Raw genomic sequence first — 204,591 nt, 5'->3', positions numbered from 1 at the left:
CGCGCGCGAAACATTTGGTCAAAGTTGCTGCCGTAAAACTTTGGAATTCATCAAGAAATGTGAATTTAGGGTAAGGGCGGCGGGCGCTGGGTTTACCGTTTGATTACGGGTGCCGGGGGCGGGCCGGATTGCCGGTGACGGTCTGGCCCGCGGCGACGTGTTTGGTCACCACAGCGCCTGCGCCGACGATGGCGCCGTCGCCTATGGTGACGCCGGGCAGGATGATTGCGCCGCCGCCGATCCAGACGTCTGCGCCGAGGGTGACTGGGCATGCGATTTCGAGGCCCTTCGCCCGTAAGCCTCTGTCTGTGTGGTGCTGGGCGCAGTAGATCTGCACGTTCGGCCCCAGCATGGTGCGGTCGCCGATGGTCACGGGCGCGGTGTCCAGGGTGGTGCAGCCCGCGTTCATGTAGACGTCGTTTCCAAGGGTGATGTGGATGCCGTAGGCGCAGTGGAAGGGCGCCTCGATCAGGCAGTTTTCGCCTTGGGCGGCAAAGGGTTTGGCCAAGGCTGGGCTGAGCTGTTCCGCAGGATCAGGGGGCGCCCCATTGTGCTGGTGCACCGCTACCCGGGCCTGATGGCGCAACGCTGACAGTTCGCTGTCCCGGCAACAGTACCACTCACCCGCCTGCATTTTCTGCCGTTCTGACTTGGTCATGGGGGGCCTCCTTGCCGCGAGTGAAGGGTGGGCGGCAGGGATTGTCAATTGCCCGGGGAGCTCCCGCGCCCGCAGGTGCCTTGGCTGCGCCAAGGCGCCTTTGTGCGGCCTTGGGCCGCGCACCGCTGGCGCGGTGTGAAGGGGATTGGCTGAGAAGCGCTTCAGGGGCAGGTTTGCCCTGAAGACGCGTTTTCGAGTGTGTGATCCGCTGCTTGCGCGTCAAGGGTGAACCGTGCTGCGCACGGCGGCTGTGCCGCCCTTGACCCGCAACCAGCGGCGGGGCGTCAGCGCATGCGCAGAGCGCCGTCGATGCGGATCACCTCGCCGTTGAGGTAGCCCATTTCGACGATGAAACCTGCGAGGCGGCCGTATTCGCGCGGATCGCCCAGGCGGGCGGGGTTGGGGACGTCTGCCGCCAGCTGCTGCTGCACTTCTTCCGGCAGGCCCGCCAGCATCGGGGTCATGAAGATGCCCGGCGCGATGGTCATCACCCGGATGCCGGAAGACGCCAGATCGCGCGCCATCGGCAGGCACATGCCGGCAACCCCGCCTTTGGAGGCGGCATAGGCGGCCTGGCCCTTTTGCCCGTCAAAGGCCGCGATGGAGGCGGTGTTGATGATCACGCCGCGGGCGTTGTCATCATCGGGCGTGTTCTTGGCGATTTCCACGGCGGCGAGGCGGGCGACGTTGAAGGTGCCGACCAGGTTGATGTCGATGGTGCGCTTGTAGGCATCGAGCGGGTGCGCGCCCTCCTTGCCCACGGTCTTGGCGCCGATGGCGATGCCCGCGCAGTTCACGCAAGCGGTGATCTTGCCCATCTTTTCCGCCGCATGGGCGATGGCGGCAGAGACCGACTCTTCGCTGGTCACATCGGTCTGGGCGAAATGCCCGCCGATTTCTTCTGCCACCTGGGGGCCGCGCTCCGCATCGCGGTCGAGGATGGTGACCTGGGCGCCTTGTTCGGCGAAATAGCGCGCGGTGGCCTCACCCAGGCCGGATGCGCCGCCGGTGATCACGGCTGCGGTATCTGCAAGTTTCATGAGCGGGGCTCCTCCCGGTTATCTGAACATGCGTTCATATAATGGGTTTGCCCCCGGCCTGTCCAGCGGGACGGGGCGTCGCGGCAGCGGCAGTGCGGATGTCAGCCTGCCATCAGGCGCCGGTCGAGCCGTGCCAGCGGGCGCAGCAGGCGGCCGAGCGGCGGCCAGAGGCCCCAGGTGCCGCCCAGCCGGTGCAGTCTGGCGCCGGTGCCGAGCTTGAACCGGGCCAGGCCGGGGGCGTCCTCGGTATTGATGAGGCCCAGATCCAGGCGGCAGATGCCTTTTGAGGCAAGCCAGCTGGCGGCCTCCCACAGCAGGAGCGTATGGGCGCTGAGCTGTTTGCCGCGCCGGGTGGTGTGGGCGATGTGGTAGGTGGCGGTGCTGCCGTGGGTGAGGATCAGGATGGCGGCGGCGGGGTCCTTGCCCTCAAAGGCCTGAAAGAGTTTCGCCTGCCCCTTATTTTCGCGCGCATAGGCGAGGGTGAGGCCAATGGGCCAGCTGCGGTAACCGCGCATCGTTTGCTGTTGCGCGTCGGCCTGAAACAGCCAGTGGCGCACGTCGTGCGGCAGGTTCTGGCGGGTGAGGCGGAGGGCCTGCGCCTCGCCGTGTTTCAGCCGGTTGCGCCATTTCTGATGCAGGGCGGCGCGGCGCTGGTCCGGATCGCCGGTCAGATCCCAAAGCGCAGCATGGGCTGGCGTGGCCAGCGGCACCGCGCCGAGGCGGGCGAGATGCGGCGCCGGGGCCTCTGGCGACAGGATCAGCGGGGTGCGGCCCAGGCCTTGGCCGCGCAGCGCGGCCATCAGCGGGGCGGGGTTGCCGAGGTCCGCCCGGTTCACCATCGCCAGCCGCAGCCCGCCGGGCAGGCGGCGCTGCAGCACCAGCGTGCCGTCCAGCACCAGCGGCTCCTGGCCGCAGGCCATCAGCGCGCGGGCAAACTCCGGCGATTGCTGGAGGGCGCGGAGCTGCGGGCGGGCGGTTGCCGCGGCGGGCAAGTCGGGATCGGGGGCGCTGTCGAACATGGCCCCATTAACGCGCTGGAAACCTAAATCAGGGTTAATGAACGCATGAAAAAGGCAACACAGATCATGGGGCAGACGGCGGCGGCCCCGCGGATGACCAAGGCAGCGGCGCTGCTGATTGCGATCGGCCTGTCGGTGCCGGTGTTTCTGGTGCTGACGGTGGTGGAGGCGGTGGTGTTCTGAGGCGGCCGGCCGGGCTCCCGCGCCCGCAGGTGCATTGGCTGTGCCACTGCGCCTTTGTGCGGTCTTGGGCATGGCGCCGCTGCGCGGCGCGCTGCTGCGCAGCAAATAGATTGCTGAGAGGCGCTTAAGGTCAAATCTGCCCTTAAACGCCAGTTCCAGTCTATTCCGGCCAGCTCCGCCTCAAGGGTAAACCGTGCTGCGCACGGCCGCTGGCGCGGCCCTTGACCCGGTGCTGGCCTCGGTGCTGGCCTGTTGCGGACCGCAGCCAGGGAAACGCCGCCGCGCCGCGCGGCAGCGCGGCGCCATGCCCAACCATGAAGCTCCATCTTTGATGCAGCTGGAATGGGCGGGAGATCCTGCGGCCAAGAAAAAAGGGAGCGCGAAGGCTCCCTTTCTCCCGTTTCATGCCGAATGGTTCAGCCGTCCAGCCGCACCAGGGCGTGGCGTTTTTTGCCCGCGCTCAGCTTGATCGGCGAGGCCAGCGCGCCCGCGTCGATCATCAGGCCTGCGTCGGTCAGCGGCTGGTCGTCGATCTTGGCGCCATGCTCCGCAATCAGGCGTTTGGCATCCTTGCCGGATTTGGCGAGGCCGGATTTCACGATCAGCTGCACGATCGAAATGCCGTCGCCCAGATCGGCGGGCGACAGGGTCAGGGTGGGCAGGTCATCGCCGACACCGCCCTTCTCGAACACCTCGCGCGCGGTGGCCTCTGCCGCCGCCGCCGCTTCGGCGCCGTGGCACAGGGTGGTCACCTCATTGGCGAGGATCACCTTGGCGGCGTTGATCTCCGATCCTGCCAGCGCGCCCAGACGCTCGCATTCCGCCACCGGCAGCTCAGTATAGAGCTTCAGGAACCGGCCCACGTCTGCATCGGTGGTGTTGCGCCAGAACTGCCAGAACTCATAAGGCGACCGCATCTCCGCATTGAGCCAGATCGCGCCTTCGGCGGTCTTGCCCATCTTCTTGCCGTCCGAGGTGGTCAAGAGCGGCGAGGTGAGGCCATAGACCTCATGGTCGATCACCCGGCGGGTCAGGTCGATGCCGTTGACGATATTGCCCCACTGGTCCGAGCCGCCCATCTGCAGGATGCAGCCGTAGCGGCGGTTCAGCTCCATGAAGTCGTAGGCCTGAAGGATCATGTAGTTGAATTCGAGGAAGCTGAGCGACTGCTCGCGGTCGAGACGCGATTTCACGCTTTCGAACGACAGCATCCGGTTCACCGAGAAATGGCGGCCGATGTCGCGCAGGAATTCCAGGTAGTTCAGGCCGTCCAGCCATTCGGCGTTGTTCAGCATCAGCGCCTTGTTCGGCGCGTCGGTGTCATAGTCGATGTAGGCAGAGAATACCTTCTTGATGCCCGCGATATTGTCGTCGATCTGGGCTTCGGTCAGCAGCGGGCGCTCGTCGGCGCGGAAGGAGGGGTCGCCCACCTTGGTGGTGCCGCCGCCCATCAGGGTGATCGGCTGGTGGCCGGTCTTCTGGAACCAGCGCAGCATCATGATCTGGATCAGCGAGCCGACGTGCAGCGACTTCGCGGTGGCGTCAAAGCCGATATAGGCCGGGCGCACACCTTGCAGCAGGGCTTCGTCCAGCCCCTGATAATCGGTGCAGTCCGCGAGGAACCCGCGTTCCATCATGACTGCGACGAAATCCGATTTCGGTGTGTAGGTCATAACATGCCTCGGTCTATGGTTTTGCCCCATGCCCTATAAATCGCATTGACGTGGGTTGGAACCTGTTTTCCCGGCAAAATATGCGCTGTAGTATGCGACACGAACGGGCGGGACGGCCCGGATCCTAGAAAGGGGCAGGGGCCATGAGCAAGGCCATTGGGAAAACGGGCGCGGTCAGGGCGCTTGGCGCGATGAGCGGCACCTCGCTGGATGGGGTGGATGCGGCGGTGGTGATCACCGACGGCGCGCGCATTCACGGGTTTGGCGAGAGCAGTTACCGGGAGTATTCGGCAGAGGAGCGCAGCGTCCTGCGCGCGGGGCTGGGCAAATGGACCGGTCCTGAGGTGGAGGCCGCGGCCGAGGTTTGCGATGCGGCCCATGCGGCGGCGCTGGCGGAGTTCGCGGACGTGGAGATTGTCGGCTTTCACGGCCAGACCCTGGCCCATGCGCCGCGGCTGCGGGGGACCCTGCAGGTGGGCGACGGCGCGGCGCTGGCCGAACATCTGGGCAAGCCGGTGGTCTGGGATTTCCGCAGCGACGATGTGGCGATGGGCGGCGAGGGCGCGCCGCTGGCGCCGTTCTTTCACTTTGCCTGCGCGAAATACATCGGTGCGGAACGGCCCTTATGCTTCCTGAACCTCGGCGGGGTCGGCAACCTGACCTATGTGGATCCGCGGTTCGACCGGCCCGAAGAACCGGGCGCGCTCTTGGCGTTTGACACCGGCCCGGCCAATGCGCCGGTCAATGATCTGGTGCAGGAGCGCTTGGGCATTCCCTGGGACGCGGACGGCAAGGTGGCGCGCTCCGGCACCGTGGAAACCGGCGCGCTGGAGCTGTTTCTGGCTGAGCCCTATTTCGCAAGGATGCCGCCCAAGTCGCTGGACCGGAACGATTTTGCCGAGATGGTCGGGCTGGTCAAGGAGCTGAGCGATGCGGATGCGGCGGCGACCTTGGTCGCCATGTGCGCAGCCGCTGTGACACAGGGCATGGAGCATTGCCCGGAATCGCCGGAGGTCGTGCTGGTCACCGGCGGCGGGCGCCGCAATCCGGTGCTGATGGAGATGCTGCGGGTGTCGCTCGATTGCCCGGTTAAGCCGGTGGAGGATGCTAGGCTCGACGGCGACATGCTGGAGGCGCAGGCCTTTGCCCATCTGGCGGTGCGGGTGGCGCGCGGCCTGCCGACTTCGGCACCCGGCACCACAGGAGTGAGTGCCTGTGTCGGCGGCGGGGTGGTCAGCGTGCCGGATGCGTGAGCGCTGCGGCGGGGCGCAAGAATTTTCTGAAAATTCTTGCCAAATTTCTTTAGAAGAAATTTGCGCTCAGCCGCGCGGGATGTCGAAGCCTGGAGCGGCGAGCTCGAAGCCTTCAAACTGGAATCCCGGCGACACCGTGCAGCTTACCAGCGTGTAGTCCCCGGTGCTGCGGGCGGCCTGCCAGTGGCCTTCCGGCACGATCAGCTGCGGTGCGCCCTTGGCCAGATCCGGGGTCAGCAGGTGGTCCTGCGCCGGGCCTTCGTCCGTTGCCGCCAGCGACAGCACCAGCGGCGCGCCGGCGTGGTAGAGCCAGATCTCAGCCGCATCGACGCGGTGCCAGTGGCTGGCCTCGCCGGTCTTCAAAAGGAAGTAAATACAGGTGCCTGCGGGGCGTCCTTCGTTCCCGGCCCGCCAGGTCTCTCTGTACCAGCCGCCCTCCGGGTGCTGCTGCAGGCCCAGGTGTTCGATGATCTGATCCGCGTCCATGCCTGCTCTCTCCGCTTTCATGCTGGTAAATCTCAATCCCGATCATATGTTTGGGCCATGACACTCAGGATCCCTTTTGACAACACCTACGCCGCTCTGCCGGGGCAGTTCCACTCCAAACTGCCGCCGCAGGCGGTGAAGGCGCCCCGGCTGGTGGCGTTCAACGAGGATCTGGCGCGCATCCTGGGGATCACGCCCGGAGACACGGCGGAGATGGCGGAGGTGTTCGGTGGCAACCGGGTGCCGGACGGCGCCGATCCGCTGGCGCAGCTCTATTCCGGGCATCAGTTCGGCACGTACAACCCGCAGCTTGGCGACGGGCGCGCGATCCTGCTGGGCGAGACCGTCGGCACCGACGGCAAACGCCGCGACATCCAGCTGAAAGGGTCGGGGCGGACGCCCTATTCCCGGGGCGGCGACGGGCGCGCCTGGCTGGGGCCGGTCCTGCGGGAATATGTGGTGAGCGAGGCGATGCACGCGCTTGGCATTCCGACCACCCGGGCACTGGCGGCGGCGGAAACCGGCGAGACCGTCTGGCGCGAGGGCGGCTTGCCCGGTGCGGTGCTGACGCGGGTCGCGGCAAGCCATCTGCGGGTGGGGACGTTCCAGGTGTTCGCCGCCCGCGGCGACAAGGCGAGCCTGCGGCGGCTGACGGACTATGCCATTGCCCGCCATTACCCGGAGGCGGAGGGGCCGATGGGGCTGCTCAGCGCGGTGCGCGATGCGCAGGCGGAGCTGATTGCGGCGTGGATGGCGGTGGGCTTCATCCACGGGGTGATGAACACCGACAACTTCTCGATCTCAGGGGAAACCATCGACTATGGGCCGTGCGCCTTCATGGATGTCTACCATCCGCACACGGTGTTCTCCTCGATCGACCGCGGGCGGCGCTATGCCTATGCCAACCAGCCCTCGATTGCGGTGTGGAACCTGGCGCAGCTGGCAACCGCGCTGATCCAGCAGCTGGACGACCCGCAGGATGGTGTCGAGGCGGCGACGGAGATCGTTCATGCGATGCCTGCGCTGACGGAGGCGGCCTGGCTGCGGCGCTTCCGCGCCAAGCTGGGGATCACCTCGGCGCAGGAGGGCGACCTGGAGCTGGTGACCTCCCTCTTGGGACGGATGGCGGAGAATCAGAGCGATTTCACCAATACCTTCCGGGCTCTGGCGGATGGCACGGCACGGGACCAGTTCACCGATCCGGCGGCTTTTGAGGCCTGGGAGCCGGATTGGAAGGCACGGCTGGAGGGGGAGCCGGACCCGCAAGCGGTGATGCGCCGCGCCAACCCGGCGTTCATCCCGCGCAACCATCGGATCGAGGACATGATCGCAGCCGCGGTGGCAGGGGATTACACCCTGTTCCACCGGCTGAACGATGTGCTGGCCCGCCCTTACGACGACCAGCCGGAGCACGCCGATCTGCAGCGCCCGCCGCTGCCCGAGGAAGTGGTGCAGGCGACCTTCTGCGGCACCTGAGCGCTTGTTCTTCTGGCTGGAAATATCCTCGGGGGTGAATTGAGCCGCAGGCTCAAGAGGGGGCAGACAGCCCCCAGCGCTCCCCCCCTGCGGCCGGATGCCGGTTGTGCTTGGGCCGCATTGTGCGCCACACTTTCGCAAAGTCCCGGAGAGAGAGCAGATGCCGAAGAAACCGCCGCCGGATACCCTGCGTATTGCCACCTACAACATCCAGAAATGTGTCGGTATGGACTTGCGCCGGCGGCCGGAGCGCACCTTGCAGGTGCTGTCCGGGCTGGGCGCCGATGTGGCGGTTCTGCAGGAGGCCGACAAGCGGCTGCCGCCGCGGCCTGCAGCGCTGCCGCATTTCCTGGTCGAGGAGACCGGCTGGCAGGCGGTGGATCTGGGCGGGGCGGGGTCACTGGGGTGGCATGGCAATGCGGTGCTGTTCCGCGACAGCGTGCGGCTGCGGGCCGAGGGCCATATCGCGCTGCCGGGGCTGGAGCCGCGCGGTGCGGTCTGGGCGCTGTTTGAAACAGAGGCGGGGCTGGTCCGGGTGATCGGTGCGCATCTGGGGCTGACGGGGCGCGCCCGGCGCGGGCAGATGCATGCGCTGGCCCGGGCGGCGGAGGCGGATGACGCCGCAGTGGTGCTGGCCGGGGATTTCAACGAATGGTCGCGCTCGCCGGTGCTGGAGCATATCGCCCCGGCGCTGACCTTTCTGCCGCCGAAAGCCAGCTTTCCGGCGCTGCGGCCGCTGGGGGCGCTGGACCGGATCGCCCATTGCCGGCGGCTGGAGGCGGTGGCGCATGGGGTGCATGGCGCGCGGCCGGCGCATATCGCCTCCGACCATTTGCCGGTCTGGGCGGATTTGCGCGCGGTCTGACTGTCAGACTGGCTGATTGTCTCGGAAGGGGAGGTCTCCCGCGCCCGCAGGGGTTTCAGGCTGCGCCTGAAACCCCCTGGCGGCCTTGGGCCGGGCGCTGCTGCGCAGCGCCGAGTGTTTTCTGCTGAGAGGCGCTTAAGGGCAGGATTGCCCTTAAGCGCCATTTCAAGTGTGTGATGTGCTGATCCGCGTCAAGGATGAACAGCGCTGCCGCGCTGCGGCTTTGCCGTCCTTGACCCGGATCAGCACGGGGATCGGTCAGCGCGCGCGCTGTTTCTGGCCGCGGCGCTGGGCGTTTGCGGGGGCCCCGCCCTGCGGTTTGCCCTGGCCGCTGCTGCTGCCGGCGCCGCCACGGCGGCGCTGGCCGCCGGGCTTGCTGCCGCCGCGGCGTCCACCGGGACGTCCGCCCGGTTTGCCGGCGGGCGCTGCCGGGTCAGGCATCGCTTCCCAGGCGCGGCCGGAGGCGACGGGAATGGTGATTTTCATCACCTTCTGGATCGCTTTCAGCTCTTCCATCTCATCCGGGGCGCAGAAGGCGATGGCGGCGCCATCCTTGCCCGCGCGCGCGGTGCGGCCGATGCGGTGCACATACGCGTCGGGCACGTTCGGCAGCTCGTAGTTGTAGACGTGCTTGACGTCCGGGATATCCAGGCCGCGGGCGGCCACGTCGGTGGCAACCAGCACCTTGATGTCGCCGGATTTGAATGCGGCGAGGGCGCGTTCGCGCTGGCCCTGGCTTTTGTTGCCGTGGATCGCGGCGGCGGCAAAGCCTGCCTTGTCCAGCACCTTCATCAGCTTTTCCATGCCGTGTTTGGTGCGCCCGAACACCAGCGCGCGCTCGTGCTTGTGCTCTGCCAGCAATTCCTTCAGCAGGCTCAGCTTTTCGGCCTTGGCGATGAAGTGCACCGACTGGGTGACCTTGTCGGCAGCCTTGCCCGGAGGCGAGACTTCGATGCGGACCGGGCTTTGCAGGTAGGAGTTGGCGATCTCGTTCATCTGCTTGGGCATGGTGGCCGAGAACAGCATGGTCTGGCGTTCGGCGGGCAGCAGCGCCGCAATCTTGCGCAGGGTGTGGATGAAGCCGAGGTCCAGCATCTGGTCGGCCTCGTCCAGCACCAGGAAGTCGCAGGAGCCAAGGTCGAGCGCGCCGCGGTCGAGGATGTCGATCAGGCGGCCCGGGGTGGCGACCAGGATGTCGGTGCCCTTGGCAATGCGGGAGATCTGCGGGTTGATGGAGACGCCGCCAACCACCAGGCCGACCTTCATCGGGGTGCCTTCGGTCAGGCCCTTCAGGGTGTCGGCGATCTGGTTGGCCAGCTCGCGGGTGGGGGCCAGCACCAGGCCGCGCACGGTATTGGCGGCGGGTTTACGGCCGTATTGCATCATCTGCGCGATCAGCGGCACGCCAAAAGCGGCGGTCTTGCCGGTGCCGGTCTGCGCCAGGCCCAGCACGTCCTTGCCGTTCAAGGCATGCGGAATGGCGCGGGCCTGGATCGGGGTGGGGTCATTGAGGCCCATGTCCTGGAGACGGGCGAGGAGCTTTTCAGGAAGCCCCATGGTCGAAAATTCAGTCACGTATCGTCCTTTCACGGCCCTGCGCTCAGCACGGGCCGGATCCGCTGCAGCACAGCGGTGTCTTGCGGGGCAGGGACCTCGGGCGCGCGCTGGCCGGATGCCAGGCCGCTGGCCTCTGCAATCCCCACGCGTGATTTTGGGAATGGCGGCATATCACTAGACCCCGGGTGTTCTGTCACGCACATGCGGTACGGCCGGTATTGGTCTCTGCTCACGCGGCAGGGAGGGATGCCTGTGAGCCAAATGGCTGTGGATAAGCGGTTTGTCAACTGTTGATGCGTGTGAAAAGCCGGTTTTCGGCGCAGGTTGCATCCGTTAAAGAGGAAGCCCAGAAAACCGCGAGGACGCAAATGGCAAAGACGATTATCGCCCGCTGCGAGCGCAAGGGCCTGCGCATGACCGGCCAGCGCCGGGTGATTGCCCAGGTGCTGCAGGACAGCGATGATCACCCGGATGTCGAGGAGCTGTACGCCCGTGCCAGCGCGATGGACGCCGGCATTTCGATCGCCACCGTGTACCGGACGGTGAAGCTGTTTGAGGAGGCGGGCATTCTGGAGCGGCTGGAGTTCGGCGATGGCCGCGCGCGCTATGAGGATGCCGAGCGCGAGCATCACGACCACCTGATCGACATGAACACCGGCGAGGTGATCGAGTTCTGCGATCCGGAGATCGAGGAGCTGCAGGAGCGGATCGCCCGCAAGCTGGGCTATGAGCTGCGCGGCCACAAGCTGGAGCTTTACGGGGTGCCGCGCAAGACGGATTGAGGCGGCGCTGGCGGCCTGCGATGCATGTCGTATCACAAAAGGTGATATGTCTGCTAACGTCTTGTCATGCAGCGGCGCCGGAAACGGAGTTGCCGGGGCGCGGGCGCTGATGTTTTTTGTCCGGACGGTCCGGCACGCAGCCGGTCCGCAAGACAGGACGCGCCTTCATGAACAATCTGCACGGCATTCTGCTGGTCATTGCCTCAATGGCTTTCTTCACGCTTGAGGACATGTTCATCAAGCAGCTGTCGGGCACCTTGCCGGTCGGGCAGATCCTGATCTGCCTGGGGGTTGGCAGCGGGCTGGTCTTTGCGGTGATGGCGCGGATGCAGGGGCATAGCCTGTTTGCGCCGCGCTGCTGGCGGCTGCGGCCTGTCCTGCGGGCATCGACTGAGGCGGTGTCGGCGATGAGCTTTGCCTCGGCGCTGGCGCTGGTGGATATTTCGGTGGTGGCGGCGGTGTTTCAGGCAACGCCGCTGGTGATCACCATGGGGGCGGCGCTGTTTCTGGGCGAGCAGGTCGGCTGGCGGCGCTGGCTGGCGATCTGCGTCGGCTTTGCCGGGGTCTTGCTGATCATCCGGCCGGGGCTGGACAGTTTCGAGCCTGCGGCGCTGCTGGTTGTGATCGCGGTGCTGGGGGTTGCCACGCGGGATCTGATGACGCGGGTGATGGACAGTGCGGTGCCCTCCACCGTTGTTAGTTTTCAGGCGTTTCTGGCGGTGATCCCTGCGGGGCTGCTGCTGCTGGCCTTCACGCCCGGCGAGGTGCAGGTGATGGTGCAGAACGAATACCTGATGATGGCAGGCGGCGTGCTGTTCGGGGTTATGGGCTATTACGGCATCGTGACCGCGACGCGGGTGGGGGATGCCTCGGCGGTGACGCCGTTCCGCTATACCCGGCTGCTGTTCTCGATCCTGGCGGGCGTGCTGGTCTTTGGCGAGCGGCCCGATGCGCTGACCCTGGCGGGGGCTGCGCTGATTATCGGGTCGGGGCTTTACACCTTTGTGCGCGAGCAGCGGCTGGCACGGCGGGCGCGCCGTGCGGCAGCGGCTGCGGCCTGACGTCCCGGCTGGCAGAAATCCTCCGCCCTGTTGGCGCAAACAGCGGTTTGTTAGCCCTAACCTGCCGGATTTAGGCGTGTTAGCGATAACGAGCGTGGTTTACATTTCCGCCGCGGCTGGTATGACGCTGGCAGCAAAACGCGCCGCTTTCAGGCACCACACAAGGATGGACAGATGAGCACCATTATCGACATTCACGCCCGTGAGATCCTCGACAGCCGGGGCAACCCGACGGTTGAGGTCGACGTGATCCTGGAAGACGGCACCATGGGCCGCGCTGCCGTGCCCTCGGGCGCGTCGACCGGCGCCTATGAGGCGGTGGAGAAGCGCGACGGCGACAAGTCCCGCTACATGGGCAAAGGCGTGCTGGAAGCGGTTGCCGCCGTAAACGGCGAGATTGCCGAGGAACTGGTCGGCTTTGACGCCACCGAGCAGGTCGCCGTTGACCAGGCGATGATCGAGCTGGACGGCACCGAGAACAAGGGCCGCCTGGGCGCCAATGCGATCCTGGGTGTTTCCATGGCGGTGGCCAAGGCCGCGGCCGATTTCACCACCCAGCCGCTCTACCGCTATATCGGCGGCACCTCGGCGCGGGTTCTGCCGGTGCCGATGATGAACATCATCAACGGCGGCGAACATGCCGACAACCCGATCGACATCCAGGAATTCATGATCATGCCGGTGGCGGCGGAGAACATCCGCGACGCGGTGCGCATGGGCTCGGAAGTGTTTCACACCCTGAAGAAAGAGCTGTCGGCGGCGGGTCTGTCGACCGGGATCGGCGACGAGGGCGGCTTTGCCCCGAACATCGCCTCTACCCGCGAAGCGCTGGATTTTGTGCTGAAATCCATCGAGAAGGCCGGTTACAAGCCGGGCGAGGAAATCTACCTGGCGCTGGATTGCGCGGCGACCGAATATTACAAGGACGGCAAATACGTGCTGTCCGGCGAGGGCAAGACCCTGTCGTCGGAAGAGAACGTGGCCTATCTGGCGGCGCTGGTGAAAGACTACCCGATCATCTCGATCGAAGACGGCATGTCCGAGGATGACTGGGACGGCTGGAAGGCCCTGACCGACGAACTGGGCGGCAAGGTGCAGCTGGTCGGCGACGACCTGTTCGTGACCAACCCGGCGCGTCTGGCCGAGGGCATTGAGCGCGGCTGCGCCAACTCGATGCTGGTGAAGGTGAACCAGATCGGCTCGCTGACCGAGACCCTGAAGGCCGTCGATATGGCGCATCGCGCGCGCTACACCAACGTGATGTCGCACCGCTCCGGCGAGACCGAGGATGCGACCATTGCCGACCTCGCTGTGGCCACCAACTGCGGCCAGATCAAGACCGGCTCGCTGGCGCGCTCGGACCGGCTGGCGAAGTACAACCAGCTGATCCGCATTGAGGAAGCGCTGGGCGAAGTGGCCGAATACGCGGGCCGTTCGATCCTGAAGTAAGAGCGTTCCGTTTGGACGCTGAAAAGCGCCTCAAACGTTTGTTCGGGGCGCTTTTTTTGGCAGGGGAGCCGAATGTGTCTGACGGCGGTCTCGCGCAAGGCTGGCTCTGGAACGCCGCAAGCGCCGCGGTGCCTCGGGCAGCGGGGGCGCGAAGTCATGACGGGACATTAACACGCATCAAGGACCGCGTTGCCGGAAACAGGCATTCTGGACCCGCACCACCCTTAGCGCAGGAGCCTGATATGACCCCCGTTCGCCTCATTTTGCTTGCTCTGATAAATCTGCCGCTGCTGCTTGCAGCGTGTACGGAGCCCGGCGCCTATCCCGTCAGCGGTGAGGAGTGCGGGCCGGATGATCCGGTGCTGGAGCTTGATGCAGCCGATTGCCCGGCGGGGTCGGCAATCTGATCCGCTTGCCGCGGCAGCTGCCCGCGTCCGGGCCTGAACGGTACAAAGCCGGGAGGGGCGGAAACCCTTCAAAAGCGCGCGTTTTCTGGCTTTTACCTTCCGGAAGCTGCATGTGTGGCCCGGATCACAGACGCTCACGCAGGCGTTACGGTATGGTGATCCTACGCAGCGCAAGGGCGGTGCGGGAAAGGGGAACAGGCCATGAGGACGCGAATTCTGCGCACAGTGGCGATCTGTGCAATTCTTTCGGCAATAATCGGGTGCAGCGGGCCGGGGACTTATCCGTTCACCGGGCAGACCGCCTCGGCGGACGATCCGGTCAAACGGCTGAACCTCGGCGCGGAATTGCGCTGAAACCGGATGCGCGGCCAGACGTCAGGCCGCGTCCGGAGATCTGGCGCCCTGGCGGGGGAGGGCGCCAGATCAAGTTCACTTAACCAGGTTCACTTAACACGGGGCAGTGTAATAGGTGCCGTCGCCGCGGGAATAGGCGCATTGCTTGGTCTGGTTGTTCTGGGCAACCATAGTGCCTGCCGCTGCGCCGCCGAGGGCAGCGATCAGGCGCCAGTCGTCGTCGGCCTTGAGCGCGTCAGCCGCGATCAGGCCGGCTGCGGCGCCGCCTGCCACTCCGGCAACGGTGCGCTGTTCCGGGGTCAGGTTGGTGCAGGCGCCCAGGCCCAGTACGGCGCTGCTTGCGAGAGCAGGAATCCAGCGGAAAGTCATATTCTTCCTCCATTTTCATTGGTCCGGCCGGCCAGTTTAAGGGCCGCAGGTGGCACTATAACTCCCGCGGCTTCCATATGGTTCCGCCATGTTGCGTGATTTTCCGGCTGCGGCGCTAATCCGCCCGCAAGGGGCTGCGGCGGCGGGCTTTTGCCTCAGCCACGGGCGCACCGGAGGCAGGCGCGCCAAACGGCGGCCGGGTGCAGCGCTACAGGGTTTTCGTCATCAGGATGCAGTTCCTGCGCGGCTGGAAGCGGGTGCGCAGATAGAGCCGCTGGGCAGTCTCGTTTTCGCGGTCGACCTCCAGATGCAGGGCGCGCACGCCCGCTGCTGCCAGTGATTTCGGCAGCTCGGTCAGGACCTCGGTGGCGATGCCGCGGCCGCGCACTGCGGGGCGGATGTAGAGTTCATCGACAAACCCGTCCATGCCGCCGAACTCCACCGACCAGCCGAAGGTGATCACGATATAGCCGATCGGCGCGCGGGTGGGGCCGATCAGGTAGACCGCGCCGTAAGGGTGGCCGTTCAGGAGCGGATCAATCCCGGCGCGGCGGTGCGCGTCGCTGCTCTCCAGCCCGGATTCGGCGTGAAAGGCGGCAACCAGCGCCAGCACGGTGTCGAGGTGTTCGGGCTTGGCGAGGTGCAGGGCGGCGCTCATAGGCGGGCCAGCCTTTCAGTCAGGAGGGTGAAAAAGCCGTCGGCGTCGGCGTCGCCGATGAACAGGGCATTGGGTGTGCGGTCCGTGACGCCCCACCAGTCGGCCACCGTCATGCCGAGGGTCAGGCTGGAGGACGTTTCGATTTCCACGTTCACATGGCGGCCGGAGAACAGCTCAGGCTTGAGCAGCCAGGCGATGACGCAGGGGTCATGCAGCGGGCCGCCTTCGGAGCCGTATTTCTCCATGTCGAAGCGCTCGAAGAAGTCGAGCATCTCGGCGGTGAAGCGGCCAACGCGGGTATTGAGGGCGCGGATCGCCTCGACACGCGGTTTGGTGGCCAGCACCTTATGCGTCACATCCAGCGGCATCACGGTGATCGGGGCGCCGGATCTGAACACGATTTCAGCGGCTTCTGGGTCGGCGTAGATGTTGAATTCTGCTGCCGGGGTGATGTTGCCGACTTCGAAATAGGCGCCGCCCATCATCACGATCTCCTGCACCCGCTCGATGATGTCGGGGGCGGTGTTGAAGGCGGCGGCGATATTGGTGAGCGGGCCCAGGGTGCACAGCGTGACGGTGCCCGGCTCCTGCGCGCGCAGGGTGGCGATGATGAAATCCACCCCGTGACCCTCTGCCAGCGGCATCTGCGGCTCCCACAGCTTGGGCCCGTCAAGGCCGGTCTGGCCGTGCACATGCTCTGCCGTGATCAGCGGCCGGGCAAGCGGCGCCTTGCTGCCTGCGTAGACGGGCACATCGGTGCGGCTCGCGGCCTCGCAGGTAATGCGGGCGTTCTTGCTGGTGAGTGGCAGCGGCACATTGCCGGCAACGCAGGTGATACCGAGCAAATCCAGATCCTCTGGACTGGCCAGCGCCAGCAGGATGGCGACCGCATCATCCTGGCCGGGATCTGTGTCGATGATGATTTTCCTGGCGCTCATTGCGGTCTCCGTAAATCGTGAGCCACGAGACTACGCGCAGTTCGGACGGGATTGAACCGCTGGCAGGCGGGCCGGTACAAATCTCCGGAGATTTCCCGCGACGGAAACGTGCGGTCCTCCCGGCGGCAGGGCGCCGGAACTTGAGTATTTATAGAAAGATGAAGCAGAAGGCGCGCGCTCAGGCGCGCTCGTCTGCCTTCACCGCGTCCCAGAGTGCATCCATTTCGGCCAAGTCGCTGTCTTCGGGGCGTTTGCCGCGGGCGGCGAGCTTGGCCTCGACGCCCTCGAACCGGCGGGTGAACTTGGCGTTGGCGGCGCGCAGGGCGGCTTCGGGCTCGACCCCCAGGTGGCGGCCAAGGTTGGCCATCACGAACAAAAGGTCGCCGAATTCCTCCTCGACCTCGGCGTGGGAGAGGGTGTCGCGGGCCTCCACCAGTTCGGCGCATTCTTCGGTGATCTTGGCGATGACATTGGCTGCTGACGGCCAGTCAAACCCGACACGGGCGGCGCGTTTCTGCAGCTTGTAGGCGCGCAGCAGGGCGGGCAGGCCGATGGCGACCCCGTCCAGCGTGCCTTTCTGCGCCTTGCCTGCGCGCTCCGCGGCCTTGATCGCTTCCCAGTCGAGGGTCTGCTGTTCGGCGGATTTCTCGCGGCTTTCCTCCCCGAACACATGCGGGTGGCGGGAGACCATCTTGTCCGACATCGTCCGCACCACGTCCTGAAAGGTGAAGTGGCCGGCCTCCTCAGCCATCCGGGCGTGGAAGACGGATTGGAACAAGAGGTCGCCCAGTTCCCCCTTCAGCTCATCCCAGGCTTCGCGCTCAATCGCGTCTGCGACTTCGTAAGCCTCTTCAATGGTATAGGGGGCGATGCTGACAAAATCCTGTTCGATGTCCCAGGGGCAGCCGGTCTGCGGATCACGGAGCCGCGCCATGATTTCCAGGAGGCGCTCGATGCCCGCGGACTGGTCGTGGATCAGGTCTGTTTCTTGCATTGCGGCTGCTCTTTTTCCGGTGTCAGATGCATCATCCCGAGTCTGGAGCAGGAGTCCACCCCAATGCCCGTTGTGAACCGTATTGCCGATTACGCCGAGGAGATGAAGGCCTGGCGGCGGTATCTGCACCAGATCCCGGAGCTGGCACTGGACCTGCCCAAGACGGCCGCCTTTGTGGCGGAGCGGCTGCGGGAGTTCGGGGTGGATGAGCTGCACGAAGGCATCGCGCAGACCGGCATGGTGGCGATCATCAACGGGCAGGGGGAAGGACCAACGATTGGCTTGCGTGCTGACATGGACGCGCTGCCGATCCCGGAAGAGACAGGGGCGGAATACGCCTCAGGCCATGCGGGCAACATGCATGCCTGCGGCCATGACGGCCATACCGCGATGCTGCTGGGGGCGGCGAAGTACCTGGCGGAGACGCGGAACTTCAAGGGGCGGGTGGCGCTGATCTTTCAGCCTGCGGAGGAAGCCATCGGCGGCGCTCGCATCATGGTCGAGGAAGGCATCATGGAGCGGTTCGATATCGGCGAGGTCTATGCGCTGCACAACGCGCCGGGCCTGCCGGAGGGGCATTTCCTGACCACGCCGGGGGCGCTGATGGCGGCAACGGATGAGTTCCGTATTCATATCAAGGGGGTGGGCGGCCATGCGGCGATGCCGCATGAGACCCGCGATCCGGTGATGGCGGCCTGCGGCATGGCGCAGGCGATCCAGACCATTGTCAGCCGCAACCATCACGCGCTGCAGGATCTGGTGGTCTCTGTCACCCAGATCCACACCGGCACCACCGACAACGTGGTGCCCGATACCGCCTATATCAACGGTACGGTGCGCAGCTTTGATCCTGCCGTGCAGAAGATGGTGATGCGGCGGATGAAGGAGATCGTTGCGGGCCAGGCGGCGAGCTATGGGGTCGAGGCGGAACTGGACTATGAAACCGGCTACCCGGCGACCTACAACGATGCGGAAAAGACTGCCTTTGCGGTGGAGGTCGCCAAGGAGATCTCCGGCGCGGGCAATGTCGAGGCCGAGGGCGGCCGCGAGATGGGGGCGGAGGATTTTGCCTATATGCTTCAGGTGCGCCCCGGATCCTACCTGTTCCTGGGGCAGGGCGAGAGTGCCGGGCTGCATCATCCGAAGTACGATTTCAACGATGACATCGCGCCGGTGGGGGCATCCTTCTTTGCCCGGCTGGTGGAGCGTGCGCAGCCGCTTGGCGGGTGAGGCCCGCCGCAGGTGACAGCGGCCGGCGCAGCCGGTATCTGATCAGAAACGGAAGCCGTATCACAGGGACGCAGAGCCATGGCACTGGAAGACGCGAAACATATGATCGACCACGCCTTCACCCGCGAGGATCTGAAGGGGTTGAGTTTCGAGATCACCTTTGGCGGCGCCACGTCTTTCCTGCGCCGAAAGTACACCAAGGATCTGACCGGCGTGGACATTGCCGTCACCGGCGTGCCCTTTGACCAGGCGGTGACCAACCGGCCCGGCACGCGGCTGGGGCCGCGGGCGATCCGCGAGGCCTCTGCCCTGCAAAGCCCGGATGAGCCCTATGGCTGGCCGCATAAGCCGCTGAGCACGCTGGCGATTGCGGATTACGGCGATCTGGCCTTTGACCATGCCAATGTGCCGGAATTCCCGGCTGCGCTGACGGAGCATATCCGGGGCATTCTGGCCGCGGATACGGCCTCGGTCGTGCTGGGCGGCGATCACTTTATCAGCTTTCCGGTGCTGAAGGCCTATGCGGAGAAGTACGGCCCGATCTCGCTGTTGCAGTTTGACGCCCACACCGACACCTGGCCGGATGACAACATGGAGCGGGTGGATCATGGCACCATGTTCTATAAGGCGGTGAAGACCGGGATCGTGGACCCCGAAACCTCGGTGCAGGTGGGGATCCGCACCACCAATGAGGATACGCTGGGCGTTAATATCATCGACGCCCCCACGGTGCATGAGATCGGCCCGGTGGAGACCGCAAAGCGGATCAAGGAAATCCTGGGGGACCGGCCGACCTATCTGACCTTTGACATCGACTGCCTGGACCCCGCCTATGCGCCCGGCACCGGCACGCCGGTCTGGGGCGGGCTGACCTCGGCGCAGGTGGCGCGCATCCTGCGCGGGATTGCCGGCATCAATATCAAGGGCGGTGACGTGGTGGAGGTCTCTCCCCCCTTTGACACAACCGGTGCAACTGCTATTGCCGGGGCACATGTGGCGACGGAGATCATCTGCCTTCTGGGCTGGAACATGAGAGACAATGACTGACTTCAATCAACCGATCAGCGGAAATGACCTGGCCCGGTTCTCGGGGCCGAACACCTTTATGCGGCTGCCGCAGGCCACCTCGCTGGACGGCTTGGATGTGGCGGTTCTGGGGGTTCCGATGGATATCGGCACCTCCTGGCGGTCCGGAACCCGGTTCGGCCCCAAGCAGATCCGGGCCGAAAGCGCGATGCTGCGGCCCTATAACATGGCCACCGGCGCGGCGCCGTTCGACAGTCTGAACATTGCCGATATAGGCGATCTGGCGATCAACACCTTCTCGCTGCCGGATTCGCTCAGAATCATCCAGGACAGCTATGAGGCGATCCTGTCGGGCGCGGTGATCCCGGTGGCGATGGGCGGCGATCATTCGATCACGCTGCCGATCTTGCGCGCCATTGCCAAGAAATACGGTCCCGTGGCGCTGGTGCATGTGGATGCCCATGCCGATGTGAACGACGAGATGTTCGGCGAGCGCGAGACCCATGGCACCGTGTTCCGCCGCGCCTATGAAGAAGGGCTGATTGTTCCGGATAAGACCTATCAGATCGGCATCCGCGGCACCGGTTATGCCGCCACCGATTTTTCCGAGGCGCAGAGCTGGGGCTTCCAGCATTTCCCGGCGCAGGAATTGTGGAACCGGCCGCTGCACCAGATGGGTGCGGAAATTCGCCGCGATATCGGCAATAGGCCGGTCTATGTGAGCTATGATATTGATAGCCTTGACCCGGCCTATGCGCCGGGCACCGGCACGCCGGAAATCGGCGGGCTGACAACGCCGCAGGCGCTGGAGCTGATCCGCGCGCTGAAGGGGGTCAATATCGTCGGCTGCGACCTGGTGGAGGTGTCGCCGCCTTACGATCCCTCTGGCAACACCGCTTTGGTGGGCGCAAACCTGCTCTATGAGCTGCTGTGCGTGCTGCCGGGCGTGGCAACGAGATAAGCGGTCCGGCCTCACGCAACAGGCCGGGGGAGGGCCGCGCAGGGAGGAGGCAAGGCTTGACCTTGAAACCGCATTGAGGCGGCTGATGCTGCTGGGCTGGCTGCTGCTGGCCGCCGTTGTCGCCGGGCTGGGGTTCATCCGCCTGGCGCCAAGCGATCCGCTGGACTGGAACACCCAGCCGGAGTTCACCGAGGACAAGGAGTTCCGCGGCGGCGTGTTCCGGGTGGTCAGAACCGGGCCGGACGGGCTGGAGCGGTTCCACCGCATCGCCAGCCATGCCCCGCGCACCAGCGTGCTGGCGGGCGGGCCGGACGACGGGATGGTGACCTATATCACCCGCACCCAGGTGCTGGGCTTTCCCGATTACACCACCGCGGCGCAGGACGGCGATCTTCTGAAGGTCTATGCCAGGCTGCGGTTCGGCCGCTCCGATCTGGGTGCCAACAGGGAGCGGATCAACGGCTGGCTGGCGGAGATGGACGGCGCCTCGCAGGAAGCCTCCGCCGGGCAATAGCGGCGCGGGGCGCTCCCGCCTGCTCGCGGGCTTTTGAAAAAGCCCCTCGCAGTTGGGCCGGGCGCCGCGCTGGGCGCGGCGCGGGCTCTTCCGCCTCTGGCGGCAGAGCCTGTGGGTTTTGCTGAGAGGCTCTTCAGGGGGGGCAGCGCGTGAAGACGCCATACAGGTTGTGTTAGTTTTTGCCGCGTCAAGGGCAAGCCGCGCTGAAGCGCGGTGGCTGCGCCACCCTTGACCCGGTAAAGAGACAGTACAAGAGTGACTCTTGGGCATCCAAAGGCAGGTGATTTTTGAAAGTGTTGAGCAGAAAAGATTTCTCTAGCAAGGGAAGACTGACTTGAAGAAACTGTTCTTTGCGCTCAACGTCCTAATGATCTTTCTGCCCGTGCACGCAAGTGCGAAAGAGCCATTGCAAATAAGCGTGCACGGTGTGCCGCCTAAGTTCTTCGAGTATCTTTGGCGGCACGATGCCGAGGCAAATAAATTTGATCAGGGGGGAGCTTGGGTTTCCGATCAAGACGCGGACATAATTGTTATAGTTCTATCAAGTTTGGAAGATGAGCATTTTATTCCCCCGAATTTTCAAACGGAGTATACAAATGCTCTGGCTTTGTCAGGGGCACCGTTCGTCAGGGTACAGGCGGGATACTATGATGGATCAACAGATCGCGCCGTGATATTCGTCGCTATGGATTCACTCAATGAGAAGCTGGACAGGAAGCAGTTGGCACCTCCGCCAGATTCTGCCTCTAGGCCGGGTTACGTGACATGCTTCACCGCCGGTTGGGTGAACAGGCAGTACAGCCCTGCCGAAAAAAGGAAAAACTATGATGAACTTTCGAGGATTTGCCATTCTTGGGTAGGTTTAGGGCAATAGCTGCTGCCTGTTGCGGGCAATTGAATTTTGAAGCTCAATAATACTCGTACAAGCGTCCGTTTAGGGATGCTTACCTGAACATCTACCCTTCTTGAAGGGCGGATAAGAAGATTGGAAAAGGTCTCAGAGTTGTGGCAGCACATTTTGAATGCGCGAACTCTGTACATCCCCAAGCGACGCCGACAGGCAGCTGCTTTGCACCTCGCGCCACATCGGCACGTTCAGCGACATCTGGCATTGCGCCATGAACATGCGGCCGTCGACTTGCAGGCAGCGCAGCTCTCCCAGTTCCACGCGGGCGCCGGATTTGTCGGTGCAATAGCAGTCGATGGTCTTGCCGCCTGGCCCCTCCACGTCCGCCAGTCCCAGCTCAGGCAGGGTGAGGAGGATTGTGGCAATAAGGACTCTGGCATGTCGCATGGCTCTAGCATATCACATGGGGGTCACTTGGCCAAAACATGAACAACAATAGGCGCGCCCATGGTTCCCGAAGAACGGCTGGAACAGATCCTGCAGCGGTTTCAGTATCTTGAAGCCGCAATGGCAGATGGCGCCGGCGGCGGGGACATTGCGGCACTAGCCAAGGAATATTCCGACCTGCGCCCGGTGGCGGAGCAGGTGACGGCCTACCGCAAGCTGCTAAGCGATCTGCATGAGGCCGAGCTGATGCTGGCGGATCCGGATATGAAGGATCTGGCAGCGGAAGAGATTCCGGCGCTGAAGGCGGCGATCCCGGAGGCCGAGCATGCGCTGCAGCTGGCCTTGCTGCCCAAGGACGCCGCCGACAGCCGTCCGGCGATGCTGGAGATCCGTCCCGGCACGGGGGGCGATGAGGCGGCCTTGTTCGCGGGCGATTTGCTGCGCATGTACCAGCGCTATGCCGAAGGGCAGGGCTGGAAATTCGACATCATCGAAGAGCAGATGACCGAACTGGGCGGCATCAAGGAAGTGGTCGCGCATATCAAGGGCGAAAATGTTTTTGCCCGGCTGAAATACGAATCCGGTGTGCACCGGGTGCAGCGGGTGCCCGCGACCGAGAGCGGCGGGCGCATCCATACGTCGGCGGCGACAGTGGCGGTGCTGCCGGAGGCGGAGGATGTGGACATTCACATCGACGCCAACGACATCCGCATCGACACTATGCGGGCCTCGGGCGCAGGCGGGCAGCATGTGAACACCACCGACTCGGCGGTGCGGATCACCCACCTGCCGACGGGGCTTATCGTGACCTCGTCTGAAAAGTCCCAGCACCGCAACCGCGAGATTGCCATGCAGGTGCTGAAGACCCGGCTTTATGACATGGAACGGCAGCGGATCGACAGCGAACGCTCGGCGGACCGGGCGAGCCAGGTGGGCTCGGGCGACCGCTCGGAGCGGATCCGCACCTACAACTTTCCGCAAGGCAGGATGACCGACCACCGCATCAACCTGACGCTTTACAAGCTGGATCAGGTGATGGGCGGCGATCTGGATGAGATTATCGACGCGCTGACGGCGGACAATCAGGCCCGGCTGCTGGCCGAGATGGGGCAGTGAGCATGGCAGAGACCGCGGCACAGGCGATGGCGGCTGCAACGGCGCGGCTGCGGGCGGCAGGGGTGCCGGATCCGGCGCGGGATGCACGGGTGCTGCTGGCCCATGCGGCCCGCATCGAGGCCAGCCGGGTGACGCTGATCGCGCCGGAGGAGCTGGCGCCGGAGGTGGCCGAGCGCTATGAGCAGCTGATTGCGCTGCGGGCGGTGCGGGTGCCGGTCTCGCATCTGATCGGCGAGCGGGAGTTTTACGGCCGCCGCTTCAAGGTGTCGCGCGATGTTCTGGACCCGCGGCCCGAGACCGAGATACTGGTCGAGGCGGCGCTGGCAGAGCCTTACAGCCGGGTTCTGGACCTTGGCGTCGGCTCCGGCTGCATTCTGGTGACGCTTCTGGCCGAGCGGCAGGAGGCGACCGGGCTGGGGGTGGATATCAGCGAGGCGGCCTGTCTGCAGGCCAGCGCCAATGCGGTGCTGCACCGGGTTCAGGCGCGGGCCGATATCCGGCAATCCGACTGGTTTGAGGCGGTTGAAGGACAGTTCGACCTGATCGTCTCGAACCCGCCCTATATTGCGCTGGACGAGATGGAAGGCCTGTCGGCGGAGGTGCGCGGGCATGAGCCCGGTATTGCGCTGACCGATGGCGGCGACGGGCTGGGGGCCTACCGGCGGATCGCCGCGCAAGTGGCCGGGCATCTGGCGCCAGGCGGACGGGTTCTGCTGGAAATCGGGCCGTCGCAAGGCCAGGCGGTCAGCGCGCTGCTGGAAGAGGCCGGTCTGAGCGGCATTGCCGTGCTGCAGGATCTGGACGGGCGCGACCGGGTGGTGCGGGCGCATTCCAGCGTAAAGAGCGGCGTTTGACACGGAAATTCGCGAATTCGAAAGAAAAAACACAGAAAATACCATTGTGCCCCTTGTCTGGGGCTGCGGAAAATGGTTACTCAGAAGGAGCCGCTTTAGGAGAAAGCTCTCGAAGCCTTCCCGCGGCATCAAGCCCAAAAAAGCTTATGATCCGGCGTTGAGGCGCGCACGATATGGGTCTACGGCGCATTAACTCAAGGCTTACGTTAGGCATATGAGATCGTCCAAATCACGTTCACGTTCCAAGTCGAACCGGAACCGTCCCAATGGCGCCAATGTTGTCAACCGCGTGTTCGACAGCTCCGGTCCCGAAGGCAAGGTGCGCGGAACGCCCCAGCAGATCATCGACAAATACAATCAACTGGCCCGCGATGCGCAGCTGAGCAATGACCGGGTTGCCGCTGAGAACTTTCAGCAGCACGCCGAGCATTACCTGCGCATGCTGAATGAAGCACAGCGCGAGATCGAGGCGCGCCGCGAGGAGCAGGAGCGGCAGAACCGCGAACGCCAGGCCGAGCGCGACCGCGAGCGGGCCGAACGGCTGGAGCGCCAGGAGCGTGAGGCCGCATCGGCTGCTCCGTCGGCAGACCCGGCCGGCAGCCCGCAGCCCGAGGTGATCGACCCGCGCGGCGATAACGGCAACGGCGCTGACAGCGGTCTTGTCGAAACACCGGAAAGCCAGTCGGCACCTTCGGATGCTGCGGCTGAGGCCGCGCCGAAAAAGGCCCCGGCCCGCAAGCCGCGGACCCGCAAGCCGGCATCCAAAGGGGATGACACGGCAGAGGCCAGCGACGGCGGCGGCGATGCGGAGGCAAAACCCGCGCCGAAGAAAACCAGCCGCCCGCGCGCGAAGCCGAAGCCCAAGACCGAAGACGGCCCGGCTGAAGCTGCTGAATAAGCGGCGCAAAACCAGAACAGCGAAGGACCCCCGGTGCCGATGGCGCCAGGGGTCTTTGTTTTGGTGAGCGGCTGTTGCGGGAGAAATCCCAGGTTTGCAGCTTGGGCTACCAGTAGTCCGGGTTGTTCAGGGCCTCGATGCAGGATGACGGGCCGCGCAGGGGCGCAAGCTCTGCGCCGCTGAGCGGTTGCGCCAGCCATCCCTCCGGGAAACGCAGCGGCACGGGGGCCGCGGCCTGCGCCTCGGTTATCTGGCGGAACCCGGTCTTGCCGTAATAGGCGGGATCGCCGTAGGTGACGGCAACGTCCACGCCGTGTTCGCGGATCCTGCTCAGCCCGTGTTTTAGCAGCGCCTGCCCGATCCCCTGCCTTTGCCGGCTGGGCGATACGGCAACCGGCGACAGGAGGAAGACCGTGCGGCTGTCCTGATCGTAGCGCAGCCGGGAGAACATGATGCAGCCGATAAGCGTGCTGCCGTCCCAGGCCGAAAAGACAAACAGGTCCTGATCCGGCGTTTTGGCGAAGATATCGCGGACCAGGCCCGCGATCAGGCCGCCTTCGGCTTCGCCCTCCGACGCGGTAAAGGCCGCACGGAAAAGACCGATGATTTCGCGGGTGTGGCCGCGGTATTCTGACAAAAACTCCATCCGCCGCTCCTGCACCTGCTGGCTGGCTGTTGCAGGCAGCATAAGGCAGCCGGGGGGCGGGCCGTCAAGATCCGCACCGGCTTGGACTGCCGGGCGGTTACGCCGCGTGGCCCAGCACCCGCAGGTAGCGGCGGACCGCCTCCGGAAAGCCCAGCATGAGCGCATCTGCGGTGATCGCGTGGCCGATGGAGACTTCGGCCAGATCCGGGATGGCCTGGCGCAGGGCGGGCAGGTTGTCCACGGTCAGGTCGTGGCCGGCATTCATCATCAGCGCAGTGCTGGCGCCCGCCGTGCCAAGCTGGCGGGCGGCGTCTGCTGTAGCCTTGATCCTGGCCAGTTCCCGGCCGGTGGCGTCCGGGCTGGTCTGATCGGCGTAAGGCCCGGTGTAGAATTCGATCCGGTCCGCGCCTGCCTGCTGCGCCAGCGCGGGGTCCGCCGGGTTGGCGTCCACGAAATAGGAGACCCGGATGCCCGCGGCCTTGAACTCCTGCGCGACGGGCAAAAGCATCCCGCCATCGGCGGCAAAGTCCCAGCCGTGGTCGGAGGTGGACTGTTCGGGCGTGTCGGGCACCAGCGTCACCTGATGCGGTTTGTTCTCCAGCACCAGGTCGATGAAATGGCGGGTCGGGTAGCCTTCGATGTTGAATTCCGCCTGCGGGAACTCCTCTGCGATCAGACGGGAGAGGTCCGGCAGGTCCGAAAACCGGATATGGCGCTCATCCGGGCGCGGATGCACGGTGATGCCATGGGCGCCGGCCTGCAGGATGGCGCGGGCGATGTCGGTCAGGTTGGGCCAGGGCACCTCGCGCCGGTTGCGCAGATAGGCAACCGCGTTGACGTTCACGGACAGCAGGGTCGGGCGGGAGGAAACCGGTTGGGTCATCGGGGAATCTGGCTCCGGCAAAGACTTCGGGGATAGGGCTCAGGCCTTGGCCAGCTCGCGGGCCAGCGCGCAGAAGGCCTCCAGGCTGACCTGTTCCGCGCGCTCGGTCGGCGGGATGCCGGCGGCGGTCAGATGCGCCTCGATATCGGGGGAGATCCCCTTGAGCGAGGCGCGCAGCATCTTGCGGCGCTGGTTGAAGGCGGCAGCCACCACCCGCGACAGGATCGCGGCATCGGCCGGGAAACGCGGCTCGGGCAGGGCGTCGAGATGCACCACCGCGCTGGAGACCTTGGGCGGCGGTGTGAACGCGCCGGGCGGCAGCGACAGCACGATGCGGGCATCGGCGCGCCATTGGGCCAGAATCGCCAGGCGGCCATAGGCCTTGGAGCCGGGCTGCGCCACGATGCGCTCGGCCACCTCGCGCTGGAACATCAGGGTGAGGCTTTCCCAGAAGGGCGGCCATTCCTTGGGCGTCAGCCAGCGCACCAGGAGTTCGGTGCCGACGTTGTAGGGCAGGTTGGCTGCGATGCGGATCGGCGGCGTCAGGTGTTCGAGCGGGTCGATCTCCAGCGCGTCGCCGTTGATCACTTCGAACCGGCCCGGGTAGGCGTCCGCGATTTCCTGCAGCGCCGGCAGACAGCGGCTGTCCTTCTCCACCGCCAGTACCCGGCGGGCGCCCTCGGCCAGCAGCCCGCGGGTGAGGCCGCCGGGGCCGGGGCCGATCTCCAGCACGTCGCAACCGGTGAGGTCGCCGGCCTGGCGGGCGATCTTGGCGGTCAGGTTCAGGTCGAGCAGGAAGTTCTGGCCCAATGACTTGCGCGCGGACAGCTGATGCGTCGCGATCACCTCGCGCAAGGGGGGAAGGCTGTCGATAGCGCTCATGTCATCTGGACCTTGGGACAGGGCGCGGGCGGCGCGCCGGAACTTTCATGCCTCCGGCGGGGATATTTCCCGCCAGAAGAAGAATCAAGGGCTGGCGGCCATGCGCTGCGCCAGCTTCAGGGCTTCGATCAGGCTGGCCGGGCTGGCCTGGCCGGTGCCTGCGATGTCGAAGGCGGTGCCGTGGTCGGGCGAGGTGCGAATGAAGGGCAGGCCCAGGGTCACGTTGACGCCGCGGTCGAAGTCCAGCGTCTTGATCGGGATCAGCGCCTGGTCGTGGTACATGCAGACCGCTGCGTCATAGCGGGCGCGGGCGGCGGCGTGGAACATGGTGTCGGCCGGGTGCGGGCCGGTGACCGCCAGCCCCTCGTCCTGCATCCCGCTGATCAGGCCGTTGATCCAGTCCAGCTCCTCGGTCCCCATGGCGCCGCCTTCGCCCGCGTGCGGGTTCAGTCCCGCGACGGCGATGCGGGGGGACGCGATGCCGAACTGATCGCGCAGCCCGGCGGCGGTGATTTCGATGGTTTCGCGCAACAGGCCCGGGGTCAGCACCTTGGGCACGTCCGCAAGCGCGATGTGGATGGTGGCAGGCACCACCCGCAGCTGTTCGCTGGCCAGCATCATCACCACGCGGTCGCGGCCTGCGAGGGCGGCAAGAAATTCGGTATGTCCGGGGTAGGCAAAGCCTGCGCCGTCGATCAGCGCCTTCTTGTGGATGGGAGCGGTGCAGACCGCGGAGGCCTCACCCTGCTGGACCAGCCGGACGGCGGTTTCGATGGACTGGATCACACCGGCCGCGTTGGCCGGGTCGACGGTGCCCTTCACGGTATTGCCGCCAAAGGTTAGCGGCAGCACCGGAAAGCGGTCTGCGCAGGCGGCTGCGGCCTCTGCCGGGGCGGTGATTTCCCGAACCGGAGTGCCGGCGGGCAGGTGGCGCGGGTCGCCGATCCAGAAGAACGGGCAAGCGGCGCGCAGGGCGTCCCAGGCCTTGACGGCGATTTCCGGGCCGATGCCTGCGGGCTCGCCGCAGCTGAGCGCAATGGGCCCGGGCCGGTTCATTTGATGTCGATCCGCGCATCCGCGCGCAGCTGCTCCAGGTAGCTGTCGACCAGCGAAGTCAACCGCTGCCCCGTAAGCGCATTCGCCACCGTTTCGCGGTTCGCGCCCTCGCCAAGGTCGGCGGTGCGGCCGCAAAGCATCAGCACCATCAGAGTCTGGCCGTTGTTGCGCGTCAGCGCGGTGGAGGTCTCGCCCGGGTCCAGCTTGGCCAGCTCCAGCGCGATATCGCTGGGGATCTCCGCGGGCGGCAGGCTTTCGACCGCCAGAACAGACGGATCCTGCCCTTGCGCCAGGCCATAGAAGTCCTCGCAGGTGTCGACGCTGTTCACCACCTGCTGCGCGGCGGCCAGAGCTTCGGGCGTGCGCCCGCCGGGCAGGAAATAGGTGGCATATTCAATGGCGGAGAAGCGCGGGGCGGCGCCCTCCACCTCGCGCAGGCCGCGCATCTGGAACAGCGCCACCGCGCCCTGCAGCGGCAGCGGCTCGGACACTTCGCCCGGCTGCAGCGCCAGCACAACCTCTTGCAGCTGCGGCGGCAGCTTGGTCAGCGGCATCCAAGGCAGGCGGCCGCCATCGCCGCGGCTGCCTGCCGCCGAATACTGGGCGGCGGCGGCAGAGAAGCTGTCGTAGCCCTTGAGCTTGGCGACCTGCTCCACCAGCTCTTCGACCTGGGCGGCGTTCTGGTCGTTGAGCGGCACGATGAATTCGCTCAGCAGAACTTGGACGCTGCCGGTGCCGGCTGTGCCCATGGCGCGGTCGATTTCCTCTGGCGTGGGCCGGGCGCGGGACAGGAAACGGGCGCGGGTGTATTCGCGCCAGCCAAGCCCGACCTTGGTGAAATCGCGCAGTGTCTGCGGCGCAACGCCCTGCTGCTGCAACACGGTCAGAAACTCGTTGAGCGACAGGTTGGCGCGCCCGGCCAGTTCTTCCATGCCGGCGGTGATGTCTTCTTCGCTCAGCTCAATTCCGGCCTGCTTCAGCACCATCAGCTTGAGCCGGTCATTGATCAGCTCCTCGCGGGCGGTTTCCAGCGGATCGCCCGGAACCCGCAGCGCGGCCTGAAACCGGGCGCGCTGTTCCAGCTCATACCGGGTGATGACCTGATCATTCACGGTGATGGCCGGGGCAAAAAGGTTCTGTGCGCCCGCGGGCAGGCCGCTCCAGGCGAGCCCTGCGGCCAGCGCCAGCGCGGCCGCAGTTCTGAGAGCACGGGAAAGGAAGGGAGCCGGGAACCGGGTATTCACGTCTTGCTGCATGACCGCCTGTACTGTTTGCTGCCGCTTTTTACGGAAAATCCGCTCAGCGAGATGGTAAAGCCGAAATCCGTGGTCGGCTCAACACTTGTTGTGGAGGTATAGCGTCGGTTGACCGAAACGTCGACCGTCACGCATTCGTTGCTGTAGGCCACGCCAAGGCCAGCGCGGGTGGCCTGGGCGCCGGCGATGTCATACCGCAGCCGGGCACTGGCAGACCAGTTGGGGTTGATGTCGTAGCGTCCGTCCACCCACAGTTCCGAGCTTTCCTCGTCCCGGTCTTCATCCGGGTCGGTGCCCAGCCACAGGTAGGTGCCGGCAAGGCTGGAGCGGCTGTTGTGCCATTCACCGCGGAGCTCCGCCTTGGAGAAGTTGAGGGAACCGTTCAGCAGGCCGCGGGTGGAGATCGCCAGGCTGTCGCCGTATTTGATCTGGCCCGCCAGCAGGATATCCGATGTGCTGCCGCCCAGGCCCGAGCTTTTGGTGAAGCGGTCGTCACCGTCGCTGCGCAGCACTTGGCCCGCGGTGGCGTAGGCCTGCCAGCCGGTGGGCGCATAGCGGGCCCAGTTGGCGCCGTAGACCAGGGTCAGCCCGTCTTCGCGGGCGTCGTTTGCAGGGAAGCGCGACAGCGACAGCAGGTTGCCCTGGTCGAATTCGACAAAGCGGCTTTCCTCGCTGACCACGTTGCCGCCGCCCTCGTCGCGCCAGCCCAGCTGCAGGATCGGCTCCAGGTACTGGCTGGCGCCGCCGGCTTCGCGGCGGATCATCGGCAGGCGCAGGGTAAGCGCGCTGCGCGGGGTGAGGCGGGTGACTTCTTCGGTGAAGACAGCGTCGTCGTAGGCGCGGAAGGCGTCGCCGGCGGCACCGATTTCCCATTCCGCGAGGATGCCGTAGCCCAGGCGCCAGCTGCGGCGCCAGTCGACGTCAGCGGTCAGCCGGGACAGGTCGCGGCCGTTGCTGTCGGTGGCGGTGCCTTCGATGCTGGAACTGCGGTGGTGGCCGTGGCCCTGCAGCGTCAGCCGCAGCTCGCCGCCGGTGAGGGCCGGGAAATAGCGGGTCTGGTAAAAGGCCTCGGCGATGCCGGAGGGGATATCGCTCTGCTCCTCGCTGTCGCGCAGGGTCTTGTAATGGGTGAACGAGGTGCGGAACAGGCTGTCGCGCTTGGACCGGGTCAGCACCGCCTCGGACCGCAGGCGGTCCAGATCGGGCAGGCCGTAGTCCGCGACATAGGCGTCGTCCGAGACCGCCTTGACGTCGAAGGTGAAGCGGAAATCGCGCGGCAAGTCGAACTGGCCCTCGCCGAAGATATAACCGCGGTCCTCACCGGAGAACAGGTCGTCGCGGGTATAGGCGGCGTTGAATTCGATCCTGCCGCGGCGGAACGCCTGGCGGTAGCGCATATCCAGCGTCTGGGTACTGGAGGAGATATAAGGGGCCAGCGTCAAATCGCGGTGCGGACCCAGCGTGAAGAAATACGGCACCTTGATCCCGGTGCCCAGGTTCGAGGTGGAGCGCACCGAGGGCACCAGGAACCCGCTGGCGCGTTCCAGCGAGGGATCCGGCAGGCGGATCGCCGGGAAGTAGAACACCGGCACATCCAGCACCCTGAGCTGGGCACTTTCGAAATACAGCTGGCGTTCCTGCTGGTCGTGGATCACCCGCTCAGCCCGGATCTGCCAGAGCGGCGGGCGGCCGTCGTCGCAGACATGGCAGGAGGTGACGGCGGTTTTATAGAGCTGGGTGTAGCGGCCGCTGACCCGTGTCATCTGCAGCGAGGCTAACTGCAGCTGCTGCTGAAACACCATGCGGGCGCCGGTCAGCAGGCCGTTGCGCAGGTCCCGGTCCAGCTCGGCAGCATTGGCCAGGATGGTGATGCCGCCATTCTGGTCGATCCGGATCGGGCCTTCGATCTGCAGCGTGCCGTTGGTTTGGTCAAAGGTGATCTTGCGGGCGCGCAGGCGGATATTGCCCTGGAACGCCTCGACGTTGCCTTCGGCGACCAGGGTGCGGTCCGGGGTGATGAAGACCTGATCTGCCACCAGCATCGCAGGCTGCGCCGGATCGGGCGGCGCCGCGGTCTGCGCCTGCAGGGCAGGGGCTGTCAGCGCCAGCCACGGCAGCACGGCGGAAAGAAGCAGCGCCCGGCGCAGGTTACCCGTCTTCGGCATGGAGAAGCAGTCCCAAGGTCAACAATATTGCAGCAGCGGGCGGCGCCCAGGCGGCCAGGGCCACCGGGATTTGCCCGTTCTCGCCAAGGATTTGCGCGAAATTGCGGATGAAATAAAGCCCGAATCCCAGCAGTACTGCCATCAGCACGGCCAGGCCGGTGCCGCCAAAGCGGGCGTGCCGCATGGTGAAGGAGGCACCGACCAGCACCATGGCGATCAGAAACAGCGGCCGTGCCAGCTCTGCCTGATAGCGCACTTCATAGCGCTTGGTGGTGAAGCCCGCGGCAGACAGCTCGCGGATGGTGGCGGGCAGGTCGTAGATCGAAATACCGCTGGCGGTGCCCAGCGTGTCGCGGATGCGGTCGGTGGTCAGCGTCGTCGGCAGCTGCAGTTCGTCATGCGAAGCGGCGCCGGCTTCCGGGTTGATGCCGGCCGTCAGTGGCCAGGATTTGGCATTGGTCAGGATCCAGTTGCTGCCATCCAGCCGGGCGCTCTCGGCGATAATGCGGCGCACCGGTCCGCCGGCGTTGCTGTAGGCATGGATCGACACGTCATGAAGGGTGATGTCGGCGGCATCGCCGCTGTAGCCCTTGGCGTGAATGACCGACTGGCCGCGGGCGCCGCCCTGGCGCAGCCACAGGCCCTCGCCGCTGAGCGACAGCGCAGAGGGGCCGCCATTGTGATAGGTTTCGGCCAGATCCTGGTAACGGTTGGCAGTGGCCGCCGCGATCGGGTTCAGCATGGTGACCGCCAGAACCCCGATCCCGGCCGCCGCCAGCACCGGCGCCGCCAGCGCCCGGATGCCGGAGCGGCCAATGGCGCGGGTCACCACCAGTTCGCTGCTGCGGGCCAGGCCGACAAACAGCACGATGGTGGTCAGGATCATGATCAGCGGCAGGAACTCACTGAGCGCGGCCGGGATGTTCAGCAGGCTGAGGCCAACCAGCTGCGGCAGGCCGAGGCTGGCCCCTTCGAAGCGGCGGATCTGCTCGTTCAGATCGATCAGAATGACCAGCGTCATCAGAACCGCGCAGATCACCAGGAACCATTGCAGGAAGCGGCGCGCGTAATAGAGATCCAGCTTCATGCGGAAGCCTCCTGCCGGATGCGCTTGGGCCGGGAGGCCAGGATCAGGAAGATCAGCGCCACGGCCAGACCCAGCAGGGTGGGCAGGTAGATCAGCGGCCACAGACCGGGGTTGTCCAGCACCGGTTCCGACACCACGCCGCGCAAGCCTTCGACAAAGATCAGCACGACAAAGGCCAGGAAGGCCTGCCGCCAGACGCCGAAGCGGGAGAACGTGCCCAGCATCAGCGCCGAAAATCCGATCAGGGCCACCGCCACGCACACCAGCGCGCGGGCAAAGCGCAGGTGCAGCTCCTCCGCCTGGGCGCCGGCGGAATAGCCGTCAGTGCGGGTCACAGTCTCTGCGCTGGTCATCAGCTCCAGGCTGGGGATGGCGCGGATGTTGCGGGCCGGGTTCTCAGCTTTGCGCGCCAGGGTGCTGATATCGTATGAGAAATCAGAAAAGAACGTGGTCGACATCCGCTGCGTCTTGTGGTCCAGCCGCTGCGCCATGCCCTCTACCATGATCAGATGCGCGCTGCCTTCGTCGCGCACCAGAAAGGCGCGGGCGCCGGTATAGGTGACGGTTACCGCCGGGTCGCGGCGGTCCGACAGGAACACGTCGTTCAGGGTGCCGTCGGGGTCAATCTGGCGGATGTAGAAGGTGACGCCTTCGGCGGGATGCAGGAAGTCCCCCTCGCTCAGCAGCTTGGCGGTGATGTTGCGGGACACCTCGCTCTCGCGCTCTTCCAGCTGGTTGATCGAGGCGGGCAGCAGGTAATGGGTCAGCGCCGACATCATCAGCGCTGTGATGATGCCAAAGGCCAGCGCAGGCCTGGCCATCTGCCAGGGGCTGGTGCCGGTGGCGCGCAGCACGGTCAGCTCGCTCTCGCTGTTCAGCCTGTTGGTGACCCAGACCGCGGCGCCGAAGGTGGCGATCGGCAGCACCATGCGGATCAGGTTCGGCAGGGTGAGCGCGGTGAATTCCAGGAACACCAGGGCCGACTGCCCGTTGCCGATCAGCGTGTCAAACAGCACAACCGCCCGGTTGACCCAGAACACGGCCACCAGAATCAGGGCAAAGAAGCCGAAGAAGAGCAGATACTGTGACAGCACATATCTGTCGTAGCGTGACACCCGATCCCCCCAGACCTTGCCGTTGTTATTTTCCCGGACCTTAGTGGATTTGATTGGCGGGGAAAACTGCATTCTCGCAAGGCAGCAGGATCGGCGGCGGATTGCAGATAACCGGACTGAACGGCCGGGTCTGGCCAAGCGCCGCTGCGCAGGATACCTCTTGAGCCAACAATCAGGTGATACCAGCAGGAGTTCGCAACAAATGAGCAGTCTTACCCCGATCCGTTTTGCCGAATACGACCCCAAAGCGCTGGCAGAGATGACCGGCCGCGTGGCGGTGATGGTCACGCCGGAGGGCAGCATGGATCAGGCGGCGCGCAGCGCCAACCGTCTCAGCAAAGGCGCCATCGCCCGGCTGATCGGGTCCGAGGGGTTCAAGAAGGCGAAGTCCGGCGACGTGATCTCTGTGAGCTGGCCTGCGGGGATGCAGGCGGAGGCGATGGACGTGCTGGTGCTGCCGCGCAAGCTGACGCCGGTGGAGGCGCGCAAGGCAGGCGCCAATCTGGCCAAAGGGGCCGCGGGCAAGCGTCTGACGGTGATGGCTGGCGGCATGAACAAGGCCGCCGATCTGACCCAGGGCATTGCGCTGCGGGACTATGAGTTCGACAATCACAAATCGCCGAAAGACGACAAGCCAAAGGGCGAGGTGGTGATCGCCTGCAAGGCGCCTTCGGAGCTGGAAGCCGCCTGCGCGCCGCTGCTGGCGGTGGCCGAGGGCGTTCACATGACCCGCGATTTGATCAATGAGCCGGCCAATGTGCTGACCACCACGGAATTCGCCCGCCGCATTGAGGAGATGAAGGGGATCGGCCTGGAGGTCGAGATCCTGGAAGAAGCGGATCTGGAGAAGCTGGGCATGCGCACGCTGTTGAGCGTCGGGCAGGGGTCCGACAGCCCCTCCAAGGTGGCGGTGATGCACTGGAAGGGCGGCGCCAAGGATGCCGCGCCGCTGGCGCTGGTCGGCAAGGGCGTGGTGTTCGACACCGGCGGCATTTCCCTGAAGCCCGCGGCCGGCATGGAAGAGATGACCATGGACATGGGCGGCGCGGGTGTCGTGACCGGGACCATGAAGGCGCTGGCGCTGCGCAAGGCCAAGGCCAATGTGGTGGGCCTCGTCGGGCTGGTGGAGAACATGCCGTCGGGCAACGCCATCCGCCCCGGTGATGTGGTGAAGTCGATGAAGGGCGACACGGTGGAGATCATCAACACCGACGCCGAAGGCCGTTTGGTGCTGTGTGATGTGCTGTGGTACGCGCAGGAGCGGTTCAAGCCAGCGGGCGTCATTGATCTGGCGACGCTGACCGGTGCCATCATCATCGGTTTGGGGCATGAGAATGCCGGCGTGTTCTCCAACGACGACGGCCTTTGCAATGCCTTTCTCAAGGCCGCCGGTGCCGAGGATGAGGGCGCCTGGCGGATGCCCTTGGGCAAGGCCTATGACGAGCAGCTGAAATCGCGCATCGCCGACATGAAGAACGTCGGCGGGCGGCCCGCGGGCTCGATCACCGCCGCGCAGTTCCTTCAGCGCTTCATCAAGGACGGCATGCCCTGGATTCATCTGGACATTGCGGGAGTCGCCTCGGTGAAGACGGATACCGCTTACGCGCCCAAAGGCGCCACCGGCTGGGGCGTGATGGCGCTGAACCGCTTGGTCGCGGATAAGTTCGAGGCGGAATAAACACTTATGGGGGCTGCCTATTTCTATCATCTGACCCGCAGGCCGCTGGAGGAGACCTTGCCGGTCCTTCTGGACAAGGCGCGCGGGGCGGGCTGGCGCATTGCGGTGCGCGGGCGCGACCCCGAACGCATGGCCTGGCTGGATGACCGTTTGTGGCAGGGGCCGGAGGAAAGCTTCCCTGCCCACGGCCTGGCGGGCGGCCCCTATGATGTACTGCAGCCGGTCCTGCTGACGGCAGGGCCGGAGGCCGCCAATTCACCCGATTGCGTGATGGCTGTGGATGGCGCCGCCGTCACCGCGGAAGAGGTGCAGGCGCTGCAGCGGGTCTGCATCCTGTTTGACGGCACCGATCCGGAGGCCGTGCAGCACGCCCGCACCCAGTGGAAAAGCCTGACAGACGCCGGCTGCTCTGCCCAGTACTGGTCCGAGGAAAGCGGGCGCTGGGAAAAGAAGGCAGAAAAATAGGCTGCCCCGCCCCGCAGATCGGCAGGTTTCCGCCAGTTCCCGTCAGTTTTATTTCAATTGTGCAGGAAATGCTCGCGCGACTGCGGTTCGCGCATTAATCCTCCCCGTCAAAAGATCCAGACATTGGGGGGACAGATGATTTCGAAGCGTGTGTTTCTGCGGCCGCGGCTGCTGCCTGTTGTTGGGGCGGCACTGCTGGTGCTGGCAAATTGCGGCGCTCCCCAGGGCGGGTCTGTCGGCCGGGCCGAGGTCGACGCCGAGCGTCTAGACTTTGCGGTTCAGGAAGTCCGCTCCCTGCGGTCCAAGGGCAAGCGGGTGTGGTGCGTACCGTTTGCGCGCAACGCCAGCGGCATCGAGATTTACGGCAATGCCAAGACCTGGTGGTCACAGGCCAATGGTCAGTTCAGCCGCGGGAAGCAGCCGCAGCCCGGCGCGGTGATGGCCTTTCAGGCGACCCGCTCAAACCCGCTGGGCCATGTTGCGGTGGTGTCCAAGGTCGAAGATTCCCGCCGGATCGAGGTCAATCATGCCAATTGGCACCGCAACAAGGTGTCGCTGGGCATGGCGGTGATAGATGTGTCGGCCGCCAATGACTGGTCCGCTGTGCGGCTGGAAAGCAATCCGGGCGCTTTCGGGCGCGTGTACCCCATCCTTGGCTTCATCTCGCCGCAGCCCGGCGCCGGGTGAGGCATAAGGAGAGCAGCTGTCAGCTGTTCTGAATGCCGCCGCGCTGGATCATCCGGGCGGAAATCTCCTCAAAGGCCCTGCGCCACAGCGCTTCAAGCTCGGGGGTGAACTCTTCTCCCAGCGCGTTGCGCAGGGAGTCGACCAGTGCTTCCTCCATCGGGGCAAAATGGGAGGTGTGGACGCCGAGGCTTGCGTGTCTTTTGCCGAGTTCCTGAAAGTGCGGGTCGACGGCGGATTCATCGCCTAGCTTGGCAAGAATGACGCCCAGCGTTGTCATGAACTTCATGCCCTGGCCTTCCAGATCCTCCCGGAAAAGCTGCCGCAGCTCAGGCGCGTGCCGGAACAGCGCGTCATAGAAAAACGCGGGATCCCTGACGGCCTCGTCCTTCAGCTTGCTGTAGCTTTCTGTCAGTTGTTTCAGTTCTGCATCTGTCACGGGGATATCAAGCTCCTTTCTGGTGTGTCAGTCGCCACCCAGCTTAGGAGCAATTGAGCCGGAATTCCTTGATCCGGCTCAATAACCTGAATTGCGGAGCTCTGCTGCCGGCAGCGGTTACCGCGTCAGGACCAGGGCGCCATTGCGGATCTCGATGCTGGACCAGCGCTGCAGGTAGCCCATCCCAAGCAGTGACTGGTCAAGCGCCCCCTTGTTGACCCAGACACGCACGCCGGTGTCGGTTATGCCGCCCAGCGACATTTCATCAATCCAGACAGAGGCGGTGCGCACTTCGCCATTGGCGGTTTGGGCGCGGCCGAGATAGGCGAGGTTTCCGGTATCAATCCCGGCCCGCCGGGCGTCGCTTTCGTTCAGCACAACCTGGCTGGCGCCGGTGTCCACCAGAAACTCGATCGGAGTGCCGTTCACGTCCAGTGTCAGGTAGTAGTGCCCGTCGGGCGCGCGCGGCACCTCAACCCGGCCGCCATCCACCGCCACGTTCTGCTGCGGGCGCACGGTCTGGCGGATGTCCTGCCAAAGCCCGTAAGAGGCGATTACGCCCAAGAAAATGAAGCCCCAGACGGCGAACATCTGCAGCGTTTTGCCCAGGCTTTGGCGATTTTGCACGAAGACCCAAGAGCCAACCGCCACCAGCAGGATCGCCAGATAGATGAACCGCCCGATCTCATAGTCGCCCATTTACGCACCTCCTGAACAGAATGTAGGCGGGCCAGGGCGGTATGCTAGCCGGCAAAGCCGAAGGCACGCAGACCGTCGAGCACAAACTGCACCGACAGGGCCGCCAGCAGCATCCCCAGCAGACGGGTCACGACGGTGATGCCGGTCTTGCCCAGAAGCCGCTCAAACAGGCCGGAAAACAGGCACATCACCAGAAGGATCGCCAGCACCGCCAGCACCGTGGCCATGACCATGGCAAAGCCGGTAAAGCCGGGCTGCTGGCCGGTCAGCAGGATCACCGTGGCAATCGAGCCGGGCCCGGCCATCAGCGGGATTGCCAGCGGAAAGACCGACGGGTCGTCAAACTCATCCTCTTCGCTGCGGTCCTCGCGCCGTTTGTTGCGGCGTTCGAACAGCATGTCCAGCGCCGTCAGGAACAACAGCACGCCGCCCGCGATGCGGAAGGCGGGCATGGAGATGCCGATGAAGCCCAGCACCGCCTCCCCCAGCGCGGCAAACAGCGCCAGCAGGATTGCCGCGACGATCGTAGCGCGGATCGCGATGGTGCGCCGCTGCGCGGTGGACATGCCCTGGGTCAGGGCCAGGAACACAGGCGTCAGGCCGATCGGGTCGACAATGACAAACAGGGTCACAAAGGCGGTAATAAGGAATGCGGTGTCGATCATTGCGCTTCGGCTTGCTCCAGTTTCTCCAGCGCGTCCATCCACAGGCCTTCGGCCCGCTCCAGCGCCTCGATGCATTCAGCGTGTTTTTTCTGCCAGACCGCCATGTCCGCAGCCTTGCCCGGTTCGTACAGGGTTGGGTCGGCGAGCTTTTCATCAAGCTTTTCGCGCATTTCGCTGAGCTTTTCCACCCGCGCCTCGGACTTGCGCACGTCCGCCCGCAGCGCAATCAGCACATCGCGGGAGGCGCGCTTGGGCTTGGCGGGCTTTGGCGCACCGGTTTTGGCAGCGGGCTTTTCCCGCGCCAGCAGCAGCGCGCGGTAGCTTTCCAGGTCGCCGTCATAGGGGTTCACCGTGCCGTCCGACACCAGCCACAGACGGTCCGCCACAAGGCTCAGCAGATGCATGTCGTGGCTGACCAGGATCACGGCACCGGAATAAGCGGTGAGCGCCTCCACCAGTGCCTCGCGGCTTTCGATGTCGAGGTGGTTGGTCGGCTCGTCAAGGATCAGCATATGCGGCGCGTCGATGGTTGCGATCAGCAGGCTGAGCCGCGCTTTCTGGCCGCCGGACAGCCGCCCGACCTCTGTCTCCGCCTGGGCCGCGGCGAGGCCGAACCCCGCCAGCCGGGCGCGCCATTTCGCAGGCGCCTCATCCGGGCGCAGGCGGCGCAGGTGGTCCAGCGGGGTCTCATCGACATAAAGCTCATCCACCTGGTGCTGGGCGAAATAGCCGATGCGCAGCTTGGAGGAGCGGGTCATCTTGCCCGCCATCAGCGGCAGCCGGTCCGCCAGCAGCTTCGACAGCGTCGACTTGCCCTGGCCGTTCTTGCCCAACAGCGCGATGCGGTCGTCTTGGTCGATGCGCAGGTTCAGCCGCTTCAGCACTTCCGTTCCGCCATAACCGGTGACGCCTCCCTCGATCTGGATGATCGGCGGGGACATTTCCTCGGGCTCCGGGAAGGTGAAGGCGCGCAGGGCTGCCTCTTGCGGGGAGGTGATCGGCTTCATCTTCGCGATCATCTTGAGCCGCGACTGCGCTTGCACCGCTTTCGATGCTTTATAGCGGAAGCGGTCGACGAAGCTTTGCAGATGGGCGCGCCGCGCCTCCTGTTTCTTGGCCTCGGCTTCGGCGACCGCCAGACGGGCCGCGCGGGTCTCTGCAAAGGTGTCGTAGTTGCCCTGATACAGGGTGAGCTTCTTGTCCTCCAGATGCAGGATGGCGCCCACCGCCCGGTTCAGCAGTCCGCGGTCGTGGCTGACGATCAGAACGGTGTGGGGGTATCTCGCCAAGTAGCTTTCCAGCCACAGCGCACCTTCGAGGTCGAGATAGTTGGTCGGCTCGTCCAAGAGCAGCAGATCGGGCTGGGCAAACAGCACCGCCGCCAGCGCCACGCGCATCCGCCAGCCGCCGGAGAAATCGGAGCAGGGGCGTTTCTGGTCCGCGTCGTCAAAACCCAGACCCTTGAGGATCGAGGCCGCGCGTGCCTCTGCCGACCAGGCGTCGATGTCGGACAAGCGGGTCTGGATCTCGGCAATCCGCGCGGGGTCGCTGGCACTGTCAGCCTCGGCCAGCAGGGCGGCGCGTTCAGTGTCGGCGGCCAGCACCGTGTCGGTCAGCGACACGTCGGACGAGGGCACCTCCTGCGCGACACCGCCGATGCGCGCCTTGGAGGGCAGGGAGATACTGCCGCCCTCCAGCGCCAGTTCGCCCCGGATCAGCCGGAACAGGGTGGTCTTGCCGGTGCCGTTGCGCCCGACCAGGCCGACCTTATGCCCGGTGGGAATGGTGGCGGATGCGCTGTCAATCAGCGGGCGGCCTTCGACCGAATAGGTGATGTCCTGAATACGTAACATGATCAGCGGTGTGGCGCAGGTGCCGGGGGCTGTCAATCGGCCTGCCGCGTTCCTCTGGCTGAAATTACCGCTGCGGGGGGCGCACGCGCTTGCGCGCGGTCTGAAAACGTCTTTCCAAGCGCCTCCAGCCATGTTACGCGGCGCGCGGAGTTTCCGGCCCGGGGATACGCCCTGCGGCCCATCAATCAGGAGAATGCCAAATGGCTCTGGAACGCACTTTCTCGATCATCAAGCCCGATGCAACCCGCCGCAACCTGACCGGCAAGATCAACGCCAAGTTTGAAGAAGCCGGCCTGCGCATCGTGGCGCAGAAGCGCATCCACATGACCAAGGAACAGGCAGGCAAATTCTACGAAGTGCACGCCGAGCGTCCGTTCTACGACGAACTGTGCGAGTTCATGTCCTCCGCTCCGGTGGTTGTGCAGGTCCTGGAAGGCGAAAACGCCATTGCCAAGAACCGCGAAGTGATGGGCGCCACCAACCCGGCAGACGCAGCCGCCGGCACCATCCGCGCCGAATTCGCTGAATCGGTTGGCGAGAACTCCGTGCACGGCTCCGACGCTCCGGAAACCGCAGCTGTGGAAATCGCCTACTTCTTCTCCGGCATCGAGCTGGTCGGCTGATCAACCGGTTCACCGGATTGAAATCTGAAGGGGCTGCAGCTTAAAGGCTTGCAGCCCTTTTTTCATGGGTCAAGGAACCGGTTCAGCGGATGCTGCCGTATGCCGGGCTGTTTCTGCTGCGGGCCGGGTCTGTTCCTGGCGTAAGACAGCGAGCGGCCGAACTCGCGCGGCGCGGTCAGTTTCGAGAATGCCCGGCGCCCGAGCCGCTTGGGCAGGGGCTCACCCCGTGAGGCGGTATCCTCCAGGTGGCGGCGCAGCAGCTCTGTGTTGCGGGTGTTGGATTTCCAGGCAATGTCGAACAGGTCGCCCACCAGCGGCACGGAGCCGATGAGGGCGTCGATGCCCGTGTTTGCCGCCATCCGGGCCAGCGTGCCGGCGGAGGCGCCCAGCTGGTAGCCCGAGTACAGGATGTAACCGGCGGGCGCCAGCGACAGGGCGTCGCCGATGCCAGGCACAAGGCCCGCGATGCTGTCCCAGCCGACCCTCAGGCCGATGCCCGGAATGCGGAACGCCCGGTCCATGCGCTGCGCCAGACGCTCCAGCGATTGCAGCTTTTGCTCATGGTGGTGCGGCAGATCAGGCATGACTCGGTGTCCTTGCAATGACCCAGACCGCGTGCACGATGCCGGGGATGTAGCCCAGCAGGGTCAGCAGAATGTTCAGCCAGAAGTGTTTGCCAAGACCGACCTGGAGAAAAACGCCAAGCGGGGGCAGCAGTACTGCGAAAATGATGCGGATCAGGTCCATGCCGGTACTCCTTCTGTTGCACTCGTTTCTGCATGGTTAACGGCTGAACCCGGGAAAAAGTTGCATGAGGGGCCAGAACGGCGGACCGGTGCCGCCGCTTTGACCGCTGGCGCGGACGGGCGGCGGTGCTTACAGGGGCTTCAGATCCGCGGGCGCAGCGCGCACGCCGATCGCGTCCAGTTCTGCCAGCAGTTTCGTGCTGTGCTGCGGCCGGGCGTCGGCCTTGATCGCGTCAAAGCGCTGGCGCAGCTCCTCCTTTTCCTTGCCCTTGCAATCATTCCAGGGGCGCCCCTGCAGTGCCATCACCAGAACGTAATAGCCGATGAAATGCGGCCGGGTGCCGGTCTGCAGCAGCCGGGCATAGGCCGCGTCGGCACCGATGGCGCGCAAGTCTTCGGCTGAGGTGATACCGGCCCGGCGGCAGGCTTCCTCATAAGCGGGGCCAAGGTTGCGGATGGAAGAAATGGCTGTGTTCATGATTTGTTTCTAGCCCCTAAGGGCGCCGGTGTCACGCTGGAAACGGTGTGTTCGTTAACCGCCCAAGCGCGGCCTGACGCTGGGTCTTTTGCCGCACTGCCGGATTGACAGTCGCATATCCGGCGGAAAGCCTTGCGGGCAGGGCAATCGGAACCGGCGGGAGAGCGGCGATGAAGGAACGGCGGCAAATATCTGTGAATGCGGAGGGTTTTGATCTGGCGAACCCGCCAGACGGATTTACGGACGATCCGTTTCCCTTTTACGATGCCTTGCTGCGCGACGCTCCGGTTCTGCCGCAGCCGGACGGCTCGCTGCTGATCTGCCGGCATGCCGACCTTGACCGGATTTACCGCGACACCACGTTGTTCTCCTCGGACAAGAAAAAGGTGTTTGCCCCGAAGTACGGCGCAGGCTCGCCGCTGTTTGAGCATCACACAACCTCACTGGTGTTCTCCGACCCGCCTCTGCACACACGGGTGCGCAAGATCATGACCTCGGCGCTGACGCCGCGGGCGATCGCGCAGATGGAGCCGGGGCTGATCGCAACGGTGGATCACCTGCTGGACACGATGGCGGACCGGAACGAGGCGGACCTGATCGAGGATTTCGCCGCGTCGATCCCGATCCAGATCATCGGCAACCTGCTGGATGTGCCGATGGCGGAGCGCGGCCCGCTTCGCGACTGGTCGCTGGCCATTCTGGGCGCGCTGGAGCCTGTGCTGAGTGCCGAACAGCTGGCCGCAGGGCACCGGGCGGTGGAGGAGTTCAAGGCGTATCTCAGCGGCCTGATTGCCCGGCGCCGGACCAGCCCCGGCGATATCGAAACGGATGTGCTGACGCGGCTGATCCGCGGCGAGGGGGCCGAGGGCGGCTTGAGTGAGGTCGAGCTGATCCAGAACTGCATCTTCATCCTGAACGCAGGCCATGAAACCACCACCAACCTGATCGGCAACGGGCTGGCGCTGCTGCATGATTATCCTGAACAGAAGCGGCGGCTTCTGGAGGCGCCGGAGCTGATCAAACCCGCGATTGAGGAAATGCTGCGGTTCCGCTCCCCCAACCAGCTGGGCAATCGGGAGACCACCGCGGAGGTGGAGATCGGCGGCCACCGGGTGCCCGCGGGCACCAATCTGCATCTGGTGATCGGCGCTGCCAACCGGGACCCTGAGGTGTTTGAGAACCCGGAAGTGTTCGATATTGCCCGAAGCCCCAACCGGCATCTTGCCTTTGCCGGCGGGCCGCATGTCTGCGTCGGGCTGACGCTGGCGCGGCTGGAGGGGAGGATCGCAATCGAACGGTTCCTGTGCCGCTTCCCGGACTACCGCTTGCTGCCCGGTCGGGTGCCCGGCGGGCGGATCCGGTTCCGGGGCTATGCGGCGCTGCCGGCCAGATTGCGCTGACAAACCGGCGCAGGGCCGGGGGCTTGGATCAGAACAGCCCGGCCTCCTTGGCGCAGAGCGCTGCCTGGGTGCGGTTCTTGGCGTCCAGCTTGCGGCACAGGGTGCGCACATGCAGCTTGATGGTGACCTCCTGCAGGTCCAGATCGCGGGCGATTTCCTTGTTCGACAACCCTTTAGACAGGCCGTTCAGCACTTCCAGCTCCCGCGGGCTGAGCTTTTTGGCGAGGGGGTGGGTGCTGGCCGCGGCCTCCTCGCGCATCAGGTCGACCGGCACGTAGATTTCGCCGGCGCTCATGAAACGCACCGCGTTCAGCAGCGATTGCGCGCCCATCGTTTTGGGGATGAAGCCGATGGCGCCGGCATCCAGCGCCTCCTGCGCGGTGCGGGCGGGCGCGCTGCCCGACAGAATGGCCACGCCCTTGCCGCCATTGGCCGCCAGCGCCTTGGCCAGCCCGTCTAGTCCCATCATTCCCGGCATGTTGTAGTCGAGCAGCACCAGATCAAACGGCCCCTCGCCGGAAATCTGCTCAATCGCGCCGGGCAGATCGGTGGCCAGCGCCACCTCGGCACCGCCCTCGGATCTGAGGTAGGCGGAGATCGTTTCCCGCACCATGTCGTGATCGTCTGCCAGCAAAATACGCATGATGCCCCTGGACCTGTTCTGCAACTCACGGTCCCAATCTACAGCCACAAGTGTTTCGAAATTGTCAACCTGGGATTGCGTGCCTGCGTGGTAATAGGACATCTGCTGCCGCTCCTGTGCGATTGCCGGAATATTATTGATAGTAACCCGGCCCGGCGGCGGCTGGTAAGGCAACATTAGGGTGCTCGCGCTATGCTTGCGTCTGGGCACCCTATACGGAAGGTCAGGACCCTATCCTCTGGTGCCGGTTTCCGGGCCGCGCCGGTGTGGCATGTTTCCGGGCAGTATGTTGCTGAACTGAGGAGAGCTGGAAATGAGAGGGATGATGTCACGGGCCGCGGCGCTGGCTGCGATGGTGGTCATAACCTGTGCCGCCGCCGTTTTTGCGGGCGAAGAGCCGAAGGTGCTGCTGTCGGTGCGCATGGAAGGCGCGGCTGAGCCTTCGGCGCAGTACACGATCGCGGATCTGCGCGCGCTTGATCCCGTCACCTTTGAGACGGAGACCATCTGGACCACCGGTCCGCAGCAGTTCACCGGCGTGCCGCTGACTGTTCTGATGGAGCGGATGGGGGTCAGCGGCGGTCAGCTGGTGGCGCATGCGGTGAACAACTACTCGGTCGAAATCCCGGTTTCCGACGCGGTTGTGGGCGGCCCGATTGTCGCCTTTGAACGCAATGGCGCGGAAATGTCGCTGCGCAACAAGGGGCCGCTGTGGGTGGTTTACCCCTACGACAGCAATCCCGACTACCGGACGGAGGAGGTCTATTCGCGCAGCATCTGGCAGCTGGACCGCATCGTGATCCGGCCGTGACCGGCGGGCAGGGGGCCGGCAGCTGATGCTTCACGGGTTTCCCTCTGTGCCGCGCTGGGTTCTGGCCCTGGTGCTGGCCGTCGCTGCGGCGCTGGCGGCGCAGTCGGTGCGGCTGGGCCATCAGGTTCTGCAGGAGCTGGACAAGCTGTCGACCGCGGCCACCGACAACATGCAATGGAACCTGTCCCAGGCCGAGGTGGAGCATCTGAAGCTGCAGACCGCGGTGCTGACGGCGCGCAAGGCTGAGGATCTGCCCCGGCTGCGGCGCCAGTTTGACATTTACTACAGCCGGATCGCGACCTTCCGCGAAAGCCCGCTGTTCGAGGACCTGCGCAGCAGCCAGGGCGGGGCGGGCCTGTTGCAGCAGATGCAGGACCGTCTGGATCGGATGGCGGCCGTAGTGGACAGCGGCGATCAGGCGCTTTTGAACGGTTTGCTGGAACTGGCGGCGGAACTGAACGCAAACAGCAAGGACGTGCGCGAGCTGGCGTTGTTCGGGGTTGTCCTGCAGGTGGACGATACCAAGGACAAGCGGCTGCAGCTTTTCACCATCCTTTACCGGCTGGGCTGGGTGGTCCTGGCTTTGGTGCTGGCGCTGGCGCTGGCGGCGCTGCTGCTTGGGCGGCTGTACCGCAAGGGGCGTGAGATGGCGATCGAACGCAGCCGGGCTGCGGCGCAGATGGAGGCGATGATTGCCTCCTCGCTGGACGCGATCCTGGTGGTCGGCGCCGACGGGCGGATCCAGGCCTTTAACGGTGCGGCGGAATCGGTCTTTGGCTACAGCCGCGATGAGGCGGTCGGCCAGCCGATGGTTAACCTGATCGTACCGGACCATTTGCAGGAGGCGCATAAGGCCGGCATGAGGCGCTTTTTGCGAACCGGTGAGACGCGGGTTGCAGGCAAGGGGCGGCTGCAGCTGGAGGCGCGGCGCAAATCCGGCGAGCTGTTCCCGGTGGAGCTGTCCGTTTCGGTCAGTCAGTCCGGTTCCGAAATGGTGTTTGTCAGCTTCCTGCGCGACATTTCGGAGCGGATCGAGGTGGAAGAAGAACTGCGGCGGGCGCGGGATGACGCCTTGGCGGGCGAGCGGGCCAAGCACAACCTTTTGACGGTCATGAGTCATGAGATGCGCACGCCGCTGACCGGGGTTCTGGGGGCCATCGACCTGATTGAGGGCACCGGGCTGACACAGGAGCAGCGCCGCTATCTGCGGGCCATGCGGGTTTCCGGCGAATTGCTGCTGCATCACGTCAATGACGTGCTGGAGCTGTCGCGGCTGGAGTCCGGTGCCGATTCTGAAAAACTTCGGATATTCGATCTGGATGAGCTGGTGAGCGGCCTGGTCGAGAGCCAGCAGGCCAGCGCCAAGGGCCAGGGAATCGACCTGTCGCTGCATTGCAGCCTGGGGGGGAAACCGGTGGTCGCCGGCCGCCCCCGCGCCGTTCAGCAGGTGCTGTTGAACCTGATCGGCAACGCCCTGAAATTCACCAGAGAGGGTGCTGTCAGCGTTGACGTGATGCGTCTGCCCGACGGTGAAACGGTGGAATTCAGCGTCGCAGACACTGGCCAGGGCATCGCGCCGGAGGATCTGGACCGGATCTTTGAGGACTTTATCACGCTGGACGCCAGCTATGGCCGCGGCAGCGAGGGCACCGGCCTGGGGCTGGCGATCACCAAGCGCCTGGTGGAGGCGATGGGCGGCACCATAACCTGCGAGAGCGAGCCGGGCGAGGGCAGCCTGTTCACCATTTCGCTGGCGCTGCCCCCCGCCAAGGCGCCTCCGCTGCAGGCCGAACAGGACAAGCCGCGGAACAAGGGCGCCTGCCGTCTGCTGATCGCGGAGGACAATGACATCAACCGCGAGCTGCTGGCGACGCTGCTGAGCCAGGAGGGCCATCAAGTTACTGCGGTGCCGGGCGGTGCCGAGGCGGTGGAGGCGGCCGAAGGGGGGCGCTTCGATCTGATTCTGATGGATATCAGCATGCCGGAGGTGGACGGTATTGAGGCGCTGCGCCGGATCCGCGCCGGGCAGTTTGCCGAAGGGACCGATATCGTTGCGCTGACGGCCCATGCTGCGGCCGAGGATCACGCCCGCATTCTGGAGGCTGGCTTTGCCGAAGTGCTGACCAAGCCGGTCAACAAGGCGGAGCTTGCCGATGTGATTGCGCGCCGGGCTGGAGGCGGGGTCAAGGCGCTGCCCAGAATCGAGTCCGACATCCACCAGTTCTTCGAGGCCCTGGGGGCGGAGCGGGCGCGCAGTTTCCTGGTGTTGTTCTGCGATGAGGTGACCCAGCTGCAGGACACGCTGCAGACCTCCACGGCGCTGGAGGACCCGCAGCGCAAGGAGGCGCACAGGCTGGCAGGTTCGGCTGCGGTGCTGGGGCTGTCGGATCTGCGCCGCGCAATGCTGGCTATCGAAAAGGCAGAGCTGGGAGAGGATCCGCCGCTGGCACTCTTCCAGCAGGCCTGGGCCAGTGCCGAAATGATCCTGGCACCGCACCTGCCCTCGTGACAGGGGGGGCGGCAAACCCTGGCGGGGCACTGGGAAAGGGCAAGGGCAGAAAAGCCGAAGCGGCCGCGCTAAACCAAAAGGGGACAAAGCATCGCTGCTTTGACCCCTGGAAATCTGGCTCCGGCGGTAGGGATCGAACCTACGACCAATTGATTAACAGTCAACTGCTCTACCGCTGAGCTACGCCGGAATGTGAGGCGTCGTATAAGAGTTCCAACCTGGGGCGTCCAGAGGAAAATTTGCTTTTGGGGCGATTTTTTTGCGCCCGCTTTCCGGCCGGGTATGCAGGCCTTCGCGGGGCGGAAATCCGGACGCTTCGGGACGGCAGAAGGGGCAGGGGCGGCGGCAGAGCTGGCGATTGGACTCTGCGGCAAGCCGGCCGTGGCGGGCCGGAATACACTGGCAGAAAGCACAGGCAAGAACCAGCGCTGAACAGCCTAAAGACCTGTTTTCAGGTGTTTTTGAAAATGGCTCCGGCGGTAGGGATCGAACCTACGACCAATTGATTAACAGTCAACTGCTCTACCGCTGAGCTACGCCGGAACGGTTCGTGCCGTATAGCGGTCCGCTGATTGGGCGTCCAGAGGGCGGAGGGATTTTTTTGAAAAAAATCAGCCGCCGCGCCGCGCAAAGACGGCTGCGGCGGACAGGGTTTCCTGCGGTGCTGCCAAGCCGCGGCCGCTGAGGTCCACGAGATGGGCAAAGACGTTGCGCTCCGCCGCCTTCAGCAGGGCAGGCGGGGTTTCGGTGTAGATCTGCTCCGCCAGGGCGCGCGCGGTGGCGGGGGCTTGCCCCAGCGCCTGCAGAATCGCAGCCTCGCGCGATTGGCGGTGCGCAATCAGCCAGTCGAGCCGCCCGGCGGGATCTGTGACCGGCGCGCCGTGGCCGGGGTGGAACACCCGCCAGCTGCGCTGGCGCAGGCGGCGGCAGGAGTCCATGAAATCGGTAAGGTCGCCATCCGGCGGCGACACCAGCGAACTGGCCCAGCCCATCACGTGATCCGCAGTGAAGCAGGCATCATTCCAGGCCAGCGCAATATGGTTGCCCAGGTGGCCGGGCGTGTGAATCACCTCCAGTTCCCAGCCATCGCCGCCGATCACGTCGCTGTCGCGGACGGTGATGTCCGGGGCAAACTCTGTGTCGATGCCTTCGCCGCCTTCGGCCAGCCCGCTGGCGGCCAGCCAGGACATAACGGCGCTGCGGCCCGCGCCCGCGCCGCCAAAGGCATAGACCGGCGCGCCGGTGGCCTGGCTCAGGCCGCGCGCCAGCGGGGAGTGGTCCAGATGGCTGTGGGTCACGACAATATGGGTGATCCGCTGACCGGGCTGGACGGCGGCGAGAATCGCCTCCAGATGCGGTGCGCACTCCGGCCCCGGGTCGATCACGGCCAGGCTGCCGGTGCCGATCAGATAGGTATTGGTGCCGCGAAAGGTCATCGGAGAAGGATTCGGCGCAAGGATGCGGCGCAGGCCGGGCTCCAGCTCCACGGCGCGGCCGGGCTGCGGATTAAAGTCGTCTGCTGAATTCATGGTCTTGCACCGCTGTTGTTTTCCTGCACTGATGCGCCGCCGGACCGTCTTTTCTCTTTTCCTGGCGCCCTATAGGCTTAGCCCATGTCCTTCAATTGGCTCAAACGTTATATGCCGCGCAGCCTTTACGCCCGGGCGGCCCTGATCCTGGTGGTGCCGATCGTGGCGCTGCAGATCGTGGTCTCGGTTGTGTTCATCAAGCGGGATCTGGAGGACGTGACCGTGCAGATGACCGCCACCATCCAGCGCGAGCTGGAACTGCTGCGGCAGGTGGCGGAAGCGGCGCCGGATCAGGAGACGGCGCTGGCACAGATGGCGCCGCTGCTGCAGCCGCTGAACATGCAGGCGCGGTATCTGGCGCCCGGGGCGCCGCTCCCAAAGGACCAGTTCAGCCTGATCGAGTTTTCCGGCCGGGTGGTGCGCGACGAGCTGGAGAAAACCTTCCCGGGGTTCCTGGCGGCACGGTTTCCGGCGGACCGCAGGGCGCTGGTCTATTTCGGCACCGCGCACGGGCTGGTCGAGCTGAGCTTTGACCGCCGCCGCCTGACCGCCGCGGCACCGCATCAGCTGATTGTCACCATGCTGCTGTTTGGCTTCCTGATGATGCTGATCTCCTTTCTGTACATGCGCAACCAGCTGCGCCCGATCAAGCGGCTGGCCGATGCCGCAGAGGCCTTTGGCCGCGGGCGGGTGGTGCCGTACTCGCCCAGCGGCGCCACAGAGGTGCGCGCGGCCGGCAGCGCGTTTCTGGATATGCGGGCCCGGATCGAGCGGCAGATCGAACAGCGCACGCTGATGCTGTCCGGCGTGAGCCATGACCTGCGCACGCCGCTGACGCGGATGAAGCTGGAGCTGGCGATGCTGGACGAGGAAGACGCCGCGCCGATGCTGCGCGATGTCGACGAGATGCAGGCGCTGCTGGATGCGTTCCTGGATTTTTCCCGCGGTTCCGCGGTGAGTGAGCCGGAACCGGTGGACCCCCACGACCTGGTCCGCACCATCATTGCCGACTGGCAGCGTCAGGAAAACCAGGTGGCATTGGGCGAGATGAGCGGAGCAGGCGAAGTGCTGCTGCGGCGCCAGCCGGTGCGCCGGGCGGTGGAAAACCTGATTTCCAATGCCGTGCGCTATGGCACCAGGGCGCGGGTGTCGGTGGCGCTGACAGAGCGGTCCTTGCGCATCCGGGTCGAAGATGACGGTCCCGGCATCCCGCCAGAGCAGCGCGGCGATGCGATCCGGCCCTTTACCCGGCTGGATCCGGCCCGCAATCAGAACCGCGGCTCGGGTGTCGGCCTTGGGCTGGCGATTGTGGCGGACACTGCCCGCGCCCATGGCGGCACGCTGCGGCTGGGGGAAAGCGCCGACTTGGGCGGCTTGCAGGCCGATATCGTCATCGCGCGCTGATCCGGCGGCCAGGGGGACGTCCTGTTGGAGGTATCCCTGGTGCCCCGCGGCTGCCAGTCCTGACGCAAAACGGTGTTGAAAGACCTGCCGTGTCTCAGACCGAACCGTTCACCAGCTACCGCCGCGGTCTGGAACGCCCGGCTGCGCATCTCACAGCTATCACGCCGCACGCGGGGTGCATCTGCGGGTGCGGCAGCGGGGGGATTGGGTCCGGCGCGCGGAGATTGCAGGCCGCGTCAGGTGCTGTGGCGGATGATCTGGTAGGCCCGGCAGGATTCGAACCTGCAACCAAAGCGTTATGAGCGCTCTGCTCTAACCGTTGAGCTACAGGCCCGCCATTGTCCTGTGGTTAGAAAATGGCGCGCGGGAGGTCAAGCGGCGATTGCATCGCGGTGCTGCGGCCGCGGCCTTCTGTGCCGGGATGCAATCGCTTGTTTCCTTCTCTTCCGCCTTGCGCTAAAGGCTGCCGCAACGTGTTGGAAGGAGCCAAATGATGACCAGCGGCAAGAACGGCCTGACCTATGCAGACGCAGGTGTGGACATTGATGCGGGCAACGCCCTGGTCGACCGGATCAAGCCGGCCGCCAAGCGTACCAACCGCCCCGGCGTGGCCAGCGGGCTGGGCGGATTTGGCGCTCTGTTCGATCTGAAAGCCGCCGGTTACAGCGATCCGATCCTGGTCGGCGCCACCGATGGTGTCGGCACCAAACTGCGGATCGCGATCGACACCGGCGTGGTGGATGGCGTTGGCATCGACCTGGTGGCGATGTGCGTCAACGACCTGGTGTGCCAGGGCGCTGAGCCGCTGTTCTTCCTCGACTATTTCGCCACCGGAAAACTGGAAACCGACACTGCTGCCCGCATCATCGAGGGCATTGCCGAGGGCTGCGTGCGCTCCGGCTGCGCGTTGATCGGCGGAGAAACGGCAGAGATGCCGGGCATGTACCCCGAAGGCGATTTTGACCTTGCAGGCTTTGCCGTGGGCGCGATGGAGCGCGGCTCTGCGCTGCCTGAAGGCGTGGTCGAGGGCGACGTGCTGCTGGGGCTGGCGTCCGACGGCGTGCATTCCAATGGCTATTCCCTGGTGCGCAAGCTGGTCGAGGTCTCCGGGCTGGGCTGGGATGCGGACTGCCCGTTTGGCGAAGGCACTCTGGGCGCGGCGCTGCTGACCCCGACGCGTCTCTATGTGAAGCAGTGCCTGGCGGCGGTGCGGGCAGGCGGCGTGCATGCGCTGGCCCATATCACCGGCGGCGGCCTGACCGAGAATCTGCCGCGCGTGCTGCCCGAGGACCTGGGCGCCGACATCGACCTGAACGCCTGGGACCTGCCGCCCGTGTTCAAATGGATGGCAGAGACCGGCGGCATTGCCGAAGCAGAAATGCTCAAGACCTTCAACTGCGGCATTGGCATGATCCTGTCGGTCGCGGCGGACCGCGCCGATGAGCTGGTGAAGGTGCTGGAAGCCGAAGGCGAGACAGTGGCCCGTCTGGGCACCGTCACCAAAGGCGCCGGCATGCGCTATGCGGGCAAGCTGCTGTGAGCCACAAGAAGGTCGCGATCTTGATATCCGGCGGCGGCTCCAACATGGTGTCGCTGCTGGAGAGCATGACCGGCGGCCATCCGGCGCGGGCCTGTCTGGTACTGTCCAACAACGCAAGTGCCGGCGGGCTGGCCAAGGCCGCTGCCGCAGGTGTGGCCACTGCCGTGGTGGACCACCGCCCCTTTCAGGGCGACCGGGCGGCCTTTGAGGCTGAGCTGGTGAAACCCATTTTCGAGGCCGGTGCGGATATTGTCTGTCTGGCCGGTTTCATGCGGGTTCTGACCGCCGGGTTCGTGTCGCAGTTCGAAGGCCGGATGCTGAACATTCACCCCTCGCTGCTGCCGAAATACAAAGGGTTGCACACTCACGCCCGCGCGCTTGAGGCGGGCGACGCGGAGCATGGCTGCACCGTGCATGAGGTGACGCCGCGCCTGGACGACGGCCCGGTGCTGGGCCAGGCCAGGGTGCCGGTTCTGCCCGGCGACACGCCGGAAACGCTGGCGGCGCGGGTGCTGGTGCAGGAGCACAAGCTGTACCCGGCCGTGCTGCGCCGCTTTGCCGCTGGCGACAAAACCCCGGTCCAGCTGCCCTAGCGCCGTTCCTGCACGGCTGCGCTGTTGCCGTGCCAATCCAGCAGATCCTTCGGCGGGGCCGGGGCCAGAAGCGCGGGCAGGCTCAGAAGCAATAGCAAAGCAGCAGCAGCCAGCAGCGGAATCATCCCGCGATGCGGCGCAGTTCCTGCAGTTTTTGCGGCGGAAAAGTCGAGTGAAGTCATCGGTCATTCTCCTGTTTGCGATGCACACCTAATCTAGGGGCTGCACTTACATCAGGGAAATGAATGTTTGACGACAGTATTATCACAAACAGTGAATTCAGGGGCGCCGGTACGCCAGCGGCTGTGCCGCTTGCAGCACAAATCCACGGCGGCAGCGGCACCTGTTTGCATTGCCCGGAACAAGCGCGTATCACGTCCCGGCCCACGTGAGATTGAAAAGCGGTAATTGATGAAAACCCTGACCACGACCGAAGAACTGCAGGCCTTTTGCGATGCCGCCGCACAGCATCCCTATGTCACTGTGGATACCGAATTTCTGCGCGAGCGGACCTATTATTCCAAGCTTTGCCTGATTCAGCTGGCCTTTGCCGGCGATGGTGAAAACGACGCTGTGCTGGTTGACCCGCTGGCCGAGGGCATCTCGCTGGAGCCGCTTTATGCGCTGTTTCGCGACGAAAGCGTGGTTAAGGTGTTCCATGCCGCACGTCAGGACCTCGAGATCTTCTGGGTCGATGCGAGCGTCTTTCCCAAGCCTCTGTTTGACACTCAGGTTGCGGCAATGGTCTGCGGCTTTGGCGAGCAGGCGGGGTATGAAACCCTGGTGCGCAAGATCGTCAAGCAGGGGCTGGACAAGACCTCGCGCTTTACCGACTGGTCGCGCCGCCCGCTGAGCGAGGCGCAGAAGACATATGCGCTGGCGGATGTGACCCATCTGCGCAAGATCTACGAATTCCTGGCGGCCGAGCTGGACAAGAGCGGCCGGTCCCACTGGGTCGCGGAAGAGCTGCAAGTGCTGACCGATCCGGCAACGTATGACATCCAGCCGCAGGAGGCCTGGCAGCGGGTCAAGACCCGCACCAACTCGGGCAAGTTCCTGGCGGTGGTGCGCGAGCTGGCGGCGTTCCGCGAGATTTACGCGCAGAGCAACAACGTGCCGCGCAACCGGGTGTTCAAGGATGACGCGCTGGTGGAGCTGGCCTCGACCAAGCCGCGCACTGCGGCGGAGCTGGGCGGCTCTCGTCTGCTGCTGCGCGAGGCCCGCAAAGGCGCGATTGCCGAGGGCATCCTGGAGGCGGTGGCCAAGGGCGTCAGCTGCCCGGCGGAGAAGTTCCCCCGCCTGGACCGCAGCAGGGAGAAGCTGCAGGTGAACCCGGCGCTGGCAGACCTGCTTCGGGTGCTCCTGAAGGCCAAGACCGAGGCCGAGGGCGTTGCGGCCAAGCTGATCGCGCCGAGCGCCGATCTGGATGCCATCGCTGCGGGCCTGCGGGATGTGCCGGCCCTTAGCGGCTGGCGCCGCGAGGTGTTCGGTGCCGATGCGCTGCGGCTTTGCGAGGGCAAGATCGGCCTTGCCGCCAACGGCCAGGCGGTACAGGTGGTGGAGCTGTAAAGAGCTCTCACCTGCGCAAAAGAAACGCCCGCAAACGCGGGCGTTTTTTGTTTCAGTCCTTTACAGCGTTAAGGATCAGCGCCGGCGGCTTTCCCGTGCGTTCTCCGCGCCGTTCACCCGGACCAGGCGGATTGCCTCAAGATCCTCATTGGACAGCGTGCGGGCCGCGTGAAGCGTCCGGCTGAATTCGCTGCCCTTCAGGGTTGCTTCCTCCGGATAGACCACCCGGAAGTCATAGGCCAGAACGCCGTCCTCTGCTGTTTCAGCCTTGCGCAGCTCGACATCAAACGCGCCCTGGCGCGCAGCAACGCCGGAGGCGTGAATGATGGCCCCGGAGGCGGTGCGCTCAATCTGCAGCCCGGTGACCTGGCTGATCAGGACGCTTTTGTCCTCTGGCGGCTTCTTGGCGAAAATCCCGCGCGCGTTGCTTTCTTGCGGCAGCAGCGGATTGGTGCCCTGCGGCACCGTTGCCTCTGCGGGGGCCGATCTGCCGAACCAGTTGGTGGGGTTGACCCGCGAGTCTTTCCAGCCGCCGCAGCCGGCCAGACCCAGCGCTGCGGCCAATGTGAGAGCCAATGGTTTGTGCATCTGTCCCCGCCCATTCAAAATGTCTTTGCAAGGGATTACCCGATTGGCCGAAGCTTGAAAAGCGGTTGAAATGGTGCGGGCAGGGGCTTAGGTGCTGATCAGCCCCGGAATGCGGATTTTGAGGATGGACGGACGATGGCCACAGCCGCCTTTGAAGAGATCGTGGAAGACTTCGAGTTCATGGAGGACTGGGAGGACCGTTACCGCCATGTGATCGACCTGGGCAAGGCGATGGAGCCGCTGGACGACGCGCTGAAGGTGCCCGCCACCAAGGTCGACGGCTGCGCCAGCCAGGTGTGGCTGCATGCGACGGTCGAGGGCGGGGTGTTCCGGTTCGACGGCGACAGCGACGCAATGATTGTGCGCGGTCTGATCGCGGTGCTGCGCAAGCTGTATAACGGTTTGCCCCTGCAGCAGGTGGTGTCGGTGGACGCCAAGGCGGAACTGGGCCGGCTGGAGCTGAATGAGCATCTGTCCTCGCAGCGCTCCAATGGCCTCAGGGCAATGATCGAGCGGATCCGCGAAACCGCGATGGCGCAGGCCTGAGGCTGACCGGGGCGAGGGGCCGGCCCCTCGCGCTCCCCGGGATATTTTCAGCCAGAAGAAGAGGAACCCTTGGCCCAGGCGGTCAGGGATGTTTCCAGATCGCCATAGCCGGTGTGGCGGTGCTCGAACTCCAGCCCCATGCGGTCTGCGCATGCGCGGGCCTTTTCCATCAGCTTGGGGTCGCTGGTCTGCGACTGGTAGATCAGCTTGGTGTAGTTGCCGAACACCATGTCCCGCAGCTCCGGATTCTTGTCGAGGCCCATCGGGCGCCAGACGAAAGCGTCGAACTGCTTGACCAGGAAATCGGTGAGGTAGAAGGCGGTGATTTCGCCTTCTTCCGAATGGCGGGCGAAGATCTCGTTGCCCTCGAAGAAGGAATAGCAATGCGGGCCTGCCACCATCTCGACGCCCAGCTCGGCGCATTTGCGCTCCAGCGCGCCGCCGGTGCCGCAATCGGCATAAACCACAAATATCTTGTCATAGACGGCTGAATGCTTGGCCACGGCGCCGTCGATGGCGTCCACAATCTGCTCCGGATAGAGGTGCAACTTGGCAGGCAGGCAGGTGAGGTCGATGTGATCCAGCCCGTTTTTCTCATTGATGTCAATGATTTCACGCGCAAGCGCGCCGCAGGCGATCAGCAGGATGCGGCCGGTCTTCTTTTCAGGGGCGGCCAGGCCCTGTTCGGTGAGGGAGCTTTCCTCAAGTGTCCGCCCGGTGGGGGGGCGGAAGGCAGCCCGCTCTGTCAAGCGGGCTGCGCGTCCTTTGCGTGCCAAATCAGGCGCTCATCGCGTTGTGCTTGCGCGCGACGAAATCCTTGGCCATTTCCACGGCCACGGCTGCGTCCCGGCAATAGCCGTCGGCGCCGATTGCCTTGCCGAACTCTTCGTTCAGCGGCGCGCCGCCAACCAGCACGATGTAGTCGTCGCGCAGGCCCTGCTCGATCATGGTGTCGATGACCACTTTCATGTAGGGCATAGTGGTGGTCAGCAGAGCGGACATGCCGAGGATGTCGGGCTTATGCTCAGCCATGGCTTCCAGGTAGTTCTCGACCGGGTTGTTGATGCCGATGTCGTAAACTTCGAAGCCGGCGCCTTCCATCATCATCGACACCAGGTTCTTGCCGATGTCGTGGATGTCGCCCTTGACGGTGCCGATCACCATGGAGCCCATGCGCGGGGCGCCGGTTTCCGCCAGAAGCGGCTTCAGGATGGACATGCCGCCCTTCATCGCGTTGGCCGCCAGCAGCACTTCGGGAACGAACAGGATGCCGTCGCGGAAGTCGGCGCCGACGATGGTCATGCCGCCCACCAGAGCCTTGGTCAGGATGTCGTAAGGCGCCCAGCCGCGCTCGAGAAGGATGTTCACGCCTTCTTCGATTTCCTCTTTGAGACCATCATAGAGGTCGTCAAACATCTGCTGAACAAGTTCCTCGTCATCGAGTTCCGAGAGGATGATGTCTTCTTCGTCCGACATGCGCCTAATCCTTGCTGACGGGGATGTCCCCGGTGTTGGCCTATTTCAGAAGCTTTTGTGACAGAATGCCGCCCGCGGACTGCATTATTTGCGACATTGCCGCTGTTCTAACCGACGTATAGAGACAATTTCGGTGCAAGAATAATGAAGATTCCACATGGAAATCTTCGATTTTGGCCATTTGTTCTTTATTTGTTCCGGTGTGGCGGTTATTTTGCGCCTATGCCACAGGAATTCACGCCAGATCCCCTGCGCCGCAAAGCGCGCGCCAGCCTCAGCAATGCGGCAGGCCGCTATGATATGGTGCGCGATGCGGTCGATGACGGCTGGTTTCAGGAGACGCCGGAGGCGGTGATTCCCACCGAGGTGCGGCAGGAGGCGGCGCGGTCGATCATCACCTACAACCGGTCGCCCGATCTGCCGTTTGACCGGTCGATCAACCCGTACCGCGGGTGCGAGCATGGTTGCATATACTGCTTTGCGCGGCCCACCCATGCCTACTTGGGCCTGTCGCCGGGGATGGATTTCGAAACACGGCTGATTGCGCGGCCCAATGCGGCGGCGGTGCTTCGGCGGGAGTTGTCGGCGCCGCACTACAAGGCGGCCACTATCGCGCTTGGCACCAATACCGATCCCTACCAGCCGTGTGAGCGGAACTATGGCATCACCCGGGCCTGCCTGGAGGTGCTGCGCGATTTCAATCACCCGGTGGCAATTGTAACCAAGGGCGCATTGGTCGAGCGCGATCTCGATATCCTGGCACCGATGGCAGCGAAGGGGCTGGTGCGGGTCGGCATTTCCGTCACCACCCTGGATGCGGATCTGTCGCGCCGGATGGAGCCGCGTGCGCCACTTCCCGCCAGGCGTCTGGCCGCGATCCGGCGGCTGACGGCGGCAGGCGTGCCGGTGCGGGTGATGACTTCTCCCGTAGTGCCGGGGCTGACGGATCATGAGCTGGAGGCGCTGCTGGCCGCGGGGGCTGATGCCGGCGCCGATGCCGCAAGCTGGATCATGCTGCGGCTGCCGCGGGAGGTGTCGGAGCTGTGGCAGGAATGGCTGGCGGAACATGAGCCGGGCCGCGCCGCCAAGGTGATGGCGCGGCTGAGGGAGATGCACGGCGGGCGCGATTATGACCCGCGCTGGGGCCACAGGATGCGGGGCGAGGGCCGGTACGCCGAGATGATCGCGCAGCGTTTCAAGGCGGCCTGCAAGCGTCTGGGGTTGCGGGAGCGGACGCCGGAGCTGCGCTGCGATCTGTTCGCCCGCCCGCCGCAGCCCGGCGATCAACTGGCGTTGTTCTGATCTGTTCTTGAACCGCCGTGGCGGCGCTTCTGTGCTATGCTGGAGGTCTTCATGACGGAAAGGAAGGTGTCCAATGGCATCTGTAGCTGTGAAGGCGCGTGTCACCGGGCGCGTGCAGGGCGTGGCTTTCCGCGCCTGGGCCAGGGCGGAAGCGATGCGTCATGGGCTCACGGGCTGGGTCCGCAATGAACCTGACGGGTCCGTGCGGGCGTTGCTGATAGGGCCGTCGGCCAGTGTCGCCGACATGGTGCGCAGAATGGGCCGCGGCCTCGGGGCGGCCTCAGTGAAGGACGTTCTGACGGAGAAAACCGATCCCGACCCGGAGATCCGCGGATTCAGCATTGTCGGCTAAGCAAAGGTGAGGACCGCGGCGGTGCGGGCAACGGGAGCTAAAAAAAGCGCCGCATGCTGACATGCGGCGCCAATCCTGTTCCGGCCTTTACTGGCCTGCTGCTGTGGTCAGGGGCGGCGGCGGCCGCGGCGGCCGCGGCGCTCGCCGCCGGCTGCGGCATCCTCGCCGGTGCCATCGCTGTCAGAGGTGAAGGGGCCCAGAACCTCGACGATCTGTTCCAGTGCCGGGCGGCCGCCGCGCGGGCGGCTGTCGAGCGCCGCGCGCATGTGGCGCAGGTGGTCGGGCATGGTGCCGCAGCAGCCGCCGATGATCTTGGCGCCCGCGTCCCGGGCCATTACCGCATATTCGCCCATCAGTTCCGGGGTGCCATCGTAGTGGATGTGGCCGTCGACATATTTCGGAATGCCGGCATTGCCCTTGGAGATGATCGGGCGCTCGGTGCCCTGGGCGGCAAAGCCCAGAACGGTGCGCAGAATGTCGGAGGCGCCGGTGCCGCAGTTGGCGCCGAAGGCCAGCGGCGCGTTGTCGAATTCCTCCACCAGCTGGGCGAAATCGGCCGAGGTTACCCCCATCATGGAGCGGCCAGCGGTGTCAAAGCTCATGGTGCCGCACCAGGGCATGTCTGCCAGTTTGAAGGCCTCCGCCGCAGCGCGGAATTCCTCCGGCGCGGAAATGGTTTCCAGCCACAGCACATCAGCGCCGCCTTCTTTCAGGGCGTCGGCCTGCTCGTGGAACATCTCAACCGCCAGCGCGTGGGACATGGCGCCGACGGGTTCGAAGATTTCCCCGGTCGGACCGACGGAGCCGGCCACGGCAATCTTGCGCTCCGCCTTATCGGCCACTTCGCGGCCAAGCTCGGCGGCAATCCGGTTCAGCTCGCGCACGCGGCCCTGTGCGTCATGCAGTTTCAGGCGTGCGGCGGTGCCGCCGAAGCTGTTGGTCAGGAACAGGTCGCTGCCCGCATCGACAGAGCCCTGGTACAGCGCCATGATCTTCTTGGGTTCGTCCACGTTCCACAGTTCCGGCGCATCGCCGGACTGCAGACCCATGGCAAACAGATTGGTGCCGGTTGCGCCATCCGCCAGCAGCACATCCCTGGTGTCCAGCAGCTGTTTGAAAGTATTCGTCATCAGTTTTGTCCCATGTCAGCAGGCCGCCCCGGCGGTGCGGACGGCAAAGTGGTCTGTTTCCCCTGTCTCACGCCGGGCGGGCAAGGGCAATTTCATTTTCTTCATCTTCATTATGAGTCTGCGGCGCTGCGGCAGGCAGCACTGGCGGCGGGCGGTGCACCAGGCGCAGCAGCTCGGCAATGGATATGGCCATCTGCAACCAGCCGGGCGCTGCCATATAGCGCGGCTCCCACCGCGGGGCGAAGCACTCCTTGAACCGGCGCAGGCCGCGGTCCACGCCCTTGGCCAAGCGATGATCCGGCACCGCGGCCAGCGACAGCCGGGGGATGCCGTCCGCGGCGGCGGCGGCAATGCCTGCCCGCACCAGCGCATGGCCAGCGCCGTCGGGCACATCAGGGCGCAAGCGGATCAGGTCCAGGCACCATTCACGGGCCGAAGTGTGGAAGCTGGCAAAACCGATGAGCTGCCCCTCGCGGAAGGCCAGGATCACCTCCTGGCAGGCCAGATAGCCGGGCTCGAAGCGGCCCATCGTGGTGCCATAGGCGGTGCCATGCGCCGATTGCCAGGCGCTATCAACCTCTTGCATTTGTTCAAATGGCAGGCGGTTCACCGCGCGGTAGACGTCAATGCTCGTTTTTTCTGCGTGGCGCAGCTTGCGGCGCAGCTGGCGGCGGCTGGATCCGTTCTCGGAGAAGGCCCGCGGGTCGAGCACCGCCTCTTCGGCGATGCGCAGCACTTTCCAGCCCGACTTGCGGGCCAGAAGCGCCGTGCGCGCGCTGCATTTGTAATAGCAGGCCGCGGCGTTGCGGCGGCGGGCATGCCGCGCGAGCGGGGCAAAGGTTTCTCCGGTCAGTCCCGACAGCGGGTCGAACAGCGCCACCGAGGCCTGGGCGCTGTCCAGCAAGGCAACACGGTTCAGGCCAAAGGCGTGGACCCGGCCGCCGTTCTGGCGGATGATCCCGGTCTCTGCACAGCAGCGGTCCCAGGGCAGGGCGGCGGCCGGCTGGCTGCGGCTGCCAAGCAGATCGGTGTCGTCCACTGCTGTCTTTTGCGCTGCCAATAGACCGGGAAAGACCAGCAGAAATCCGGCGATTACTGCTGGGACGGCATAATAAATCACGCGGAAGGCCAGCAGCGCGGCGATCAGGCTGTGGTCCGGAACCGCAGGCAGCAGCGCGCAAAGCGCCAGCTCAAACGGTCCCGCCCCGCCGGGCGCGGAAGAGACAACCGCAAGGCCCAAGGCCACAGCATAGGCGGTGAGAAGCTGACCCCAGGCAACGCCGGTGCCGGACGGCAGCAGCAGCCACAGGGCCGTGCCTGCGGCAGCAACGTCGGCTGCCGCCCAAAACCCCAAGGCAGTCATCGCGGTCAGCGACGGCCAGCGCAGCTGCAGCCCGAACAGCTGGGGTTGCGGGATCAGAAAGCTGCAGGCGGCAAGCGCTGCTGCGGCCAGCAGGATCAGGGCGCCCGCCCATGCCAGGCCCGGCGCAGGCGGCGCGGCGATCAGGGACGCGCCGCAGATCACCGCCAGGGAAGCGAGAAAGGTTGCAGCAACCAGCGCGGTCAGCTGTCCTGCTTGCAGGGGCGTCAAGCCGGGCAGCAGGCGCCAGCGGGCATAGGATCCGGTGATCAGGCCAAAACCGGCGGTCTGCGAAAAGGCGATGGCGGCCATGCCGGCACGGCGCGCAGCCGGTCCGTCGAGCCCGGTGCCGAGGTGGCGGTGGGCAACGCAATCGTAACGTCCCAGCGCCCAGAAGCTGACAGCAGTGGCCAGCGCAGCGCCCGCCCATTTCCATGCCGGGAGGTCAAAGACGAGGGTGCCAAGCTCGTCCAGGGGAGGCAGGTCCGATTGCACCTGCAGAAGCCACAGGCAGCCCGCCATGACCGCAAACGGAACGGCCAGCCGAAGCAGCCGCGCGGCCGTTCTGGGGGCGGAGGATACGGAAAACGTCATGGCACTCCCGGACTGGCGCGCAACAAACACCTTGCCCGGCAGTATAGGGGATGCGGTTGTCGGTTCGGTTAACCCTTAAAATTGACGGGTGTCGGCCCGGCGGTGCCGTGCCGGAGGCAAACCGGCGCACCAAGGCAGCACGCTCCCGCCGCCGGCCTGTGCCGCACCGGGGCGGCAGGCGCCCGGACACAGGGCGGACCGGGGGTATTCCAGCCGGGCCTTTTGCCGCTGCTAGTTTGTTCAGCTCGTCTCGTTCAGGATGTCTGCCTGCGCCTGCACCAGAAGTTCCTGCAGTTTCATGCGGATCTGCTCTTCGCTGGCCCGGCTGCCCAGATCGCCGGTCAGCTTGCGCACCACGTCCTCATGGCTGGCTTCCTCAAGGTCCGCTGCCACAATCGACTGGGCATACTCATTGGCCGAGGAGCCGGTCTTGCCCAAAAGGTCAGCCGCCCACAGGCCCAGCATCTTGTTGCGGCGCGCCCGCGCCTTGAACTGCATTTCCTCATCATGCGCAAACTTGGCCTCAAAGGCCTGCTCGCGTTCGTCGAATGTTGTCATGGCTGATCCTCATTAACCTTGTGCACCTGTGGTATGATAGGAGTATGATTGCTCCCCAGGGCAAGAAAAAACAGTTCCTGATAAAGCCTTTGGGCGGATTTGTCCTAAGCAGGGCAGCGGCTGGCCGGATCCGGGTGCCGGTTCGGGGGCGGCCGCCGCAACGCCCGCGGCATGGCGGGCCTGTGCAGCAAGCTTGCGGCTGAAGCCCCCTTGCACTATGAGGGCGGCACATCGCAGGGCCGGATTCCCGGCAATGACCCGAAAGGTTCCCAATGGCGCGCCGCAAAAAAATCTACGAAGGCAAGGCAAAGACACTGTATGAAGGCCCGGAGCCGGGCACCATTGTGCAGTATTTCAAGGATGACGCCACCGCCTTCAACGCCGAAAAGCACGACGTGATCGAAGGCAAGGGAGTCCTGAACAACATCCTCAGCGAGTTCTTCATGCTGGGGCTGGGGCAGATCGGTGTGCCGACCCATTTCCTGAAGCGTCTGAACATGCGCGAGCAGCTGGTGCGCAGCTGCGAGATCATCCCGCTGGAGATCATCGTGCGCAACTATGCGGCGGGCAGCATCTCCAAGCGCCTGGGCATCGATGAGGGCACCCAGCTGCCGCGGCCGATCGTGGAATACTGCTACAAGGACGACGCCCTGGGAGATCCGCTGGTCACCGAAGAGCATATCGCCGCCTTCGGCTGGGCCAGCCAGCAGGACATGGACGATATCTTGAGCCTGGCGCTGCGGGTGAATGATTTCCTGTCTGGCGTGTTCCTGGCGGTCGGCATCCGCCTGGTCGACTTTAAGATCGAGATCGGCCGCATTTACGAGGGCGACTTCCAGCGCCTGGTGATCGCCGATGAGATCAGCCCCGACAGCTGCCGCCTGTGGGACATCAACACCGGCCAGAAGCTCGACAAGGACGTATTCCGCCGCGACCTCGGCAGTCTGACCGATGCCTACAGCGAAGTGGCGCGCCGCCTGGGCGTGATGCCGAATAACCCGCCTGCGCCGGGCAAGCCGACGCTGGTGAACTGAGATCGGGACCCGCTGCGCCTGCCGCGCCGCGGGTCCTTGAGTATTTTTAGAAAGATGAAGCCTGGATGGGGCTTCGCCATCGAAAACCTGAGGGATGATGCGATGAAGGCACGGGTGCATGTGATGCTGAAGAACGGGGTTCTGGATCCGCAGGGCGAGGCTGTGCGCCACGCGCTGGGGGCCCTGGGCTTTGACAAGGTTGAAGGTGTGCGCCAGGGCAAAGTGATTGACCTGGATCTGGCCGAAGGCGCGACCGAAGCAGATGTGACCGCGATGTGCGAGAAGCTGCTGGCCAACACCGTGATCGAATCCTACAGCATCGAGATGCAGTGATGAAGGCGGCGGTAGTAGTCTTCCCGGGTTCGAACTGCGACCGCGATCTGGCGGTGGCGTTCGAGCAGGCCGGCTTCGATGTGTCGATGGTCTGGCATAAGGACAGTGCCCTGCCTGAGGGTGTGGACATCGTTGGCGTGCCGGGCGGCTTTTCCTATGGCGACTACCTGCGCTGCGGCGCGATTGCGGCCCAGTCGCCGATCTGCAAGGCGGTGATTGAGCACGCCGAGCGCGGCGGCTATGCCATTGGCGTCTGCAACGGTTTCCAGATCCTGACCGAAACCGGCGTGCTGCCGGGAGCGCTGCTGCGAAATGCAGGCCTGAAATACATTTGCCGCACCGTGAACCTTAAGGTGGCGACCTCTGACAGCGTCTTTACCCAAGGCTACAATGCGGGTGATGTGATCGGGGTCCCGATTGCCCACCACGACGGCAACTATTTCGCCGATGCGGACACCGTCAAGGCGCTGCAGGACCAGGACCGGGTGGCCTTCACCTATGAAGACAACCCCAATGGCTCGGTCGCGGACATTGCCGGCATCCTGTCGGACAACCGCCGCGTTCTCGGCATGATGCCGCACCCGGAGCGGGCTGCGGATGAGGGTCATGGCGGCACCGACGGTGCGGCAGTGTTCCGCGCATTGGCGGGAATGGTCACCGCGGCGTGACTTGAGGATGCGGGGCGGCCGCAATAGGTATGAGTCATGACCGCCCCGCGCTCTGAGATGATCAAAAGCAAGGCAAAGGCTGGTTCGCGCACGATTTCGTGGCGGGCGCGGCTTGGGCTTGTGCTGTTCATGGTGGTGGCCGCGGTCACCGTCTGGACCACCAACCGGGCGCTGACCCACCGGTTCACCGAAAGCACCCGCAACCGGGCCGAGCTGCGGCTGGCGCTGTATTCCGGCAACCTGCTGAGCGAGCTGCGCCAGCACGCCATCGTGCCGCAGCTGCTGGCGCGCGACCAGACCTTGATCTCGGCGCTGCAGTCCAATGATTTCTCCCTGTCTACCCAGCGGCTTATCTCCTTTGTCGATGAAATCGGCGCGGCCTCGATCATGCTGCTGGCGCAGGACGGGCGCACGGTGGCGGCCACGGACCGCAACCGGCTGGGCTCGAACCACCGCAATGCCGCCTATTTCGTTGATGCGGTGCGGGCCAAGTCGACCGTATTCTCGGTGATCCCGCGCGAGGTCGGCGGCTACCGCTTCACCTATTCGCGCCGCATCATTGATGCGACCGGTGTGCTGGGCGCGATTGTGGTTGAAGTGGACCTGCAGAAGTTCGAGCGCGCCTGGGCGGGGATTTCCGACGCGGTGCTGGTCACCGACAGCACCGGCACCATCATTCTGGCCACCGAGGCGCGCTGGCGCGGCCTTAAGGAAGGCGATGCGCTGACGCTGCAGACGCCGGAAGGCGCGATCCAGCGGGCGATCCGCGCGACCACCGACTGGACCGCGCTGCCCCCCGACGCCTACCTGCAGGGCGAGGCGGTGATGCGGCTGGAAACAAGGGTGCCGTTCCAAGGCTGGCGGATGGCGTCCTTCACCACCTATTCGTCGGTGCGGGAGCGGGTAAATGCCGTGCTGGCGCTGGAAATTATGGGATTCGCGATCCTGCTGGCGCTGGCTTTCTATGCGCTGAGCCGCAAGACCGCGCTGCGGATGGCGCTGTTCCAGCGGGAGTCGGCAGAGCTTCGCGTATTGAATGCGCGTTTGCAGCGGGAAATTGCCGAGCGTGAACGGATGCAAAAGACCCTTGCGGTGGCCGAGCAGAGCCTGGCCCAAAGCTCCAAACTGGCTGCCCTCGGGGAGATGTCCGCGGCGGTCAGCCACGAGCTGAACCAGCCGCTGGCCGCGATGAAAACATATCTGGCCGGCGCCCGCCTGCTCTTGAACCGCAACCGACCGGATGAGGCGCTGGCCTCCTTCGGCCGCATTGACGACCTGATTGAGCGGATGGGGGCGATCACCCGCCAGCTGAAGTCCTATGCGCGCAAGGGCGGCGATGCGTTCAGCCCTGTAAACTTGGGCGATGCGTTGGCGTCAAGCCTGTCGATGATGGAACCGCAGCTGCGCCAAAGGCATGTGAAAATCACCCGGATTTTGCCCGAAGAACCTGTTATGGTGATGGGCGACCGGATGCGCCTGGAACAAGTTATGGTCAACCTCTTGCGCAATGCGCTGGACGCCACCAAATCCGTGGCGGACCCTGAGGTGGAAATCCTGCTGGCCGCCGGTGAGACGGCAACCCTGTCGGTGCGCGACAACGGGGTGGGAATCAAGGACTTCGACAACCTGTTTGAGCCTTTCTACACCACCAAGCAGCCCGGGGACGGGGTTGGTTTGGGTCTTGCCATCTCCTCGGGGATCGTCAACGACCTTGGGGGACGGCTGACCGCCCGCAATGGCCAGAACGGCGGCGCGGTCTTTGAGATGCAACTGCCGGTCCTGGTGGACGGTATCGAGGCTGCCGAATAGGCCGCCCGGAGTGATTAGGAGAGAACGCGCATGGCCCAGGCTATGAAAATCGCGATCGTTGATGATGAACAGGATATGCGGCAGTCGATCAGCCAGTGGCTGGCGCTGTCGGGGTATGACACGGAAACCTTCCCCAGCGCCGAGGAAGCGCTGAAGGTGCTGGGGCCGGATTACCCGGGGATCGTGATTTCCGATATCAAGATGCCGGGCATGGACGGGATGCAGTTCCTGAAAAAGCTGATGGGCACCGACAGCGCGCTGCCGGTGATCATGATCACCGGCCATGGCGATGTGCCGATGGCGGTGGAGGCGATGCGGGTGGGGGCCTTCGACTTCCTGGAGAAGCCCTTTAACCCGGACCGCATGTCGGAGCTGGCCAAGCGCGCCACCGGCGCCCGCCGCCTGACCCTGGACAACCGGGCGCTGCGGCGCGAGCTGTCGGACGGCTCGCAGATCATGAAAAAGCTGATCGGTCAAAGCCCGGTGATGGAGCGCCTGCGCGAGGATATTCTGGACCTCGGCCAGGCCGACGGCCACGTGCTGATCGACGGGGAAACCGGCACCGGCAAGACGCTGGTCGCCCACGCGCTGCACGCGGTCGGCAGCCGCGCGGGCAAGAAATTCGTGCTGGTCTCTTGCGCTGCTTTGGAAGAGGAGGCGCTGGCCAAGCGCCTGTTCGGCCCGATGCAGCCCGAAGACAGCATGCTGCCCGCAATTGAGGAGGCCCGCGGCGGCACTCTGGTGCTGGAAGACATCGACGCGCTGTCGGAAACCCTGCAGGCCAAGCTCTTGAGCGTGATCAACGAACAGGGCACGCCTGCCGAAACCCGGATCATCGCCATTTCCAACCTGCAGGAAGCCGGCAAGACCTGTGAGGACGCGCTGCGCCCGGATCTGTTCTACCGTCTGGCGGCGCTGCGCATCACCGTGCCGCCGCTGCGCCAGCGCGGCGAGGATATCCTGACCCTGTTCACCCGCCTCAGCGAGCAGTTTTCCGAGGAATACGGCTGCGATGCGCCGCAGGTCAGCGCTCAGGAGGCCGCGCAGCTCTTGCAAGCGCCCTGGCCGGGCAACGTGCGTCAGCTGATCAACATCGCCGAGCGTGCCGTGCTGCAGTCGCGCCGAGGCTCCGGAACCATCGCGTCGCTCCTGATGTCCGATCACGAGGAAATGCAGCCGGTAATGACCACCGAGGGCAAGCCGCTGAAAGAATATGTGGAAGCCTTCGAGCGGATGCTGATCGACAACACCATGCGCCGCCACAAGGGCTCGATCGCCAGCGTGATGGACGAGCTGTGCCTGCCGCGCCGGACGCTGAACGAGAAAATGGCGAAATACGGCCTGCAGCGCTCGGATTATCTGGCGTGACCGCTGTCCGGGCCGTTTCCTGACGCAGGACACGGTCCGGGCGCGTTTCGTTTCGGGGGCCGGAACTGCCGCAGAAGTCCGGCACTTCGCTGAATTTCAACGAAAAGTTAACGTTTTTCCGGGTAAGAGCAGGCTGGATTCATTTTCAGGTCCTGCGGTGACGAATGCCCATTGTCATTACCTATCCACAGGCCTTATGCTGTCCGAACGGGCCGGAAACCGGCACTTGGCTTCCCCCGTTCTGATGAGTTTCGCTGGCTTCGGCTTTTGTCCGGCACGATCCGAGAAAGCTGCAGCCAGACCGATTGGCCCCCTTGATCCAAGGGGGCAGTTTAGCGCCCGAGCCGGAATCTAACCCGGCGCAGGGATTATTAGGCAGGACAGGCCGCGGCTTGCCTGCCGGAGAAGAACCGCGATGACGCGCGCGAGAGCGAAGAGCACTGAGGCAGGAAGGCCGGGCATAGTCCCCGGGACCACCTGCTGCACCGCGCCGTCCCAGATCGCCCTGACAAGACACCACCCGAAACGCGCGCGGCCGCCTGGAAGCAGACAGCTTGCGGGCGCACAGGGCAGGTGCACCAAGGACAAATGGCAAATAAGATGCTTATTGACGCCACCCACGCGGAAGAAACCCGCGTTGTGGTGGTCGATGGAAACAAGGTTGAGGAGTTCGACTTTGAGTCCGAAAACAAACGCCAGCTTGCTGGCAATATCTACCTCGCAAAAGTAACCCGGGTCGAACCGTCGCTGCAGGCGGCGTTTGTTGACTATGGCGGCAACCGCCATGGCTTCCTGGCGTTCTCGGAAATCCACCCGGATTATTACCAGATCCCGGTGGCCGACCGCGAAGCGCTGATGGAAGAAGAGCGCGCCTATGCCGAGGCGATGCGCGCGCGCGACGAGGAAGAAGAAGAAAAACCGTCCAAACCCAAGCGGTCGCGCCGGTCCAAGTCTTCGGCCAAGGCGGCCAAGGCCTCCTCCGGCGATGCGGTGGAGACCAAGGAAGTCGGCGTCTCTGACGAGAAGACCGGCGAAATCGCAGGGATGGAAACCATCGACCTGAGCGATAGCGCCGCGGCTGCGGATGTGCCTGCGGAACTGGCCGAAGTGCCTGAAGGCTCCTCGCCGGTGGAACGTGTTGCGGAAACCCCGGTGGAAGAGCCGGAAGACGAGAATGAAGCCCCCGCTGAGGCGGCAGAGGCGGGTGCTTCTGCTGTGGCGGGTGACGAGGCTGCGGACGAAGCTGAGGCAGCAGCTGCCGAGGCCGAAACCGAAGCGGACGCCGAAGAAGTCAAGGCAGAGGACGCTGCCGGCGACGAGGGCGACGAAAACGGTGAGTCCCGCCGGGCCGACGCGGCCACCAAGGATGAAACCATCGAATCCGTCGCCGAAGAGGACGACAGTGAGGACATCCGTCCGCCGCGCAAACCCCGCCCGCGCCGCTACAAGATCCAGGAAGTGATCAAGGTGCGCCAGGTGCTGCTGGTGCAGGTCGTCAAGGAAGAGCGCGGCAACAAGGGCGCAGCGCTGACCACATATCTGTCGCTGGCCGGCCGTTACTGCGTGCTGATGCCGAACACCGCCCGCGGCGGCGGCATCTCCCGCAAGATCACCAATGCTGCCGACCGCAAGAAGCTCAAGGACATTGCCTCCGAACTGGACGTGCCGACCGGCGCGGGCCTGATCGTGCGTACCGCCGGGGCCAAGCGCACCAAGGCGGAGATCAAGCGCGACTACGAATACCTGCAGCGCCTGTGGGAGCAGATCCGCGAGCTGACGCTGAAATCCATCGCGCCGGCCAAGATCTATGAGGAAGGCGACCTGATCAAACGCTCGATCCGCGATCTTTATAACCGCGACATCGACGAGGTTTTGGTGGAAGGCGACCGCGGCTACCGCATCGCCAAGGACTTCATGAAAATGATCATGCCGTCCCACGCCAAGAACGTGAAGCATTACCAGGACGCGCTGCCGCTGTTCGCCCGCTACCAGGTCGAAAGCTACCTGGGCGGCATGTTCAACCCGGTCGTGCAGCTGAAATCCGGCGGTTACATCGTCATCGGCGTGACCGAGGCGCTGGTGGCGATCGACGTGAACTCCGGCCGGGCGACCAAGGAAGCCTCGATTGAGGAAACCGCGCTCAAGACCAACTTGGAGGCCGCCGAAGAAGTGGCGCGCCAGCTGCGCCTGCGCGACCTTGCGGGCCTGATCGTCATCGACTTCATCGACATGGACGAGCGCAAGAACAACGCCGCGGTCGAAAAGCGCATGAAGGATAAGCTGAAGACCGACCGCGCCCGCATCCAGGTGGGCCGGATCTCGGGCTTTGGCCTGATGGAAATGTCGCGCCAGCGGCTGCGCCCCGGCATGATCGAGGCGACCACCGCACCGTGCCCGCATTGCCACGGCACCGGACTGATCCGCTCTGACGACTCGATGGCGCTGTCGATTCTGCGCCAGATCGAGGAAGAGGGCACCCGCCGCCGCTCCCGCGAGGTGCTGGTGCGCTGCCCGGTCTCCATCGCCAACTTCCTGATGAACCAGAAGCGCGAGCACATCGCCCAGATCGAGGCGCGTTACGGCCTGTCCGTGCGCATCGAAGGCGACGCGCATCTGGTCAGCCCGGACTTCGTGCTGGAGAAGTTCAAGACCGCTTCCCGCACCGTGCCTGCGGCCACCGCTCCGGTGGTGTCGGTGGATACCTCGATCATGGAGCAGGTGGACGCTGACGAAGCGCAGCAGGACGAGGAAGAGGCCCCCGTCGCCGTTGAGGCCGCTGAGGACGATGCGCAGCAGGACGACAAGCCCAAGCGCAAGCGCCGCCGCCGCCGCCGCCGGAAGTCCGGCAACGGCGATCAGGCCCAGGCGGGCGAGAACGGCGAGGACACCTCCGAAGACCAGGATCAGCCGAAGGAAGAGGCTGACGAGGCGCTGGAAGCTGACTCTGAGGCGGAAGAGCCTGCCGCGGAAGACGTGAAGGAGAAGAAGCCCTCCCGCACCCGCACCCGGTCCCGTTCGCGCAAACCGAAGAGCAAGCAGGCCGAGGCAGACGCAGTTGCTGCGGAAGGCTCCGAAGCCGCCGCAGAGGAAGCGCCCGCCGCTGCCGAAGCGCCTGTGGCTGAGACGGTCGCGGAAGCTCAGGCTGATGAGACTGCAGAACCGGCGGTTGAGGCCGTTGCGGACAGCACAGACGCCGCTGCCGCCCAGGACGCAGAGCCCGCTGCGCAAGCTGAACAGGCCGCTCCGGCAGAAGAACCTGCTGCTGCGCAAGAGGCAGAGGCTGAGGCGCCTGCAGAAGCTGCTGCCGAAGCGGCCGAAGAGCAGCCTTCTGAGGAACCCGATGCGGAACCAGCCGAGGAGCAGACTGCTGTGGAAGAGGCCGCTGAGCTGGAACCCGCCGCTGCGCCGGAAGAGGAAAAACAGCCGGAGCCTGCCATGGCTGGCGCCGCCGCTGAGCGGGAACCCGCAGCCTCGTCCAAGCCGAAACGCCGCGGCTGGTGGTCGATGGGCGGCTGAGCCCAGCATAGAACACGCGAAAAGGCAGGCCGCCAGGCCTGCCTTTTTCATTTGGGGCTGCCTCCAATCTGGAAACCTCTGGCTGCGCACGAAACACAGTTTTCCGGGCCGCAGTTCTTGCAGAACTCCGGTGCCGCAAGGCGCGGGCGCTGGGAAGGTTTGCGGCCTAGCCGCCCTTGCGGATCAGGTAGATCTGGTGGCCTGCGCCTTCGCTGTGGCCCAGGAATTCATGCCCTGCTTCATTGCAGAAATGCGGCACGTCGATCACCGCCGCCGGGTCGTCCGCCAGCAGTTGCAGCACATGGCCACGCTGCAGCGATTTCAGCCGCTTGCGCGCCTTCAGGACGGGCAGGGGGCACAGCAGCCCGATTGCATCGAGGGTCACTTTGATCTCGCTCATGGTGTTCAGATAAGGGGGATGTTTCATGCTGTCCACAAGGATGTGACCAGCCGTCCCCGTGACGTTGGCCGCCCGCTGGCATAAGTGTTGGACCATGTTTGGAATCGAGATCATCGACGCAGGGCTGCTCCCTGCCATGCTGGTGGCGCTGCTGGGCGGCGTGATCAGTTTTCTGTCGCCCTGCGTGCTGCCGATTGTGCCGCCCTACCTGGCCTATATGAGCGGCGTCACCATCGGCGAGATGCAGGGCACCGTCGCCGCGCGGCGCAAAGCGATCATTGCGGCGCTGTTCTTTGTGCTGGGGCTGTCCACGGTGTTTCTGCTGCTGGGCTTCACGGCCTCTGCATTCGGCGCATTTGTGCTGCAAAATCAGGAGCTTTTCGCCCAGGTTTCAGGCGTCGTCGTGATCATCTTCGGGCTCCACTTCCTGTCGGTTTTCCGCATTCCGCTGCTGGACCGCGAGGCACGGATGGAGGCGGGCGAATCCGGCGGCTCCGCTTTGGGGGCTTATGTTCTCGGGCTGGCTTTTGCCTTTGGCTGGACGCCGTGTATCGGCCCGCAGCTGGGCGCCATCCTGTCGCTGGCCGCATCGGAGGCTTCCGTCAGCCGCGGCACGCTTCTGCTGGGCGTATACGCCGCGGGTCTGGGCGTGCCTTTTCTGCTGGCGGCGATGTTCCTGAACCGCTCGATGACGCTGATGAACAAGATGAAACGCCACATGGGGCTGATCGAGAAAGTGATGGGCGGCCTGTTGCTGTTTGTCGGCATCATGCTGGTCACCGGCCTGTTCACCACCTTCTCCTGGTGGCTGCTGGAAACCTTCCCGGCGCTGGCCACGCTGGGCTGACCTGAGGACTTTCAAAGGGGCCTGAAGGCCCCTTTTTCTTTGCCTCGCCCGGCCTTACTCTTGCCGGATTGCGCTGCTAGTCTGCGCTGGAGACGTCAGAGCAGGACAACGCGGATCAACAGCGTGGATCACATGGGTTCTAACCCTCAGCAGGTGCGCAAACGCCGGGTGTTTTACATCCCCGGCTATGACCCGATTCACCCGCGCCGCTACCGGGAGCTTTACCGCAAGGAAGGCGCCGCGCAGGCGCAGATTTCCGGCTACAGCCTGACGCTCGCTCCCAAACGGACCAAAGGCCCCTACGGCTGGCATGTTGCGGCTGAGATGGACGGGCAGCGCACTGAGGCCGATATCGAGGTGCTGGTCTGGTCCGACATCGTGCGCGGCAGCATGGAGGCGACGATTGCCGGCACCTACTGGCAGCTGTTGCGCACCGCCTGGATCTATCTCTCCACCGGCGCGCTCAGGCGGCTGATGCGGCTGCGCAAGGGGCCGGTGATTGCCGCGCTCTACCCGGTGGGAATGCTGCTTGTGCAGGCGCTTCTGGCGCTGCTGCTGGCTTGGGGCGCTGCTCATGCCTTTGGTCTTGCCGCTGCTGCTGCCGGGCTGAACGGCCCCTTTGCCCTGCTGCCAGCCTGGATGCTGGGCCTTGGCGCCGGCTATGCGCTGCTGCGCTGGTTCAAGACACGCGACGGCAAGTTCTTCGCGTATTACCTGATGCACGATTACGCCCATTCTGCGGCCTCCCGCGGCGCCATTCCGGCGGAGATGGAGGTGCGGCTGGACGAATTCCGCGCTCTGATTGCAGACGCCTTACAGGACAAAACCCTGGACGAGGTGCTGGTCGTCGGCCACTCCTCCGGTGCGCATCTGGGGGTGCCGGTGCTGGCGGACCTGATCCGGCATGGGCTTCCGGAAGACCGCCCCGCCCTTGGATTTCTCACGCTGGGGCAAGTGGTGCCCATGGTCTCCTTCCTGCCGCAGGCCAGCCGTCTGCGGGCCGATCTGAGATACCTGTCCCAGCGCACGGAGCTTGCCTGGGTGGATGTCACCGCGCCGGGCGATGGCTGCGCCTTTGCGCTGTGTGATCCTGTCGCTGTCAGCGGCGTTGCGCCGGAAGGCAAGCGCTGGCCGCTGGTGTTTTCTGCCGCCTTCACCCAGACCCTCAGCCCGGAGCGCTGGCAGCAGTTGCGCTGGCGGTTTTTCCGTCTGCATTTCCAGTATCTTTGCGCTTTCGACCGGCCGGGCGAGTATGACTATTTCCGCATCACTGCTGGGCCGCTGACGCTGGCAGAACGGTACCGGGACCGGAAACCTTCGAAGTCGCGGATTGACGTGCCGGTGTCGAAGTTCACCTCGGTGGCCGCTGAATGACCAAAGTGATGCCGCCAAAACCGCCGGCGCGCCCCGACAAGGTGCCACTGTGGCGCTATGTAAGACTGTTCCGCCAGGACATCCTGTCGGCGCAGCCTGCGCGGCTCTACCGCGCCTGGATGGCAGAGTTCCGAACGCCGTTTTTCCGCTCCTTCTTGGTCAACCAGCCGGATCTGGTGAAGCTGCTGCTGAAGGAGCGCCCGGATGATTTCCCCAAATCGGACCGCATTGCAGAGGGGCTGAAGCCCTTGCTGGGCAATTCGGTGTTTCTGACCAATGGCGCGGACTGGAAGCGGCAGCGGCGGATCATTGACCCCGCCTTCGAGGGCGGGCGGCTGAAGGATACCTACCCGGCGATGCGCGCCGCGGCGGAGGCGGCGGTCCAGCGCCTGGAGGGGCGGAAGGGGCCGGTGGAGATCGAGGAGGAAACCTCGCACGCGGCGGCAGACGTGATCTTCCGCACGTTGTTTTCGATCCCTATCGGGCATGAGGTGGCCGGCGAAGTCTTCACCCGGTTCCGCGACTACCAGCGCAGCCAGCCATTGCTGAACCTGGCCGCCTTCGTGCCGCTGCCGCGCTGGATGCCGCGGTTTTTCCGCGGCGGCACCCGCCGGAACGCTGAAACGATCCGGGCGCTGATCGCACAGCTGACGGCCGAACGGATGGCGGCGATCGAGGCGGGCAGGGCGCCGGATGACCTGGCGACCAAGATCATGACCACCCGCGATCCGGAAACCGGCAGCACGTTTGATACCGCCGAGATGGTCGATCAGGTGGCGATCTTCTTCCTCGCGGGTCATGAAACCAGCGCCTCGGCCTTGGCCTGGGCGCTCTATCTGGTGGCGCTCTACCCGGATTGGCAGGAAAGGGTGGCGGCAGAGGCCGCGGTGCTGGAGGATGAGAGCTTTGCTGCCGTTTCACGTCTGAAGATCAGCCGCGATGTGTTCCGCGAAACCTTGCGGCTGTATCCGCCGGTGCCGATGATGGTGCGGGAGGCTGCATGCTCCGAGCACTTCCGCAACCGCGCGGTGCCCAAGGGCGCGCAGATGGTGCTCAGCCCCTGGCACCTGCACCGGCATGAGCGGCTGTGGGAGAACCCGGACGGCTTTGATCCCGCGCGCTGGGGGACGGAGAACGGCAAGCAGTGCCAGCGGGACGCCTATATCCCGTTTTCTGCTGGCTCCCGTGTCTGCACTGGGGCGGGGTTCGCCATGGTCGAGGGGCCGCTGATCCTTTCGATGGTCCTGCGCCGGTTCCGGATTGAACCGGTGGAAGGCAAGACGCCGGTGCCAGTGGCGCATTTAACCGTGCGTTCAAGGAACGGGATCTGGCTGCAGTTGTCTCCAAAGCAGCCAAAACTTTTCTGAAAAGTTTTGGCCAAAGTTTTCAGAAAACTTTGGCGTCAGCACAGCAAGCGGACGGGTTCGTTGTTGCAGAAGATAACGATCTGCTCGCCGTTCAATACCGCATGATAGCCGCGGCGTTGCACTTGGCTTGCAACCGCGCCAAGCCAACATTGCGTTCGACATCGCGCAGTTTGCGACGCACGACACCACCTTGGCGGGCAGATTTCACATCGAAAATCTGCTGCATCCATAGCTCAGGAGAAACAGTACGAAACACATGGGCCATGAGGCAAGTGTCCGTGATCGTGGTTAACGCACCCTTAACCGGCGCAGCACAAACAGCCGGATCGCGGAGGCCAACCCGCAGTCCTCGCCGCGGGTTTCATCAATTTCGGCTGCTAGGTCGTTGATTGCGCGGTCTTCCTGCGCTGCAATCTCGCGGAAGGCATCCCAGAAGTCATCCTCCAGAGACACTGAGGTCCGGTGCCCGCGCAGGGTCAGGGAATGCTTCTTCGGGCGCCCGTTCATTCGTCGCGCTTGTGCTCGTCCAGGCGTTTGACCTCTTGCGCGTTGCGCGCCTTGTCCAGGTCTTTCTCGGCTTTGGTCCGCCCGAACGTCACGGCGTTCCGGTCAGCGCGGGCCTTTTTCTCGGCCCGCGCTTTTTCTTTTCTGTACCGGTTCAGATTGACCGGCTTTTCCATCAGTCCTTCGGCCCGATCATCTGCTCAGGCCGCACCACGGCGTCAAAAGTGGCTTCATCGACAAAGCCCAGCTTGACCGCTTCTTCCTTCAGCGTGGTGCCGTTCTTATGCGCGGTCTTGGCAACGGTGGTGGCGTTGTCATAACCGATGGTCGGCGCCAGCGCGGTGACCAGCATCAGCGACTCTTTCATCAGCTTGTCGATGCGCGGCTCGTTGGCCTTGATGCCGTTCAGCATCCGCTCGGTGAAGCTGTCGGCGGCATCGCCCAAGAGCTGGATCGACTGCAAGAGGTTGTAGGACATCATCGGGTTGTAGACGTTCAGCTCGAAATGGCCCTGGGAGCCTGCGAACTTGATCGCCGCGTCATTGCCCATGACGTGCGCTGCCACCTGGGTCAGCGCCTCGGCCTGGGTCGGGTTCACCTTGCCCGGCATGATCGACGAGCCGGGCTCGTTTTCCGGCAGGATCAGCTCACCCAGGCCGGAGCGCGGACCGGAGCCGAGGAAGCGGATGTCGTTGGCGATCTTGTAGCAGCTGCCCGCAATGGTCGCGAGCGCGCCGGACAGGAACACCATCGCATCATGCGCCGCCAGTGCCTCGAACTTGTTCGGGGCGGTGACGAAGGGCAGGCCGGTGATCTCTGCCATATTTGCGGCAACTTTCTCGCCCCAGCCTTTCTGGGTGTTCAGACCGGTGCCGACGGCGGTGCCGCCCTGCGCCAGCTCATAGATCCCGGGCATTGCCGCCTCGACCCGGGCCAGGCCCTGACGGATCTGATGCGCGTAGCCGCCGAATTCCTGGCCCAGCGTCAGCGGGGTCGCGTCCTGGGTGTGGGTGCGGCCGATCTTGATGATGTCCTTGAATTCTTCGGACTTCTTTTCCAGCCCTTCGGCCAGCTTGGTCAGCCCGGGCACCAGCACGTCGCGCACCATCATCGCAGTGGCGATATGCATCGCGGTCGGGAAGGTGTCGTTGGACGACTGCCCCATGTTGCAGTGATCGTTCGGATGCACCGGATCCTTGGTGCCGATGGTGCCGCCCAGGATCTCGATGGCGCGGTTGGCGATCACCTCGTTGGAGTTCATGTTGGACTGGGTGCCGGACCCCGTCTGCCACACCACCAGCGGGAAGTTGTCGTCGAATTTGCCTGCCACCACTTCGCTGGCGGCCTGGATGACCGCATCGGCGATCTTTGCGTCCAGCTTGCCCGACTCTTTGTTGGCCATGGCGCAGGCCTGCTTGATCACCCCCAGCGCGCGCACAATGGCGACCGGCTGTTTTTCCCAGCCGATCGGGAAATTCATGATCGACCGCTGGGTCTGCGCGCCCCAGTACTTGTCTGCAGGGACCTCGAGCGGACCAAAGCTGTCGGTTTCGGTGCGGGTCTCGGACATCCGTCTTCTCTCCGTTACGTATGCGATTGTATGCCGTTTAGCCTGCGCATTGCGGCAGTGCAATTGGCCAGTTGCGCGCAGCATAGCCAATCGCGCGGGCAGGTATAGTGCCGAATTGGCGCAATCGAAGACATGCCATTGCCTGAAACCATGCTATGATTACAGTGCGTGGGGGACAGGCCTGGACATCCGGAGGGAATTGCGACGTGCCAACGCATTTGCGAACTCTCAAGGTCTTGGTGAGCCTTGCCGCCCTGGTGGCGGTTCTGCTCTTGCTGCTGCCGCAGTGGGCGCGCGCGGACATTTCCCGCTTCGCGGGCGAATACGCCGGCAGCGTCGAGATCGTGAAGGAAGACGGTGACACCGACCCCCGGGATATGAGCGTGGCGATCCGCGAATTGAAGAAAGGGTTCACCATCAAGTGGACGTCTACGACGGAAAAGGACGACGGGCGCCGGAAGTCGAAAACCTATGAGATCGAGTTTCTGCCCAGCGGCCGTGAAGGTGTCTTTTCCGCAGCGATGACCCGCAATGTCTTCGGCCATTCGGTGCCGCTCGACCCGATGAAAGGGGAGCCGTTTGTCTGGTGCCGTATCACCGGCGATACGCTGACGGTGTTCTCGCTGTATATCCATCCCAACGGGGATTACGAGATGCAGCAGTACGACCGGACTTTGGCCGAAGGCGGCTTGGACCTTGAATATATCTCGCGCCTGAACGGCGAACCCCGGCGGCAGCTGCGCACCTTCCTGTCGCGGCAGTGATGCAGACATAAAACAGGCGGCCTGCGGGGCCGCCAGTTGTTCACCCGAGCGCGGACGCGCGCTATTTGCGGAAGCTGTCCAGCGAGACGATGTCTGCGTTTTTCTTTTCCTCGGCCGGAACACGGGCGGTGTCCTGCTCCTCATCGGCATCCGGTGCCTCTGCATAGCCCTCAGAATCCTCATCGGCGCTTTCGAACCGCAGCCCGAATTCCACCGACGGGTCGACGAAAGTACGGATCGCGTCATAGGGGATATAAAGAGGCTCGGGCGAGTCGCCGAAGTTCAGTGTGACGGCAAAGCCTTCTTCATCCACAGTCAGGTTGTCGAACCAGTGCTGCATGACCACGGTCATTTCGCCCGGGTAGCGGTCGGACAGCCAGTCGGCCAGTTCCACATCGGGATGGGCCGTGTCGAAGGTGATGAAAAAGTGGTGGTTACCGGGCAAGCCGTTGTCAGCGATGTCCTGCAGCACGGTCCGGATCAGGCCGCGCATGGCAGAGTGCATCAGGTTGCCATAGTCGATTTCACGGGACATGCAGTCACCCTTTGTTCATTTGCTCCCAAGCATAAGAGATTCTGGCGGAAACAAAAGACCGCCCTTTTCGCCAGCCGAATTATTTTTGGCACAGGACGGCGGGTTGAAAGCCGCCGCAGTCAGCTGATTGGAAACGGGAATTCGCCAAGGGCCAGTCCGGCGCAGGCCATTGCTGCCAGCAGCAGCAGCATATTGCCGCGCACCATCCAGGCCGCCAGCGGCGCCAGCAGAACCAGCAGCACCGCGGCGGTGTCCATGCTGCTCCAGACCGGCGCAGGGATATGCAGGATTCCAGCCTCATAAACCTGCGTTTGGGCAAACGCCACATGCATCAGGAACCAGACCGACAGGTTCAGAATCACGCCCGCGACCGTGGCAGTAACCGCCTTCAGCGCCATGCCAAGCCGAGGATGCGCGGCGATGCGCTCGACATAAGGCGCGGCGGCGAAGATCCACAGAAAGCAGGGCATGAAGGTCGCCCACAGCGCCACCGCGCCTGCCGCCAGAAACAGGCCAATTCCGTCCTGCAGCAGCCCCGACAGCATGGCAACGAATTGCGTGACCAGGATCAGCGGTCCGGGCGTGGTCTCGGCCAGTCCCAGGGCGTCGATCATCTGTCCGGCGGTGATCCAGCCGAACTGGCTGACAACCGTTTGGCTGATATAGGCCAGCACCGCATAGGCACCGCCAAAGGTCACTACCGCGAGTTTGGCGAAGAACCAGCCGACATCGGCCAGGAAGCCTGCGCCGGACAGGCTGAGCGCAATCAGCGGCAGCAGCCACAGGCTGCCCCAGACGGCGACGGTCCGCAACGTGCCGGCAGCCTCAAACGGCGCGGCAGAGGCGGGCAGCTCCGCCCCGGGTGACTTGCGCAGGAACCCGGTGAGGGCGGCCGCAAGCACCACCAGCGGGAACGGCAGGTTCAGCAGGAACAGCGCGGCAAAGCCGAAGCCGGCCAGCATCCAGTCCGCCCGGTGGCGCAGCGCCTTGCCCGCCAGCCGCCGCAGCGCCTGCAGGATGATGACAACAACAGCGGCCTTGATGCCCAGAAAGGCGGATTGCACCGCAGGCAGGGTGCCGTATTGCACGTAAAGCCAGGCCAGAAGGGCAATCACCGCGGCCCCGGGCAGAACAAACAGCAGCCCCGCCAGCAGCCCGCCAGCGGTGCCGCGCATCTTCCAGCCGGTATAGGTTGCCAGCTGCATCGCTTCCGGCCCCGGCAGCAGCATGCAAAACGAAAGCCCCCGCAGGAAGCTTTCTTCGCTCAGCCAGGGGCGGTCCTCGACCAGCTCCTTGTGCATCACGGCAATCTGCGCCGCCGGGCCGCCAAAGCTCAGCACCCCGATGCGCCCAAAGACACGGAACATCTCCGCCCAGCCGGGATGGCTCATGCTGCGCGCTCCGCGAACCGGCTGTGGCGGTGGCCATCGCGGGCGTGGCGGTTCAGCGCGTTATCCAGGGTCATGGCTGCCTCAAGCTGCTGATGGTGCTCCACTGACCGGCGCAACAGCCCCGCCGCCATGGCGGCAAGGCCGTGCCAATCGGTACCGGCGCCTCTCACACCCCGGGCCAGCCTGTCAAGCGCTGGAAGGCTTGAGCCTGGCTCGTCCGGCAGGGGGCAAAGATCAAGAACCTGCGATGATGGCGCCGCAAACGCCTGTTAGCCGAGCCGTTCCCCGGTCAGGCAGATGGCCAGGGCCTCCGGCGGCAGCTGGCCCAGCATTTCGAACATCCGGAAATAATCCATGTTGGAGTGCATCTCGGCAATCCTGCCGTCCTCCACCCGCGCCATGACCTGGCCGGTGATCTCGAACGGTTCGCCGTCGCGGGGATTGCTGGTCGCGGCCACCAGCCGGACCGACACCCATTCGTCGGTTTCCATAACATGGGTGAAGGTCACCTTGATTGGACCCAAAAGGTTGCGCAGCGCAGCGACCACCTCGCTGTAATCGCTTTCCGGTTCTGCAAGGGCGGAAACAGACCCGGAGATCAGCGTATTGCGGCGCATGATGTCGGAGACGGCGCTCAGGTTGCCTCTGCCCCAGACTTCCTCAAACCAGTAATGCAGCAGACGGGTCAAAGGCATGTCCGCCATGCTGGCCGGGTCGAAGGGGGCTTCCATGACAGGGCTTGCGCCGGATGCGGCGGCCCGGCGCGTGACAAAGGGTTCAGTCGCGGGTTTGGTGAAAGTATCAGTCATTCTTTTCGTTAAGCAGAGCCATGCCCGGTCAGGCAAGGGGCATAGGGGGCTGTCAGGCAGCCGCGCCGGTTCGGACGGCAAGCAGCAGGACGGAGGGAGTTGCACGCTCCGGCACGGCCGGGCTGAAATCGCAGAGCGTCAGTATTTCAACATTGTGCAGTCAAAGGCATTGAAGGATTTCTTGCGGTCCGAGTCCGGTTCAGACCCGGCAGTTTAGCCGGCGCCGGCAGGTTTTACAGCCCATCCCTAAGGTTTTAGGCATTCCCCGCACACCTGCTGAGGACTTGGTTGGAAAAAGTGGAGAAAGTGCAGGTTTCTGTTGCCAGGTACCTGCGAACCCCGCCTTACGCGGCTAGGCGCAAGGGCTTAGATTTCGATTCCTCGAACTGCTTACGCAGCCAGAGCAACCGGAGCACGATTGTCGTTTGCAATTGTACTGTTTGGGCCGGTACGGTGGCACCCCGCCGAGACAAAGCAAACCCCTTTAGACGTCCGTCGATCCTGTTTCGGCCCCATGATCCCCAAACGAAGGATTTTGGTGGAGCCGCCGGGTACCGCCCCCGGGTCCGATCCGCTTATTACGAGCGCGTTTATGTCCATAGTTCCACAAGGGAACATCAGCTATATAGTGCGCTTCTGTGCGGTTGCAAAGGGGGCAACCGGAATCCTGCGAGGATTCCGGCCAGTTTTCCGGCGCGGAAAACTGGTGCTGTGCCGCCGCTGGTGCCGCCAGAAATCCTCGCAGGATTTCTGGCCGTTTTCCGCGCCGGAAAACGGCACTGTCACACCAGTTTGCGGATCGGGGCGCTGTTGCAGAAGACGACAACCTGCTCGCGGTTCAGCACCGCCTGAAACCCGCGGGCGCGGACTTCGGCCAGAAACGCCTCCATCCCGGCATAACGCTCAATATCGCGGATCTTGCGGCGCAGCACCTGGCCGTTCTGCACCGCTTTGCAGGCGAAGATATCGCGCAGCCAGATATCGGGGGAGAGGGCGGAACCGGGTTTAACCATGACCCAACTGTCCCGGGTCATGGTTAAAAAAGTGTTGAGCCGTTACCTCTGCGCCCGCGCGGCAAAAACGTCAGAGGCCAGCTTGCGGGTCTCGCTCTCCAGATCCTGCAAGCCGGAGACGGCTGCGCTGCCGTCGCCCGCCTCGATGGCGTCGGCAATACGGGAATGCAGTCCGGTGATCACTTCGCGGTCGCGCGCGGTGAAAGTGATCATATTCATCAGCGGCTGCATTGCTTCCACTGCGCCGGCCAGCTGATACGACAGCACCGGATTGCCCGCGCCGTCCACCAGAGCCCGGTGAAACGCCACGTCGGAGGCGCAGAAGGCCTCATCGGTCAGGCCGGGCTGTCCCTGGCGGAAGATCTCCGCCCGCATCGTCGCCAGATGGTCCGCACTGCGGCGTTCGGCCGACAGCGGCGCGCAGGCGCGTTCCAGCGCGTAGCGCGCCTCGCAGGCGGTATCGAAACTCACCGCATTCATGCTCAGCAGCAGGGTGGAGGTGGTGATCTGCTGCGAATAGGCGTCCTCGAAACTCAGCCGGTTCACAAACGCTCCGCCGGAGGCGCCGCGCTGGGTGCGGATCAGCGACTGCGCCGCCAGCCGCTTCAGCGCTTCGCGCACGGTCGGGCGGGACACCTGGAAATGATCCGACAGTTCCGCCTCCGACGGCAGCCGCTCATCGACAATCAGCTCGCCGGAAATGATGGCATCCTTGATCGCCTGGGCTATCTGAACCGAAAGATCGGCGGAGCTGTTGGGGTCAATCTTCATGCCCGGGATCCTGACGCTGCGTTACGCCGGAGCGGGGCCGGCAAGAAATCATTTGTCTGACATTTAAAAGTCTGACATTTAAAACTCAAGACGTGAGTCGCTAACCCTCATACCCGGAGCGCGCGATGAAAGCCATTCTGGCACAACGGATCAGAACCATGGGAGGCTGGCATTGGCTGGGCCTGTTCGGGCTGATCCTGGGGGCTTGGGGGCTGCTCTATGCGATGTCCGTGCCAGCCGAGCTGCGCGCCGCGGGGGCCATTTACGGGCCCGATTTCTGGCGCGACTTCTGCACGCTGACCCCGGATGCGGCGGGTTTTGGCAAGATGCTGATGATGTGGGCGCTGATGTCGGCGGCGATGATGGCGCCGACCGCGCTGCCTGCCTTTGCCACCTACGAGGACCTGTCCCACACCGCGCCGGACACCAGCTTCACCCGGCTGGTGGGCGGCTATCTGGCGGTGTGGCTGGGCTTCTCGGCGCTGGCCGCCGTGCTGCAGCTGGGGCTGTTCCAGGCAGAGCTGCTCACCGCCTTTGGCGACAGCAATTCGCGCTACCTGTCGGCGGGGCTGCTGCTGGTTGCGGGCGGCTATCAGTTCTCGCCGGTGAAGGAAGCCTGCCTCAGTAAATGCCGCCGCCCGCTGGTGTTCTTCATGCAGCATTGGGACGAGGGCCCGCTGCGCAACGGTCTGCGGCTGGGGCTGGTGTGCCTGGGCTGCTGCTGGGCGCTGATGCTGCTGGCCTTCGCGGGCGGCACCATGAACATCGCCTTCATGGGGCTGGCGACCGTGATCATGATTTTGGAAAAGCTGCCGGAACTGGGCCGCTACATCACCAAACCGCTGGGTGCGGGTCTGGTGGCTGCGGCGCTGGCGCTGGCGGCAGGGATTATCTGAAAGGGAGACTAAAACATGGCCTTGGACGGCGAATTGGGCACCGTGCCCTGGACAATCAAAGGGGAGCTGATCCTCAACTGCAACTGCACCGTGTTCTGCCCCTGTGTGGTGTCGCTGGGCAAGCACCCGCCGACCGAGGGCCATTGCCAGGCCTGGGCGGGCGTGCGCATCGACACGGGCGATTACGGCGGGGTTGACCTTTCGGGCCTGAACGTCGGCCTGTTCCTGGAAATCCCCGGCAACATGGGCCGTGGCAACTGGAAGGCGGCGGCCTATATCGATGACCGCGCCTCGGAGGACGCCTATGACGCGCTGGTTGCGATCTTCTCCGGCGCGGCGCGCGGCACCACCGGGCTGTTCTCGATGCTGGTGGGCGAATTCCTGGGCGCCGAACGCTCTCCGGTCACGTTCGAGACCGAAGGCAAGGAACGCCGCCTGATGGTCGGCAAGAAAATCCAGGGCGCGGTGGTCCCGGTTGAGGGCAAGGACGGCAAGGAGATTGTCGTCACCAACACCGAATACTGGATGGGCCCCGACATCACCGTCGCCACCGCCACCAAGGGCCGCGTGCGCGCCTTTGGCCGGGTCTGGGACTTTGAAGGCCGCTCCGCTGAGATCTGCCAGATCGACTGGCACGGGCCGAAGTAAAGGCAGCTTGCAGGCCGGCCTCCCGCCGGCCTGCCAACGACCGTTTCCGGAGACTGCCGCTATGGCACATATCTTCCCCTCGCGCCGCGTGCGCAGAACGCCTTTCACCCCCGGCGTCGAGGCCGCGGGCGTCAAGGCCTATACCGTTTACAACCACATGCTGCTGGCCACCGTGTTCGACAGTCTCGAATACGACTGCGCGCATCTGAAAGAGCATGTGCAGGTCTGGGACGTGGCCTGTGAGCGCCAGGTCAGCATCAAGGGGCCGGACGCGCTGCGGCTGATGAAGATGATCAGCCCGCGCGACATGGACAGGATGGCGGATGACCAGTGCTATTATGTGCCCGTCGTGGATCACAAGGGCGGTATGCTGAACGATCCGGTGGCGGTGAAACTGGCAGCCGATCATTACTGGCTGTCGCTGGCCGACGGCGACTTTCTGCAGTTTGTGCTGGGGATTGCCATTGCCAAGGGGCTGGATGTGGAAATCGTTGAGCCCGACGTCTCGCCGCTGGCGGTGCAAGGCCCCAAGGCGGAGGATCTGATGGCCCGCGTCTTTGGCGAGGCGGTGCGCGAGATCCGCTTCTTCCGCTACAAGCGGCTGGCGTTTCAAGGAGTGGAGCTGGTGGTTGCGCGCTCGGGCTGGTCCAAGCAGGGCGGCTTTGAGGTCTATGTCGAAGGCTCGGATCTGGGCATGCCGCTGTGGCATGCCTTGTTTGCAGCTGGAGAGGACATGCACGTGCGGGCGGGCTGCCCGAACACGATCGAGCGGATCGAAAGCGGGCTCTTGAGCTATGGCAACGACATGACCCGCGAAAACACGCCTTATGAATGCGGTCTGGGCAAATTCTGCAATTCGCCCGAAGAGTATATCGGCAAGGCCGCGCTGGCAGAGCAGGCCGCAAACGGCCCCGCCCGCCAGATCCGCCCGGTGTCGATCGGCGGAGAGATCCCGCCGTGCCTGGATGCCTGGCCGCTTTACGCGGATGGCAAACAGGTCGGGAATGTCGGCTCGGCCGTGTACTCCCCCGAATTCGGGGTGAACGCGGCAATTGGCATGGTGGACCGGTCCCATTGGGACCCGGGCGCCAGGATGGAAGTGGAGACCCCGGCAGGGATGCGGCCCGCAACGGTGCAGGAGCGGTTCTGGCGCTGAGCTGAGACGGGCAGGGGGGCGCTGCCCCCGCCGCGGCAGGCCGCGGCTCCCCCGGGATATTTTGGGCCAGAAGAACTAAGGATCTGGCCCGGTTCAGAGGAAAGGGAATACGAGATGTTCAACGCTTTGGTTGTGAACAAGGACGAAGAGAGCGGCAAGACCTCCGCCGCGATCGAGCAGATCAGCCTCGATCAGTTGCCCGAAGGCGAAGTGACCGTGGCGGTGGAGTATTCCACCGTGAACTACAAGGACGGGCTTTGCATCGGGCCGGGCGGCGGGCTGGTGCGCAAGTATCCGCACGTGCCGGGGATCGATTTCGCTGGAACCGTAGAGGCGTCCTCGGACGGCCGCTATAAGCCGGGCGACAAGGTGGTGCTGACCGGCTGGCGTGTGGGCGAGGCCCATTGGGGCGGCTACAGCCAGAAGGCCAATGTGCGCGCCGACTGGCTGGTGCCGCTGCCGGACGGGCTGGACACTCGCCAGGCGATGGCTGTTGGCACCGCGGGCTTTACCGCGATGCTGGCGGTCATGGCGCTGGAGGATCACGGGCTGGAGCCGGGCCAGGGGCCGGTTCTGGTCACAGGCGCGGCAGGCGGCGTCGGCTCGGTCGCGACCGCAATCCTGGCCAATCTCGGCCATGAGGTGGCTGGCGTCACCGGCCGCCCGGAAACCGCCGATTACCTGAAATCGCTGGGCGCCACCCAGATTGTTGCCCGCGAGGAAATCAACGAAACCACCAAACGGCCGCTGGAAAGCGAAACCTGGGCGGGCTGCGTGGATGCGGTCGGCGGCGCCATGCTGGCGCGGGTGCTGGGGCAGATGAAATACGGTGCCTCGGTGGCGGCTGTTGGTTTGGCGGGCGGCGCCGCGCTGCCGGCCACCGTTGTCCCGTTCCTGCTGCGCGGCGTGAACCTCCTGGGCATCGACTCGGTCATGCAGCCCTATGACAACCGTGTCCGAGCCTGGCAGCGGATCGCCAAGGACCTGCCGATGGACAAGCTGGAAGCGATGATCCAGCCCGCCACGCTGGGCGATCTGCCGCAACTGGGGGCGGATATCCTCAAGGGCCAGGTCAAGGGCCGCGTCGTGGTGGACGTCAACGCCTAAATCATTATAATACTTTGCATCTACCGGATGAACGCGCGGCGATGTCCGCGCGTTTTTCATGCGTGCCGCGGCCCTGCCGCGGTCCTAGGGAGGGGGCAGCGCCGCGATTGTGCGGTCCCGATACCGCCCCGCCCGGTGCGCTCTTGGCCTCTGTGCTGGTGACGCATTGACTTTGAAGCAAGAGGAGGGAGACCGTGTATTCCAAAATCATGGTGCCCGTCGATCTGACCCACGCCGACCGACTGGAGCGGGCGCTGCAATTGGCCTCGGATCTCGCGCATCTTTACAACGCAGAAGTGATTTTCGTGGGGGTGACCTCACCCCAGCCCAGCAAGGTGGCGCATAATCCGCAGGAGTTTGCGGCAAAACTTGATGCGTTCGCGTCCGGCCAGGCAGCCAAGCGCAACATGACCGCTTCGGGCCATGCCGTTGTCAGCCACGATCCGGCGGTGGACCTTGATAAGACGCTGATCAAGGCCTGCAGCGATACCGGGGCAGAGCTTATCGTGATGGCGAGCCACGTCCCGAACGTGAGCGATTACCTGTTCCATGCGCATGGCGGACGGGTTGCGGAAAAAGCGCCGGTTTCGGTGCTGGTCGTGCGCGAGAGCTGACCGCGGGCCCCTTGAAGACGCAGGCGCCAGCTTGCGGGGCCAAAGGTTGCAAGGCCGAAAGATAATGGGCCGGAGTTTACAGGGAAGGAGGCCGCAATGGCTGACGAAACCACAAATCAGGGTATCCCCGCCCCGGAAGGCGAATCGGATATCATCGATACCGAATACGAGATTGGTCAAGACAATATCGAAACCCAGATCGGCCCGTTCGGGGTCGACATCCACAACCCGGTGTTCCTGGTCTCGGGACTGGTAATCGTGGCCTTCGTGTTCTACGCGCTGGCGCTGCCGGAGCAGGCGGGAACATTTTTCAACTGGCTGCGCCCTGCGGTCACCAGCAATTTTGACTGGTTCTTCTTCGGGGCTGCGGATCTGTTTGTGCTGTTCTGCCTGTTTCTGATCGTGTCCCCCTGGGGCAGCGTGCGCCTGGGCGGCAATGAGGCAACGCCGGATTACACTTACATTGGCTGGTTTGCGATGCTGTTTGCGGCGGGCATGGGCATCGGCCTGATGTTCTATGGCGTGAGCGAACCGATGAGCCACTTCTCCACCGCCTTCGGCGGCACGGCGGTGCCTGAGGGCGGCGGCGCCCGCACCGACTGGGCGCCGCTGGGCGCGGCGGCAGGCAATGAAGCTGAGGCAGTGCGCCTGGGGATGGCGGCGACGATCTTCCACTGGGGTCTTCACCCCTGGGCGATCTACGCCATTGTGGCGCTGGCGCTGGCGCTGTTTACCTACAACAAGGGCCTGCCGCTGACCATCCGCTCCGCCTTCTACCCGATCTTCGGGGAGCGCGTCTGGGGCTGGACCGGCCATATCATCGACATTCTGGCGGTCTTCGCCACGCTGTTCGGCCTTGCCACCTCGCTGGGCTTCGGGGCGACACAGGCCAACGCGGGCCTGAATGAGCTGTTTGGTGTGCCGACAGGCGCTACCACCGAGGTGGTTCTGATTTCGGTCATCACGGCGATCGCGCTGATTTCGGTCCTGCGCGGCTTGGATGGCGGTGTGAAGGTGCTGTCGGAGATCAACATGGGGCTGGCCTTCCTGCTGCTGATCTTCGTGCTGCTGGTGGGGCCGACCGTGGCGATCCTGACAGGCTTTGCTTCCAGCCTGATGGCATATGTCGAATACCTGCCGGCATTGTCGAACCCGATCGGGCGCGAGGACGTGAACTTCAGCCAGGGCTGGACCGCGTTCTACTGGGCCTGGTGGATCAGCTGGTCGCCGTTTGTGGGCATGTTCATCGCCCGCGTCAGCCGCGGCCGTACCGTGCGGGAGTTCCTGATCTGCGTGCTGCTGATCCCGAGCCTGGTCTGCGTGCTGTGGATGAGCGTCTTTGGCGGCACTGCGATCCATCAGGTGATCACCGACGGCTTCACCGGGGCGCAGGACGCGTCGCTTGAACTCAAGCTGTTCAAGATGCTGGGCGAGCTGCCGCTGTCCGGGATCACCTCCTTTGTGGGGATCGTGCTGGTGGTTGTGTTCTTCGTGACCTCCTCCGACTCCGGCTCGCTGGTGATCGACACTATCACCGCAGGCGGCAAGGTCGACGCGCCGGTGCCGCAGCGGGTGTTCTGGTGCATCTTCGAGGGCGCCGTTGCCATCGTGCTGCTGCTGGGCGGCGGGCTGGCGGCGCTGCAGGCGATGGTGATCTCCACCGGCCTGCCATTCACCGTGGTGCTGCTGCTGATGTGCTGGGCCATCTTCCGCGGGCTGCTGACCGAAGCGCGCTGAGGCCGCACCAGGAAACGCGGAAACGCCCCGGCCGTGCAGCCGGGGCGTTTTGTTATTCACTCATTGTACTTGAAGAACCCCAGCGAATTGCCGTCCGGATCGGTGGCATAGAAGAACCGCCCGGGCGGGATGGCGATGGTTTCCGACACCACCTTGCCGCCCGCATCCGTCACCCGCTCCATCACATCTTCCAGCGCGCCCTCAGCGGTCAGGTGCAGCGTCGGGCCGCGGCCGTCGCCTGCGGGTTTGCCGGGATAGAGATGCAGCGCAACACCGGATGCCTCATCTGCGGTCTTGAACATCGCAATGGGGTTGGGGCCGCTGGTGTCGATGCTCAGATCCGCGCCGGTGACCTTGGAATAAAACGTCACTGCCGCGTCCAGATCGCTTACGGGCAGCTCGCCCCAGACCAGAAAATCCTTGGGGGTAAAGGCCATGTCAAATCCTCCATGTTTGCCTGCGGCCAAAGTCTCATGCCCTAATGTCAGTTTCTGGCATCAGCCGCCGGACTTGACCGCTGCGGGCCCCGGGCGCTATCACGCCTGAGTCCTGTGCCGGGAATTCCCGCTTGCAGGGCTGCCTGCGATCCCTCAATCCTTGTGCGGGAGCGCGGCTCGGCTGGAAGACCTGCCATGTTCGGGGAGATCCCTGGCATGTGCCGGCCTTCCCATCGGACCGCAGCGATTGAGGAGAGATTTGCAATGACTGCATTGGATATTGATTTTGTCCGGGCCCAGTTTCCGGCCTTTGCCGAGCCCAGCCTTCAAGGCCAGGCTTTTTTTGAAAACGCGGGCGGCTCTTATACCTGCCGCCATGTGATTGACCGGCTGACCCGGTTTTACACCCAGCGCAAGGTGCAGCCCTATGCACCCTATGAGGCATCCCGGCTGGGCGGGGAGGAGATGGACGAGGCCCGCACCCGTCTCGCGGCCCTTATGGGCGTTGCCACGGATGAGCTGAGTTTTGGCCCCTCGACCACTCAGAACACCTATGTGCTGGCGCAGGCCTTCCGCACGTTCATGAAACCGGGCGAGGCCATCATCGTCACCAACCAGGATCACGAGGCCAACAGCGGCCCCTGGCGGCGGCTTGCAGAGGAGGGGATCGAGATCCGCGAATGGCAGATCGACCCGCAGACCGGCCATCTGGACACGGCCCGGCTGGAAGAACTGCTGGACGAAAAGGTGCGTCTTGTCTGCTTCCCGCATTGCTCCAACGTGGTGGGGGAGATCAACCCGGTGGCGGAGATCACCGCGATGGCGCACGCCGCGGGCGCCTTTGTCTGCGTCGATGGCGTCTCCTACGCACCGCACGGGCTGCCGAATGTGGATGAATTGGGCGCCGACATCTACCTGTTCTCCGCCTACAAGACCTACGGGCCGCATCAGGGCATCATGGTGATCCGCAGGGCGCTGGGCGAGCTGCTGCCGAACCAGGCGCATTACTTCAACGCTGATTGCCTCTACAAACGCTTCACCCCGGCAGGCCCGGACCATGCCCAGGTGGCCGCTTCGGCCGGTATGGCGGATTACTTCGAGGCGCTGGCCGCCCATCACGGCCACGCAGGCAGCGCGGCAGAAACCGGTGCCTTCGTTCACGACCTCATGCGCGGGCATGAGATCGCCCTGCTGCAACCGCTGCTGGACGCGGTGAAGGACCGCAACAACGTCCGCCTGCTGGGGCCGTCCACCGCTGAAACCCGCGCGCCGACAGTTGCCCTGGCCCTCAACCGTGCTGCGGAACCGGTGGCGGCCCAGCTGGCAGAATTTGGCATCATGGCCGGCGGCGGCGACTTCTATGCCGTCCGCGCGCTGGAGGCGATGGGCATTGATCCAGCCGAGGGCGTGCTGCGTATCAGCTTCACCCATTACACGTCCAAGGCCGAGGTTGCGAAGCTGATCGAGGCGCTGGACCGGGTGCTGTAACGCCAACAGGACAAGGACAACAACATGATCAGCCGTGCGCCGGTGATATGGTGGATCAGGCGGGATCTCCGCCTTTGCGACAACCCGGCCCTCACGGCTGCCGCCGAAAGCGGCGCCCCGGTCCTGCCTGTCTATATCCTGGATGAGCAGGACGAGGCGCTGGGAGCGGCGCCAAAGTTCCGCCTCGGCCTGGGGCTGGAGCATTTCGGGCAGGAACTGGCCAAGGCCGGCTCCCGCCTGATCCTGCGCCGCGGCAAAGCGCTGAAGGTGCTGCAGGACCTGATCGAAGAAACCGGGGCAGGGGCCGTGCACTGGTCCCGCCTTTATGACCCCCAGGCCACCGCGCGCGACAGCGAAATCAAGCAGCAGCTGAAGGAGCAGGGCGTCGCGGTCAAATCCCACGGCGGCCGGCTGCTGTTCGAACCCTGGACGGTGGAGACCAAGGCCGGCGGCATGTACAAGGTCTACACCCCGTTCTGGAAGGCAGTGCGGAACCGCGGCGTCGACAGCTTGCTGCCCGCCCCGGGGAAAATCGCTGCACCGGACAGCTGGCCCGCCAGCGAGGATCTGGCCGATTGGCGCATGGGCGCCGCCATGCGCCGCGGGGCGGATGTGGTCGCCCGGTATTGCCGGGTGGGCGAAGCAGCAGCGCAGGCCCGGCTGGACGGCTTCCTGGAAGACAGCGTTGACGCCTACAAGGCCCGTCGCGACTATCCGGCGGAGGATGCGACCTCAGGCCTGTCCGAAAACCTTGCCTGGGGCGAAATCAGCCCGCACCGGATGTGGCACCAGGGCAGCGCAGCGATGGAGCGCGGCAGCCAGGGCGCAGAACACTTCCTGAAAGAAATCGTCTGGCGCGAGTTCGCCTACCAGCTGATGTACTACTCACCGCACATCCTGACCGAAAGCTGGCGCGAGGAATGGCAGGATTTCCCCTGGTCTAAAAAGATCACCCCGCAGGTGCAGGCCTGGCAGCGCGGGCAGACCGGCTACGGCTTTGTCGATGCCGCCATGCGGGAGCTGTACGTGACCGGCACGATGCACAACCGGGCCCGGATGATCGTTGCAAGTTTCCTCACCAAGCATCTGATGACGCACTGGAAAATCGGCATGGACTGGTTCGCGGACACGCTTGTGGACTGGGACCCGGCCTCCAACGCCCTGGGCTGGCAATGGGTGGCGGGCTCCGGCCCTGACGCGGCTCCCTTCTTCCGCGTCTTCAATCCCAGCGGCCAGCTGGAAAAATTCGACCCCGAAGGCGCCTACACCGGCCGCTGGATCGCCGAAGGCCAGGACACCCCGCCGCAGACCGCCCTGGACTTCTTTGACGCTGCGCCGCTGTCCTGGGATCTGTCCGCCGGCATGGCGCCTGCGGAGCCGGTTGTCAGCCTGCAGGCGGGCCGGGACCGTGCGCTCACGGCCTATCGCGAGGCCCGCGAAGAGCGCTAACGCACAGTTTTCTTGCCAGAAAGCCCACTGCGGCCTAGCTTTTCCCTGTAGCACTTCCGTTTTGCGTACAGGGGGAAGCCTATGAAGCTGACGTCGGTTGAAGGTCAGGATAACCTGCCGCGCTACTTTGCAGCGGTGTTTTCCAGGATCAAAGCCATGGAGGTCGGGCAGTTGGATATCCATCTGCCGGACGGGCGCGTCTTTTCGGCCAAGGGGCGCAATCCCGGCCCGGTTGCCGATCTGCATATCCACAACCCGGAGTGCTTTGCCCGGCTGATCCGCGAGGGCGACCTGGGCTTTTCCGATGCCTATCTCGAAGGCTGGTGGAGCACGTCCGACCTGCAAGCCTTCATGGATTTGGTGCATATGGGGGCCAATACTGTCTATGACGGTTTCCCGGGCCGCGGCCTGGCCCGTGCTTACGAGCGGTTCCGCTTCTGGCTGCACCGCAACCACCGCCGCCAGGCCAAGAAAAACATCTCCTATCACTACGATCTGGGCAATGAGTTCTACGGAATGTGGCTGGACGACACGATGACCTATTCCAGCGCCCTGTTCCAAAGCGGCCAGGACAGCCTGGAAAAAGCGCAGACCGCCAAATACGCCTCGATGGTGGACCAGATGGGGGTCAAACCCGGCGACCACGTGCTGGAGATCGGCTGCGGCTGGGGCGGGTTCGCCGAATATGCGGCCGGTCAGCGCGGGCTGCGGGTGACGGGCCTGACGATCAGCAAGGAACAGTTAAGGTTTGCCCGCGAAAGGCTTGAAAAAGCTGGTCTTTCGGACCGGGTGGAGCTGCGGCTGCAGGACTACCGCGACTGCCGCGGCCAGTTCGATGGCATCGCCTCGATCGAAATGTTCGAGGCGGTGGGCGAGAAATACTGGCCCGCCTATTTCACCACCATCCGCGACCGGCTGAAGCCCGGCGGTCAGGCCACCTTGCAGATCATCACCGTCGCTGACCGGCGCTGGGAGGTTTACCGCAAGGGTGTCGATTTCATCCAGAAGCACATCTTCCCGGGCGGAATGCTGCCGTCTCCGAAGGTGCTGCGCGAACAGGTGGAAAGGGCTGGCCTCGGCGTCGTGCGCTCGATCGAATTCGGCGACAGCTACAACCAGACCCTGCGGCGCTGGCATGACACGTTTAATGCCCGCTGGGACCAGATATCCAGCATGGGCTTTGACGACCGCTTCCACAAGATGTGGAACTTTTACCTCACCTCCTGCGCGGCAGCCTTTAAGACTGGAAATTGCGACGTGACGCAGATTACAGTTGCGCATCGCTGAGTGAACTGCCGCACGGATTTTGACACGACATGCCCACCGGAGCCCGACTGACCGCCGCTATCTGCCTGGGCCTGGTGGCGTTTTTTGCGTCCTTCCTGGTCATGCCGCTGATGCCCGAGGGCACGGATTTCGGCTATTTCGTGCATGTGAATGTGGCGCTGGGGCTGCTGTGCGGCTGGATCTTCATGGGCAGGCGGGCAGGCCGCGGCCTGGTGCCTGCCATCAATAACGGGATCACCGGCATGGCGGTGATGGTGCTTTGGGCGCTGTTCATCCAGGGTGCCTGGGAGATGTTCCGCCTCGCCATGCGGCACCGCTACGACGGCCCGTTTGAGGCGCTGTCGGCGATCTTTGTCATTGCGCTGGACTATTTCTTTGTTATCGCTGTGCCGTCCGTTCTGGTGCCGCTGGCCGTGGGCGGTGTGCTGGCCGGGCTTGCGACCGAAAACGCCTCTCGCCGCTGGCGTTGATTGACATTTCTTAACAACGGGTTACCGACCGTGGCTAATCTCTTTTTCTTTGGCACCCTGCGCCATCTTCCTTTGCTTGAGCTGGTTCTGGGCCGCAGCGGCGCGGCACTGAACGCACAGCCAGCGAAGCTGCCCGGGCATGGGGTCTACCAGGTCGCGGGGCAGCCGTTTCCGGCGATCGAGGAACGGGCGGGTGCCACCGCTGCCGGTATTCTGGTGCAGGATCTCACGCCCGCCTGCCTGGATGCGCTCAACTTCTACGAGGGCGGCTTTGGCTACGCGCTGAAACCGGTCACCGTGCAGCTGGAGGACGGCAGCACCGCTCCGGCTGAGGTCTATTTCCCCGAGCCCGGCCTGTGGCAGACGGCGGAGCCCTGGGATCTGGCGGCCTGGGTGGAGGAGTGGGGCGCGCTGTCCTTGCGCGCCGCCGAAGAGGTGATGGCCTACCACGGCCGCATGAGCGCAGAGGAGGTGGCCCGCTGCTTCCCCTCGGTCCGCCGCCGCGCCGCGGCCTGGCTGGCCGCGCAGGCCCGCCCGGGCGCGCCCGACCGTGATCTGTCCAGGGACGTGGTCGTCCACAGCCACACCCGCGCCTGGCTGAACTTCTTCGCGATGGAGGAGATGGAACTGCAATTCCGCCGCTACGACGGCAGCATGAGCCCGGTGATGCACCGCTCTGCCGCGATGGCGGGCCATGCGGCGGTGGTGCTGCCCTATGACCCGGTCCGCGATCAGGTGCTGCTGGTGGAGCAATTCCGCGCACCCCCTTTCATCATGGGCGAAGCCCGCCCCTGGATGTGGGAGCCGGTGGCGGGTGTTATCGACCCAGGCGAAACACCCGAGGAGACTGCAATCCGCGAAGCGCAGGAGGAGGCAGGCGTCACTGTTGAGCGGCTGGAGCCTGTGGCGCAGGTCTATCCCTCAAGCGGCGCGCTGGCGGAGTTTATTCACGTTTTCATCGGCATAGCGGACCTTTCTGATCTCAATGGCGGCGGCGGCGTTGCAGGCGAGGGGGAGGACATCCGCAGCAAGATCCTCAGCTATGACGAGCTGATGCTGGGGGTGGATGACCAGATCTATCAGGACATGCCGCTGGTGACCGCGGCGCTGTGGCTGTCACGCCACCGCGAACGGCTGCGGAACGCACGCTCCTGAGCCGCTTCGCGCCTTGTGAACGCCGGGGCGCTTGGTTACATCTTGGGGAACAGATCGAAAGGGATACCATGCGCATTGCACGTGATCTGGCTGATGCCATCGGCCACACACCTCTTATCCGCCTGAACCGCGTCAGCGAAGAGACCGGCTGCGAGATCCTGGGCAAGGCGGAATTCATGAATCCTGGCCAGTCGGTCAAGGACCGCGCGGCGCTCTACATCATCAAGGATGCGGTGGCCCGCGGTGAGCTGAAGCCGGGCGGCACCATTGTCGAAGGCACTGCCGGCAACACCGGCATCGGCCTGGCGCTGGTCGGCGCGTCGATGGGCTTCAAGACGGTGATCGTGATCCCGGAAACACAGTCCGAAGAAAAGAAGGACATGCTGCGCCTGGCGGGCGCCCAGCTGGTCCAGGTGCCCGCGGCGCCTTACAAAAATCCCAACAACTATGTGCGCTATTCCCAGCGTCTGGCGGAAAAACTGGCCCAGACAGAGCCGAACGGCGCGATCTGGGCCAACCAGTTCGACAACGTGGCTAACCGCCAGGCCCACGTGGAAACCACCGGCCCGGAAATCTGGGAACAGACCAGCGGCAAGGTCGACGGCTTTGTCTGCGCTGTCGGCTCTGGCGGCACCCTGGCGGGCGTGGCCGAGGCGCTGCAGCCCAACGGCGTGAAGATCGGCTTGGCCGATCCGATGGGCGCGGCGCTCTACTCCTATTACACCACTGGCGAGCTGGCCTCCGAGGGCAGCTCGATCACCGAGGGCATCGGCCAGGGCCGGATCACCAAGAACCTGGAAGGCTTCACGCCTGATTTCAGCTATCAGGTGCCGGACAGCGAGGCGCTGCCGTATGTCTTCGACCTGCTGCACGAGGAAGGCCTGGTGCTGGGCGGCTCCTCCGGCATCAACATTGCAGGCGCTGTGCGCATGGCCAAGGACATGGGCCCGGGCAAGACCATCGTCACCGTTCTGTGCGACTATGGCACCCGCTACCAGTCCAAACTGTTCAACCCGGATTTCCTGCGGGAGAAAGACCTGCCGGTGCCGGAGTGGATGACCCATACGCCCGCGTCCATTCCCGGCGTATTTGAGGACGTATGACAGCTTTCATAACCGCTTTGCGGACTGTTTTGCTGGGGCTGGCCTTCGCGGCCGGCCTCGCTATGCCTGGCCTGGCGCAGCTGAACGCTGAATCCCGGGCTGTTTATCAGGACTGGCTGAAGACCGCCAACCGCGCGGAGGAGGTCATTGACGCCAGACGGGCCTCCAGCGCTGCGCTGGAAACCCTGCGCAAGGAGCTGGCCGGCTACCGGCAGAACTTCCTGGACGCACGCACCGAAAACGGCGACCGTCTTGAGACGCTGGAAGGCCAGCTTGCCGCCCTTGGCGAGCCGCCTGCCGAGGGCGAGAGCGAGCCCGAGGACATCGCCCAGCTGCGCAGCTCGCTGGAGCAGCAGCTGAAAGACCTCAAGGTTCCGCGCATCGTGGCGGAAGAGGCCTTCAGCCGCGCCAACGGCCTGATTTCCGAAATTGACAAGATCATCCGCGAGCGCCGCACCCGCAAGCTGCTGGAGCGCGGCCCGTCGCCTCTCAACCCCGAGAACTGGCCGGGCGCGTGGCGCTCCCTGTCTCGGTCTGCCGGCTCGCTTCTGAATGAAACGGTCATCCGCATTGGCAGCGCCACCACCGCCGAGCGGATTCAGAACAGTCTGCCTGCCTTGCTTCTGCTGCTGGTGATTTCCGCGCTGCTGCTGGCGCGCGGCCGGGCCTGGGCCCATGCGGCGGGCGACTATCTGCGCCAGTTCGGCAGCAGCGGCCGCGGCGTCTGGGGCTTTGTGGTCTCGCTGCTGGAAGTGATCGTGCCTTTCGTCGGCATCCTCCTGCTGGTGGCGGCTGTCGACCTGTCCGGCATACTCGGGTTCCGCGGTGCTGTGCTGCTGGATCACATCCCCGGCTGGGCGCTGCTGATCCTGTCCTTCCACTGGCTGGGCAACCAGCTGTTTTCCGGCCGGATCGAAAACGACCTGGTCCCGGTGCAGGAGGGGCGCCTGAACGAAACCCGGCTGATGGTCGATATCCTGGCGGTGATCCTGGTTCTGCAGGATGCGCTGAGCCTGGTGGAAAACATCGACAACATCCCGGCAGAAGCCCATGCGGTCGCCAGCTTCCCGCTGATTATGGGGGCTGCACTGGTGCTGCTGCGCCTGCACCGGATCGGTGCCAAGCGCCGCCAGCAGCAAAGCGAGGACGACACCGACGAGGACGGCGCCATTGCTGCCGGTGCCAACCGGGTCATGACACTGGTGCGCCGCGCCACCTACCTTCTGGGGTTCGTGTCGCCGGTGCTGGCTGCCTTCGGCTATGTCAACGCGGCAGAGGCGCTGATCTATCCGGCGGTTTCCACGCTGGCGCTGCTGGCCGCCCTGCTGGTGCTGCAGCGCTTCCTGGGCGACGTCTACGGCTGGCTGTCCGGTAAGGGTTCTGAGGCACGGGATTCGCTGTTTGCCGTGCTGATCGGCTTCCTGCTGGTCACACTGGCGCTGCCGCTGCTGGCGCTGATCTGGGGCGCACGGGTGGCCGACCTGACAGAGCTGTGGTCGCGGTTTCTGGAGGGCTTCCAAATCGGCGGCACCCGGATTTCGCCCACAGCCTTTCTGACGTTCGCCATCGTTTTCGCCATCGGTTACGCCCTGACGCGGCTGGTGCAGGGGTCTTTGCGCAACTCGCTTCTGCCCAAGACCAAGATTGATCCGGGCGGCCAGAACGCGATTACTTCCGGGCTTGGCTATGTCGGCATCTTCCTGGCCGCGGTGGTGGCGATCTCCATGGCGGGCCTCGACCTGTCCTCGCTCGCCATCGTCGCCGGTGCGCTGTCGGTCGGTATCGGCTTCGGCCTGCAGACCATCGTGTCCAACTTCGTCTCCGGCATCATCCTCCTGATCGAGCGTCCGGTCTCCAAGGGCGACTGGATCGAGGTCGGCGGGCTGATGGGATATGTCCGCGACATCTCGGTACGCTCCACCCGGATCGAGACCTTCGACCGCACCGACGTGATCGTGCCGAACTCGGACCTGATCTCGGGCACTGTCACCAACTATACCCGCGGCAACACCGTTGGCCGGGTGATCGTGCCGGTCGGCGTTGCCTATGGCACCGACCCGCGCAAGGTGGAGGCGATCCTGAGCGATATTGCCAAGGGCCATCCGATGGTGCTGCTCAACCCGGCGCCCTCGGTGGTGTTCCAGGGCTTCGGCGCCGATTCCCTCGATTTCGAGATTCGCGCCATCCTGCGCGACGTGAACTGGGTGCTGTCGGTGAAATCCGATTTGAACTATGAAATCGCCAGGCGCTTCCAGGAAGAAGGGGTCGAAATCCCCTTCATGCAGCGCGACATCTGGATCCGCAATCCTGAAGCGCTGGCCCAGGCCCAGGCTGCAAGCACTGCCGAAGCGCCCGCATCCGCCCCCGCGGCTGCACCGCCAAAGCCGGATCTGGACGATCTGCATCACGATCCCGACAACGATGCTGAAGGAGATTCAGATGCCGACAAGTGAGCTTTTGTACCGCAAGGACGCCTATGCCCGGATGACCGAGGCCGAGGTTCTGGCGCAAACGGATCAGGGCGGGATCATCCTCGACCGCACATTGTTTTACGCCACCGGCGGCGGCCAGCCCGGCGACAGCGGCAAGCTGCTGTGGGCGGAGGGGCAATGCAGCATCGCCACCACCGCCAAGGGCGAGGCCGGCGCGGTGGTGCTGGTGCCGGAGGAGGGCTCGGCCCTGCCTCCCGTTGGTGCCACGGTGACCCAGGTGCTCGACTGGGACCGCCGCTATGGCCATATGCGGGTGCACACGGCGCTGCACCTTCTGTCCGTGGTGATCCCTTTGGAAGTCACCGGCGGTTCGATCAGCGATGGCAAAGGGCGGCTCGATTTCAACATGCCCGAGGCGCCAGAGGACAAGCAGGCGCTGCAGGACCAGTTGCAGGCGCTCATTGACCGCGATCTGGAGGTGACCGAGGACTGGATCACCGACGCTGAACTGGACGCCAATCCGCAGCTGGTGAAAACCATGTCGGTCTCGCCGCCGCGCGGGGCAGGGCAGGTGCGGCTGGTGCGGATCGGTACCGGACAAGAGCAGATTGACCTGCAGCCCTGCGGCGGCACCCACGTCAAGCGCACCCGCGAGATCGGCAAAATCCGCCTTGGCAAGGTAGAGAAAAAGGGCAAACAGAACCGCCGCGTCTACCTGCATCTGGAGGCCTGAAAAAGATTGGGGGGAAGGCGCATTTTTTGCCATTTCGGCTCTTGCAATTCCCCTTCCAATCCTTCAAAAGCCCCCTCAACGGAGAGGTGGCCGAGTGGTCGAAGGCGCACGCCTGGAAAGTGTGTAGGCGGGAAACCGTCTCCAGGGTTCGAATCCCTGTCTCTCCGCCATAACCCCAGCAGAACGACGCGTTAAAGCCGCCGGAAGTGATGCCTGCGCCAGTGCTGTGCGCCGGTTGCTGCGGGCTATTCGAACCGGGACCGGCAGCGGGATCAGTTTGGCCGGACCGCCACCAGAACGACACCCAGTTCCTGTTCCAGCTCCTGCAGTTTCTTAAGCTGGTCTTCCGGCAGCGCGGCGGTATCCGCCTCGACCTCGGCCAGCGCAACGACAGGGCTGCCGATATCCTTTTCAAGATCCTGGATCGCGTGGAGCTTCTCCGCTTCGAGCGTGGCGAGGGGGTAGAGCATTGCAGTCTCCTGTCTGTTGATGCGGGTGAGTATAGCCGGTTTTTGGGATCGAGGGAGGGATTGATTGCACGCCGGGCCGCGCGGGCGCGTGGCCGGGGATGGCGCAGTTCCGCGGGCTTTAATAAAGTCTTTGGCGGTTTTCGCTTTCCGGTCAGGCCGCGCTGACCGTTCGGTTAGGGGCTTTGATTCGAAAGAACAGGCGCGCCGGACCGGCATCCGGTGGAAACAAACGCCTGAAATCCCGGGAATTGAGGCCAAATTCCGCCCCATTTCCTACGCAGCGCCGGGCAACCGCAGCGGGTGCCGGCCGCATCCAGCGCTTCAGCCGGTGTTCCGGATGTGGAAACATATACGGCGCAAAGCCGGCCACCATGTGCGGTACTTCGCATGTTTTTCCAGGTTTCGGCATCTGCCGCCCCCGGAAATGGAAACAATGCGGGCGGAAATCCTTCCGCCTCCGGGCGGCTGCCGCGCCTAATGCGAGGAATTTTAGGCAATTTTTTAACTTTGAGGGCCGGGGTGCCTAAAGTATGGATGGATTAGCCCATTTGGGGGGCGAGTTCTGCAAGCTGCTGAACCGTGGTGGACTGCTAAATTTTGAGACAAGTCCCGGTGCTGTATTACGGGCACACCACTGATCAGAAAGCTACGGCCATCCGATTGCGCGCTGTTTCAGCGGGCAAACCAGTGCGCGCGCGCTCTGGCTCCTCATCCGTGTGGGCTGGTGTTTTGACTGCGGCGGACCGCATGGCTGTGCGGCTGTCCGGCGGACCCGGCAGATGGGGGTTTTCGCCTGACCGGTGAGGAGAGGGTAGTGACAATGAGTGACGAGCAGCCGAATCCGGCACGGGACGGGATCGTAGAGGGCACGTCAGGCGATGACCTGATTGACGCGGCCTACACCGGCGACCCGGACGGCGATCTGGTTGACCACGCCGATGCCACCGGCCCGGCGGCAGGACCTGATGATGACGTCATCCTTGGCGGTGCCGGCAACGACAGCATCTATGCCGGCGCAGGCGATGACACCGCCGAGGGCGGCAGCGGCGACGACCTGATCCTGGGCGACGGTGTGTCCGGCGCCCCCACAGCGGTCACCATCACAATCGACGGCTCCACTGCGGGCATCACAAATCGGCTGTTCGCCTATACCATCGACCCGCATACCGGTGAGATCAGCAATGTGGTGGCGCTGGCCGAAAATGCCAACGGGAGCGTTGGCAGCAGCTTCACTTACGACGCGCCCGAAGGCGCCATCGTCGGGGTCGGCATCTCCAACGCCAAAGGCACGTATTACTCGTCCGGTTACGGCAGCAACGCGGGCCTTAATCCCGACGGGCTGGTCCACACCCGGGCCTTCGGGCAGAACCCGGATGGCTCCGTGCAGATCGGTTTCGAGGATCTGCCCGGCCTTGGTGATCAGGATTTCAATGACATCACGCTGACCGTCGATCTGGGCGCCTCGGGCACCGCCTTTGACAACGCGCACTACGATTACACCTCCGGCCCGCAGGACCCGGTGGTGCCGGGGGACGACCTGCTGTCCGGCGGCGCGGGAGACGACACCATCCTGGGCGGCGGCGGCAATGACACAATCGATGGCGGCGACGGGGCGGATTCTGTGGACGGCGGCAGCGGCGACGATGTGATCGACACGTCCAAGGACAGCGGCGTGCCGCTGCCGGACCGCGGCTTTCCGGGCTACACGGGCACCGGCCCGGATATCCCCTTCATCCCGGCGGACGGGGACCCGTCGGACGACAGGGATACCGTGCTGGGCGGGGCCGGCAATGATACCATCTTGACGGGCGACGATGCCGACCTGATCGACGGCGGCACCGGCATGGATGTGATCGACGGCGGCATCGACGACGACACCATCGACGGCGGCGCGGATGCGGATCTGATCACCGGCAGCGAAGGCTCGGACTCCCTTCTCGGCGGCGGCGGCGATGACACCATCTTTGGCGGCCTGAACCCGGCTTTCCCGGACGGGCTGAACATCACCGATGACGGCAGCGACGGCCGCCCGGCGGACCCCGATCCCGCCAACGGGATGGACACGATCCACGGCGGCGCCGGGAACGACCTGATCTATGGCCAGGATGACGACGACGAAATCTATGGCGGCACCGGTGATGACACCATCGACGCAGGCATCGACGACGATTTGGTCGATGGCGGTGCCGGCAACGATCTGATCACCGGCGGCCACGGGGCGGACACCCTGTCCGGCGGTGACGGCCGCGACACCTTCCTCGGCGGCACAGACGGCGACGTGGTGGATGGCGGTTCGGGCGGCGACGACTTCGATACCCTGGACCTGAGGGGCTCCGGCCGGTTTGAACTGGCCGGCGTGACCGAGGATGCGGATGGCAACAGCCTCTCGGGCACCGTCAATTTCCTCGACAGCGACGGCGCTGTAACCGGCTCCATGACCTTTGGCGAGATCGAGCAGATCATTCCCTGCTTCACGCCGGGCACTCTGATCGCCACTCCGCTGGGCGAACGCCGGGTCGAGGACCTGCAAGCGGGCGACCGGGTGATCACCCGCGACAACGGCATTCAGGCAATCCGCTGGATTGGCGCGCGCACGCTGGAAGGCCGCGATCTGGCCGGTGCCTCGCATCTGCAGCCAGTGGTGATCTGCAAGGGAGCCCTCGGCAACGGCCTGCCGGAGCGCGACATGATGGTCAGCCCCAACCACCGGGTGCTGGTTGCCAATAACAAGACCGCGCTCTACTTCGAGGACCGCGAGGTTCTGGTGGCGGCCAAGCATCTGACCGGCCTGGCCGGTGTCGACCGGATGGAGGTGTCCAAGGTCACCTATATCCACTTCATGTTCGATCAGCATGAGGTGGTCTTGTCCGATGGCGCCTGGACCGAAAGCTTCCAGCCTGGCGACCAGTCCCTGCGCGGTTTGGACAATGCCCAGCGCAACGAGTTGTTTGAGCTGTTTCCGGAGCTGAAGTCGGAACAAGGCCGCGCGGCCTATTCCGCGGCGCGCCGGCCGCTGCGCAAACACGAGGCGCATCTGCTTGTGCACTGACAGGTGCAGCTGCCGTTTTGGGGGAAACGGTGGACAAGAGCGAAGCGCAGGAAGGCAGGGCTTTGTGCCCTGCCTTCTCTGTTTGTGCGCTGCGGGTCAGCGGCGGCGGCGCCAGGCGGCCCAGTCTTCGGGCGTGTCCAGATCGGTCAGCGCGCGGCGGCCGGGCAGGGCAACCGGCAGCACGTTGTCCCGCGTCAGCAGGCTGCGGGCGCCCTGATCGCCGCTGAGGGCCTGCAAGGCTTCAAAACAGCGGCGCGGGAACAGCACCGGGTGGCCCGGGGTTCCGTCCTCGGCGGTGGCGCGCAGGGTGGGGCCGCTGCCGCCGCGGAACTGCGCCGCCAGATGCAGCATGTCGCGGGTCTCAACCTCCGGCATGTCGGCAGGCAGGATCATCACGCCTTCGCAGCCTTCGGGCAGCGCCGCCACGCCGCGGCGGATCGAGGCGGCCATGCCTTCGGCCGCGTCCGCGACCGCGACGGGCGCCGACGTGCCGATGGCGGCGGCGCGGGGATGGGTGAGGCCGGGCAGAGTCACATAGACCGGCAGCCCGGTCAGCGCGGCGCGGCGGCACATCAGCGACAGCAGGGGCTGGCCGTCCACCGTCTCCATCAGCTTGTCGCGGCCCTGCATCCGGGCGGAGGCGCCTGCAGCAAGCAGGAGGATGGCGATGGCGGTCATGAAATCCCGGTCCTTCGGTCTGGGGGCGCGGCCGGATGCCTCCGGCGGGGATATTTTTAGCCAGATGAAGAGGCGGATCCAGAGAAAGACGCGAAGATGCGTTGTTATAGAGTGGGTCAGTGAAGCTGACCAAATGTCTCGCGCGCGAAACATTCGGGTAAGGGGGCTGTCCTATCCGTTGCGGAGCGGACGCCGGGTCACCGTGCGCTGGTGTGGCAACAGGGGGCAGGCAGGTCAGGCATGCTGACCTGCCTGAGGGCTTCAGCCGCGCATCCGGGCGCCACCGGCGTCGAACAGCGGCTGGGTGATCAGGCGGGCTTTGTGCATCTTGCCGAGGATCTCGATCTCGACCTCCAGACCTTCCTGCGCGCGGTCCGTGGGCACAAAGCCGAGCGCGATGGATTTCTGCGCGTGGTGGGAGTAGCCGCCGGAGGTGCAGAATCCGACAACCGCGCCGTCGAGCCAGATCGGTTCATGGGCGACCACATCTGCGTCGTCAGCCTCCACCTCAAAGGCGCACAGCCGGCGGGCTGGCATCGCGTCCCGTTCCGCCTCAGCGGCGGCGCGGCCAATGAAATCAACCGGTTTTTTGAAGGAGATAAAGCGGTCCAGCCCGGTCTCCGCCGCCGTGTAGTCGGGCGAGAACTCGCGCAGCCAGGAGCCAAAGAACTTGTCCAGGCGCAGCGACATCATGGCCCGCATGCCGAAGGGCTTCATGCCGAGGGGCTGGCCAGCGGTCCAGAGCGCGTCCCACAGGGCGCGCTGGCTGGGCAGGCCGCAGTAGATCTCATACCCCAGATCGCCGGTGTAGCTGACCCGCTGCACGATGCAGTCGGCCATGCCCACGGTCAGGCGGCGCACATCCATGAAGCGCATATCCGAGATGTCCCTGCGGGTACAGGATTGCAGCACCTCGCGGGCCCTGGGCCCTGCGATCTGGAAGCCGGTGCGGGTATCGGAGATGTTTTCCAGGCTGACGCCGTTGTCCAGGTTCTGCAGGAACCAGCGCATATGATAGGCTTGGGAGCCATAAGAGGCGGTGAGCTGGAATTCTTCCTCGGAGAGGCAAGAGATGGTGAAGTCCCCGATCAGGCGGGCCTTGGGCGACAGCATCGGGGTCAGCGACAGGCGGCCTGGCTGCGGAACGCGTCCGGCCATGATGCGGTCGAGCCAGGCGCGGGCGCCGGTGCCCTTGACCAGGTACTTGCCGAAATTGTGGACCTCGTTGATGCCGACGTTCTCGCGCACGGCTTTGACCTCACGCGCGGTGGCCTCAAAGGCGTTGGAGCGGCGGAAGGAGGGGGTCTCATAGCGCGGCTCATCCCCTTCGGCGAAGTAGTTCGGGACCTCAAGCCCGTATTGCGCGCCCCAGACTGCGCCCATGCCATCGAAGATGTCGTGCATCGGGGTGGTGCGGAACGGGCGGGCGGCGGGCAGTTCCTCGTTCGGGTAAGCGATGGAGAAGCGTTTCTGATAGTTTTCAATGACTTTCGGGCGGGTGTAGCCTGGGGTGATCCAATCGCCGAAGCGGGCGCAGTCCATCGCGAAAGTGTCGCGTTCGCATTCGCCCTCAACCATCCATTGCGCGAGCATCAGCCCGACGCCGCCTCCCTGGGAGAAGCCGGCCATCACCGCGCAGGCAGACCAGTAACTGCGCATGCCGGGCACCGGGCCGACCAGCGGGTTGCCGTCGGGGGCAAAGGTGAAGGGGCCGTGGATCACTGATTTGACGCCCGCGGCCTCCAGCGCGGGGAAGCGTTTGTAGGCGAAGGCGATGGAGTCCTCGATCTTGTCGAAGTCATCGGGCAGCAGTTCGTGGCCGAAGTCCCATGGCGTGCCGTCGACCGCCCAGGGTTTGCAGGGCTGTTCGTAGAAGCCGATGCAGAGGCCGCGGCCCTCCTGGCGCAGGTAGCTTTCGCCGGCCGGGTCCATCACATGCGGATGCTCGCCGCCTGCGTCGATGATTTCCGCGATCATCGGCACCTCGTCGGTGACGATATACTGGTGCTCCATCGGGTGCAGGGGCATGTAGACGCCGGCCATCGCGCCGACCTCGCGCGCCCAGAGGCCGCCAGCGTTGACGACGTGTTCGGCGTGAATGGTGCCCTTGCTGGTCACCACGTCCCAGGTGCCGTCGGGGCGCTGGTTGGTCTCGATAACCTTGCAATGGGTCTCAATCGTGGCGCCGCCCATGCGCGCGGCCTTGGCATAGGCGTGGGTGGTTCCTGAGGGGTCGAGGTGGCCGTCGAGCGGGTCATACAACCCGCCGATGATGCCGTCCACGTTGGTGACCGGGGCGATCTTTTTGATTTCCTCGGGGGAGACGATTTCGGTTTCCAGCCCCATGAAACGGTGCTTGGCGCGCTCTGCCTTCAGCATGTCGAAGCGTTCCTGGGTCTCGGCCAGGGTGACGCCGCCGACGTGGTGGAGGCCGCAGGACATGCCGGTGATCGCTTCCAGCTCCTTGTAGAGCTTGATGGTGTAGCCCTGCAGCGCCGCCATGTTGGTGTCGCCATTGAGGGTATGGAAGCCGCCCGCCGCGTGCCAGGTGGAGCCGCTGGTCAGCTCGGACCGTTCGATCAGCATGACGTCGGACCAGCCGAGCTTGGTCAAGTGGTAGAGGACAGAGCAGCCGACGACGCCGCCGCCGATCACTGCCACGCGGGTGGTGGTTTTCATGTGGGCCTCCCTGATAGGCGTTTCCTGCATTCTGTACAGAAGTGAACAGTAGTCCAGAAGAAAAACCGCCCTGCGTGACGCCGCACAATGGGCGGGCGGCTGCAGGGTTATTCTGATGTACGGAAGCGGCTGTTCTGGATGATGAAAATCGCGGTGAGCGGCGCGGCCAGGAGGATCACGCCAACGGTGATCAGCAGCATGCCCAGCTGGGAATAGTCGGCGGGCGTGGTGATGGCGCCAGCCGAATCTGTCACCTCTCGCGTCACCACAAAGATCTGGTTCAGGTATTTCGTGCCCAGGCTGGAGGCGGAAAGCGCCAGATTGGTGAAGGAGGCCATGACCGCAAAGAAGGTGGCCTTGAGCCCCGAGGGCGCGTTGCGGGCGATCCAGGCGAGCATCGGGATCATCGCGACCTGGCCCAGCGGGGATTCGACCGCGGTGTCGACAATGGCGATGAAGCGGGCATCGACCACGCCGCCGGTCATCGCAGCGGTCCAGTGGTGGGCGCCGTAATACAGCGCGATGTTGGGCAGGCTGAGGACGGCCTCGGTGATCGCCAGAAATACAACGATCCAGGCAATCGGGCGGCTGGCCATCATCGGGCGGAAGATCAGCATGCCCGCCAGCGTCAGCAGCGAGGTGATAAGGGACAGGACCGACAGAAATTGCTGATCAAATCCCAGCACGTCGATCTCGAACCAGGTGGCGCCAGGGCCGCGCAGGGGCGTGGCGCGGTAGACAAAGATGATGATGGCGGTGCCGATCAGGGCGCGGGCCTGGTCGGTGGGCAGCACCGCCACCAGCTGGCGCATCAGGAACAGCACGATGGCCATGGAGCCGGCAAAGACGATTTCCTGCGAATAAGGCACATCGCCCAGACCCACGGCCAGCGACAGCGCAACAAAGGCGCCGCCGCCGATGAAATACCAATAGTTCGGCGCAACCGGCTCACGCGGGAGTTCGATGCGGCTGCGGATCTCATGCTCCGCGACACCAGCCCGGCGCAGCCGCGCAGCCTTGCGCCACTTTTGCCAGATCGCCAGCGCCACACCAGACAGCGAGATCACCGGGATCAGCAGGGCGAGGGTGAAGACAAAGCCGTAAAGCGCGCCCTTCTCCGGCTGCGGCAGCGCGCCGGCACCGTCAAACAGGGCGACGTTCAAGGCGGCGGCAGCGCTGGAGCCGCCGATCAGCGCGATGCGCCCGAAGGTCTGCATGGTGGTGTGCAGGGATTTGGTCTCGGCCTCGGGCAGGGGATTGCCGCGGGCGTCGGTGTGGGGCACCGCCTCGACCGACATCGCGTCGGCCACCACGTCCTGCAGCACGAACCCGCAGGGGGCCAGCAGCGCGGCGGTGACATACCAGGCCCCCAGCGGCATCAGCGCGCCCATCATCTGCGGCTCCAGCACCATCGCGGCCAGAATGCCGTAGCTGCCGGCCATCAGCCCGGCACCGGCAAGGATCAGCAGGTATTTCCAGCGCCAGATCAGGTCGACCAGATGCCCCAGCGGCATTTTCAGCGCCCAGGGCAGGCCCACCCAGAACGCCAGCCCCGCCAGAAAGGCGGCGGAGAAGTCCAGGTATTCCTTGACGAAAAACGAGGCGGCGACGGTGGTGATGCCCTGCGCGCCGTAGGCGAAATAGATCAGCAGCGGCGGCAGGAAGGACCAGCGGAGCTGCCGGAACAGCTCCAGCACAACCCTGTCAAAGCCATTCCAGGCCAGCGCCGCCGCACGCGTCACGGCTGCACCTGACAGATGCCGGGACGCATTCCGGAGATCATGACAGGGGCCGGATCCTGAGCCCGGTGACCCGGTTGCCCTCCCGCTCGGTCACCTCGAAGCGGAAGCCGTGGAAGGAGAACACCTGACCCTTGGTGGGGATCATCTGCGCCTCGTGGATCACCAGGCCGGCAATGGTGTTGGCCTCGTCATCCGGCAGGTTCCATTCGGTGGCGCGGTTCACGTCGCGGATGGTGGCGGCACCGTCAACCAGGTAGGAGCCGTCAGGCGTCTTTTTGACGATGCTCTCCTCGTCCGGGTCGAATTCGTCGGTGATCTCGCCGACGATCTCTTCCAGAATATCTTCCAGCGTGATCAGCCCCTGCAGGGCGCCGTATTCATCCACCACCAGCGCGAAGTGCGAGCGCATCCGCAGGAACTGGCGCATCTGCTCGTCCAGTGTGGTGGTTTCCGGCACGAAATAGGGGGCTTTGGCGACCTCGGTGATGTCAAAGGATTTGAGCCGTCCGGTGTCGCCGCCGGCGCCGCCGGCCTCGGTGTACATCGTCCGGAACAGATCCTTGGCGTGGACCACGCCGATGATGTTTTCCTGCTCGCCGCGGAACACCGGCAGGCGGGTGTGCTGGCTTTGCAGGCATTGTTCCAGAATGGTTTCCGGCTCCGCATCCGCGTCGATCATCTCGATGTTGGAGCGGTGCAGCATGATTTCCTCGACAAAGCGGTCGGACAGATCCAGCGCGCCCAGGATGCGGTCGCGGTCCTCTTTCTCAACAACGCCTTCGGAATGGCCCAGGTGCAGGGCGCCGGCAATCTCTTCGCGCACCGCCATGATGTGGCTGTCCGGGTCGATCCGGACCCCGAAGATGCGCAGCACGCCGCGCACCAGCAGCCGCACGGTGCCGACCACCGGCGACAGCACCGTGACCAGGAAGCCGATCACCGGGGCGACGGCGGCGGCGGCCTTTTCAGAGTTGGAAATGGCGTAAGTCTTGGGCAGCACCTCGGCAAAGATCAGCACCAGAAGGGTCATCACCACAGTCGCGAGCGCCACGCCGCCCTCGCCGAAGGCGCGGGTGAACAGCGCCGTGGCGAGCGAGGCTGCAAGGATGTTGACCAGGTTGTTGCCCAGCAACACCGAGCCGATCAGCCGTTCGTTGTCTTCGGTAATCTTGAGCGCGAGTTGAGCGCCGCGGGAGCCCTTGTCGGCCTGGCTGCGCAGCTTCCCGCGCGAGGCGGCGGTCAGCGCAGTTTCCGAGCCTGAAAAGAAGCCGGAAAGCACAAGCAGCAGCACGATGGCCCCGGCAGTGGTCCAAAAGGCGCTGTCGAGTACTGTGGTGGCGGTGTCCATGAGAGGTCCAGAGATCCGATCGGTTGAATGTTCCCCGTAGTTATGGGGTCTTAGAGACGGCGCTTCAAGTTCTGCGGGCGCCGTCAGCCGCGCTTGGCCAGCGGGTGATGCTCCAGCACCAGTTCCTGCAGCCGGGCGTCCAGCACATGGGTGTAGATCTCGGTGGTGGCAATGTCCGCGTGCCCCAGCAGCGCCTGGATGGCGCGCAGGTCGGCGCCATTGGCCAGCAGATGGGTGGCAAACGCATGACGCAGGGTGTGCGGCGTCACCTTATCCGGCGAAACGCCTCCGGTCACGGCCAGCTCTTTGATCAGCAGATAGAACCGGTGCCGGGTCAGGTGGCCGGATTTGCCGCGCGAGGGGAACAGGAACCGCGAGGCCGGATTGCCCTTCAGCTCTCGTTCGTCCTCCGCTGCGTCGCGCACCAGCAGCCACTGCGCCAGCGCCTCGCGGGCGGGCGGCGACAGCGGCACCATGCGTTCCTTGCCGCCTTTGCCCAGGATCAACAGCATCCGCGGGTCGCCGCGGGCGGCGGAGACCGGCAGCGAGACCAGCTCTGTCACCCGCATCCCGGTGGCATAAAGCAGCTCCATCAGGCAGGTATTGCGCAGCCGGTCGGCCTCGCTGCGGCCGGTCTGGCGGGCAGCGTCCAGCAGGCGGTCGACCTCGATCACCTCCAGCGTTTTCGGCAGCCTTTTTTCGCGTCCCGGCCCGCGGATCTGGATGGCGGGGTTGTCCTGCCGCCAGCCTTCCTCAAAGGCGAAACGGTAGATCTGCTTGACCGCCGACAGCCGCCGCGCCCGGGTGGAGCGGGCCAGGCCTTGCGCGTCGCAACTGATCAGATAGGCCTCGATATCGTCCTGGGAGGCGGTGCTGAAATCCAGCGAGCGGTGCTCCAGCCAGCCGGTCAGGTCCTTGAGATCGCGGCCATAGGCCAGGAGCGTGTTCTGCGAGGCGCCGGTCTCTGCGGCCTGGGCATCGAGAAAAGTGGAAATCCATTGGAAATTCGCAGCGGGGGCAGGCATGTCACTGCCGCTCCAGCAGCATCAGCTGGAGCGAGGCGCGCCGGGCGGTGTCCTCCAGCCCGACAGCGCGGAAAGCGGCGAGCGCCGCGGTCAGATCGCCCAGGTTGCCGTCGGAGCCTTGCGCAAACAGCACCATGCTGCGCAGGATCGCCTCGCCCAGCTGCCCGTTGTCCAAGAGCTGCCGGATCCTGTCCGGAACCGGCGGTTCAGCGGCAAACCCCAGCGCGATGGCTTCGGCCAGCGGCGACGGGGCCGGGGCATCGCCGGGGCGTCCGCGGGCGAGGGCTGCCAGGAACTGTTCCAAGGCACCCGCCGCAGGGGTGTCATCCGCGGCAAGCTCATATAGCGGCGACAGCAGGCGGATGCGCCAGGCCAGCGCCTCTTCCGCGCCGGTCAGCTCTGCCCGGGCCAGCGGTTCCGCAAAGAGGTCGGCGAAGACGGTTTCGGTGCCCGCCTGCTGCATCGCCTCCCAGGCGCGGGGCAGGGAGGCGGCCAGCGCGCCGGCGTCGCCGGAATTCAGGTCGTGCTCCAGCTTCTGCACCGCGGCCACCCGGTCCCAGATGCCGCCCGACGCGGCCGGTTTGCGGTCGCTGAACAGGCCAAGGTACTGATTGGGGTTCAGCGCACCGCCGCGGGCCAGCCGTTCTGCCGCCTCCAGCTGCGCCTTCCAGCCGGCAATGTCGCGCAGGTCCGCCGCGGCAAAGGCCGGCGGCAGCGGCGCCGTGGGCATCGGCTCGCCAATGGTTTCGAACAGGCGGAACGCCAGCGGGTCCGGCTGCGCGGGGTGGCTCAGCGGCGGCGCCATCTCGAACAGGTCGGGGTTCAGGAACCGGTCCAGCAGATCCATCCGCTCCTTTGGCAGCAGCTCCAGCGCGTGGGCGGTCTCCAGCATCAGTGCCGCGGTCGGCCAGTCGCCGCGCCGCGCGGCGCAGAAGATCCTGGCGTCATAGCTGTCCGCCAGATGCGGCGCGGCGGCAAGCGCCTTGCAGGAGCCATCCTCGCTGCCGGTCAGCAGCGTGGCGTTGAACCAGCGGGCAAAGCGTTCCTTGCTGGCGGCGGGGCCTGCGTGCTCCGCCAGCGCCTGCGACGGGTCCGCAGCCCCCAGCGCCAGCAGCCGGTCCAGCCGGGCCAGCAGAATCCGGTCGCTGGACTCGGCGGGCGGGCGGCTTTCGGACAGCAGCAGCGTGAACAGCAGCGCCTGCATTGCCGCGCTGCCGCGCACCGGCACGGTTTCGATCAGCTGGGCGATGTCATCCGCACTGCTGCCGCGCCACATGTCCGGCGGCAGCCCGGTGGCCGCGGCCGGCACCAGCCCGACGGGCGGCTTAAGTGCCTCCAGCGGGGTGACAGAGACCGGCGGCACCGTGGCAGTGCCCGAGACCGGCGGCTCCAGCAGCACGGTGCCGGGCAGCCCGCTGCGCGGCAGCGGCTGGTTCAGCCAGTCGATCGCTGCCAGGGGCTCATTGGCGAGGGCACTGCCTGCCATCATAACCCCTGCGGCAGCCGCTTTAATCCGCATTCAGCACCACCGGCTTGCGCACTTCGGTGCTGGGCGCGCGGAAATCGGCGCCGAACCACGGCCCGACATAGGCGTAGCCGACCAGCCCGATCCCGGCGAGAAGTACCAAATAGACCAGATACTTAATCAATCGCCCCATAACGTGTCCAATGCCTGTTTCCTGCTCTTTTGACCAAGTTATATATTCCCTTTTGCGCAAGATCACGTCATTCACTGAAGAATGAGCGAAAAAGAGCAAATCAGCGGCCAGAAGGCAGCAGGCCCGGCGCCTGGGAAACTGAAGAAAACCATCGTGATGGTGGGGATGATGGGCGCCGGCAAGACCGCTGTGGGGCGGGCGCTGGCGGCCCGGCTGAATGTGCCCTTTCTGGACAGCGACCATGAAATCGAGGCCGCTGCCAACATGACCATCCCGGAGATCTTCGCCCGCGACGGTGAGCCGTTTTTCCGCCAGAAGGAGCGGCAGGTGATTGCCCGCCTGCTGGAGGAGGAGCGCGGCGTGCTGTCGACCGGCGGCGGCGCCTTCCTGGCGCAGGAAAACCGCGAAGTGATCACCGCCAAGGGGGTCTCTGTCTGGCTGGATGCCGGCCTTGATGTGCTGTGGAACCGGGTCCGCCACCGCGACACCCGGCCGCTGCTGCGCACCGCCGACCCCTATGCGACGCTCAGGGGCCTGTACGAGCAGCGGGTGCCGCTTTATGCCAAGGCCGACCTGACCGTTGCCTCCGACGGCCAGGCTGCGATCGAAACCATGGTTGACCGCGTGCTCGACGCCTTGAAGGCACGCCCCGACGTACTGGAGTGGAAATGATGGAACGCACGGTTCACGTGCCCTTGGGCGAACGCGCCTATGACGTGGTGATCGGGCCCGGGCTGCTGGCGCAGGCAGGCGAGCGGATCAAGCCGCTGCTGAAACGGCCGCAGGTGGCGGTGCTGACCGACGAGACCGTGGCGGAGAAGCATCTGGACGCCTTGCGTGCCGGGCTGGCGGCTGCCGGGGTGGAAATGACTGCGCTGGCGCTGCCGCCGGGCGAGGCGACCAAGGGCTGGCCGCAATTCACCCGGTCGGTGGAGTGGCTTCTGGAGCAGAAGGTGGAGCGGGGCGACGTGGTTGTCGCCTTTGGCGGCGGGGTGATCGGCGACCTGGCGGGGTTCGCCGCCGCCGTGCTGCGCCGCGGGGTGCGCTTCGTGCAGATCCCGACCTCGCTTTTAGCCCAGGTCGACAGCTCGGTCGGCGGCAAAACCGGCATCAACGCGCCGCAGGGCAAGAACCTGATCGGCGCCTTCCATCAGCCCTCGCTGGTGCTGGCCGACACTTCGGTGCTGGAGACGCTGCAGCCGCGCGATTTCCTGTCCGGCTATGGCGAAGTGGTGAAATACGGCCTGCTGGGAGATGCCGAATTCTTTGCCTGGCTCGAGGACAACGGCCCGGCGCTGGCCGAAGGTGATGTGGCGGCGCGGGTCGAGGCGGTGGCGCGCTCGGTGCAGATGAAAGCGGATATCGTGGTGCGCGACGAGACCGAGCAGGGCGACCGGGCGCTGCTGAACCTCGGCCATACCTTCTGTCACGCGCTGGAGGCGGCGACCGGGTATTCGGACCGGCTGCTGCACGGCGAAGGCGTGGCCATCGGCTGCGCGCTGGCGTTTGAGCTGTCGGCGAAGCTGGGCCTGTGTTCGCAGGAGGACCCGAGCCGGGTGCGGGCGCATCTGAAGGCTATGGGGATGAAGACCGATCTGGCGGATATCCCCGGCGAGCTGCCGGGCGCCGAGGCGCTGCTGGAGCTGATGGGCCAAGACAAGAAGGTGGTCGCGGGCCAGCTGCGGTTCATCCTGGCGCGCGGCATCGGCGAGGCCTTCGTGACTGGCGACGTGCCGCCGGACCAAGTGCTGTCGGTGCTGCGCAGCGCCGGAGCCTGACCGGCGGGATGAGCCCGCTGAGACAGGATACGCAATCAGGGCAGCCGTTGCGGCTGCCCTGATTTTTTTACCGCCAGCGGCGGCGGACCGTCTCAGGCCGCGGCGCTGCCGGGGTCATAGCCGGTCCGGTCGTCGTCAAAGTCGATAGCCCTGTGCGGCGCGGCCCCGTTTGACGGGCGGGGGAGCGCATCCAGCGGCCCGGACGCCTGCGGCACGGTGAACTGGGTGACAAGCTCCCGCAGTTCCTGCGCCTGCTCGGACAAGGAGGTGGTGGCGGCGGTGGTCTGCTCGGCCATGGCGGCATTCTGCTGCGCCATCACTTCCAGTTCTCCGACGGCAGTGTTGACGTCGCCCATCTGCACCGACTGCTCCTTGATATTGCCGGCGATCTCAACGACCAGGTTGGAAATCTCCCCGACCTGCTCGTTCACGCTGGACATTGCCTGGCCGGCCTGATCGACAAGCGCGGCGCCGTTCTTGACCTGCTCGGAGCTGCGCGCGGTCAGTTCGTCGATCTGCTGCACCGCGTCGGCACAGCGCTGCGCCAGCATGCGCACCTCGCTGGCGACCACCGCAAAGCCGCGGCCCGCTTCGCCGGCCCGCGCCGCCTCGACACCTGCATTCAGCGCCAGCAGGTTGGTCTGGAAGGCGATATCCTGGATCACCTTGGTGATCTGCGAGATTTCCTGCGAGGACTCCTGCAGCTTGTCCATCGCCACGATGGTGTTCTTCACCACCTGGTCGCAGGATGCAACGCCGCTTTGGGCGCTGTCGGCCAGCCGTTCGGCACGGTCTGCGTTTTCCGCTGAATGCTGCACGCTGGCGGTCAGCTCGCGCATCGCATGGGTGGTCTTTTCCAGCGTCGCCGATTCCGCCTCGGTGCGGTGCGCCAGATCCATCGACGCTTCGGCAATCGACTTGGTGCTTTCGTCGACGCTGCTGGTCAGTTCGCCGATGGAAGAGACCGCTCCGCTCAGCGCTTTCAGAGAGTCATTGAAGTCCATCCGGATCGATTTGAACTCGACGGGGAAGAATTCCTTGATCGGGTTGTCCAGCCGCTTGTTCTGAAGATCCATCAGGGCGGCGCCGATACGGCGGGCCACGCCCAGGATTTCCTCTCGGCGCTCCTTTTCGGCCCTGGTTTCCTCCTCCTGTTTCTGCTGAGTCACGGTGCGCAGATCGACCACATTGCGGGCAACCTCGCCGATCTCGTCCCGGCGGCTGGCGCCGGAAACTTCGGCGTCGGCATCGCCGCTGGCGAGCTGTTTCAACGCCTTGTTCAGAACCGACAGGCCGCTGGTCATGTCGCGCGCGATCACCAGGCCGAGGATCAGGACACCGGCCAGCAAGAGCCCGGCAAAGATTGCCATTTGGGTAAGCGCCACCTTGTTATTGGTGTCGTAGGCGGCCATGCCGGCCTTCAGGTCCGCAATCAGCTGGGTTTCCCGGCTGCGCAGAACCTTCAGAAGACCGGTCGCAGTGTCAAAGAAGGATTTTGAGGTTTCGCCTGCAATGTCGCCGCCGGTCAGCACCGCCTCACGCAGCGCGTTGAACTTCTTGACCTCCGGCAGCCCGTTCATTTCCGCGACAGCGTTGCGGTCGCCGGTAGTGGCAAAATCCAGGTAGCGGCTCATCCGCTCTTTGTAGCGTTCATTGGCTGCAACATAGTTCTGGAAGTTGACCGGAGCCCAATCATTGGCAAAGCCCACAGCACCGGCAGCCCGCTCCAGCCCGGCCGCATCCTTGGCGCGCAGAAAAATCGACAGGGCGACCGCATTTTGCGCAATCCCGGTGTTGTCGATTGTTTGTGCAACGGAAAGCCCGGCCTGGATCAGCGCTGTGTTCAGCGCGGTGTAATAGTCAACCGCGGCGCGCACTGGCAGAGAGCGGCTGGCGATTTGCTGGCGGACCTCTTTTTTCCGGGCCAGCTCAGTCTGCACAACGCGAATGGACTGCAGGGCTTCGCTGTTCAGGCCGTCGCGGTCGACGCCCTCCAGACGGGTGAGAAAGTCGGCCATTGCTTCGTCATTCTGCTGCCGGATCTTAATCAGCGCCTCCGGCATCACCGTGGAGTCCCCGCCGAGATAGCCGGCGCTCATCCCGCGCTCGACCTGCAGTGTATGGACCAGGCTGCTGGTGCTTTCCAGCAGCTCACCCGCCAGCGTGGTATTCACCTGTGCCCGCTCGTACAGCTCCAGCAGTTTGTTGCCCACAAACCAGAGGCTGAGAAGCAGCGGCGCCGCCAACAGCATGGTGATCTTCACCTTTATCGACAGGTGCTGGAGAAAACGCATACCCATAACTTGAACCCTTGTTGCACATGTATCGCTTTGGTTGTGCTCACCATGCAGGACCTCCCTTAATATTCGGCTACTTTGAGGGCAGGGCAGGATACGCGGCAAAGCCGCCTGGAACCGGCACCGGCGGCCGCAGGCGGCCGGGCGGTGCGCGCAGATTAGGGGATTGGATTCATTGGGAAAAGTATGGAAGCCGACAGGCCGAAGGCGCATTCTGCGGCCGCGCTGAAGAGGGGGGCAGGCCGTTCACCGGAAGAAAAACGCCCCTGCGCAAATCGTTAAATCGTCGAAAAGCACGGTGATAATTCGAAAAGCCCCCAAGGCTCGGGGCCTGGGGGCTTTGCTGTTGGGTTCTGCTGACGCGCGTTTAGAAGGGGATTTCGTCGTCGTCTATATTGTGGGAGGCGCCGCCGCCGTAGCCGCCGCCACTGCCGCCGCCGCTGCCGCCGCCTTGGGACCCGCTGTCATAGCCGCCGCCGTAGCCGCCGCCCTGGCCGCCGCCGCCATAGCTGCCACCGCCCTGGCCGCCGCCGCCGCCGCCTTCGCCGCGGCCGTCAAGCATGGTCAGGGTGGAGCCGAAGCCTTGCAGCACGATCTCGGTCGAGTAGCGGTCCTGGCCGCTCTGGTCCTGCCACTTGCGGGTCTGCAGCTGGCCTTCGACATAGACCTTGGAGCCCTTGCGCAGATACTGCTCGCATACCCGCACCAGGCCTTCGCTGAAGACCGCGACGGAGTGCCATTCGGTCTTTTCGCGGCGCTCGCCGGTGTTGCGGTCCTTCCAGGTTTCCGAAGTGGCAATGCGCAGGTTGCAGACCTTGCCGCCGTTCTGGAAGCTGCGCACCTCGGGGTCGCGGCCCAGGTTGCCGATAAGCATGACTTTATTGAGTGAGCCGGCCATAGGGTTCCGTCCTTTAGTTTCTGATCGTCTTGTCCAGCAGCGGCAGGGCTCGAATCCGGCCCCGCTGCGTTCCGGCGACAGTATAGCCCCATGACCAGGGTGAAAAGCAGGCATCTGTGGATGCTTTCGGCAGCACGGCGGCCGGATTTACGGCGGTTTGCGCCGGTGTTGCTTTAATTTTGTTTCGCATTGGGTATATTGCGCGCAGTGGGACAGTATCAGGACAGCGGAAATGCGCAAAGCCGTTGCGGGGTTGGTGATCGCGGTTGTCGGGGCAGGGCAGCCAGTGGCGGCCGAGGTTCTTAGCACGAAAAACCGGCGGGACCTGTTCGCCGCCCATACCCGTGTGCTGGATGGCCGCGCGGCGGCGCAGTACAAGAACTCCGCCCGGTTGCAGCCGCAGACCTATGGGATCCCCTCTGCCGCGGGCACGCTGCCGTATAGCGGCAAGTACCGCGGGCAGTATCTGGACATGGCGCGCGATGCCGCCCGCCAGCATGGCGTGCCCGAAGACCTGTTCCTGCGCCTGGTGCAGCAGGAGAGCAACTGGAACCCGAATGCCAAATCGCACAAGGGGGCGCTGGGGCTGGCGCAGCTGATGCCTGCCACGGCGCGGGCGCTGGGGGTCAACCCGGCGGTGCCGAAGCAGAACCTGGACGGCGGCGCCCGCTACCTGGCGCGGCAGTTTCGCAAGTTCGGCTCCTGGCGGCTGGCGCTGGCGGCCTATAACGCCGGGCCGGACGCGGTGGTGAAACACGGCGGCGTGCCGCCTTACAAGGAAACCCAGAACTATGTGAAGAAGATCTGGGGCAGCTAAGGCTGCCTGCGCGGCCGCACGGGCGCGGCCTGGATTATCTTTGCCCGCGGGTTAATCTGTGGATAACTATTCTTAATGCCCCGTTAACTCCAACGGGACGTCATGCATTTGCCTTAATTTTTCGTGAATCTGGCGGCAGGTTCAGGAGGGAATGCATTGTATATCAACGGCTTCGACGACCGCATTGACCGGGTTGACTGGCAGCCGAGCGCGGTGCCCACGCGTAAAGTGGTCGACAGCGTTCTGGGCAGCCGGCAGCCGCGGCAGCCGCGCAGCGCCGTCCTGAGCCTGGCTGGCGCGGTGACGGGGCTTGTGATCGGCGTGGGTCTCAAGGGCATGGTGCTGCCCGGTTCACCCTGGGGGCCGGGCACCGGGCTGGCGGGCGCGATCGGCGGCAGCCTGGCGCTGGCCGGACTGGCAGCGTCGGTGCCGGGCGCCCTGTTTGCTGCCGTCAAGGGGCAGCAGGCACCGCGGCTGATGCAATTTGCCTCGATGAACCTGCTGATGATCATGATGGTTCTCTGGAGCTGACCGTAACGTCCCCTGCGGGCGTGGGAGAGTTCTGTGGAACCCCATGCGCCGCCGCCGCCGCGCCGCGCATGGGGTTTTGCGTTGCCTAGGGGGGGGGCGCGCGGTGTGTTTACCGCATCTTCACGGCGCTTCGCTATGGTTCTCGGCACCAGCGGAAACCGTGGAGCCAGGATGAACCAGCCCTTAATGCATAACACTTCCGCGCAGCACGGCGCCGGCGCTCTGGAGACTGCCAGTGAACTGGCCAAGGCTGGGAAATACGGCAAGGCACTGCAGCTGCTTTTGGTCTTGCTGCGGCAGGATCCGTCGAATGTCCGGGTGCTGGACCTCACGGCCACCTGCTACCTGGAAATCGGGGACAGCCAGACCGCCGTGCGGCTGCTTGAACTGCTTGCGGACAGCAATCCGGCACTGCCGCAGGCCTGGGGCAAACTTGCGGCCGTCCGGGCCACCAGCGGCGACAAGGCCGGGGCCGTGCAGGCGTTTGAGCAGGCTCTCAGCCAGGCTCCGGGCGACGTGGGGCTGCTTGCGGCCCGGAACCGGCTGGAACCTTTCGCCAGCGATAGCAGCGCAGCCGCCCGGTTGCGGGCGGCGGTGCAGAACACCGGTGCTTCTCAGCGCGACCGGATCCTGTCGCATTTCGCACTGGGCGTGATTGAGGACCGGGCCGGCGCCCCGGCAACCGCGTTTGACCACTATGCCCAGGCCAACGCCCTGACCGAAACCGGCTATGATCACGCCTTCCAGGACGCGCGGCTGCACGCGCAACTGGCGGCGGACTGGACCGGTTCCGCCTGCGGCGAGGCTGCTGACGCGCCCCGTATGCTGTTTGTGACCGGTTTGCCGCGCAGCGGCACAACGCTGCTGGAAACCTGCCTGACGCGGCACTCGCAAATCGACAGCATCGGCGAGAGCGAGGCGCTGTCCAAAACCGCGGCCGCGGTGCGCCGGTATGCAGCCGGGCGGTATGGCGATACCGGCTGGTGGAACTGGCTGGGGCGGCTAGGCCGTGAAGAATTGGAGCAGTTCCGCACGCTGTTTCTGCACAACGCCTTTCCCATGGGCAGACCGGATGCTGCGGTTGTGGTCGACAAGATGCCGCTCAATTGTTTTGAAATGGGGCTGGCGCACTTCCTGCTCCCCAACGCCAGGTTCCTGTTCCTGTCGCGCCACCCTCTGGACGCCGGGCTGTCGATTTTCACCATGAACTTCGGGGCCGGCCACTGGTATTCCTCCCGGCTGGAGTGGATCGGCCATATGACCCGCTGCGTGTACGGTTCACTTCTCGACTACCAGGCAAAGCTGGGAGAGACGCTGCGGGTGCAATCCTTCGAGGCGCTGGTGACCGGGCCCGAAGCGCAGATCCGGTCCGTCCTGCAGCATGCAGGCCTGGAGTGGGAGGAGGACTGCCTCTCCCCGGAACAGAACACACGCGCCGTGCGGACGGCCTCGCTGATGCAGGTGCGCGACAGCATCAATACCGCGGGGCTGGAAAAATGGCGGCGGTATGAAGCGCAGCTGGAGCCGCTCAAGGAGGCCCTGGGCGGGCAGGCGTGGATTGACCAGTGGCAGCAATGGGACCGGAATGCCGCCAAAACCGGCAGGCTGGTGCCGGACGCCGCCTGAACGCGGCTCTGCCGGGGACCGGGTTGCGGTCTGCCGCAACAGAAAGCGCCGCCGCCTGAGCCCAGGCCGCGGCGCTGTTTTATGCACGGCACCTGCCGCCGGAGTTTACTCCGCAGCGACCTTGATCACCGGTTTCATCCGTTCCAGCACCTCGTCGCTCAGGTGGCACTTGACCTGATGGCCGCCGCCCAGCTGGCGCACCGGCGGCACCTCGCGTTCGCACAAACCGCCCGGCACTTCGGACTTCCAGCGGCAGCGGGTCTGGAACGGGCAGCCCGGCGGCGGGTTCATGGCCGAGGGGATATCGCCCTCCAGCACGATGTGCTCCTTCACGACCGAGGTGTCGGCAATCGGCACCGCCGACAGCAAGGCCTCGGTGTAGGGGTGGTAAGGCGGCGCAAAGACCTGATCGGTGGTGCCCAGCTCCACCACATGGCCGAGATACATCACCATCACCCGGTCCGACAGGTAGCGCACGATTGACAGGTCGTGCGAGATGAACAGAAGCGTGGTCTTTTCCTTGCGCTGGATCTCCATCAACAGGTCGGTGACGGCAGCCTGCACCGACACGTCCAGCGCCGAGACGGGTTCGTCCGCTACCACGATGCGGGCGCCGCCGGCAAAGGCACGGGCGATGCCGACGCGCTGCTTTTGGCCGCCGGACAGCTGCCGCGGCATCCGGTCGGCAAAGGCGCGCGGCAGCTTCACCAAGTCCAGAAGCTCCAGCATCCTGCGGCGCCGTTCGGCCTCGGACCCGCCGACACCGAAAATCTCCAGCGCCCGCATGATCTGGCGGCCGACGGTCATCGACGGGTTCAGCGTGTCGAACGGGTTCTGGAACACCATCTGCACGTCGGAGATCGTCTTGGTGTCGCGCTCCTCGATCGGGATCTGCTCGATGTTGCGGTTGTCCAGCAGGATCTGGCCCTCGGTTGCGGTTTCCAGCCCCATCAGCACTTTGGCAAAGGTGGATTTGCCGCAGCCGGATTCGCCGACGATGGCGAGGGTTTCGGATTCGCGCGCCTCGAAGCTCAGCGTCTCGTTGGCCTTCACCACCTTCTTTTCGCCGCCGCCGAACAGCGCATTGGCGGCAACCTCATAATATTTCTTGAGGTTCTCCATCTTCAGGATCACCTTGCCGGGTGGCATCTTCTCTTTCTGATCCGCTAGGGTCAGCGGCGCGTTCCAGTCAATTTCCTCGAACCGCAGACAGCGGGTTTCATGCCGGTCGTTTCCATGCACCGGCGCCATCGGGATCACCCGGTCCGCGTCGCAGCGGCCCTCCTCGAAATAGTCGCAGCGGGGGCCGAAGTTGCAGCCGGGCGGGCGCTCGTGGGGCAGGGGGAAGTTGCCCGGGATCGCCACCAGGGGGCGCGCATTCTTGTCGGCGCCGGGCAGCGGGATCGAGCGGAACAGTGCCTGGGTATAGGGGTGCTGCATCTCGTCAAAGACATCGTGGATCGAGCCGCGCTCCACCGCCTCGCCGGAATACATCACGCAGATACGGTCGCAGGTCTCCAGCACCAGGCCGAGGTTGTGGCTGATGAACAGCATCGAGGTGCCGTATTTCTTGCCCAGGTCCTTGACCAGCTCGACCACTGCGGCCTCCACCGTCACGTCCAGCGCGGTGGTGGGCTCATCCAGGATCAGCAGCGAGGGTTTCGACATCAGCGCCATTGCAATCACGATGCGCTGCTGCTGGCCGCCCGACAGCTGGTGTGGGAAGGAGTTCAGAATCCGCTCCGGGTCGGGCAGGCGCACGTCTGTGACCACCTCAAGGGCGCGCTGATAGGCTTCCTTTTCGCTGACGCCCTCGTGGATCACCGGCACTTCCATCAGTTGCTTGCCGATCCTCATCGCCGGGTTGAGCGAGGCCATCGGCTCCTGATAGATCATCGCGATCTCGTTGCCGCGGATGCCGCGCAGCTCCTCGGCGCTCATCTCGCTCAGATCGCGGCCCTTGAACTTGATGGTGCCGCCGACAATGCGGCCGTTCTTGCCCAGGTCCTGCATCACCCCCAGCGCCACAGTGGATTTGCCGCAGCCGCTTTCGCCGACCAGGCCCACGGCCTCGCCCGGCTGCACCGCCACGGAGAAGTCCATCACCGCGGGGATTTCGCGCAGCCGGGTGAAAAAGGAGATCGACAGTTTGTCAATTTCCAGGATCGGGCCGTTATAGTCTGCCATTTTGGTCATGTTTTCGTCTCCCTGTTGAGGCTGGAAGGAACCGGATCGCTTTCTTCTGGCCTCAAATATCCCGGGGGTCCGGGGGCTGGCCCCCGGTCCCGCCGGTTCGGATCAGTCTTTCAGGCTCTCTTCGCGCAGGCCGTCGGCCAGCAGGTTCAACCCCAGAACCAGCGTCAGGAGCGCGAAGGCGGGCGGCAGGGCCGGGTGCAGGTAGATCGACAACAGCTTGCGCCCGTCATTGATGGTCGAGCCCCAGTCCGGGCTTTCCGGCGGCAGGCCAAGGCCGAAGAAGCCCAAGGTGCCCAGGAGGATGGTGGTATAGCCGATGCGCAGGCAGAAATCGACGATCAGCGGCCCGCGGGCGTTGGGCAGGATCTCCCACAGCATGATGTACCAGGGGCCCTCGCCGCGGGTCTGGGCGGCAGCCACATAGTCGCGGGTTTTGATGTCCAGGGTCAGGCCGCGCACGATGCGGAACACCGTGGGCGAGTTGACGAAGACCACCGACACGAACACCACCAGGATGCCGCCGGGGATGTCGAACATATCCATCGCCCGGGGCAGGCCCCAGATGGCATATTCCGGCGTGTTGATCAGGTAGCCGCCATTGGAGACCAGCTGCAGGTAGAACCAGATGATGGTGCCAAGCACGACCGGCAGCAGCCAGTTGCGCAGCTTGGGGCGGGTGTAATAGCGCGAATTCAGCAGCACCCCGACAAAGATGATCGGGAAGATGAACAGAACGATCGCCATATAGTTCGGCACGCCGGTGGCCACGATCTCGGGCGTCACCAGCAGGTAGAACAGCAGGATCACCGGGAACGCCAGGATCAGGTTCGCCGCAAAGGACAGGAACGTGTCCAGCTTGCCGCCGTAATAGCCCGCGGGCAGGCCCAGGGTGATGCCGACCATAAAGGCAAAAACCGCGGCCATCGGGGCGATCTTGATGACTTCCCAGGCGCCTTTTACCAGGCGGCTGAAGACATCGCGGGCCAGGTTGTCGCCACCCAGCAGATAGTACGGGTATTCGCCTTCGCCGGCGCCGGGCACCGGGGTGCCGGGCAGCTTGTTCTTCATGCCCGAGACCTGGGACAGCGGGTCGTGGGTGACGATCATGTCCATGGCGCCGTAGATGCCGGTGAACACCCAGAACATCACCAGCGCAAAGCCGATCATGCCGATGGGGCTGTCAAACAGCTTGCCGTACAGGCCCAGCCGCCGCTTGAAGCCGATCGAGAGGGCAAACAGGATCACCATCGAAATCCAGACCGGCGACAGCTGGTAGATGATCCGCAGGGCGATTTCAAAAAAACCAAGGGGTTCCATGCTCAGCTGCCTTCCTCAAGAGATCCGGATACGCGGGTTCAGGTACACATAGCCGATGTCGGAAATCAGCTGAGTGACCAGCACCACGACAACTGAGACCACGGAGACGGCCAGCAGCAGTTCGATGTCGTTGTTGCCCGCCGCTTCCACCAGAACCCAGCCGAAGCCCTTGTAGTTGAACAGGGTCTCGACGATCACCACGCCGTTCAGCAGCCAGGGGAACTGCAGCATGATGACGGTGAAGGGGGCGATCAGCGCGTTCCTCAGCGCATGCTTCAGAACGATGTTGTGAAAGCTCACCCCCTTGAGGCGCGCGGTGCGGATATATTGCGCGGTCATCACTTCGGTCATCGAGGCGCGGGTCATCCGGGCAATGTATCCCATGCCGTAGAGCGCAATGGTCAGCACCGGCAGGAAGAAGTTTTCGAAATTCGGGTTGTCCATCGCCGAGGTGGCGGTGCCCTTGAACCATTTCAGCCCGACTGTGGAGGAGGTGAAGACAGCGATGAAGATCACGCCGGAGACATATTCCGGCGTCGCCGTGGTCAGGATCGACGCGGTGGACAGGGTGCGGTCGGTGGCCGTGCCCTCGCGCATCCCGGCCAGAACGCCGATCAGCAGCGCCGAGGGCACCATCAGCATCAGCACCCAGAACATCAGCAGCCCGGTGTTGCCGAGACGTTCGGAGATGATGTCGGAGACTTCATCCTTGAACCGTGTGGAATAGCCCCAGTCGCCCTGCAGAATGCCGCAGAAGGTTGGCGCTTCGGCGGCCTGTTCGGCACTGGCGGTGCCGGTGATGCAGCGGCCGGTCACGCCTTTTTCGGTTTCCCGGGTCCAGCCCGGCAGCACGCCGAGCCACTGGCCGTACTTCGAGACCATGGAGCCGCCATAGCCGTTGGCGTCCAGCCAGCTGGCCACAGCTTCGTCCGACATCCGGAAATTGCCCTGGGTCTTGGCGAGTTTTTCGAGGTTCGGGTAGAGGTTCGTCAGGAAAAACACGATGAACGTCAGGCACAGGGCCGTCAGCAGCATCACGCCCGAGCGTCGGAGAATGAAAAGTCCCATGGGGTCCCCTGTCAGTCTGGCGGATCGGACCCGGTTGCAGGCGCGGGTCTCTTATCGTCTTAGCTGGAGCGCACCGCCCCGGGCGGGGCGGTGCAGGAGGCCGGAGCGGTCCGGGGCGCCTTTCAGGCGGCCCAGCCCCACTTGTAGTGGTGATGCTCAAACGCGATGTGCATGTCGGCTCCGGCGACGCCTTCACGCAGATGGCGGTACAGCGAGCGCCAGTAGGGCTGGATGGTGACGCCTTCCTCCTGGATCAGCATCTCGCCCTTCTTGGCGATCTCGCGGCGCTTGTCGGCGTCGGCGATGGACAGCGCTTCGGTCAGCAGCGCGTCGAACTCGGGGTTGGACCAGCCGAATTCGTTCCATGCCTCACCCGATTTATAGGCCAGCGCCCAGATCTGAACGCCCAGCGGACGGTGGTTCCAGTTGGTGGAGCTGAACGGATACTTCACCCAGTCGTTCCAGAAGGTCGAGCCCGGCAGAACCGTCCGCTTCACCTTGAACCCGGCATCGCGCATCTGCGCTGCCACCGCGTCGGTGGTATTGCGGCGCCAGTCGTCGTCGATGGACAGCAGTTCGTGCTCAAAGTCCATCATGCCGGCCTCTTCCATCAGCGCGCGGGCGGCTTCGGGATCGGCCTGCAGCGGCGGCAGTTCCGCGTATTCCGGGTGGATCGGGCCGACATGGTGGTTTTCGGCCGGCTCGCCGCGGCCGCCATAGCCCAGCTCCAGGCAGACAGCGTTGTCCACGGCCATCTGGATGGCCTTGCGGACGCGTTTGTCGGCGTAGGGTTTCTTGCCGTCGATTTCCGCCAGCTGGTTCGGGCGGATCACCAGGGTTGCCATGGTGACAACCTCGGATTTCTGATAGCCAAGGCCGTCCAGAACGTCGATGAATTCGCCCACGGATTCATGCAGCATATCGACTTCGTCGGATTCCAGCGCCGCCATCCATGACGACGGGTCGGTGCCGAAGTCGATGTATTCGATGCGGTCCAGGGCGGGCTTGCCAAAGACGGACTCGCCCCACCAGGCGTGATCGGCGTTGCGTTCCAGCGTGGCCTTCACACCCACTTCCAGCTCGCTCAGCAGGTACGGGCCGGTGCCCACGTTGGAGAGGAAGTCGTCGTTCTGGTAGCTGGAGTGCACGACGGCCGCCGGATAGTCGGACATGCCGGCAATCAGCGAGATGTCTGAGGACGGCAGGTTCAGCCTCACGGTATGGCCGTCGATCACTTCGATGCCGCCCTCCACGGCCTTGCCGGAGGCCTCGTCGATCAGGGTGCCGAAACGGCCGGCCATGGAGTTGCCCTCAACCGACTTGTCGCACCAGCCTTCGATGTTGCGGGCCACGTCCTCGGCGGTGAAGTCGTCGCCGTTGTTCCACTTGACGCCCTGACGGACATTCAGCGTGTAAACGGTGGCGTCTTCGTTGATTTCCCAGCTTTCCAGCAGCATCGGGCTGAACGAGCCGTCGTTGTTGTACTCAACCAGGTATTCCAGGGTGCCGCGGGTCTGGTTGCCCATTTCCGACCAGTCATAGGTGCGCGGGTCCTTCAGCGGGCGCACGCTCATCTGCACGCGCAGGGTGCCGCCGTCCTGCATGCCCTCGGCGGCCTTGGCCGGCGCCGTCATGCCGATCATGCCATAGGCTGCGGTTGCGGTGACCCCCAGCGCGGTTGCGCGGGTCAGGAATTCGCGGCGGTCGAGCTTGCCTTCGAACACTTCCTTGGCATGCATTTTGGCGGCCCAATGCACCGGTGCTCCGTTGATGGTGTCTTTGGTCATCTAGGTCTCCCTGTTGTAGCGTTTGATCTTAATTATCTTGCGAAACGCCTATCGGCTCAGCGGCTTGCTGAGCGCCTTGTGAAGCGCGTTTTGGATTAAAGTTTCCCCATAGCTGTATTCGGGCAGAGATATGCTCTTTCGTCAATGCACTGTTTCGCCGTTTCACCGCATAAATACGACATTTGCGGCGTCGTTTTCATGAATGGAAAGGGCATGCGGCGGCATACTGTTCAAAACTGCCCAGTACGGGGGCGGATTCCAGCGCCAAGCGCCAAAGATGCAAGAATCTGCTGGCGAATCAACCTATTGGGATTTCGCGCGTGCCGTTTTGCGCAGGGCGCTGGGGGGCTGGCCGGTGTGCTGGGTGATGAACCTGGTGAAATAGGCGGCGCTTCCGAAGCCCAGCTGGCTGGCGATATCGCGGATGGGCAGGTCAGAGGCGATCAGCAGGCTGCGGGCGGAATGCAGCTGACGCTCGGTCAGCAGCGCGGCGGCGGTCTTGCCGGTTTCGGCCTTGCAGACCCGGGTCAGGTGTGTCGGTGTCACCTTCAGCGCTGCGGCATGGTCCGCCATGGTCGCCTGCCGGTCCTGCAACCCGGCCACCTGCTGGCAATAGGCCAGGCACAAGCGCTGCGCCGCCGTCTGCCGCGCGGCCCGGCCGCCGGGGTCCGGCTGGCGGCGCAGGGAAATGGCGGCCAGTTCGCAATGCGCCTGCACGGCGCGGCGCCAGAACGGCGCCTGGGCCGACTGCTCGCGGCTGATTGCCTCGAACAAGCTGGTCAGCCGGGTTTGCTCCTGCAGGCTGGTGACGCGCTTATGGCAGGACGATGCGGGAAAGGGCGGCAGCAGCGGGCCGGTCACTGTCAGCACGTGACCCAGGCACTGGCGGGAGAATTCGGCGGACCACAGCGTGTCGGCCGGGATGAAGATGGCGCTGTGCGGTCCGAACCCGCGCTGCCCGCCATTGAGGCACATGCGGCCCTGTCCGCGGGTGATCCAGATCAGCAGGTGGTCGCTGCGGCTGTGCGACAGGGCGGTTTGCCAGGCGCCGTCCGGGCTCAGGCTGGCCAACGGGGCGGCGTGAATGTCCGCGGAGAAGTCTGGATCAAATGGCATCTGTTGCCTTGGGCATAAAAAAGATTTGCCGCAACAGGCCAGAAAACGCTGATTCTGGCAAGTTTCCGCCGAGTGAAGCGGAAATTGATTTGGGTTTTACTGAACCGCCGCGTTGGCGGCGCCCGGCTAGGGCAGTGCCACCTGGTGCCAGTCCTTCATCCGGGCGCGGAACCAGCTGCGCTGGCGCTTGGCAAACCGACGGGTGGCGATGGCGGCGCGCTCTTCGGCTTCTGCCAGCGTAAGCTGCCCCCGGGCATAGCCCATCAGCTCCGGCACGCCGATCGCCTTGCAGGAGGGCAGGGCGGGGTCGTAGCGGTCCTGCATCGCCTCAATCTCCGCCATTGCGCCCTGATCCAGCATCAGGCCGAACCGTTTGCGGATGCGGGCCTCCAGCCAGTCCTTACCGGAGTTCAGCACCATTGCGGTGCAGCGGGACAGCGGCAGCGCCGGGGCAGGGGTGTCGTCCTGCCAGCTGGCCAGCGGCCGCCCGGTGGCCTTCAGCACCTCCCAGGCGCGCTGCACCCGGGCACGGTTCTGCAGGTCGATGCGGCTGGCGGTTTTGGGGTCCAGCTCTGCCCGGAGCACCTCCAGCGGCAGGGCGTCGCCTTCTGCCCGCACTGCGGCCGGTGTGGGCGGGATGTCGGCCATGCCTTCGGTCAGGGCGGTAAAGTACAGGCCGGTGCCGCCGACGATAATCGGCCGCTCCGGCCCGTCCAGCAGCGGCAGCACCTCGCGCAGCCAATGGCCGGCGGAATATTCGGCGTCATAGGCCACATGGCCGTACAGCGCGTGCGGCGCCCGGGCCTCCTCCTCAGGCGAGGGGCGGGCGGTGATCACCCGCCAGCAGTCATAAAGCTGGCTGGCGTCGGCGTTGACGATAACACCACCCTGGCGCGCGGCAATTTCCAGCGCCAGCGCGGATTTCCCGGAGGCGGTGGGGCCTGCAATCAGCACAGGCAAATCCGGGTCGGTGTCGGGCAGGGTCATGCGGGTGCGGTCCGTTTCCAAGGCCGGTTCCGCAATTCTCGGCGGAAACCGCGCTGCGCGGATTGAAACCGGCAGCGAATTACTCCATTTTGCGCGCAAATTAACCCTCACATCTTCTGGAGCGCAACATGCCTCAACCGCAAGACAAGCCGGATCTGGATCCGGCCGCCGCCTATAAACGCGTCATGCTGAAAATTTCCGGCGAGGCATTGATGGGCGACCAGGGGTTCGGCCTGCACCCGCCGACCGTGCAGCGCATCGCCCGCGAGGTGAAATCGGTGCGCGACATGGGGGTCGAGATCTGCATGGTGATCGGCGGCGGCAACATCTTCCGCGGCCTCTCTGGCTCGGCCCAGGGGATGGAACGCACCACCGCCGACTACATGGGGATGCTGGCCACGGTGATGAACGCGCTGGCGATGCAGTCGGCGCTGGAGGGCATGGGCGTCTTCACCCGGGTGATCTCGGCGATCCGCATGGATGAAGTGGCGGAACCCTATATCCGCCGCCGCGCCGTGCGCCACTTGGAGAAGAAGCGGGTCTGCATCTTTGCGGCCGGAACCGGCAACCCCTATTTCACCACCGACACCGCCGCGACCCTGCGCGCCAACGAGATGGCCTGCGAGGCGATCTTCATGGGCAAGAACGGCGTCGACGGTGTCTATGACAAGGACCCCAAGGTGCACCCCGATGCGGTGCGGTATGATGAAATCAGCTATGATGATGTCTTTGCCAAGCGGCTGAAGGTAATGGATGCCTCCGCTATTGCCCTGGCGCGCGACAACAACCTGCCGCTGATCGTGTTCCCGCTGGATGAGCCGGGCGGCTTCCGCGGTATTCTGTCGGGCAAGGGGACCTACACCAAGGTCCAGGGCTAAGCGCCCGCAGCCTTGATGAAATCCGGACGCGGGCCAGCGATTTGGCCCGCGTTTTTTATCCTGCCGCCAATTACCCTCTGCGCCCAGGCTCCAGCAGGCCGCATTCTGCCCGCGCGCCGCCGCAGCAATCGCAGGAAAAACGCGGCGGGCGGGCTATTTGGAGGTATGCGGGAGCAGGCGCCGGGGCTCCGCTTTGGGCGGGAAGTTGCGGCAAATCCTCCCCATGATCGCTATACATCAGCCTTCCAATGGCTTATGAGCCAAGTGAAGACCGCCTCAGATAAGGGGAGAGAGCAGCATGTCTGATGAATTTGAACTGGATACCGACGATCTGAAACGCCGCATGGATGGCGCCATGGCCAATCTGCGCACCGAATTTGCCTCCCTGCGCACCGGCCGGGCCTCGGCCTCGATGCTGGAGCCGGTGATGGTGGATGCCTATGGCGCGATGACGCCGATCAACCAGGTCGGCACCGTCAACGTGCCGGAGCCGCGCATGGTCACCATCAACGTCTGGGACAAGGGCCTGGTCGGAAAGGTGGAAAAGGCGATCCGCGAATCCGGCCTGGGCATCAACCCGCAGCTCAACGGCACCATCATCATGCTGCCGATCCCGGAGCTGAACGAGGAACGCCGCCGCGAGCTGACCAAGGTGGCCGGCCAGTACGCCGAGCACGCCCGCGTGTCGATCCGCAATGTCCGCCGCGACGGCATGGACCAGATCAAGAAGGCCAAGACCGACGGCATGTCGGAAGACGATCAGAAGTTCTGGGAAGCCGAGGTGCAGGAGCTGACCGACAAGATGATCAAGCATGTGGACGAGGCGCTTGAGACCAAGCAAGCCGAGATCATGCAGGTCTGACGGCGCATTATGCCGGGAGATGCAAATCCGCAGATGAGCCCCGCCGGACCGGTTCCGGCGGCCCGCTCCGGCCCGCGCCATGTGGCCATCATCATGGACGGCAATGGCCGCTGGGCGCAGGCCCGCGGGCGGCCGCGGCTGTTCGGCCACCATGCCGGCGCGCGCCGGGTTCGTGAAGTTGTCGAGTGCTGCCCAGGTCTGGGCGTCGAATACCTGACCATCTTTGCCTTCTCGACCGAGAACTGGAAGCGCACGCAGACCGAAGTCGCCGGTCTGATGAGCCTGTTCCGCCGCTATATCTCCAAGGAAATGAATGCCTTGGCGGAAAAGAACGTCCGGGTGCGCTTTATCGGCGACCGGGTGCGGCTGGACGCCAAGCTGATTGACCTGATGGACAAGCTGGAGCGCAAGACCGAAGGCAACAGCGGCACCCAGCTGACCATCGCGCTGAACTATGGCGGCCGCGACGAGGTGGCCCGCGCCACCAAGCGGCTGGCGCGGGATGTGGCCGAGGGCCGCCTGGACCCGGAAAAGGTCGATGAGGAAACCCTGCCGCGCTATCTGGACACCCACGTGCTGCCGGACCCGGATCTGGTGATCCGCACCAGCGGCGAGGCGCGGATTTCGAACTTCCTGCTATGGCAGTCGGCCTATGCGGAGTATGAGTTCATCGACACCCTGTGGCCGGATTTCACGGCTGAGGAACTGGCGCGGCTGTGCGGCAGCTATGGCCGCCGCGAGCGCCGGTTCGGGGCTGTCAAGACATGAGCGCTGACAGGGGCCGCTGGGCCGACCTTCTGCCGCGGGTTCTGTCGGCCATCGTGATGGTCCTGGCGGGCGGCTATGCCGTCTGGGCCGGCGGTCTGGTGTTTGATGCGGTGATCGCGCTGTGCTGCGGCGGCATGATCTGGGAACTGGTGCGGATGCTGGCGTCGGACCGCGGCGGCCTTGCGCTGCAGCTCGGCGCGGTTTCTGCCGCGGCGGTTCTGCTGGCGTCCCTCTTGCCGGTGATCTGGGTGGTGCCCTTGCTGGCGGCGCCGGTTGCGGCCGGGTTCAGCCAGTTCGATCGCAACCGCCATTATTTCTCCGGCTGCGCGATCTGGGTGCTGTTTGCCGGCTTTGGCTTTATCTGGCTGCGCGGCCAGATGGGGATCGAATGGATGCTGTGGCTCATTGGCGTCGTGGTGGCGACCGATGTGGCGGGCTACTTCGCGGGCAAGGCCATTGGCGGGCCCAAGTTCTGGCCGCGGGTCAGCCCCAAGAAAACCTGGAGCGGCACCGCCGCCGGCTGGCTGGCCGCTGCGCTGGTGGGGGCGGTCTTTACCGCGCAAGAGGGTCTGGGCTTTGGCATCGTGGTGCTGTCGGTGCTGCTGTCGATGGCCAGCCAGGCTGGCGATGTCGCAGAAAGCGCGCTGAAACGGAAGATGGGCGTCAAGGATTCCAGCGCGCTGATTCCGGGCCACGGCGGGCTGTTCGACCGGTTCGACGGAATGCTGGGCGCTGCGGCCATGTTCCTGGCCGTGACCGCCATCTGGGGATAACCAGGCAGGAAGAATTATGCGGAAAGTTTCGATTTTCGGCGCCACCGGGTCGATTGGGCAGAACACCATCGACCTGATCCGGCGCGCGCCGGGTGCCTATGACGTGGTGGCCCTGACCGGCGGCGCGAATATCGCGCGGCTGGCAGAGGATGCCATTGCGCTGCAGGCGGATGTGGCCGTTACCGCCTATGACGACCGCCTGCCGGATCTGCGGGCGGCGCTGGCAGGCTCCGGCGTGGAGGCGGCCGCCGGGCAGGCGGCCCTGGTCGAGGCGGCGGCGCGCCCGGCGGACTGGATCATGTCGGCCATCGTCGGCGCGGCCGGTCTGGCGCCGGGGCTGGAGGCGCTGAAACACGGCACCACCCTGGCGCTGGCCAACAAGGAATCGCTGGTCTGCGCGGGCCGGCTGCTGCTGGAGACGGCCGAGAAGCACGGCGCCCGGCTGCTGCCGGTGGACAGCGAGCATTCGGCGGTGTTTCAGGGGCTGGTGGGCGAGGACATCGAAGCCGTCGAGCGGATCGTCATCACCGCCTCCGGCGGCGCGTTCCGCGATTGGCCGCTGGAGGATCTGCCCAAGGCAACCCTGGCGCAGGCGTCCTCGCACCCCAACTGGGACATGGGGCAGCGGATTACCATCGACAGCGCATCGATGTTCAACAAGGCGCTGGAAGTCATTGAAACCCGGGAATACTTTGGCGTCCGCCCGGATCAGATCGAAGTGCTGGTGCATCCCGAATCCCTGGTTCATGCGCTGGTCGGCTTCAACGACGGGGCGCTGATGGCGCATCTGGGGGCCGCCGACATGCGGCACGCCATCGGCTATGCGCTGCATTGGCCGGACCGCCAGCACCTGCCGGTAGAGCGGCTGGACCTCGCCCGCATCGGTCAGCTGAACTTCCGCGCCCCGGACCCCGCCCGCTATCCGGCGCTGCGGCTGGCCTATGAGGTGATGGAGCGCGGCGGCATGATGGGCGCGGCCTTCAATGCTGCCAAGGAACAGGCGCTGGACGCGTTCATCGCAGGCCGCATCCGTTTCACCGGCATGGCGGCAGTAACCGAAGCCGTGCTGGAGCGTTTCGCGGCAGAGAGCAGCCTGATTGATGCTGCAATGACACTTGATAACGTGACCCGGGTTGACCATCTCGCACGGCAAGAGGCTGCCAGGGCCGCAGAAAAACAAATAGGGTAGATCTTTGGACATTTTGGCTTTTGTCCCGCAGTTTGGCGGTTTTCTTTATACGATCGCCAGCTTTGTCGTCGCGCTGTCGGTGATTGTGGCTGTGCATGAGTACGGCCACTACATCGTCGGCCGCTGGTCGGGCATTCACGCAGAAGTGTTCTCCCTCGGGTTCGGCCCGGTGCTTTGGAGCCGGGTGGACAGGCACGGCACCCGCTGGCAGATCGCGGCGCTGCCTTTTGGCGGCTATGTGAAGTTTCTGGGCGATGCCGATGCGGCCTCTGGCAAGGATGCCGAGGCGATGCAGGCGGCCGCCGAGGACCCGGCGGCGCTGCGCCGGACCATGCATGGCGCGCCCCTGTGGGCCCGCTCGGCAACGGTTGCGGCCGGCCCTTTGTTCAACTTCGTGATGTCGGCCATCATCTTTGCCGCCGTGGCGATGTCGCAGGGGGTGATGCGCGATCCGCTGACCGTCGGGGACATGGCGCCGATGGCCGGTGTTGAAAACGGTCTGCAGCAGGGGGATGAGCTGATCTCCGCAGGCGGCCTGCCGGTGCCGAGCTATCTGGACACCGAAGCCTGGGAAGATTTCCGCACGGCGCTGCCGCAGCAGCAGCCGCTGGACTATCAGGTGCGCCGCGACGGCGCGGAACTCAGCGTCAGCGGCCCGTATCTGTACCCGCCGTACGTGCGCGGCGTGGTGCCGCGCAGCGCGGCTTCGGATGCCGGGCTGCAGCCGGATGACCTGATCGTCGCGGTGGACGGCACATCGCTGGTGTCTTTTGATCAGCTGAAGGAGCTTGTCGAAGCGGCGGACGGCAAGGTGCTGGTGCTGGATGTGCTGCGCGACGGCGAAACGGTCGAGATGGCCCTGGCGCCGCGGCGCACGGATGAACCGCTGCCCGACGGCGGTTTTGCCACCCGCTGGCGGATCGGCATTATTGGCGGGCTGGCGTTTGAGCCGGCCACCGACAAGGCCGGGCTGGGCGAGTCGCTGGCGGCGGGCGCTTACCAGGTCTGGGCGGTGGTCGGCACGTCCCTGTCGGGTCTGAAGCATATGATTACCGGCGCCATCAGCACCTGCAACCTGTCCGGGCCGATCGGCATTGCCGAAACCTCCGGCGCGATGGCCAGCCAGGGGGCGGAAAGCTTCATCCGCTTCATTGCGGTGCTGTCCACCGCGGTGGGGCTGCTGAACCTGTTCCCGGTGCCGGCGCTGGATGGCGGCCACCTGATGTTCTACGCCTATGAGGCCGTGGCGGGCCGTCCGCCCAGCGACCGGGCGGTGCGGGTGCTGATGTCGCTTGGCATTGCCATCGTGCTGTCGCTGATGGTGTTTGCGCTTGGCAACGACCTGTTCTGCTGAGCGGGCAGGCAGCAGCGCCAAGGGGCGGCCACAGTGCCGCCCAACTGCCGCCACATTCCCCCGTTAACGTTTTATCAATTCGCGCAGGCTGCGACAGCGCTGCCGCGCGGAGACGCAAACGTAAACTGGGGGATGACCGATGCAGACACTCTCGCACTCTTACCGCGGCCTTGGCCTGCTGATGCGGCTGAACTGGGACCGGGCGCTGACCGGATTTGCCATCGTTGGCGCGCTGACCGCAGGCACCTGGCTCGCCACGTTGTGATTCCCGCAACCGGCGCGCAAGCCCGCCGCGCCGGTTGCCGCCAGAATGCGCCCTGATAGTTTTGACAAGCGCTTTCAAACCCGGTACGCACTTGCCAAAGCTGCTATAATAATCGGGTTGTAAAAAAGATGGTTTGGGGGAAAGTTACAGGCAAGTCCTGTGGTGAGCGTAAGTCGGGCATCAATATCTTGTACCGGAAAGTTTCTGCCATTTCTCTGGCAGTTGCGCTGGGTTACGCGCTGGCGCCGCTGCCGGCGGAGGCGCAAAGCTACCGCTTCAATTCGGTTCAGGTGGAGGGCAATCAGCGGATTCAGACCTCCACTGTTGTCGCCTATACCGGCATTGAGCGCGGCCAGACGGTCAGCGCAGGCGAGCTGAACGATGCCTATCAGCGCATTCTTGACAGTGGCGTATTTGAAACAGTGGAAATCGTGCCGCGCGGCAGCACGCTGGTGATCAAGGTCACCGAGTTCCCGACCATCAACCAGATCAGTTTCGAGGGCAACCGCCGCCTCAAGGACGACGCGCTGAGCGACATCATCGAGTCCGCACCGCGCCGGGTGTTCAGCCCCTCGCAGGCAGAGCGCGACGCGGCGCTGATTGCCGAAGCCTACAGCGTGCAGGGCCGTCTGGCCTCCCGCGTGACCCCGCGCATCATCCGCCGCAGCAATAACCGCGTCGACCTGGTGTTCGAGATTTCGGAAGGCGAAACCATCGAGGTGGAGCGCGTGTCGTTCACCGGCAACCGGGTCTATTCCGACCGCCGCCTGCGGCGGATCCTGGAAACCAAGCAGGCCGGTCTGCTGCGCACCTTCATCCGCTCCGACACGCTGATCGAAGACCGTCTGGAATTCGACAAGCAGGTGCTGCGTGATTTCTACCTGTCGCGCGGCTATGTGGATTTCCGCGTCAACAGCGCCAACGCCGAAGTCACGCAGGAGCGTGACGCGGTGTTCCTTGTGGTGGATGTGACCGAGGGCCAGCAGTTCCGCTTCGGCAACATCACGGTGACCAGCGAAATGCCGGAAGCCGACGCCGACCTGTTCCAGTCCACCCTGAAAATCCGTCCCGGTGTGGTCTATTCGCCGACCCTGGTCGAAAACGCGATCGACCGGATGGAAGGTCTGGCCGTCCGCAACGAGATCGACTTTCTGCGGGTCGAACCGCGGGTTACCCGCAACGAACGGAACCTGACCCTGGATATCGAATTCGTGCTGACCCGCGGGCCGCGTGTCTTCGTTGAGCGGATCGACATCGAAGGCAACACCACCACGCTGGACCGGGTTATCCGCCAGCAGTTCCGGTCTGTCGAAGGCGACCCGTTCAACCCGCGCTCGATCCGCAACAGCGCCGAGCGGATCCGGGCTCTGGGCTACTTTGCCAATGCCGATGTCGAGACCCGCGAGGGCAGCTCTTCGGATCAGGTCATTGTCGACGTGGACGTCGAGGAACAGCCGACCGGTTCGCTGAACCTCGGCGGCGCCTACTCGGTTACCGATGGTTTCGGGGTCAGCGTCGGTCTGACCGAAAACAACTTCCTGGGCCGCGGCCAGCGGCTGTCGTTCAATATCGCGACGGCGACGGAATCGGATTCCTACGTCCTGGGCTTCACCGAACCCTATCTGCTGGGCCGGGAGCTGAAGTTCGACCTGGACCTGGGGCTGAACGAAACCGATTCCAGCTTCTCGGAGTACAAGACCAAACGCGTCTTCTTCCGCCCGGCGCTGACCTTCAACACGGGCGAGGATTCGTCGCTGCAGGTCCGCTACACGTGGGACTCGGACGAGATGCTGTTCGATGATGATGACACCAACCAGAATCTGGCTGGCCCGGTCATCCGTAGCGAAATCGCGCAGGGAGAGCTGAATTCCAGCGCCTTCGGTGTCACCTACCGGTACGACAGCCGTTTGACCGGCCTTGATCCGAATGCCGGCTTCCTGGTCGAGATCGGCGCCGACTACGCCGGGCTTGGCGGCGATTCCGAATACATAAAGGCAACCACCAAGCTTGTTGCGCAGCGCCGCATCTGGAATGAGGAGGTCACCCTTCGCGCGACCCTGGAAGCAGGTGCGTTCCAATGGGAGGGCGGCGGCAACAGCCGCACCATTGACCGTTTTGTTCTGACCCCCTCTGTGATCCGGGGGTTTGAACCCGGCGGTATCGGACCGCGGGACCAGGGTTCTGGCAATCCGAACGGAGGCAACTACAATGACTTCCTGGGCGGCAACTATTACGCGGTTGCGCGCTTCGATGCGGAGTTCCCGCTGGGCCTGCCGGAAGAACTTGGGCTGCGCGGCGCCCTGTTCTATGATGTCGGCGGCCTCTGGGGGTTGCAAGATGTGAACACCCTGGCGACCGACCGGATCGTCGGCAACGAACAGTCCTTCCGTCACGTTGTCGGCTTCTCGCTCCTGTGGACCACAGGCTTTGGACCGCTGCGGTTCAACTTCTCCAAAGCCCTCAAGAAAGAGGACTTTGACGAGGAGCAGGCCTTCGATCTGACCCTGCAGGCGAGGTTCTGATCTGGTGCGGCAGCAGGCTCCCGGCGGTTGGGCAGCGCGCGGTTTTGCCGTGGCGCTGGCCTGTTTCGGGGCTGCTCCCGCTGTTGCGCAGGACACCGCGCAGCCGGCGCCGGAACCGGGGCGCGGTTACCAGCTGGGGCTGCCGCAAAGCGGCATCCTCACCATTCAGCCGGAGCGGCTGTTCTCCGAAAGCGCCTTTGGCCAGCGGGTTGAGCGGGAGATGGAGGCGGAAGGCGCGGTGCTGACCGCCGAAAACCGCCGGATCGAGGCCGAACTGCGCCGCGAGGAACTGGAGCTGACGGAGCGCCGCAGCGGGATGGAGCCGCAGGCGTTCCGCGCGCTGGCCGATGCCTTTGATCAGAAAGTGCAGGACACCCGCCGCCGTCAGGAGCAGAAACTGCGCGAAATCACGCAGATGGGCGAAGAGGCCCGGCGCGAGTTCATCAGCGCTTCGCTGCCGGTGCTGCAGCAGATCCTGCGAGAGACCGGGGCCGGCGCAATCCTCGATCACGCCTCGGTGTTCCTGAGCGCGGATGCCGCCGACATCACCAGCCTGGCCATCGCCCGGGTCGATGCGGTGCTGGGGGATGGCGCGGCGCAAGAGGATGGCGATCGCTGAGCCGGCGAACTTGCCCAAACGCCGCCTGCTTGCTAGGGACGGCGCAGCACATTTGAAGAATATGGGAAACCAAGCATGACCACCGAGCTGCAAAGCGCTGACATTCACCTGATCCAGCGGATCCTGCCGCACCGCTACCCGTTCCTGCTGGTCGACAAGGTGGTCGATATCGACAGCTACAAATCGGCCCGCGGCATCAAGAATGTCACCATGAACGAGCCGCACTTCCAGGGCCATTTCCCGGGCACGCCGATCATGCCGGGCGTCACCATCGTCGAGGCGATGGCGCAGACCGCGGGAGTCATGCTGGGGGTTGGCATGGATATGGTCGACACCAATCTGCTGATCTACTTCATGAACATCGACAAGTGCAAATTCCGCCGCAAGGTGGTGCCGGGCGATGTGCTGGAAATGCATGTGGAGACTCTGCGCGGCAAGCCGGGCGGCAAGATCTTCAAGTTCTCCGGCCGTGCCACCGTCGATGGCGAAGTGGCTGCCGAGGCCGAATTCTCGGCGATGGTCGACGTGCAGAAGGACGGATAAGCATGAGCCGGATTCACCCCAGTGCCGTGATCGAACAGGGCGCCAAACTTGGAAAGGACTGCGAGATCGGCCCGTTCTGCGTGGTTGGCCCCGATGTGGTTCTGGGGGACCGGGTTGTTCTGAAGTCCCATGTTGTCGTCACCGGCGACACCGAGATCGGGGACGAGACGGTGGTCTTTCCCTTTGCCGTGCTGGGCGAGATCCCGCAGGACCTGAAGTTCAAGGGCGAGAAGTGCAAGACCGTGATCGGCAAGCGCAACCGCTTCCGCGAGCATGTGACGGTGAATGCCGGCACTGAGGGCGGCGGCGGCGTGACCCGCATCGGCGACGACGGCCTGTTCATGGCGGGCTGCCACATTGCCCATGACGCCCAGGTCGGCGACCGGGTGATCGTGGTGAACTCTGCCGCGGTGGCGGGCCACTGCGTGCTGGAGGATGACGTCATCATTGGCGGCCTGTCGGGCATTCACCAGTGGGTGCGGATCGGCAAGGGCGCGATCATCGGCGCGGTCACCATGGTGACCAACGACGTGATCCCTTATGGCCTGGTGCAGGCGCAGCGCGGCGAACTGGACGGGCTGAACCTAGTTGGCCTCAAGCGCCGCGGCGTGGCGCGCAGCGACATCACCGCCCTGCGCGCTGCCTTCCAGATGCTGGCCCAGGGCGAAGGCACCTTTCAGGAGCGCGCCAAGCGGCTGGGGGATGAGACCGAAAGCGCATACGTTCAGGAGATTGTTGCCTTCATCACCGGTGAAAGCGACCGCTCCTTCCTGACCCCGGGAGGCTGATGCCATGCTGGCTTTGATTGCAGGCACCGGCGGCTTACCCGCCGAAGTGGCCGCCCGTGCTCCGGGCCGTCCGCTGATCTGTGCGATGGCTGGGTCGGAACCGGATTCGGTCGACCCTGAGATTACCTTCCGGTTCGAACAGCTGGGGTCTTTTCTTGAACGGCTCAAGGCTGCGGAGGTCACCGAAATCTGCATGGCAGGCGCGGTGCAGCGCCCGAATATCGACCCTTCTGCAATTGATGCGGCCACCCTGCCGCTGGTGCCGGTGCTGCAAGGGGCGCTGGCCTCAGGCGATGATGGCGCCTTGCGGGCGATCATCGGGATTTTCGAGCAGGCAGGCTTTGCCGTGCGGGCCGCGCATGAAGTGGCGCCCGATCTGCTGATGGCGGCTGGTGTGCCGACAAAGGTTCAGCCGGGCGAACTGGACAAAGCGGACGCGGACCGCGGCGCGCAGATCGTGGCCGCAATGTCCGCCGCCGACATCGGCCAGTCCTGCGCCGTGCGCAAGCGGCAGGCGATCGCGGTGGAGAATGTCTTTGGCACCGACTGGATGCTGGCCGCGCTGGCGCAGCGCCCGGACGGGCAGGGCGGACTGCTGTTCAAGGCACCCAAGCCCGCGCAGGACCGCCGCGCCGATCTGCCGGCAATCGGCGTGGAAACCGTGGAAGCTGCCGCCAGGGCGGGCCTTTCCGGCATCGTGCTGGAGGCGGGCGGCGTCATCGTGCTGGAGCAGGATGCGGTGATTGCGGCCTGCGACCGGCTGGGCCTGTACCTGTGGCTGCGTGAGGCATGAGCCTGCGGGTGTTCATCCTGGCCGGGGAGCCTTCGGGCGACCGGCTGGGCGGGGCGCTGATGGCGGGGCTGAAACAGCTGGCGCCTGGCGTCAGCTTCGACGGCATCGGCGGGGCGCTGATGGCGGAGCAGGGGCTGGTCTCGCGCTTTGCGATGGACGAGCTGTCGGTGATGGGGCTGGCAGAGGTTCTGCCCAAATACCGTCACCTGAAACGCCGGATCCGGGAAACCGCGGAGGCCGTCCTTGAGACAAAGCCGGATGTTCTGATCACCATCGACAGCCCGGACTTCAGCTTGCGCGTCGCGCGGCTGGTCAAGGAACAAAGCAGCATCCGCACGGTCCACTATGTGGCACCCTCGGTCTGGGCCTGGCGGCCCAAGCGGGCCGGGAAGATGGCGGAAGTGATCGACCATGTGTTGGCGCTGTTGCCGTTTGAGCCGCCTTACATGGAAGCCGCAGGCATGGACTGCGATTTTGTCGGCCACCCGGTGGTTGCCGAACCGCAGGCCACCGGTGCGGAGATCGCTGCATTCCGGGAAGAATTCGATCTGGGCGAGTCGCCGTTTGTGCTGGCGCTGCCCGGCTCGCGGCGGTCCGAAGTCGCGCGGCTGGCGCCGGATTTCGGCGGCGCGCTGCACCGCTTCACGGCGCAGCACCCTGATTTCCGGATCGTCGTGCCCGCCGCAGCACCGGTGGCCGGGCTGGTGCGCGATGCCGTGCAAAGCTGGCCAAGGGGGACGGTTCTCGTCGATCCGAACGAATTTGACTCCGTCACAGCCAAAGCCCACAAGCGCGCCGCCTTTGCCGCGGCGGACCTGGCTCTGGCCGCCTCCGGCACCGTCTCGCTGGAGCTGGCCGCCGTCCGCACCCCGATGGTAATCGCCTATAAGTTCCAGTGGCTGACCTGGCAGATCATGAAGCGCATGGCGCTGATCGACACGGTGACGCTGGTCAACCTGGTGAGTGAGACCCGGGTGGTGCCGGAATGCCTGGGGCCGGACTGCACGCCGGAGAACATTGCGGCCCGGCTGAACGCGCTGGCGGCAGACCCTGGCGCGCAGCTGGAAGCAATGGAACTGACCATGCAGCGCCTGGGCCAAGGCGGCGAGGGCCCCGGGCTGCGGGCCGCGCGGGCCGTTCTGGACCGCTTACGCAAGAACTGAGGCAAAAGCGCGCCGGATGCAAAGCCTCCGGCACGCGGCTTCTGGTGGCGCGGGCGCTGCGCCCCCGCGCGGAGCTTGCCGCGCCGGTCCAGCAGAACTCTGACGGTCAGGCAGAGAAGTGGCGTTGGATCTTCTTTTGCCGAGAAGCGCCTAAGGGCACGGCTGCCCTCAGGCGCTGCTTCAATTTTAGTTTGGAATGCCGCGTCAAGGACAAGCCACGCGTGCCGCGCAAAGGCTGCGCCTTCCTTGACCCGGAGTTGCAGGCGGAACGCTTCAGTAGCCGCGCCAGATCCAGCCGCCGCCGAAGATGCGGCTGCCCTCGCTGGCGTAGAACACGCAGGCCTGGCCGGGGGAGATGCCTTCCTCCGGGGTCAGCAGTTCCACCTCGGCAGTTGTGTCCGTCAGCGGCCGGATGATGGCCTCGCGCGGGGGGCGGGTGGAGCGGACCTTGACCTTCAGATGCCACTCTTTGCGGCTGGTGAAGGGCTCATCGCCCAGCCAGTTGATTTCGCGCACCGGGATGGTGCGGGTGGCCAGCAGCTCCTTGGGGCCGACCACCACCTGCTTCTTGTCGACATCGAGCTTCACCACATAAAGCGGTTCGGACAGCCCGCCGATGCCAAGGCCGCGGCGCTGGCCGATCGTGTAGTGGATGACGCCCTCGTGGCTGCCCAGAACCCGTCCGTCGGAATGCACGATCTCTCCCGGCTCTGCAGCACCGGGGCGCAGTTTCTCGATCACCGAGGCATAGTTGCCATCCGGCACAAAGCAGATGTCCTGGCTGTCGGGCTTGTCCGCCACCGCCAGCCCGTACTGCGCCGCCATCTCGCGCGTTGCGTCCTTGGAGGGCAGGTGCCCGAGCGGAAAGCGCAGGTAATCCAGCTGCTCCGGTGTGGTGGAGAACAGGAAATAGCTCTGATCGCGGTTGGCATCCTCGGCGGAGTGCAGCTCCGGCCCGTTCGGACCCATCTTGCGCTGGATGTAGTGGCCGGTGGCCATGCAGTCGGCCTCGAGGTCCTTGGCGGTTTCCAACAGGTCCTTGAACTTCACCCGCTCGTTGCAGCGGATGCATGGCACCGGGGTCGCACCCGCCAGATAGCTGTCGGCGAACTCGTCAATCACCGCATCCTTAAAAATGTTCTCATAATCCAGCACGTAATGCGGGAAGCCGCGCTCCTCGGCGACCCGGCGCGCATCGTGGATATCGATTCCTGCGCAGCAGGCACCCTTCTTGGCCAGCGCCGCTCCGTGGTCATAAAGCTGCAGCGTCACGCCGACCACATCATAGCCCTGATCGGCCAGATATGCCGCCACAACAGAGCTGTCGACGCCGCCGGACATGGCCACCACCACCCGGGTCTCCGAGGGCGGTTTGGCAAAGCCGAGCGAGTTCAAAGTGGTGTTGTGGTCCAGCGCCATGGGGCAGCTCCTGAAGGCAAGGGGGCAGGCGCCGCAGAATATAGGAAAATCCTAACGACTCTCAAGGGGTGTGGTTCACGGCCCGTTAAGCCTGATCGGAAATTCTTTTGCCAGACCAAAACGAAAAAGATCTTCAAAGGGAAGACGGATGTTTTTGAAGAAAGTCGACGGCCCGCGGGCAGTCACCCTGCCGGACGGAACCATCATGACCCGGGCGGATTTGCCGCCGGAAACGACCAAGCGCTGGGTCGCCTCGCGCAAGGCTGCGGTTGTGCGCGGCGTGCTCTACGGTCTGCTGCCGCAGACGGAGGCGATGCGCCGCTACGGGCTGAGCGAGGAGGAGTTCCGCAGCTGGGTTGCCGCCGTGGCCGACCACGGAGAAGAAGCGCTGAAAACAACACGGTTGAAGAAATTCCGCAATCCGGACGCAAAATAGCTGGGGCCGCCCTTGAGTTGAATTCGTAAATTAACCATCATGGTAACGGGCCATTAACTTTTTTCCACCAAGGTTAACGAGACCTGAGGGAAACAGTGTACAGGCGGAGAATATAATATGCGCATTCTTTTGGTTGAGGATGATCCGACCACGGCAAAAAGCATCGAACTGATGCTGACCCACGCCAACCTGAACGTCTATTCGACGGATCTGGGCGAGGAGGGGATCGATCTGGCCAAGCTCTATGATTACGACCTGATCCTGCTGGATCTGGGGCTGCCCGATATGAACGGCCATGAGGTACTGCGCCAGCTGCGCATGTCCCGCATCGAAACGCCCATTCTGATTTTGTCCGGTGCGGATGATACCGACAACAAAATCAAGGGGTTCGGTTTTGGTGCGGACGACTATCTGACCAAGCCGTTCCACCGCGAGGAACTGGTGGCGCGGATCCATGCGATCATCCGCCGGTCCAAGGGGCACTCGCAGTCGATCATCAAGACCGGCAAGATCGCGGTCAACCTGGATGCCAAGACGGTCGAGGCCGATGGCAAGGCGGTGCATCTGACCGGCAAGGAATACCAGATGCTGGAGCTGCTGTCCTTGCGCAAGGGCACCACGCTGACCAAGGAAATGTTCCTCAACCATCTCTATGGCGGCATGGATGAGCCGGAACTGAAAATCATCGACGTTTTCATCTGCAAGTTGCGCAAGAAACTCAGCAACGCGACCGGCGGCGAAAACTATATCGAAACCGTCTGGGGCCGCGGCTATGTGCTGCGTGATCCGCAGGAGGATCAAATGTCCGGCGGCCATCGGATGGCTGTCGGCGCCTGAAAGAATGAAAATCCGGACGGCACATAAAGCTGTGCCCCCGGTTGTAAAGGCCTGCCGTTTGGCGGGCTTTTTTCATGTCTGCCGGCAGCGCGGGCTGCTCTGACAGAGGCGCTGGACGCGGCGCGCGCGGAGCCTTATCACCTGAAGGGAGAACGAAGAGGGACCGCGCGTGGCAGAGAATTCGGAAAAAGACGTGACCGGCCTGACGGCAGAGGACGCCCGGGCAGAGTTTCTGGCGCTGGAGGACCAGCTGCGGGCGGCGGATCTGGCCTATCACCAGGCTGATGCGCCGGAGATCAGCGACGCCGAATATGATTCGCTGAAACGGCGCTACCGGGCGCTGGCAGAGGCCTATCCCGAACTTGCCGATGCGGCCACCCATCTGGACGCGGTTGGCGCGCCGGCGGCGTCCGGATTCGGCAAGATCACCCATGCGGTGCGGATGCTGTCGCTGGGCAATGCCTTTGCGGATGAGGACGTCACCGATTTTGACCGCAGTGTCCGCAAATACCTGGGCCTGGGCGGTGAGGCCGCGCTAGGCTACACGGCGGAGCCCAAGATTGACGGGTTGTCGTTGTCTTTGCGCTATGAGCAGGGCAAGCTGGTTCAGGCCGCCACCCGCGGCGATGGCAGTGTGGGCGAAAACGTGACCGCCAACGCGCGGACCATTACCGATATTCCGCAAGAGCTGACCGGCGCGCCGGAGGTGCTGGAAGTGCGCGGCGAAGTCTATATGAGCCACGCCGATTTCGAAGCGCTGAATGCCCGCCATGCGGAGCGCGGCGGCAAGATCTTTGCCAACCCGCGCAATGCCGCCGCAGGCTCGCTGCGGCAGCTGGATGCGGAAATCACCCGCGCCAGGCCTTTGCGGTTCTTCGCCTACAGCTGGGGTGAGCTAAGCGCGCCTTTGGCAGAAACGCAGATGGAGGCGATCGAACGCTTGCAATCCTTCGGGTTCCAGACCAATCCGCTGACCCGGCTGTGCTCCAGCGTTGCGGACATGATTGATCATTACCGCGGCATCGAGGAGCAGCGCGCGACGCTGGGCTATGACATCGACGGCGTGGTCTACAAGGTCAACGATCTGGCGCTGCAGGGGCGGCTGGGGTTCCGCTCCACCACGCCCCGCTGGGCCATTGCGCATAAGTTCCCGGCGGAACTCGCCTGGACCCGGCTGGAAGCCATCGACATTCAGGTCGGCCGCACAGGGGCGCTCAGCCCGGTTGCACGGCTCACCCCGGTGACTGTCGGCGGGGTGGTGGTCTCAAACGCGACGCTCCACAACGAGGATTACATCCAGGGGCGCGATTCCAAGGGCGAGGAGATCCGCGGCGGCAAGGATATCCGCATCGGCGACTGGGTGCAGATCTACCGCGCGGGCGACGTGATCCCGAAGGTGGCCGATGTGGACCTGTCCAAGCGCCCGGAAGACGCCGAACCATACCAGTTCCCGCACACATGCCCGGAATGCGGCAGCCCGGCGGAACGGGAGGAAAGCGATGCCGTGCGCCGCTGTTCCGGCGGCCTGATCTGCCCGGCGCAGGCGGTGGAGAAGCTCAAGCATTTCGTCTCCCGCGCGGCCTTTGATATCGAAGGACTGGGCGCCAAGCAGGTGGAGCAGTTCCACAGTGACGGATGGATCAAGGAACCCGCGGATATATTTGATCTGAAAGAGAATTACGGCTCTGGCCTGCAACAGCTCAAGAACCGCGAAGGCTGGGGAGAGAAATCAGCCGACAACCTGTTTACCGCGATTGAGGAAAAGCGCACGATCCCGCTGGCCAAGCTGATCTTCGCCCTTGGCATCCGCCATGCGGGCGAGGTGGCTGGCCGCGATCTGGCGCTGCACTACCGGGACTGGCAAGGCATGGCGGCTGCGATTGACGCGGCCCGCCCGGCAGCCCTGGCGCACCGGGCCGCGGATGAAGCGGAAGAGGCCGAACGCCAGGCCGCCGCGGAGGAGGGCCGCCGGGCCCGCATTTCCGAAACCCGGGCGGCTGCCGTTGCCGCCTGCGAGGTTCCGGCCGAGGCCGCTGCTGCCTGGGCGGACCTGATCGGGGTCGACGGCATCGGCGCGGTGCTGGGCCTGTCGCTGTCAGATGCCTTTGCCAACCCGGAGGAGCGCGCGGCCATCGACCGGCTGGTGGCGAAACTGACCATCGTGCCGCCCGATGCGCCGGCCGCGGACAGCCCGGTGGCAGGCAAAACCGTCGTCTTCACCGGCACATTGGAGAAGATGACCCGGGCCGAGGCCAAGGCCCGGGCCGAGGCGCTGGGGGCCAAGGTCTCCGGCTCCGTCTCCAAGAAGACCGACATTCTGGTGGCTGGTCCCGGCGCGGGCTCCAAGGCCAAGAAGGCGGCAGAGCTGGGGATCCAGACGCTCGATGAAGACGGCTGGCTGGAGCTGATCGCAGGGGCATGAGCGGTCGTCCGGAGATCCTGTTTCCGCTGTTTGCCGGCGCCGAGACCCTGCAGGGTGTCGGCCCGAAAACCGCGCAAAACCTGACGCAGATTGATATAGAAACGCCGCGGGACCTTTTGTTTTCGTTGCCTTATTCGGTGGTGGACCGGCGGCGCCGCGATACCATCCGCGGGGTGGACCTGCCCGCGGTGGTGACCGTTGAGGTGACCATTGGACGCCACCGCCCGGCGCGCAGCCGCGGTGGCGCTTACCGCATTCATGTGCAGGACGCGGAGACCGAGTTTCAGCTGGTCTTCTTCCACGGCCGCAGCCGCTATCTGGAGGCGCAGCTGCCGGAGGGCGCGCGCCGGGTGGTCTCGGGCAAGCTGGAGCTGTTCGATGGCCTGGCCCAGATGGTGCATCCCGATCACATGCTGCCGGTGGAAGAGGCGCATGAGATCCCGGACTATGAGCCGGTCTACAGCCTGACCCACGGCGTCTCGCAGAAAACCATGTACAAGGCTGCGCAAAGCGCGCTGTCGCGGATGCCGGAACTGGAGGAATGGATCGACCCGGCGCAGGTGCTGAGGGAGAACTGGCCTGCCTGGCACGACGCGCTGCAGTCTGCCCATGCGCCGCAGGGCCCGGACGATCTCAGCCCGCAGTCTCCGGCCCGGGCGCGGCTGGCCTATGATGAGCTGTTTTCGCATCAGCTGACCCTGGCCTTGGCCCGCCAGACGGAGCGAAAGTCCCGCGGCATCGAAAGCCATGCCACCGGCCGGCTGCAATCGCGCGTTCTGAAGGCGCTGCCGTACAGGCCCACCAACGCTCAGGCGCGGGCCATCGCGGAAATCTCCGCTGACATGGCCTCGCCCAAGCGCATGAACAGGCTCTTGCAGGGGGATGTGGGGGCGGGGAAAACCCTGGTTGCTTTCATGGCGTTGCTGGTTGCCGTTGAAGCGGGCGGGCAGGGGGTGATGATGGCGCCGACCGGCATTCTGGCGCAGCAGCATTTGGACGGGCTTGCGCCGCTGGCCGAAACTGCCGGCGTGGTGATCGAAATCCTGACGGGCCGCGACAAGGGGGCTGAGCGCAAGGCCAAGCTGGCGGCGCTGAAGCGCGGCGATATCCATATTCTGGTTGGCACCCATGCGGTGTTCCAGCAGGATGTCGCATTCCGCGACCTGCGGCTGGCGATTGTCGACGAGCAGCACCGCTTTGGCGTGCGCCAGCGGATGGAGCTGGCGGAAAAGGGCAAGGGCGCCGATGTGCTGGTGATGACCGCGACGCCGATCCCGCGCTCGCTGGCGCTGGCGCAATACGGCGACATGGATGTTTCAGTGCTGGATGAGAAACCGCCCGGGCGCAAACCGGTCAAGACGGCCGTTATCAGCACCGAACGGATGCAAGAGGTGGTCGATCACCTGCGCAAAGCGATTGCGGAGGGGCGGCAGTGTTACTGGGTCTGCCCGCTGGTCGATGAGTCGGAGCTGAGCGATCTGACCGCCGCGGAGGAACGCTTTAAGCATCTGCGCGCAGTGCTGGGCGAGGGCGTCGCCGGTCTGGTTCACGGCCAGATGCCGCCCGCCGAGAAAGATGCCGCGATGGCGGCCTTCCAGGAGGGCAAGACCAAGGTTCTGGTTGCCACCACGGTGATCGAGGTGGGGGTGAACGTGCCCAATGCCTCGATCATGGTGATTGAGCGGGCAGAGATCTTTGGCCTCGCCCAGTTGCACCAGCTGCGCGGCCGGGTCGGGCGCGGCAGCGCCGAGTCGACCTGCCTCCTGATGTATCAGCCGCCGCTGACCGAAGGCGGGCGCAAGCGGCTGGAGGTTCTGCGCGAAACCGAGGACGGCTTCAGGATCTCGGAGACCGATCTGCAGATGCGCGGGGCCGGCGACATGATCGGCACCGCGCAATCCGGCCTGCCGCGGTTCCGGATTGCCGACCTGGAGCGGCAGGCCGGGCTGATGGAAGTGGCGCAAAGCGACGCGCGGGCGCTGCTGGCAGCCGACCCGAAACTGGAAAGCCCCCGCGGCAAGGCGGCGCGGGTGCTGTTGTGGCTGATGAAGCAGGATCAGGCGATCCGTTTGATTTCAGTGGGTTAAGCCGCGCCCCTGCGCGTGTTCTCCGTGGATGTTCCATTCTGTTCGCAAATGTTCTCAAAAAGTTCTTTACAGGTGCCGGTAAAAATGAGAACAAAGGGGCAACAAAACTGCCAAAGAGCGGAAAGACAGACTGGAGGAGGCCCGAGCCATGATTGCACAGATCAAAACCACGATTCACAACGCCCATTCCACCTTGCTGCAGGACGCCATCGGCGCGGCCTCGCTGATGGTGATGCTGGTGGCAGCGCTGCATCTGCCGGGCCTGCTCTGACCTGCTCCTCCCATTCCTGAATGCCTCTGCCGTGCCGGGCCGGCCCTTTCCTGTCCCGGACTGCTTAAGGGATCAACCGCCTGTTCCGATCCCCGAATGGATTGCCTCAAGATCCACCCTGGCCCGCCCGGGTCCCGCACAGCAGAGCATAACTGCCGCCGCCATCCTGCCCGGATGCGCGGCGGTTTTTTGTTTGGAGGGCGGATGCAATAGCAAATTCACCCCTGCATAGCTGCAAGGGCGGCCGTGGCGTTCGCTGTCTTTGACAATCAGTGGCGCAGGACGCCGCCGTCAGGCGCATTGCTCCTTGGCGGCGGTCTGCATCGCTTCCAGGGTGGCGTCCAGCGCCAGCATGATCGAGGCGTGGCGGTTCTTGAACTCGCGCGCGGGCTGCAGCACTTCCAGCCCGTCAAAGGGGGGCTGCGGCACCGGGCCGTCCTGGGTCAGCATCGCCTTCAGCTGGTCGCGGGCGGTCTCCACTTCGGCCAGCGAGCGGCCGATCACATTGGCGCCGGCCACAGCCGCCGCGGCCTGTCCCAGCGCGCAAGCCTTCACGTCCTGGCCGAAATCCGTGATCCGCCCGTCCTCGACGCGGATGTCGACGGTGACGGTGGAGCCGCAGAGCGGGGAGCGCTTCTTGACCGTGGCATCCGGCGAGTCCAGCCGTCCAAGATGCGGAATATCCGCCGCCAGCGCCAGAATGCGCGTAGAATACAGCTTGATCAGATCGGATTCGCCAGACATCGCTTTCCCGGGCTTTCCCTGCTTGGTGGTTCCCCATACATAAGGAGCCGAACAGCAGATGCAAAAGGTTTTTGCCCATGTCTATTGCCGCGTCCTTTGATCCCGCCAGCCTGGTTTACAACGATGCGGGCCTGATCCCCTGCATTACACAGGACGAGGCCTCGGGCGAGGTGCTGATGATGGCCTGGATGAACGCGGACGCGGTGGCGCGCACGCTGGAAACCCGCCGGGTCACCTATTGGTCGCGCTCGCGCCAGGCGTTCTGGATTAAGGGGGAGACGTCGGGCCACGTGCAGGAACTGGTGGATCTGCGCGTCGATTGCGACCGGGATTGCCTGCTGGCCCTGGTGCGCCAGACCGGCGCAGCCTGCCACACCAACCGCCGGACCTGTTTTTACACCGCGCTGCGGGAAGGCGGCGAGGTTGAGCTGATGGCACCGATGGACTGATCTCCTTCAGGAAACGGCCCTGACGGGCCGTGCCTCCGGCGGGGATATTTTCAGCCAGAAGAAGCGGGCAGGCCCACTAAGCCGCGGATGTCCTGCGGGGTGGCGCCCTCGGCGCGGTATTTTGCAATCGCGCGGGCGTCGTCGCGTTTGGCGAGGCGCTTACCCTGTGCGTCTCGGATCAGGCGGTGGTGGTGATAGACGGGGGTGGGCAGACCCAGCAGGCTTTGCAGCAGCACGTGAATCTGGGTGGCCTCGAACAAGTCGGCACCGCGCACAGCATGGGTGATGCCCTGGTCCGCGTCATCCGCCACCACCGACAGGTGGTAGGAGCTGCCCATGTTGCGGCGCACCAGAATGATGTCGCCAACCGTTGAGATCAGTTGCTCAGGGTCCAGCTGGTGGGTGCCTTCAAATGCCGGCCCGGTCTCGTTGAAGCTGCGCAGCTCGGCGGTCTGGACGGCCTTTTCCATGTTCAGCCGGATCACGTCGCGCTCCTTAGCCTCGCCGGGCAGGCGGCTGCGGCAGGTGCCGGGGTAGATGCGCCCGTCGGGGCCGAACTGCGGCACGCCTTCCTGCGGCGCGCCCGCCGCGGCCTCGATATCGGCGCGGTTGCAGCGGCAAGGGTAGGTGAGCCCCAGGGCGGTCAGCCGGTCCAGCGCGGCGCGGTAGCGGGGCAGCCGCTCGGACTGGCGCATCACCGGCTGCGGCCAAGTAAGGCCCAGCCAATGCAGGTCGTCATAAATCTGCGCCTCCCAGGCGGTGCGGGAGCGGGACTGGTCGATATCTTCGATGCGCAGCAAAAACCGGCCGCCCGCAGCCACGGCCATGTCATGCGCCAGCAGCGCGGAATAGGCGTGGCCCAGGTGCAGCGGTCCGGTTGGCGAAGGCGCAAAACGGGTGGTGAATGTCACGCTTTCTCAATCACATAGACAGTCGACTTCAGGTTTATTCCCGGCAGGTGGTCGCCGTATTCCTTGAATAGCAGCCGTGCCGCCGAACAGTCCAGCCAGTCATTCAGCTTGCCGGTATAGGCGCGGTCCTCCAGCGCATGGTCGTTGAAGGAGAAGGCAAACAGCCCGCCGCGGTCCAGCCCCCGCATGATCACGTCAAAGGTGGCAGGCGGTGCCGCGCCCTTGCTCAGCAGGCCGCAGCCGGCAATGGCGCGGTAGCTGCCCGGTTTCACCGGCGTCTTGTCCGCAGTATCCAGCTGCGCCAGCTGCCGGTAGGCGCCTTTGGCGCGGGCCTGGGCCAGCATTTCCGGCGATGGCTCCAGCCCGTCGACCACGTTGTATCCGGCCGCGCGCAGCGCCAGGCCGCAGAGGCCGGTGCCGCAGCCGAAGTCGAGGACCGGCGCGTCCGGGTCCGGCAGGTATTTCCACAGCGCCGCGGCAATCCGCCCTGGCGTTGCATAACCGTTTTCCGCGATTTCCGCATCATAGGAAGCGGCCCACCTGTCATAGTGGTCGCGGGTCGCCTCCGGGCTCTCAAGCCCGTAGGACTTATCGAGAAATTTGTCGTTCATGCATCAAGTCTAGACCCGCGCTTTGCGCAGCGTCTAGGAAAAGTTGCTGAGCCACGCCTGCCAGGCTGCCTTGGCGCGGTCGGTGTAGGCCTTGTAGCGGTCTTTCCGGCCGCGGCGGCCGCCTTTGAGGCCGTCGACCGGGCGGAACAGGCCGAAGTTCACGTTCATCGGCTGAAACGTCTTGGCCTCGGCGCCGCCGGTGATGTGGTGGATCAGCGCCCCCATGGCGCTGTCCTGCGGCACCTCCGGCAGCTCCTGGCCGAGGATTTCCGCCGCCGCCATCCGTCCTGCCAAGAGGCCCATGGCGGCGCTTTCGACATAGCCCTCGACCCCGGTGATCTGGCCGGCAAAACGGATGTTGGGTTTCCGCTTCAGCCGCATCTGCGCGTCCAGAAGGGTGGGGGAGTTGATGAAAGTGTTGCGGTGGATGCCGCCAAGCCGGGCAAAGCTGGCGTTCTCTAGCCCCGGGATCATCCGGAACACCTCGGTCTGGGCGCCGTATTTCATCTTGGTCTGGAAGCCGACGATGTTGAACAGCGTTCCCAGCGCGTTGTCGCGACGCAGCTGCACCACGGCGTGGGCCTTGACGTCCGGCTGATGCGGGTTGGTCAGCCCCACCGGCTTCATCGGCCCGTGGCGCAGGGTCTCGCGGCCGCGTTCCGCCATCACCTCGATCGGCAGGCAGCCGTCGAAATAGCCCGCGGTCTCACCTTCGTGGAACTCGGTTTTGTCAGCTGACAATAATGCGTCGATAAAGGCCTCGTACTGGTCCTTGTCCATCGGGCAGTTGAGGTAGGCGGTGCGTTCTTCCTCGGTTTCGCCCTTGTCATAGCGCGACTGCATCCAGGCCTGCGACATGTCGATGCTTTCCGCATAGACAATCGGCGCGATGGCATCGAAGAAGGCCAGCGCCTCTGCTCCGGTTTCGGCTTGGATGGCCTTGCCCAGTTCCGGCGAGGTCAGCGGGCCGGTGGCAAAGATCCAGTGGCCGTCTGCCGGCAGTTCGGTGATTTCTTCATAAGAAACAGTGACATTCGGATGCGCCTTCAGCCTGGCGGTCACGGTTTCGGCAAAGGGGTCGCGGTCCACCGCCAGGGCGCCGCCAGCGGGCAGGCGGTGCTGATCGGCGGTGGTCATGATCAGGCCGTTTGCCTGGCGCATTTCCCAGTGCAGCAGCCCCACCGCGTTCTGTTCGTCATCGTCGGAGCGGAAGGAATTGGAACACACCATTTCGCCCAGGTTGCCGGTCTGGTGGGCGAAGGTTTCCACCTTGGGGCGCATTTCGTGGATCACCACCTGAACGCCCATGTTTGCCGCCTGCCAGGCCGCTTCCGAGCCGGCCATGCCGCCGCCCACGATGTGCAATGTCTGTGCCGAATGATCTGTCATGCCCGCCACATAGGGCAGGGGACGGGCCTGTGCAACCGGCTTGGGCGCGGGGGCTGCGGCAGAACCGCCGCTGACCGCGCACATGCGCCGTTCGGACGCCAGTTTGTCCTGGTGTCAGTTCGACCTGGTATCAGATTGTCCGGGTGGCGGGGAAATTTGGGGCCGCCGCCGCGGGAATGATCGACCGGTGAGAGAGAACCGGCTGGAGGGACCCTTCCGCAGCAGCAGCCCAAATTGTGCAGGCCTGTGACTGTGCGCCGGCCTTGCCCAATCTTTGCCATCTTTCCGCCCGAATTGAAAGGCAGTTGGCTGGCGTCTTAAGGAAACAATAGGTTTCGATTGGTAAACAAAGCCTAAAGTTCTCCGAAAATTTTCAGAAAACCTTATTCCTGCCAGTCCGGCGCGCGTTTTTCGATGAAGGCGGCCATGCCTTCGATGGTGTCGCGGTACATCAGGTTCTCGACAATCACCCCGCTGGTATAGGCATAGGCCTGATCCAGCGGCATCTGCAGCTGCTCATAAAACGCCTGCTTGCCGATCTTGACCGCGGCCCCCAGTTTTGCGGCGATGGTTTCGGCCAGCTTGGCGGTTTCCGCCTCCAGCTCCTCCAGCGGCACGGCGCGGTTGGCCAGCCCCAGATCCACCGCGCGGGCGGCGTCGATGAACTCCCCCGTGGTCAGCAGCTCAAACGCCTGCTTGCGCGGGATGTTGCGCGACAGCGCCACCATCGGGGTGGAGCAGAACAGGCCGATGTTCACCCCGTTGACGCCGAACCTGGTGCCTTCCGCCGCCACCGCAAGATCGCAGGAGGCGACCAGCTGGCAGCCCGCCGCCGTGGCGATGCCATGGACCTGGGCAATCACCGGCTGGGGCAGCGATTGCAGCCCCATCATCACGCTGGTGCAGCGGGCGAACAGATCCTGGAAGTAAGCCTTGCCGCCATCCTCGGAGCTGCGCCCGGCCGTCATTTGCTTGATATCATGACCCGCGCAGAACCCTTTGCCGGCGCCGGACAGGATCACCACTTTGATGCTGCTGTCCTCGCGCAGGGCATCTATCTGGTCCTGCAGCGCCGCCAGCATCTCGTCCGACAGCGCGTTCAGCTTTTCCGGTGTGTTCAGGGTCAGCCGGGCGATATTCCCCGTGTCGCAACGTTCCAGAATTGCCATCTTGCTCTCCTCCCAAGGGTTGCGCCAACTCTAGTCAGCGCGAAGGGAAAGGAAAAGCATGGCACTGGCATTTGATGTCGCAGGTCTGACGGACTACCTGCATGAGATCTTTCCGCAGGTGAAGGACGACTTTGCCATTGATGCATTGGATGAGCACGGCCTGCGGATGCGCCTGCTGACCGCGGAGCGTCACCTGCGGCCGGGCGGCACCGTGTCGGGGCCGTCGATGTTTGCGCTGGCCGACTGCGCGATCTATGCGCTGATCCTGTCGCGGCTGGGGCGCGAGGCGCTGGCCGTCACCACCAATTGCTCATTGGATTTCATGCGCAAACCCGTGGCGGGCGCGGATGTGATTGCCGAGGCGCGGCTGTTGAAGCTGGGCCGGGTCCTGGCGGTGGCGGATGTGCTGATGTATTCCGAAGGCATGGAGGAGCCGGTCGCCCGCGCCTCCATGACCTATTCGATCCCGCCCAAGCGTTAAAGCGCGGTGGCAAGCGGCTGGCCGACCTTGACCAGCGTCTCCCGGCCCTTGGCGCTGTTGGCCGCGAGGTCTTCGGCAAAGCGGATCCTGCCCGGTTCGAACACCACCACCACGGTGGAGCCGCCGAACTTGAAGTAGCCCTTTTCGTCCATCTTCTGCACCGCGCCTGTCGTGCGGGTGTTGACGATGGCGCCGACGCCAAAGGCGCCGACCTCGACAAAGCAGTAGCTGCCGAAGTTTTTGGTCTCGACCAGGGTCCAGCTGCGCTTGTTCTCGCCAAACACATCCGGCCCGGCCCCCAGCGCAATCGGGTTGACCGAATGCAGCGCGCCGGGAATGTCCTGCGCCGCTGTGATGCGCCCCGCCGCCGGGAAGTGGTAGCGGTGATAATCCGCCGGGCACAGCCGCACAATCGCCAGCGCGCCGCCGGTGAAACGCTCGGCAATGCCCGGCAGCATGGTGCGGACCGACATCGGATGGCCCTTGACCGGGACAAAGACATCCTCCGCCAGTTCCGGAAACACCAGCACGCGCCCGTCCGCGGGGGAGACGATGTCCGCCGGATCATCGCTGAAGGGACGGGCTTCGGGTTTCAGGTGGCGCACGAAGAAGTCGTTGAAACAGCCGTAGCTGTCCGCAGGCGCCGTGGCCTCCGACATGTCGATCGACAGATCCTCGACAACCTTGGCAATCTTCCCCCTGGAAAACCGCGAGTCGAACCAGGCACCCATCAGCCGGCTGATGAGCGCGGAGCGGAACAGCAGTTTCTCCACCGGCCTGGCGCTGGCGGTCTGATAGGCCCAGCGGATCCATTTCTCGCCCAGCACAACCTCTTCGAAGGTCTCGCCGGTTTCGCGGTCAACAACAAGGATGGGGTCGCGCTGCATTTGGCCTGCCACTTGTGAGTAAGATCCTGCCGCGCCTAGCAAAGACTGGCAGTCAGGCCAAGGGGGATTGGCGCGCAACGTTAGGGCCGGCTACGTTAGGGGCGGGGCCGTCCAGCCCGGAGGGCAGGCTAGGCGCGAGCGCGGGGCGCTTGGGCAGGACAGGTGCTTCAGCCATGAAAAAGGGGGCCGAAGCCCCCTTGTGCCGCCCGCTTAGGGGAAAAGTTTCTTCACGTAGTTCGGCAAGGCGAACGCGGCCTTGTGAACCTCCGGGTTGTAATACCCGGTGTCGATCCCGGCGGCGGCAAAACGCGCCTCCAGCTCTTCAAGGCTCACGTTGCGCGCCTTGTCCGAGCGGCTGCCCCAGCCAAAGGCCATCGGCCCGCCGGCATAGGTCGGCACGGTCGCCAGATAGCACGAGGCGTCGGCAAACAGCGCCTGAAACGCCCGCAGGGTGCCGGTCAGCTCCTCGCCCTGCATGAACGGCACGCCGTTCTGGGTAACGATGATTCCGTCCTCCGTCAGCGAGCGCGCCGCGTGTCCATAGAACGTGTCGGTGAACAGAACTTCACCGGGGCCGATCGGGTCGGTCGAATCGACGATGATCACGTCGAACTTCTCGGTGTTCTCTTTCATGAAGAGCGCACCGTCGTTGATCACCAGATTGAGGCGCGGGTCGTCAAAAGCGCCATCGCTCAGCATCGGCAGATACTCTTTCGAGAAATCCACCACGCCGCCGTCGATCTCCACCATGGTGACATGCTCGACCGAGGTGTGGCGCAGCGCCTCGCGGGCCATGCCGCCGTCGCCGCCGCCGATGATCAGCACGCGCTTTGCATTGCCATGCGCCAGGATCGGCACATGGGTCAGCATTTCGTGGTAGATGAAGTTGTCGCCTTCGGTGGTCTGCACCACGTCGTCCAGCGTCAGGATGCGGCCGAACTGGCCGTTCTGGAACACTTTCAGGCGCTGGTGCTCGGTGTTGCTGTCATAGAGCATCTCGTCCACGCGCAAACGCTGGGCGTAATGCGCGTGCAGGCTCTCGGTGACCCACTCCTTCTTCGCGGCATCGCTCATGCCGCGACCTCCTTGGCGATCAGCTCCTCCCCGCGCAGCAGTTCGCGCACTTCCACCATGTCGGTGTTGAACGCCTCTTTCAGCACGCCGACGGCTTTCCACGGCTCGGCGTCGCCGCACATGAACACGTCAAACGCGCCATAGCCGATTTCCGGCCAGGTGTGGACAGAGATGTGGCTTTCCGCCAGCACCGCAACGCCCGAGACGCCCTGAGGCGAGAACTTGTGGGTGTGGATGTGCAGCAGGGTGGCGCCGCAGACCTCGACACATTTGCGGAAGGCGTTCTGGATGCGCTCTTCGCAGTCCAGGCCGGTGCCCTTCATCACTTCGATGATCAGATGCGTGCCGGCGAACACCTTGCCATCCTTGCGGATGAAATGGTCTTCGCGGTCGGACTCAACAACAGCATCAAGATTCGCGGCAGTTACACCGCGGGCGGTATCTTCCTCATGGGCGCCTGTCTCCAGACCGATCCCCAGTTGGAAGAGGTTGGCGTCTTTCATGGCGCTCCCCTTCGTTCCAGCAGATGACAATCCAGACGGCCCTTAGCGCCCCCCCGGATAAGGGTCCGGGGTTGGGATCGGTGCCGAAAGTGAGGGGGCATGTAGGACCCATGAAAGATTCGTTCAACCTTAAATTTCCGCATAGCTGGTAACGCATGGGCGGGCGGCTCTGCCGGGCGTGGGCGGGCGGACAAAAAAAGGCCGGGGCGAACCCCGGCCGTCAGGTTGTTCTTTTGCCCAGGGGATCATGGGCGCCAGAACGGAAGAGTGGCTTGATAATGAGCGTCGGCACGGGACACGCCGATGTCCTCCAGCTGCGCGTCGCTCAGGTGTTTCAGCTGGCACCGGGTTCGGTGGCGCAGGCTCCATTTGGTGACCAGCACGGCAAACAGGACAGCCCACTGCGCCAGCACCGGCAGGGCCGGGCGGCTGTTCAGAAAGGACATATTCGATTGTGCCATTTGCGTGTGCTGTGCCATGGGAGGCTTCCTTCGTATTGTGTTGATACAATCCTGTTGATTTGTCGTGATGTTCTGATACAAAGGGGTAAGAGTATTGTCCAAGGATGGATTGTAATGGGTACAATTTGGCCGCAGAGCCTGGCAGGGGCCAAGGGGCCGAAGTACAAAATGGTGGCCGACACAATCCGGTCAGCCGTCGAAACCGGTGGCTTGAAAACCGGTACAAAGTTACCTCCGGTGCGCGATCTCGCGTACCAGTTGAGCATTACGCCCGGCACCGTGGCCCGCGCCTACAGCATTCTGACCGATGAGGGCGTGCTGGAGGCCGAGGTGGGGCGCGGCACCTTTGTAGCCGAAAAGAAGAAACCGGTGCCGGATGACGTATGGTCGCGGCAGCTGCATCTGGCCGAGGCGCGCGATCCCGGCCATGTCAGCCTGTTCAGCCCGCGGATTGCCGACATGGGGCAGGTGGCCGCGGTGCGCGAGGCGCTGCACAAGGTGGCGGAGGGCGACGCCCGGAAATTCCTGAATTACCCGACCCGCGACGCCTATCTGCCGGTGCGCCAGGCCGCCGCCGCCTGGGTGGGGCAATCGCCGGTCGGCACCGTGACCGAAAATGACATCGTACTGACGCACGGCGGCCAGAACGGGCTGATGGTGGTGCTGCAAGCCATCCTGGAGGGGCCGCAGCCGGTGATCATGGTGGAGGATCTGACCTATGCGGGCTTCCGCCGCGCCTCAGAGCTGCTGCGGGCCCAGGTGGTCGAGGTGGCGATGGACGAACACGGTATCCGCCCGGATTCGATGGAGCTGGCGATCCGCAAGACCGGCGCCACCGTCCTGTGCACCAGCCCCGAGGTGCACAATCCCACCGGGCTTTACACGCCTTTGGAGCGGCGCAAGGAAATCGTCCGGATCGCCCGCCGCCATGGCGTGCAGATCGTCGAAGACGACTGCTACCGCCTGGGCGAGGCGCGGGCGCCGGGCTACCGGGCGCTGGCGCCGGAACTGGCCTGGCATGTGTCCTCGATCTCCAAGATCCTGACGCCCGCCTTGCGCGTCGGCTTTGCGCTGGCGCCGGAGGGGCGGGCCGCCGATCTGCGGCGGGTGGCGGAATACGGTTATTTCGGGCTGGCGCAGCCGCTGGCCGATCTGGTCCGCATCCTGCTGACCGATCCACGGCTGCCCGGACTGGTGGACAAGGTGCGCGCCGAGATGGCCCGCTATGTGCGGGTGGCAGTCAATGCACTGGGCGGCTTTGACCTGACCTGGAACCCGGATGTGCCATTCCTGTGGCTGCGGCTGCCCTCGGGCTGGCGGGCGGCGGCCTTTACCCGCGCGGCAGAGGCCAACGGGGTGCAGGTCCGGTCGGCGGATGAATTTGCCCTGCGCGACGGCCGCGCCCCGCACGCGGTGCGCATCGCCGTCAATGCCCACGTGCCGCTGAAGCGCTTCGAGGAGGCGATGCTGCGCCTGCGTGCCCTGCTGGACAACCCGCCGGAGCAGATCAGCGTCTGAATTTATGGGGTAATATAATACCTAATTTGTAACGCATTGTTTGGCAACGATTTATTCTTGATTACCCCTGTTGACGCAGCATTGCGATCCCCGTAAACCCCCTCCATCGCATTCAGGCGGGACCGTTTTGGATTCTGCCTTCACGACAAACAGGATTGACCTGCCATGAAAACCTTCTCTGCTACTCCGGCAGATATCGAGAAGAAGTGGATCCTGATCGACGCCGAGGGCGTTGTTCTGGGCCGTCTTGCCTCGATCGTTGCCATGCGCCTGCGTGGCAAGCACAAAGCCTCGTTCACCCCGCATATGGATATGGGCGACAACGTCATCATCATCAACGCCGACAAGGTGCAGATGACCGGCAAAAAGCGTGACGAAAAATTCTACTGGCACACCGGCCACCCGGGCGGCATCAAGTCGCGCACCAAACAGGAAATCCTGGAAGGTGCACACCCGGAGCGCGTCGTGTTCCAGGCCGTCAAGCGCATGCTGCCGGGCAACCGCCTGGCGCGCCAGCAGATGACCAACCTGCGTATCTATGCCGGTGCCGAGCACCCGCACGAAGCCCAGGCCCCCGAAGTTCTGGATGTCAAATCCATGAACAAGAAAAACACCCGGAGCTGATATCGATGGCTGATCAGATCAACACTCTCGAAGAGCTCGCAGCTGCAACCGGTGTGGAAGCAGTGGCTGAGGAAACCATCGCGCGTGAGCCGGTTCGTGACGAACTGGGCCGTGCCTATGCCACCGGCAAGCGTAAAGACGCTGTTGCCCGCGTCTGGATCAAGCCGGGCTCCGGCAAGGTCGAGGTGAACGGCAAGGAAATCAACAAGTACTTCGCCCGTCCGGTGCTGCAGATGATCCTGCGCCAGCCGTTCCAGGTTGCCGGCGTCGAAGGCGAGTTTGACGTTTACGCCACCGTCAAGGGCGGCGGCCTGTCCGGTCAGGCCGGTGCGGTCAAGCACGGCATTTCCAAAGCGCTGCAGCTTTACGATCCCGCCCTGCGCGGCGCGCTGAAAGCAGCAGGCTTCCTGACCCGCGACAGCCGCGTTGTGGAACGGAAGAAATACGGCAAGGCCAAAGCCCGCCGTTCGTTCCAGTTCTCGAAGCGTTAATTCGGAACATATCCAATTCGAAAGGGTCCGCCGCTGGCGGGCCCTTTTTTTGTGCCTGTTTTTTTGAACCTCCCCGCTTTTGCCGAAATCTTTCAGGGTTCTTTTAGGAAGATTTTCTAATTTGTTTCCTGAACCGAGCGACCAGCAAGCGAAGGCAGGACAGATAATGGTAACACCGGAGAACCCCAAGACTGCTCCGATCGGCAACGGGCAGCTGGACATCGGCCGCTTCACTCATGGCTACGAGGATCTGGACATCCAGGAGCAGGGCGGCGGGGCCAATGTGTCCATTGGCGCGTTCTGCAGCATCGGCAGAGGGATGCGGATCCTGCTGGATGCCTCGCCCATGCTGGACCGGATCACCGCCTTCCCCTTTGGCGAGGTTTTCTGCGAAGAACTGGGCGGCGCCGGGGTGCACGTTCCGCGGCAGAACGGCGGCGATGTTGTCATCGGCAACGACGTCTGGATCGGTGCCAATGCCACCGTGCTCGCCGGTGTGACCATCGGCAATGGTGCCGTCATCGGACCGAATGCCACTGTCGCCAGCGATGTCGGTGCCTATGAGGTCTGGGCGGGCAACCCGGCCCAGCGGGTGCGCAAGCGGTTTGACGACGCGGTCTGCGAAAAACTGCAGGAGCTGCGCTGGTGGGATCTGCCGCTGCCGCTGATCCGGGAAATGGCACCGCTGCTGTCGGCGCAGCCGACGGTTGAACTGCTCGAAGGCCTGCAGGGCATCGTCGCCGATCTGGTGACCTTCACCGACCAAGGCGCGGACGAAAACGCGGCCTGAGGCCGGGCAGGGCTTTGCCCGCGGCAAACCGGCTTGATGTGCGGCCCGGGACCGGCCAGGTCCCAGGGCCGTTAACTTTTTGGCAGAACTGGCGTAACATGGGCTGACTGCTTCCTGTTGGGAGGACAGCTGCCATGCCGCAAACCATCTATGAGAAATACGGCGGGTTCAGCGCCATCAGCCGAGTCGTGATGACATTTTACGAGATGGCGCTCGAGTCCGATCAGATCGGCGACTACTTCGCCGACGTCGACATGGCGCGGCTGATTGACCATCAGACCAAGTTCATCTCCTCGCTCCTGGGCGGGCCGGCCGCCTTCAGCGACGAGCGGCTGGAGGCGGTGCACAGGGCGCTTGGCATCACCCATGAGGATTTCGACGAAATGGCGGCCCTGCTCAAGGAGGCACTGGAGCAGCACGGCCTGTCCGAACCGGATGTGCGCACCACGCTGACCGCGATCGAGGCCAAACGCAACATCATCGTCACCAGGAACGCGGCATGAGCATTGCCGCCATCAACGAGCAGCTGCTGCGCGCGATTGGCGTCGGGGTGGCGGTGGTGCGGGCCTCTGACCTTGGGTTTGTCTTTCACAATCAGCCCTTTGCGGAATGGTTCGGCACGCCGGGCGAGGGCGCGGCGCTGACCGATGCCATCGACGGGCTGGACCGCGCGGATCTGGGGCCGCTGTGCGAGGAGGGGCTGCGCTATTCAGCGGAGCTGAAGATCAAGCGCAAGCGGCGCACGCTGGTCTTTGCCATCAACATCTCGCAGGCCAGCCATCTGGACGAGGCGCTCCTGGTGGTGGAATGCCAGAACATCACCCGCATCCGCGAACTGGAAAGCATGATCGACAGCTATTCCGCCATGGTGGAGCGCAACACCCGCGAGCTGGAGCGCGAGAAGGAGCGGGTGGAGCGGCTGTTGCTGAACCTGATGCCGCGGCAGGTATATGAGGAGTTCAAAACCTTTGGCGTCGTCACCCCGCAGCTCTATCCCAAGGTCTCGGTGGTGATGCTGGATTTTGTGAATTTCACCGATTTCGCCTCCCGCACCGATCCGACGGTCACGCTGGGCGAGTTGAACGACATCTTCACCGCCTTCGACCGCATCGTCGAGCAATTCGGCTGCGAGCGGATCAAGACCATTGGCGACGCGTATCTGGCGGTGGCCGGGATGCCGGAACCGATGCCCGAACACGCCACCGCCGTGGCCCATTGCGCCACCCGCTTCCTGCGTTATCTGGAGCGGCGCAATCAAAGCCACCAGCACAAATGGCAGGCGCGGATCGGGCTCGGCACCGGCTCCGCCGTCGGCTCGGTGGTGGGGATCCAGAAATACGTCTACGACGTGTTCGGCCCCGCGGTGAACCTGGCGTCCCGCCTGCAAGTCTTTGCCAATCCGATGAAAATCGTCGCCCCCGAAGAGATGAAGGCCGCACTGTCGGAGGAGTTCCGCGTCACCGACATCGGCCCCGAAGACATCAAGGGCATCGGCGAGGTCCATCTGATCAATGTCGGTGACGAGCTGAGCGCGCCGCAGCCCGCCAGCCGGTACTAACTGTCCGTTCTAGCTGTCCGGCTCTATCAGACCCAGCCCGCGTAAATAGATGCCAATGCCGCTTTCCAGCAGATCCTCGGGCGGAAACGGAGAGGTGGCGCCGGGAGAGTTGCGGGCATAAAGCTCCACCACCCCGTGGCTCATCGCCAGAACATGCGCCGAGAACATCGAGGCCGGCGGGCGTTTGTGTTCGGGGATGTGCTGGCTCAGGTCCGCCGCGGCGCGTTCCAGGATCTGCCGCGCGCGGGCGGCGGCATCGGCCAGCTCCGGCGTGCGGTTCACTGACACACCGCTTTCGAACATGGCGATGTAATGGCCCGGATGCTTGCGCGCAAAGGCCAGATAAGCCCGGCCCGTCGCCTCGAACGCGGCCAGCGCCGAGGGCTGGTACTTGTCATAGGCGTGCTGCATCAGGTCGGCAAACATGATGTAGCCCTGGCGCGCGGCCTCGGCGATCAGGTCTTCGCGCCCTTCGAAATGGCGATAAACCGCGGCCGGGGTGACACCCGCCGTTTTGGCGGCCTCCGACAGGGTGAAGCCGGTCGGGCCCTTGGCCTCGATCAGCTGCAGGGCGGCTTCGACCAGCGCCTGGCGCAGGTTGCCGTGATGATAACCGCGTTTAGGCATCCCAGATGTCCGGGCCTCCGCAAATTTCCGTGTCCAGGGCGCCGATGGCCTTGGCGTCCTTGTTGTCATAGTCAATGCCGCACAGCACGGCCCGGATCGCCGCCAGCCGCGCCCGCCGCTTGCCGTCGGAGCGCACGATGGTCCAGGGGGCCTCGGGGCAATGGCTGCGCGCGAGCGTCTCGGAGATCGCGTCCGTGTAGGCGTCCCATTTCTCCAGCCCCTTGACGTCGATCGGGCTCAGCTTCCACTGCTTCAGAGGGTCGGATTCCCGCTTCAGGAACCGGCGCAGCTGTTCCGCCCGGCCGACGTTGAGCCAGAACTTGAACAGCTTGACGCCGTCCTCCACCAGCGCCTGCTCAAACCCCTTCACCTGGTGAAAGAACCGCTCGCGCTGGTCATCGGTGCAAAAACCGAACACCTTTTCCACCACGCCGCGGTTGTACCAGCTGCGGTCGAAGAACACGATCTCGCCGCCCGACGGCAAATGCTGGATGTAGCGCTGAAAGTACCACTGGCTCTGCTCTTCTTCGCTGGGTTTGGACAGCGCCACAACCCGGGCGCCGCGCGGGTTCAGGTTTTCGCGGAAGCGTTTGATGGTGCCGCCCTTGCCGGCAGCATCGCGGCCCTCCAGCACAATGGCGATGCGCGCGCCGCTGGCCTTGACCCAGGCCTGCAGCTTGACCAGTTCGATCTGCAGCGCCTCCAGCTCCGTCTCGTAGGTCTTGCGCGCCATCCGCTCCCGGTGCGGATAGCTGGGGGTGATGATTTCGTCCTTGTCCGCGGTCTGGATCGCCTTGCGGATCTCCTCCGGCGCGCCGGTCTGGTAGTAGCGGCTGATGGCCCCGTCAAATGGCAGCGTCATATGCAAAACCCTTCTGTCCCCAACACCTTATATGGGGATGCAGTATGGAATGTGAATCGCCTTAACGCAAATCTGCCCGGGCGGCAGCGCGCAGCACCGCGGCGGCAACTTCATCGGTTGCCACGTGGTGCGGCATGTGGCCGATCCCCTCCAGCAGCGTCAGGGCGGCACTCGGGACGTCCCGCACCAGCTGGCGCGCGTGGATATTGGGGCTGACGGTGTCATCCGCAGTGCCGTGGACGATTTCGACAGGCACCCCGATCCGGCTGTAAAGCGGTGCCAGCGCCTTCACCTCGGACAGCAGGTTGGCGCGCTGCCGGGCATTGGCCCGCAGCGAATTGCGCCGCAGCGTCAGGCCGATGCCGAAATGCTCGGCATAGCCTTCCGGCACCGGCTGCGGCGCAAACACCGCGTCCAGCGTGCCCATGACGGTGGCGCGGGACACAAACGCGGTCAGGGCCGGGATCGCGAGGGCGCTGCCGATCCGCGACGACGTCACCTTGTAAAACGTGTCCAGCGGCGTGTCCCACGGGTGCGACACGCCTGCAACGGACACCAGCGCCGCCAGCGCCTCCGGGTGGTCGACCGCCCAGGCCAGCGCCACCGCACCGCCATAGCTTTGCCCCAGCACCACAGGCTGCTGCGCGCCCAGCTGCGACGCGGCCTGGCGCAGCAGGTCCGCCTGCTGCCGGATCGTTGCGCCGCTGCTGTTCAGGCGGTCGGAATAGCCCAGGCCCGGGCGGTCGAACACCAGGATGCGGAAATCCCTTGCCAGCGCCGGCGCCAGCCGGAAGGTCATGTCCCGGGTATTGCCGCTGGAGCCGTGGATCAGCACCAGGTCCGGCGCGCTGCCCTTGGGCTGGCCCATCTCCACCACATGCACCCGGTGGCGCCCGACCACCAGCACCTGACCCTGCGGCGGGTGGCTGGCCTCGGCGGCGGCCTCGCGCCGTCCGGCCTGCCAGGCCGTCAGCGCGGCGCCGGTTGCAACAGCGAGGCTCAGATAAACCAGCATCCTACCGGCCGATCTGATCCAGCTCATATGGCGTGGTCTGGTAGATCTCATTGATCCAGTTGCCATACAGAAGATGCGCGTGGCTGCGCCAGCGGTTCTGCGGCTGCTGGCTGGGATCATCGTTCGGATAGTAGTTGTCCGGCACGTTGATCGGGGTGCCATTGGCCACGTCGCGGTCGTATTCCTGCTTCAGCGTATCACTGTCGTATTCGAAATGGTTGAAGATATAGAGCGCCCGGTGCGCCTTGTCCTCAACCAGGCAGGGGCCGACCTGATCGCTGCCCAAGAGGGTGCGCAGCCCCGGGGCCGCGTCGATCTCTGCCTGTTTCATTTCGGTCCAGCGGCTGACCGGGATCACGAAATCATCCGAAAACCCGCGCAGGTACGGCGAGGCCGGCGCCAGGTTCCGGTGCCGGAAGCAGCCGAACGCCTTGTGGTCCAGCATGTGCTTTCTGACGCCATGGAAATGGTTGATCATCGCCATGCCGCCCCAGCAGACGCCAAAGGTCGAATGCACGTTGGTCTGAGTCCACTCGAACACCTCCTGCATCTCGTCCCAATAGGTGACTTCCGGGAACTCCAGATGCTCGATCGGGGCGCCGGTGATGATCAGCCCGTCAAACTTCTCGTGCTTCACGTCCTGGAAGGAGTGATAGAACTCCTCCATATGCTCAGCCGCGGTGTTCTTGGTCTGATGCTCGGTCATCCGGATCAGGCTCAGCTCGATCTGCAGCGGCGTGGCGCCGATCAGCCGGGCAAACTGGTTCTCGGTCTGGATCTTCTTGGGCATCAGGTTCAACAGCCCGATGCGAAGCGCCCGGATATCCTGGCGCGCCGCCTGATCCGGCGACATGACCATCACGCCTTCGTTCGTCAGAACGTCATAGGCGGGGAGGTCTGCTGGGATCTTGATGGGCATGTCACTGTCCTGATTTGCGGAAGGGTGTACGATATAGCGGAAGCTGAGAAATAGGCGGCTTAGCTGCGGGCCTCAAGGGCGGAGGCGATCAAATCCACGAAACCGGCCTCATCCTTGACGGCTGAGATCTGGTCGGCGGTGACAGTGATGCCCCAATTGTCCGCCATCGCCTGATAGCGCGGCTGGCGGTGCGCCAGCGCCTGGGCATAGGTCCAGCGGATAAAGGCATCGGGGTCCACATCGCCCTCAGCTATGCCATTTTCCTTGAGATACTCTTGCCAGACACGGTCCAGGAACTGCGGCTGATAGGACATCGGCTTGGGGGCGCGGTCGAACCGGCGCACCAGCTCCTCGGTATGCGCCTCGTCGCCCTTGATCCAGACCATCAGCGTGTGCTTGCTGAGCTCGGACATGATCTGGTCCTGGGGATCGTCCACATCCACCCATTCGCAGATCGACCCGCCGGTATCGCAGATGAAGTTCGGATAGCCATAAAGCTGCTGCGCGCGGTCTTCGAAATATTCGGTGTCCAGCAGCGCGCGGATCTCCGCGACCCGGAACTGCTCCTGCCGCCGCTTGTATTCCGCGATCGGCAGCCCGCCCTTGGCCACATCGCCCGGCTTGCCCAGATAAGCCGCGACCGGTGTCAGGTTTTCAAAGGTGATGTTGGAGCCGATGAAGATCGAATCCGACAGCAGCAGCTCCCGCAGGAACGGCACTTTCATCGCCTCGGCCTTGGCGTTGTCGGCGATGTATTCGCCCATGTAGCGGGTGCCGATGCGGTAATCGACGGAGTAATGGAACCAGCTGCCGGCCCCGCGCAGTACATTGCTGACATAGGTTTTGCCAAGCCCGGACATGCCAAAGAACAGCACCCGTTTGTTCGGCGCCGCGCGCCAGTCCTGTGCGGAAGAGTAGAGCATTGATTATGTGGTCCCTGAAGGTTTCAGGCCTTGCTAATCCTCTGCGCGGGCTGGGTCAATTCCGTGCGCGCTTGCGCCGCAACCGGGGCTTGCCGTTCAGGATCAGCAGCCCCGCCGCCAGCAGGGCAAAACCGGCATAGGCCTGCGGTTTCAGCGCTTCGCCCAGCACCGCGGCGCCCAGCACGATGGCGACCGGCGGGATGATCAGCGTGACCAGCATCAGGTTGCCGCTGCCCGCCAGCCCCAGCACCCGGTAATAGAGCAGATAGGCCCCGGCAGTGGCGATCAGCGAGAAATAGGCGATGGACATCCATGTGTCCGTTTCCAGCGCCAGCACCGGAGGCCCGTCAATCAGCAGCGCAGCCGGTGCCAGGCACAGGGTTGACCCCGTGAGCATCCCCGCCGCCGCCACCTGCGGCGGCAGGCCCGACAGGTGCAGCCGCGCCCAGGCGCTGGCAAAGGCATAGGATACCGTGCCCGCCAGCACCGCCAGCTGCGCCGTGCTGCGGATGTCAAAGGCGGCAAATTGCTCCAGCCCGATGGCCGTGGCCACGCCCAGGAAGCCAAGGGCGACCCCCAGCGCCTTGCGCGCCGTCAGCCGCTCATCGGCAAAGGCCAGGGCCGCCACGATCACCCCGAACACGGCCGTCGCCGCATTCAGGATCGAGGTGAGGCCGGTTTCGATATGCAGCTGCCCCCAGGCCATCAGCCCGAAGGGAATCACGTTATTGAGCAGCCCCATCACCAGGAACGCCGCCCAGACCCGCGGCGCCCTTGGCACCGGCAGCCGCATCAGCAGTACGGCGGCCCACAGGACCAGCGCCGCCCAGCCGCAGCGGTGCAGCACCAGGGTCACAACGGGGATTTCATCCAGGGCGATGCGGATCGACAGAAACGATCCGCCCCAGACCGCGCCGAGCAGGATCAGCTCGGCCCAGGCGCGGGGGGATATGGTCTTTTGCGGGCTCATGCACCTCAGCTAGCGTGCGGGCGGACGCCAAGCGACCCGTTTCTTGCGGCAAAAGAAAACCCCGCCCTGAAAGGGCGGGGTGTAAGCTGTCTCTGTTCAGGCGGAAGCCTGCCAGCGGATCAGAAGTTGTAGCCGACCTTCAGGCCAAAGCTGACAGCATCGTTGTCTTGGAAGTTGGTGACCGGGTTGCCGCCGGGAGAAGCGACCGCGTCGCCCAGCTGGGTATAGCGGATGCCGGCAGAAATGGTCATGTTGTCCTGCTTATAGCGCACGCCAAGCCGGATCGCCTCATACCCGTGGGTCGGCGCCAGCGGCGACACCAGATCGTCGCCGTCCACATCCGCATAGATAAACGCCAGCGACCCGGACCAGTTCTCGTTGAAGCTGCGGCCGATCCCCAGCGTGTAGGTAAAGGAATCGTCCAGGTCGATCAGGTCACGGCCCAATCGCGCGGGAACAAGGTCTGTCACGCTGTGTTCAGCCCAGCGGATGCCGCCGAACAGCAGCGTGTCTGCTGCGATGCCGGTCTGGAAGTCCAGGTTTACTGACTGCGGTGTTTTGGTCGTTGTGGAAGTGTTAGCGTTCAGGACAGGGGCCCCGGCAAAAGTCTCGTTCAGGTCGAAATCATGCTCGATTTCAGAGCTGTAGGTGAGCGCTGCGCGCAGAGCGATCTCCGGGATCTCATAGGCTACGCCGGCCACCCAGCCAAAAGCGCCGTCCTTATTGACATTCACGTTGTAAGTGCCGCCGGGAATGGCGCTATAGGCGAGACCGGCCAGATTGATTTCGCCATCAATCTCCTGATAGCGGATACCGCCATGAACGCTGAAACGCTCATTGAATTTGTAGCGCAAGAGGGCGGTGATCGCATTGGAGTCCGCCTGCGCGGTGGTCCCGCCAAGCAGCAAAGAGCCGGTGGTCGGGTAGTTCACGTCCACACCCCAGGGCTGATCGAAGATCAGGGCGAAGGACAGCTGTTCGTTGAGGTCCCGCTTATAGCCCGCACCGAACATGTTGAACCGTTCGCCGACATCGCCGGTGGCGGATTGAAACGGGTTAAGCGGGGTGCCATCGCTACGAGTGGCGCGGTCATTGCCCGACAGGTCCACGGATGTGGTCGCGAAGGAGAATTCGGCGTAGTTGCCTTCTTCAAAGATAATCCCAATCGGCTGGCCGGTGCGGTCAAGGCCGCTGGCCATGGCAGGCCCGGACACCAGCGCCAGAGCGGCGGTTGTTGCAAGATAGCGTTTCATTGTTCCTCCCTTGGTAGCGGCCTGAGCGGACCGCTTTACGCGAAGGTAATAGGGCAGAAATCCGCAGATCAACCGTAACCAAGCGGCAACTAGCGTGAAACCTTCAGTTGCGGGCGGACCTGACGGGATTTCCGGCAACAATGTTGAGGTAATTCGCGATGCAGATGATGGCAGCGCCGCTCAGCACCCAGGCATCCAGCGCCTCGCCGTAGATCACCATGCCCAGGATCGCGATTGCGGGCAGGCGGGCGAAATCGATCGGCACCACGACGCTGGCGGGGGCCAGCGACAGGGCGGTGGTCAGGCAGAAATGCGCGGTGAGCCCGGCAATGCCGATCAGCACCAGCCAGGGCAGGGTGGAGGAATCCGGCAGCGCCATGTCGCCGTCCCATCCGGCTGCCAGCAGACCCATCACAAGTTGCATCGCCGTCAGCCACAACAGGATCGAGGCGGTCGTCTCGTGCCGGGTCAGCCGTTTGGTCAGGATCGCGGTGAGGGCAAAGAAGATCGCGCAGCCGGCCGCCGCGGCGAGGCCCAGGTTCACGGTGTCCGGACTGGGGCGGGCAACGATCAGGATGCCGGCAAAGCCCAGGCCAACGGCCAGCATCCGCCGCCGGGTCAGGGTCTCGCCCAGCAAGAGCGGCGACAGGATGATGACCCAAAGGGGCGAGGTGAACTCCAGCGCGAAAACCTGCGCCAGCGGCACCAGCGTCACCGCCAGGAACCACAGGTTCTGGCCGGTGAAATGGACCGTGTTGCGCAGGAGATGCACGCCCAGCCGGTCCCGCCGCACCTGATGCCAGCGTCCGGTGGCCGTCAGCACCGCGGCCACGATCAGCAGCCCGACCATGCTGCGGTAGGTCATGATCTCGAAGGTGTCCAGCGTCAGCCCGGCCTCGCGGCCCGCGATGGCCATGGCGGAAAAGGAGACGATGGCGCCAATCATCCACAGGGCGGCGGTGAGCGAGTCCGGGTTTTGCATGGCAGTCCTCCCGGCGCCGAGGAAGTCGCCATCCGGCGCCGGCGTCAAGGGGAATTGCGCCCGGGTGTCCCGGCAGCTTAGAGGATTTCCCGCAGCAGCACCGCCTGGGGATGACGCTCTATCGTTTCCTTTGCCTTGATGCCCAGCCGGGCCAGCCGCGCCTCGTCCTGCAGAACCGCGGCAATGCTTTCAGCAAGGTTTTCGTAAGGGCTGCACAGCAGCCCTTCGCGGTAGCAGTCATCAATCCGGGTCGTGGGGTTCACCTCGGCAGCAACGGGCACGCCGTTTGTCATCAGATAGAAGGTACGCACGATCTCGAAAATCTGCGTGTCATAGTAGTGAAGATTCAGCACGATCCGCGAACGGGCGATCCAGGCATCCCGGGCCGCTCCGTAAATGCCGGACAGCACCTTCACCCGCAGGCCGCGGGAGATGAGATCTTCAAGCACGTGCTTGCGCCGCTGGTTTATGCAGCCATAGAACAAAACATCGACATCGTGCTCATCCTGCTGGGGAATCCGGCACAGCTCCTTCTGAAAGCCCAGCTGGAGTTTCTCCACGCGCTTCACGCCGAAGTCTTTGAGGTAGCCGACATTTGCATCGCTGTAGTCCCACAGCGTGAAATCGTGAGAAAACCACTGCAGAATATTCTGGTTCCAGCTGCCGGGTGTTGCCCCCAGCTGCTCGGTGTTGAGGATAGTGGTGCCGGGCGGCATCTGCGCGGCCATCGCGGGGTTCAGAAGGTGTACGCCAATCACGATATTGCGGGCGGAAGGGTCGATACCATTTTTCCGCAATGCCGCCTCGTGGCCGAGGTCGCGCAATGCGTAGAGCAGCACGTCGGCAATCTCGTAGAATGCGCCCGAATGGACGTAATTCTGAGGCTCGACCAGGCAAATACTGTATTTCTGTGTCATGGCGCAGCCGACCAACCGTTAGCTGGCAACTGCTTCGGGCAGCTGCTGTGCGGCAGACGGCCGCTGATACTGGAAATTGTCGAAATCCATGCCATAGAGTTTCTCTGCAATGGCCAGGCCCTCGTCGCTCAGCGCCAGATCGCCGCGGTCGAACCCTTCAGGCAGACGCAGGTGATTGCTGTGTGTCATCGGGTGGCTGGCAGGGTTGCCGAACAGCGCCGCATCGATGAAGGCCTTGGCCTTTTCCGCGCCGTTCTCCTCAAGCTTGAAAACCTGATAGTTGGCACCGGGATAAAAGAAACCCGATTGCGGGAAGAAATGGCCGTCCATCCAGCCCTTGGTCAGGACATTCTCCAGCAGGGTGGTCTTGACGAACTGGTCCAGGGTCTCGTCGCTGCCGATCCGGCGCTCGACCAGCCGCTGGAATTTATAAGCGCTTTCAAGACGGGCGATGGGGTGGCGCACAATGGTGAAAAACGCAGTGAAGAAATCCTTGGGAAACAGCCGCGAAAGGGATTCCCCGTCAATGTGCTGAGGCGAAGAGATGTTCCAGTGCCTCTGCTGAGGCGGGCTGATCACATACTGTTCGTCGAGGAACGCCAGGCTGACGCCGTTCAGGCCCTGGACATACCGTTCGATGGATGTGCCGCCGCACTTTGGAATATGGGCGAAGTGCAGCAGCACGTCTTTGTATTTGATCACGGGCATTTTGCGCCTCCATTTGCCTTAAAGCAGATGACCGCCGGCTTCGGACCGGCGGCCAGGTGTTCCGCTCAGGATGGCGCAAATTGTTTAAACGTTCTTTAAAACAGGAGCGGTTTCACGCCTGCTTCACAAGCCATGCAAGCCCGTATCATTCCCACTCGATGGTGCCCGGAGGCTTCGAGGTGATGTCGTAGGTGCAGCGGTTGATGCCCTTCACCTCGTTGATGATCCGGGTGGCGGTTTCGCCCAGGAACTCGTGGGTGAACGGGTAGTAATCCGCGGTCATGCCGTCCACCGAGGTCACCGCGCGCAGGGCGCAGGCATAGTCGTAGGTGCGGCCGTCGCCCATCACGCCGACGGTGCGCACCGGCAGGATCGCCACAAACGCCTGCCAGATCTCATCATAAAGTCCGTGCTTGCGGATCTGGTCGATATAGACGGCATCCGCCTCGCGCAGGATGTCCAGCTTCTCGCGGGTGATCTCGCCCGGGCAGCGGATCGCCAGGCCCGGCCCCGGGAAGGGGTGGCGGCCGATGAAGCTCGCGGGCAGGCCCAGCTCATGGCCCAGGGCGCGCACCTCGTCCTTGAACAGCTCGCGCAGCGGTTCCACCAGCTTGAGGCCCATCTTCTCCGGCAGGCCGCCCACGTTGTGGTGCGACTTGATGGTGACAGACGGCCCGCCCGAGAAGGAGACCGATTCAATCACATCCGGGTAGAGCGTGCCCTGCGCCAGAAACTCGGCGCCGTCGATGGTGTCGGCGTGTTTCTGGAACACGTCGATGAACAGCTTGCCGATGATCTTGCGCTTGGTTTCCGGGTCCGACTGGCCTTCCAGCTCGCCCAGGAACAGCTCGCTTTCGTCGGCGTGGATCAGCTGGATGTTGTAGTTGTCGCGGAACATCTTCACGACTTCTTGCGCCTCGTTCTTGCGCAGAAGGCCATGGTCGACAAAGACGCAGGTCAGCTGGTCGCCGATCGCCTCGTGGATCAGCACCGCCGCCACCGAGGAATCGACGCCGCCGGACAGGCCGCAGATCACCTTCTTGTCGCCGACCTGCTCGCGGATCAGGCGGATCGCTTCGTCCTTGTAGGCGCCCATGGTCCAGTCGCCGGTGAAGCCCGCGATTTTGACGAAGTTCTCATACAGCGTCTTGCCGTTCGGGGTGTGGTGCACCTCGGGGTGGAACTGCACCGCAAAGAAGTTGCGCTCCAGATCGGCGGTGATCGCAAAGGGCGCGTTGGGCGAGGTGCCATAGACCTCAAAGCCCGGCGCGATTTTGGAGACATGGTCGCCGTGGCTCATCCAGACCTGCTCGCGCTCCTCCAGGAACCAGCCGTTCAGCAGCGGGATGCGCTCCTGGCTCGGGGTCACGTAGGCGCGGCCGAATTCGGCGGTGCCGTGGCCGCTGACCACCTGGCCGCCGAGCTGGTGCATCATCACCTGCTGGCCATAGCAGATGCCCAGGATCGGCACGCCATAGTCGAAGATTTCCTGCGGCACACGCGGCGATCCCTCGCGGGTCACGCTGTCCGGTCCGCCCGAGAAGATCACCGCCTTGGGCGCCAGCTCGCGCACAAAGTCCATGGTGACATTCTGATAGGGGTGGATTTCGCAATAGACGTTCAGCTCGCGCAGGCGGCGCGCAATCAGCTGCGTGACCTGGCTGCCAAAGTCGATGATGAGAAGGCGGTCATGGGATGTCTCTGTCATGCACGCGCCATAGGGCAGGAACGCATTTTCCGCAAGGGGGTTTGGTGCTTGGCCTGCGTTCGGCCCGGTTTTTCAAGGCGGTGCGCCCTGTAACCCGCGCAAGCTCTGCCAAACTCCGCTGCCGCGGTGGAAAATGCCCCGCCAATGTCGCTTTTCAACTTGAATGGCCGCAATCCTGCGGCGCGGGGCGGCGCGGTGGCTATAATACCCTTCGCAATGAAATGCCTGTGGTGAGGATAAACCATGACAGAAGCAGCCCCGCGCCGTCGTGCCCGCGGTTCCGGCGGCGGCGCCGCCCGCCGCGCCGAACGCACCAGTGTCAAGATCGAGACCGTAAAGTACATCGAGCGCAATATCCCGAACTTCGAAGTCCTGAACGACGAAGCGCTGGAGATCATCGAGTACAACGCGGAAACCATCCTGGAAGAGGTCGGCGTCAACTTCGTTGACAACCCGGCGGCGCTGGAGCGCTGGCGCGCGGCGGGCGCGGATGTGCAGGGCGAGCGTGTGCGCATTCCCCGCGGCCTGGCCCGCAAGCTGTGCGAAACCGCGCCTGCGGAATTCACCCAGCATGCCCGCAACCCCGAGAAATCGGTGGTCATCGGCGGCCGCAACATGGTGCTGGCGCCGGTCTACGGCCCGCCGTTCGTGCGCGACGCCAATGGCGGCCGCCGCTATGCGACCATGGACGACTTCAACAAGTTCGTGAAGTTGGCCTATATGTCCAAGTGGCTGCACCACTCCGGCGGCACCGTGTGCGAGCCCACCGACATCCCGGTGAACAAGCGCCACCTGGACATGCTGATGGCGCATATGACCCTCAGCGACAAGCCGTTCATGGGCTCTGTCACCGAACCCAGCCGCGCCCAGGACTCCGTCGACATGGCCGGCATCCTGTTCGGCAAGGACTTCGTGCAGAACAACACAGTGATGACCTCGCTGACCAACATCAACTCGCCGATGACCTTCGACGACGTGATGATGGGCTCGCTGGAAGTCTACGCGCAGAACATGCAGGCCTGCATCATCTCGCCGTTCATCGTCGGCGGCGCCATGGCGCCGGTGTCGGTTGCGGGCACCCTGACCCAGGTGCTGGCCGAGGTTCTGGCCGGCATCGCCTACAGCCAGCTGTGCCGGTCCGGTGCGCCTGCGATCTTCGGCGCCTTCGTGTCCTCGATCGACATGAACTCCGGCGCGCCGACCTTCGGCACCCCCGAGGCGTCGCTGGTCACCTACGGCGCAGGCCAGCTGGCCCGCCGCCTGGGCGTGCCGTTCCGCTCGGCCGGCTCCTTCTGCGGCTCCAAGCTGCCGGATGCGCAGGCGGCTTATGAAACCGCCAACTCGCTCAACATGGGCCTGCTGTCCGGCGTTAACTTCATGCTGCACTCCTGCGGCTGGCTCGAAGGCGGCCTTGTTGCGGATTTCGAGAAGTTCGTGATGGACGCCGACCAGCTGGGCACCCTGCACGGCCTCGCCAAAGGCATCTCGGTGGACGAGAACGGCCAGGCGATGGAAGCCATCCGCGAAGTCGGCCCCGGCGGCCACTACCTCGGCTGCGCCCACACCCAGGCCAACTTCAAGTCGGCGTTCTGGAAGTCCGACCTGCTGGATTACAAGCCGTTCGAGCAGTGGGAAGAGGAAGGCAGCCGCGACACCTATGCGCTGGCCACCAGCCGGGTCGAAAAGCTGCTGGCCACTTACGAGCAGCCGGCCATGGATCCCGCCATCAAGCAGGCGCTGGAAGAATACGTCGCCGAGAAAAAGGCCTCGATGCCCGACGCGTTCATGTAAACGCCTGAAAAAATCAGGGGCAGGGGGGCGTACCCTCTGCCGCACTGGAACGGCGGTCCGCAGGGGCCGCCGTTTTTGCATCCCCCGGACGTCCCGCCGCGCGCAGGCAGGCCGCTTCACCCGCCAGCGCGATCAGCACATCCACATGGCGGATCAGGGAATAGCCCGCTTCGCCCGCCGTGCGCGCGGCATTCAGGGCGCTTTCCATATCCAGAAGCCGCATTACCGCGGCGGCGGGTTTCGGCAGTGTCCCATAGCCCAGGATCCGCCGCAGATCGCGCTGGCGGCAATAATTTGCGGCGCCCAGACGGGCCGCCCTGGACAGAATCCGCGGACGGCGAAGCAGCGAGACCCGGGTGACTACATCCTGCATTGTCCTCTCCTTTTTCATTCTCTGTACCGGACCTGCTATAACACAACCTATCGTGGTGTTGCGGAGAGGGCGCTACCGGCGAACGGTCCGTTTTGTGATGATTATTCATTTTCTGGAAACAATAGCGCCTGATCTGAATTTCTTTTCAAAACCAGTCGGGTGACCGTGGAGGAGCCTTCGGGCGCGGTGAGCGCGGCCGGCGGGCGGGCCCGACTGACGACCGGGGGTCTGAAAATGCAAAACCTACCGCACGCACCCTTGCCTGGCTGGGTGCCGCTTGAGACATGCCGTTATCTTCAGCACACGGAGGCGGGCCGCCCGATCCGGCAGCTGGCCCGCAAAGCCGGGTGCCACCCGTCCACCATCCTGCGCCAGGTGCGGCGGGTGGAAACCCTGCGGGACGACCCGCTGATAGACGAGGTGCTGACCTATCTTGCCGGCCGCTATCAGGCCGACGGCGCCGCCAAGGCAGGCGCGGCTGCGGACAAGCCCGCGGCGCGCGGCCTCACTGCCGGGTTCGAGCGCGAGGCCGCCAGCGTGCTGACCCTGCTCAGCCGCGGCGGCGCGGTTCTGGCTGCCGCCGAAGGGATGGAAATGGCGGTGGTCGTGCGGGAAGGCCAGGACAGCGACGGCCAGAAGGTGGCCGTGTCCCGCCCGCTGGCCGGGGCGCTGGCGCTGACCGGGTGGATCACCTGCTCCCGGCGGGGGCGGATCAGCCGTTATGCGATAACGCCTGCCGGCCGCACCGCCCTGAAACGGATCATCGCCGACCAGGAAAACCGGGCCAGGGCGCGGCTGGAGGGCGGCTTTGCCGAGGCGCAGGCGCCGTTTCTGGCCCCGGACGGCAGCGGCCTGCCGGGCTCTGTCCGCAAACCGCGCTATGGCACCTCGGAAACCCCGCTGGAGATGCTGGCGCGGCTGTCGGACAAGGACGGCAAGCCGTTCCTGTCCTCCGCCATGGTCCGCGCGGGCAAGCGGCTGCGCGAGGATTTCGAGCTGGCCCAGATCAGCAGCCATCTGATGCAGGAGACGCTTTATTTCACGCCGGGCAGCCGCGCCCTGCGCAGCAACAGCCACGAGGCGGGCGCCGCCGCGCAGCAGCGGATGACGGAGGCGCTGCAGAAACTGGGGGCGGGGCTCGGCGACATCGCCCTGCGCTGCTGCTGCCATCTGGAAGGCCTGGAAACCGCCGAGCGCAGCCTGGGCTGGCCGGCCCGCTCCGGCAAGGTGGTGCTGCGCATCGCGCTGCAGCATCTGGCGGATTACTACGGCGAAAGCAGCGCCTGCGAGGCAGAGCTGATCGGTTAGGGCCGCGCTGGCAGGCCGGGCAGGTCAACCGCGGCGTCAGCGGCAGGGGGGGCGCTGCCGCAGCGCGTCAGCGTCCTACAGGTAAACGACGCCGAACCGTTCCTCAATCAGCTCAGGATCCCGCGCGCCGGACATGTTCTGCCGCGAGGTTTCAGCCATGAATTCCTCGGCCCAGTCGCCGGGGAAGATATAGCTGATGAGCTTCGCTTGCGACTGGCCGGTATTCCTCATGAAATGCGGCACGCCGCGCGGGCAGTGGACGCTGCCGCCTGGGCCGAGCGTATGGGTCTCGCCGCCGATCCTGGCTTCAAGCTGCCCCTCGATGACGTGAAACGTCTGGTCTTCCCATTTGTGGAAATGCTCCGGGATGACCGCACCCGGCGCAACCACGCCGTTGGTGATCACGTATTCCGACCCCGTGGCTTCTTTGCCGACCACGATCCCGGTGAATTCATCCTCGGCCATCATGTAGTTGCGGCTATTATCCCAGCTGGCAACAACAGTTTCCTTGACGGTTCCGGTTTGCTTGCGCGTCATCTTCTACTCCTCTGCGGCGACGGGGGCCTGTGTCCTGCACTTGGCTGCCGGACAGTGAACGCGATGCGGCCGCAGGTCAAAAATTTTCCAATGCCGGCAGCACCAAAAACAAAAGGCCCGGCGCATCCGCCGGGCCTGGTGTTCAGCTTGAAGAGACGGCTCAGGCCGCGACTTCTGCCTTGGCTTCTTTCAGGTGCTTCAGCACGGTCTCCGGGGAGGAGACGCCATAGGGATCTTCGCCGTGGTTGTCGGACAGGCCCGGCTCTTCGAACCATGCCTCGACCACGCCATCGTTGATGATGGCGGCATAACGCCAGGAGCGGTTGCCGAAGCCCAGGTTGTCCTTGGCGACCAGCATGCCCATCTTGCGGGTGAATTCGCCGGAGCCGTCCGGGATCACTTCCACGTTCTGCAGTTCCTGAGCGCGCGCCCAGGCGTTCATCACAAAGCTGTCGTTCACCGACATGCAGTAGATCGCGTCGATGCCTTCGGCCTGGAAGTCGGCAAAGCCTTTTTCAAAGCCCGGCAGCTGGTAGGTGGAGCAGGTCGGGGTGAAGGCGCCCGGCAGCGAGAACAGCACAACGCGCTTGCCTGCGAAATAGTCGGCAGTGGTCTTGTCTTCCCAGCGGAACGGGTTCGGGCCCTCGATCGACTCGTCACGGACACGGGTGCGGAAGGTCACGTCGGGCAGCTTAACGCCAGCTTTCATCTCTGAATCTCCTGAAGGTTCATGCTCGTTCGGCGCGCAGACTTAAAACGATTCTAAGCCGGTATCAACACGTCCATGACTCCAGGATGCAGCTTATGTTTCTGCACCGCGGCATGCGGCGCAGATGCGCCTTTCAAGGCGCTGATCGCGGCAGTTTCCCGCCGCCGCAATGCCTTATCCGCAGGCGGGCGCGGCGCTAGGCCGCAGCTTTCTTGATCGTCACCGTGGTGCCGCGCAGCTTGCGCTCGGCGGCGGCGGTGAGGTCATTGAACTTCTTCAGCGTCGCCAGCAGCTTCTTCTTGTCCTTTGAATCCTCAATGGCGCGCGGGAACTTCTTCTGCACGGTCTGGTACTGATCGTTGATCTTCTTCAGATCCTTGAACTTCGCCGCTGCCGCCTTGAGGTCCGGCACCGCCGCCTTCAGGTCCTGGCCCGCCTTTTCGATGGCTGCCCCGCAATGGGCGTTGATCGCCTTGACCAGCAGGCCGACCTGGTTGGCGTATTTCTTCAGGTTGCGGTCCACCAAGAGTTGCGGCAGCTCGGTCGCGTCCAGCTTTTTGTCGTGGCTGTCCGGTTTTTCCTTCAGGATCTTGGCCACGTTCTTCTGGAAGTTCGCGGCATAAAGCTTCTGCATCGCGTTCAGCTTGCCTTCGTATTCCGAGGCCTTTTTCACCCCGGCCATCTCCTTGTCCAGCGCGTCCTGCAGCGCCTCGATGTCCTTCTTGGAGTCCGAGGTCTTGGACCGCTTTTTCAGATCCTTGCCGATGTCCGCCGCCAGCTTGCTCATCTTGGCCAGATGCGCCTTGGCCTCGCCGCAGAAAGCGGTCATCGCGCTGACCTCTTCCTGATGAATGTCCACCGCCTTGTTCCAGGTGGTCATGCCGTCCTTGAAGTGCTTGTTCTTCTGGAAATCCGCCAGTTTGCCGGAGGTCACCCCGTCGGCGCGCGCCTTGGCCAGGCTTTCGCGGAAATAATCCTCGCCCTCCCAGGCGTTGCCCAGCGAGATCCCGATGCGTTTCTTGATCTTGTCGCCCTCGGCCGCGGTGAATTTCTGTGTGCCCGCCGCCAGCTTCTTGTGCTCCGCCTTGAACTTTTCCAGCTCCTTGGCCATCACGCCCTCCCATACTGATTACCTGTGCCGTCTACCCGGGCAATTGCCCTGCACAGCTAGACTATGTGCGGCGATGCGGCGCTTTGGCAAAGGAAAACGGCGCCGGTATCCGGGGGCTCAGCCATGATCAGGCGGCAAGGCAGGGTTGACGATATCCCCGTGCCAAGCCAAGTCAGCTATGATACACCCGCAAGAAAGCCAGAGGCCGGAAGGGAAACCCACGTGAGAGACCTTAAAATCCCGGAGCAGCGCCACCCCGAGAAGGCGCATCGTCCCGACAACGCTCAGCCCAAGAAGCCAAGCTGGATCCGGGTCAAGGCGCCGGGCGGCAAAGGCTATGCCGAAACGCACAAGATCATGCGCGACAACCAGCTGACCACGGTCTGCGAGGAAGCGGGCTGCCCCAACGTCGGCGAATGCTGGAGCCAGGGCCACGCCACCATGATGATCATGGGCGAGATCTGCACCCGCGGCTGCACTTTCTGCAACATCGCCACCGGCCGCCCCGACGCGCTGGATGCGTTTGAACCGGGCCGGGTGGCCCATGCGGTGCAGAAGCTGGGCCTGAACCACGTGGTGATCACCTCGGTGGACCGCGACGATCTGGAGGATGGCGGCGCCGAGCATTTTGCCCAGACCATCCGCGCCGTGCGCCACCGCAGCCCCAGCACCACCATAGAAATCCTGACCCCCGATTTCATCAAATGCGATGACAAGGCGCTGGAGATTGTGGTGGAGGCCAAGCCTGACGTCTTCAACCACAACCTGGAAACCGTGCCGGGCCTTTATCCCGAGGTCCGCCCGGGCGCGCGCTATTTCCATTCCCTGCGCCTGCTGCAGCGGGTGAAGGAGCTGGATCCCTCGATCTTCACCAAATCCGGCATCATGGTCGGCCTGGGCGAGGACGCGCAGGCGGTGAAACAGGTGATGGATGACATGCGCGCCGCCAACATCGATTTCCTGACCATCGGACAGTACTTGCAGCCGACGCCCAAGCACCACGCAGTCGACCGGTTCGTGACGCCGGAGGAATTCAAGACCTACGAGAAAGCCGCCTATGGCAAGGGCTTCCTGATGGTCTCGGCCACCCCGCTGACCCGGTCCTCCTACCACGCCGGCGACGATTTTGCCCGCCTGCGCGAGGCGCGCAACAAGAAGCTGGGTCTGGCATGACACCTGAGCGTCTGGCGCGGCTGACCCGGCGGCGCCACGCTCTGCACCAAATCCCCGAAGTGTCCGGCGCCGAGGAAAAGACCGCCGCCATGGTGGCGGGCTATCTGCGCCAGCAAAACCCCGATCAGCTGCTGACCGGCCTGGGCGGCCACGGCGTTGCCGCGGTTTATGAGGGCAGGGAGGATGGCCCCAGGGTCGTCATCCGCTGTGAACTCGACGGGCTGCCGATTGAGGAGCTTTCGGACCAGCCCTACCGCTCCACCCACCCTGGCCGCGGCCATCTTTGCGGCCATGACGGCCATATGGCAATGGTGGCGGCGCTGGCCGAAGACCTCTCCGCCCGCCGTCCCGCCAAAGGCCGGGTGGTGCTGCTGTTCCAGCCCGCCGAGGAGACCGGCAAGGGCGCTGCGGCGGTGATCGCCGATCCCGCCTTCCCTCAGATCGCGCCGGATTATGCGTTCTCATTGCACAATCTGCCGGGTCTGGCGGTGGGGCAGGTTGCCATATGTTCCGGCCCCGCCAACTGCGCCTCCCGCGGAATGCGGATCAAGCTGACTGGCAAGACCTCTCACGCTGCCGCGCCGCAGGACGGGGTGTCGCCCGCCGGGGCCATCGCCCGACTGCTTCCGGGGCTTGCGGCTTTGGGCAGCGGCGGCGGTCTGGGGCCGGAGTTTGCCCTTGTCACGCCGACCCACGCCCGGCTGGGCGAAGCCACGTTCGGCATCGCGCCGGGGGAGGCGGAGGTCTGGGCGACCCTGCGCACCGTGACTGACACCTGCATGGGCCAGCTGATCACTGCGGCCACAAAGCTGGCAGAGCAGGTCTGCGCGGCGGAAGGACTGGAATTGGCGGTCGAATTCGACGACGTGTTCGACGCCTGCAGCAACCACCCGGAGGCGGTTGAGGTGCTGCGCACAGCGGCTGCGGCGGCCGGCTGTCCGGTGCAGATGCAGGAGCTGCCCCAGCGCTGGTCCGAGGATTTCGGGCAGTTCGCCAGGGGCGCCAAAACGGCGATGTTCTGGCTGGGCTCAGGGGAGGCGCAGCCGCAGTTGCACAATCCCGATTACGATTTCCCGGACGCAGCAATCCCGGCCGGGGCCGGGATTTTTTTGCACGCGATCCGGGATTTGCTTGGCTGACCCTTGCTGACCTTTACTGGGTCAGCGCATTGACGACGGCCACCGCGCCGACAATCGCCAGCGTGTCCTTGACGACCTCAAAGATCTTGTTGTCCTGGCGCACGTAGCGGTGCCCGTCGCGCGGCGGCTCCAGCCCCCAGCGGCCGTAGTCGTCCACGTAGACCCAGTCATCCCCGCGGATGCGGCCTTCATAGCGGTCATGATCATGGTCGTGGCTGTGCTTGGAGTGGCTGTGCTTGGAGTGGTGGCGTTTCTTCACCTGGCCCGGTGCGTAATGGGCGGCGCTGTTATTGTGGCCCGGCGCCCATTTCGGCGGCCCGGCGTGGGCGGCTGCGGGGGCAAGGGCGAGGCTGGTGGCCGCGGCTGCGGCCGTCATCAGAAACTTGTGCATTGGCGGATCTCCCGTGATCTCTGCGTTTGCAGACCAGATGGGCAAAGCGGGCGGAAAAGGCAAATCGGCTGCGCCGGAATGTGCCGCCGTCAGAGCAAAACCGGCGGAGCGGCGCCGGTTTCTGGCGCCGTGCAGGTTCCTGATTTCTGTGGCATTTCTGCAAGGAAGCTGCGGCAGGCCGCATGAGCGGTGCACGGGCGGTGCACGGGCGGTGCACAGGGGGTGCACGCATGTCACCCCCGGTCATCGGCTGTTTCAGCTCTCGCCGGTGAAGCGCACCTTGCCGATATGCGGCAGGTTCCGGTTCCGCTGCGCATAGTCGATGCCATAGCCGACGACAAACTCGTCCGGGATCTCGAAACCCACCCAGTCAGAGCGGAAATCCACCTCGCGCCGCGACGGCTTGTCCAGGAGCGCAATCGACTTCAGACGCGCCGGATTGCGGCTTTGAAGCAGGTGGGTGACGTGGTTCAGCGTGTGGCCAGTGTCGACGATATCTTCGACAACCAGCACGTCGCGCCCTTCAATCGCACCGCGCAAGTCCTTGAGAATCCGCACTTCCCGGCTGCTTTCCATCGCATCGCCATAAGAGGACGCTTCCAGGAAATCGACCTCGATCGGCAGGTCCAGTTCCCGCACCAGATCGGCGATGAACACGAAACTGCCGCGCAAAAGACCAACGACGACCAGCTTGTCGGTATCGCCGAACTCCTTCTGAATCTCTTCGCAAAGTTCCTCGATCCGCGCGGCAATTGCCTTGGCCGAGATCATCACATCAATGACATATGGACGCTGTGACATGGCTGCCCCCTTGAATTTCCCGCGCGTACATAGGACATGACGCGTCACAATTGTAGCAGAAAATCAGCGGACAGATGCCCACACACTCGGAAACCCGCCAGATGCCCTATTCGGCGCAGCAGATGTACGATCTCGTGGCTGATGTCGCGCAATACCCCCAGTTCCTGCCCTGGTGCTCCGCCGCCCGCATCCGCAGCCGCGCGCCGCTGGGCGAGGCGGAGGTGATGGAGGCGGATCTGGTGATCTCCTTCAAGGTCTTCCGCGAACGCTTTGGCAGCCGGGTGACTTTATATCCCGGCGAGAAAAAGATCGACACGGAGTATCTGGACGGCCCGTTCCGCTACATGAAATCGAACTGGTCCTTTGCCCCGCGCGAGGACGGCACCTGCGACGTGTCCTTCTTTGTCGATTTCGAATTCAAGAACGCGGTTCTGCAAGGCATCATCGGGGTGGTCTTCAACGAGGCGATGCAGCGCATCGTGCGCGCCTTCGAGCGCCGCGCGGCGGAGCTGTACCGCTAGGGGCCCGCGGGACAAAAACCTGTTGACCTCATGCGGGCTTCAAGCGGTATCCCCGGGTGAAACCATCAAACCCCACGGAAGGAACACCGCTGAAATGGAGCAGGAATTCTGGCAAGCGCGCTGGCGGGAGAACCGGACAGGCTTTCATGAGGCAGCCCCCAATTCCTTGCTGACGAGGCATTTCCCGGCGCTTGGCCTGACGGCGGGACAGTCCGTCTTTGTGCCGCTCTGCGGCAAGGCGCTGGATCTGGACTGGCTTTGCGCGCAGGGGCTGCGCGTGACCGGTGTGGAGTTCAATGAAGGCGCGGTGGGGGAGGTGTTTGCCCGTCAGGGGCTGACGCCGGAAATCACCCGCGCGCAGGGTCTTATCCGCTATCAGGCTGGGGATCTGACGCTTTATGCCGGGGATTTCTTCGCCGTGGCTGCGGCGCATCTTGGTGCGGTCGATGCGGTCTATGACCGGGCCGCGCTGGTGGCGGTGAAGCCCGAGGAGCGCGCGGAGTATGCCGCGCATCTGAACCGGATCACCGGTACGGCGAAACAGCTGCTGATCGCATTCAGCTATGACCAGTCGCTGATGGATGGGCCGCCGTTTTCGGTGCCGGGCCAGGCGGTCGAGGCGCTTTACCGGGACACCCACACGGTCACGCTGGCGGAGGAGCGTGCAGCGGACGGCCGGATCGGCAAACTCTGCAATGCGCAGGAGCAGGCCTGGCTGCTGACGCCCTTGACCTGAAACCGGCTTTCCCGGAAACGGAAAACGGGTCCCCGAAGGGACCCGCCCGGTGCGAAAAATTGCACCTTCTGCCGTGAGTGGCGGCATCCGCCATGGCCGGGGTCAGCTGTTCATGTCGTATGCGCGCTCACCGTGTACGGACAGATCGAGGCCGTTGGTCTCGCTTTCAAGATCCACGCGCAGGGATGTGATCGCGGCGGAGACTTTTACCAGCACGATGGTCACGACCACGGTGAAGATCCCGACGATCACCAGCGCGCCCAGTTGCGCAGCCCAGGCACCGGCGCCGAAGACGGCGATCATGATGGTGCCGAAGATGCCGCCGACGCCGTGCACGGCAAAGACGTCCAGCGTGTCGTCGATCTGCATCCTGTTGCGGATCAGGTTGACCATCTCCTGGCACAGCACCCCCGCAACCGCCCCGATGATCAGCGCCTCCACCGGGCCGACAAAGCCGGAGGCCGGGGTGATCGAGGCAAGGCCTGCAATGGTGCCGGTGACCAGGCCGACCAGGGAGGCCTTGCCGTATTTGATCTTTTCCCACAGCGCCCAGGAAAGCGAGGCCGTGGCGGCAGAGAGATGGGTCACGGTCAGCGCCATCGCCGCACCGCCGTCGGCGGCCAGCTGCGAGCCGCCGTTGAAGCCGAACCAGCCGACCCACAGCATTGCGGCGCCGATCATCACATAGCCGGGGTTGTGCGGCGGGATGGTGCGGTTTTTGCGCGGGCCCAGGAAGAAGGCGATAATCAGCGCCGCGAGGCCTGCGGTTTCATGCACCACGATGCCGCCGGCAAAGTCCCTGACCCCGGTCTCGCCGAAGATGCCGCCATCGGCCAGGAAGCCGCCGCCCCAGATCCAATGCACCACGGGCGCATAGCAGAGCAGCATCCAGAGGCCGGAGAACACCAGCACGAAGCCAAAGCCCACACGCTCCACATAGGCGCCGACGATCAGCGCGGGCGTGATGATGGCAAATGTCATCTGGAAGGCAAAAAACAGAACCTCGGGCAGGGTGCCCGACAGGCTATCGGCGGTGACGCCGTTCAGGAACATCTTTTCCAGCCCGCCCCAGAGGCCGCTAGTGCCGCTTCCGAAGGCAATGGTGTAGCCGAAGGCCAGCCACAGAACGCTCATCAAACAGGCAATGGCATAGCAGTGCATGAAGACGCTGAGCACATTGCGGGCACGCACAAGGCCGCCGTAAAACAGGGCCAGCCCTGGCAGTGTCATGAAGAGGACCAGGGCCGTGGCCACAATGATCCATGCGGTATCCGCTCCGTTCATCCGATTGTTCCTTCCCCTCAAAAACCGGTGGGATCAGGAGAAAGCGGAAAGCCCGCGCAGAAAAAAGCGGCAGGGGTGCGCAGAGCGCTCAAAAACGGGGCTTTTTTGCAAGTGCTGAAAAATTGAGCGCCGCAGCGGGTCAGCTGCCCGTTTCGCGTTCGATTTGGGAAATGGCCTGCGCCAGCAGCTCCAACGCGCGGTCGCGGGCCGCGGTGCGGACCTTGCCCCGCCCAATGGCGCCGAATTCCACCGTTTCGGTGACGGTTTTTTGGCGGTCGCGCGCGAGGCCGAAGCAGACGCGGCCCTCCGGTTTGTACTCGGAGCCGCCGGGGCCAGCGATGCCGGTGACGGAGACGGCAATCGTTACGCCTGCGTTCCGCACCGCACCTTCGGCCATCTCTGCAGCGACCTCTTCGCTCACCGCGCCCACCGCATCCAGCGTCTCTGCCCTGACGCCCAGCATCTGCATCTTGGCGGCGTTGGAGTAGGTGACAAACCCCCGGTCGACCACGGCGGAGGAGCCGGGGATGTCTGTCAGCGCCACGGCAATCATGCCGCCGGTGCAGCTTTCGGCGGTGGCGATGGTGATGCCTGCGGCCGTTGCGCGGCGGATGAGGTCGGCGGTGTCCATGCTTACAGTCCTAGAACACCGTGGGACAGGAAGGCCAGCGCAACAACGCCGATGGCGGCCATGATGCCGGCAATCACGTCATCCATCATCACGCCTGTCGCGCCTTTTTGGCGGTCGGCCCAGCCGACCGGGCCGGGCTTCCAGACGTCAAACAGGCGGAACAGCACAAAGGCGGCAATCCAGCCCGGCCACAGGGCGGTGATCTCGATGTCATGCGCCCAGGCCGGGTAGGACACGGCCCAGAGCGCGGTGAACTGGCCTGCGACCTCGTCCAGTACAAATTCCGACGGGTCCATGTTCTCGCGGTTGCGGGTCATCGCCTCTGCCGCCCAGACGCCCACGATCATGCAGATCACGGTTGCCAGCGCCAGCAGCAGAAACCCGCCCAGCTGGTGCAGCGCATAGGCCATGGGAAGCGCCGCAAGCGAGCCCCAGGTGCCGGGCGCAGGGCGCAGGTAGCCGATGCCGCCCACGGTGCCGATCAGGAAGGCCAGATGCGATCTCTTCATGGTTTCACCAAAGCTGCAGTGGCGATGGCGGCGATGCCCTCGCTGCGTCCGGTAAAGCCGAGGCGTTCGGAGGTGGTGGCCTTGATCGACACGCGGTCCGCGCCGATGCCCAGGATCTCAGCCATCACTGCGCGCATCTGGGCGGCGTGCGGGCCGACCTTGGGGTATTCGCAGACCAGGGTGCAGTCGACGTTGGAGAGGGTGAAGCCCATCTCGCGCGCCAGATTGGCGGCATGGCGCAGGAAGATCTCGCTGGCGGCGCCTTTCCACTGCGGGTCCGAGGGCGGGAAGTGCTGGCCGATGTCACCCTGCGCCAGCGCGCCATAGATCGCGTCGGTGACGGCGTGCATGCCGACGTCGGCGTCGGAATGGCCTTGCAGGGTCTTGTCATGCGGGATTTCGACGCCGCAGAGGATCACACTGCTGCCGGGGCCGAAGCGGTGCACGTCGTAACCATTGCCAAGCCTGATATCCATGTCTGCTCCCAGAATGCGCTCCGCCCGGGCGAAATCCTCGGGGCGGGTGATTTTGATATTGTCGGGCTCGCCCGGAATGATGCGGACGTCAAGGCCTGCGGCGCGGGCGACCTCCACGTCATCCGCCGCGCCGCCCGGGTGGGCCAGGTGTGCGGCAAGGATCTCCTGATAGCGGAAGCCCTGCGGCGTTTGGGCGGCGAACAGGCCGCCGCGCTCCTGGGTGCCGGTCACGCTGCCGCCGGCGCCGGTCCAAAGTGCGTCGGTCACGGCCAGCGCCGGGGCCGCTGCAGGCCCATCGTCCAACGCGCCGATGATACTGCGGATCAGAGCGGAGCTGACACAGGGACGGGCGGCGTCGTGGATCAGCACCTTGTCCACCCCTTGTGCGTCCAAAGCCTTCAGCCCGTTCAGGACCGAGGCCGCGCGCTCGGCTCCGCCTTCGGCGAGGATCAGGCCGGGCTTGCCGGAGAAGGCCTCCCAAGCCTGTTGGTCGTCTGCCGAGAGAACCAGTACGGTAAAGTCCACGCCCGCCTTTTCAAAGGCGTCCAGCGTCCAGTCGATCACCCGGCGGCCCTTCAGCGGGCGCCATTGCTTGGGGGTGCCGCCGCCTGCGCGGGTGCCGCGTCCGGCGGCGACGATCAGGGCGGCTGTGGTCATGAAGGCCTCGTTGCAAATCCGGCCTTTGTTTATGAGGTGGCGCGGAGATAGGCAATCACCTGGCGGAAAGTGCCTAATAATTAGGCAAATGAGGGCTGGCAGTGCCTTGCACAGGGCGGTTTCATTGCTGCATAGCAGGGACTTCGGATAAAAAAGCTTCAGTTGCACAAGGATTAGGCAGTTGTCCTTCACGCTTGGAACCACCTCCATGTCTCCGCCGATTGCATTGGCGCCGATGGCCGGAATCACCGACCGTCCGTTCCGGGATCTGGTCCGCTCCTTCGGGGTGGGGCTGATGGTGAGCGAGATGGTGGCAAGCCAGGAGATGGTGCAGGCCAAGCCCGGCGTGCGGGAACGCGCGGAGCTGAGCGCCGATGCGGAGAACACCGCAGTGCAGCTGGCGGGGCGCGAGGAATACTGGATCGCCGAGGCTGCCAAGCAGGTCGCGGGGCAGGGCGCGCGGATCATCGACATCAACATGGGCTGCCCGGCCAAGAAGGTGACCAACGGCTATTCCGGCTCGGCCCTGCTGAAAACGCCCGACCACGCGCTGCGGCTGATCGAGGCTGTGGTCGGCGCGGTGGATGTGCCGGTCACGCTGAAGACGCGGCTGGGCTGGGACGATCACTGCCTGAACGCCCCGGATGTGGCGCGCCGCGCGGCAGAGGCCGGGGTGCAGATGGTGACGATCCACGGCCGCACCCGCTGCCAGTTCTACAAGGGGTCGGCGGATTGGGCGGCGATCCGGGCCGTCAAGGACGCGGTGAACGTGCCGGTGCTGGCCAATGGCGATATCGTGGACACGGCCTCTGCCAGGCAGGCGCTGGAGCTGTCGGGCGCCGATGGTGTGATGATCGGGCGCGGTGCCGAAGGCAAACCCTGGCTGCTGGCGGAGGTGGCGCATCATCTGTGGGGCACCCCGGCGCCGGACGTCCCCGAGGGAGAGGCGCTGATTGCAATGGTTTCAGAGCATTACAAGGCAATGCTCGCGTTTTACGGGCCGGAACTGGGCGTGCGTGTCGCGCGCAAGCATCTGGGCTGGTACATGGATGAGGCCGGGACCGGCCCGGCCATGCGCCGGGCGGTGCTGACAGAGAAAGTCCCGGCAGACGTTCTGGCCCTGCTGCCGGAGGCGCTGAGCGCGCGGGATGCGGAGGCTGCCGCATGATGGACAGCGCCGCCCTCTGGGCCTCCTTGCCGGTGCCTGCGTTCCTGATCGACGCTTGGGACAAGATCGCGGATGTGAACGCGGCGGGAGAGGGGTTTCTGAACACCTCCCGCAAGGCGCTGCTGGGCCAGCCGGTCTGGGACACACTGGCGATTGACGCGCCGATCGAGGATGCCTTTGCCCGTGCCCGGGTGCAGGGCACGCCGCTGTTCGTGAATGACATTGACGTGGGGTCCGGCAGCAGGGCGCCTTTGCAATGCGGGGTGCAGATCGCCTCGCTGCAGGGCCAGGAGGGGGTGATGCTGCTGATGGTCACCCCGCGCGAGCTGGCCGGGCGGATGACCCAGACCCATTCCGCCAAATCCGCCGCTGCCTCGGCCATCGGCATGGCAGAGATGCTGGCGCATGAGATCAAGAACCCGCTGGCGGGGATCACCGGGGCGGCGCAGCTCCTCAGCATGGGGCTGGGACCGGAGGATCTGGAGCTGACCGACCTGATCGTCAGCGAAAGCCGCCGTATCGTGAAGCTTCTGGAGCAGGTGGAGCAGTTCGGCAACCTGACAGAACCGGAGTTCAAGCCGGTGAACCTGCATGACGTGCTGGACCGGGCGCGCCGCTCGGCGCTGCTGGGCTTCGGGGCGCATATGACCATCACCGAAGGCTATGACCCGTCGCTGCCGATGGCCTGGGGCGATGCAGACCAGCTTTTGCAGGTGGTGCTGAACCTGCTGAAGAACGCCTCGGAAGCGGCTGATCCCAAGGGCGGACATATCCGCATCCGCACCTTTTACGAACATTCCTTCCGGCTGCGCCGCAGCGACGGAACCGGCAAGCTGCTGCCCTTGCAGATCGAGATCATCGACGACGGGCCGGGGCTGCCGGACAATATCAAGGATGACATTTTCGACCCGTTCGTGTCGGGCCGGGAGAATGGCACCGGGCTCGGCCTTGCTTTGGTGAGCAAGATCGTCTCGGAGCATAATGGCTGGATCTCGGTAAGCTCGGTTCCCGGGCGCACGGTGTTCCGGCTGTCGCTGTCGCGCGTGCCGCGTGACGCAAAACCGCAGGAGAGCTGATTCATGGACGGCACCGTTCTGGTCGCTGACGACGACCGCACCATCCGCACCGTTCTGACCCAGGCGCTGACCCGTGCAGGCTGCAAGGTGCATGCGACCTCCTCGCTGACCACGCTGATGCGCTGGGTGGGCGAGGGCAAGGGCGACGTTGTGATTTCGGATGTGATGATGCCGGACGGGAACGGGCTGGAGATGCTGCCCAAAATCCAGGCAGACCGGCCCGGGCTGCCGGTGATCGTGATCTCGGCGCAGAACACCATCATGACGGCGATCAAGGCGGAAGAGGCGGAGGCCTATGACTACCTCCCCAAACCCTTTGACCTGCCGGAGCTGATGAAGCGCACCGCCAAGGCGCTGTCGGCCAAGCGGGTGGCGCCGGCGGCCGCCAAGGGTGAGGTGCGGGAACGGCCGGAGGAGCTGCCGCTGATCGGCCGCAGCGAGGTGATGCAGATGCTGTACCGGCTGATTGCACGGGTGATGAACACCGATCTTCCGCTGCTGATCACGGGGGAAAGCGGGACGGGCAAGTCCCTGATCGCGCAGGCTATTCACGATTTCTCAGATCGCCGGACCCTACCGTTTGTGCATGCCGACGCCGCCAGCCTGATTGAGCTGGAAGGCCCGGCGCGGCTGCTGGCGCAGGCCAAGGGCGGCACGCTGGTGATTGATGAGCTGGCCGACCTGCCGGAAGAGGCGCAGGCGCGGCTGGTGCGGATGATGGACAGCCCCGGCGACCATGCGCCGCGCTTCATCGCCTCCAGCCAGAAAGACCTGGCGGCGGCAATGGAGGCAGGCGCGTTGCGCCAGGACCTGTATTACCGGATCTGCGGCACCGCGCTGCATGTGCCGGCCCTGCGCGAGCGGGTCGAGGATATTCCGCTGCTGTCGGAGCATTTCCTGATCCGGTCCGAGAACGAGGGTGCGCCGCACCGGGTGCTGAGCGAGGGCGCGCGCGAGGTGCTGCGCCATTTCGGCTGGCCGGGCAATGTGCGGCAGCTGGAAAACGCGGTGCGCCGCCTGGCGCTGACCGCCCGCGGTGAGGAGATCACCCAGGCCGATGCCGCCGCCGTGCTGGGGCCGCAGTCCGGGCCGGAACCCGCGGTGGCTGGCCTGTCCAGCGAGAAACTGTCCGAAGCCGTCGGCCGCCACCTGCAGCGCTACTTCGACCTTCACGGCGACATGCTGCCGCCGCCGGGCCTGTACATGCGGCTGCTGCGCGAGGTGGAGACACCGTTGATCGAGATTGCGCTGACAGCGACGGGCGGCAATCAGGCAAAATGCGCCGAGCTGCTGGGCATCAACCGCAATACCTTGCGTAAGAAGATCACCGATCTTGATATTGAGGTGACACGCCGCCGCAAACTGATGTAATATCGCCACAGAAATGTGGCTTTGCCGTGAATTTCCTAGGCAGGGCCACGAGATATGGCGGTGACTCGCAAAGAGTCGCACATCAGGATGAGGGCAGTGGGTGGCGTATAAGTCACATCTGAGGGCAGCATACGGGCCGCTTGCGGCCATTGACCGGTGGCGGAAGACCCGCCGCGCCCGCAATATCGGCACCATTGGCCTGGTTCTGCTGGGGCCGGTGCTTGCGTTGGCGACATTCCTGATCATCGGCCCGCTGGGGCAGGGGGCGTCCTCGCGGTCGCTGCGGCTGATTCTGCTGGCGGATCTGGTCTATATCCTGACCATCGCGGCGCTGGTGATGGCGCAGATCGTGCGCCTGTTTGCGGCGCGGCGCTCGAAATCGGCCGGCTCCCGCCTGCATTTGCGGCTGATCGGGGCCTTTGGCTTTCTGGCGCTGATCCCCACCGTCATTGTCGCGGTTTTTGCGGTGCTGACGGTGAATGTCGGGCTTGAGGGCTGGTTTTCGCAGCGGGTGCGCCAGGTGATTGGCAGTTCGCTGGCCGCCGCAGAAGCGTATCAGGCACAGCAGAAGGGCGACTTGAGCGAAGATGCCCGGGCCCTTGCGCGCTATCTGGACGGCAGCCGCACCCGCAGTTTCTTCATCAACGACGCTGAGCTGCGGCAGGTGCTGGCACAAGGCCAGCTGCAGATCCAGCGCGGCCTGCGCGAGGCCTATATCCTCGACAGCGGCGGGCAGATCCGGGCGCGCGGCGAACGCTCTTATGAGTTTGATTTCGAACGCCCCGACAGCCGCCAGCTGGAGGCGGCCCGCGAAGACGGCATGCTGCTGATCGAGGATTGGGACAACAGCGAGTTTCGCGCCCTGGTGCAGCTGAACGCCTTTGTCGACAGGTTTCTGTATATCAGCCGCGATGTGGACGGAGAGCTGCTGAACCTGCTGGATGACACCCAGGAAACCGCCCATCTTTATCAGCAGCTGGAAAGCGAGCGCGGCCGGGTGCTGTTTGAGTTTGCGCTGCTTTATATCGGGTTCGCGGTGATCCTGATCCTGGCGGCGATGTGGCTGGGCATGTGGTTTGCCGAGCGGCTGTCGCGCCCGGTCGGGCGGCTGACGGTGGCGGCGCAGCGGGTCGGCGCCGGCGATCTGGACGTGCAGGTTCCGGTTGATGACGGCGGCGACGAGATTTCCCAGCTGGGCCAGTATTTCAACCAGATGACCCGCGAGCTGAAGGGGCAGCGCAGCCGCCTGCTGGACAACACACGGCAGATCGAACGCCGCCGCCGCCTGTTTGACTCGGTGCTGTCGTCGGTGACGTCCGGGGTTGTGGGGCTGGACGCCGACGGGCGGGTGACCTTCGTGAACCGCTCTGCCGAACGCCTTCTGGACTGGCAGGAGGACCAGCAGTCGCTGGCGCTGGCTGTGTCCGTGCCGGAGTTCGGACCGCTGTTTTCGGAACTCATCGACACCGGCGCCGAGGTGGTCCAGGAGGAAATCAAGGTGACCCGCCAGGGGCGGCTGGAGAACCTGCTGGTCCGGATGTCGCCGCGCCGGTCCGAAGAGGGCGGCCTGGAAGGCTATGTGGTGGCCTTCGACGATGTGACCGATCTGGTCAGCGCGCAGCGGATGGCGGCCTGGGGCGATGTGGCCCGCCGCATCGCGCATGAGATCAAGAACCCTCTGACCCCGATCCAGCTGAGCGCGGAGCGCATCAAGCGCAAGTTCGCGCCGAAGCTGGGCGAGGAAAACAGCGATCAGCTGCAATCCATGACCGACGTGATCGTGCGCCAGACCAACGATTTGCGCCGGATCGTCGATGAGTTCTCGAAATTCGCCCGCATGCCGGAACCGGAGCGGCGCGAGGAGGATCTGGTGAAACTGGTGCGGGACGCGGTGATCCTGCAGCAGCAGGGACAGCCGGATGTCCGGATCACGGCGAAGCTGCCGAAGGAGCAGATGCCCTCGGATCTGGATGCAACGATGATTGGCCAGGCGCTGACCAATCTGATCAAGAATGCAGGCGAAGCCATCGAAAGCCTGCAGAACAAGGGCGCTCCGGACGGTCTGGTGCCTCAGATCCGGGTGGCAGCGGAGAAGACGGGCAACTTCTACGAGATCCGCATCGCCGACAACGGCATCGGTCTGCCCGAAGACCGGGCGCGGCTGTTTGAGCCTTATGTGACCACGCGCGATGCGGGCACCGGGCTGGGGCTGCCGATCGTCAAGAAAATCATCGAAGAGCACGGGGGCACGCTGACGCTGGAAGATGCCCCGGTGTTCGAGGGACACGCGCATAACGGCGCAATGGCGGTGATCCGCCTGCCCGCCGCAGCCAAAAAAGCGGCGGCGCCTAACAAGAGCACAGTGAAAGCAGGTCTGACATGAGTGACATTCTGATTGTAGATGATGAGCGGGATATCCGTGAGCTGGTCTCGGACATTCTCGAGGACGAAGGCTATGCCACCCGCAAGGCCGGCAGTTCGGATGAGTGCATGGCCCGGCTGGAAGAGGCCAAGCCCGCGCTGATGATCCTGGATATTTGGCTGAAGGACAGCCAGATGGATGGCATCGACATCCTGAAGACGGTCAAACGGGACACGCCGGACATCCCGGTGGTGATCATTTCCGGCCACGGCAATATCGAAATCGCGGTCGCCGCGATCAAACAGGGCGCCTATGACTTCATCGAGAAGCCCTTTAACATCGACCAGCTGATGGTGGTGATCCGCCGCGCGATGGAAACCTCGCGCCTGCGCCGCGAAAACTCCGACCTCAAGCGCAAGGAGACCGGTCCGGCGGATATGATCGGCACCTCCGCCGCGTTCCGCACCCTGCTGGGCCAGCTGGACAAGGTGACCAAATCCAACGGCCGGGTGATGCTGACCGGTCCGGCCGGCAGCGGCAAGGAAATCGCGGCGCGCTACATCCACGCCAATTCCAACCGGGCGTCGGCGCCTTTCATCACCGTGAACTGCGCCAGTATCGAACCGGACCGGATGGAAGACGTGCTGTTCGGCCGCGAGTCCTCTGAGCGCGGGGTCGAGCCGGGCCTCTTGGAGCAGGCGCATGGCGGCGTGGTGTTCTTTGACGAGGTGGCGGACATGCCGCTAGGCACCCAGTCCAAGATCCTGCGGGTGCTGGTGGATCAGCAGTTCCAGCGGGTGGGCGGCTCGGACAAGATCCGCGTCGATCTGCGGGTGGTGTCCTCCACCAACAAGAATCTGGATGCGGAGATCGAGGCCGGCACCTTCCGGCAGGAGCTGTACCACCGCCTGAACGTGGTGCCGGTTGCGGTGCCGTCGCTGGCGGACCGGCGCGAGGATATTCCGCTGCTGGCCAATTATTTCATCTCCCAGTTCAACGAGGCTCAGGGCCTGCCGCTGCGGGAGCTGACCGAGGAAGCTGTGGCGCTGATGCAGACGATGCCGTGGCCGGGCAACGTGCGCCAGCTTAAGAACCTGGTGGAACGGGTGCTGATCCTGGGCGACGGCAGTGGCCCGATCGAGGCCAAGGACCTGCCGCGCGAAGAGGAAAAGACCGAAGAGGAAGGCCGTGTGGTGCTGTCCGGCGCGCTGGCGACCCTGCCGCTGCGCGAAGCGCGGGAGGCGTTCGAGCGGGAATACCTGCTGACCCAGATAAACCGCTTTGGCGGCAATATCAGCCGCACCGCGTCTTTTGTCGGCATGGAGCGCTCGGCGCTGCACCGCAAGCTGAAGTCGCTGGGGGTGGTCACCTCCAACAAGGCAGGCGCCCGGGTGGCGCATGTGGAAACCGAGGAAGAACAGGCCTGACCCGGCGGCAGCCGGTGCGCCCGGACATGCCGGGCGCAGGCGGAATCAGAACAGGTCCTGGCGGATCGGGTTCAGTGCAAAATGGATCTGCGCGGCCAGCTGCAGCCGGCTGACCGGATCCTCGGGAACGATGGCGGGCAGGCCCGCCTCCCGCGCGCGGTTTTCAAGCTGCTTGCGCGACGCCGGGCCGAACTGCCCGTCGACCGCAATGCCGGAACCCAGCTGGCGCAGGATATACTGGGTGCCCGCAGCGACGTCCCGTTCCGGCATGCCGGACAGCAGTTCGCGCGCGGCGGCGCGGGCGTCCGGGTCGTTCAGCGCCATCGCCTTGCCCGCCCGCGCGGCAGCAGCATGGGCCGGAACCCGGTCAGAGAGCCGGTTCAGGGCAACCCAGGCGCCATTGGCACCGCCCCAGGCATCGCCGCGGGACAATCCCATGTCATACCATTCCAGCGCCTCCGCCGCGTCCCGTCCGGGCAGGTCGCCGCCCATGATCATGCGGCCGATCTCTGCCGGGGCGTGCGGATGGCCCAGCTGGGCCGCTTCGGCAAACAGCGCCCGGGCCTTTTCCTTGTCGGCCGGCTTGCCCGCGCCGCCATCGCGGTAGACATAGCCGAGATTGGCGGTGCCATAGATGTCGCCGCGCCCCGCCGAGGCCTCCAGATAGGACAGCCCGCGTTCCGGCTGCGCCAGCTCATCGCCACTCCACAGGAAGAACACGCCCAGCTCATTCATCGAATAGGTATGGCCCAGCTCCACCGCGCGGCTGAGCAGATCGAAGCCGCGCTGCTTTTGCTCGGGCGTGCTGCTTGTGCGCAAAAGCCGCTTGCCGCGGGCGTGCATCGAGAAGGGGTCGCCCGCCTCGATCCCCTTGTCCCACAACGCAAAAGCCTTGTCCGGGTCATAGGCGATCGGCACGGTTTCGCGGTCCACATTCGGGGTGACATGCAGATAGGCGACCGCGTTGTAGGCGCGCACATGGCCCAGTTCCGCGGCTTTTTCAAAGGCGTCGTAGGCTTCGATCAAGCGGCCCTGACCCTGCAGCGCGCGGCCCAGCTGGTAATGCAGCCGGCCAAGCTCCGGCGCGGCCTGCACCGCTTCGCGGCAGGCGGCCTCCGCCGCTTTCAGATCAATCTCATTGGGATAGCGGTAAAGGCCAACCCCTTGCAGGTCCAGCAAATCCCCGGCCTCCAGATCGCACTGGCGGGCCACCATTTCCAGGTTCACGGTCACGTCGCGCACCGTGTCCGCCTGCGCAAGGCGCAGAACCATCCGGTCCTTGCGCACCTGGCCGCCATCCTGCCGTGCCGGCAGTTCCGCCAGTTTAGGCGCATAGCTGAGGCTAAGCGCGCTGCCGTCCCCCGACTGCAGCGAAGTGACGCCGGAGGACGGGGATTCCAGAAGTGTCACCGTGGTGCCCGCGCCCACATAAGGGCGGATTTCCGGCGCCAGCTCCAGCGAGCGGCCAAGCGGGATTTTCACCGACAGCTGATCCGGCAGCTGGTTCAGGCTGGCCGGCGCGGCGCCGGGTTCTGCCTTGGCGACGTTCAGCGACCGGTCCGGCGGGCGCAGGTAGATCTTTCGCATCAGTGTCGAGCTTTCCCAGGGCACCTGGGTGTTGCCGGTTGTGCTGTAGACATCGCCGCGGATTGCAGCCAGCACGGTCATCGCGTCCTCCTCCGGGCGGTCGGGGAAGTGGCGCACGACAGAGGCCGTGTAGGGGCTGTTGCCGCCGGGCTCGCCATCCAGCGCGGTGGCGCCGGGGGAGGTGGAAAAGGCCACCAGCGTGTTCAGCGGCGGGCGGAACACGTCAAACCCTTCGCGCGCCTCATAGAGCTGGGCGCCGACCTCGGCGCTGAGTTTGGCGTCGGGCACCGGGTTGTCGCGGCAGGAATCCAGCATCAGGATCTGGCTGCCCGCCTTGCCGCCAAGAATGGCCGACACCCGGTCCAGCGTGACCGACTGGAAGGGCAGGTCGTGAATGCCCGACAGCTCCGCATCGCTGGTCAGCAAGTAGTTGCGCCGCCCCAGCTGGATGCCGTGGCCGGCGTAGTAAAAGAACACCTGGCTGCCGTCGCGGATGTTGAGCGCGGCCTGGCGCAGCAGGGCCTCGAACCCGCGCTTGTCGAGGTCATAGCCTTCAAACACGGTATAGCCGAAGGATCTGAGCATCTCCGCCACCGCCCGGGCATCGTTGCGGGTATTGGTCAGGTCGGTGACGTGGTCATAGTCCTGAATGCCGATCACGATGGCGGTTTCGGGAGCTGACGCCCGCTCGCTGGTTTCGTAGGCGGCCTGTGCCGGCACGGCGGTCAGCAGCGCCGCGCAAGCCAAAGCCGCGGCTGCGGGGCGGAGAGGTTTGTACGGCAGGGCTGTCATGACAGTGTCCCCGGGTTAACCCCAGCCCCCGCCGCCGCCTCCACCGCCAGCACCTCCGCCTTTCGGCGGCCCGATAGTGTCTTCTTCCGGGGTGGCCGGAGCGGGGGCGGGCGCTTGTGCCGGAGCCGGGGCCGGAGCGGGTGCAGTTGCCGGCGCGCGGTAGGTTGCGGGCGCGCTGTACGTCGCGGGCGCCGGAGCCGGAGCGGTTACGGCGGTTGGGGGCGGAGCAATGGGCGTTGTGGGCTCGCAGGCTGCTGTGACAGCGGCGACGGGCAGCGCGGCAAACAGGAAATGTATCCGCATCGGGTACCTTTCTCTCGGAAAATACTGGTCAACAAACAATCCGGTAAACAGCTTACTTGATATGGCGGTGCAAATCAAAGTTAAGCCGCAGATGCCCCGCCCCGGAACCCGGCCAAAACGGCCAGCGCTGCAGGATCAGCCGCCGGGGCGGATGATGATGCTGCCATCCCGGTTGCGCTGCGCGCAGGCGGCTTCGGTCAGCGGTGCCAGCCGCGCGCCGGGCGGCACCACCGGGGCGGTCCGCCGGGTGCAGCGTTTCAGGGCGATCTGTTGGTAGCCTTTGGCGGCCATGCAGGATCTTTCCAGCCGCTTGCGCAGCGGCTTGTTCACATCCACCGTGTAGATGCTGCCCTCCACCCAGTAGCCGGGGTGGTAATAGCAGTCGCCGCCATGGCAGACCTTGCGGCCGGGGTAGAAGACTGGCGGGTGCTGGCGGATTTCATTCGCGACCGGCGCGTCTTCCAGGGACTGGGCTTGGCAGCCGAGTTCATCCGAGTGCAGGCGGGACACCTCAGCACCCTGCCTGTAATAGACCGGGAGCGGGCCGCAGGCGGCGGCGCCCAGCAGCAGGACGAGGCCCGCCAGGATGGACAGATTGCTGCGCATGGGGAAATAATGGCTGCAATCAGAGGAAGTTACAATTAATTTGACCGTGAAAGCGGCTTCTGTCATTCACGTCGGGCAAAACTCCGCCGGAAATTCCGCCAAGGGATACGCATATGAAAGTCATTATCTGCGGTGCGGGCCAGGTCGGCTGGCAGATCGCCCGGCACCTGTCCGGCGAGCACAATGACGTCACCGTTGTCGACAACAATGCAGAACTGGTGCGCCGCGCCACCGACACGCTGGATGTGCAGGGCATTCACGGCTTCGCCTCATACCCGGATGTGCTGGAGCGGGCCGGGGCGCGGGATGCGGATATGATCATCGCCGCCACCCATTCGGACGAGGTCAACATGGTGACCTGCCAGGTGGCGCATTCCGTGTTCAAGGTTCAGCGCAAGATCGCCCGGCTGCGGGCCAAAAGCTATCTGACGGCAATCTATTCCGATCTCTACCAGCGCGAGCATCTGCCGATTGACGTGGTGATCAGCCCGGAGCGGGAGGTCGCCGCGGCAGCGATGCTGCGGCTGTCGGCGCCGGCGGCGTTTGATACCGAGACCTTCATGGGCGGGATGGCGCAGCTTCTGGGCATCCAGATCGATGCCGACTGCCCGGTGGTGAACACGCCGCTGCGGCAGCTGACCGATCTGTTCTCGACGCTGCGGGCGATTGTGGTCGGGGTGCGCCGCGACGGCACCCTGTTCGCGCCGGAGCCGGGCGATCAGCTGTTCGTGGGCGACAGCTGCTATGTGTTCTGCCACGTGGACGACGTGCCCCGCACCATCGAGGTGTTCGGCAAGCACGAGAAGCGCCAGGACCGGGTGGTTGTGGTCGGCGGCGGCAACGTCGGGCTGGAAGTGGCCAAGGCGCTGGAGAGCAGCACCTCCCGGATCCGGGCCAAGGTGATCGAGCGGGACCGCAAATGCGCGGAACGCGCCGCGGAGGAGCTGGAGCGCACCATCGTGCTGCACGGCGACGGCCTGGACCGGGCGCTGCTGATCGAGGCGGGCATCGACAAGGCCGATGCGCTGCTGGCGGTCACCGATGACGACAAGACCAACATGCTGGCCGCCGTGCGCGCCAAGGCCGAGGGCTGCCCGCTGGCGATTGCGCTGGTCAACGATCCCACCCTGGTGCCGCTGCTGCCGCACCTGGGCATCGACGCCTATATCAACCCGCGCTCCACCACCGTCAGCTCGATCCTGCGCCACATCCGCTATGGCCGGGTGCGGCAGGTCTATTCGCTGGGCGACGCCGAGGCGGAGATGATCGAGGCCGAAGTGCTGTCGACCTCGCCGATTTCCGGCCAGCTGATCCGGGACACCGACTTTCCCGAAGGCGTTCTGGTTGGCGGGGTGCAGAAGAACGGCGAGATGGTGCGCCCCTCCGGCGAGATGCGGATCGAGGAGGGCGACGTGATCGCGCTCTTTGCAATGGCGGATGACGTTCCGGAGGTCGAGCGCCTGCTGCAGGTGTCGATCGACTACTTCTAAGATGCGCCGCCCGGTCCAAGCCCCCATCGGCGTGCTGCGCCTGCCGCTGTTCCTGCTGATCTGGGGCACCGCCTCGCTGGCGATGTGGCTGCCCGCGGTGCATGCGCTGGTGCTGGATGACCACCAGACATCGCGCAGTTTTTTCTATGCCGGGCTTGCCGGGGTTATCCTGGTGGTGCTGATTGCCCTGTCGATGGGCAACCGGGTGCCGCGCTACAGCATGCCCGGCCAGCTTCTGTCGCTGCTGGCAACCTTTGCGGTGCTGCCGCTGTTTCTGGCGGTGCCGGTGCAGGATGCGCTGGTGGACACCCGCTTTTTGAATGCCTACTTCGACATGGTCAGCGCGATCACCACCACCGGCGCCGATATCTGGGCGGACCCGGGGCGGCTGCCGCCCAGCGTGCATTTGTGGCGGGCCATTGTCGGCTGGCTGGGCGGGCTGCTGATGTGGATCGCCGCCTCTGCTGTGCTGGCACCGATGTCGCTTGGCGGCTTCGAAGTCACCGCCAAGGGCGGGCCGGGCAGCGGCGCTGCCGTGCCCATCCACATGGAGCGGGCCGATCCGCGCCGCCAGTTGGTGCTGGTCACCAGCACGCTGGCGCCGGTTTATGCGGGGCTGACACTGGTGCTGTGGATGCTGCTGATTATCACCGGCGAGGAGGCGCTGGCGGGGCTGAGCCACGCCATGTCGGTGATGGCCACCTCGGGGATTTCCGCAACCGGCGGGGTCGAGAACGCCGCCAGTGGCATTGCCGGCGAAATGGTGATGTTCCTGTTCATGTTCTTTGCCCTGTCGCGGCTGACCTTTTCCAGCGACACGGTGACGGCGGGCCAGGGGCGTCTGGACAAGGATCCGGAGTTCCGCACCGGGCTGCTGATCGTCTTTGGGGTGCCGCTGCTGTTGTTCCTGCGCCATTGGGTGGCCGCCTATGAGGTGGACGCCGGCGAGGATCTGCTGCAAGCGCTGCACGCGCTGTGGGGGACGCTGTTCACGGTGATGTCCTTTCTGTCGACCACCGGGTTCGAAAGCGTCCACTGGGAGGCGGCGCGCTCCTGGTCGGGGCTGGAAACCCCCGGCATGATCCTTCTGGGGCTGGCGGTGTTCGGCGGCGGCGTTGCCACCACCGCCGGCGGGGTCAAGCTGTTGCGCGTCTATGCGCTCTACCTCAACGGGCTGCGCGAGATGGAGCGGCTGGTGCATCCCAGCTCTGTCAGCGGCGAAGGCGACCGCACCAAGCGGCTGCAGAAGAACGGCGCCTTTGTGGCCTGGGTGTTCTTCATGCTGTTTGCCCTGTCGCTGGCGCTGATCAGCACAGCGCTCGCCGCGGTCGGCAATGATTTCGAGCAGTCGATCGTGCTGGCCATTGCTACGCTTGCGACCACCGGCCCGCTGACCGAAAGCGCCGCGAGCGAGCCGATTGTGCTCAGCCTGCTGACGACTCCGGCCAAGCTGATCCTGTGCATTGCCATGGTGCTGGGGCGGCTGGAGACGCTGGCCTTCATCGCGCTGCTGTCGCCAAACCTGTGGCGCAGCTGACAGCTGCTGGCCGGGTCGGCGTGTTTTTCGGTGGAAACTTGTATTTTCTCCGTTCATAGTGGTCTTTAACGTGCGTGCTGGTCCGCAGTGCGTGGCAAGAACAAAGGCGAGATAATAAAAAATGGCTTCGGACAGACAGAATCTTCAGGATGCCTTCCTGAATCACGTTCGCAAAACCAAGGTTCCGGTTACAATCTTTCTGATCAACGGGGTTAAACTGCAGGGTGTGATCACCTGGTTCGACAATTTCTGTGTGCTGCTGCGCCGCGACGGACAGTCGCAGCTGGTCTACAAACACGCGATTTCGACCATCATGCCGGCCCAGCCGATCAGTCTCTATGAGGGTGAAGACTCCAATTGATGGAGCATGAAAGGAAGCAGACCCGCGCCTGGGTGCTGCATCCGGAAATCAAATCCGACAGCGGGCGCCGCGATCCGGCCCCCGCGCTTGCGGAGGCCGTTGCGCTGGCAGCGGCCTTGCCCGATCTTGACGTGATCGGCTCAGGCGTGGTGCGCCTGCCCAAGGCGCATGCTGGAATGCTGTTCGGCTCTGGCAAGATCGAAGAGCTGGCAAGCATCCTGAAGGCGAATGAGATCGAACTGGTCCTGATTGACGGGCCGGTTTCCCCCGTGCAGCAGCGCAACCTGGAGAAGGCCTGGAAGGTCAAGATCCTCGACCGGACCGGGCTGATCCTGGAGATCTTCTCGGACCGTGCGGCGACCCGCGAAGGGGTGCTGCAGGTTGAGATGGCGGCGCTCAGCTATCAGCGGACGCGGCTGGTGCGGGCCTGGACCCACCTGGAACGCCAGCGCGGCGGCCTGGGCTTTGTCGGCGGACCCGGCGAAACCCAGATCGAAGCGGACCGGCGCGCTATCGACGACCAGCTGGTGCGGCTGCGCCGGCAGCTGGACAAGGTGGTTAAAACCCGGACCCTGCACCGCGCCTCGCGCGCCAAGGTGCCGTATCCGATTGTTGCGCTGGTGGGGTACACCAACGCCGGCAAGTCGACGCTGTTCAACCGCCTGACGGGGGCAGAGGTGATGGCCAAGGACATGCTCTTTGCCACCCTGGACCCGACGATGCGGCGGGTGGAGCTGCCGGACGGGCCGGAGATCATCCTGTCTGACACCGTGGGCTTCATCTCGAACCTGCCGACGGAACTGGTTGCCGCCTTCCGCGCCACGCTGGAAGAGGTGCTGGCCGCCGATGTGATCCTGCATGTGCGCGACATCAGCCACCACGACAGCAAGCAGCAGGCGGAAGACGTCGAGGGCATCCTGGCCTCACTGGGGGTGGACGAGAACCGCGTCCGGATCGAGGTCTGGAACAAGCTGGATCAGCTGCCTGAGGAAGAGGCCGAAGCCCGCCGCCAGCGGGCAGAACGCGAGGACGGCATCCATGCGATTTCGGCCCTGACCGGTGAGGGGCTGGACGGCCTGCTGGCCGACATTGCCGAAAAGCTGCAGGGCGTCCGCCACGAGGAAGTCCTGACCCTGACCTTTGCCCAGGGCAAGCAGCGCGCCTGGCTGTTCAAGGAAGATCTGGTGCAGCAGGAGAAGCAGACCGAGACCGGGTTTGACGTCACCGTGCTGTGGACCGACCGGCAGAGGGCCAAGTTCGACAGGCTTTGAAACGGACCTTGAAGCAAAAAAGGAAACGGGCGCCGCAGCGCCCGTTTTTTATTGCCCCGTTCTGGTCACCGGGGTGTGATCCGGGTGATGCCGACCGCAGCCGCGCGGGCCAGGTCTTCGTCCAGCGACATCGGGATGTACTCGCCGCGGCGCCACAGCTGGGCCATGTCGTCGTAATAGCGCGACAGCGGGTGGCCGGACTGGCCGGTGGACACGATGAAGACTGAGCTGTCGGGATCTGCGAAATCATAGACCCCGCGGTAGCCGGCTGCGTGGATGTTCTGGAACGGATCGGGATCCTTGCCGGAGCTTTTGCCGCGCTGCAGGGTGTTGTCGCTGCCGCTGGTGGACTGGCGGATGTTCACGAAATAGCGCAGCAGCGGCACGTTGCCCAAAACCGCATGGTCCTGCGTGGCCTGATGGGCGTCACCCCAGCGCAGCGATTCCAGCGCGCTGCCATAGCGCTCCTCGATCCAGATCAGCGCATCGTCCAGCGCCAGCCGGGCCATATCGGTGCAGGTCTCAGTCCGCGCGCTCTGGCGCACGTTGCACCAGGCGGACGCGCCCTCCACATCGCGGAAGACGCGCTCGATGAACAGCGGCTCCACATGGCGGAAGGATTTGGCCACCGGTCCCAGCTCATCCGTGATCAGCCGGGCCTGCAGCGCCCGCACCCAGGCGGCATAGATCAGCGGCTCCGGCAGATGCTCGTTCATCTCGCCGTTCCATTCGGACAGCAGGGTCAGGGCAATCTGACGCTGCCGCTCCCGGGTGCCCGCAGGGGCGGCCTCCCCGGTGAACCACAGGTCGGCGCCGATCAGCGGCAACAGCGTGCGTGCGGTGTAGGAGACCGTGTCCAGCTGCGCCTCGATAAAGCTGTCGCGGGTATGCACCTCGCGGTTCTGCATCAGCTTCTGCCAGCGGTGGATGCGCTGCGTGTCGCCCCAGTCAAAGGAGACGTGGGCCGGGAAGGTGCGGTCCAGGATCTTGTTGTTGGTGTTGCCCAGAATGCCGCCGGCGGGGCGCAGGAATTCAGGGTTATCCGCATAGGGCGCACGGCCCTGCCAGCGGTTCTCCGGGTGCCACCCCTGGCTGGGCATCCGGCCCTTGCTTTGGTGCTTGGGGTCGCGTGCCGGGAAGGCGCCGACGGTCTTCAGCGCGATGGTCTCGGCGTCTGCCAGCGTCAGGTTCTGGGAGGGCGCGATGAAATCCTCGCCCGCGGCGATGGCCTCTTGCACCGAGGTGCTGCGCATCAGGTTGATGGCCGCGCTCATCGAAGTGTCTTTGGGGCTGAGCACGGTCCAGCTGAGCGACACCACATGTCCGGGCGGAGTGATCTCTGCCAGGTTGAACATGGAGCCGGGCAGAACCGGGCCGTTGTCTGTCCAGCGCAGGGTCAGGGTGACCGGCGCCTCGTCCTTGATCTTGATGATCGACGGGCGGGTGATGAAGTCCTTGTAGCCGTCAACACTCAGGTATTCCTGCGGGTTTTCCGGGTTCAGTTTCTCGATGAACAGGTCCTGATCGTCGAGGTAGGAGGAGGTGACGCCCCAGCCCAGGCCGTCCGATCGCCCGGTGATGACGGCCGGGATGCCGGGGATGGTGCCGCCGATTACGCCGCCGGTGCCCAGTTCCAGCCGCGCCAGGTACCAGACGCCGGGGGCGCTGAGGCCCAGATGCGGGTCATTGGCCAAAAGCGTGCCGCCCGCAGCCGACCGGCTCGGCGCGGCGGCCCAGGCGTTGGAGGCGCCGGCCAGGCCGCGCGGCGCAACCGGGAACAGCAGGCTGTCTTCCTCAGTGCTGTCGGCGGAGGCGAACTGGCGGGAACCGGGCACAAGCTCGGCGTATTCGGGCAGCGCGGTGATACCGGTTCCCGGCGCATCCGGCAGAATATCCTTGATCCGGGTTTCGTCATTCAGCGCCAGCGAGGTGCGGGCGCGCAGGACCTCTTCGCGCATGTGGCCAGAGAGCTGCAGCGCCATCAGCTTCATGATCGCGATGCTGTCGGCGGGCTGCCAGGGCGGTAGCGGCATGCCGAACAGGAACATCTCCGGCGCGCCGCGGCCAAGCGCGTCCTCATTGATCTCCAGCAGCCGGGCGTTGACGCCTGCGGCATAAGACTTGAGCGCTGCCATCGCTTCGGGCGATTGCACCTCCACCGATTGCTGCGCCAGCCGGTACAGGTCCAGCCGCCGCAGATAGGTGTCGGTCTCCACCGTGCGGGTGCCGAAGATCTCCGACAGGCGGCCCTGGGCGGTGCGCCGCATCA

At 64.6% G+C, this 204,591-nt stretch carries 198 protein-coding genes, 4 tRNA genes and 1 other RNA gene (1 of these 203 only partly in view); 102 read left to right on the top strand and 101 right to left on the bottom strand.

Annotation, left to right across the window (positions count from 1 at the left end; all coding sequences use genetic code 11):
• Window positions 1-103: 103 nt before the first annotated feature.
• The 3 genes from B2P87_RS15925 to B2P87_RS15915 all read right to left on the bottom strand — a co-directional run bounded on the left by B2P87_RS15925 (window position 104) and on the right by B2P87_RS15915 (window position 2,717).
• Window positions 104-658, bottom strand: a complete 555-nt coding sequence (locus B2P87_RS15925; protein WP_141890120.1) for a sugar O-acetyltransferase — start codon at window positions 656-658, stop codon at window positions 104-106.
• Between the two features lie 284 nt (window positions 659-942).
• Window positions 943-1,698 (bottom strand): SDR family NAD(P)-dependent oxidoreductase, encoded by a 756-nt coding sequence (locus tag B2P87_RS15920; RefSeq protein WP_141890121.1) that lies wholly within the window; start codon window positions 1,696-1,698, stop codon window positions 943-945.
• Window positions 1,699-1,799: 101 nt separating this feature from the next.
• Window positions 1,800-2,717, bottom strand: a complete 918-nt coding sequence (locus tag B2P87_RS15915) for a GNAT family N-acetyltransferase (protein ID WP_141890122.1) — start codon at window positions 2,715-2,717, stop codon at window positions 1,800-1,802.
• Window positions 2,718-2,762: 45 nt separating this feature from the next.
• Between B2P87_RS15915 and B2P87_RS15910 the strand changes: the two genes are divergently transcribed.
• The gene (locus B2P87_RS15910) at window positions 2,763-2,900 is read left to right on the top strand and encodes a hypothetical protein (RefSeq protein WP_167510245.1); all 138 of its coding nucleotides are present in this window, start codon (window positions 2,763-2,765) and stop codon (window positions 2,898-2,900) included.
• Window positions 2,901-3,316: 416 nt separating this feature from the next.
• Here the strand turns inward: B2P87_RS15910 and tyrS are convergent, their stop codons facing one another.
• Window positions 3,317-4,573: a tyrosine--tRNA ligase gene (tyrS, locus tag B2P87_RS15905; protein ID WP_141890123.1), complete on the bottom strand. Its 1,257-nt coding sequence runs from the start codon at window positions 4,571-4,573 to the stop codon at window positions 3,317-3,319.
• 143 nt (window positions 4,574-4,716) lie between these two features.
• Between tyrS and B2P87_RS15900 the strand changes: the two genes are divergently transcribed.
• Window positions 4,717-5,826, top strand: coding sequence for an anhydro-N-acetylmuramic acid kinase (locus B2P87_RS15900; RefSeq protein ID WP_141890124.1), 1,110 nt, complete (start codon window positions 4,717-4,719; stop codon window positions 5,824-5,826).
• Window positions 5,827-5,892: 66 nt separating this feature from the next.
• Here the strand turns inward: B2P87_RS15900 and B2P87_RS15895 are convergent, their stop codons facing one another.
• Window positions 5,893-6,312, bottom strand: coding sequence for a cupin domain-containing protein (locus B2P87_RS15895; protein WP_141890125.1), 420 nt, complete (start codon window positions 6,310-6,312; stop codon window positions 5,893-5,895).
• Window positions 6,313-6,369: 57 nt separating this feature from the next.
• On the opposite strand from B2P87_RS15895, the gene B2P87_RS15890 reads away from it, so the two are divergent.
• Both B2P87_RS15890 and B2P87_RS15885 read left to right on the top strand, forming a co-directional pair.
• Window positions 6,370-7,788: a protein adenylyltransferase SelO gene (locus B2P87_RS15890; RefSeq protein WP_141890126.1), complete on the top strand. Its 1,419-nt coding sequence runs from the start codon at window positions 6,370-6,372 to the stop codon at window positions 7,786-7,788.
• Window positions 7,789-7,948: 160 nt separating this feature from the next.
• Entirely contained in the window at window positions 7,949-8,653 is a 705-nt protein-coding gene (locus B2P87_RS15885; RefSeq protein ID WP_141890127.1) for an endonuclease/exonuclease/phosphatase family protein, read from the top strand.
• Between the two features lie 258 nt (window positions 8,654-8,911).
• On the opposite strand, the gene B2P87_RS15880 is transcribed toward B2P87_RS15885, so the two are convergent.
• Window positions 8,912-10,228: a DEAD/DEAH box helicase gene (locus tag B2P87_RS15880; RefSeq protein ID WP_244940794.1), complete on the bottom strand. Its 1,317-nt coding sequence runs from the start codon at window positions 10,226-10,228 to the stop codon at window positions 8,912-8,914.
• A 350-nt stretch (window positions 10,229-10,578) separates the two neighbouring features.
• Here B2P87_RS15880 and B2P87_RS15875 point away from each other — a divergent pair, with 350 nt between their 5' ends.
• From B2P87_RS15875 to B2P87_RS15860, 4 genes are all read left to right on the top strand, one after another.
• On the top strand, window positions 10,579-10,992 hold the full coding sequence (locus tag B2P87_RS15875; RefSeq protein WP_058288073.1) for a Fur family transcriptional regulator: 414 nt from the start codon (window positions 10,579-10,581) through the stop codon (window positions 10,990-10,992).
• A gap of 167 nt (window positions 10,993-11,159) precedes the next feature.
• Window positions 11,160-12,053: a DMT family transporter gene (locus B2P87_RS15870; protein WP_141890128.1), complete on the top strand. Its 894-nt coding sequence runs from the start codon at window positions 11,160-11,162 to the stop codon at window positions 12,051-12,053.
• Window positions 12,054-12,227: 174 nt separating this feature from the next.
• Window positions 12,228-13,502 (top strand): phosphopyruvate hydratase, encoded by a 1,275-nt coding sequence (gene eno / locus B2P87_RS15865; RefSeq protein ID WP_008555765.1) that lies wholly within the window; start codon window positions 12,228-12,230, stop codon window positions 13,500-13,502.
• A 242-nt stretch (window positions 13,503-13,744) separates the two neighbouring features.
• Window positions 13,745-13,909: a hypothetical protein gene (locus B2P87_RS15860; protein ID WP_167510246.1), complete on the top strand. Its 165-nt coding sequence runs from the start codon at window positions 13,745-13,747 to the stop codon at window positions 13,907-13,909.
• 447 nt (window positions 13,910-14,356) lie between these two features.
• Here the strand turns inward: B2P87_RS15860 and B2P87_RS15855 are convergent, their stop codons facing one another.
• The 4 genes from B2P87_RS15855 to mazG all read right to left on the bottom strand — a co-directional run bounded on the left by B2P87_RS15855 (window position 14,357) and on the right by mazG (window position 17,222).
• Entirely contained in the window at window positions 14,357-14,632 is a 276-nt protein-coding gene (locus B2P87_RS15855) for a glycine zipper 2TM domain-containing protein (RefSeq protein WP_058288076.1), read from the bottom strand.
• A gap of 208 nt (window positions 14,633-14,840) precedes the next feature.
• Window positions 14,841-15,290 (bottom strand): GNAT family N-acetyltransferase, encoded by a 450-nt coding sequence (locus B2P87_RS15850; protein WP_141890129.1) that lies wholly within the window; start codon window positions 15,288-15,290, stop codon window positions 14,841-14,843.
• A complete protein-coding gene (locus B2P87_RS15845; protein WP_058288078.1) occupies window positions 15,287-16,228 on the bottom strand; it encodes a nucleoside hydrolase in 942 nt (313 codons plus the stop codon). The genes B2P87_RS15850 and B2P87_RS15845 overlap by 4 nt, the downstream gene beginning before the upstream one ends.
• Window positions 16,229-16,406: 178 nt before the next feature.
• Window positions 16,407-17,222 carry a nucleoside triphosphate pyrophosphohydrolase gene (gene mazG / locus B2P87_RS15840; RefSeq protein WP_141890130.1) on the bottom strand — a complete coding sequence of 272 codons (816 nt, stop codon included), beginning with the start codon at window positions 17,220-17,222 and terminating at the stop codon, window positions 16,407-16,409.
• A gap of 63 nt (window positions 17,223-17,285) precedes the next feature.
• Between mazG and B2P87_RS15835 the strand changes: the two genes are divergently transcribed.
• From B2P87_RS15835 to B2P87_RS15815, 5 genes are all read left to right on the top strand, one after another.
• Window positions 17,286-18,452, top strand: a complete 1,167-nt coding sequence (locus B2P87_RS15835; RefSeq protein WP_141890131.1) for a M20 aminoacylase family protein — start codon at window positions 17,286-17,288, stop codon at window positions 18,450-18,452.
• A 78-nt stretch (window positions 18,453-18,530) separates the two neighbouring features.
• The gene (speB, locus tag B2P87_RS15830) at window positions 18,531-19,499 is read left to right on the top strand and encodes an agmatinase (RefSeq protein WP_141890132.1); all 969 of its coding nucleotides are present in this window, start codon (window positions 18,531-18,533) and stop codon (window positions 19,497-19,499) included.
• Entirely contained in the window at window positions 19,492-20,439 is a 948-nt protein-coding gene (speB, locus tag B2P87_RS15825) for an agmatinase (RefSeq protein ID WP_141890133.1), read from the top strand. The genes speB (B2P87_RS15830) and speB (B2P87_RS15825) overlap by 8 nt, the downstream gene beginning before the upstream one ends.
• Before the next feature lie 85 nt (window positions 20,440-20,524).
• The gene (locus B2P87_RS15820) at window positions 20,525-20,953 is read left to right on the top strand and encodes a DUF1499 domain-containing protein (RefSeq protein ID WP_411352931.1); all 429 of its coding nucleotides are present in this window, start codon (window positions 20,525-20,527) and stop codon (window positions 20,951-20,953) included.
• A gap of 334 nt (window positions 20,954-21,287) precedes the next feature.
• Window positions 21,288-21,827, top strand: coding sequence for a hypothetical protein (locus tag B2P87_RS15815; protein ID WP_141890134.1), 540 nt, complete (start codon window positions 21,288-21,290; stop codon window positions 21,825-21,827).
• Between the two features lie 123 nt (window positions 21,828-21,950).
• On the opposite strand, the gene B2P87_RS15810 is transcribed toward B2P87_RS15815, so the two are convergent.
• The gene (locus B2P87_RS15810; protein ID WP_141890135.1) at window positions 21,951-22,247 is read right to left on the bottom strand and encodes a hypothetical protein; all 297 of its coding nucleotides are present in this window, start codon (window positions 22,245-22,247) and stop codon (window positions 21,951-21,953) included.
• 60 nt (window positions 22,248-22,307) lie between these two features.
• Here B2P87_RS15810 and prfA point away from each other — a divergent pair, with 60 nt between their 5' ends.
• The 3 genes from prfA (at window position 22,308) to B2P87_RS15795 (ending at window position 25,115) form a co-directional block, all read left to right on the top strand.
• Window positions 22,308-23,363 (top strand): peptide chain release factor 1, encoded by a 1,056-nt coding sequence (gene prfA / locus B2P87_RS15805; RefSeq protein ID WP_141890136.1) that lies wholly within the window; start codon window positions 22,308-22,310, stop codon window positions 23,361-23,363.
• A 2-nt stretch (window positions 23,364-23,365) separates the two neighbouring features.
• Window positions 23,366-24,217 carry a peptide chain release factor N(5)-glutamine methyltransferase gene (prmC, locus tag B2P87_RS15800; protein WP_208764530.1) on the top strand — a complete coding sequence of 284 codons (852 nt, stop codon included), beginning with the start codon at window positions 23,366-23,368 and terminating at the stop codon, window positions 24,215-24,217.
• Window positions 24,218-24,431: 214 nt separating this feature from the next.
• On the top strand, window positions 24,432-25,115 hold the full coding sequence (locus B2P87_RS15795) for a DUF4167 domain-containing protein (protein ID WP_058288087.1): 684 nt from the start codon (window positions 24,432-24,434) through the stop codon (window positions 25,113-25,115).
• Between the two features lie 106 nt (window positions 25,116-25,221).
• Here the strand turns inward: B2P87_RS15795 and B2P87_RS15790 are convergent, their stop codons facing one another.
• The 8 genes from B2P87_RS15790 to lptF form a co-directional block, all read right to left on the bottom strand.
• Window positions 25,222-25,803 carry a GNAT family N-acetyltransferase gene (locus B2P87_RS15790; protein ID WP_286852893.1) on the bottom strand — a complete coding sequence of 194 codons (582 nt, stop codon included), beginning with the start codon at window positions 25,801-25,803 and terminating at the stop codon, window positions 25,222-25,224.
• A 55-nt stretch (window positions 25,804-25,858) separates the two neighbouring features.
• On the bottom strand, window positions 25,859-26,644 hold the full coding sequence (locus tag B2P87_RS15785; RefSeq protein ID WP_141890138.1) for a pyridoxine 5'-phosphate synthase: 786 nt from the start codon (window positions 26,642-26,644) through the stop codon (window positions 25,859-25,861).
• Window positions 26,645-26,683: 39 nt separating this feature from the next.
• Window positions 26,684-27,526 carry a 16S rRNA (adenine(1518)-N(6)/adenine(1519)-N(6))-dimethyltransferase RsmA gene (gene rsmA / locus B2P87_RS15780; protein WP_141890139.1) on the bottom strand — a complete coding sequence of 281 codons (843 nt, stop codon included), beginning with the start codon at window positions 27,524-27,526 and terminating at the stop codon, window positions 26,684-26,686.
• 84 nt (window positions 27,527-27,610) lie between these two features.
• Window positions 27,611-28,582 carry a 4-hydroxythreonine-4-phosphate dehydrogenase PdxA gene (gene pdxA / locus B2P87_RS15775; RefSeq protein WP_141890140.1) on the bottom strand — a complete coding sequence of 324 codons (972 nt, stop codon included), beginning with the start codon at window positions 28,580-28,582 and terminating at the stop codon, window positions 27,611-27,613.
• The gene (locus B2P87_RS15770; RefSeq protein ID WP_141890141.1) at window positions 28,579-29,838 is read right to left on the bottom strand and encodes a peptidylprolyl isomerase; all 1,260 of its coding nucleotides are present in this window, start codon (window positions 29,836-29,838) and stop codon (window positions 28,579-28,581) included. The genes pdxA and B2P87_RS15770 overlap by 4 nt, the downstream gene beginning before the upstream one ends.
• Window positions 29,823-32,003, bottom strand: a complete 2,181-nt coding sequence (locus tag B2P87_RS15765; RefSeq protein WP_208764531.1) for an LPS-assembly protein LptD — start codon at window positions 32,001-32,003, stop codon at window positions 29,823-29,825. The genes B2P87_RS15770 and B2P87_RS15765 overlap by 16 nt, the downstream gene beginning before the upstream one ends.
• On the bottom strand, window positions 31,987-33,090 hold the full coding sequence (gene lptG / locus B2P87_RS15760) for an LPS export ABC transporter permease LptG (RefSeq protein ID WP_141890142.1): 1,104 nt from the start codon (window positions 33,088-33,090) through the stop codon (window positions 31,987-31,989). The genes B2P87_RS15765 and lptG overlap by 17 nt, the downstream gene beginning before the upstream one ends.
• Window positions 33,087-34,205: an LPS export ABC transporter permease LptF gene (gene lptF / locus B2P87_RS15755; RefSeq protein WP_141890143.1), complete on the bottom strand. Its 1,119-nt coding sequence runs from the start codon at window positions 34,203-34,205 to the stop codon at window positions 33,087-33,089. The genes lptG and lptF overlap by 4 nt, the downstream gene beginning before the upstream one ends.
• A 202-nt stretch (window positions 34,206-34,407) precedes the next feature.
• On the opposite strand from lptF, the gene B2P87_RS15750 reads away from it, so the two are divergent.
• The 3 genes from B2P87_RS15750 (at window position 34,408) to B2P87_RS15740 (ending at window position 37,035) form a co-directional block, all read left to right on the top strand.
• The gene (locus B2P87_RS15750) at window positions 34,408-35,883 is read left to right on the top strand and encodes a leucyl aminopeptidase (protein ID WP_141890144.1); all 1,476 of its coding nucleotides are present in this window, start codon (window positions 34,408-34,410) and stop codon (window positions 35,881-35,883) included.
• Window positions 35,884-35,889: 6 nt separating this feature from the next.
• A complete protein-coding gene (locus B2P87_RS15745; RefSeq protein WP_141890145.1) occupies window positions 35,890-36,348 on the top strand; it encodes a DNA polymerase III subunit chi in 459 nt (152 codons plus the stop codon).
• Window positions 36,349-36,483: 135 nt separating this feature from the next.
• Window positions 36,484-37,035 carry a CHAP domain-containing protein gene (locus B2P87_RS15740; RefSeq protein ID WP_141890146.1) on the top strand — a complete coding sequence of 184 codons (552 nt, stop codon included), beginning with the start codon at window positions 36,484-36,486 and terminating at the stop codon, window positions 37,033-37,035.
• A gap of 19 nt (window positions 37,036-37,054) precedes the next feature.
• On the opposite strand, the gene B2P87_RS15735 is transcribed toward B2P87_RS15740, so the two are convergent.
• The 4 genes from B2P87_RS15735 to B2P87_RS15720 all read right to left on the bottom strand — a co-directional run bounded on the left by B2P87_RS15735 (window position 37,055) and on the right by B2P87_RS15720 (window position 40,688).
• Window positions 37,055-37,471: a globin domain-containing protein gene (locus tag B2P87_RS15735; RefSeq protein WP_141890147.1), complete on the bottom strand. Its 417-nt coding sequence runs from the start codon at window positions 37,469-37,471 to the stop codon at window positions 37,055-37,057.
• Window positions 37,472-37,588: 117 nt separating this feature from the next.
• Window positions 37,589-38,170: a retropepsin-like aspartic protease family protein gene (locus B2P87_RS15730; protein WP_008556017.1), complete on the bottom strand. Its 582-nt coding sequence runs from the start codon at window positions 38,168-38,170 to the stop codon at window positions 37,589-37,591.
• A gap of 44 nt (window positions 38,171-38,214) precedes the next feature.
• A complete protein-coding gene (locus B2P87_RS15725) occupies window positions 38,215-38,835 on the bottom strand; it encodes a MarC family protein (protein ID WP_058288099.1) in 621 nt (206 codons plus the stop codon).
• The gene (locus B2P87_RS15720) at window positions 38,832-40,688 is read right to left on the bottom strand and encodes an ABC-F family ATP-binding cassette domain-containing protein (RefSeq protein WP_141892059.1); all 1,857 of its coding nucleotides are present in this window, start codon (window positions 40,686-40,688) and stop codon (window positions 38,832-38,834) included. Before B2P87_RS15720 ends, B2P87_RS15725 begins: the two co-directional genes overlap by 4 nt.
• Before the next feature lie 200 nt (window positions 40,689-40,888).
• On the opposite strand from B2P87_RS15720, the gene ndk reads away from it, so the two are divergent.
• On the top strand, window positions 40,889-41,311 hold the full coding sequence (gene ndk / locus B2P87_RS15715) for a nucleoside-diphosphate kinase (protein ID WP_008556653.1): 423 nt from the start codon (window positions 40,889-40,891) through the stop codon (window positions 41,309-41,311).
• Window positions 41,312-41,373: 62 nt separating this feature from the next.
• On the opposite strand, the gene B2P87_RS15710 is transcribed toward ndk, so the two are convergent.
• From B2P87_RS15710 to B2P87_RS15700, 3 genes are all read right to left on the bottom strand, one after another.
• Window positions 41,374-41,895: a DUF4112 domain-containing protein gene (locus B2P87_RS15710; protein WP_141890148.1), complete on the bottom strand. Its 522-nt coding sequence runs from the start codon at window positions 41,893-41,895 to the stop codon at window positions 41,374-41,376.
• Window positions 41,888-42,058, bottom strand: a complete 171-nt coding sequence (locus tag B2P87_RS15705) for a YqaE/Pmp3 family membrane protein (protein ID WP_008553983.1) — start codon at window positions 42,056-42,058, stop codon at window positions 41,888-41,890. The genes B2P87_RS15710 and B2P87_RS15705 overlap by 8 nt, the downstream gene beginning before the upstream one ends.
• A 129-nt stretch (window positions 42,059-42,187) precedes the next feature.
• Window positions 42,188-42,535, bottom strand: a complete 348-nt coding sequence (locus tag B2P87_RS15700; RefSeq protein ID WP_058288101.1) for a TfoX/Sxy family protein — start codon at window positions 42,533-42,535, stop codon at window positions 42,188-42,190.
• A 170-nt stretch (window positions 42,536-42,705) separates the two neighbouring features.
• Here B2P87_RS15700 and B2P87_RS15695 point away from each other — a divergent pair, with 170 nt between their 5' ends.
• Window positions 42,706-43,935, top strand: coding sequence for a cytochrome P450 (locus B2P87_RS15695; RefSeq protein WP_141890149.1), 1,230 nt, complete (start codon window positions 42,706-42,708; stop codon window positions 43,933-43,935).
• 28 nt (window positions 43,936-43,963) lie between these two features.
• Here B2P87_RS15695 and B2P87_RS15690 read toward each other — a convergent pair whose 3' ends face one another.
• Entirely contained in the window at window positions 43,964-44,578 is a 615-nt protein-coding gene (locus tag B2P87_RS15690) for a response regulator (protein WP_058288103.1), read from the bottom strand.
• 322 nt (window positions 44,579-44,900) lie between these two features.
• On the opposite strand from B2P87_RS15690, the gene B2P87_RS15685 reads away from it, so the two are divergent.
• A complete protein-coding gene (locus B2P87_RS15685) occupies window positions 44,901-45,389 on the top strand; it encodes a molybdopterin-dependent oxidoreductase (RefSeq protein ID WP_141892060.1) in 489 nt (162 codons plus the stop codon).
• A 25-nt stretch (window positions 45,390-45,414) separates the two neighbouring features.
• Complete coding sequence (locus B2P87_RS15680) at window positions 45,415-47,898, top strand: PAS domain-containing hybrid sensor histidine kinase/response regulator (RefSeq protein ID WP_141890150.1); 2,484 nt, start codon at window positions 45,415-45,417, stop codon at window positions 47,896-47,898.
• Between the two features lie 115 nt (window positions 47,899-48,013).
• Here the strand turns inward: B2P87_RS15680 and B2P87_RS15675 are convergent.
• The 3 genes from B2P87_RS15675 to B2P87_RS15665 all read right to left on the bottom strand — a co-directional run bounded on the left by B2P87_RS15675 (window position 48,014) and on the right by B2P87_RS15665 (window position 49,427).
• A tRNA-Asn gene (locus B2P87_RS15675) sits at window positions 48,014-48,088 on the bottom strand.
• Window positions 48,089-48,366: 278 nt separating this feature from the next.
• Window positions 48,367-48,441 (bottom strand) — tRNA-Asn (locus B2P87_RS15670).
• 68 nt (window positions 48,442-48,509) lie between these two features.
• Window positions 48,510-49,427, bottom strand: coding sequence for an MBL fold metallo-hydrolase (locus B2P87_RS15665; RefSeq protein ID WP_141890151.1), 918 nt, complete (start codon window positions 49,425-49,427; stop codon window positions 48,510-48,512).
• An 84-nt stretch (window positions 49,428-49,511) separates the two neighbouring features.
• On the opposite strand from B2P87_RS15665, the gene B2P87_RS15660 reads away from it, so the two are divergent.
• A complete protein-coding gene (locus B2P87_RS15660; protein ID WP_058288107.1) occupies window positions 49,512-50,831 on the top strand; it encodes an ATP-binding protein in 1,320 nt (439 codons plus the stop codon).
• Window positions 50,832-51,089: 258 nt separating this feature from the next.
• Here B2P87_RS15660 and B2P87_RS15655 read toward each other — a convergent pair.
• Window positions 51,090-51,165: transfer RNA gene (locus B2P87_RS15655), tRNA-Ile, on the bottom strand.
• 159 nt (window positions 51,166-51,324) lie between these two features.
• On the opposite strand from B2P87_RS15655, the gene purM reads away from it, so the two are divergent.
• Window positions 51,325-52,371, top strand: coding sequence for a phosphoribosylformylglycinamidine cyclo-ligase (gene purM, locus B2P87_RS15650; protein ID WP_141890152.1), 1,047 nt, complete (start codon window positions 51,325-51,327; stop codon window positions 52,369-52,371).
• Window positions 52,368-52,964 (top strand): phosphoribosylglycinamide formyltransferase, encoded by a 597-nt coding sequence (gene purN, locus B2P87_RS15645; protein ID WP_141890153.1) that lies wholly within the window; start codon window positions 52,368-52,370, stop codon window positions 52,962-52,964. Before purM ends, purN begins: the two co-directional genes overlap by 4 nt.
• Here the strand turns inward: purN and B2P87_RS15640 are convergent.
• Window positions 52,961-53,089: a hypothetical protein gene (locus B2P87_RS15640; protein WP_286852880.1), complete on the bottom strand. Its 129-nt coding sequence runs from the start codon at window positions 53,087-53,089 to the stop codon at window positions 52,961-52,963. The two genes, purN and B2P87_RS15640, sit on opposite strands and share 4 nt — an antisense overlap.
• A gap of 286 nt (window positions 53,090-53,375) precedes the next feature.
• Between B2P87_RS15640 and rnd the strand changes: the two genes are divergently transcribed.
• Entirely contained in the window at window positions 53,376-54,533 is a 1,158-nt protein-coding gene (gene rnd / locus B2P87_RS15635; protein WP_141890154.1) for a ribonuclease D, read from the top strand.
• Between the two features lie 75 nt (window positions 54,534-54,608).
• Here the strand turns inward: rnd and B2P87_RS15630 are convergent, their stop codons facing one another.
• The gene (locus tag B2P87_RS15630) at window positions 54,609-55,109 is read right to left on the bottom strand and encodes a hypothetical protein (RefSeq protein WP_260009553.1); all 501 of its coding nucleotides are present in this window, start codon (window positions 55,107-55,109) and stop codon (window positions 54,609-54,611) included.
• A gap of 147 nt (window positions 55,110-55,256) precedes the next feature.
• Here B2P87_RS15630 and B2P87_RS15625 point away from each other — a divergent pair, with 147 nt between their 5' ends.
• Window positions 55,257-55,667 carry a SufE family protein gene (locus B2P87_RS15625; protein WP_008555164.1) on the top strand — a complete coding sequence of 137 codons (411 nt, stop codon included), beginning with the start codon at window positions 55,257-55,259 and terminating at the stop codon, window positions 55,665-55,667.
• A 47-nt stretch (window positions 55,668-55,714) separates the two neighbouring features.
• Here the strand turns inward: B2P87_RS15625 and B2P87_RS15620 are convergent, their stop codons facing one another.
• Entirely contained in the window at window positions 55,715-56,443 is a 729-nt protein-coding gene (locus B2P87_RS15620) for a DUF1638 domain-containing protein (RefSeq protein WP_141890156.1), read from the bottom strand.
• Between the two features lies 1 nt (window position 56,444).
• Entirely contained in the window at window positions 56,445-57,143 is a 699-nt protein-coding gene (locus B2P87_RS15615) for a corrinoid protein (RefSeq protein WP_058286688.1), read from the bottom strand.
• A gap of 222 nt (window positions 57,144-57,365) precedes the next feature.
• On the opposite strand from B2P87_RS15615, the gene B2P87_RS15610 reads away from it, so the two are divergent.
• Both B2P87_RS15610 and B2P87_RS15605 read left to right on the top strand, forming a co-directional pair.
• Window positions 57,366-58,445: a PA0069 family radical SAM protein gene (locus B2P87_RS15610; protein WP_141890157.1), complete on the top strand. Its 1,080-nt coding sequence runs from the start codon at window positions 57,366-57,368 to the stop codon at window positions 58,443-58,445.
• Window positions 58,446-58,518: 73 nt separating this feature from the next.
• Complete coding sequence (locus B2P87_RS15605; protein ID WP_141890158.1) at window positions 58,519-58,797, top strand: acylphosphatase; 279 nt, start codon at window positions 58,519-58,521, stop codon at window positions 58,795-58,797.
• Between the two features lie 107 nt (window positions 58,798-58,904).
• Here the strand turns inward: B2P87_RS15605 and bmt are convergent, their stop codons facing one another.
• From bmt to B2P87_RS15590, 3 genes are all read right to left on the bottom strand, one after another.
• The gene (gene bmt, locus B2P87_RS15600; protein WP_141890159.1) at window positions 58,905-59,927 is read right to left on the bottom strand and encodes a betaine--homocysteine S-methyltransferase; all 1,023 of its coding nucleotides are present in this window, start codon (window positions 59,925-59,927) and stop codon (window positions 58,905-58,907) included.
• A gap of 67 nt (window positions 59,928-59,994) precedes the next feature.
• On the bottom strand, window positions 59,995-61,881 hold the full coding sequence (locus B2P87_RS15595) for a phosphatidylglycerol lysyltransferase domain-containing protein (RefSeq protein ID WP_141890160.1): 1,887 nt from the start codon (window positions 61,879-61,881) through the stop codon (window positions 59,995-59,997).
• Between the two features lie 240 nt (window positions 61,882-62,121).
• Entirely contained in the window at window positions 62,122-62,439 is a 318-nt protein-coding gene (locus B2P87_RS15590) for a DUF1476 domain-containing protein (RefSeq protein ID WP_141890161.1), read from the bottom strand.
• A gap of 272 nt (window positions 62,440-62,711) precedes the next feature.
• On the opposite strand from B2P87_RS15590, the gene purC reads away from it, so the two are divergent.
• The 6 genes from purC (at window position 62,712) to B2P87_RS15560 (ending at window position 71,167) form a co-directional block, all read left to right on the top strand.
• Window positions 62,712-63,473 (top strand): phosphoribosylaminoimidazolesuccinocarboxamide synthase, encoded by a 762-nt coding sequence (gene purC / locus B2P87_RS15585; RefSeq protein WP_008555976.1) that lies wholly within the window; start codon window positions 62,712-62,714, stop codon window positions 63,471-63,473.
• 102 nt (window positions 63,474-63,575) lie between these two features.
• A complete protein-coding gene (gene purS / locus B2P87_RS15580) occupies window positions 63,576-63,806 on the top strand; it encodes a phosphoribosylformylglycinamidine synthase subunit PurS (protein WP_027243772.1) in 231 nt (76 codons plus the stop codon).
• A complete protein-coding gene (gene purQ, locus B2P87_RS15575; RefSeq protein WP_141890162.1) occupies window positions 63,806-64,474 on the top strand; it encodes a phosphoribosylformylglycinamidine synthase subunit PurQ in 669 nt (222 codons plus the stop codon). Before purS ends, purQ begins: the two co-directional genes overlap by 1 nt.
• A gap of 36 nt (window positions 64,475-64,510) precedes the next feature.
• A complete protein-coding gene (locus tag B2P87_RS15570) occupies window positions 64,511-66,283 on the top strand; it encodes an ATP-binding protein (protein ID WP_058286695.1) in 1,773 nt (590 codons plus the stop codon).
• Between the two features lie 30 nt (window positions 66,284-66,313).
• Window positions 66,314-67,651 carry a sigma-54-dependent transcriptional regulator gene (locus B2P87_RS15565; RefSeq protein ID WP_058286696.1) on the top strand — a complete coding sequence of 446 codons (1,338 nt, stop codon included), beginning with the start codon at window positions 66,314-66,316 and terminating at the stop codon, window positions 67,649-67,651.
• Window positions 67,652-68,239: 588 nt separating this feature from the next.
• Entirely contained in the window at window positions 68,240-71,167 is a 2,928-nt protein-coding gene (locus B2P87_RS15560; protein WP_141890163.1) for an Rne/Rng family ribonuclease, read from the top strand.
• A gap of 166 nt (window positions 71,168-71,333) precedes the next feature.
• Here B2P87_RS15560 and B2P87_RS15555 read toward each other — a convergent pair whose 3' ends face one another.
• Window positions 71,334-71,567 carry a sulfurtransferase TusA family protein gene (locus tag B2P87_RS15555; protein WP_141892061.1) on the bottom strand — a complete coding sequence of 78 codons (234 nt, stop codon included), beginning with the start codon at window positions 71,565-71,567 and terminating at the stop codon, window positions 71,334-71,336.
• Between the two features lie 94 nt (window positions 71,568-71,661).
• On the opposite strand from B2P87_RS15555, the gene B2P87_RS15550 reads away from it, so the two are divergent.
• The 3 genes from B2P87_RS15550 to B2P87_RS15540 all read left to right on the top strand — a co-directional run bounded on the left by B2P87_RS15550 (window position 71,662) and on the right by B2P87_RS15540 (window position 75,155).
• Window positions 71,662-72,414 (top strand): cytochrome c biogenesis CcdA family protein, encoded by a 753-nt coding sequence (locus B2P87_RS15550; protein ID WP_058286699.1) that lies wholly within the window; start codon window positions 71,662-71,664, stop codon window positions 72,412-72,414.
• 132 nt (window positions 72,415-72,546) lie between these two features.
• Complete coding sequence (locus B2P87_RS15545; protein WP_141890164.1) at window positions 72,547-73,788, top strand: hypothetical protein; 1,242 nt, start codon at window positions 72,547-72,549, stop codon at window positions 73,786-73,788.
• The gene (locus B2P87_RS15540) at window positions 73,785-75,155 is read left to right on the top strand and encodes a cytochrome P450 (protein ID WP_141890165.1); all 1,371 of its coding nucleotides are present in this window, start codon (window positions 73,785-73,787) and stop codon (window positions 75,153-75,155) included. Before B2P87_RS15545 ends, B2P87_RS15540 begins: the two co-directional genes overlap by 4 nt.
• A 91-nt stretch (window positions 75,156-75,246) precedes the next feature.
• Here the strand turns inward: B2P87_RS15540 and B2P87_RS15535 are convergent, their stop codons facing one another.
• From B2P87_RS15535 to fumC, 4 genes are read right to left on the bottom strand one after another with little or no spacing between them, the layout of a single operon-like run.
• On the bottom strand, window positions 75,247-75,420 hold the full coding sequence (locus B2P87_RS15535) for a hypothetical protein (protein ID WP_244940795.1): 174 nt from the start codon (window positions 75,418-75,420) through the stop codon (window positions 75,247-75,249).
• A 23-nt stretch (window positions 75,421-75,443) separates the two neighbouring features.
• Complete coding sequence (locus B2P87_RS15530; RefSeq protein WP_141890166.1) at window positions 75,444-75,662, bottom strand: ribbon-helix-helix domain-containing protein; 219 nt, start codon at window positions 75,660-75,662, stop codon at window positions 75,444-75,446.
• The gene (locus B2P87_RS15525; protein WP_039949200.1) at window positions 75,659-75,835 is read right to left on the bottom strand and encodes a DUF4169 family protein; all 177 of its coding nucleotides are present in this window, start codon (window positions 75,833-75,835) and stop codon (window positions 75,659-75,661) included. Before B2P87_RS15525 ends, B2P87_RS15530 begins: the two co-directional genes overlap by 4 nt.
• Window positions 75,835-77,229 carry a class II fumarate hydratase gene (gene fumC / locus B2P87_RS15520; protein WP_141890167.1) on the bottom strand — a complete coding sequence of 465 codons (1,395 nt, stop codon included), beginning with the start codon at window positions 77,227-77,229 and terminating at the stop codon, window positions 75,835-75,837. Before fumC ends, B2P87_RS15525 begins: the two co-directional genes overlap by 1 nt.
• Before the next feature lie 206 nt (window positions 77,230-77,435).
• On the opposite strand from fumC, the gene B2P87_RS15515 reads away from it, so the two are divergent.
• Window positions 77,436-77,993, top strand: coding sequence for a hypothetical protein (locus tag B2P87_RS15515; RefSeq protein WP_141890168.1), 558 nt, complete (start codon window positions 77,436-77,438; stop codon window positions 77,991-77,993).
• 61 nt (window positions 77,994-78,054) lie between these two features.
• Here B2P87_RS15515 and B2P87_RS15510 read toward each other — a convergent pair whose 3' ends face one another.
• The 7 genes from B2P87_RS15510 to B2P87_RS15480 form a co-directional block, all read right to left on the bottom strand.
• The gene (locus B2P87_RS15510) at window positions 78,055-78,528 is read right to left on the bottom strand and encodes an SspB family protein (protein ID WP_058286707.1); all 474 of its coding nucleotides are present in this window, start codon (window positions 78,526-78,528) and stop codon (window positions 78,055-78,057) included.
• Between the two features lie 119 nt (window positions 78,529-78,647).
• The gene (gene chrA, locus B2P87_RS15505; RefSeq protein WP_141890169.1) at window positions 78,648-79,919 is read right to left on the bottom strand and encodes a chromate efflux transporter; all 1,272 of its coding nucleotides are present in this window, start codon (window positions 79,917-79,919) and stop codon (window positions 78,648-78,650) included.
• On the bottom strand, window positions 79,916-80,089 hold the full coding sequence (locus tag B2P87_RS15500; RefSeq protein WP_167510247.1) for a hypothetical protein: 174 nt from the start codon (window positions 80,087-80,089) through the stop codon (window positions 79,916-79,918). Before B2P87_RS15500 ends, chrA begins: the two co-directional genes overlap by 4 nt.
• A 99-nt stretch (window positions 80,090-80,188) precedes the next feature.
• Entirely contained in the window at window positions 80,189-80,728 is a 540-nt protein-coding gene (locus tag B2P87_RS15495; RefSeq protein WP_141890170.1) for a nuclear transport factor 2 family protein, read from the bottom strand.
• Window positions 80,729-81,033: 305 nt separating this feature from the next.
• Window positions 81,034-81,383, bottom strand: a transfer-messenger RNA (tmRNA) gene (gene ssrA / locus B2P87_RS15490).
• Between the two features lie 127 nt (window positions 81,384-81,510).
• Window positions 81,511-81,762: an aspartate aminotransferase gene (locus B2P87_RS15485; protein ID WP_141890171.1), complete on the bottom strand. Its 252-nt coding sequence runs from the start codon at window positions 81,760-81,762 to the stop codon at window positions 81,511-81,513.
• Between the two features lie 21 nt (window positions 81,763-81,783).
• Window positions 81,784-82,512 carry a FadR/GntR family transcriptional regulator gene (locus B2P87_RS15480; protein WP_141890172.1) on the bottom strand — a complete coding sequence of 243 codons (729 nt, stop codon included), beginning with the start codon at window positions 82,510-82,512 and terminating at the stop codon, window positions 81,784-81,786.
• Window positions 82,513-82,670: 158 nt separating this feature from the next.
• Between B2P87_RS15480 and B2P87_RS15475 the strand changes: the two genes are divergently transcribed.
• From B2P87_RS15475 to B2P87_RS15450, 6 genes are all read left to right on the top strand, one after another.
• Window positions 82,671-83,408 carry a DUF2182 domain-containing protein gene (locus B2P87_RS15475; protein ID WP_141892062.1) on the top strand — a complete coding sequence of 246 codons (738 nt, stop codon included), beginning with the start codon at window positions 82,671-82,673 and terminating at the stop codon, window positions 83,406-83,408.
• 15 nt (window positions 83,409-83,423) lie between these two features.
• Window positions 83,424-84,056 (top strand): DUF1326 domain-containing protein, encoded by a 633-nt coding sequence (locus tag B2P87_RS15470; protein ID WP_141890173.1) that lies wholly within the window; start codon window positions 83,424-83,426, stop codon window positions 84,054-84,056.
• 61 nt (window positions 84,057-84,117) lie between these two features.
• Window positions 84,118-85,212 carry a dimethylsulfoniopropionate demethylase gene (locus tag B2P87_RS15465; protein ID WP_141890174.1) on the top strand — a complete coding sequence of 365 codons (1,095 nt, stop codon included), beginning with the start codon at window positions 84,118-84,120 and terminating at the stop codon, window positions 85,210-85,212.
• Window positions 85,213-85,326: 114 nt separating this feature from the next.
• Entirely contained in the window at window positions 85,327-86,319 is a 993-nt protein-coding gene (gene acuI, locus B2P87_RS15460; RefSeq protein WP_141890175.1) for an acryloyl-CoA reductase, read from the top strand.
• Window positions 86,320-86,513: 194 nt separating this feature from the next.
• A complete protein-coding gene (locus B2P87_RS15455; RefSeq protein ID WP_058286715.1) occupies window positions 86,514-86,933 on the top strand; it encodes a universal stress protein in 420 nt (139 codons plus the stop codon).
• 96 nt (window positions 86,934-87,029) lie between these two features.
• On the top strand, window positions 87,030-88,670 hold the full coding sequence (locus B2P87_RS15450) for a BCCT family transporter (RefSeq protein WP_141890176.1): 1,641 nt from the start codon (window positions 87,030-87,032) through the stop codon (window positions 88,668-88,670).
• A gap of 56 nt (window positions 88,671-88,726) precedes the next feature.
• Here B2P87_RS15450 and B2P87_RS15445 read toward each other — a convergent pair whose 3' ends face one another.
• Entirely contained in the window at window positions 88,727-89,107 is a 381-nt protein-coding gene (locus tag B2P87_RS15445; RefSeq protein WP_058286717.1) for a VOC family protein, read from the bottom strand.
• 264 nt (window positions 89,108-89,371) lie between these two features.
• Here B2P87_RS15445 and B2P87_RS15440 point away from each other — a divergent pair, with 264 nt between their 5' ends.
• The 9 genes from B2P87_RS15440 to B2P87_RS15400 all read left to right on the top strand — a co-directional run bounded on the left by B2P87_RS15440 (window position 89,372) and on the right by B2P87_RS15400 (window position 99,394).
• Window positions 89,372-90,595 (top strand): aminotransferase class V-fold PLP-dependent enzyme, encoded by a 1,224-nt coding sequence (locus B2P87_RS15440; RefSeq protein WP_141890177.1) that lies wholly within the window; start codon window positions 89,372-89,374, stop codon window positions 90,593-90,595.
• Between the two features lie 24 nt (window positions 90,596-90,619).
• Window positions 90,620-92,044: a cryptochrome/photolyase family protein gene (locus tag B2P87_RS15435; protein ID WP_141890178.1), complete on the top strand. Its 1,425-nt coding sequence runs from the start codon at window positions 90,620-90,622 to the stop codon at window positions 92,042-92,044.
• A gap of 81 nt (window positions 92,045-92,125) precedes the next feature.
• Window positions 92,126-93,331 carry an SAM-dependent methyltransferase gene (locus B2P87_RS15430; protein WP_141890179.1) on the top strand — a complete coding sequence of 402 codons (1,206 nt, stop codon included), beginning with the start codon at window positions 92,126-92,128 and terminating at the stop codon, window positions 93,329-93,331.
• Between the two features lie 29 nt (window positions 93,332-93,360).
• The gene (locus B2P87_RS15425) at window positions 93,361-93,801 is read left to right on the top strand and encodes a TrgA family protein (protein WP_058286721.1); all 441 of its coding nucleotides are present in this window, start codon (window positions 93,361-93,363) and stop codon (window positions 93,799-93,801) included.
• Between the two features lie 30 nt (window positions 93,802-93,831).
• Window positions 93,832-94,956 carry an NUDIX domain-containing protein gene (locus tag B2P87_RS15420; protein WP_141890180.1) on the top strand — a complete coding sequence of 375 codons (1,125 nt, stop codon included), beginning with the start codon at window positions 93,832-93,834 and terminating at the stop codon, window positions 94,954-94,956.
• 68 nt (window positions 94,957-95,024) lie between these two features.
• Window positions 95,025-96,059 carry a cysteine synthase A gene (locus B2P87_RS15415; RefSeq protein WP_141890181.1) on the top strand — a complete coding sequence of 345 codons (1,035 nt, stop codon included), beginning with the start codon at window positions 95,025-95,027 and terminating at the stop codon, window positions 96,057-96,059.
• Window positions 96,056-98,512: a DUF3772 domain-containing protein gene (locus tag B2P87_RS15410; RefSeq protein WP_141890182.1), complete on the top strand. Its 2,457-nt coding sequence runs from the start codon at window positions 96,056-96,058 to the stop codon at window positions 98,510-98,512. The genes B2P87_RS15415 and B2P87_RS15410 overlap by 4 nt, the downstream gene beginning before the upstream one ends.
• Window positions 98,499-99,224 (top strand): alanyl-tRNA editing protein, encoded by a 726-nt coding sequence (locus B2P87_RS15405; protein ID WP_141890183.1) that lies wholly within the window; start codon window positions 98,499-98,501, stop codon window positions 99,222-99,224. The genes B2P87_RS15410 and B2P87_RS15405 overlap by 14 nt, the downstream gene beginning before the upstream one ends.
• An 80-nt stretch (window positions 99,225-99,304) precedes the next feature.
• Window positions 99,305-99,394, top strand: a tRNA-Ser gene (locus B2P87_RS15400).
• Between the two features lie 102 nt (window positions 99,395-99,496).
• Here B2P87_RS15400 and B2P87_RS15395 read toward each other — a convergent pair.
• The gene (locus B2P87_RS15395) at window positions 99,497-99,694 is read right to left on the bottom strand and encodes a hypothetical protein (RefSeq protein WP_058286725.1); all 198 of its coding nucleotides are present in this window, start codon (window positions 99,692-99,694) and stop codon (window positions 99,497-99,499) included.
• A gap of 820 nt (window positions 99,695-100,514) precedes the next feature.
• Between B2P87_RS15395 and B2P87_RS15390 the strand changes: the two genes are divergently transcribed.
• Complete coding sequence (locus B2P87_RS15390; RefSeq protein WP_141892063.1) at window positions 100,515-102,743, top strand: Hint domain-containing protein; 2,229 nt, start codon at window positions 100,515-100,517, stop codon at window positions 102,741-102,743.
• Between the two features lie 96 nt (window positions 102,744-102,839).
• Here B2P87_RS15390 and B2P87_RS15385 read toward each other — a convergent pair whose 3' ends face one another.
• The 7 genes from B2P87_RS15385 to B2P87_RS15355 all read right to left on the bottom strand — a co-directional run bounded on the left by B2P87_RS15385 (window position 102,840) and on the right by B2P87_RS15355 (window position 111,873).
• Window positions 102,840-103,421 carry a nucleotidyltransferase family protein gene (locus B2P87_RS15385; protein WP_141890184.1) on the bottom strand — a complete coding sequence of 194 codons (582 nt, stop codon included), beginning with the start codon at window positions 103,419-103,421 and terminating at the stop codon, window positions 102,840-102,842.
• Window positions 103,422-103,682: 261 nt separating this feature from the next.
• Window positions 103,683-106,100 (bottom strand): GcvT family protein, encoded by a 2,418-nt coding sequence (locus B2P87_RS15380; protein ID WP_141890185.1) that lies wholly within the window; start codon window positions 106,098-106,100, stop codon window positions 103,683-103,685.
• Between the two features lie 107 nt (window positions 106,101-106,207).
• On the bottom strand, window positions 106,208-107,842 hold the full coding sequence (locus B2P87_RS15375) for a folate/biopterin family MFS transporter (protein WP_141890186.1): 1,635 nt from the start codon (window positions 107,840-107,842) through the stop codon (window positions 106,208-106,210).
• A gap of 37 nt (window positions 107,843-107,879) precedes the next feature.
• Window positions 107,880-109,190, bottom strand: a complete 1,311-nt coding sequence (locus tag B2P87_RS15370; protein ID WP_058286730.1) for an HlyC/CorC family transporter — start codon at window positions 109,188-109,190, stop codon at window positions 107,880-107,882.
• Window positions 109,191-109,273: 83 nt separating this feature from the next.
• Entirely contained in the window at window positions 109,274-110,215 is a 942-nt protein-coding gene (locus tag B2P87_RS15365; RefSeq protein ID WP_141890187.1) for a site-specific tyrosine recombinase XerD, read from the bottom strand.
• 1 nt (window position 110,216) lies between these two features.
• Window positions 110,217-111,701, bottom strand: coding sequence for a hypothetical protein (locus B2P87_RS15360; protein WP_244940797.1), 1,485 nt, complete (start codon window positions 111,699-111,701; stop codon window positions 110,217-110,219).
• Window positions 111,702-111,723: 22 nt separating this feature from the next.
• Window positions 111,724-111,873 (bottom strand): hypothetical protein, encoded by a 150-nt coding sequence (locus B2P87_RS15355; RefSeq protein ID WP_008553546.1) that lies wholly within the window; start codon window positions 111,871-111,873, stop codon window positions 111,724-111,726.
• 81 nt (window positions 111,874-111,954) lie between these two features.
• On the opposite strand from B2P87_RS15355, the gene B2P87_RS15350 reads away from it, so the two are divergent.
• On the top strand, window positions 111,955-112,545 hold the full coding sequence (locus tag B2P87_RS15350; protein ID WP_058286733.1) for a shikimate kinase: 591 nt from the start codon (window positions 111,955-111,957) through the stop codon (window positions 112,543-112,545).
• On the top strand, window positions 112,545-113,651 hold the full coding sequence (aroB, locus tag B2P87_RS15345; protein ID WP_141890189.1) for a 3-dehydroquinate synthase: 1,107 nt from the start codon (window positions 112,545-112,547) through the stop codon (window positions 113,649-113,651). The genes B2P87_RS15350 and aroB overlap by 1 nt, the downstream gene beginning before the upstream one ends.
• Before the next feature lie 92 nt (window positions 113,652-113,743).
• Here the strand turns inward: aroB and B2P87_RS15340 are convergent, their stop codons facing one another.
• Together B2P87_RS15340 and ssb are read right to left on the bottom strand one after the other, a co-directional pair.
• A complete protein-coding gene (locus B2P87_RS15340) occupies window positions 113,744-115,945 on the bottom strand; it encodes a methyl-accepting chemotaxis protein (protein WP_167510248.1) in 2,202 nt (733 codons plus the stop codon).
• A gap of 370 nt (window positions 115,946-116,315) precedes the next feature.
• Complete coding sequence (gene ssb / locus B2P87_RS15335; protein WP_058286735.1) at window positions 116,316-116,846, bottom strand: single-stranded DNA-binding protein; 531 nt, start codon at window positions 116,844-116,846, stop codon at window positions 116,316-116,318.
• Between the two features lie 232 nt (window positions 116,847-117,078).
• Between ssb and B2P87_RS15330 the strand changes: the two genes are divergently transcribed.
• From B2P87_RS15330 to B2P87_RS15320, 3 genes are all read left to right on the top strand, one after another.
• Window positions 117,079-117,663: a lytic transglycosylase domain-containing protein gene (locus B2P87_RS15330; protein WP_141890191.1), complete on the top strand. Its 585-nt coding sequence runs from the start codon at window positions 117,079-117,081 to the stop codon at window positions 117,661-117,663.
• Window positions 117,664-117,819: 156 nt separating this feature from the next.
• Window positions 117,820-118,194: a hypothetical protein gene (locus tag B2P87_RS15325; RefSeq protein ID WP_058286737.1), complete on the top strand. Its 375-nt coding sequence runs from the start codon at window positions 117,820-117,822 to the stop codon at window positions 118,192-118,194.
• 171 nt (window positions 118,195-118,365) lie between these two features.
• Complete coding sequence (locus tag B2P87_RS15320) at window positions 118,366-119,820, top strand: tetratricopeptide repeat-containing sulfotransferase family protein (RefSeq protein ID WP_286852855.1); 1,455 nt, start codon at window positions 118,366-118,368, stop codon at window positions 119,818-119,820.
• Window positions 119,821-119,925: 105 nt separating this feature from the next.
• On the opposite strand, the gene B2P87_RS15315 is transcribed toward B2P87_RS15320, so the two are convergent.
• From B2P87_RS15315 to miaA, 6 genes are all read right to left on the bottom strand, one after another.
• Window positions 119,926-122,016: an ABC transporter ATP-binding protein gene (locus B2P87_RS15315; protein WP_058286739.1), complete on the bottom strand. Its 2,091-nt coding sequence runs from the start codon at window positions 122,014-122,016 to the stop codon at window positions 119,926-119,928.
• A gap of 102 nt (window positions 122,017-122,118) precedes the next feature.
• On the bottom strand, window positions 122,119-123,333 hold the full coding sequence (locus B2P87_RS15310; RefSeq protein WP_058286740.1) for an ABC transporter permease: 1,215 nt from the start codon (window positions 123,331-123,333) through the stop codon (window positions 122,119-122,121).
• A 15-nt stretch (window positions 123,334-123,348) separates the two neighbouring features.
• Window positions 123,349-124,401, bottom strand: a complete 1,053-nt coding sequence (locus B2P87_RS15305) for an ABC transporter permease (protein ID WP_058286741.1) — start codon at window positions 124,399-124,401, stop codon at window positions 123,349-123,351.
• Between the two features lie 122 nt (window positions 124,402-124,523).
• Window positions 124,524-126,188, bottom strand: a complete 1,665-nt coding sequence (locus B2P87_RS15300; protein WP_141890193.1) for an ABC transporter substrate-binding protein — start codon at window positions 126,186-126,188, stop codon at window positions 124,524-124,526.
• A gap of 303 nt (window positions 126,189-126,491) precedes the next feature.
• Entirely contained in the window at window positions 126,492-127,304 is an 813-nt protein-coding gene (locus tag B2P87_RS15295) for a helix-turn-helix transcriptional regulator (protein ID WP_141890194.1), read from the bottom strand.
• A 126-nt stretch (window positions 127,305-127,430) separates the two neighbouring features.
• On the bottom strand, window positions 127,431-128,291 hold the full coding sequence (gene miaA / locus B2P87_RS15290) for a tRNA (adenosine(37)-N6)-dimethylallyltransferase MiaA (RefSeq protein WP_141892064.1): 861 nt from the start codon (window positions 128,289-128,291) through the stop codon (window positions 127,431-127,433).
• A 128-nt stretch (window positions 128,292-128,419) separates the two neighbouring features.
• Between miaA and pyrH the strand changes: the two genes are divergently transcribed.
• The 13 genes from pyrH to lpxB all read left to right on the top strand — a co-directional run bounded on the left by pyrH (window position 128,420) and on the right by lpxB (window position 140,808).
• Window positions 128,420-129,169 carry a UMP kinase gene (gene pyrH, locus B2P87_RS15285; RefSeq protein WP_058286744.1) on the top strand — a complete coding sequence of 250 codons (750 nt, stop codon included), beginning with the start codon at window positions 128,420-128,422 and terminating at the stop codon, window positions 129,167-129,169.
• Between the two features lie 298 nt (window positions 129,170-129,467).
• Window positions 129,468-130,031 (top strand): ribosome recycling factor, encoded by a 564-nt coding sequence (frr, locus tag B2P87_RS15280; RefSeq protein WP_058286745.1) that lies wholly within the window; start codon window positions 129,468-129,470, stop codon window positions 130,029-130,031.
• Window positions 130,032-130,040: 9 nt separating this feature from the next.
• The gene (locus B2P87_RS15275; RefSeq protein ID WP_058286746.1) at window positions 130,041-130,799 is read left to right on the top strand and encodes an isoprenyl transferase; all 759 of its coding nucleotides are present in this window, start codon (window positions 130,041-130,043) and stop codon (window positions 130,797-130,799) included.
• A complete protein-coding gene (locus B2P87_RS15270) occupies window positions 130,796-131,572 on the top strand; it encodes a phosphatidate cytidylyltransferase (protein WP_141890195.1) in 777 nt (258 codons plus the stop codon). The genes B2P87_RS15275 and B2P87_RS15270 overlap by 4 nt, the downstream gene beginning before the upstream one ends.
• A 16-nt stretch (window positions 131,573-131,588) precedes the next feature.
• On the top strand, window positions 131,589-132,761 hold the full coding sequence (gene dxr, locus B2P87_RS15265) for a 1-deoxy-D-xylulose-5-phosphate reductoisomerase (RefSeq protein WP_141890196.1): 1,173 nt from the start codon (window positions 131,589-131,591) through the stop codon (window positions 132,759-132,761).
• 4 nt (window positions 132,762-132,765) lie between these two features.
• On the top strand, window positions 132,766-134,115 hold the full coding sequence (rseP, locus tag B2P87_RS15260; protein ID WP_141890197.1) for an RIP metalloprotease RseP: 1,350 nt from the start codon (window positions 132,766-132,768) through the stop codon (window positions 134,113-134,115).
• A gap of 139 nt (window positions 134,116-134,254) precedes the next feature.
• Complete coding sequence (locus B2P87_RS15255; protein WP_259937689.1) at window positions 134,255-134,380, top strand: hypothetical protein; 126 nt, start codon at window positions 134,255-134,257, stop codon at window positions 134,378-134,380.
• A 128-nt stretch (window positions 134,381-134,508) separates the two neighbouring features.
• Complete coding sequence (bamA, locus tag B2P87_RS15250; protein ID WP_141890198.1) at window positions 134,509-136,902, top strand: outer membrane protein assembly factor BamA; 2,394 nt, start codon at window positions 134,509-134,511, stop codon at window positions 136,900-136,902.
• A 4-nt stretch (window positions 136,903-136,906) separates the two neighbouring features.
• Window positions 136,907-137,521 carry an OmpH family outer membrane protein gene (locus B2P87_RS15245; protein WP_244940798.1) on the top strand — a complete coding sequence of 205 codons (615 nt, stop codon included), beginning with the start codon at window positions 136,907-136,909 and terminating at the stop codon, window positions 137,519-137,521.
• A 75-nt stretch (window positions 137,522-137,596) separates the two neighbouring features.
• Window positions 137,597-138,064, top strand: a complete 468-nt coding sequence (gene fabZ, locus B2P87_RS15240) for a 3-hydroxyacyl-ACP dehydratase FabZ (protein ID WP_141890199.1) — start codon at window positions 137,597-137,599, stop codon at window positions 138,062-138,064.
• Between the two features lie 2 nt (window positions 138,065-138,066).
• On the top strand, window positions 138,067-138,852 hold the full coding sequence (gene lpxA / locus B2P87_RS15235) for an acyl-ACP--UDP-N-acetylglucosamine O-acyltransferase (protein ID WP_141890200.1): 786 nt from the start codon (window positions 138,067-138,069) through the stop codon (window positions 138,850-138,852).
• Window positions 138,853-138,856: 4 nt separating this feature from the next.
• Window positions 138,857-139,645 carry an LpxI family protein gene (locus B2P87_RS15230; protein WP_141890201.1) on the top strand — a complete coding sequence of 263 codons (789 nt, stop codon included), beginning with the start codon at window positions 138,857-138,859 and terminating at the stop codon, window positions 139,643-139,645.
• Complete coding sequence (lpxB, locus tag B2P87_RS15225) at window positions 139,642-140,808, top strand: lipid-A-disaccharide synthase (protein ID WP_141890202.1); 1,167 nt, start codon at window positions 139,642-139,644, stop codon at window positions 140,806-140,808. Before B2P87_RS15230 ends, lpxB begins: the two co-directional genes overlap by 4 nt.
• Window positions 140,809-141,081: 273 nt before the next feature.
• Here lpxB and mnmA read toward each other — a convergent pair whose 3' ends face one another.
• Complete coding sequence (gene mnmA, locus B2P87_RS15220) at window positions 141,082-142,227, bottom strand: tRNA 2-thiouridine(34) synthase MnmA (protein ID WP_141890203.1); 1,146 nt, start codon at window positions 142,225-142,227, stop codon at window positions 141,082-141,084.
• A 148-nt stretch (window positions 142,228-142,375) separates the two neighbouring features.
• Here mnmA and B2P87_RS15215 point away from each other — a divergent pair, with 148 nt between their 5' ends.
• From B2P87_RS15215 to B2P87_RS15195, 5 genes are all read left to right on the top strand, one after another.
• Window positions 142,376-142,663 carry a DUF1153 domain-containing protein gene (locus tag B2P87_RS15215; protein ID WP_008557698.1) on the top strand — a complete coding sequence of 96 codons (288 nt, stop codon included), beginning with the start codon at window positions 142,376-142,378 and terminating at the stop codon, window positions 142,661-142,663.
• A gap of 117 nt (window positions 142,664-142,780) precedes the next feature.
• Entirely contained in the window at window positions 142,781-143,500 is a 720-nt protein-coding gene (gene ctrA / locus B2P87_RS15210; RefSeq protein ID WP_141890204.1) for a response regulator transcription factor CtrA, read from the top strand.
• A gap of 202 nt (window positions 143,501-143,702) precedes the next feature.
• Window positions 143,703-145,922 (top strand): NAD-dependent DNA ligase LigA, encoded by a 2,220-nt coding sequence (gene ligA, locus B2P87_RS15205; protein ID WP_141892066.1) that lies wholly within the window; start codon window positions 143,703-143,705, stop codon window positions 145,920-145,922.
• Window positions 145,919-148,009 carry an ATP-dependent DNA helicase RecG gene (recG, locus tag B2P87_RS15200; protein WP_141890205.1) on the top strand — a complete coding sequence of 697 codons (2,091 nt, stop codon included), beginning with the start codon at window positions 145,919-145,921 and terminating at the stop codon, window positions 148,007-148,009. Before ligA ends, recG begins: the two co-directional genes overlap by 4 nt.
• Before the next feature lie 148 nt (window positions 148,010-148,157).
• Window positions 148,158-148,280, top strand: a complete 123-nt coding sequence (locus B2P87_RS15195; RefSeq protein ID WP_259937640.1) for a hypothetical protein — start codon at window positions 148,158-148,160, stop codon at window positions 148,278-148,280.
• A 291-nt stretch (window positions 148,281-148,571) separates the two neighbouring features.
• Here the strand turns inward: B2P87_RS15195 and B2P87_RS15190 are convergent, their stop codons facing one another.
• Window positions 148,572-149,024: an iron-sulfur cluster assembly scaffold protein gene (locus B2P87_RS15190; protein WP_058286759.1), complete on the bottom strand. Its 453-nt coding sequence runs from the start codon at window positions 149,022-149,024 to the stop codon at window positions 148,572-148,574.
• A gap of 77 nt (window positions 149,025-149,101) precedes the next feature.
• Between B2P87_RS15190 and hisI the strand changes: the two genes are divergently transcribed.
• Window positions 149,102-149,473 (top strand): phosphoribosyl-AMP cyclohydrolase, encoded by a 372-nt coding sequence (gene hisI, locus B2P87_RS15185; protein ID WP_141890206.1) that lies wholly within the window; start codon window positions 149,102-149,104, stop codon window positions 149,471-149,473.
• Window positions 149,474-149,523: 50 nt separating this feature from the next.
• Here hisI and gluQRS read toward each other — a convergent pair whose 3' ends face one another.
• The 4 genes from gluQRS to B2P87_RS15165 all read right to left on the bottom strand — a co-directional run bounded on the left by gluQRS (window position 149,524) and on the right by B2P87_RS15165 (window position 153,553).
• Window positions 149,524-150,384, bottom strand: a complete 861-nt coding sequence (gene gluQRS / locus B2P87_RS15180) for a tRNA glutamyl-Q(34) synthetase GluQRS (RefSeq protein WP_141890207.1) — start codon at window positions 150,382-150,384, stop codon at window positions 149,524-149,526.
• Window positions 150,381-150,995, bottom strand: a complete 615-nt coding sequence (locus tag B2P87_RS15175) for a class I SAM-dependent DNA methyltransferase (RefSeq protein WP_141890208.1) — start codon at window positions 150,993-150,995, stop codon at window positions 150,381-150,383. The genes gluQRS and B2P87_RS15175 overlap by 4 nt, the downstream gene beginning before the upstream one ends.
• A gap of 33 nt (window positions 150,996-151,028) precedes the next feature.
• The gene (gene trmFO / locus B2P87_RS15170; RefSeq protein ID WP_141890209.1) at window positions 151,029-152,384 is read right to left on the bottom strand and encodes a methylenetetrahydrofolate--tRNA-(uracil(54)-C(5))-methyltransferase (FADH(2)-oxidizing) TrmFO; all 1,356 of its coding nucleotides are present in this window, start codon (window positions 152,382-152,384) and stop codon (window positions 151,029-151,031) included.
• Between the two features lie 383 nt (window positions 152,385-152,767).
• Entirely contained in the window at window positions 152,768-153,553 is a 786-nt protein-coding gene (locus B2P87_RS15165; RefSeq protein ID WP_141890210.1) for an enoyl-CoA hydratase, read from the bottom strand.
• A 58-nt stretch (window positions 153,554-153,611) separates the two neighbouring features.
• Between B2P87_RS15165 and B2P87_RS15160 the strand changes: the two genes are divergently transcribed.
• Window positions 153,612-154,034, top strand: coding sequence for a PaaI family thioesterase (locus B2P87_RS15160; protein ID WP_141890211.1), 423 nt, complete (start codon window positions 153,612-153,614; stop codon window positions 154,032-154,034).
• On the opposite strand, the gene asd is transcribed toward B2P87_RS15160, so the two are convergent.
• The 4 genes from asd to B2P87_RS15140 all read right to left on the bottom strand — a co-directional run bounded on the left by asd (window position 154,031) and on the right by B2P87_RS15140 (window position 156,959).
• Entirely contained in the window at window positions 154,031-154,921 is an 891-nt protein-coding gene (gene asd, locus B2P87_RS15155; protein ID WP_141890212.1) for an archaetidylserine decarboxylase, read from the bottom strand. The two genes, B2P87_RS15160 and asd, sit on opposite strands and share 4 nt — an antisense overlap.
• A 210-nt stretch (window positions 154,922-155,131) precedes the next feature.
• On the bottom strand, window positions 155,132-155,995 hold the full coding sequence (speE, locus tag B2P87_RS15150; protein WP_141890213.1) for a polyamine aminopropyltransferase: 864 nt from the start codon (window positions 155,993-155,995) through the stop codon (window positions 155,132-155,134).
• A complete protein-coding gene (speD, locus tag B2P87_RS15145) occupies window positions 155,992-156,498 on the bottom strand; it encodes an adenosylmethionine decarboxylase (protein ID WP_058286768.1) in 507 nt (168 codons plus the stop codon). Before speD ends, speE begins: the two co-directional genes overlap by 4 nt.
• Before the next feature lie 245 nt (window positions 156,499-156,743).
• Window positions 156,744-156,959 carry a DUF1127 domain-containing protein gene (locus B2P87_RS15140; protein ID WP_286852837.1) on the bottom strand — a complete coding sequence of 72 codons (216 nt, stop codon included), beginning with the start codon at window positions 156,957-156,959 and terminating at the stop codon, window positions 156,744-156,746.
• Between the two features lie 114 nt (window positions 156,960-157,073).
• Between B2P87_RS15140 and B2P87_RS15135 the strand changes: the two genes are divergently transcribed.
• The 6 genes from B2P87_RS15135 (at window position 157,074) to B2P87_RS15110 (ending at window position 161,940) form a co-directional block, all read left to right on the top strand.
• Window positions 157,074-158,477, top strand: coding sequence for a PLP-dependent aminotransferase family protein (locus tag B2P87_RS15135; RefSeq protein WP_141890215.1), 1,404 nt, complete (start codon window positions 157,074-157,076; stop codon window positions 158,475-158,477).
• Between the two features lie 165 nt (window positions 158,478-158,642).
• The gene (rplM, locus tag B2P87_RS15130; RefSeq protein ID WP_008554374.1) at window positions 158,643-159,101 is read left to right on the top strand and encodes a 50S ribosomal protein L13; all 459 of its coding nucleotides are present in this window, start codon (window positions 158,643-158,645) and stop codon (window positions 159,099-159,101) included.
• A 5-nt stretch (window positions 159,102-159,106) separates the two neighbouring features.
• Entirely contained in the window at window positions 159,107-159,592 is a 486-nt protein-coding gene (gene rpsI, locus B2P87_RS15125) for a 30S ribosomal protein S9 (RefSeq protein WP_058286771.1), read from the top strand.
• A 166-nt stretch (window positions 159,593-159,758) separates the two neighbouring features.
• Window positions 159,759-160,382, top strand: a complete 624-nt coding sequence (locus B2P87_RS15120) for a CatB-related O-acetyltransferase (protein WP_141890216.1) — start codon at window positions 159,759-159,761, stop codon at window positions 160,380-160,382.
• A 134-nt stretch (window positions 160,383-160,516) separates the two neighbouring features.
• Window positions 160,517-160,885, top strand: coding sequence for a group I truncated hemoglobin (locus tag B2P87_RS15115; RefSeq protein ID WP_141890217.1), 369 nt, complete (start codon window positions 160,517-160,519; stop codon window positions 160,883-160,885).
• Window positions 160,882-161,940, top strand: coding sequence for an adenylate/guanylate cyclase domain-containing protein (locus B2P87_RS15110; RefSeq protein WP_141890218.1), 1,059 nt, complete (start codon window positions 160,882-160,884; stop codon window positions 161,938-161,940). The genes B2P87_RS15115 and B2P87_RS15110 overlap by 4 nt, the downstream gene beginning before the upstream one ends.
• 9 nt (window positions 161,941-161,949) lie before the next feature.
• Here the strand turns inward: B2P87_RS15110 and B2P87_RS15105 are convergent, their stop codons facing one another.
• From B2P87_RS15105 to guaA, 11 genes are all read right to left on the bottom strand, one after another.
• Window positions 161,950-162,567, bottom strand: coding sequence for a TetR/AcrR family transcriptional regulator (locus tag B2P87_RS15105; protein ID WP_141890219.1), 618 nt, complete (start codon window positions 162,565-162,567; stop codon window positions 161,950-161,952).
• Window positions 162,560-163,429 (bottom strand): polyphosphate kinase 2, encoded by an 870-nt coding sequence (gene ppk2, locus B2P87_RS15100; RefSeq protein ID WP_141890220.1) that lies wholly within the window; start codon window positions 163,427-163,429, stop codon window positions 162,560-162,562. Before ppk2 ends, B2P87_RS15105 begins: the two co-directional genes overlap by 8 nt.
• A gap of 61 nt (window positions 163,430-163,490) precedes the next feature.
• A complete protein-coding gene (locus B2P87_RS15095; RefSeq protein WP_141892067.1) occupies window positions 163,491-164,444 on the bottom strand; it encodes an alpha/beta fold hydrolase in 954 nt (317 codons plus the stop codon).
• A gap of 1 nt (window position 164,445) precedes the next feature.
• Window positions 164,446-165,363: a homoserine O-acetyltransferase MetA gene (gene metA, locus B2P87_RS15090; RefSeq protein ID WP_141890221.1), complete on the bottom strand. Its 918-nt coding sequence runs from the start codon at window positions 165,361-165,363 to the stop codon at window positions 164,446-164,448.
• Window positions 165,364-165,422: 59 nt separating this feature from the next.
• On the bottom strand, window positions 165,423-166,286 hold the full coding sequence (locus tag B2P87_RS15085) for an ATPase (protein WP_141890222.1): 864 nt from the start codon (window positions 166,284-166,286) through the stop codon (window positions 165,423-165,425).
• A gap of 55 nt (window positions 166,287-166,341) precedes the next feature.
• Window positions 166,342-167,256 carry a DMT family transporter gene (locus tag B2P87_RS15080; RefSeq protein ID WP_141890223.1) on the bottom strand — a complete coding sequence of 305 codons (915 nt, stop codon included), beginning with the start codon at window positions 167,254-167,256 and terminating at the stop codon, window positions 166,342-166,344.
• A 119-nt stretch (window positions 167,257-167,375) separates the two neighbouring features.
• A complete protein-coding gene (locus B2P87_RS15075; RefSeq protein ID WP_141890224.1) occupies window positions 167,376-168,509 on the bottom strand; it encodes an OmpP1/FadL family transporter in 1,134 nt (377 codons plus the stop codon).
• 103 nt (window positions 168,510-168,612) lie between these two features.
• Window positions 168,613-169,491: a DMT family transporter gene (locus B2P87_RS15070; RefSeq protein ID WP_141890225.1), complete on the bottom strand. Its 879-nt coding sequence runs from the start codon at window positions 169,489-169,491 to the stop codon at window positions 168,613-168,615.
• 77 nt (window positions 169,492-169,568) lie between these two features.
• A complete protein-coding gene (locus B2P87_RS15065; RefSeq protein ID WP_244940799.1) occupies window positions 169,569-170,408 on the bottom strand; it encodes a glycosyltransferase family protein in 840 nt (279 codons plus the stop codon).
• An 18-nt stretch (window positions 170,409-170,426) separates the two neighbouring features.
• Window positions 170,427-171,116: a sulfotransferase family 2 domain-containing protein gene (locus tag B2P87_RS15060; protein WP_141890226.1), complete on the bottom strand. Its 690-nt coding sequence runs from the start codon at window positions 171,114-171,116 to the stop codon at window positions 170,427-170,429.
• A gap of 145 nt (window positions 171,117-171,261) precedes the next feature.
• The gene (gene guaA / locus B2P87_RS15055) at window positions 171,262-172,824 is read right to left on the bottom strand and encodes a glutamine-hydrolyzing GMP synthase (protein ID WP_141890227.1); all 1,563 of its coding nucleotides are present in this window, start codon (window positions 172,822-172,824) and stop codon (window positions 171,262-171,264) included.
• A gap of 243 nt (window positions 172,825-173,067) precedes the next feature.
• Between guaA and B2P87_RS15050 the strand changes: the two genes are divergently transcribed.
• A complete protein-coding gene (locus B2P87_RS15050; protein ID WP_141890228.1) occupies window positions 173,068-174,615 on the top strand; it encodes a trimethylamine methyltransferase family protein in 1,548 nt (515 codons plus the stop codon).
• Between the two features lie 13 nt (window positions 174,616-174,628).
• Here the strand turns inward: B2P87_RS15050 and B2P87_RS15045 are convergent, their stop codons facing one another.
• Complete coding sequence (locus B2P87_RS15045) at window positions 174,629-174,988, bottom strand: DUF6477 family protein (protein ID WP_141890229.1); 360 nt, start codon at window positions 174,986-174,988, stop codon at window positions 174,629-174,631.
• A 234-nt stretch (window positions 174,989-175,222) separates the two neighbouring features.
• On the opposite strand from B2P87_RS15045, the gene B2P87_RS15040 reads away from it, so the two are divergent.
• A complete protein-coding gene (locus B2P87_RS15040; protein ID WP_141890230.1) occupies window positions 175,223-176,296 on the top strand; it encodes a DUF6456 domain-containing protein in 1,074 nt (357 codons plus the stop codon).
• A gap of 75 nt (window positions 176,297-176,371) precedes the next feature.
• Here B2P87_RS15040 and B2P87_RS15035 read toward each other — a convergent pair whose 3' ends face one another.
• The 3 genes from B2P87_RS15035 to B2P87_RS15025 all read right to left on the bottom strand — a co-directional run bounded on the left by B2P87_RS15035 (window position 176,372) and on the right by B2P87_RS15025 (window position 178,653).
• On the bottom strand, window positions 176,372-176,833 hold the full coding sequence (locus B2P87_RS15035; RefSeq protein ID WP_141890231.1) for a cupin domain-containing protein: 462 nt from the start codon (window positions 176,831-176,833) through the stop codon (window positions 176,372-176,374).
• 160 nt (window positions 176,834-176,993) lie between these two features.
• A complete protein-coding gene (locus B2P87_RS15030) occupies window positions 176,994-177,542 on the bottom strand; it encodes a peroxiredoxin (protein ID WP_058286787.1) in 549 nt (182 codons plus the stop codon).
• A 196-nt stretch (window positions 177,543-177,738) separates the two neighbouring features.
• Entirely contained in the window at window positions 177,739-178,653 is a 915-nt protein-coding gene (locus B2P87_RS15025; RefSeq protein WP_141890232.1) for a hypothetical protein, read from the bottom strand.
• Between the two features lie 222 nt (window positions 178,654-178,875).
• Here B2P87_RS15025 and lipA point away from each other — a divergent pair, with 222 nt between their 5' ends.
• Window positions 178,876-179,826 carry a lipoyl synthase gene (gene lipA, locus B2P87_RS15020; protein ID WP_058286789.1) on the top strand — a complete coding sequence of 317 codons (951 nt, stop codon included), beginning with the start codon at window positions 178,876-178,878 and terminating at the stop codon, window positions 179,824-179,826.
• On the top strand, window positions 179,823-180,965 hold the full coding sequence (locus B2P87_RS15015; RefSeq protein WP_141890233.1) for an amidohydrolase: 1,143 nt from the start codon (window positions 179,823-179,825) through the stop codon (window positions 180,963-180,965). The genes lipA and B2P87_RS15015 overlap by 4 nt, the downstream gene beginning before the upstream one ends.
• 13 nt (window positions 180,966-180,978) lie before the next feature.
• On the opposite strand, the gene B2P87_RS15010 is transcribed toward B2P87_RS15015, so the two are convergent.
• Together B2P87_RS15010 and hpt are read right to left on the bottom strand one after the other, a co-directional pair.
• Window positions 180,979-181,356, bottom strand: a complete 378-nt coding sequence (locus B2P87_RS15010) for a hypothetical protein (protein ID WP_141890234.1) — start codon at window positions 181,354-181,356, stop codon at window positions 180,979-180,981.
• Window positions 181,357-181,611: 255 nt separating this feature from the next.
• On the bottom strand, window positions 181,612-182,157 hold the full coding sequence (gene hpt / locus B2P87_RS15005) for a hypoxanthine phosphoribosyltransferase (protein ID WP_141890235.1): 546 nt from the start codon (window positions 182,155-182,157) through the stop codon (window positions 181,612-181,614).
• 74 nt (window positions 182,158-182,231) lie between these two features.
• Between hpt and B2P87_RS15000 the strand changes: the two genes are divergently transcribed.
• Complete coding sequence (locus B2P87_RS15000; protein ID WP_141890236.1) at window positions 182,232-182,678, top strand: type II toxin-antitoxin system RatA family toxin; 447 nt, start codon at window positions 182,232-182,234, stop codon at window positions 182,676-182,678.
• A 94-nt stretch (window positions 182,679-182,772) separates the two neighbouring features.
• Complete coding sequence (gene tmpT, locus B2P87_RS14995; RefSeq protein ID WP_141890237.1) at window positions 182,773-183,414, top strand: thiopurine S-methyltransferase; 642 nt, start codon at window positions 182,773-182,775, stop codon at window positions 183,412-183,414.
• Window positions 183,415-183,516: 102 nt separating this feature from the next.
• Here the strand turns inward: tmpT and B2P87_RS14990 are convergent, their stop codons facing one another.
• The 4 genes from B2P87_RS14990 to B2P87_RS14975 all read right to left on the bottom strand — a co-directional run bounded on the left by B2P87_RS14990 (window position 183,517) and on the right by B2P87_RS14975 (window position 186,971).
• On the bottom strand, window positions 183,517-184,698 hold the full coding sequence (locus B2P87_RS14990) for an ammonium transporter (RefSeq protein WP_141890238.1): 1,182 nt from the start codon (window positions 184,696-184,698) through the stop codon (window positions 183,517-183,519).
• A 139-nt stretch (window positions 184,699-184,837) separates the two neighbouring features.
• Entirely contained in the window at window positions 184,838-185,329 is a 492-nt protein-coding gene (locus B2P87_RS14985; RefSeq protein WP_141890239.1) for a CinA family protein, read from the bottom strand.
• A gap of 2 nt (window positions 185,330-185,331) precedes the next feature.
• Window positions 185,332-185,838: a phosphatidylglycerophosphatase A family protein gene (locus B2P87_RS14980; RefSeq protein WP_141890240.1), complete on the bottom strand. Its 507-nt coding sequence runs from the start codon at window positions 185,836-185,838 to the stop codon at window positions 185,332-185,334.
• The gene (locus tag B2P87_RS14975) at window positions 185,835-186,971 is read right to left on the bottom strand and encodes a bifunctional 2-C-methyl-D-erythritol 4-phosphate cytidylyltransferase/2-C-methyl-D-erythritol 2,4-cyclodiphosphate synthase (protein ID WP_141890241.1); all 1,137 of its coding nucleotides are present in this window, start codon (window positions 186,969-186,971) and stop codon (window positions 185,835-185,837) included. Before B2P87_RS14975 ends, B2P87_RS14980 begins: the two co-directional genes overlap by 4 nt.
• 181 nt (window positions 186,972-187,152) lie before the next feature.
• Between B2P87_RS14975 and dusB the strand changes: the two genes are divergently transcribed.
• From dusB to B2P87_RS14950, 5 genes are all read left to right on the top strand, one after another.
• The gene (gene dusB / locus B2P87_RS14970; RefSeq protein WP_141890242.1) at window positions 187,153-188,139 is read left to right on the top strand and encodes a tRNA dihydrouridine synthase DusB; all 987 of its coding nucleotides are present in this window, start codon (window positions 187,153-187,155) and stop codon (window positions 188,137-188,139) included.
• Window positions 188,136-189,215 (top strand): two-component system sensor histidine kinase NtrB, encoded by a 1,080-nt coding sequence (locus B2P87_RS14965; RefSeq protein ID WP_141890243.1) that lies wholly within the window; start codon window positions 188,136-188,138, stop codon window positions 189,213-189,215. The genes dusB and B2P87_RS14965 overlap by 4 nt, the downstream gene beginning before the upstream one ends.
• A gap of 3 nt (window positions 189,216-189,218) precedes the next feature.
• Window positions 189,219-190,586 carry a response regulator gene (locus B2P87_RS14960; protein ID WP_141890244.1) on the top strand — a complete coding sequence of 456 codons (1,368 nt, stop codon included), beginning with the start codon at window positions 189,219-189,221 and terminating at the stop codon, window positions 190,584-190,586.
• Between the two features lie 100 nt (window positions 190,587-190,686).
• Window positions 190,687-192,969 (top strand): sensor histidine kinase NtrY-like, encoded by a 2,283-nt coding sequence (locus tag B2P87_RS14955; RefSeq protein WP_141890245.1) that lies wholly within the window; start codon window positions 190,687-190,689, stop codon window positions 192,967-192,969.
• The gene (locus tag B2P87_RS14950) at window positions 192,966-194,375 is read left to right on the top strand and encodes a sigma-54-dependent transcriptional regulator (RefSeq protein ID WP_141890246.1); all 1,410 of its coding nucleotides are present in this window, start codon (window positions 192,966-192,968) and stop codon (window positions 194,373-194,375) included. The genes B2P87_RS14955 and B2P87_RS14950 overlap by 4 nt, the downstream gene beginning before the upstream one ends.
• Window positions 194,376-194,420: 45 nt before the next feature.
• On the opposite strand, the gene B2P87_RS14945 is transcribed toward B2P87_RS14950, so the two are convergent.
• Both B2P87_RS14945 and B2P87_RS14940 read right to left on the bottom strand, forming a co-directional pair.
• A complete protein-coding gene (locus B2P87_RS14945) occupies window positions 194,421-196,754 on the bottom strand; it encodes a caspase family protein (RefSeq protein ID WP_141890247.1) in 2,334 nt (777 codons plus the stop codon).
• A 438-nt stretch (window positions 196,755-197,192) separates the two neighbouring features.
• Window positions 197,193-197,663, bottom strand: coding sequence for a hypothetical protein (locus B2P87_RS14940; protein ID WP_141890248.1), 471 nt, complete (start codon window positions 197,661-197,663; stop codon window positions 197,193-197,195).
• Between the two features lie 113 nt (window positions 197,664-197,776).
• Between B2P87_RS14940 and trkA the strand changes: the two genes are divergently transcribed.
• The 4 genes from trkA to hflX all read left to right on the top strand — a co-directional run bounded on the left by trkA (window position 197,777) and on the right by hflX (window position 202,322).
• Window positions 197,777-199,153 (top strand): Trk system potassium transporter TrkA, encoded by a 1,377-nt coding sequence (trkA, locus tag B2P87_RS14935; protein WP_141890249.1) that lies wholly within the window; start codon window positions 197,777-197,779, stop codon window positions 199,151-199,153.
• 1 nt (window position 199,154) lies between these two features.
• Window positions 199,155-200,690: a TrkH family potassium uptake protein gene (locus B2P87_RS14930; RefSeq protein WP_141890250.1), complete on the top strand. Its 1,536-nt coding sequence runs from the start codon at window positions 199,155-199,157 to the stop codon at window positions 200,688-200,690.
• Between the two features lie 121 nt (window positions 200,691-200,811).
• A complete protein-coding gene (gene hfq / locus B2P87_RS14925) occupies window positions 200,812-201,051 on the top strand; it encodes an RNA chaperone Hfq (RefSeq protein WP_005611588.1) in 240 nt (79 codons plus the stop codon).
• Window positions 201,051-202,322, top strand: coding sequence for a GTPase HflX (hflX, locus tag B2P87_RS14920; protein ID WP_141890251.1), 1,272 nt, complete (start codon window positions 201,051-201,053; stop codon window positions 202,320-202,322). Before hfq ends, hflX begins: the two co-directional genes overlap by 1 nt.
• Window positions 202,323-202,387: 65 nt before the next feature.
• Here hflX and B2P87_RS14915 read toward each other — a convergent pair whose 3' ends face one another.
• Window positions 202,388-204,591: the 3' portion of a penicillin acylase family protein gene (locus tag B2P87_RS14915; protein ID WP_141890252.1), read on the bottom strand. 271 nt of this gene lie beyond the right edge of the window; 2,204 of the gene's 2,475 nt are visible here — the last part of the coding sequence; the start codon falls outside the window, past its right edge; it ends in the stop codon at window positions 202,388-202,390.

This window comes from Leisingera sp. UBA4491, assembly GCF_002388965.1.
Taxonomy (GTDB): Bacteria; Pseudomonadota; Alphaproteobacteria; order Rhodobacterales; family Rhodobacteraceae; genus Leisingera; species Leisingera aquaemixtae.
This window is presented reverse-complemented; position numbering and strand designations above follow the sequence as displayed.

What these genes read in the sequence shown, in the direction of transcription:
- B2P87_RS15925 (WP_141890120.1), bottom strand. Translation starts at nt 658, where the DNA reads ATGACCAAGTCAGAACGGCAGAAAATGCAGGCGGGTGAGTGGTACTGT.
- B2P87_RS15920 (WP_141890121.1), bottom strand. Translation starts at nt 1,698, where the DNA reads ATGAAACTTGCAGATACCGCAGCCGTGATCACCGGCGGCGCATCCGGC.
- B2P87_RS15915 (WP_141890122.1), bottom strand. Translation starts at nt 2,717, where the DNA reads ATGTTCGACAGCGCCCCCGATCCCGACTTGCCCGCCGCGGCAACCGCC.
- B2P87_RS15910 (WP_167510245.1), top strand. Translation starts at nt 2,763, where the DNA reads ATGAAAAAGGCAACACAGATCATGGGGCAGACGGCGGCGGCCCCGCGG.
- tyrS (WP_141890123.1), bottom strand. Translation starts at nt 4,573, where the DNA reads ATGACCTACACACCGAAATCGGATTTCGTCGCAGTCATGATGGAACGC.
- B2P87_RS15900 (WP_141890124.1), top strand. Translation starts at nt 4,717, where the DNA reads ATGAGCAAGGCCATTGGGAAAACGGGCGCGGTCAGGGCGCTTGGCGCG.
- B2P87_RS15895 (WP_141890125.1), bottom strand. Translation starts at nt 6,312, where the DNA reads ATGGACGCGGATCAGATCATCGAACACCTGGGCCTGCAGCAGCACCCG.
- B2P87_RS15890 (WP_141890126.1), top strand. Translation starts at nt 6,370, where the DNA reads ATGACACTCAGGATCCCTTTTGACAACACCTACGCCGCTCTGCCGGGG.
- B2P87_RS15885 (WP_141890127.1), top strand. Translation starts at nt 7,949, where the DNA reads ATGCCGAAGAAACCGCCGCCGGATACCCTGCGTATTGCCACCTACAAC.
- B2P87_RS15875 (WP_058288073.1), top strand. Translation starts at nt 10,579, where the DNA reads ATGGCAAAGACGATTATCGCCCGCTGCGAGCGCAAGGGCCTGCGCATG.
- B2P87_RS15870 (WP_141890128.1), top strand. Translation starts at nt 11,160, where the DNA reads ATGAACAATCTGCACGGCATTCTGCTGGTCATTGCCTCAATGGCTTTC.
- eno (WP_008555765.1), top strand. Translation starts at nt 12,228, where the DNA reads ATGAGCACCATTATCGACATTCACGCCCGTGAGATCCTCGACAGCCGG.
- B2P87_RS15860 (WP_167510246.1), top strand. Translation starts at nt 13,745, where the DNA reads ATGACCCCCGTTCGCCTCATTTTGCTTGCTCTGATAAATCTGCCGCTG.
- B2P87_RS15855 (WP_058288076.1), bottom strand. Translation starts at nt 14,632, where the DNA reads ATGACTTTCCGCTGGATTCCTGCTCTCGCAAGCAGCGCCGTACTGGGC.
- B2P87_RS15850 (WP_141890129.1), bottom strand. Translation starts at nt 15,290, where the DNA reads ATGAGCGCCGCCCTGCACCTCGCCAAGCCCGAACACCTCGACACCGTG.
- B2P87_RS15845 (WP_058288078.1), bottom strand. Translation starts at nt 16,228, where the DNA reads ATGAGCGCCAGGAAAATCATCATCGACACAGATCCCGGCCAGGATGAT.
- mazG (WP_141890130.1), bottom strand. Translation starts at nt 17,222, where the DNA reads ATGCAAGAAACAGACCTGATCCACGACCAGTCCGCGGGCATCGAGCGC.
- B2P87_RS15835 (WP_141890131.1), top strand. Translation starts at nt 17,286, where the DNA reads ATGCCCGTTGTGAACCGTATTGCCGATTACGCCGAGGAGATGAAGGCC.
- speB (WP_141890132.1), top strand. Translation starts at nt 18,531, where the DNA reads ATGGCACTGGAAGACGCGAAACATATGATCGACCACGCCTTCACCCGC.
- speB (WP_141890133.1), top strand. Translation starts at nt 19,492, where the DNA reads ATGACTGACTTCAATCAACCGATCAGCGGAAATGACCTGGCCCGGTTC.
- B2P87_RS15820 (WP_411352931.1), top strand. Translation starts at nt 20,525, where the DNA reads ATGCTGCTGGGCTGGCTGCTGCTGGCCGCCGTTGTCGCCGGGCTGGGG.
- B2P87_RS15810 (WP_141890135.1), bottom strand. Translation starts at nt 22,247, where the DNA reads ATGCGACATGCCAGAGTCCTTATTGCCACAATCCTCCTCACCCTGCCT.
- prfA (WP_141890136.1), top strand. Translation starts at nt 22,308, where the DNA reads ATGGTTCCCGAAGAACGGCTGGAACAGATCCTGCAGCGGTTTCAGTAT.
- prmC (WP_208764530.1), top strand. Translation starts at nt 23,366, where the DNA reads ATGGCAGAGACCGCGGCACAGGCGATGGCGGCTGCAACGGCGCGGCTG.
- B2P87_RS15795 (WP_058288087.1), top strand. Translation starts at nt 24,432, where the DNA reads ATGAGATCGTCCAAATCACGTTCACGTTCCAAGTCGAACCGGAACCGT.
- B2P87_RS15790 (WP_286852893.1), bottom strand. Translation starts at nt 25,803, where the DNA reads ATGCTGCCTGCAACAGCCAGCCAGCAGGTGCAGGAGCGGCGGATGGAG.
- B2P87_RS15785 (WP_141890138.1), bottom strand. Translation starts at nt 26,644, where the DNA reads ATGACCCAACCGGTTTCCTCCCGCCCGACCCTGCTGTCCGTGAACGTC.
- rsmA (WP_141890139.1), bottom strand. Translation starts at nt 27,526, where the DNA reads ATGAGCGCTATCGACAGCCTTCCCCCCTTGCGCGAGGTGATCGCGACG.
- pdxA (WP_141890140.1), bottom strand. Translation starts at nt 28,582, where the DNA reads ATGAACCGGCCCGGGCCCATTGCGCTCAGCTGCGGCGAGCCCGCAGGC.
- B2P87_RS15770 (WP_141890141.1), bottom strand. Translation starts at nt 29,838, where the DNA reads ATGCAGCAAGACGTGAATACCCGGTTCCCGGCTCCCTTCCTTTCCCGT.
- B2P87_RS15765 (WP_208764531.1), bottom strand. Translation starts at nt 32,003, where the DNA reads ATGCCGAAGACGGGTAACCTGCGCCGGGCGCTGCTTCTTTCCGCCGTG.
- lptG (WP_141890142.1), bottom strand. Translation starts at nt 33,090, where the DNA reads ATGAAGCTGGATCTCTATTACGCGCGCCGCTTCCTGCAATGGTTCCTG.
- B2P87_RS15750 (WP_141890144.1), top strand. Translation starts at nt 34,408, where the DNA reads ATGAGCAGTCTTACCCCGATCCGTTTTGCCGAATACGACCCCAAAGCG.
- B2P87_RS15745 (WP_141890145.1), top strand. Translation starts at nt 35,890, where the DNA reads ATGGGGGCTGCCTATTTCTATCATCTGACCCGCAGGCCGCTGGAGGAG.
- B2P87_RS15740 (WP_141890146.1), top strand. Translation starts at nt 36,484, where the DNA reads ATGATTTCGAAGCGTGTGTTTCTGCGGCCGCGGCTGCTGCCTGTTGTT.
- B2P87_RS15730 (WP_008556017.1), bottom strand. Translation starts at nt 38,170, where the DNA reads ATGGGCGACTATGAGATCGGGCGGTTCATCTATCTGGCGATCCTGCTG.
- B2P87_RS15725 (WP_058288099.1), bottom strand. Translation starts at nt 38,835, where the DNA reads ATGATCGACACCGCATTCCTTATTACCGCCTTTGTGACCCTGTTTGTC.
- B2P87_RS15720 (WP_141892059.1), bottom strand. Translation starts at nt 40,688, where the DNA reads ATGTTACGTATTCAGGACATCACCTATTCGGTCGAAGGCCGCCCGCTG.
- ndk (WP_008556653.1), top strand. Translation starts at nt 40,889, where the DNA reads ATGGCTCTGGAACGCACTTTCTCGATCATCAAGCCCGATGCAACCCGC.
- B2P87_RS15710 (WP_141890148.1), bottom strand. Translation starts at nt 41,895, where the DNA reads ATGCCTGATCTGCCGCACCACCATGAGCAAAAGCTGCAATCGCTGGAG.
- B2P87_RS15705 (WP_008553983.1), bottom strand. Translation starts at nt 42,058, where the DNA reads ATGGACCTGATCCGCATCATTTTCGCAGTACTGCTGCCCCCGCTTGGC.
- B2P87_RS15700 (WP_058288101.1), bottom strand. Translation starts at nt 42,535, where the DNA reads ATGAACACAGCCATTTCTTCCATCCGCAACCTTGGCCCCGCTTATGAG.
- B2P87_RS15695 (WP_141890149.1), top strand. Translation starts at nt 42,706, where the DNA reads ATGAAGGAACGGCGGCAAATATCTGTGAATGCGGAGGGTTTTGATCTG.
- B2P87_RS15690 (WP_058288103.1), bottom strand. Translation starts at nt 44,578, where the DNA reads ATGCGTATTTTGCTGGCAGACGATCACGACATGGTGCGGGAAACGATC.
- B2P87_RS15685 (WP_141892060.1), top strand. Translation starts at nt 44,901, where the DNA reads ATGATGTCACGGGCCGCGGCGCTGGCTGCGATGGTGGTCATAACCTGT.
- B2P87_RS15680 (WP_141890150.1), top strand. Translation starts at nt 45,415, where the DNA reads ATGCTTCACGGGTTTCCCTCTGTGCCGCGCTGGGTTCTGGCCCTGGTG.
- B2P87_RS15665 (WP_141890151.1), bottom strand. Translation starts at nt 49,427, where the DNA reads ATGAATTCAGCAGACGACTTTAATCCGCAGCCCGGCCGCGCCGTGGAG.
- B2P87_RS15660 (WP_058288107.1), top strand. Translation starts at nt 49,512, where the DNA reads ATGTCCTTCAATTGGCTCAAACGTTATATGCCGCGCAGCCTTTACGCC.
- purM (WP_141890152.1), top strand. Translation starts at nt 51,325, where the DNA reads ATGACCAGCGGCAAGAACGGCCTGACCTATGCAGACGCAGGTGTGGAC.
- B2P87_RS15640 (WP_286852880.1), bottom strand. Translation starts at nt 53,089, where the DNA reads ATGATTCCGCTGCTGGCTGCTGCTGCTTTGCTATTGCTTCTGAGCCTG.
- rnd (WP_141890154.1), top strand. Translation starts at nt 53,376, where the DNA reads ATGAAAACCCTGACCACGACCGAAGAACTGCAGGCCTTTTGCGATGCC.
- B2P87_RS15625 (WP_008555164.1), top strand. Translation starts at nt 55,257, where the DNA reads ATGGCCACAGCCGCCTTTGAAGAGATCGTGGAAGACTTCGAGTTCATG.
- B2P87_RS15615 (WP_058286688.1), bottom strand. Translation starts at nt 57,143, where the DNA reads ATGTCGGACGAAGAAGACATCATCCTCTCGGAACTCGATGACGAGGAA.
- B2P87_RS15610 (WP_141890157.1), top strand. Translation starts at nt 57,366, where the DNA reads ATGCCACAGGAATTCACGCCAGATCCCCTGCGCCGCAAAGCGCGCGCC.
- B2P87_RS15605 (WP_141890158.1), top strand. Translation starts at nt 58,519, where the DNA reads ATGGCATCTGTAGCTGTGAAGGCGCGTGTCACCGGGCGCGTGCAGGGC.
- bmt (WP_141890159.1), bottom strand. Translation starts at nt 59,927, where the DNA reads ATGACGAATACTTTCAAACAGCTGCTGGACACCAGGGATGTGCTGCTG.
- B2P87_RS15595 (WP_141890160.1), bottom strand. Translation starts at nt 61,881, where the DNA reads ATGACGTTTTCCGTATCCTCCGCCCCCAGAACGGCCGCGCGGCTGCTT.
- B2P87_RS15590 (WP_141890161.1), bottom strand. Translation starts at nt 62,439, where the DNA reads ATGACAACATTCGACGAACGCGAGCAGGCCTTTGAGGCCAAGTTTGCG.
- purC (WP_008555976.1), top strand. Translation starts at nt 62,712, where the DNA reads ATGGCGCGCCGCAAAAAAATCTACGAAGGCAAGGCAAAGACACTGTAT.
- purS (WP_027243772.1), top strand. Translation starts at nt 63,576, where the DNA reads ATGAAGGCACGGGTGCATGTGATGCTGAAGAACGGGGTTCTGGATCCG.
- purQ (WP_141890162.1), top strand. Translation starts at nt 63,806, where the DNA reads ATGAAGGCGGCGGTAGTAGTCTTCCCGGGTTCGAACTGCGACCGCGAT.
- B2P87_RS15570 (WP_058286695.1), top strand. Translation starts at nt 64,511, where the DNA reads ATGACCGCCCCGCGCTCTGAGATGATCAAAAGCAAGGCAAAGGCTGGT.
- B2P87_RS15565 (WP_058286696.1), top strand. Translation starts at nt 66,314, where the DNA reads ATGGCCCAGGCTATGAAAATCGCGATCGTTGATGATGAACAGGATATG.
- B2P87_RS15560 (WP_141890163.1), top strand. Translation starts at nt 68,240, where the DNA reads ATGGCAAATAAGATGCTTATTGACGCCACCCACGCGGAAGAAACCCGC.
- B2P87_RS15555 (WP_141892061.1), bottom strand. Translation starts at nt 71,567, where the DNA reads ATGAGCGAGATCAAAGTGACCCTCGATGCAATCGGGCTGCTGTGCCCC.
- B2P87_RS15550 (WP_058286699.1), top strand. Translation starts at nt 71,662, where the DNA reads ATGTTTGGAATCGAGATCATCGACGCAGGGCTGCTCCCTGCCATGCTG.
- B2P87_RS15545 (WP_141890164.1), top strand. Translation starts at nt 72,547, where the DNA reads ATGGGTTCTAACCCTCAGCAGGTGCGCAAACGCCGGGTGTTTTACATC.
- B2P87_RS15540 (WP_141890165.1), top strand. Translation starts at nt 73,785, where the DNA reads ATGACCAAAGTGATGCCGCCAAAACCGCCGGCGCGCCCCGACAAGGTG.
- B2P87_RS15535 (WP_244940795.1), bottom strand. Translation starts at nt 75,420, where the DNA reads ATGGCCCATGTGTTTCGTACTGTTTCTCCTGAGCTATGGATGCAGCAG.
- B2P87_RS15530 (WP_141890166.1), bottom strand. Translation starts at nt 75,662, where the DNA reads ATGAACGGGCGCCCGAAGAAGCATTCCCTGACCCTGCGCGGGCACCGG.
- B2P87_RS15525 (WP_039949200.1), bottom strand. Translation starts at nt 75,835, where the DNA reads ATGGAAAAGCCGGTCAATCTGAACCGGTACAGAAAAGAAAAAGCGCGG.
- fumC (WP_141890167.1), bottom strand. Translation starts at nt 77,229, where the DNA reads ATGTCCGAGACCCGCACCGAAACCGACAGCTTTGGTCCGCTCGAGGTC.
- B2P87_RS15510 (WP_058286707.1), bottom strand. Translation starts at nt 78,528, where the DNA reads ATGTCCCGTGAAATCGACTATGGCAACCTGATGCACTCTGCCATGCGC.
- chrA (WP_141890169.1), bottom strand. Translation starts at nt 79,919, where the DNA reads ATGAGCCATCCCGGCTGGGCGGAGATGTTCCGTGTCTTTGGGCGCATC.
- B2P87_RS15495 (WP_141890170.1), bottom strand. Translation starts at nt 80,728, where the DNA reads ATGACTGATACTTTCACCAAACCCGCGACTGAACCCTTTGTCACGCGC.
- B2P87_RS15485 (WP_141890171.1), bottom strand. Translation starts at nt 81,762, where the DNA reads ATGACCCGGGACAGTTGGGTCATGGTTAAACCCGGTTCCGCCCTCTCC.
- B2P87_RS15480 (WP_141890172.1), bottom strand. Translation starts at nt 82,512, where the DNA reads ATGAAGATTGACCCCAACAGCTCCGCCGATCTTTCGGTTCAGATAGCC.
- B2P87_RS15475 (WP_141892062.1), top strand. Translation starts at nt 82,671, where the DNA reads ATGGGAGGCTGGCATTGGCTGGGCCTGTTCGGGCTGATCCTGGGGGCT.
- B2P87_RS15470 (WP_141890173.1), top strand. Translation starts at nt 83,424, where the DNA reads ATGGCCTTGGACGGCGAATTGGGCACCGTGCCCTGGACAATCAAAGGG.
- B2P87_RS15465 (WP_141890174.1), top strand. Translation starts at nt 84,118, where the DNA reads ATGGCACATATCTTCCCCTCGCGCCGCGTGCGCAGAACGCCTTTCACC.
- acuI (WP_141890175.1), top strand. Translation starts at nt 85,327, where the DNA reads ATGTTCAACGCTTTGGTTGTGAACAAGGACGAAGAGAGCGGCAAGACC.
- B2P87_RS15450 (WP_141890176.1), top strand. Translation starts at nt 87,030, where the DNA reads ATGGCTGACGAAACCACAAATCAGGGTATCCCCGCCCCGGAAGGCGAA.
- B2P87_RS15445 (WP_058286717.1), bottom strand. Translation starts at nt 89,107, where the DNA reads ATGGCCTTTACCCCCAAGGATTTTCTGGTCTGGGGCGAGCTGCCCGTA.
- B2P87_RS15440 (WP_141890177.1), top strand. Translation starts at nt 89,372, where the DNA reads ATGACTGCATTGGATATTGATTTTGTCCGGGCCCAGTTTCCGGCCTTT.
- B2P87_RS15435 (WP_141890178.1), top strand. Translation starts at nt 90,620, where the DNA reads ATGATCAGCCGTGCGCCGGTGATATGGTGGATCAGGCGGGATCTCCGC.
- B2P87_RS15430 (WP_141890179.1), top strand. Translation starts at nt 92,126, where the DNA reads ATGAAGCTGACGTCGGTTGAAGGTCAGGATAACCTGCCGCGCTACTTT.
- B2P87_RS15425 (WP_058286721.1), top strand. Translation starts at nt 93,361, where the DNA reads ATGCCCACCGGAGCCCGACTGACCGCCGCTATCTGCCTGGGCCTGGTG.
- B2P87_RS15415 (WP_141890181.1), top strand. Translation starts at nt 95,025, where the DNA reads ATGCGCATTGCACGTGATCTGGCTGATGCCATCGGCCACACACCTCTT.
- B2P87_RS15410 (WP_141890182.1), top strand. Translation starts at nt 96,056, where the DNA reads ATGACAGCTTTCATAACCGCTTTGCGGACTGTTTTGCTGGGGCTGGCC.
- B2P87_RS15405 (WP_141890183.1), top strand. Translation starts at nt 98,499, where the DNA reads ATGCCGACAAGTGAGCTTTTGTACCGCAAGGACGCCTATGCCCGGATG.
- B2P87_RS15395 (WP_058286725.1), bottom strand. Translation starts at nt 99,694, where the DNA reads ATGCTCTACCCCCTCGCCACGCTCGAAGCGGAGAAGCTCCACGCGATC.
- B2P87_RS15390 (WP_141892063.1), top strand. Translation starts at nt 100,515, where the DNA reads ATGAGTGACGAGCAGCCGAATCCGGCACGGGACGGGATCGTAGAGGGC.
- B2P87_RS15385 (WP_141890184.1), bottom strand. Translation starts at nt 103,421, where the DNA reads ATGACCGCCATCGCCATCCTCCTGCTTGCTGCAGGCGCCTCCGCCCGG.
- B2P87_RS15380 (WP_141890185.1), bottom strand. Translation starts at nt 106,100, where the DNA reads ATGAAAACCACCACCCGCGTGGCAGTGATCGGCGGCGGCGTCGTCGGC.
- B2P87_RS15370 (WP_058286730.1), bottom strand. Translation starts at nt 109,190, where the DNA reads ATGGACACCGCCACCACAGTACTCGACAGCGCCTTTTGGACCACTGCC.
- B2P87_RS15365 (WP_141890187.1), bottom strand. Translation starts at nt 110,215, where the DNA reads ATGCCTGCCCCCGCTGCGAATTTCCAATGGATTTCCACTTTTCTCGAT.
- B2P87_RS15360 (WP_244940797.1), bottom strand. Translation starts at nt 111,701, where the DNA reads ATGGCAGGCAGTGCCCTCGCCAATGAGCCCCTGGCAGCGATCGACTGG.
- B2P87_RS15355 (WP_008553546.1), bottom strand. Translation starts at nt 111,873, where the DNA reads ATGGGGCGATTGATTAAGTATCTGGTCTATTTGGTACTTCTCGCCGGG.
- B2P87_RS15350 (WP_058286733.1), top strand. Translation starts at nt 111,955, where the DNA reads ATGAGCGAAAAAGAGCAAATCAGCGGCCAGAAGGCAGCAGGCCCGGCG.
- aroB (WP_141890189.1), top strand. Translation starts at nt 112,545, where the DNA reads ATGGAACGCACGGTTCACGTGCCCTTGGGCGAACGCGCCTATGACGTG.
- B2P87_RS15340 (WP_167510248.1), bottom strand. Translation starts at nt 115,945, where the DNA reads ATGCGTTTTCTCCAGCACCTGTCGATAAAGGTGAAGATCACCATGCTG.
- ssb (WP_058286735.1), bottom strand. Translation starts at nt 116,846, where the DNA reads ATGGCCGGCTCACTCAATAAAGTCATGCTTATCGGCAACCTGGGCCGC.
- B2P87_RS15330 (WP_141890191.1), top strand. Translation starts at nt 117,079, where the DNA reads ATGCGCAAAGCCGTTGCGGGGTTGGTGATCGCGGTTGTCGGGGCAGGG.
- B2P87_RS15320 (WP_286852855.1), top strand. Translation starts at nt 118,366, where the DNA reads ATGAACCAGCCCTTAATGCATAACACTTCCGCGCAGCACGGCGCCGGC.
- B2P87_RS15315 (WP_058286739.1), bottom strand. Translation starts at nt 122,016, where the DNA reads ATGACCAAAATGGCAGACTATAACGGCCCGATCCTGGAAATTGACAAA.
- B2P87_RS15310 (WP_058286740.1), bottom strand. Translation starts at nt 123,333, where the DNA reads ATGGAACCCCTTGGTTTTTTTGAAATCGCCCTGCGGATCATCTACCAG.
- B2P87_RS15305 (WP_058286741.1), bottom strand. Translation starts at nt 124,401, where the DNA reads ATGGGACTTTTCATTCTCCGACGCTCGGGCGTGATGCTGCTGACGGCC.
- B2P87_RS15300 (WP_141890193.1), bottom strand. Translation starts at nt 126,188, where the DNA reads ATGACCAAAGACACCATCAACGGAGCACCGGTGCATTGGGCCGCCAAA.
- B2P87_RS15295 (WP_141890194.1), bottom strand. Translation starts at nt 127,304, where the DNA reads ATGCCATTTGATCCAGACTTCTCCGCGGACATTCACGCCGCCCCGTTG.
- miaA (WP_141892064.1), bottom strand. Translation starts at nt 128,291, where the DNA reads ATGACCCTGCCCGACACCGACCCGGATTTGCCTGTGCTGATTGCAGGC.
- pyrH (WP_058286744.1), top strand. Translation starts at nt 128,420, where the DNA reads ATGCCTCAACCGCAAGACAAGCCGGATCTGGATCCGGCCGCCGCCTAT.
- frr (WP_058286745.1), top strand. Translation starts at nt 129,468, where the DNA reads ATGTCTGATGAATTTGAACTGGATACCGACGATCTGAAACGCCGCATG.
- B2P87_RS15275 (WP_058286746.1), top strand. Translation starts at nt 130,041, where the DNA reads ATGCCGGGAGATGCAAATCCGCAGATGAGCCCCGCCGGACCGGTTCCG.
- B2P87_RS15270 (WP_141890195.1), top strand. Translation starts at nt 130,796, where the DNA reads ATGAGCGCTGACAGGGGCCGCTGGGCCGACCTTCTGCCGCGGGTTCTG.
- dxr (WP_141890196.1), top strand. Translation starts at nt 131,589, where the DNA reads ATGCGGAAAGTTTCGATTTTCGGCGCCACCGGGTCGATTGGGCAGAAC.
- B2P87_RS15255 (WP_259937689.1), top strand. Translation starts at nt 134,255, where the DNA reads ATGCAGACACTCTCGCACTCTTACCGCGGCCTTGGCCTGCTGATGCGG.
- bamA (WP_141890198.1), top strand. Translation starts at nt 134,509, where the DNA reads ATGGTTTGGGGGAAAGTTACAGGCAAGTCCTGTGGTGAGCGTAAGTCG.
- fabZ (WP_141890199.1), top strand. Translation starts at nt 137,597, where the DNA reads ATGACCACCGAGCTGCAAAGCGCTGACATTCACCTGATCCAGCGGATC.
- lpxA (WP_141890200.1), top strand. Translation starts at nt 138,067, where the DNA reads ATGAGCCGGATTCACCCCAGTGCCGTGATCGAACAGGGCGCCAAACTT.
- B2P87_RS15230 (WP_141890201.1), top strand. Translation starts at nt 138,857, where the DNA reads ATGCTGGCTTTGATTGCAGGCACCGGCGGCTTACCCGCCGAAGTGGCC.
- lpxB (WP_141890202.1), top strand. Translation starts at nt 139,642, where the DNA reads ATGAGCCTGCGGGTGTTCATCCTGGCCGGGGAGCCTTCGGGCGACCGG.
- mnmA (WP_141890203.1), bottom strand. Translation starts at nt 142,227, where the DNA reads ATGGCGCTGGACCACAACACCACTTTGAACTCGCTCGGCTTTGCCAAA.
- B2P87_RS15215 (WP_008557698.1), top strand. Translation starts at nt 142,376, where the DNA reads ATGTTTTTGAAGAAAGTCGACGGCCCGCGGGCAGTCACCCTGCCGGAC.
- ctrA (WP_141890204.1), top strand. Translation starts at nt 142,781, where the DNA reads ATGCGCATTCTTTTGGTTGAGGATGATCCGACCACGGCAAAAAGCATC.
- recG (WP_141890205.1), top strand. Translation starts at nt 145,919, where the DNA reads ATGAGCGGTCGTCCGGAGATCCTGTTTCCGCTGTTTGCCGGCGCCGAG.
- B2P87_RS15195 (WP_259937640.1), top strand. Translation starts at nt 148,158, where the DNA reads ATGATTGCACAGATCAAAACCACGATTCACAACGCCCATTCCACCTTG.
- B2P87_RS15190 (WP_058286759.1), bottom strand. Translation starts at nt 149,024, where the DNA reads ATGTCTGGCGAATCCGATCTGATCAAGCTGTATTCTACGCGCATTCTG.
- hisI (WP_141890206.1), top strand. Translation starts at nt 149,102, where the DNA reads ATGTCTATTGCCGCGTCCTTTGATCCCGCCAGCCTGGTTTACAACGAT.
- B2P87_RS15175 (WP_141890208.1), bottom strand. Translation starts at nt 150,995, where the DNA reads ATGAACGACAAATTTCTCGATAAGTCCTACGGGCTTGAGAGCCCGGAG.
- trmFO (WP_141890209.1), bottom strand. Translation starts at nt 152,384, where the DNA reads ATGACAGATCATTCGGCACAGACATTGCACATCGTGGGCGGCGGCATG.
- B2P87_RS15165 (WP_141890210.1), bottom strand. Translation starts at nt 153,553, where the DNA reads ATGGCAATTCTGGAACGTTGCGACACGGGGAATATCGCCCGGCTGACC.
- B2P87_RS15160 (WP_141890211.1), top strand. Translation starts at nt 153,612, where the DNA reads ATGGCACTGGCATTTGATGTCGCAGGTCTGACGGACTACCTGCATGAG.
- asd (WP_141890212.1), bottom strand. Translation starts at nt 154,921, where the DNA reads ATGCAGCGCGACCCCATCCTTGTTGTTGACCGCGAAACCGGCGAGACC.
- speE (WP_141890213.1), bottom strand. Translation starts at nt 155,995, where the DNA reads ATGAGCGATGCCGCGAAGAAGGAGTGGGTCACCGAGAGCCTGCACGCG.
- speD (WP_058286768.1), bottom strand. Translation starts at nt 156,498, where the DNA reads ATGAAAGACGCCAACCTCTTCCAACTGGGGATCGGTCTGGAGACAGGC.
- B2P87_RS15140 (WP_286852837.1), bottom strand. Translation starts at nt 156,959, where the DNA reads ATGGCACAATCGAATATGTCCTTTCTGAACAGCCGCCCGGCCCTGCCG.
- B2P87_RS15135 (WP_141890215.1), top strand. Translation starts at nt 157,074, where the DNA reads ATGGGTACAATTTGGCCGCAGAGCCTGGCAGGGGCCAAGGGGCCGAAG.
- rplM (WP_008554374.1), top strand. Translation starts at nt 158,643, where the DNA reads ATGAAAACCTTCTCTGCTACTCCGGCAGATATCGAGAAGAAGTGGATC.
- rpsI (WP_058286771.1), top strand. Translation starts at nt 159,107, where the DNA reads ATGGCTGATCAGATCAACACTCTCGAAGAGCTCGCAGCTGCAACCGGT.
- B2P87_RS15120 (WP_141890216.1), top strand. Translation starts at nt 159,759, where the DNA reads ATGGTAACACCGGAGAACCCCAAGACTGCTCCGATCGGCAACGGGCAG.
- B2P87_RS15115 (WP_141890217.1), top strand. Translation starts at nt 160,517, where the DNA reads ATGCCGCAAACCATCTATGAGAAATACGGCGGGTTCAGCGCCATCAGC.
- B2P87_RS15110 (WP_141890218.1), top strand. Translation starts at nt 160,882, where the DNA reads ATGAGCATTGCCGCCATCAACGAGCAGCTGCTGCGCGCGATTGGCGTC.
- B2P87_RS15105 (WP_141890219.1), bottom strand. Translation starts at nt 162,567, where the DNA reads ATGCCTAAACGCGGTTATCATCACGGCAACCTGCGCCAGGCGCTGGTC.
- ppk2 (WP_141890220.1), bottom strand. Translation starts at nt 163,429, where the DNA reads ATGACGCTGCCATTTGACGGGGCCATCAGCCGCTACTACCAGACCGGC.
- B2P87_RS15095 (WP_141892067.1), bottom strand. Translation starts at nt 164,444, where the DNA reads ATGCTGGTTTATCTGAGCCTCGCTGTTGCAACCGGCGCCGCGCTGACG.
- metA (WP_141890221.1), bottom strand. Translation starts at nt 165,363, where the DNA reads ATGCCCATCAAGATCCCAGCAGACCTCCCCGCCTATGACGTTCTGACG.
- B2P87_RS15085 (WP_141890222.1), bottom strand. Translation starts at nt 166,286, where the DNA reads ATGCTCTACTCTTCCGCACAGGACTGGCGCGCGGCGCCGAACAAACGG.
- B2P87_RS15080 (WP_141890223.1), bottom strand. Translation starts at nt 167,256, where the DNA reads ATGAGCCCGCAAAAGACCATATCCCCCCGCGCCTGGGCCGAGCTGATC.
- B2P87_RS15075 (WP_141890224.1), bottom strand. Translation starts at nt 168,509, where the DNA reads ATGAAACGCTATCTTGCAACAACCGCCGCTCTGGCGCTGGTGTCCGGG.
- B2P87_RS15070 (WP_141890225.1), bottom strand. Translation starts at nt 169,491, where the DNA reads ATGCAAAACCCGGACTCGCTCACCGCCGCCCTGTGGATGATTGGCGCC.
- B2P87_RS15065 (WP_244940799.1), bottom strand. Translation starts at nt 170,408, where the DNA reads ATGACACAGAAATACAGTATTTGCCTGGTCGAGCCTCAGAATTACGTC.
- B2P87_RS15060 (WP_141890226.1), bottom strand. Translation starts at nt 171,116, where the DNA reads ATGCCCGTGATCAAATACAAAGACGTGCTGCTGCACTTCGCCCATATT.
- guaA (WP_141890227.1), bottom strand. Translation starts at nt 172,824, where the DNA reads ATGACAGAGACATCCCATGACCGCCTTCTCATCATCGACTTTGGCAGC.
- B2P87_RS15050 (WP_141890228.1), top strand. Translation starts at nt 173,068, where the DNA reads ATGACAGAAGCAGCCCCGCGCCGTCGTGCCCGCGGTTCCGGCGGCGGC.
- B2P87_RS15045 (WP_141890229.1), bottom strand. Translation starts at nt 174,988, where the DNA reads ATGCAGGATGTAGTCACCCGGGTCTCGCTGCTTCGCCGTCCGCGGATT.
- B2P87_RS15040 (WP_141890230.1), top strand. Translation starts at nt 175,223, where the DNA reads ATGCAAAACCTACCGCACGCACCCTTGCCTGGCTGGGTGCCGCTTGAG.
- B2P87_RS15035 (WP_141890231.1), bottom strand. Translation starts at nt 176,833, where the DNA reads ATGACGCGCAAGCAAACCGGAACCGTCAAGGAAACTGTTGTTGCCAGC.
- B2P87_RS15030 (WP_058286787.1), bottom strand. Translation starts at nt 177,542, where the DNA reads ATGAAAGCTGGCGTTAAGCTGCCCGACGTGACCTTCCGCACCCGTGTC.
- B2P87_RS15025 (WP_141890232.1), bottom strand. Translation starts at nt 178,653, where the DNA reads ATGGCCAAGGAGCTGGAAAAGTTCAAGGCGGAGCACAAGAAGCTGGCG.
- B2P87_RS15015 (WP_141890233.1), top strand. Translation starts at nt 179,823, where the DNA reads ATGACACCTGAGCGTCTGGCGCGGCTGACCCGGCGGCGCCACGCTCTG.
- B2P87_RS15010 (WP_141890234.1), bottom strand. Translation starts at nt 181,356, where the DNA reads ATGCACAAGTTTCTGATGACGGCCGCAGCCGCGGCCACCAGCCTCGCC.
- hpt (WP_141890235.1), bottom strand. Translation starts at nt 182,157, where the DNA reads ATGTCACAGCGTCCATATGTCATTGATGTGATGATCTCGGCCAAGGCA.
- B2P87_RS15000 (WP_141890236.1), top strand. Translation starts at nt 182,232, where the DNA reads ATGCCCACACACTCGGAAACCCGCCAGATGCCCTATTCGGCGCAGCAG.
- tmpT (WP_141890237.1), top strand. Translation starts at nt 182,773, where the DNA reads ATGGAGCAGGAATTCTGGCAAGCGCGCTGGCGGGAGAACCGGACAGGC.
- B2P87_RS14990 (WP_141890238.1), bottom strand. Translation starts at nt 184,698, where the DNA reads ATGAACGGAGCGGATACCGCATGGATCATTGTGGCCACGGCCCTGGTC.
- B2P87_RS14985 (WP_141890239.1), bottom strand. Translation starts at nt 185,329, where the DNA reads ATGGACACCGCCGACCTCATCCGCCGCGCAACGGCCGCAGGCATCACC.
- B2P87_RS14980 (WP_141890240.1), bottom strand. Translation starts at nt 185,838, where the DNA reads ATGAAGAGATCGCATCTGGCCTTCCTGATCGGCACCGTGGGCGGCATC.
- B2P87_RS14975 (WP_141890241.1), bottom strand. Translation starts at nt 186,971, where the DNA reads ATGACCACAGCCGCCCTGATCGTCGCCGCCGGACGCGGCACCCGCGCA.
- B2P87_RS14965 (WP_141890243.1), top strand. Translation starts at nt 188,136, where the DNA reads ATGATGGACAGCGCCGCCCTCTGGGCCTCCTTGCCGGTGCCTGCGTTC.
- B2P87_RS14960 (WP_141890244.1), top strand. Translation starts at nt 189,219, where the DNA reads ATGGACGGCACCGTTCTGGTCGCTGACGACGACCGCACCATCCGCACC.
- B2P87_RS14950 (WP_141890246.1), top strand. Translation starts at nt 192,966, where the DNA reads ATGAGTGACATTCTGATTGTAGATGATGAGCGGGATATCCGTGAGCTG.
- B2P87_RS14945 (WP_141890247.1), bottom strand. Translation starts at nt 196,754, where the DNA reads ATGACAGCCCTGCCGTACAAACCTCTCCGCCCCGCAGCCGCGGCTTTG.
- B2P87_RS14940 (WP_141890248.1), bottom strand. Translation starts at nt 197,663, where the DNA reads ATGCGCAGCAATCTGTCCATCCTGGCGGGCCTCGTCCTGCTGCTGGGC.
- trkA (WP_141890249.1), top strand. Translation starts at nt 197,777, where the DNA reads ATGAAAGTCATTATCTGCGGTGCGGGCCAGGTCGGCTGGCAGATCGCC.
- B2P87_RS14930 (WP_141890250.1), top strand. Translation starts at nt 199,155, where the DNA reads ATGCGCCGCCCGGTCCAAGCCCCCATCGGCGTGCTGCGCCTGCCGCTG.
- hfq (WP_005611588.1), top strand. Translation starts at nt 200,812, where the DNA reads ATGGCTTCGGACAGACAGAATCTTCAGGATGCCTTCCTGAATCACGTT.
- hflX (WP_141890251.1), top strand. Translation starts at nt 201,051, where the DNA reads ATGGAGCATGAAAGGAAGCAGACCCGCGCCTGGGTGCTGCATCCGGAA.